Raw genomic sequence first — 220,858 nt, 5'->3', positions numbered from 1 at the left:
AACCAGGACGCCGTCGTCGCCGCGGTCGCCAAGGCCAACCCGAATGCGGTCGTCGTCGTCGAGAGCGGCGGCGCCGTCCTCATGCCCTGGCACAAGGACGTGAAGGGCATCCTGGCGGCCTTCTACCCGGGCGCCGCCGGTGGCGAGGCCATCGCCCGGCTGCTCACGGGCGCGGTCAACCCGTCCGGCCACTTACCCATCACCTTCCCCGCGGGCACGGACCAGCTCGTGCGCGCGCAGATCGCCGGCAAGTCCGACGGCCCCGCGTTCACGGTCCGCTACACCGAGGGGGCGGCCGTGGGCTACAAGTGGTTCGACCTGCATGGGCACAAGCCGCTGTACGCCTTTGGCCATGGCCTGTCGTACACCGCCTTCGAGCTGGGCGGCCTGAAGGCCGAGCAGACCAGGGCACAGGTCACCGTCAGGTTCTCGACTCGCAACGCCGGCAGCCGCGAAGGCGCCTCGGTGGGCCAGGTCTATATCCGTGCGCCGCAGGGCGCCCAGTGGGAGGCCCCGCGCCGCCTGGTCGGATTCGACAAGCTGAGCCTGAAGCCCGGCCAGGCCGGCAGCAGCGCGATCAGGATCGATCCCCGGCTGCTGGCGCGTTTCGACGTCGCGACGGGTGAATGGGTCATCGCGCCCGGCAGCTATGAAGTGCAGCTCGGCGCGGGCTCAGACGACATCCGCGCTACCGCAAGGCTGTCGCTCGCGGGTCGCCGGTTCACGTCCGCACAGATTCGGCGTTGATGCGCCAGCTCAGGCCTCGGGCGCCTGGCACACCGCCTCGAGGTTGTGCCCGTCCGGGCCGATGACAAAGGCGGCGTAGTAGTTCGCGTGGTAGTTCGGGCGCAGGCCGGGCGGGCCGTTGTCCTGCCCGCCGGCCGCCAGCGCCGCAAGGTAGAAGGCGTCGACCTGCTCGCGACTCGCGGCCACGAAAGCCAGGTGCAGATGCGCCGGCTTCTCTTCGGTCTGGAAGATGCACAAGGAGCAGTTGTCGTCCGGGCGGCAAAGCTCGGCGCCATAGGTCGGCACCCCCTCCGCAACGACCGTCACCCCCAGCGGCGCAAGGGCCGCGGCGTAGAAGGACTTGCTGGCGGCGAAGTCGCTGACGCCGAACTTGACATGGTCGAACATGGCTTCTCCGTGATCAGCGGCTGCGGTCCCAGGCAAAGGCAAAGATGTCGGCGTATTCGGCGGCATGCGCTTCCTCCGCAGTGCCGATGCCGTGGCCGCCATCCGTTTCGGCACGCAGCCACACCTTGCGCCTGTCGCCGAACCGGGCCTGTGCGCGCGCGGCGAACTTGGCGCTCATCCACGGGCTGACGCGCTTGTCGTTCAGTCCGATGGTCAGCAAGGTATCCGGCATGTCCGTCGCCGTGGCCAGCGCCTGGTAGGCGTCCATGGCGACGAGGGCCTTGAAGCCTTGCGGCGTGGCCGGGTCACCGAACTCGTCGAACTGGTTGGCACCGTTGGCCGCGGCGCCCAGCCGCGACGTGTTGAGCACCGCCACGCGCGGCACCATGCCTGCAAAGGCGCCAGGCGCCTTCAGGACCGCCGGCGGGACGAGGGCACCGCCCGCACTGGTGCCCACGGCGACAACCCCCTTGGCGGTGGCAATGCCGCGGGCCTTGAGCGTCGTCGCGCAGGCGATGAAGTCGGCATGGCCGTTGGGCTTGTTGGCGCTGCGGCCGCCCTCGTGCCAGGCGCGGCCGCGCTCGTTGCCGCCCCGCACGCCGCAGAAGGCCATCGCGCCGCCTTGCGCGACCCAGGCCATGAAGTCGCGCCAGTAGACGGGTGTCGTCGAGGGCGTGCCGTAGGCGCCGTAGGCCTCCAGGATGGTGGGCAGACCGCCCTTGGGGAGCACGCCCTTGCGGCGCAGCACCACCAGCGGCACCAGCGTGCCGTCGGCGCTCCTGGCCTGCAGGCGATCCACCTGCATGGCGCGCGCGCCGGCCCAGGTCTGGCTGCCCAAGCCCGTGTCGCTGATCCTGCCCTTCACCAGGGCATAGGTCCGCACATTGGACAACCAGCCCATCAGGCCGAGCGTGACGCCACTGCCGTCGATGCTGACGCGCGTATCGAGGATGTCGCCGGCCTCGATAGGCAACTTGATCTCCGTGAACTTGCGTTGCCCGTCGGGGCTGTAGAACAGCCGGGTCACGCCGTCCGACTGTGCGGCGACATAGATGCCGTCCTTGGCGACGATGAGGGACGTCAGGAACAGCCGCCCGTCGCCCTCGAACACCGTCGCCGGGGCGCCCAGGCCGGCGCCGCTGACGGGCCGGCGCACGATCGCGCCCGACGCGTTCGCCCGCGTGGTCAACACGAAGGCCGCATCGCCGAACAGGTCCGCGTCGCTGGCCCTGTCTTCCAGCGTCGCCAACGGCAGCCAGGCCGGCTGGCCTGCCACCAGATCGGCCTTGCGGGCGATCCAGTAATTGGCGTCCGCACGGGCACCGGCGCCCATGCCCACGACCCACTCGCTCCACGGTGCGGCGCGAACGATGGGGAAGTCCTTCTCGGGAAAAGCGGGGCCAGGGGTGTCGGCCCCGAGAACGGCGCGCCCAGGGCCGGCCTCCGTCACCCGCTTCAGGAAGGTGCGCATGCCCATGATGGGATCGGCGCGGCTGCCCGCCGCGGCCATCTGCGTGTAGCTCACCCAGTCGCCACCCAGCCATTGCAGCGGGAACTCGCCCCAGATCTGCTCGAAAGGCGTGCCGACCACCTGGCCCGTGGCGATGTCGTAGACGGCGATCTCACCGACCTCGCCGCCGCCCTTGGCCTGGTGCACGGCGACGAGCTTGCCGTCGGGCGACAGCGAGACGTTGTTGATGGCGACGACCGAGCCCGACGCGGTGTTGGGGTCCAGCAGCACCCGCTCCCTGCCGTTCTCGCGCACCATGAGCTTGGCGGTCTTGTCGCCTGCCGAGGTGCGACGGAACACCGTCACCGGGCCGGCGATCTGCACGTCCCGGACCTTCGTCAGATCGGACGACACCTCCCTGAGCCTGGCGGCAAATGCCGCGCGCTCGGGCAGTGCCCGCAGTGCAGCCTGGGCCGCTGCAGACTCGGACAGCACCCAGGTGCTCATGTCGCCAGCCCGGGCCGGGTCTTCCATCCAGCGGTACTCGTCGGCCAGCGTGATGCCGTGCACCGTTTCCTTGAAAGGCAGGGTGGCTGGTGGTGCCGCGGCCGCCGCCGAAGCCAGGAGGGTGAGGAAGAGAGCGCAAGGTTTCATGCTGCGAGACCTCCAAGAGCGAAGCAGCTCAGTTCTGGATCGACAACTGATCGACCAGATAGCCGATCACCCGCTCATCGCGGAAGTAGTTGGTGTGGTGCGTGGTCGGGCCCACGCCGAGGGCCTCGAACGTGATGTTGCCGCCCTCGCCGAGACGGAACATCGAGTCCACGTCCACCACCAGGTCGTTGGGGCCGGGGAACACCAGATCGGCCGCACCGTACTTGACCTGGTCGCCAATGTGGCTGAAGCGCCGCCAGAACTTCCAGATCGGCTGGGCGCTCTCGTCGGGCTGGAAAGAGGCGCCGATGCCGGACATCTGGGGGCTGCTGAGCCAGGGCGCGGCAAACAATTGCCGCACATCGTTGTTGTTCTTGACCAGCTGCTGCGTCGCGAGGCCCGGCACCAGGCCCACCGCCGCGTCGACGATGGGCGTGGTGCTGCCCAGATGCAGCACCTTGCCGAAGATCTTGGCCAGCAGCGAAACGCCCTCGGCAAAGGGCACGATGCCCGTCGCATGCTTGCTGAGCGTCGACACCGCATCGGCATAGCTGGCGATCATGTCGAGGGCCGCACGCAGCTTGTCCGGCGCGGCCAGGCTGGTGCCCACCAGCGGCGACGCCACGAAGATGACGCGCTCCACCGGCACGGCGCGCAGCCGCATCAGCCAGCCCACGACCAGGCCGCCCCGGCTGTGGCAGACCACGTCGATGGGCGCGCTGACGTCCTGCAGGGCACTGTGCAGATCCAGGGCGTTGGACCAGGYCGCCACGGACAGCGTGGCGTGGCCAAAGGCCAGGATGGCGCTGTACTTCTGCTGCCAGCCGGCGAGCAGTTTCTTGCCGGCGTCGGTGGCCTGCAGCTCGTCGAACCACATCTGCGACTTGCTGAAGGTGCCATGCACCAGCAGCAGCACGCGGCCCTTGTCTATCCTGGGCTGGACGTCGTTCACCAGGCGGCCGTCCTGCCAGCGCTGCATGCCCTTGTCGGGCGTCAACCAGTCATCGGCCGCGATCAGCTTGTCGGTGACCGCATTGGCACCGAAGTCGTTGAAGCGAAAGCTTTGCACGACGTCGTCCGGCGCCACGCGAATCGACCGGTAGGAGCGCCGCCCCGTGCCGCCGGGCGTGGTCGGCGGCGAATAGACCCAGCGCAGCAGGCCGTCCTCGTCGCGCACCAGCTCGACCTTGGCGCGGCCATCGGCGTCGCGCGCCGCGGCGCGCCGGCGGCGCTGGCCGATGGGCAGGGTGCTGACCTCGGTCGGCTCCTCTTCGAGCACCAGACGGGCGCTCACGTCGGCCCAAAGTTGGTTACCGCTCATGGCCTCTCCTCCACGATGGGCAGGGGCGTGATGCCGCTCATGCGCGCCGTCACGATGTCCAGCACCGAGTGGAAGTCTTCCGCTTCGGACAGCGCGTCGATGCCCGCCTCCACCGCCTCCACGAAACCGCAGTGCTCGGTCAGCCGCACCGTCTCGATGGGCACCAGGCGCCGCGCGCGGATCAGCTGCCTGACCTCGCGGTAGGGGGCATTGCCGATCGCCTGCCAGGCATAGCGCTGCAGGCTGGCGGAGGAATTGCGATCCGCGGCGCCGGCCATGGCGCCATGCGCGCCATCGCCGCTGACCGCCAGATAGTCGGCCTGGAAGCTGTTGTGCCGCCAATAGCCCGGCAGCGCATGGCCGTTGAGCAGGAAGATGACGGGGTAGACGTCGATCAGCTCCAGGCAGGCGGCAAACAGCAGGGCCAGGTCGATGCAGGTGCCGGCCCGCGCACCGAGGATGGTGCTGGGCGTGCGCAGGCGCTGCGAATCGAGCTTGCCGCTGTACGACGGCGGCGGGTTGATATAGCCGAGCCGCCACTCATGCAGCAGGGCGGCCCAGATCGCCTGCACCTGCAGATCGACCTCGCGCAGCTGTTCTTCCTCGGTGCTGGGCGCGGCCTGATAGCCCTCGAAGCCGGCGCTGGGGTTGTCGCGCAGGATGCGCACATAGCGCTGCGCCAGTTCCACCGCGCTGACGACGGCCGGATCGCGCGGCAGCACGAAGGAAGGCAGCCACTGGCCGTCCTTGTCGTTGTCGCGCCACTGGTCCACCGGCAGCAGGCGCAGGCGATGGCTGTCGCGCGTCAGCACCTTGTCGTTGTGGCTGAGCTGGACCATCAAGGTGCTGTTGACCGCTTCCTGCAGCGAACGCATCAGCGCCGCGGTCAGCGGCACATGCACCTCGTTGCTGAGGTCAAAGCGTGTCTCGCCGGCCGCGAAGCGCTTGCGCCAGCGCGCCTGTTCAGGCCCGAGCTGCAGCTCCACGTCGACGCTCAAGCCATCGTCGGGCCTGGCGTTGCCACGTTCCACGACGATCTGGCGGAACAGCCGCCCGTTGTTGTGCAGCACCGAGTAGTTGAGCTCTTCTTCGGGCACGGCCAGCAGGCGCGGCGGCGTGCCGGCATCGCGCAACTCGGCCGCGGCGGGTTCGCCCTCGGTGAAAGCGGCCTCGTTCAGCGGCGCGCCCATCCACAGCGTGACGCCGGTGGCCCGTGTGGCCCGCGGCTCCTTGCGCGCGCGCTTCCAGGCGCTCTCGAAGGCCAGCGGCAGGTTCCACACGGCCTGGTCGAGCTGGCTGTAGACCAGCTCGAAGAAGAAGTCCACCAACTGATTCTCGATCGCGTCCTGGAAGCCCACGGCCGACAGGGCCGCGCGCTCGGCCACGATGAGAGCCGCCGTGCGTGCGGCCGAGTTTTCGAGGCTGAGCGAGACGAAATAGGCGCAGTGCTCGCCCCCCGCGCCCAGCGCTTCGGCCAGCCGCTGCGCACCGACGACGGCGGCGCCGCCGGTCTCGCCGGCCAGCAGCATGCCGTCGGGCACGCTGGCTTCCTTGGCCAGCACGTCGTCCAGCCGCATCGGCCCGAATTCGGCCTCCACCGCTTCGCCGTCCGGTACCAGATCGCGCAAGGCCTTCAGGCCGGCCAGGTTGTCGAAGCCGCTCAGGTGGATGAGGTCGGGCTGGTGCGCCTTCACGACGTCGTGCAGCTGCTGCCAGCTCGGGTCTTTCAACTCCATCAGCCGGATGCCCCCCAGGGCCGCCTTGAGCCGTTTGGTCTCGGCGCTGAAATCCCAGGTCTGCCGCAGGCCGCCGGGAGCGCTCTGCACATAGAGCAGGCTGGGCTGAGGGGACTTCTGCCAGCGGGCCGGCGCCGGGGTCACCACTTCACGCATCACGGTGAAGCGTTGGTTGTCCACATTGCGATAGCGCCGCGTGGCCTTGGCCAGCAGGTATTCCCAGGGAAAGATGCGGCCCTGCCAGCCCTTGTGCTCGGACGTGTAGGGCATGCGCACGACGACACGCGGCGCGCGGGCCAGCGCCTCGAGATCGGCATCCTTCAGGCCGAAACCTTTCAGCGTGCGGTTGGCCTGCTCCTCACGGGCGTTGCTGGCTTCGCTCGAACTCAGCCAGCGTTCGCGTGCCCGCAGCACATAGGTCCAGCGCATGGCTTCGGTGTCGAGCCGGCACACGGGCACGCCCTCCTCGGGCTGGCCGCCCAAGGCGATCGTGCGGCCCGGAATGACCAACGAGATCCGGGCCAGAACAGGATCAGTGCCTGCAGTCTTCGACATCACGCCTCCCAACATAGCGCCCCCAGACCTGTCGCTACGCGCCAGGCCCCCCGAGGGGGTCAAGCAAACTCGGGAGCGGCCCGTCGTTCGCTTGAGAGAGGCGTCATCCTATGTCGCCGGGCCGGGCCTCAGCGCCCAGATTTCTGGTTCAGACCAGCCCGAGGCTTTCCTCGACGCCCAGGTGGACGTTCATGCTCTGCACGGCCGCGCCGCTGGCGCCCTTGCCGAGGTTGTCCAGGCGGCTCATCAGCAGCACCTGGGTGTCGCTGGCAAACACGAAGAGGTCGACGCGGTTGGTGTCGTTGCAGGCCTGCACGTCGAAGAAGCCGGCGTCCAGCGCGGCCGCGTCGCGCAGCGGCTTCACGTTGATGAAACGCTCGCCCTGGTAGTGGGCGGCCAATGCGGCGTGGACCTGCTCAGGCGTGGTGCCGGCCTTGAGCTGGCTCAGGTGCAGCGGCACGCTGACGGCCAGACCCTTGTAGAAGCTGCTGACGATGGGCTGGAAGACCGGCGGCGTCGCCAGCCCCGTGTGGGCAGCCATCTCCGGCAGATGCTTGTGCTTGAGACCCAGGCCATAGGGCCGCGGCGCCTGCAGGTGGGCCGGCAAGGGCTGCTGCTCGTACTCGGCAATCATGCTCTTGCCGCCGCCCGAGTAGCCGGTGATGGACGTGGCGCTGATGGCAGCGTCCTTGGACAGCAGGCCGGCATCCACCAGCGGGCGCACCAACAGGATGAAGGCGCTGGAATGGCAGCCCGGGTTGGAGATGCGCTTGCTGGCCTGGATGGCGCCGCGCTGGCCGCGGGCGAGCTCCGGCAGGCCGAAGGCCCAGCCGGGCGCCGTGCGGTGGGCGGTGCTGGCGTCGATGAGGCAGGTGCGGTCGTTGTTGACCATGAAGGCCGCCTCGCGCGAGGCCGCGTCGGGCAGGCACAGGAAGGCCACGTCGGCGGCGTTCAGCAGGCGCGAGCGCTCGGCCGGGTCCTTGCGCTTGTCGGCGTCGATTTTGAGCACCTCGATGTCGCTGCGGGCCGCGAGGTACTCGTGGATCCGCAAACCCGTGGTGCCTTCCTGGCCATCCACAAACACCTTGAACGTCATTGCCGCTGCTCCAACCGCTGAAAATCGAACTGTGCAGGATAAGGGCAAACCATGAAATCTGAGCGTGTACTGCTTCTCCCGGGCTGGCAAAACTCGGGCCCGGACCACTGGCAAAGCCGCTGGGAGCGGCTGCATGGCGACGAACGCGTCGAGCAGCACGACTGGGACTGGCCACGCCGTGGCGACTGGATGGCGCGGCTGGACGAGGTGCTGCTGCTGGACGATGCCCCGGCCATCCTCGTCGCCCACTCCCTGGGCTGCCAGCTGGTGGCCGCCTGGGCCGAGCATTCCCAGCATGTCGGCCGCGTGAAAGGCGCCCTGCTGGTGGCTCCGCCCGACACCGAACGCGCGGACATGCCGCCCCAGCTGCACAACTGGCGCCCCATCCGCCGCCCGCGCCTGCCCTTCCCCAGCATCACCGTCATCAGCAGCGACGACCCTTTTGGCGCCGCCGAGCGCAGCTCGCAGATGGCGGCCGACTGGGGCAGCAGCGTCGTCGTCGCCGGGCCGCGCGGTCATCTGAACGCCGAATCCGGCCTGGGTGACTGGCCAGAGGGACGGGAACTGCTGGAAAGCCTCGCGAAGCGCTGAAGGACAATCTGGCGCATGGTCACCAAGAAACCCAAAGGCCTCGGCCTCGGCCTGGAAGCCCTGCTCGGCCCCAAGGTCAGCGAGGCACCCGCCACCGACTTGCCCTCCGCCCTGAAGCTGGAACAGCTGCAGGCCGGCAAATACCAGCCGCGCACGCGCATGGACGAGGGCTCGCTGTACGAGCTGGCCGAGTCGATCAAGTCGCAAGGGATCATGCAGCCGATCCTGGTTCGGCCGATCGCACCGAACGGCAGCGCGACCTACGAGATCATTGCCGGCGAACGGCGCTTCCGTGCCGCAAAACTTGCGGGCCTGCGCGAGGTGCCGGTGCTGGTGAAGGCGGTGCCGGACGAATCGGCGGCCGCGATGGCGCTGATCGAGAACATCCAGCGCGAAGACCTGAATCCGCTGGAAGAAGCGCAGGGCCTGAAACGACTCACCGACGAGTTCGGCCTGACGCATGAGCAGGCCGCCCAGGCGGTTGGCCGTTCGCGCAGTGCCGCCAGCAATCTGCTGCGGCTGTTGAACCTTTCGGTGCCGGTGCAGAACATGCTTATGGCCGGCGACCTGGACATGGGCCATGCGCGCGCGCTGCTGCCGCTGGACGGCGCCACGCAGATCACGACGGCCAGCGAGATCGCCGCCAGGAAGCTCAGCGTGCGCGAGGCCGAGAAGCTGGTCGCCAAGCACCAGGGCGCTGCCCGCCAGGCGCCGCTGCTGCGTGTGAAGAGCGACAAGAGCCGCGACGTGCTGCGCCTGGAAGAAGAGCTGGCCGACGCGCTGGGCGCCACCGTCGAGGTGCGCGTGAAGAAGCGCAGCAAGCGTGGCCAGAGCGGTGAGCTGGCCATCCATTTCGACTCGCTGGACGCGTTGTCCGGCATCCTCGACAAGCTGCGCGGCGGCTGAGAACGCGGGCCGCCGTGCAATGCGGCGGCGTCCGACAAACACGTCGCACGCAGGCGCTCAACACTAGGGCGCGTGGCAACGATGCCCACCCGCTGCAGCAGTCGATGGTGATGCATTCCCGAGGCTCGCCGGGCTCTCAACAGTTCTTCACCGACGGCGCTGTCTGCGGCCAGCCACAAGGCCCCCATGTTTGTGTGGTTTGCCCGAAAAGTGCCAGGTCTTGCCCAAACTGCGGGCGTATGCTGGCCCGGCACCCTGTCAACGAAAAGCCCGGCCGATGTGTTGCTGGGCAAGCAGTTGGGAAGATGCCGGCTTATTCTTGTGATTGACGCGACGTCGGCGGCGCCAAGCTGCTGATCAGACGAGTGGAGAGTTCTGATGACGCCTTGCAGTTGAGGCGCGATCAGAACCCCCCAGTCCCTCGGGCACGGATCGTGCCTGTGGCCCTGTGGAGTTCAAACCGCAGGAGATCGGCATGGACGTCATCAGCCATTTCGCAGCGCGCTTCGAGCGCAGCAAGGTCGAGGAGCTCTCGCTGGAGGACTACCTCGCGGAGTGCAAGAAAAACCCCCTGGCCTATGCCACGGCTGCCGAGCGCATGCTGCAGGCCATCGGCGAGCCGCAGATGCTCGACACGCGGAACGACCCGCGGCTGTCGCGCATCTTTGCCAACAAGACCATCAAGATCTATCCGGCCTTCGCCGAGTTCTATGGCCTGGAAGAAGCCATCGAGCAGGTGGTGTCCTATTTCAGACACGCTGCGCAAGGGCTGGAGGAAAAGAAACAGATCCTCTACCTGCTCGGGCCCGTGGGCGGCGGCAAGAGTTCCATCGCCGAGCGGCTCAAGCAGCTGATGGAGCACGTGCCCTTCTATGCGCTGGCCGGCTCGCCGGTGAACGAGAGCCCGCTCGGGCTGTTCGATCCTGTCGAGGACGGGCCGCTGCTGGAGCGCGACTACGGCATCCCGCGCCGCTATCTGAACCGCGTCTTGAGCCCCTGGGCCGTCAAGCGCCTGGACGAGTTCGGCGGCGACATCCGCAAGTTCAAGGTCATCAAGCGCTTCCCCAGCGTGCTCAAGCAGATCGGCGTGGCCAAGACCGAGCCGGGTGACGAGAACAACCAGGACATCTCCAGCCTGGTCGGCAAGGTCGACATCCGCAAGCTCGAGACCTATGCCCAGGACGACCCCGATGCCTACAGCTATTCCGGCGGCCTGTGCCTGGCCAACCAGGGCCTGCTGGAGTTCGTCGAAATGTTCAAGGCGCCCATCAAGGTGCTGCACCCGCTGCTGACTGCCACGCAGGAAAGCAACTACAAGGGCACCGAGGGCTTCGGCGCCATTCCCTTCGACGGCATCGTGCTGGCACACAGCAACGAGAGCGAGTGGAAGACCTTCCGCAACAACAAGAACAACGAAGCCTTCCTCGACCGCGTCTACATCGTCAAGGTGCCCTACTGCCTGCGTGTCAGCGAAGAGGTCAAGATCTACGAGAAGCTGATCCGCGGCTCGTCGCTGGCCGAGGCCAAGTGCGCCCCCGGCACGCTGAAGATGATGAGCCAGTTCGCGGTGCTGACGCGGCTCAAGGAGCCTGAGAACTCGTCGCTGTATTCCAAGATGCAGATCTACGACGGCGACAACCTCAAGGACACCGACCCGCGCGCCAAGAGCTACCAGGAGTACCGCGACTACGCCGGTGTCGACGAAGGCATGAGCGGCATCAGCACGCGCTTCGCCTACAAGATCCTGTCCAAGGTCTTCAACTTCGACAGCTCGGAAGTCGCGGCAAACCCGGTGCACCTGATGTATGTGCTGGAGCAGCAGATCGAGCGCGAGCAGTTCCCCAAGGAGACCGAAGAGAAGTTCGTCAGCTACATCAAGGAGCAGCTGTCGCCGCGCTATGCCGAGTTCATCGGCAAGGAGATCCAGACCGCCTATCTGGAGAGCTACAGCGAGTACGGCCAGAACATCTTCGACCGCTACGTGACCTATGCCGACTACTGGATCCAGGACCAGGAGTACCGCGACACCGACACCGGTGAGGTCTTCGACCGCGCGGCGCTGAACGCCGAGCTCGAGAAGATCGAGAAGCCGGCGGGCATCTCCAACCCCAAGGACTTCCGCAACGAGRTCGTCAACTTCGTGCTGCGGGCGCGCGCCAACAACGCGGGCAAGAACCCGCTGTGGACCAGCTACGAGAAGCTGCGCACCGTCATCGAGAAGAAGATGTTCTCCAACACCGAGGAGCTGCTGCCCGTCATCAGCTTCAACGCCAAGGCCAGCGCCGAGGACGCCAAGAAGCACGAGAACTTCGTGCAGCGCATGGTGGACAAGGGCTACACGGCCAAGCAGGTCAGGCTGTTGTGCGAGTGGTATCTGCGCGTGAGGAAGAGCAGCTGATCGGAAGGCAAGCGCATGTCGCTTCAACAGATCATCGACCGCCGGCTGTCGGGCAAGAACAAGTCCATCGGCAACCGTGAGCGCTTCCTGCGCCGCCACAAGGAGCAGATCCGCGAAGCGGTGAAGCGTGCCGTCGATGGCCGCGGCATCCGCGACATGGAGCGTGGCGAGGATGTGCACATCCCGAAGAAGGACCTCAGCGAGCCCGTCTTCGGCCATGGCGATGGCGGCGTGCGCGAGGTCGTGCGGCCGGGCAACCAGGAGTATGTGAAGGGCGACCGCATCGCCAAGCCCAAGGGCGGCCAGGGCGGTGGCGGCGGCGGCGGTGAGGCCAGCGACCAGGGCGAGGGTGAGGACGATTTCGTCTTCCACCTCAGCAAGGAAGAGTTCATGCAGGTCTTCTTCGAGGACCTGGCCCTGCCCAATCTCGCCCGCACGACGCTGGCCGACACGCCCGAGTGGCGCAGCCAGCGCGCCGGCTTCGTGTCCGACGGCACGCCCACCAACCTGCACGTCGTGCGCTCCATGCGCGGCGCCCTGGGCCGGCGCATTGCGCTGGGCATGGACAAGCGCCGCGAGCTGCACGAGCTCGAAGCGCGCGAACAGGAGCTGCTGAAGGAAGACCGCCCCGAAACCCCGCGCCTGCTGGCCGAGACGCGCGAACGCATCCAGCATCTGCTGGCGCGCCTCAAGGCCATTCCCTTCCTCGATCCCATCGACCTGCGCTTTCGCGCCCGCGTGCGCATCCCGGTGCCGACGACGCGCGCCGTCATGTTCTGCCTGATGGATGTGTCGGGCTCCATGGATGAGAGCCGCAAGGACCTCGCCAAGCGCTTCTTCATCCTGCTCTACCTCTTCCTGACGCGGCACTACGAGAAGATCGACGTCGTCTTCATCCGCCACCACACCCAGGCCCAGGAAGTCGACGAGCAGAACTTCTTCCACGCCACCGAGACCGGCGGCACCGTCGTCTCCAGCGCCCTCGTGCTGATGGAGCAGATCATCAAGGAGCGCTACTCGCCGACCGAGTGGAATATCTACGGCGCCCAGGCCAGCGACGGCGACAACTGGCACCATGACAGCGGCCGCTGCCGCGAGCTGCTGGCAGACAAGATCCTGCCGCTGTGCCGCTACTTCGCCTATGTGCAGGTCGCCGAGCCCGAGCAGAACCTCTGGGAGGAATACCAGAAGCTCAGCGAGGACGCCCGCCACTTCGCAATGCGCAAGGCCATCGAGGCCTCGCAGATCTACCCCGTCTTCCGCGAGTTGTTCAAGAAGGAAGGGGCGGCCACATGAGCAGCAAAGAGGATCGCCGTCATCACGAGCACGCCGCGGTACCGCCGCCCGGCGTGCCGGAGCGCCGCCAGCGCCAGCCGCTGCAGCGCATGAAGCCGCTGCTGCAACGCCCCAGCCAACCCCTGCCGTCGCCCAACGACTGGAGCTTCGACCTCATCGACGAGTACCACACCGTCATCAGGAACACCGCCGAACGCTTCGGCCTGGACACCTATGCCAACCAGCTCGAGGTCATCACCGCCGAGCAGATGATGGACGCGTACGCCTCCGTCGGCATGCCGGTCAACTACCGGCACTGGAGCTACGGCAAGGAGTTCATCAGCACCGAGCGCAACTACAAGCGCGGCCAGATGGGCCTGGCCTACGAGATCGTCATCAACTCCGACCCCTGCATCGCCTATCTGATGGAGGAGAACACGCTGGCCATGCAGGCCCTCGTCATCGCCCACGCCTGCTACGGCCACAACAGCTTCTTCAAGGGCAACTACCTCTTTCGCATGTGGACGGATGCCTCGTCCATCATCGACTACCTCGTCTACGCCAAGAACTACGTCGCCGAGTGCGAGGAGCGCTACGGCCTGGACGCCGTCGAGTCCCTGCTCGACTCCTGCCACGCGCTGATGAACCACGGCGTGGACCGCTACCGCCGCCCGGCCAAGCTGTCGCTGGCCGAGGAGCGCGCGCGCCTGAAGGACCGCGAGCAGCACGCGCAGTCGCAGATCAACGACCTCTGGCGCACCCTGCCCAAGAAGGCCGACCGCCCCGACGAGGCCGCCGAGAGCCGCCGCTTTCCCGACGAGCCGCAGGAGAACCTGCTGTACTTCATCGAGAAGAACGCGCCGCTGCTCGACCCCTGGCAACGCGAGGTCGTGCGCATCGTCCGCAAGATCGCGCAGTACTTCTACCCGCAGCGCCAGACCCAGGTGATGAACGAGGGCTGGGCCACCTTCTGGCACCACCGCCTGCTCAACCAGATGTACGACGACGGCTACCTGAGCGACGGCATGATGATCGAGTGGCTCAAGTCCCACACCAACGTCATCTACCAGCACCCGGGCGCCAACCTCAACCCCTATGCACTGGGCTTCGCGATGTACACCGACATCCGGCGCATCTGCGAGAACCCGACCGCCGAGGACAAGGACTGGTTCCCCGACATCGCCGGCAGCGACTGGCTGCCCACGCTCGACCACGCGATGCGCAACTTCAAGGACGAGAGCTTCATCGGCCAGTACCTGAGCCCGAAGATCATGCGCGACTTCCGCCTCTTCTCCATCCTCGACGACGAGGCCAAGAGCGAGTACGAGATCTCCGCCATCCACGACGAGGGCGGCTACCGCCACGTGCGCCAGGCCCTGTCGCGCCAGTACGACCTCTCAACGCGCGAGCCCAACATCCAGGTCTGGAACGTGAACCTGCGCGGCGACCGGTCCCTCACGCTGCGCCATGTGCAGCACCTCAACCGCCCGCTGCACGACAGCGCCCAGGAAGTGCTCAAGCACGTCGGCCGGCTGTGGGGCTTCGCGGTCAACCTGGAAAGCGTCAACACGCGCGGCGACGTGACCAAGCGCTGGAACGTGCCGGCGCAGGTGGGCTGAGGGGCGGCAGGTACTCGACATCCCCGCGCCGACGACAACCCGCGGCGCTGTCGAAAAAACTTACAACTGCAACGCTCACCGCTCGCAGCGAGCCGGGAGGCGGCTCGCCCCTGCCCATCGCCGCGACGGAATCTGGCGCGACGCCATGCCACCAGCGACTCCGTCTGGCCCCAGCCATGCCTGAAAGCGGCGACCGGGCTCGGCCAGCAGTTCTGTCGAGCCGCCGCGGCAGGGGACTTTGGCATGGAGGATGCGTCCAAGGGTAGGCGAGGGTCCACAGCAACGCCGCTACGGCTTGCCAGGCCCTGGGTTGGCAGGCGCGACAGCGCTTGCCCCATCAACGCCACAGGAGCACCCGATGACCGGACTCAGAGTATTGGCGAGTACCGTCGCCGCACTGGCGCTGTCATCGCTCACCTTGACGGCCTATGCCGCAGTCACGGCAACGGTCGATTCGATGAGCGGCAATTGCACGGCCGTCGGCCCACAGGGCTTCAATGCGCCCTTGCTCGGCTTTGGCAAATTGATGACCGGTCTGGGGCCTTGTGATGTGACGATCACCGTGTCCGGCATGGCGCAGGGCGGTTCAACCGACATCACGCTGTTTGAAGGCGTCGAGAACATGACGGGTTTCAGATGGCACGATTTCCACCACACCCTTGGCTACGGTAGCGGCGCTGGATTCAGGGAGTCGGGCGAAACCGACGATGTCTTCTTCCTCAACACGCCAGCGCCCACCGGTGACCAATTCGTCCTGAGCGGGCAAGACGATCCCACCGCGCCGGACTCGCTGGACTGGCTCGCGTCCGGCCCCGATTTCCCGAGTGGCGGCCCCACGCCCAACATCTTCACCCTCGGTCTGCACATCCATGACGTCGATGCACAGGGTGTGGCCGACAACGACGGCAGCACCACCTTCGTGCTGCGCCAGCGGGCCACCATCCTTCCCGAGCCCGGTGCCTTGTCCTTGTGGCTGCTGGTCAGCGCAGCGGCCCTGATGGCAAGGCGTCGGCGCCGCTAGGCCGGTGCGCCGATTGCCTGCGCTGCGTCGCGCAGAAAACGCTGGCATTGCCGCAAGCCCATCTCCACGCGGAAGCAGGCCTGCAGATGCTGCTGCAGCAACCGGCCGTCCCAGCGGCCCTGCGGGTAGCCAAATTGACAGGGCAGGCCTTGCAGATCGAGCCGCACCTGCTGCGCGGCCTCCGGTGAGACGCGTGGCGGGCGGCCGCTCGGCCCCGCCAGCGATGCGCGCTCGGCACCGCTGCATGTGTCGGCCTCGCACGCGCAGGCCGCGTAAGCCGTCACCCAGCGCTGAACGCTGCGCGTGCCATCGCCAAACCAGCTGGCCACTTCGCGGCAGCTGTGCCCCAGGGCCACCAGGTAGACGCAATGCAGCCGGTGCAATTCGTGCTGGGCTGGCGACCGGCAGGACTCGTGGCGCACGTCGGTGCGAAGCTTCCGCAAAGCAAGCGTTGATAGGTTGAGCATGGCCACCCCCTGCAACCCGCCCGGCGGCGGTACGGCCACCGCACCTTACTGCAAAGCCGCCCGTCGCGGGCATAGTCGATCGGGTCCTCGGGCGTGACAAAACGCTGGCGCGTGCCGGCTCAGGCGGGCTGATACTGGCCGGCATGTTCCGGCTGCTGCTGCCCGCCCTCGTCGTCGCCACCGCACTGCCCGCCCACGCGGTGGGCCTGACCGAACGCCAGGCCTGCATGAAACTGATCGGCACCGCGCGCGCCCTGCACCTGGCCGGCGAGAAGAAGCGCGGCGACTACCGCTGCAAGCGCCATCCCGTCGACAGCGACTTCGTCTTCACGCTGCGCTTCGACGGCCCCGGCGAACCCAAGGATGCCAGCCATCTGCTCGGCCATTACGCCGTCGACAAGGCCACGCGCGAGGTCTATCTGTGGGACCTCACCACCCGGCAGCGCGGCGCGGTACTGGTGCCGCCCAAGCGCAAGCGCTAGACCCGGCAGGTCTTGATCTCGATCAGATGCTTGTTGGGGTCGTTGACCTTGAGGATGAGGTGATCCAGCGTGGCCATGCTGTCTCTCCCAGGATCACCGGGCACGCTCCAGGGCGACCTTGATGCCAAGGCCGACCAGGGCCGCGCCCGCGAGCTGCTGGAAGCGCTGGAAGACGCGCGGCTTGGCAAGCAGCCACTGCCTTGCCCTGCCGGCCAGCGCGGCGGTACAGAGGTTGACGGCCGTGCCCGAGAGGATGGACGCCATGCCCAGGATGGCCGCCTGCCAGCCGGGATGGCCCAGCGCCGGGTCGATGAACTGCGGCAGGATGGCCAGGAAGAAGATGGCCACCTTGGGATTCAGCAGGTTGGACAGCGCACCCTGTGCGAAGGGCACTGACCAGCGGCTGTTCACGGAGCCTGTGGCGACAGCGGCGGGGTGACGCAGCATCTGCCAGCCCAGCCACACCAGATACGCCGCACCGATGGCCTTGACCGCCAGGAAGGCGGTGGGCACGGCGGCCAGGAAGGCGGTGAGTCCCAGAGCCGCGGCCGCGACATGAACCAGCGCCGCGCAGGCGATGCCCAAGCACACCTTGGCCCCCGCGGCCGTGCCGCGCGAGACCGAGTTGGAGAGGATGCAGATGACGTCCGGCCCGGGAATGAGGGCAAAGCTCATGTTGAGCAGCGTGAAGGCCAGCAGAGTGGGGAGTTCGATCATTTCAGCCTCAGGGCGTTTTGACGATTCATCAGCCGCCTGGCGAACAGCACGACCGACACCAGCAGCAGCATCAAGCCCGTCGTCGCCTCGGCCCAGATCGTCAGATTGGCCAGCAGCGTGTGCTGGGAGCACAGGCCCAGGCGGTAATGCAGCAGGCCATCCAGGCCCAGAGCACCGTAGACGCCGAGAGCCAGCAGCCCCAGCGCGGGCAGGCCGAGCCGGGTCAATGCCCATGCCAGAAGGCCGACAGCGCAGACAGCAAGCCAGCACAGCCACACCGTTCCCGGCGTCAGCCAGGCCGGCATGCCGGGATAGAAGGCGATGTACTGGGCGTTGTGGCTGAAGTGGGCGAGGCTGGCGGCGAAGTAGGCGGCCACGAGAGCGAAAAGAAGTCGAGGAGGCATGGCCGAAGACGCTCAGAAGTCCGATCTTCCAAACCGGGCGATGCCCTTGTTCATGCCTGGCGGATCAAGCACCGAAAGCAGCAGCGGCAAAGGCTCTCCTATCCAATGCGCCTGGGAGGTGTGGTCCGCAAGATCATCGTCCGTCAGTTCATGGACGAGGGCCCTGAGCCCATGGGCCTGGATTCGCTCCAGGACGACCGGCAGCGCCCGGCGGTAGAAGTGGATCTCGTACTGCGGCAGGGGGTGGGGCCCCACCGCCCGGTCCGTCATGTCCCCAACGAAAAGGATGTCGGCCAGATCGGCTTTGCCTTGGTTGGTTTGCAGTTCCGACCGCAGCTGCTCGGCGGCCGAACGATCGGAGACCTCGTAGTAGATGTGCGCATGAAAGGGATCGTGGGCGTCGGCCATTGATGCTCGGTCCAAGGTCAGTGAAAGGGGGAGGGCAGATGGTAGTTCGATGCCTAAAGCTCGGGCGATGACACGCCGCCCATCAAGCTCTCCACCAGCGCCGGCCGGCCGGGCGGTGTGAGTCGCAGCTCACGCGTATCGGCCACCCGCTTCAGCCAACCCTTGTCCACCATGGCCTCCAGCCAGGCCACCGCCAGCGGCCCCGCGAAATGGTCGCGACGTTCGGACCAGTCCACGCAGTCGTAGAGCACCCGTCCCGTTTCGGCAAAGCCTTCGGGCGTCAGCTCAGCCAAGGCCTCGCGACCGGCATCGCTGAGCTCATAGCGCCCATCTGGCGCGGCGGTCACCCAGCCCTTGGCCAGCAGCGCCTCGCGCCACCGCACGCCCAGCTCGCCGGCCAGATGACCGTAGCAGCTGCGTGCATGGCGCAGGCCGCGCATCTCGGGCTTCTGCCAGCGCTTCAGGTCTGCGGCGGGTCCGGCGTCGCGGCCATCGGCCACGCGCAGCAGGGCCTCCAGCGCATGTGCCACATCGCCGTCCGCCAGGCCGAAATAGCGATGCCGCCCCTGCGGCCGCACCCGCGCCAGGCCTTCGTCGACGAGCAGCTTCAGGTGGGCCGACATCGTCGCCGCGCCGACGCCTGCATGCGTGGCCAGTTCGCCCGCGGTATGCAGGCGCCCATCCAGCAGACGGGCCAACGTACGTGCCCGCGTCGGATCGGCGATTGCCGCGGCGATGCGAGCGAGGCGGGGTTCGGCGTTCATCGAGGTACTTGTTCGCGTTCGTTCAAGCCGTAGTCGCGCACCACATGCGCCACCCGCAGCCGGTAGTCCTGGAACAGCCCGCCGCGGCCAGCCTGCTGTGCCTCGCGGTGGCGCTCCATCTCGCGCCAGCCACGCACCGCGTCTTCGTCACGCCAGAAGGACAGCGACAAGAGCTTGCCCGGCTGCGTCAGGCTCTGGAAGCGCTCCACCGAGATGAAGCCGTCCATGCGCTCCAGCAGCGGCTTCAAGGCGGCGGCATGGTCGAGATAGGCCTGACGGCCTTCCTCGGTCGGCTGGACTTCAAAGATGACGGCGATCATGGCTGCACATCCTCACAGAAAGTCCTCTCCTCGCGGAGGATGAAGCGCTGCGCTTTGGCGAACTCGAAGTTGGCGCGCGCCTCGGGGTCGGCCTTGAGCCGCGTGCGGTAGTCCTCGTAGGCCGCCAGCGAATCGAAGCCCACCAGACCCCAGGCCTCGTAGTTCGTGCCCTCGTGCGGCAGCCAGTAGCCGAGCAGCCGGCCGCCCAGGCGCGGAATGATGTGGCCCCAGGCCTGGGCGTATTCGCGGAAGGCCTCGCGCTGGACCGGATCGAGTTCGTAGCGAATGAAGCAGGTGATGGGCATGGTGGGCTCACGGCGTGTTGAAGGAATGCAGCCAGTGTGTGGCGCCATGGGCCCGAGATGCTTCGCTGTGCAACGAAGCGTCGCGCGATGATGGCGCCGCCTCCCGACCCGCACCCAAGGACCGCCATGAAGCCGCTGCGTCGCGCCCTCCTCTTGCTGCTGGCCAGCCTGGCCGCGGCCGTGCAGGCCCAGAGCCCGCCGCCACCACCCGCGTTGGAACTCGTCGTGCTGGGGTCGGGCGGGCCTGGCGCCACCGGCCGCGCCGGGTCCAGCCACCTGGTGCTGGTGGACGGCGTGCCGCGCATCCTCGTGGACGCCGGCCCGGGCTCCTTCGCGCGCCTCGGCGAGGCCAAGCTCGGGCTGGGCAGGCTCGACATCATCCTGCTGACCCATCTGCATGCCGACCATGCCGGCGGGCTGCCCGGCATCGTCAAGGCCCGCGCGGTGTCGGCGGGGCGGCCGGTGACGCTGAAGATCTTCGGCCCGGTCGGCCAGCGCGCCCGCCAGCGCGACGACGGCGACTTCCCCTCCACGCGGCGCTTCGTGGACCTGCTGTTCGGCAAGCAGGGCGCCTTCGCCTACCTGCCGGCGTTTTCGGCACCACTGACGCTGCGCGCCACCGACATCGGCGCCACGCCCCAGCCGCGCGTGCTACTGGACGAAGACGGCCTGCGCATCACCGCCCTGGCCGGCCACCACCGCGACGCGCCGGCGGTCATCTACCGCGTCGACCACGGCGGCAAGAGCCTGACCTTCAGCGGCGACATCGACCCCGCCGGCCATGCCGCGCTGCGCCGCCTCGCCGCAGGCACCAGTCTGCTGGTGTTCAACAGCGTCGTGCTGGACCCGCCCGGCTCGCCACCGGTGCTCTACACCCTGCACACCGCGCCGGCCCAGATCGGTGCGATCGCCGCCGACGCTCAGGCCGGCCAGCTGCTGCTGGCCCATTTGTCGCCGGCCATCGAGGCCCAGCGCGAGGCGGTCCAGGCTTCCATCCGCGCGCATTACGCCGGCCCGCTGGGCTGGGCCGAGGACGGACTGCGCATCACGCCCTGACGGGCCTTGCAACCAACTGTGTCGGCGCGCACGGCGAGCCGGCCGGCCGCTATCCTCGGCGCCCCATGCCTCCCGAGCGACCCACCATCGCCAACCCCGCGCCGTCACGCTGGGTGGGCTGGCTGCTAGGCCCCGATGGCCAGGGCCGCGGTGCGGTGAAGCTGACCTTGCTGGCCGTGGTGGTCTATGGGCTGTTCGCGCTCAATGTGGCCGTGCAGGTGAACCAGGGCCTGATGGACGCCGGCCCCGGCATCTGGGTCAGCGCCCTGAGCCTGGCGGGCATCACGGCCTTCTATCTGCTGGTGCGCACGGGCCTGAGCCTCCATCTGGGCGGCGACTCGTCGCTGACGCTGCCGCAGTCGGTCTTCGGCGTGCTGATCACGGCCTGGGGCTATGCCATCGACCCGCCGCTGCGTGGCGCCATCATCGCGATCATGCTGCTCAACCTGGTGTGGGGCATGTTCGTGCTGTCGCAGCGCCAGGCCTTCGGCCTCTATCTGTTCGGGCTGGTGTCACTGGGCGCCGCCATGGTCTATGGCGCCAGCACGGACCCGGCACGCTTCCCGCCGGCCGTGGAGGTGCTGCACTTCAGCTTCGCGGCCATCCTGATGACGGCGGTGTCGGTGCTGTCGGTCAACATGGCCAAGCTGCGCGCCAAGCTGGGCGCACGCACGACGGAGCTGCGCGCGGCGCTGGAGCGCATCCAGTACCTCGCCCACCACGACGAACTCACCCGCATCAGCAACCGCCGCCACCTCAGCGAGCGCCTGGCCGCCGAGCAGCTCAACCAACGGCAGAGCGGCCAGACCATGAGCCTGGTGCTCATCGACATCGATCACTTCAAGCTGGTCAACGACCGCCACGGCCATGGCGTGGGCGACACGGTGCTGCGTCATTTCGCCGGCACCCTGCAGGGCACGCTGCGCAGCACCGATTTCGCCGGCCGCTGGGGCGGTGAGGAGTTCCTCGTCGTCACGCCGCAGCCCAGCGCCGACACGGCCGCGGCCCTGGTCGAGCGCCTGCGCGAGGCGCTGGCCGGCAGCCGCTTCGACAAGATCGTGCCGGGCCTGCGCATCACCTTCTCGGCCGGCGTGGCCGAATGCGCGCCGGGCGAGGACCTGCACCTGGCCATCGAACGCGCCGACCGGGCCCTCTACCAGGCCAAGCAGACCGGGCGCGACCGCACGGTCAGCGAGTTCGCGCCGCTGGCTTAGCCTGCCCAAGCCTGCACGAGCAGGCGCATCGCCTCGGCATGCACCGCGTTGAGCTGGTCCGTCGAGGCCTTGGCATCCGACTGGAAGGCAACGACGACCCAGGGCGAGCGGCTGCCCGGCGGGAAGACCAGGGCCACGTCGTTGGCCGCGCCACGGGCGCCGCTGCCGGTCTTGTCGATGACGCGCCAGCTCGCATCCGGTACGCCGGCGCGCAGGCGCTTGAGCCCCGTGCGCGAAGCCTGCAGGTCGGCCCACAGCCGCGCCTGGTTGGCGCGCTTCAGGCCCGGGCCGAGCAGCAGATGCTGCAGCGTCTTCGCAAACGCACGCGGCGTGCTCGTGTCGCGCGGGTCGCCGGGCGCGTTCTCGTTGAGCTCGGTCTCGAAGCGGTCCAGGCGCGTGACGGTGTCGCCCTGCTCGCGCAGCCAGGCCGTCAAACCGGCGGGCGAGTCACAGCAGTGGCGCAGCAGCACATTCGCGCAGGGGTTGTCGCTCTCGACGACGATGCCCTGCACCAGCTCGGCCAGCGTCGCGTGGCCGCGCGGCAGATAGCGGTCAAAGGCCGGCGAATGCGGCACGCGCTGGCCCTCTTGCAGCGACACGGCGTCGTTCCAGCCCCAACGCCCGGCCTCCACGCCCTGGGCCACGCGGGCGGCCAGAAGGATCTTGAAGGTCGATGCGATGGCGAAGCGCTCGTCGGCCCGATGGGCCAGCGTGCGGCCGCTGCCGGTGTCGACGGCGAAAAAGCCCAGGCGCCCCTGCACACCGCGCTCCAGCGCAGCGAAGTCGGGGACCGGTGCGGGCCGCGCGAGGGCCGGCCAGGCGGGCAGGGCGCTCAGGCCCGTCAGTTGAGACAGCAGGGTGCGACGTTTCATGCGCCGCATTTTCGTGCGCCCCTGCCTGGCCTTGGTGCGAGGGCACCAGCGTCGCCCGTCGAGAAACTGACTACTCCGTCAGACTTGCGCAACAACGCTGTCATGACGGCCGCCAGGCCATGGCGCGGTCCGCACAATCGCCGCCGGCCCTGCAGTTGGGGCCGCTTTTTTTTGGAGTCGTTGCCCGATGTACGTCCCACGCCTCAGCCTCCTGGCCCTCGCCTTGAGCACCGCCCTGCCCGTCCTGGCCCAGGAAGCCCCCAAGGACCGCAGCCAGCTCGAAACCGTCGTCATCACGGCCGAGCGCCGTGCCGAGAACATCAAGGACGTGCCCAACGCCGTCTCCAAGATCAGCGGCGAGAAACTCGACGTGCTGGCCTCCGGCGGCCAGGACCTGCGCTTCCTGTCCGGCCGCGTGCCCAGCCTGAACATCGAGTCCAGCTTCGGCCGCGCCTTCCCGCGCTTCTACATCCGCGGCTATGGCAACACCGACTTCCGCCTCAACGCCTCGCAGCCCGTCAGCGTCGTGGTGGACGACGTGATCCAGGAGAACCCCATCCTGAAGGGCTTCCCCATCTTCGACACGGCCGCGGTCGAAGTCGTCGCCGGCCCGCAGGGCACGCTGTTCGGCCGCAACACGCCGGCCGGTGTCGTCAAGTTCGACTCCGTCAAGCCCAGCCAGAAGCAGGACGGCTACGCCAGCGTCACCGTCGGCAACTACGGCACCCTCAACCTCGAAGGCGCCGCCAACCTGCCGCTGTCCGGCGACTGGGCCGCCCGCATCTCCGGCCAGAGCCAGCGCCGCAGCGACTGGGCCAAGAACACGCTGGCCGGCCAGGTCACGCCCAAGACCGAGGGCTACACCGACAACGCCGTGCGCGCGCAAGTGCTGTTCGAGCCGCACAAGCAGTTCAGCGCCCTGGCCAACATCCATGTGCGCGACCTCGACGGCAGCCCGCGCCTGTTCCGCGCCAACATCATCAAGCGCGGCACGAATGACCTCGTCGACGGCTTCGACCCCGAGAAGATGGAAATCGGTGGCGTCAACGAGCAGACGCTGAAACAAACCGGCGGCAGCCTGCGTCTGAAATGGTCGCTGCCCGAGATCAACATCTACTCGATCAGCGGCTACGAGAAGGTCAAGCCCTTCTCGCGCGGCGACATCGACGGCGGCCACGCGGCCAGCGGCTCGGTCACGGCCGGCCCGGGCTTCATCCCCTTCCAGAGCGAAACGGCCAGCCGCATGGACGGCCACCGCCAGCTGTCGCAGGAAGTGCGTGTGGAGTCGGCAGCAGCCGGCCCGCTGCGCTGGCAGGCCGGCGTCTACCTGTTCGATGAGCGCTATGTCATCGACAACATCGACTACGACCCCGCCACCCATGCCGTGCGCAGCGAGATCCTGACCAGCCAGAGCAACAAGGCCTATGCCGGCTTCGGTTCCGTCAACTACAACCTGAGCAACGCGCTGCAGCTGCGCGCCGGCCTGCGCTACACCCACGACAAGAAGGACCTGGCCACCACCGGCACCGTCAACGCCGCCAACGGCAAGACGGCCGCCACCAGCGACGGCAAGTGGAGCGGCGACCTGGCACTGAGCTACAAGCTCGACGCCGACACCAACCTCTACGCCCGCGTCGCCAACGGCTTCCGCGCCTCGTCCATCCAGAACGCCTCGGCCTTCGGCCCGCAGTCGCAGGCCGGCCCGGAAAGCATCAACAGCTACGAAGTCGGCTTCAAGAGCGAACTGCTCAAGCGCACGCTGCGCCTGTCCGGCTCGCTGTTCAGCTACACCGTCAAGGACCTGCAGCTGACGGCCGTCGGCGGCAGCGTCAATGCGACCCGCCTGCTCAACGCCAAGAAGGCCACTGGCAACGGCGCCGAGTTGAACCTGGAAGCGCTGATCACGCCGGACTTCACCGTCACGATGGGCGGCTCGCTGAACAACACCAAGCTCAAGGACCCAGGCCTGGGCGTGCCGCCCGGCGGCTCGCTGAAGGTGGGCACCGGCTTCCCGACGGTGCTGGACCCGGTCGTCAACGGCAACGCCATGATCGACGGCAACGCCCTGCCCAATGCGCCCAAGTGGACCTACAACCTCACCGCGCGCTGGAGCATCCCGCTGGCCAGTGGCGACGAGGTCTATGTCTACACCGACTGGGCCTACCGCTCCAAGGTCAACTTCTTCCTGTACGAGGCGACCGAGTTCACCGGCAAGAGCCTGACCGAAGGCGGCCTGCGCGTGGGCTATCTGTGGGGCAACGGCAAGTACGAAGTGGCTGGTTTCGCCCGCAACATCACCAACCAGGTCCGTGTCACCGGCGCCATCGACTTCAACAACCTGACCGGCTTCATCAACGACCCGCGCACCTACGGCGTGCAGTTCAAGGCGCTGTTCTAAGCCTCGCCTGCTGCTTCAGCGACGCCGCCTTCGGGCGGCGTTTTTCGTTCAGGCCCGCAAGCGCAGCCGCATCGACAGCCCCACCGGCCCCATGGCCAGCTGCAGATGCTCGCGCGGCGCCTGGCCGTCGGGCGTGTCGACGGCGGTGAGGTCGAAATGGCGCAGCAGCGTGGCGATGGCCAGCTTGATTTCCATCAGCGCCAGATAGCGCCCGGGGCAGATGCGCGGCCCGGCGCCAAAGGGCATGGACAGGCGCTTGACGGCGCCGGCCTGCTTGGCGTCGCCCAACCAGCGTGCGGGGTCGAAGGCGGTGGCGTTGGGCAGGTGGCGCGCGCTGGTGGCATCGCGGCGCATCACGGCCATGACGATCATGCCGGCCTGCACTTGCACGTCGCCCACGCGTGTGTCGCGCACGGCCTGCAAGTTGTTGAGGGGCGCCACCGGCCGCAGCCGCATGGTCTCGTGCGCGCAGGCCTCGACGAAATCCAGCGCGCCCAGTTGCTCCAGGCTCGGCAGGCCGGCATCGCCACAGACGCGGTCCACCTCGGCCTGCGCCTGGGCCAGCGCCTCGGGGTGCTGCCACAGCAGCCAGATCATCCAGGCCAGCGTGTTGGCCGTCGTGTCCTCGCCGGCCAGCAGCATGGTGAGCACATTGCCGGCCACCTGCGCGTCGTCGATGCCGCTGTCGGGCGCATCGGCGGCCACCAGCATGGCCTCCAGCAGGTTGCCGGGTTGGGCATGCAAGGCCGGGTCGGCCGCCAAGCGGGCCCGCGCCTTGGCGATGAAGCCCTGCACGGCGACATCGATCTCGGCCACGCTGTGCGTCAGCGCGCGGTCCTCGGCCGACGGCCACCAGCGCCACAAGGGCAGCGGCGCAAACATGCGCTTGAACAGCATCGGAAAGATGCGGTTCAGATGCTGCTGGATGACGTCCTCGTCGGACTGCAGCGTGTTGACGTCCTCGCCAAAGGCCAGGCCGGCGACGGCGTCGACCGTGAAGCGCATCAGATCGGCCTGCAGAGCGATGGTCTTGTCCTCGCGCGCCGCGATCTGCCAGCGGCCGATGAGGCGCTCGGCCACGCGCAGCAGGAAGGGGTAGTAGCGCTTCACATGCACCGGGTCGAAGCCGGCCATGACCATGCGCCGCTGGCGCTTCCAGACCTCGCCGTTGGCAGCGAACAGGCCCGCGCTCAGCCCCATCTCGCGGCCGACGTCCTCGAGCCTCTGCGTGCGCCGGAAGCCATCGGGCCGGTCGCGCAGGGCGGTGCTGATCAGCTCGTGGTCACCGACGATGACGAGGCGGCGCTTGCCCAGCTTGAGCTTGAAGATGGGCCCGAATTCCTCGCACCAGGCCTCGACCTGCTGGTGCACCCGCGTCGAGTCGATCTGCAGCAGATTGCCGAACACCGGCACGCCACGCGGGCCAGGCAAATCATCGAACTGGCGCAGCGCGCCAATGGGAGGGGCGGCGAGGGTGTCCATCGGGGCAGTTTAGGAGGCGGGCTCCTCATCAGCCTCGTTCAGTTTGTGGAGGTCGATAACCTCGCTCACCAAAGCCATCGGTCTGACGGCAATTTCGGCGTATGGCGCCACACAAACCTGGCAGCCCATGCCAGTGCGACGCCCAGCAGCAGCCATAAGGAAACCAAGCCCCAGCTTCCCAGCAGCAAATGGGAAGCCTCCCATAACCAGGCCCAACGTCCTTTGAAAGGAGGGGCTGACGGATTGATGGCTTCGGCCAGCGCAGCGACAAACGCCAGAGCCGAAAACATCGCCAACATGCGGACCAACCAACGCACTTCCTGAACGCTCCCTGAGAGGGGAATACCCTTCATGACGGCTCGGCTTGAAATCATCAAGCGGTAAAAATCTTCCCTGGATTGAGGATCCCCAGCGGATCCAGCGCCTGCTTCACCGCCCGCATCAGCGCCACCGCCTCCTCACCGGTCTCGTCCAGCAGGAAGCCCTGCTTGTGCAGCCCGATGCCATGCTCGCCCGTGCAGGTGCCCTCCAGCGCAATCGCCCGCGCCACCATCTGCGCGCTCAGGCGCTCGGCTGTCGCCAGCTCCTGCGGATCAACCGGATCCAGCAGATAGGCCATGTGGAAGTTGCCGTCGCCGACATGGCCGACGATGAAATAGGGCAGACCGGCGGCTTCGACCTCGGCGATGGAGGCGTTGATGTTCTCGGCCAGGCGCGAGATGGGCACGCAGGTGTCGGTCGTCACCGCGCGGCAGCCCGGGCGCATCTGCAGGCCCGACAGATAGGCGTGGTGGCGAGCGGTCCAAAGGCGCGTGCGCGCCTCGGGCGTCGTCGCCCACTCGAAGGCCTCACCGCCGTGATCAGCGGCAACGTCCTGCACCACCGCCGCCTGCTCGGCCACGCCCGCTTCGCTGCCGTGGAATTCCATCAGCAGCATGGGCGCTTCCTTCAGCCCCAGCTTGTCATGCGCGTTGACGGCCTTGATCGCGTTGGCGTCCAGCAGCTCGCAGCGGGCGATGGGCACGCCGATCTGGATGATCTGCATGGCCGTACGCACGGCGGCGTCGATGCTGGGGAAGAAGCAGACCGCCGCCGACACGGCCTCGGGCAGCGGATGCACCTTGACCGTCAACTCGGTGATGACGCCCAGCGTGCCTTCGCTGCCGATGACGAGGCGCGTCAGGTCATAGCCGGCACTGCTTTTCCTGGCCCGTGAGCCGCTGCGCACGACTTCGCCACTGGCCGACACGAAGCGCAGCGCCAGAACGTTCTCGCGCATGGTGCCGTAGCGCACGGCGTTCGTGCCGCTGGCGCGCGTGGCGGCCATGCCGCCCAGAGACGCATCGGCGCCGGGGTCGATAGGGAAGAACAGCCCTTCGTGTTTGAGCGCCTCGTTCAGCGCCTTGCGCGTCACGCCGGGCTGCACGGTCACCGTCAGGTCCTCGGCGTCGATGCGCAGGATGCGGTTCATGCGCGACACGTCCAGGCTGATGCCGCCCTGCACGGCCAGCAGATGGCCTTCGAGCGATGAGCCGGCGCCGTAGGGAATGACCGGCACGCGGTGCTGCGCGCAGAGTGCCACCACGCGCGCCACTTCGGCTTCGCTCTCGGCAAAGACGACGGCCTGGGGCGGCGGCACGTCGAACACCGATTCATCGCGACCATGCTGTTCGCGAACGGCCAGCGCGATCGAGCAGCGCTCAGTGAAATCGGCCTTGAGGGCATCCAGCAGCGCGGCCGGCAGCGGCGCGGCAGGGGAAAAGTGGTCGGGCGCGTTCATCGGCGGCTCCAGGGGCGACACAAAGATTGTGTTGCAGCGGCGGCGCCATGGTGACAGCATGGGCCTCACAGTGAAATTGGGAGATCTGCATGGACCCCACCCTGACCTGGCTGCTGCTGATCGTCGCGGCGATCCTCATCGTGCTTGCGGCGATTCGCCCGGACATGCTCGTCGCCCGCTGGCGCGAGCTGTTCATCGGCACACAGCGGCCCGACCAACCACCCCCGCTGAAGATGGCGGCTCACGACCCGACGAACGAGCTCTGAGCGCCTAAGGCGGCATTCAGGCGCAGCGCCGGCTTCAGCCGGGGCTGACCCGCCACGCCGCCGCGCCCAGCAGCACCACCTGCAGCTGCTGCACGAAGTTGTCCATCATCTCGGCCTCCAGCAGCGGCTGCTGGGGCGGCAGGTCCAGCATCTCCGGCGCGGCCGCCAGCATGGTGTTGACGATCAGGCCGCACACCATCTGCAGCGTGGCGGTGGGCATGTCCGGGTAGGCGCCGATGGCGCGGAAGTCCTGTGCCATCTCGTTGGTGAAGTGCCTCACCTCGTTGCGGATGGCCAGGCGCAGGATGCGGCTGCCGCCGCCGCGCTCGCTGCTGATGAAGAGGAACAGCAGCCGGTGCTGCTGCACATAGCTGCAATAGACCTCGACTGACACGCGCACGCGGTCGGCCGGCGCGGCGCCGCCCTGGCGCGCCTCGCGCAGCAGACGACGCAGGCTGATGCCGACCTCCTCCACCAACGCCAGGCCCAGCTCGTCGGTGTTGCGAAAGTGGCGGTAGAAGCCGTTGGGCACCATGCCCGCCTCGCGGGCGATCTCGCGGATGCCCAGGCTGGTGAAGCTGCGCCCCTCGCCCATCAGCGCCAACGCGGCCTGGGTGAGGCTGGCACGGGTGAGGTCCTTGCGCTCGGCGCGGGACAGTTTGTCGGCAGCGGTGTCGGACATGGTGGCTGGTTTGTGAACACTCGTATCGTAGCTTCACCCCGTCCGTCTGCCTATTTGTGCACAGCAACGGAGTACCGCCCGGGTTGAGTGGCTTGTCTGTTTGTGTACGAACGTACACAATGCAAGCATGCAAACGCGCCACCCCGCCCGCCTCGAAACCCTGATCCGCCCGCTGCGCACGGCGCTGCAGCACCCCTGGGTGGCGGCCATCGTGCGCGAGAGCGCGGTCGAGGACAGCCTGCAGGCCCTGCACCCGCTGCTGTCCCTGCATCAGGTGAAGGCACGGGTGGTCAAGTGCATCGCCGAGACGGCCGACACCCGCACGCTGCTGCTGCGCCCCAACGCGATGTGGCGTGGCGCACGCGCTGGGCAGTTCGTCAGCCTGACGGTGGAGATCAACGGCCGGCGCCACGAACGCATGTATTCGCTGACCTCGCGCCCGGGCTCGCGCCTGCTGGCCATCACGGTCAAGCGCCAGGGCTTGGTGTCCACGCATCTGCATGAGAGCGTGCACGTGGGTGATGTGCTCACGCTCGGCCCCGCGATGGGCGAGTTCGTGCTGCCGGCCGTGCTGCCGGACAAGATCCTGCTGCTCAGCGCCGGCAGCGGCATCACGCCGGTGATGGCCTTGCTGCGCGAACTGCAGGCGCGCGGCGCGGCCGACCGCGTCGTCTTCGTGCACAGCTGCCGCAGCCCCGCCGAGCAGATCTTTGCTGCCGAGCTGGCGGCCCTGCCGGGGCTGGGCCTGATTCAGCACTTCACTGCCAGCGCCGGCCGCCTCACGCCGACCGCCTTGCAGGCGCAGGTGCCCGACCTGGCCGAGCGCGCCACCTGGGTCTGCGGCCCGGCCGCGCTGATGGATGCCATGCATGCGCACTGGCAGGCCCACGGCATCACTGCACCGCTGCACAGCGAGCGCTTTGCCGCCGCCCCGCTGGCAGCCGAGCCATTGAGCGCGCCCGTTCACATCCAGCTGCTGCGCAGCGCCACGGGCTTCGCGTCGCTCGGCGCCGCCCCGCTGCTGAACCAGGCCGAGGCCGCCGGCCTGGCGCCCAAGCATGGCTGCCGCATCGGCATCTGCCGCTCCTGCCAATGCGTCAAGCGCAGCGGCACGGTGCAGCACCTGCACACGGGCGAGCTGTCCAGCGCGCCCAACGAATTGATCCGGCTGTGCGTCAGCGCCGCCCGCTCCGACCTCGAACTGGATCTTTGATCATGCACACCCTGACCCGCTCCCAAGTCGACGAATTCCAGGCCGAGCTCGATGCCATCCGCGCCGGCGTGATGAACTCGCTCGGCCAGGCCGATGTCGATCACATCCGCAAGATGATTGCCATCTGCCGCATCAGCGAGGTGGGTGGCCGCGCGCTGCTGCATTTCGGTGTCGGCCCCTTGAGCTGGATCGCCGGCGTGCTGGCCCTCGCCCACGCCAAGATCCTGGACAACATGGAGATCGGCCACAACGTCATGCACGGCCAGTACGACTGGACCGGCGACCCGGCGCTGAACTCCCAGACCTTCGAGTGGGACATCGCCTGCGACGGCGAGGCCTGGCGCCATTCCCACAACGTCACCCACCACACCTACACCAACATCCTCGGCAAGGACCGCGACCTGGGCTACTCCCTGCTGCGCATGACGCCCGAGCAGAAATGGAAACCGCGCCACTGGCTGCAGCCGCTGGCCAACCTGATGCTGGCGCTGGGCTTTCAGTACGGTGTCGGCTCCCACGACCTGGAGCTGGGTCGCTACAAGCATGGCGCCATCCCCAAGCCGGTGTTCAAGGAGCGCCTGAACCGCTTCCTGAGCAAGGTGGGCAAGCAGTGGTTCAAGGACTATCTGCTGTTCCCGGCGCTGGCGCTGTGGAGCGCGCCGCGCGTGCTGGCCGGCAACTTCGCGGCCAACCTGATCCGCAACCTGTGGACCTATGTGGTGATCTTCTGCGGACACTTCACCGAGCACGTGGCCATCTACCGCCAGGAAGACTGCCTCAACGAGACCCGTGGCGACTGGTATCTGCGCCAACTGGCCGGCTCCAGCAACCTCACCGGCGGGCGTGCTTTTCACATCCTCACCGGCCATCTGAGCCACCAGATCGAGCACCACCTCTTCCCCGACATGCCGGCGCACCGCTACGTCGAGATCGCGCCGCAGGTGCAGGCGCTGTGCCGCAAATACGGCCTGCGCTACAACACCGGCAGCCTGTTCAGGCAGTACCTCACCGTGATGAAGCGCATCCTGGTCAACACCTTGCCGCCCAAGGCCGCCGTGGCCTGAAGATTCAGGCAGGATGCAGGTCCGATCACCGACCTGCACCGCCATCATGGGCAACCGACTTTCACAGATCGCCACCCGCACCGGCGACGACGGCACCACCGGCCTGTCCGACGGCAGCCGCGTGCCCAAGACCCATCTGCGCGTGCAGGCCATGGGCGACGTCGACGAGCTGAACTCCAACCTCGGCCTGCTGCTGGCCGAGCCCCTGCCCGACGACGTCCGCGACCTCATCGTCACCATCCAGCACGAGCTCTTCAACCTCGGCGGCGAGTTGTCCTGGCCGGGCGGCGAGCTGCTGAAGGACGCCGCCGTGCTGCGGCTTGACGAGGCGCTGGAGCACTACAACGAGCATCTGCCGCGGCTCAAGGAATTCATCCTGCCGGCCGGCACGCGCAGCGCGGCCATCGCCCATGTCTGCCGCACGATTGCCCGACGTGCCGAGCGCGCCGTCATCCAGGTGGCCGCTGCCGAGGCCGTGCGCGCCGCGCCGCGCCAGTATCTGAACCGCCTGTCCGATCTGCTCTTCGTGCTGGCCCGCGTGCTGAACCGCGCCAATCTCGACGGCCTGGGCGGCGACGATGTCTACTGGCAGAGCGAGCGCATGAAGCGACTGGACGCGGCCGAGAACTGAGGCCCCCTTGCCCGCCGAGCCGGACGACTACCAGGACACGCGCCCGCTGCGAGCGCACCAGGAACGCCTGCATGCCCAATGGGGCCGGCCGCGCGCCCATTACGTTGCCAACCACGTGCCGGCCGCGCAGCGCGTGCTGCTGGGCCTGGTCAGCCTGACCTGGGTTTCCTGGGCCTTGATCGGCGTGCTGTCGGGCCACATGTTCTTCTTCGTGGGCGTGCCGCTGCACTTCAGCGGCATCCCGGCCCTGGTGTTTTCGCTTGCCGCGCTGGCCAGCGCCGCCGCCTGCTCGGTGGCCATCGTCGACCACCACGACCGGCGCGACAACGAGCTCTCCTACCAGCGGGCGCGGCGCCACCTGTGGTGGGTCGCGCTGTGGCTCTGGGTGCTGGCTGCCGCCGTCGGCATGAGCGAGGAGTTGGGACTGCTGCCCTACACCGATGGCCGCGTCGGCCTGCTGACGACCCAGCGCCTGCACGATCTGCTGGCCTCGGAGACGCTGCAGCGCTTCCTGCTCACCCATCCCATCGGCAGGTGGTGCGCCATCACGGTAGGCTGGTGTGTGGCCGGCCTTTTCCTGCTGCACAAGGCGGGCCGGCTGCACGCCGAGAACGCCCGGCGCGACGCCGGCGTCTGGCTGATCGCGCTGATGGCCATGATCATTCCCGCGCTGGCGAGCTGCAGCCTGCTGATGCTGGACCTGCTGGCGCCCGGCGAGATCACGGGTTGGCAGGCCCACGAGGAGGAGTTCCGCAGCACCCAGGCCTGGCTGCTGTCCGGACTGCTGACCTGCGTGAGCGCCACGCTGCTGTGCATCGCGCTGTTCATCATCGTCGTGCTGCAGCAGCTCGGCGTCCTGCCCCTGCCCGACGCGCAGCGCAAATCCTGAAGCCCTCGACGGCCCAGGCGCGAATGCGGTCTACTGGCGGCAACCCGCGGCTGAAGCGGCTGCACCCGGCCGCCCATCGCACCCTCGGAGTTGTTCCATGAAGATCACCGGCCAATGCCATTGCGGCAGCATCCGTTTCTCGGCGACGGCAGACCCTGGCAAGGTGTTTGCCTGCCACTGCGCCGACTGCCAGATCATCTCGGGCGGGCCCTTCCGCGCCGTGGTGGCCATCCCGGTCGATCAGGTCGAGCTGCAGGGCTCGCCCAAGAATTACGTGAAGGTCGCGGCCAGTGGCAACCGCCGCGCACAGGCCTTCTGCGGTGATTGCGGTACGCAGCTGTTCGCTACCGAGGCGGACGAACCCAAGACCCTGAACATCCGCCTGGGCTGCGTCAACGAACGCGCCCAGCTCAAGCCCGTGATGCAGGTCTGGAAAGACTCGGCGATGCCCTGGCTGCCCGAACTGGACAGCATCCCGGCTCATACGCGGGGCCGCGACAGCCCACTGGCCTAACGCTTGCGCCGGCCCCAGACCTTGTAGGCCAGCCAGGCCCAGCGCAGGCCGCGCCAGAGCTTGCCGCGACGGTCCGGCCCGGCACCGGCGAAGAAGGCCGCACCGCCGCCGGCTGCGGCGAGCACGATGGGGTTGGACAGCAAATCGCGCCAGGACAGGATGCGCCGCACCCAGCCGTCGGCGCGCTGGCCGATATCGTCCACCGACAGCGCGGCCTGGCCGCGCATCAGCTCGGAAGCCAGCAGCAGATTGGCCTTGCGCTCACTGCGCTGCCGGGGGTCGGCCGGGATCCTGGGAATCATGGCCGGCGCCGCAGCGCATCGGCGTCAGCACGCAGCTCACCGATGCTGGACTGGAAAAGGCTGGCCGGCTGGTCGATCAGCTTCTTCACCTTGAGCACGGCGACGACGGCAGCGGCGATGAGCACGACCGTGCCGCCGCCCAGGGCCAGCAGCCGATGGTCGTCCCAGAAGGCGACCGTGATCAGCACCAGCCCCATCAGCAGACCAAAGCCCGCCAGCAGCGCGGCCAGCACGGCCCACAGCAGCAGGCTGGCGATGCGCTCCTTCTCCTCCTGGGCCTCGATGGCGAACAGCTCGAGCCGGATGCGGCTGAGCGTCAACAACGAGACGCCGAGCCGCCGCAGCGGTGCGGAGACGGGTTCCTTGGCGTCGCTCATGTCAGCTCAGCCCGAGACACATGGCTTCGCGGGCCGAGCGCCGGGCCGCTCCCAAGCCGGCCCGCCTTGGGCGATGTGCTTGCCGGTCGATCCGGCAAGCATCGCCGTCCCCGCGGGGGACCGGCCAAGGTACACCTTGGACGAGGGGCTTCAATGACGTCAACGGCGACCGATCAGTACGCCAAGTGCCAAACCAACGGCGGCCGCAGCACCAATCGCCTGCCAAGGATTGGCATGGACGTAATCGTCGGTCGCAGTTGCAGCATCCTTGGCGCGCTGGAGAGCTTCATGCTGCGCATCCAGCAGTTTCTCCTTGGCGCCGGACAGCCGGTCCTGGATACGGGCGCGCAAGGCCTTGACCTCGCCATCCGCCTTGTTGGTCGTGGCCGTCATCAGCGCGTCGATGTCGTCCATCACTGCGCGGAAATCGCTGGCCAATTTTTCCTTCGCCTGGGTGGTGTCACTCATCGCTGGCTCCTCGGTCGGGGATCAAACACAGGGCAAGCCTAACGCGATTGACTCGCACGCAACACGCACCACCACGAATGAAGCGGACTTGTCCTACAAGGCCGCGGCGGCCTGCTTGAGGCGCGCCGCATACGCCTCGCGCAGCGCCGCGGGCGCCACGACCTCGACCTGGCCGGCATGGCGCAGCAGGTCCATCAGCAGCTCGGTGTCGTCTACATAGGGCAGGCGCAGGCGCCAGCGGCCATCGGGCAGGAATTCGCTTTGCTGGGCGGGGTGCCACTCTTCGCGCGACACCCAGGCGGCTGTGCCGGCGCTGAACACGACCTCCGCCTCACGCGTCGTGCCGCCGGCAAAGATGCCGTAGCCTTGGTCCAGCTCGGCTTCCAGCTCGGACAGCGGCACGGGCTTGGCATCGGTCTCCAGCAAGGTCGCAGCCTCGATGCCGTCGAGGGCGAAACGGCGGTAGGCGTCGCTGGCGTGGCACCAGGCGTCCAGATACCAGGCATGGCGGTGGTGGACGAGGCGCTGCGGCGAGACCTCGCGCTCGCTGCCGGCACCGTCACGCTTCTTGCGGTAGCGGATGGCCAGGCGCTTGCGCTTGACGACGGCGCTGCCCACGGTCTCAAAACTGTCGCTGGCCATGCGCCGCCGCGCCGTGCCGATCAGCCTGACGCGGCGGCGCAGTTCGTCCGCTTCGGCCGCGTCCACGCCCAGCATGCCGGTGATCTTGTCGAACATCGGCTGCAGATGGCGGCCGACAACGCCTTGCTCGTCCAGGCCGGCCAGCATCTGCTGCATGGTCAGCAGGGCATGCAGTTCGGCCTCGTTGAACCAGACGCCTGGCAGCTCGTGCTTGCCGCAGCGCCACTGCTGGCCGAAGCGGTAGCCGTTCTCGGCGGCGTCGTAGTCGATGGGGGCGTCCATGCGCTCGCGCAGATAGGCCAGGTCGCGCTTGAGCGTGGCGGGCGACACCTCCAGCGCCTCGAGCAGGGTCGCGAAGGACACGCAGCCTTTGGAACGGATCAGCTGTTCGATCTTGTAGAAGCGTTCGGTGCGGTCCATGTCAGGGAAATTTCCTGAAAATATTTACAGTGTTTTCGAGGTGGATCATCTCATGAGCTAGGTAGCTCGCAAACTGCTTGCAAGGCCGCGAACTTCATCGGCGAGCCCAACGACAGGAGTTCCGAAATGCAAGCCGTCATCAACACCCAGATCGCCACCCGCCCCGCCCTGGTCCAGTTCGATCTGGACATGGACGACGCCCCTGTCGCCATCAGCGCCCATGAGCGCACCGGCCTGGCCCTGGGCCGCGACTACGCCCTGCATGGCGTCACGCCGCCCATCGCCCACCTCTACCCGCAGTCGCCGCTGCAGCGTGGCTGGCTGGCCGGCCGCGGCCGCACGGTGCGCGCACCGGCCAGCGCCCAGGTGGAGCGCTGGCTGGCCCTGCGCACCCATGCCTGGGCGCGTGGCCGCAGCTTCGAGGACATCCAGCTCACGCCCCACCACCTGGCCCAGCTCGACACCCGGCACTGCCCCATCACCCGCGAGCTGCTGGACGAAGACAGCGCCAGCATCGACCGCGTCCGCGACGACGCCGGCTATGCGGCTGGCAATCTGGCCGTCATGAGCCAACGCGCCAACCGGGCCAAGGGCCACCGCGGCCATGCCGCCCTGGCCGACATGGCCGCCAGCTGCGCCGCCGGCCCCATCACCCGCATCGGCGGCCTGGCCGAAGCCGAATGGGAGCGCCTGGCCGTGCTGGCCAGCTTCGTCACGCCGCTGAGCCATGAGCAAGCCGCGCTGATCCCGCTGCGCGTGCTGCCGCCCAACCGCCTGCGCCTCTTCAACCCCATCCAGGCCCTGCAGGCCCTGGTCACGCGCCAGCTCGCCACGCCGGGTTGGAGCGCCCGCCTGAGCCGCCTGGAAGCGCTGCTGCCGACCGACACCCTGCGCACCGACTTCAACCGCTTCCTGCTCGCCCTGGCGCCGCGCGTGCTGGCCGCCGCCGAGCTGCAGGAGCCGCACCAGATCCGCTGGGCGCTGGAAGACGCCTGGACCCTGCCGCTGGTGCAAAAGCGCTGGGCCCGCTTCGCGCTGCAGCTGACGGCCGAGCAGGCCGAGAACCTCGTCGAGCGCGCGGCGGCCAAGAAGCTCAGCCCCGTGCACATCCAGCGCCACGACGACGCCACCGACGGCTGGGCGTTGGCGAGCAACGGCTACGCGGCATGAATTGCGACCCCTCGTCCAGTCTCGTCCAGCTGAACGCGGACGTGTCTGAACGGTCTTGCAGACCGCGCAGCCGACGACGCGGCTGMTCTTCGGCAGGCACGACAAGTCCACAGGACTTGCCGTGTCCGGCCTCAGCCCCCGCGGGGACGGCGATGCTTGAGGCATTGCGCCTCAAGCACATCGCCCAACGGGCCGGCTAGGTGAACTGGAGTCGGACACAAGCAGTCCCTGCGGACTGCTTGTGCCTACGGAAGGACATGGGCCTCTGGCCCATGGCAGGCCCAGCGCTCGGCCCGAAATACTTAAAACAGCGACGCATGAAAACGAAAGCGCCCCGAGGGGCGCTTTCTCTTGGCGCGGACGGGCCTGGTCTTAGACGAGCGAACGATGCAGTCGGATCTCTTCGACGCGTGCGCCGCCGACTTCCGTCGTGCGGGCGCTGCCGAGTTCACGCTTGAAGCCGGCCAGCTCGAAGAAGCGCAGGGCGCGCTCGTTGCGCAGATAGCACCACAGCGTGGCCTTGGTGCAGCCTTCTTCCTGCAGGCCGTCGCGCGTGGCATCCCACAACGCCAGGCCCACGCCCTTGTCCCAGTGCACGGGGTCGGCAAACATGGCCCAGACCTCGCCGGTGGTGGCGGGCGTGCCCTTGTCGCGCGAACGGTCGAAGCCGGCGAAGCCCATGATCTTGTTGTCCAGATGGGCAACGATGACCTGCGGCTCGCAGAGGTCGATGGCCTCGCGCCAGAAGGCTTGGCGCTTCTGCACCGACATCGAATCCAGCGCGGCCACAGGCAGCAACGCCTTGTAGGCATCCTGGCTGGAAGCGACGTGAATCTCGGCGATGGCTTTGGCATCGCGCAGGGTGGCGGGGCGAACCTGGATCACGGACATGGAACTCTTGAGCAATAGCACGGGGACGAAAGGGCGCGATTGTCCTAGCCCATCGCCTCGGAGTCAGCTCTTGACAGAAAATTTTCCTGCGCTCCAGCAGTCTTTCTTCGCGACTTCACGTGTTCGACAAGGCCGCGCCTGAGCCAGCGCAGCGGCGTGCGCTGCAGCTCCCGCATCAGGGCATGGTCCACCACGGCGTCGCCCAGGTCCAACGAAAAGCGCTTCGCGACCTCGGCTTGAACCTTCAGTAACAACTCCGCCGTCACGCGGGCATCGGCCATGGCCCGGTGGGCACGGCCATCGAAGCGGATGTCGTGGAACCGCGTGATCGCACCCAGGCCATGGCTCTTGGCCTCGGGCCACAGGCGGCGCGACAGCAGCACCGTGCAGGCGAACTCATGGGCCGGGTCGGGCGCGACACCGGCGCGCGCCATCTCGGCCTGCCAGAAGCCCCGATCGAAAGATGCGTTATGCGCCACCAGCGGGCAACCCACCGTGAAGCGGGCCAGCTCGCGCATGACGCTCGCTGTATCCGGCGCACCCGACAGCATTTCGTTGCTGATGCCGGTCAGGGCCTGGATATGGGGCGGCACCCAGGCGCCGCTGTTCATCAGGCTGCTCCAGGCATCGACAACCATGCCGCCGCGCACCAGCACGGCCGCGATCTCGGTGGCTCGACCGCCCGTGCTGGGCCCCAGGCCCGTGGTCTCGAAGTCAACGACGGCGATGGTTTCCATCATCTTCATCAAGACTTCTTCTTGGGCGGGTGCTTGACCGCATTCATCGCCAGCTTGCGCTCGACGGCGGCATCCAGGTCGACGCCACCGTGGTCGGCGATCTGCACGAGGTAGAGCAGCACGTCGGACAGCTCCTCACCGAGATGGCGGCGCTGGTCGGCGTCGAGGCTCAGTGATTGCTCGGGCGTCAGCCACTGGAAGATCTCCAGCAGTTCGGCGGCCTCCACGGTCATGGCCATGGCGAGGTTCTTCGGGGTCTGGTAGGGCTGCCAGTCGCGGTCGGCGGCGAACTGGCGCAGGCGCTGCTGCAGGGTCGGAATGTCCATCAGGGGAGAGCGAATGCAGGTCGTTGCACGGACGAAAGTGTCCGATGTATTCCTAAACGGTATTCAAGATTTCAAAGGTAGTGGTCGTAGTAGTGGGCCGCCCGCGCTGTGGACAAGCGCAAAAAGTCCTTAGGGCACAAGCGCTTGGCCGCCGCACAAGCCTGTGCGCCGAGGCCTGATGGATTGACCCCCGATTGGGTACAACTTCGCGAAAGGCCTGAAGCCTGTGGATATCCGGGCAGTTGTCCCAGCGCCATCCACAGACTTGCCCCGGGCGGCCGCGGGCTGGCCTTCCTCAAGCCTTCACCGTTGTTTCTTTACGCGCACTGAGGGGAAAAACGAACGATCGTTCTAAAAAGCTGCGGCTAGAGTTGCGCTCCCGAATTGAATGCACTGCGATGTTGCGGTGTCGCCTAGGAGACAACAATGAAACCCTTCCTCACCCGGATCGCTGCCGCCACGGTGGCGCTGTTGGGCAGTGTGCTGGTCGCCGGCTGCGGTGGTGGCGGTGCCACGGCCGACACGACGCCCAAGATCTCCATCACTGCGGTCAAGGTCTTTGGTGACAGCATCCAGGACAGCGGCACCTTCGGCTACAAGTTCACTGTCCAGAGCCCGGACAACCTGATCTACGCTGAACGCATCGCGGCCAACTATGGCCAGACGCTGTGCAACTTCTTCGTCTTTACGGGCACGACCTTCGCGGCCAACACGGCCAAGACGGGCTGCACCAACTACTCCATCGGCGGCGGCCGCATTACCTACACCGGTGCCGGCGGCGCGGCCAACCCGCTCAATGTGGGCACGCAGATGGCCACCTATGCAGCAGCCGGCAGCTACAGCTCCAGCGACCTCGTCATCATCGACGGTGGTGGCAATGACGCGGCCGACCTCGTCGGCGCCTATCTGACCATCCCCAAGGACGCCGCCAAGACCTATTCGGCCCTGCTCGGCACGCTGCTGACGCCCGCCCAGATCGGTGCCGCCCTGCAAGGTGGCGCCGCGACGACGGCCCAGATCGGTGGCACCTACATGACGGCCCTGGCCGACAAGTTCTACGCCCAGATCAAGGCCAGCGTGCTCGACAAGGGCGCGACCCATGTCGTGGTCATGAACATGCCCGACGTGACCTACACGCCGCGCTTCCAGATGGTGCTGGACAGCATCGCCGCAGCCAGCGGTGGCGGCACAGCCGGCGCCACGGCGCGCGCGCAGTCGCAGGCCGTGTTCCAAGGCTGGATGACGGCCTTCAATACCGAACTGGCCGCCAAGTTCGCCGGCAACGACAACGTCATCGTCATCGACTTCTACAAGGCCTTCCAGGATCAGGTGGCCACGCCGGCCCAGTTTGGCTTGAGCAACGTCAAGACACCTGCCTGCCCCATCGCAGGTGTCGGCAGCGACGGCCTGCCCACGTACAACTTCCCGGCCTGCACGGCCGCGGCCCTGTCTGCTGCACCGCCCGCTGGCGTCAGCGGTGGCGCCGACTGGTGGAAGAGCTATGCCTTCTCCGACAGCTTCCACCCCACGCCCTATGGCCACCAGCTGACCCAACAGCTGATCGCCAAGTCGCTGGCCACCAAGGGCTGGCTGTAAACCGCGCCTCGACACACGGAGATAACCCATGAAAACCAAGTTCCTCCTCGGTGCCGCGGCCGCCCTCATCGCGTCCCTCGGTGCAGGCAGTGCCTTCGCCCAATCGGCCGGCAGCATCGTCATCTACGGCGGCGCCGCCCAGATCAACCCCCATGTCGAGAGCGGTGACCTGACGGCACCCAGCCTGGCCGGCACCAAGGTCGACGTGAAGAAGGCTTCTTCCTTCGTCGGCGGCATCACCTACTACTGGACCGACAACATCAGCATCGACTTGCCCGTCGCGCTGCCGTTCAAGCACGACGTCGTCGGCGCCGGCGCCATCGAGGGCGTGGGCAAGCTGGGCACGGTCAAGTCCCTGCCGATGACGCTGCTGGCCCAGTACCGCTTCGGCGAAGCCAACAGCACTTTCCGCCCCTTCGTCGGCGCAGGCATCACCTACGGCTACTTCTTCAAGCCGAAGTCCACCGCCACGCTGTCGGGCATCACCGGCGGCACGCCGAGCAACCCGACCACGCTGTCCATGAAGAGCCGCTTCGGCACGACGATGGAACTGGGCGGCGCCGTCAACCTCACCAAGGACTGGTCCGCCAGCCTGTCGGTCACCAAGACCTTCATCAAGACGACGGGCAGCCTGTCCACCGGCCAGACCATCGAAACGACGCTGGACCCGGTGTCGATCAAGTTCGGCATCGGTTATCGCTTCTGACCCGGCTCCGGCCGATCAGCAAAAGGGAGCCTGCGGGCTCCCTTTTTCATGGTGCCGGGAGTGGTTCTCGTCACAGATGGTGACATTTGGCGGCATAGTCCGCGCGCCGTTCGCGCCGACCGCGAGCGAGCACCTGATCAAACATCCAACGGGAGGGAAATCATCATGTCGATTCGCGCATGGCTGGCCATCGGAGCCGCCGCAAGCCTGAGTGGCTGCGCCATTCATCAAACCGTGCAGCCCGTCGAGAAGCTGCAGGCCAAGCAGATCTGCATCGTGCAGAACGGCGATGTCAGGGAAGGCTTCCTGGACAGCTACAAGCGTGCGCTGACGGCCAAGGGCTTTGCGGTGCGCCAGCTGCCGGCCGGTGCCTCGCTGGTCGAATGCCCGATCACATCGACCTACACGGCCAACTGGCGTTGGGACCTGGCCATGTACATGGCCTACGCGGAAATCAAGGTCTACAGCGACGGCAAGCCGGTCGGTGAGGCCAAGTACGACTCGACGCGCGGCGGCGGCAATATGGGCAAGTTCATCGACGCCGACAAGAAGATCACCGAGCTGGTCAATCAGCTGTTCCCGGGCGGCGCTGGCGCCTGATCCGCTCCACCGGTGCATGGCAAGGGAGCCCTTGGCTCCCTTTTTCATTGCCGGCTGTCAGGTTGCGTCCTGGCTTGGCGACTCAGTCGCATGAAGCTGCATCCTCTGCTGCTGGCCTTGGCCGCACCCCTCGTGATCGCCCAGACCTGTCCGGTCGCCACCACCGTCCAGAGCGCTGCGACCGTGCCGCGCGTCGTCGAGCTCTACACCTCCGAGGGCTGCTCCTCCTGCCCGCCGGCGGATCGCTGGCTGAGCTCGCTGAAAGGCCAGCGAGGCGTCATCCCGGTGGCCTTTCACGTCGACTACTGGAACGGGCTGGGCTGGCCGGACCGCTTCTCCAGCCCGGCCTTTACTGACCGCCAGAAGCAGGGCGTCGGCGTCAACGGCTCGCGCTATGCGTACACCCCGCAGATCGTCGTCAACGGGCGGGATTGGCGCGGAGCCTCATTGCCGGCGGCGAGCACCGAGCCGGCGCGCGTGCGGCTGGCCTGGAGCCGCAGCGCCAGCGGTGAACTCAAGCTCAGTGCCGAGGCCTTGACTGGTGCGCCCTCGCGCATCCAGCTCTGGTGGGTTCGCGTCGAGGATGGTCACCAGAGCCGCGTTCGCGCTGGCGAGAACCGCGGCGAGACGCTCAGCCATGACAGCGTCGTGCGTGACTACGCGCGGCTGCCAGCCTGGGACGGGCGTGGACGAGGCGAATGGTCGGTGCCGGTGAATGCCGCGGAGCCGGGCCATCCGAGCCGCTGGATAGCCGTGGCGGCCGATGCCCGCGACGGCAGCGTGCTGCAGGCGGTCGAGATCGGTTGCTGACGCGGCTCGGGTTTCGTGCATGACGGGGAGTCCTCCGACACCGCCCGACATGGCATGCGCTCAAACTCGGTCATCCCAGCAAATTCCCGCGCAGCCATGYGACGCCAGAACCTCGTGATGCTGATGGYCGGCCTTGCCGCCTTGAGTGCTTGCAGCAAGCCCGCCGATGCGCCTATGGCACCGCCGGCGTCGGCCCCGGCCGCTTCGGCGCCGTCCAGCGCCTGGGTCGGCAAATGGCAAGGACCCGAAGGCACCTATCTGGAGATCACCGGCGGGCCTGGCACCTACAGCCTCACGGTACAGAACCTGGATGGACCGCGCAGCTTCGATGCCAAGGGCGGTTCCGGCACGCTCTTGTTCACCCGCGATGGCGTGCTCGAAACCGTCCGTGCCGGCACCGGCCCCGAGACCGGCATGAAGTGGCTGGCAGACAAGCGCGATTGCCTGATCGTGAAGGCCGGCGAAGGCTACTGCCGCGATTGACGGATTCCACGCCTAGGATTGAGGAACTCGGGCTTGTCGCCTACCGCTTGCTGGCGGTCAGCGGCGCATCCGCAACCTTGAACTTCTCGTCCATTGCTCACCATCCGCCCAGCCTTGGCTGAAGACGCCCCAGCACTGCAAACCCTTTACGCCGAAGCCATCACCAATGCCGACTGGCTGCCGGACAGCGCCAAGCGGTCTCTCCGCTTCGCCGATGTGTCCGTGAACGAGGAGGTTCACGTCGCGGTTCGCGATGATGGCCAGGTGCTTGGCCTGGTGTCCGTGCAGGTGGGCGATCCCTTCATTCACCATCTCTATGTAGACCCGCTGGTGCGGGGCGAAGGTGTGGGGCAGCAATTGCTGGCGTCGCTCCAGCCCTGGCTGCCCAAGCCGTGGCGGCTGAAGTGCGTGAGCCTCAACACCCGGGCACTGGCCTTTTATGCCAGGGCCGGTTGGCGCGAGGTGGGCAGGGGTGAATCAGAGCACGGCGCCTATGTGGTGCTGATCTGCGACTGATTGCGCCACAACGCCTGCTCAGGCGATCCCGACCACCTTGTGCATCTGCACCGACAGCCGCCATTGCGGGTGTTCCATGCAGTACTTGACCGCCGCCTTGCGGTGCTCACGCTGCAGCACCGAGTCCATCGGCTGCAGGAAGAAGTTCTGGAAGTCCAGGTTCGCGAAGCGCTCCGGCTGGGCCAGCGGCTGCGGGTAGACCAGCTTCAGCTCGTGGCCCGAGGTCAGCACCAGCGGCGCATCGGCCTTGGGGCTGACGCAGATCCAGTCCAGCCCCGGCGGCGCCGGTTGCGTGCCATTGGTCTCGACGGCCACCTCGAAGCCGCGCGCGTGCAGGGCGGCTATCAGCGGCGTGTCCAGCTGCAGCAGCGGCTCGCCGCCGGTGCAGACGACGTAGGGCTTGCCGCCGCCGGGCCATGCTTTCGCAATGGCATCGGCCAGGTCATCGGCCGTCACAAACTTGCCGCCGCCCACGCCATCGGTGCCGACGAAATCCGTGTCGCAGAAAGTGCAGACCGCCGTCGCTCTGTCCTGCTCGCGGCCGGTCCAGAGGTTGCAGCCGGCGAAGCGGCAGAACACGGCGGCGCGGCCGGCCTGGGCACCTTCGCCCTGCAGCGTGAAGAACAGCTCTTTGACGGAGTAGGTCATACGGGGATCAATTCTTCCGAGTCGGCGCGGCTGACGATGGCGCCCGAACCGCGTGTCTCGTACAGGTCCACGCGATCGATCTGCGGCAGCACGCTGCCGCCCTCGCGCAGCACCCAGGCCGCGATCGCGGCCGCGTCGCCATCGGGCAGGTTGGCAATCTCGAACAGCGGGTGGTGATCCAGCCGCTTGAAGATCGGGTTGAACAGCTGCTTCACGTCGCCGAAGTCCACCGTCCAGCCCATGACCTGGTCCAGCGGCGCGGCCAGGTGCAGGCGCAGCGTGAAGGTGTGGCCATGGATACCAGCCAGCGGATGGCCTTCGGGAGCCTGCCGCATGCGAACGGCGCTGTCCAGCGTCATCTCCTTCCAGATGCGGTAGCTCTGGCCATTGAAGTTGGCGCCGCTGGAGCCGGTCTCGTAGACGGTCACCCAGCTCAGCTCCGGCAGCTCGGGCTTGAGCCTGTCCCAAAGCCAGGCCGAGATGTTCTCGCTGGTCGGGTTCTGCAGGCCGGCAATGTCGTTCAGGCAGCGGTAGTTCAGCTCGAAGTGCAGCGGCGCCCAGACCTCGTCGAGGTGGTCGTAGTCGATGGACAGGTCGCGCTCGCCAAGGTCGGCATTGGCGTGCAGGATGACCTCGAAGCCATGGCCGTGCATGCGGCCGCATTGGTGGCCGGCCGGCACATTGGGCAACTGATGGGCCGCCTGGAAGCGGTAGCGCCGCCACACGTGGGCGTGGCCGGCGTTGTCCAGGTCGACGCCGCTGTGCGTGGTGCTCTGCACGCCGACCTGCACGATGCCCGGCACAGCCAGCCGCTGGCGCACCCAGCGCGCGAGGTTCTCGTCGGTGGGTTCGGCGAGGTGGTCGTTCAGCAGCGCATGGTCTAGCGGCGCGACGGTGTCGGCCATGCGCGCACGCAGCGCCTCGACCTCACCACCGGGGAAAGCCGCCCAGCCCGCCGGCAGCGCCGAGCGGACGGTGGCGAAATAGCTGTGGCCATGCAGGCCATGGCTGCGATGGGAGGCGGGCAGGGCAGGAATACGGCAGGCTGACTCGAAGCCGGCTGAGGCACAGTGCAGGACGGAAAGGGACATGCCCCGATTGTCGCGCGGCCCCTTGGGAGGGCCTGTGGCATCTCCGTGGGTCGCGTTTGCGATAAAAAGGGCCGCGAGTAGGCGCGCCGCGAAGCTGTGGCTGGGCGCCTCAGCAAGCGGTGCAACACCCGCGCGGCCCTTTTTATCGCAAACCCACCGGGGCGTGGCTTTGCCGGCGCTGGACGGCGTTGCGAACCTTGCCCAGGCAACCAGCCTGGGCGGCGGTCCGCGCCTTGCCCAGCATCCGGCAAAGACCTCGCCGCGACCCATGGGGATGTCACAGACCCTCCCACCCCGCTTGACTTGAAGTGGGCTTGAGCTTTTAGTCTCCATCGCCATGAATCTCGCTGACCCCGTCGACGCGCCCGAGAGTGCGTCCGAAAAACTCTTTGCCCCGGGCCGCAGCGCCGCTTGCATCGGCGCCGTCGCGCTGATCTCCATGCTGGCCTTCGAGTCCATCGCCGTCGCCACCGCGATGCCGGCCGTGGCCGAGGCGCTGAATGGCCTGCCCTATTACGCGCTGGCTTTCGGCGCGACGCTGGCCACCTCGGTGCTGGGCATGACGGCCGCCGGCCAGCTCTGCGACAAGCGCGGACCCTACCGGGCGGCGCTGGCCGGCCTGGCCGCCTTTCTGGCCGGCCTGCTGCTGGCCGGCTTCGCGCCATCCATGCCGGCGCTGGTGCTGGGTCGTGCGCTGCAGGGCCTGGGCAGTGGCGTGCTGGGCGTGACGCTGTATGTCGGCGTGGGCCAGGTCGTGCCGCCAGCGCTTCATCCCAAGATGTTCGCCATGTTCGCGGGGGCCTGGGTCGTGCCCGGCCTCGTCGGGCCGGCGCTGGCCTCTTTCCTCGTGCAGTTCCTGAGCTGGCGCTCGGTCTTCCTGGCGGTGGCGGCCGCGGTGCCGGTGGCGGCGATGCTGGTGCTGCCGGCACTCAAACGCGTGGGCACGGGCACCGGCGATGCGCTGCGCTGGGGCGCCATGCGCTGGGCGCTGCTGGCAAGCGCAGGCGCGCTGACCCTGCACAGCGCCAGCCAGCAGAGCGGCACCAACTCGGCCCTGCTGTTCGGTGCCGGGCTGGTGGCCGCCGGCATTGCCGCCCGGCTGCTGCTGCCGGCCGGCACGATGAGGGCGGCGCGCGGCCTGCCGACGGTCATCCTGTTGCGCGGCCTCATTGCCGCCACCTTTGCCAGCGCCGAGGCCTTTTTGCCGCTGATGCTGACCCAGCATTTCGGCTGGAGCCTGACCCAGGCCGGCATTGCGCTGAGCGCCGGTGCCGTGACCTGGAGCATCGGCAGCGCCCTGCAGGCCCGCGTGCAAAAACCCGAGTCGCGCCGTCTGCTGCTGCCGGGCGGCTTCACGCTGACGGCGCTGGCCTTGACCATCGTCATCGCCCCGCTGCTGTTCCCCCTGCCCTCGGCCCTGGTCTTCGCGGGCTGGACGCTGGTCGGCCTGGGCATCGGCCTGTCCTTCCCCATCCTGTCGGTGCTGCTGCTCAAGCTGTCGCCGCCCGAACAGCAAGGTAGCAATACCTCCTCGCTTCAGCTCTGCGACGCGTTGACCAGTAGCGCCGCACTCGCGCTGGCCGGCCTGCTGTTCGACCCGGTCACACGCCAGGTTCTGCCGGTGCTGCTGCTGGCTCTGGGCTTGGTCACCGTCGCCGCCTTGCTCAGTCCGAGGGCGCAGCCCGGCGGCTGAAATCGCTTTCGCGTGGTGGCACACTGCGCCGTCTTCCCCGGGAGAGGTGCATGGGTTTCGTGACGACGCGCAGCATGGCCAAGGATTACGACGTCATCGTCGTCGGCTCGGGTGCCGGCGGCGGCCAGACGGCCTACACGCTGGCGCTCGAAGGCGTGAAGGTGCTGATGCTGGAAGCCGGCCGCCACTACGACTTCCGCACCGAGACGCCGATGTTCCAGACCAGCGCCGACGCACCCCTGCGCGGCGCCGGCACGCCGGACAAGCCCTTCGGCTTCTACGACGCGACGGTGGATGGCGGCTGGCAGGTGCCTGGCGAACCCTACACGCAAGCTTCCACGGACGAGACCCAGCGCTTTGACTGGTGGCGTGCCCGCATGCTGGGCGGGCGCACCAACCACTGGGGCCGCATCTCGCTGCGCAACGGTCCCTACGACTTCAAGCCCCACAGCCGTGACGGCCTGGGTTTCGACTGGCCCATCGGCTACGAAGACCTTGCGCCCTATTACGACAAGGTCGAGATGCTGGTCGGCATCTACGGCAGCAGCGAGGGCCTGGAGAACACGCCCGATTCGCCCGACGGCTGCCTGCTGCCGGCGCCGGCCCTGCGCGTCGGCGAGCGCCTCATCAAGAAGCACGCGGCCAAGCTGGGCGTGCCCGTCGTGCCCATCCACCGCGCGGTGCTGACGAAGAAGCTCGACGACGCCCGCCTGCCGGCCTTGCTGCATCCCGGCAACCCGCGCGCCCAGGCCCTCGTTGCCCAGTCCATGCGCGATCGCGCCGCCTGCTTCTGGGCCACGCCTTGCGGCCGCGGCTGCTCCATCGGCGCCACCTACCAGAGCCCCGCCGTGCACCTGCCGCCGGCCCTGGCCAGCGGCAATCTCGACGTGCTTTGCGACGCCATGGTCTACGAGGTGACGACCAAGAACGGCAAGGCCAGCGGCGTGCGCTTTGTCGAGCGCAAGAGCGGCAAGCACATCGAGGCCAAGGGCCGCGCCGTCGTGCTGGCGGCCAGTGCCTGCGAATCGGTGCGCATCCTGTTGAACAGCAAGCCCGGCGGCCTGGCCAACAGCAGCGGCAAGGTCGGCCGCTACATCATGGACACCGTCGGCAGCGATCTGTCGGGCCAGGTGCCCGGCCTCGAGGCCCTCCCCGCCCACAATGAGGACGGCGCTGGTGGCGGCCATGCCTATTCGCCCTGGTGGCTCTATCAGCAGCAGGGCCGCGACTGGGAAAAGAAGCTGGGCTTCCCGCGGGGTTATCACATCGAGATCAGCACCGGCAAGCGCATGCCCACCTCGGGCACCGGCGCGGGCCTGGAGTGGCTCACGCAAGGCAGCTACGGCGCGCGCTTCAAGCAGGACGTGAGGCGGCTCTACGGCAGCTTCGTCTACTTCTCGGGCCGCGGCGAGATGATCCCCAACGAGCAGTCCTGGTGCGAGATCGACCCGACCGTGAAGGACCGCTTCGGCATCCCCGTGCTGCGTTTCCACTGGCAGTGGGCCGAGCACGAGACCCGCCAGGCCGCCCACATGCAGAAGACCTTCGCCGACATCATCACGGCCATGGGCGGCCGCGTGCAGGGCGGCGGACCCGAGCTGGACGGCGTCAAGGCCATCGCGCCGGGCGGCTCCATCATCCACGAGGTCGGCGGCACCATCATGGGCGCGGATGCGCGCACCTCGGTCACCAATGGCTGGGGCCAGACCTGGGATGTGCCCAACCTCTTCCTGTCCGACGGCGCGCCGTTTGCATCCAATGCCGACAAGAACCCGACGCTGACCATCATGGCCCTGGCCTGGCGCCAGGCCGACCACATCGTCGACCGCCTGCGCAAGAAGGAGCTCTGAGCATGGACCGCAGACAGACCCTGCAATGGATGCTGGCCGCCAGCGCGGCCATGGGCGTGGAGCGGTCCGCCGGTGCCACGCCGGCCACGCAAAAAAAGGGCAAGGGCTATGGCGCCGACCCCAAGCTGACCCAGACCTACCGCAGCGGCGAGCTGTGGCCGCTGACCTTCACGGCGACGCAAGCACGCACCGCGCAGGCGCTGTGCGGCCTCATCATCCCGGCCGACGAGAGCTCGCCCAGCGCCGCGCAACTCAAGGTCCACCTCTTCATCGACGAGTGGATCAGCGCGCCCTATCCCGACCAGGCCGGGGACAAGGAGGTCATCGTCAAGGGCCTGGCCTGGCTGGATGCCGAAAGCCGTTCACGCTTCCACAAGGCCTTTGCCGAGCTCGATGTCACCGCGCAGTCGCAGATCGCCGACGACATCTGCTGGGTGCAGAAAGCCAAGCCCGAGCACGCCGCCGCGGCACGCTTCTTCAAGCGTTTTCGCGACCTGACGGCCGGCGGTTTCTATACGACGCCCGAGGGTTCGAAGGACCTCGGCTTCGTCGGCAATACCCCGTCCGTCACTTTCGACGGCCCGCCCATGAAGGTCCTTCAAATCGTCGGAGTCGCCTGAAGATGAAAACCACCCTTCTCGCCGCCAGCCTCGCCCTCGCCACTGCCGCACACGCCGCCGACATGAACCTCAACACGCTCAGCGCCGAAGAAACCGCGGCGGGCTGGAAACTGCTCTTCGACGGCAAGACGCTGGACAACTGGCGCGCCAGCGATGCGCCCGGAAGCTTCAGCGTCAAGGACGGCGCCATCATCGTCCAGGGCCCGCGCTCCCACCTCTTCTATGTCGGTCAGGTCCAGCAGCACGAGTTCAGGAACTTCGAGTTCAAGGCCGATGTGATGACCTTTGCCAAGGCCAACTCCGGCGTCTATTTCCATACCAAGTGGCAGGAGGTCGGCTGGCCCAACCTCGGCTACGAGGTGCAGGTCAACAACTCGCACAGCGACCCCAGCCGCACCGGTGGGTTGTGGGGTGTGCAGGATTTCCCCAAGGTCATCGCACCCGATGGCCAGTGGTTCACGCTGACCATCCGCGTCGACGGCAAGCACGTCACCACCTTCGTCGGCAACGAGAAGACGGCCGACTACACCGAGGAATCGCCCATCGTGCGCAAGAAGGGCCTGGAGCAGCGGTTTCTCGCCAGCGGCACCTTCGCGCTGCAGGGGCATGACCCCGAGAGCACGGTGCATTTCAGGAACATCAAGGTCAGGACCTTGCCCTAGCCTGTGATGTCCGGAAACGGCGCCGGCTCCGTCGGCAGCCACTCCAGCTGCGTCGGTGCGAAGTCCATGCGCGGCTCGACGTCCACCTTGCGGGCCACCAGCCGCGCGCATTGGCGCAGGCAGGCCAGGGCGCTTTGCTGCAGGTCGGGTTGGGCCTCAGCGCTGAAGCAGCAGACCGTGCCGTAGATGCGGCCATCCGGCAGCACGACCGGCGTGCTCAGGTGGGCGCCGACCGCGATGCCCGGGTCGAACAGCTCGCCCCTTGCGACCAGCACGCGGGCATCCGGCACCAGCTCGGGCATGCGGCCCTCGACGACGCGCTGGCAATAGCTTTCCTCCAGCGGTGCCGCGTCGCCGGCATGCAGGCCCAGGGGCTCGCCGCCATCGATGAAGCGGAACACCCGCTCGCCATCGACGAACTCCGACACGAAGACGACATCCATGCGCAACTGCTTGCGCAGCAACAGCAGCACATCGGTGATCTGCCGGTCCAGCGAGGTGTCATAGCTGTCGGAGGTGGCGACCAGCAGTTCGGAAATCTTGACGTCCAGGGCCTGCTGATCCAGCGGGTCAACATAAGACATGCGGCAACTCTCCTGAAGTGCGTGGCCGCATCATCCGCGCTTGCCGCCGCTTCGGTCGAGTAACCGGCGGTGATACCGGGACTTCCGCTGGGACTTCAGTCACGCGCAGCGAGTCGGCGCCGCACCCAGGGCAGCACGGCCAGGCCGGCCAGCATCAGGCCGCAGGTGGAAGGTTCTGGCACGGCTGCTGCCATGAACTGGCCCGAGGCCGAGGTGAAGGTGACACCGTCGGGCAGGGCCCAGCTGAAACGTGCGGTGTGCGAGTAGTCGGCCACCGCGCCGCCTTCGGCGAAAACCGACAGCGAGCCATAGCTGTACAGCGTCAGCGGGCTGCCATCCGCGGGCATGACGAAGCTGCCGCTGATGCTGCGCGACTGGTTCTTCACATCGAGATAGATGGGCTTGCGCCAGCCCTCGGCGTTGGGGCCGACGTAGAAATAGCTGTAGGCCGAGGCACCGCTCCACCACTTGCCGCGCGTCGTCGTGCCATCGACCGACCAGCTCCAGGTGATTTCCTCGCCGGGCTCGTAGTCGTCGCCGGCCTCGAGGGTGATCTTGTCCCAGTACCAGGCGTCGGCGCTGGTGCCCCAGTTGCACGACAGCATGTCGGGCCGGCAGCCCTTGGGCAGCGTCGGGTTGTTGCTGGACCAGGCATAGGCATGCAGGGTGCCGTCCACCAGCGAGGCAGACGCGACGCCCTTCACATTGACATTGGCATAGCTGTTGTTGGCGCTGGCGTGCCCGGTGCCGCCCAGGGTCTGGCCGCCGGCATAGGCGCTGGCACCGGACGACCCGGTGGGTTGGCCGCCAGCGGCCAGGGCGCTCAGGGATGTGGACGCCAGGAGGAGGGTCAGCAGCGTTTTCATGGTGGGCTCGGGATGGGTTGGAAAGGCCGCCAGTGTGTTTTTCGGGCCTCCCGGCCGCATCGCCCGCGAAGAGCCATGCGAGAGCCATGGCGCTGTCATGAATGCTGGCTCCCCATGGGCGATGCGCCGCCGCGTCGCCTGCCAGACGATGCCGGCCAACCCATCCACGCCGGAGCCTTCCTCATGCCTTCACGCCCCACCGCACCGACCCTGCTGCTCGCCCTCGCCGCCTTCGGGCTGCTGGCCGACGCCACCCAGGCCCAGACGCCCCAGCAGCGCCGCCTCGTGCTGGAGGTCGAGCTGCAACGCCAGGGCCCCGTGCAGGCCGGCGCCGACCGCGGCGAGCAGACCCTCAGCCAGCGCTGGCAGTTCAGCGCCCTGCTGCAGAGCGACGGCGCGCCCATCCCCTACAACCCGCTGGACCCCGAGGACCACCGCCGCCAGGCCGAAGCCGCCCAGCGCACGGCGGCCGCCGCCCCCATGGCGCCCATGCCCGACTGGCGCGCCATGCAGGCCAAGGCCCAGGCGCTGCAGGCCCGCTGCGGACAGGACCAGGCCTGCCTGATGCGCGAGGCCTCGGCGCTGAGCGCCGCCGGCATGCCCGGCGTCAACCGTGGCAGCCAAGGCGTGCTGCAGGGCTACGGCCAGGCGACAGCGACCTGTGAACGCCAGCCCGCCGGCAAGGCCCGCGAAGCCTGCCGCGCCGAGGCGCGCCGCCAGGCCGGCGGGGGGGCTGAGGCCACCGAGGACAGCGGCCCGGCCACGCCCTATCTGCTCTTCACCGGGCCCATGGCCTGCGGCCTGCAGACGACGGCCCGGCTGGACGACCGCGTCAAGGGGCGCTTCAACGACGTGCAGGGCGTCGTGAACTACACCGAGACCGCCCTGGGCCAGGAAACGCGCCGCGACGACGCGCCCTGCCCGACGCTGCAGGCCGTGCTCGACACCCGCAACGGCCGCGTCTGGACGGCCTTGGCCCTGGTGCCGCAGGACGTGCAGGGCGTGCGCACCCGCGAGGAAACCAACCGCCGCCCGCAGCGCCAGGAGGGCCGCATCGGCCTGCAATGGCGGGAGGCCCAGGCCTGGCTGCAGCAGCGCCTCGTGCAGCTCAGTTCAGAGGGACAGGACCAGGCGCGGCTGCCGGCCGGGACCGGTCAGGCGGAGATCAAGCTGCGCTGGAGCTTCAGGCCGGCTTGATTTGAAGCCGAGGGGACGGCGATGCTCGCGGCTTCGAGCCGCGAGCACATCGCCCAAGGCGGGCCGGCTAGGGAGCGGCCCGGCGCTCGGCGCGCGAGTCAGGCGCTCGGGGGGGCGCGCAGATCGCTGGCGCGGCGGCCGCGCCGGCTTGCAGCCGTGCGCAGGTGCACCAGCGACTCGACGCGCTTGAGCAGTTCGCGGTCGTTCCAGGGCTTCTTGAAGATGCCGTAGACGCCTTCGATCTGCCCCACTCGGCCATGCAGCTCGTCGTGGCCGGTGATGGCGATGACGGGCAGGTCCTCGGTCGTCAGGCTGCCGTGAACGTCGGCGATCAGCTCGAAGCCGTCCTTGTTGGGCATCTCGAGATCGGTGATCAGCACGGCGATCTCGGGCTTCTCTTCCAGCTGGGCCATGGCCTCGTTGCCGTCATTGACCTGGACCACGGTGAAGCCGGCGCCTTCCAGCAGGCGCTTGAGCTTGGTGCGCACGACGGCGGAGTCATCGGCGATGAGGACGGTGGGCGGGCCTTCGGGCACCACGGGCGCCGCAGGCGTGGCCGCGGCCGGCGGCTGCATCGGCGTGGGCGCCGTGACGAAGGCGCTGGCCATCGACGGGCCGGCATTGGGGCCGACCGGCAAGGGCGGCAGCACCACTGGCGCGTTGGCGCGCTGCGTGCCCTCGGGCGAGCGCGGCGGCGGCGTGTATTCGCGCGGCGGACGGTAGTCGTCACGCTTGAAGGCGGCGATGAGCACGATGATGGCCAGGGGTATCGCGATCAATACCGGCATCAGATAGGCGCCCAGCAACTCCTGCAGCTCGTGAAACATCGACTCCATCCCTGGGGTGTAACAACGGGCAGCCTAACATCCGCCGCAAGGGCACACCATCAAGGAAAGCCGGCATTTCTCGACGAATGCCGGGGGTTTGTAGCTGTTTTCGGGCCGGGCGCGGGGCCGCTCCGCCGGCTGCGCGGTCTGCAAGACCGGCCGGGGTCCGCCTTGGACGAGGGGTTTCAGAAGGTGAGCACGAAGCAGGCGCCGCCGCCGGGCCGCTTGGCATGGCGGACCGTGCCGCCCAGGCCATGCACGAGCTGGCGCACGACGGCCAGGCCCACGCCGCTGCCGCCCTCGCGCGTCGTGAAGAAGGGCGTGAAGATGCGCGACTCCAGCCCCGGCGCGACGCCCGGGCCGTTGTCGGCCACCGTCAGCCGCAGCCGCGCGCCGCGGCTCAAGCGCGCCTCGATGCTCAGCCGCGGTGCCGGCCGGCCGGCGCAGGCCTGCAGCGCGTTCTGCGCCAGGTTGATCAGCACCTGCTCCAACTGGGCGGCGTCGGTGCGCAGGGCCAGGCTTTCGGGCTCGACGGCGAGATCAACCTGCCCACCCACGGCGCTCCAGGCGGGCGCCACCAGCCGCTGCACCGCCTGCAGCAGCGGCAGCAGCGGCGAGTCCACCAGCGTCGGCGCGGGTGGTTGGCTGACGCTGCGATAGCGCTCGACAAAGGCCTGCAGATGCGCCGCGCGCCGCGCCAGCGTCGCCAGCGCCGTCTGCAGCTCCGCGTGCTCGCCGGCCTCCAGCAGGGCCGGTGCGCTGCCGGCCAGCGAGGCGATCGGCGTCAGCGAATTCATGATCTCGTGCGTCAGCACCTGCACGAGCTGGCGCCAGGCCGCCAGGGCCTCGGTCTCCAGTTCCGACTCGATGGGCGCCAGCGCCGCGAGCCGCCAGGCCTGGCCCTGCACGGTCAATGCGGAGACGGCGAGCACGGCGCGCTCCTGGCCGTGCTCGGTGGGCAGCGTGACGACGCGGCGACCGGGCTCGGCGTCCAGCAGCGCGAGCAGGCTGGCGGGCTCGATGGCGCGGCCCGGCGCGATGAGGCGGCGGGCGGCGGCGTTCAGCGCCAGCGGCGGCGCACCGGCGACGAGGCGCCACAGCGCGAGCGGCGCGTGCTCCAGCGCCGCGTCCAGGTCGGGGCGCGGCGCGGGGAGTGGATCGGGTGGCAATGGCGTGGGCCGGTGAGCGAGGCGCGTCAGTGCCGCCCAGCCGAAGGTGGCGGCAAGGAGTCCGGCCAAGGCGCAGGCGACGAGCACGCGCGGCGATTCCAGCGCGGCCATGGCGCCGGCCGCGCTGGCGGCCAGCACGACCGCCGCGGTGGCGACGCGGGCGCGCTCAAAGGCCATGCTTATCCAGTTTGCGATACAGCGCCGCCCGGCTCACGCCCAGCAGCTTGGCGGCCTGGCTGATATTGCCGTCGGCCTGGGCCAGGGCCGCCTGCACGGCCTCGCGCTCGCGTTGGGCGAGGTCCAGGCCCGGTTCGACCGGTGCGGGCGCGGCGAGCTCCGCCAGGCCGAAGTCCGCGAAGGTGAACACCGGCCCGCGCGCCAGCAGCGTGGCGCGCTCGCAAGCCTGGCGCAGCTCGCGCACATTGCCCGGCCAGCGGCAGGCGCAAAGCCTTGCCAGCGCATCGGCCTCGATGTCGCGCGCCGGCTTGCCGCTCGCAAAGTGGGCGAGGTAGTGGCGCAGCAGCAGGGCCACGTCCGTCGCGCCACGCTCGCGCAGCGGCGGCACGCGCAGCACCACGGTGTTGATGCGGTAGAGCAGGTCGGGCCGGAAGCGCCGCGCGTCGAAGAGCTCGGCCTCGGGCACATTGGTCGCGGCCAGTACGCGCACGTCGACGGCCACCGGCTTGTCGCTGCCCAGCGGCGTCACCTCGCGGCGCTCCAGTGCGGCCAGCAGCTTGGCCTGTTGGGCCAGCGGCAGATTGCCGATCTCGTCGAGGAAGAGGGTGCCGCCCGCCGCCGCGACAAAGCGCCCAGGCCGCGATTCGCGCGCATCCGTGAAGCTGCCGCGACGGTGGCCGAAGAGCTCGCTCTCCACCAGCGCCTCGGGCAGGGAGCCCATGTCGACCGCGAGCAGTGGGCCGGCAGCGCGGGGCGATGCCTGGTGCAGCGCACGCGCCACCAGCTCCTTGCCGACACCGTTCTCGCCGAGGATGAGCACGCTGGCCTCGCTGTTGCCGACTTGGGCGATCTGCGCACGCAGCGACTGCATCGCGGCCGACTCGCCCAGCAGCTCGCCAGCCGCAGGCGCCGGCGCACGGCGCGCCAACGCGGCCTGCACGCAGGCCACCAGCCTTTCGTTCGGCCAGGGCTTGGTGATGAAGTCGACCGCACCCGCCTTCAGCGCCTGCACGGCCAGCTCCACCTCGGCATAGGCCGTCATGACGATGACGGCCGGTGCATCGCGACGCGCGACGACCTCGCGCAGCAGCGCCAGGCCGGCGGCGCCGTCGCTGGCGCCGGGCGTGAAGTTCATGTCCAGCAGCAGCACGTCGGGCCGGGTCTCGTCCAGCGCCGCCATCAGCTCGGCGGGCGCGTGGCGCACGGCCACGGCGCCGAGCCGGCGCAGCGCCAGCCGCGCGGCCAGGGCCACGTCGGGGTCGTCGTCGAGGATGAGCAGGCCGGCCATGAGAGGGCGCGACTCTAAGCGCCGCATGCGCACCCGGGCAAGACGGTGTCCGGAAGCGGACAGTGCCGGTGTCCGCTTCCGGACGACACCACCGTGGGAAACCCGGTTTCCCCGGGAAAGACGGGCTGGCCCGCCTCTTGCACAAGACCCACCCATGAAGCTGCTCCCCTCCTCCCTCTTCTGGCGCGGCGCCTGGCGCCAGTTGCGCGCCGAGCCCGGCCCGGCCGCCCTCGTCATCGCCGGCCTGGCCCTGGGCCTGGCCCTCACGCTGCTGACCGCCAGCTTCCTGCAGGACGTGCTGTGGCCCGACGCCGGCCTGCCCGAGCGCGAGCGCCTGGTCGCCTTCGAATGGCAGGCGCGGGGCCCCGGGGGCATCAAGACCGACTGGTACCGTGAAGTGCCCACCGTGCCCCTGTACAACGAGCTGCGCGCCAACGGGGCGCCGGTCGAGGCGATGAGCCGGGTGCTGTTCACGCAGCTGGCGGCCAGCGCCGCCGATGCCCAGGGTGTGCAGCGCAGCAGCCGCATCGTCATCGCGGTGGGCGACGCCGACCTGCAGACCCTGTTCGGCCTGAAGCCGCTGGCCGGCGACATGGCCGCGGCCCTCGGCACGCCCGAGGGCATCGCGCTGAGCGCATCGGCGGCCGAAAAGCTGTTCGGCACGGCGCAGGCGGTCGGTCGCAGCTTCAGCATCGCCTTGCCGCCCGACCCCGAAGGGCGCGAGCCGGCGCATCAGTTCACGCTGACCGTCAAGGCCGTGCTGCCCACGCCCAACCTCAACGGCATGCTCGGCTTCGACGCCATTGCCGGCTTCCACGCGCCTGCCGCCAAGGCCTATCTGGCGCGCTCGGACACCTGGCTCCACACCACCGGCCACCTGTACGCCCGCCTTCAGCCGGGCGCCCGACCCGAGCAGCTGACCACGCTCGCGCAGCGGCTGTTGGACCAGCAACCCATCCCGCCCGGCTTCCCGATGGACTTCCTGAAGGGCGGCGGCAAGCCAGCCTATCTGCGCGCCATACCGGTGGTGGACGTCGGCCTGCATGGTGCCGGCAGCCCGCTGCGCCGCCTGCAGCTCGGCAGCCTGGCCGCGGCGGCGGCCGGCGTGCTGGCCCTGGCCGTCATCAACTTCGTCAACCTGTGGAGCGTGCGCACGCTGAAGCGTCAGCGCGAGATTGGCCTGCGCAAGTCGCTGGGCGCCGGCGCGCGCCAGCTGGCCCTGCAGTTCTTCGCCGAGGCGGCCGTCGTGGCGGGCCTGGCCGGCGTCCTGGGCCTGCTGCTGGCCTGGTGGGCCACGCCCGCGGTCGAGGTGCTGATGCAGCGTCAGTTCCATGCGCCCGTGCTGGCGCCGGCCATGGTGGGGCTGACGCTGCTGCTGTGCGGCGCCATCGCCGCCCTCAGTGCGCTGCCGCTCAGTGGCATCGCGCTGCGCGTGCGGCCGGCCGAGTCGCTGGCGGGCCGCAGCCACAGCGAGGGTCGGGCCAGCCGCTGGCTGCGCCGCGTCATGACGACGCTGCAGTTCGGCGCCGCCGCCGTGTTCGCAACGCTGGCCTTCACGGTGCTGTGGCAGGCCGAGCACACCGCCGACATCCCGCGCGGCTTCGAAACGCAGGACCGCGTCGCCATCGAGCTGCCCTGGGAGGCCCAGCCCGCGCAGACGAAGGCGCTGCTGGAGCGAATCCGCACTTGGCCCGAGGTCATCGCCACCGCCGCCGCCGAGGACGTGCCCGGCCGCGACTTCGCCAGCTGGTATGGCGAGTTCACCGGTGTCGGCGGCAAGTCCGTGAGCCTGCGCACCGGCGTCGGCTTCACGCCGGGCTATTTCCAGCTCTATGGCATGCGCGTCATTGCCGGGCGCCTGTCGGCCGACCATGTCGCCGAGCAGGCCCAGCAAGGCATCGTGCTGGACCGCAGCGGCGTGCGTGCCCTCGGCTTTGCCAGCCCCGAGGCGGCCGTGGGCCAGCAACTCGGCACAGGCCCCAATATCGATGACGGCAAACCCGCCACCGTCGTGGCCGTCATCGACGACATCCGCCTCGAAGGCCCGCGCAGCCCGCCGCAGCCGCATGCCATCCGGCCCGCGGTGGAGCGCGGCTATGGCGTCATCGGCGTGCACAGCCGCGACCCCCAGGCCACGCGCGTGAAGCTGGCGGCCCTGGTCAAGGAGCGTTTCCCGGAGGCCGAGGCGAGCGCCCTGCCCATGCGCGACATGCTGCTGCAGAAGGTGGCCGACGACACGCGCCTGGGCCGCGTCGTCGGCATCGCCGGCCTGATGGCCCTGGGCCTCGCAGCCGTGGGCATCTACGCCCTGGCTGCCTACACGCTGCGGCTGCGCGAGCGCGAGATCGTGCTGCGCAAGCTGCATGGCGCCGGCGCGGGCGCGGTGGCGGGCCTGCTGGCGCGCGAGTTCGCCGGTGTGCTGGCGGTGGCCTGCGCCATCGCCCTGCCGGTGGCGGCCTGGCTGTCGCAGCGCTATCTGGCGGACTTCGTCGAACGCGCGCCGGTGGGGCCGTTCTCGCTGTGGGTGCTGCTGGCCTCGGTGGCGCTGCTGGCCACCGTGACGGCCCTGGCCGTGGCGCGTCACCTGCACGCTGCGCTGGCACTGCGGCCGTTGCAGGCTTTGCGCGGATGAGCGCGGTGCTGACTTCCGGCGCGGCCATGGACCGGCGCGTCGCCGTGCCGTCGCGCCGCTGGCTGGTGGTGCTGGCGACCGCCGTCGCGTTGGGCGGAGCCGGCCTGCTGTTGCGCCACTGGCCGCGCGGCGTGCCGGTGTCCCGCGCCGATGTCGAGATCGCGGCTGCCAAGCCTGGCGCCTTCCGCGACGTCGTGGTCGGCCGCGCCACAGCCCAGCCACTGCAGTCCGTGCTGCTGGACGCCACCGAGGAAGGCCGCGTCGAGCAGGTGCTGGTCAAGGACGGCGAACGTGTCGAAGCCGGCCAGCTGCTGGTCGTGCTGGCCAGCAGCCAGCGCGCCCAGGAGCTGATGGCGCGCTCCAGCGAGGCCGCCCAGCAGCTCGCCAACTTCTCCACCTTGCGCGCCGCGTGGATGCAGGCACAGGCCGCGCAGCGCCGCACGTTGACCGAGTCGCAGTTCGAGCTGGAGCGCGTGCGTCGCCTGCACCAGCGCAATCGCGAGCTGGCCGCCACCGGCTTCCTGTCGCCGTCGGCGTTGGAGGACTCGGCCGACAAGCTGTCCATGGCCGAGCGGCTGTTCGCCCAGCAGCAGGCCGATGGCCGCGAGGAGCTGGCCGTGCGAGAGCAGTCCGTGCAGGCCATGCAGCGCGCCGTGGCCGACCTCAACAAGCGGCTGGACGCCATGCGCGCCGCCAGCGAAGGCCTGGCCGTGCGCGCGCCGGTGGCCGGCCGGCTGACCGGCCTCGCGCTGCAGGTGGGCGAGAGCGTGCGCAGCGGCACACGCATCGCGCGCCTGGACAGCCTGGGGCGCTTCAAGCTGGAGCTGCGCCTGGACGAGTTCCATCTCGGCCGCGTGCGCGAGGGCCTGACCGCGACGCTGGCTCACGGTGGCCGTGACCATGCCCTGCACGTCGCCCGCATCGACCCCCAGGTCAAGGACGGCCGCTTCACTGTCGAGCTGGGCTTCGACGCCGATGCGCCGCCGCTGCAGGTCGGCCAGGGCCTGGACGTGCGCCTGACGCTGGGCCAGCCCACCCAGGCCTTGCTGCTGCGCGACGGCGGCTTCTATGCCGACACCGGCGGCGCCTGGGCCTTCGTGATTGACGCCGACGGCCGCCACGCCCGGCGCCGCGAACTCAAGCTCGGCCGTCGCGCCGATGGCGTCATCGAGGTCCTCGGCGGCCTGCAGTCCGGCGAGCAGGTCGTCGTCTCCCCCTACCGCGCCTTTGCTTCGGCCCAAACCCTCCAACTGGATTGACGCATGTTCAAGCTCAAACACCTCACCAAGACCTTCCACACCGGCGACATCGAGACCACGGCCTTGGACCGCATCGACCTCGACATCGAGGCCGGCGAATACCTCGCCATCACCGGCCCCTCGGGCTGTGGCAAGTCCACGCTGCTGGGCATCCTCGGCCTGCTCGACGCGCCGTCGGGCGGCGAATACTGGTTCGATGGCCACAACGTGGCCGGCTGGAGCGAAAAGCAGCTCAACACGCTGCGCCGCGGCCGCATCGGCTTCGTCTTCCAGAGCTTCAACCTCATCGACGACCTCAGCGTGGCCGAGAACATCGCGCTGGCGCTGGAATACGGCGAGCTGCCGGCACGCGCCCGCCGCGAGCGCGTGGCCGAAGTGATGGAGCGCCTCGGCATCGCCCACCGCGCCGGCCACCGGCCCAGCCAGTTGAGCGGCGGCCAGCAGCAGCGCGTCGCGATTGCCCGCGCCATCGCCGCGCGGCCAGCCCTGCTGCTCGCCGACGAGCCCACCGGCAACCTCGACAGCGCCCATGGTGCCGAGGTCATGCGCATCCTGCGCGAGCTCAATGCCGAGGGCACGACGCTGGTCATGGTCACGCACTCGCTGGAGCATGCGGCCCAGGCGTCGCGCACGCTGAGGCTGCTGGATGGGCGGGTGGTGGTGGACGCGGTGGCGGCGTTGGCATAGTCGGGGCATCGCAACCATGCCGCAGGCCCATGCTCACGCGACCCACCCTGATCGCTCTGGCCGCCCTTGCTTGCTCGGGCCCTTCCTGGGCGGAATGCACCAACAGCTGGACGCGTGCGTCCGCTGAGACCATGGCCGTCAGCGACGGCACCGAGTTCCGCATCACCCGCTTCGCCAACATGGAGACCAAGCTGGCTCTCGTGGAAGCAGGGCGGACCGTCGAGGTGCTCTTCACGCGCAGCGGCTATCTGGTCAAGGGCGTCGCCGAGGCCGAGCTGCAGAAGTTCGCGGCGGAGGCGCACTGGCTGATGGTGTTCAGCGAGCCGGCGGCGTCGGTGGTCTGGAAGGCCGTCAAGGTGGCCCCCTGCACGGCCTCGGGCCGCTACGAGATCGACATCGACCCGGGTCCGGATGGCGGCACCCACAGGCCCGAACTCAAACTTCTGCGCGCCAGGGGCCAGGCCGTCGCCGATGGCCAGGGGCTGATCCGCTACTCGATCCGCTTCGACACCGAGCCAGCCCTGCCGCCCGACCGGGCACTGACCTATGTGGGCACGATGTCATTCGTGAAGGCGGGCGACGCCATGCCCGGCGACACCCTCGTGGGCGGCTTCAGTGTGCTTTCCCGGGACCGGCCCCCTTTTGTCGCCGCACCGGGGACGACGCTGTCGCAGCTTCCCGTCGTGGCCAGGCAGTGATCGCCTCCCAATTCGTCTTCCACCTCGCGCTGCAGCGCGACAAGGTCGAATCCTTCGAGCGCTACCCCTTCAACCTGGCCGCAGTGCGCACGCTGGACCGCCTGGAGCTGCACCCCAAGGTCACCTTCTTCGTCGGCGAGAACGGCTCGGGCAAGTCGACGCTGCTGGAGGCCCTGGCCGTGGCCATGGGCTTCAATGCCGAGGGCGGCAGCAAGAACTTCCACTTCGGTACGCGGACTTCGCATTCGGTGCTGCACGAGTTCCTGCGCATGGCCAAGGGCTTCAAGCAGCCGCGCGACGGCTGGTTCCTGCGCGCCGAGAGTTTCTTCAATGTCGCGACCGAGATCGAGAAGCTCGATGAGGCACCCGCCTTCGGCCCGCCCATCATTGATTCCTACGGTGGCCGCTCCCTGCACGAGCAGTCGCACGGCGAGTCCTTCCTGAAGCTGCTCAACGAGCGCTTCGGCGGCCGCAGCCTCTTCATCCTCGACGAGCCGGAGGCGGCCCTGTCGCCGCAGCGCCAGCTCGACGCGCTGGCGCGCCTGCATGAACTGGTGCGCCAGGGCTCGCAATTCGTCATCGCGACGCATTCGCCCATCCTGATGGCCTATCCGGACGCCTGGGTCTACCGTTTCGACGCCGACGGCATCCACCGCGTGGGCTACGAGGACACGGCGCACTTCCGGGTCATGCGTGATTTCATGGCCGATCCGGAGCGCAGCCTGCGTGACTTGTTCGCCGGCTGAGGCCCGCGCGTTACACCCGCGCAGGTGGTGCCGTCAATCGGCGCCTTTAGGATGGCGGTGTATGCACCCCCTAATTCAAGGCCTGCTCGGTCTGCTGATGCTGCTCGGGGCGGGTTTGGCCCGCGCCGACGCCGGCGTGGGCCCGATGGAGGTGCAATTCCGCAGCGTGACGGTGCCGCAGAACTCGGTGCCGGCCATCGCCCAGGACCGCGCCGGCTTCATGTGGATCGCGACGAACAAAGGCGTGACCCGCTACGACGGCTACCGCTTGCGGCCCATCGAGCAGGCCGGCGACACGACGGCCAAGCGCAGTCTGGGCTGGGTGAGGGCGATGGCCCCGGCGGCCGACGGGCGCATGTGGATAGGCACGGAGTTCCAGGGCCTGGTGGCCTATGACCCCGAGCAGGACCGCGTCGAAAGCCATGGCAGCGCCCAGGGCGGCACGGGCCCGCAGGCGTCCATCCGGGCGCTGGCGGCGGCGCGCGACGGCAGCATCTGGGTCGGCACCCTGGGCCAGGGCCTGTTCCGCTACCTGCCGGCCGCCAAGCGCTTCGAGGCCCATGAGCTGCGCTGGCGCGGCCAGGCCGAGAAGCGGGTACTCGCGCTGCAGGTGGGTGCCAATGGCGTCGTCTGGGCGGGCCACTGGCGCGGCCTGGCGCGCTTCGTCAACGGCGCCTGGGAAAACCTCGCCCTGCCCGGCCTGGACGCCGGCATGCCCGTGCAGGCCCTGGCCGAGGACCGCGGCGGGCGCATCTGGCTGGGCACGCAGGACGGGCATCTTGGCGTCGTCGAGCAGGGCCAGGTGCGCTGGGTGCAGGCGCTGGGCATGCCCATCAACGCCCTCGCCGAGGCGCCCGACGGGCGGCTCTGGGTGGGCGGCAAGGTCGGGCTGTTCTGGGTCAACCCGGCCAGCGGTGATATCGAGGCGCGCCTGCGCCAGGACGCACGCCGCGTCATGGGCCTGGCCGGCAACGACGTCAGCGGCCTGCTGCGCGACCGCAGCGGCGCGATGTGGGTCAGCGGCTACGGCCTGGGCGTGCAGCGCCATCTTTCCCACCCCGCGCTGGCCGTGCGCGGCCCCGACGTCGACCTGAACAGCCCGCTGGCCGAAGCCGACGTGCGGGCCGTGCTGGCGCTGAAGAACGGCGAGGTGCTGGCGCCGACGCAGGCCGGCCACATCGCCCGCCTGGACGGTCGCCCGGGCCGCGACCTGGCCACCTTGGGCGAATGGCCGCGAGAGCGGCGCAGCGTCGTCGAGATCATGGCCGAGGCGCTTGACGGCAGCCTCTGGATGGCGGCGGCCGGCCGCCTGGAACACCGCGCCGCCGACGGCCGCCTGCTGCGCGATTGGGCGCTGGACGGTGGCCGTGCCCAGCAGCTGCTGCTGCGGCCGGACGGCAGCGTCTGGCTGGGCATGCAGGAGGGCCTGTACCGCCTGGCGGGCGAGGCCGCCGCGGCACCGGAGCGCGTGCACCCGCTGGGCGGGCCGCTGCACGGCGGTGTCTATGTGCTGAGCGCCGCGCCGGACGGGCGTCTCTGGGTGGGCGGCCAACAAGGCCTGTTCCGCGAGAAGCAAGTCGGCGACGCCAGCCTCGAAGTCGTGCCGCAGGCGCCCGGCGAGGCGCTGGCCAGCCCCATCGTCATGGCGCTGCTGTGGGGGCGCGACGGCCGGCTGTGGGTGGACACGCCGGTCAGCGGCCTGCACCGCCTCAAGGGCTGGGACGGCGAGGGCCGCGCGCGCTTCGAGCGCATCAGCGAGCGCCACGGCGTGGAAGGCGTGTTCGGCGGCAATCTGCACGAGGACGAGCAGGGCCGCATCTGGAGCCAGCTCTATGTCTACGACCCGGCGGCCGACCGGCTGGACAGCTTTGGCAGCGCCGAGGGCGCCAACTTCGGCAGCTTCTGGTTTTTTGCCAGCACCGAGCTGCCGGGCGGCGGCCTGCTGTTCGGCGGCAGCCGCGGCCTGCTGCGCGTGCTGCCCGAGGCCTACCGCGCGCAGCGCACCAGCCCGCCGCTGGTCATCAGCGGCGTGCGCGTCAATGGCCAGCCCTGGGAGCTGCCGCACGGCGCCCAGGGCCTGACGCTGCCGCCGGCCAAGCGCACGCTGTCCGTCGAGTTCGCCGCCCTGGACTATGCCGACCCGACGCGGCTGCGTTATGAATACCGGCTGGACGGCCTGGACAGCGACTGGACCCGCGTCGACGCCAGCGGCCGCAACCCCAGCTTCGGCCCGCTCAGGCCCGGCCAATATGTGCTGCAGGTGCGCGCCACCGCCCACCACAGCCTGTGGGGCACCGAGCAGCTGCAGCTGCCCATCACGCTGGAGCCGGCCTGGTGGGAGACCGACGCGGCGCGCATCGCCGGCGTGCTGGCGGCGCTGGCGGCCATCTGGGCCTGGATGCGCTGGCGCACGCGCTCGCTGCGCCTGCGCGAGACCGAGCTCAAGGCGCTGGTGGACGAACGCACCGCCGAGCTGCGCGAGCTCAGCCTGACCGACGCCCTGACCGGCCTGCGCAACCGCCGCTACCTGGAACTGCGCCTGGACGACGACCTGCGCCTGTGCCTGCGCCGCTTCGAGACACCCGATGGCGGGCCCGGGGCCGCCGTCGGCGCCAAGGCCGACCTGCTGCTGATGCTGCTCGACCTGGACCATTTCAAGCGCATCAACGACGTGCACGGCCATGCGGCCGGCGACGCGGTGCTGGTGCAACTGGCCGAGCGGCTGCGCGCCGTCTTCCGCGAAACCGACTCCCTGGTGCGCTGGGGCGGCGAGGAGATCCTGGCCCTGGCCCGCGAGACGGAGAGGCGCGACGCCGCCGAGCTGGCCGCGCGCGTCTGTGCCGCCGTGCGCGAGCAGCCCTTCGAGATCGCGCCGGGCGAGACCGTGCACGTGACCGTGTCCATCGGCTTCTGCGCCTTCCCGCTGGACCCGCGCCACCCGCGGCTGTGGGACTGGCGCGCCTGCCTGGCCCTGGCCGATTCGGCGCTGTATGCCGCCAAGGCCCAGGGCCGCGACGGCTATGTGGGCGCCATTCGCGCCAACGGCCTGTCGCCGCGCGAGGCGCCCGACAGCCTGCCGGCCTGGCGGGCCGAGAAGCGGCTGGTCGTCGCGCGCAGCAACGCCGTGGACGACGCCCTGACGACCTGAACTTGCGGTGAAACTCAGGGCATGAAGAAGCCGCACGCCGTCCTGACCGCTCTCGCCCTGCTGCTCGCCACTTCCTCGGCCATGGCCGCCGGCCTCGATGCGCAAGAGCAGCAGATCGTTGCCAACGTGAAGCGGCTGACGCCCGACGCGCTCAAGCTGCTGGAACGCAGCGTGCTCGTCAACAGCGGCACGCTGAACCCTGCCGGCGTGCGCGAGGTCGGCGCCCTCTACGGCAAGGAGTTCGACGCGCTGGGCTTCAAGACGCGCTGGGTCGACATGCCGGCCGCGATGAAGCGCGCCGGCCATCTGGTGGCCGAGCGCAGCGGCGACAAGGGCAAGCGCGTGCTGCTGATCGGCCACCTGGACACTGTCTTCGAGAAGGACAGCGCCGTGCCGCCTTGGGCAGCCGACGGCAGGCGTGTGCGCGGCCAGGGCGTGTCCGACATGAAGGGCGGCGACGTCATCATCCTGCTGGCGCTGCGGGCGCTGAACGAGGCCGGCGCGCTGCAGGGGCGCACGGTGCGCGCCGTCTTCACCGGCGACGAGGAGCGCGCTGGCAGCCCGATCGAAGTGGCGCGCGCCGCGCTGATCGACGCGGCAAAGCAGAGCGACGTGGCCCTGGCCTTCGAAGGTTCGGCCAAGGACGAGCAAGGCCGCGACACCGCCACCATCGGCCGTCGCGCCTCCGGGACCTGGCATCTGAATGTCACGGCCCGCACCGGCCACTCGGCCGGCGTCTTTGGCCGTGACGGCTATGGCGCGCTGTACGAGGCCGCCCGCGTGTTGAACGCCTTCCGCGAGCAGCTCATCGAGCCCGACCTGACCTTCAATGCCGCGACGCTGGTCGCCGGCACCAGCGCCAAATGGGATGACGGCGAGAGCCAGGGCCAGGCCTTCGGCAAGACCAATGTCATCCCGCGCGATGCCCAGGTGCGCGGCGACCTGCGCTATCTGACCGAAGCGCAGGGCGCCAGGGCCCGCGAGCGCATGCAGGCCATCGTCGAGCAGGCCCTGCCCGGCACGCGCTCCAAGCTCAGCTTCCACGAAACCTACCCGCCGATGGCGCCCACGCCCGGCAACCTCAAGCTGCTGGAGGCTTATTCGCTCGCCAGCGCCGACGCCGGCCTGAATGCCATCGTGGCCTTCCCGCCCGGCCAGCGCGGCGCGGGTGATGTGCAATTCGTCGCGCCGCTGGTGGACAGCCTGGACGGCCTGGGCGCCGCGGGCGGCGGTGCGCACACGCCGGACGAATGGCTGGAGATCGCGTCCATCGAACGCGGCGCCATCCGTGCGGCCTTGCTGATCTATCGCCTGACGCGCTAGCCGCGGCCATGGGCGGCCGTGAGGCGCCGAGTACGGGCTGATCCTCTGATGGCCAGCGCATGGCGGTGACACACTCGCCCCCCAATTGAACGGAGGGAGGCAGGCGTGTCGGACATCCCGGAAACGAATCCGAACGGGCCGTTCAGGCTGACCCGCCGCGGCGTCATCGGCAGCGGTGCGGCGGCCGTGACGCTGCTGGTGCACGAACTCGCCCTGGCCAAGCCGCTCGTGGCCAAGCTGGCCGGCGCCAAGCCGCCGCGGCCTGAAACCCCCGTGCAGCCCCATGCGCCAGCGGGGGCGCCCGACTGGTCGGGCGGGCCGGGCAAGGCGCGCTTTCGCATCGATGGCCTGGCCAAGGTCACGGGCGAGAAGATCTACGCCCGCGACTTTCGCGCCGCCGACATGCCCGGCTGGCCCACGAGCAGCCCCGAGCGCATGGCCATGATCCTGCGCGCGACGCAGCCGGGCCTGCTCTTCGCCGGCCTCGACCTCGGCGGCCTCAGGGGCGTGGATGCGGCGCCGCTGCTGACGATCACGCAGACCGCCCTCGCCGACTACCCCTGGCCGCAGCGCGACCTGGCCTCGCTGAACCTGCAACTGCCTTTCTCCAGCGCGGGCAATGACGGCGTCTATCAGCTGCTCGTGCCGGTGGGCAGCGCGCCGCAGTTCTACGGCCAGCCGGTGGCCATCCTCGTCTTTGCCGACAGCAACGCCTACCGCCGCGCCAAGCGGGTGCTGCAGTTCCAGCCCGGCGTCGTGAAGACGGCCGCCCTGCCGCCGCCCCCGCCGTCGCCACCCGTCATTCCCTATCTGAAGGCCTATTCGCCGGTCAACTACCTGACGCGTTATGACGCGCCGGGCGCCGAACCCTTCTCGCAGGTGCAGGTGGGCTATGCCTCCGACCCGTTTGCGCCCGACAGCGCCAGCCAGCCCTACAACAGCAAGGCCAAGGCGCTGCGCGAGCGCATCGACGCCACGCTGCAGGCGCCCCGCCCCACCGTGCTGCAGCTCGGCGGCAGCTACACGACGCAGGTGCTCGACCCGATGTTCATGGAGCCCGAAGCGGGCCTCGCCTGGCTGGACAGCGAAGGCACGGGCACGCTCAACCTCGTGCTCGGCACCCAGGCCACCAACGGCGACTCCCTTGACAGCCTGGCGCTGTTCAGCAAGAACTGCCCCATCAAGGTGGCGACCGTGGTGCTGAACTCCTGCTACCCCGGCGGCGGCTTCGGCGGGCGCGACGTGTCCACCTTCCCGCCGCTGCTGGCCGTCACGGCCGCCCTGGCCGATGGCCCGGTGCGCATTGCCCAGGACCGCTACGAGCAGTTCCAGGGCGGCCTCAAGCAGCTGGCCAGCAAGATCACGCAGCGCATCGCCGTGGACGCCAGGACCGGCAAATTCCTGGCCTTCGGCAGCCAGCAGGTGCTGCCCTCGGGCGGGCAGAACAACTACAGCCAGTTCGTCGCCATGCTGGCCGCCTACTGCGGGCTCAGCGGCTATGACATCAAGCAGGCCTATGTGGACGCCATCGCCCAACCCAGCACCGGCGTCGTCGCCGGCTCGATGCGCGGTTTCGGCGGGCCGCAGGCCAGCTTTGCCGTCGAGACGCTGGTGGACGAAGTTGCCGTGGCGCTCAGGCGCGACCCCATCGCGCTGCGCGAGCTCAACGCGCTGCGCGAGGGCGACCGCACCATCACCGGCGCACCGCTGACGCAGGCGATGACGCTGCGTGAGATCTGCCGCCGCTCGCGCGAGCACGCGCTGTGGCGCGACCGCGAGGCCGTGAAGGCGCGCAAGGCCCGTGAGGGCATCCGCTACGGCGTCGGCTTTGCGCTGGCCAACCAGGCCTATGGCACGGGCAAGGATGGCGTCATGGCCGAGGTCGCCATCGACGCCGCCGGCCGCCTCAACGTGCGCACCAATTGCGTCGACATGGGCAATGGCTCGGCGACGACGCTGGCCCTCTCCACGGCCGGCTGGCTGGGCCACAACGCCCACGACATCGTCATGGGCGACGTCGCCAGCTTCAACGCGCTGGACGTCAGCACCTACCCCGGCGGCGACTGGAGCAAGCCCAACTGGACGGCGGGCTTTGCGATGTCCAGCAGCGCCTGCCTGACGGCCTTCCACCAGGTCCACGTGACAGAGCAGGCCAGCCAGGTGCTCTTCCAGGCCGGCCTGCTGCCGGCCGCGGCCGCGCTCTGGGGCGTGCCGCTGGCGCGGCTGCAGGGCAAGACGGCTTGGGTCGCGGGTCATCTCACCGCACCGGGCCTGGAGCGGCTGCCTTTGGCCGCGCTGGCCGCCAAGGTCTACGCGAAGGGCTGGCCGGCGGCGGCCATGGTGCATGGCCTCTACGAAGGTTCCTGGGTGGCCGGCACCTACGCCTTGTCGCCCGAGCAGTCCCTGCAGCTGCCCATCGACGGCCTGTCGCTGCGCGCTGCCAATGAGTTGAGCTGGACCGCCGTGATGCGCCAGAACGTCGTGCCGCCCAATCCCCAGGCCGCCCTCTACGGCCGCAGCCTGTACGCGCCGTCGGGCGTGCTGGTCGCTGTCGAGATCGGGCCGAAGAACCATGCGCCGCGCGTTGTCGACGTGCAGCTGCTGGTGGACGCCGGCAAGGTGCTACAGCCCGACCTGCTGATGGGCCAGGCCCAGGGCGGCATCGCGATGGGCATAGGCTACGCGCTGCTGGAAGACCTGCCGCTCGAAGCCGGCGGTGCGGGCGACGGGCGCTGGAACCTCGACCGCTATCACGTCGCGCTGAGTGCCGACCTGCCGCTGGCGCGCATGCGCATCACGCCGCTGCCCACCACCGAGACCACGGCCAAGGGCATTGCCGAAGCCGTGCTCTGCCCCATTGCGCCGGCCATCGGCAATGCCATCGCCCACGCGACCGGCAAGCGCTTTCGCTGCCTGCCGATCACTGCCGCCGACATCGAAAGGGCCCTGGCATGAGTGACCATCTCGTCCCCGTCCAGTTCCACGTCAACGGCCGGCCCATCCGGACCGAGGTGCCGACCGACCTGCCCCTGGTCGACTTCCTGCGCGAGGAGCTGGGCCTGTCCGGCACGCGGTTGTGCTGCGGCATCGGCGTCTGCAAGGCCTGCACGGTCGCGGCGCGCCGCCAGCCGGACAGCCAGGCCCAGCCCATGCTCGCCTGCTCCACACCGGTGGCCCTGCTGCAGGGCCAGTCCATCACGACGGTGGAGGGCACCGGCAGCATGGCCAAGCCCAGCGCCGTGCAACAGGCCTTCCTCGACCACTTCGCCTTCCAGTGCGGCTACTGCACGCCGGGTTTCGTCATGGCGACCGAGATGCTGCTCGGCCGCCTGCGCGTGCAGCCCGTCAAGCGCGAGCAGCTCGACGCGGCCATCGAGGACGCCGTCGGCCAGCACATCTGCCGCTGTACCGGCTACGCCCGCTACCACCAGGCCATCCGCGCTCTGGTGCTGGCGGAGAAAGGCCTGGTGAGCGCATGAGAGCCTTGCTGTTGTTGCTGCTGGCCGGCCTCATTCCGACGATGAGCCAGGCCGAGACGCTGTTCGAATACGGCCGCCAGTGCGCTGAGCAGGTCAGCGAGATCCCCGCCTTCAGCTGCATGGCCGGCGAGGAGATCCCCATCACCATCGACGGCCAGCGCGTGCCGGCCGACACCGCGCCGCCGCGCTGCGACCGGCCTTCCCTGCTGCCGCAGGCCGATGCACAAAGCCAGTGCGTGCCGGGCAGCCGCGCGCTGGTGCTGCGCGACGACAAGGCGGCGCAGGTCAGCGCCATCTGCCGCAAGCAGCTCGCACGGCCGGCGGGCAGCCCGCTGTTCGACGAGATCAACGTCATCTCGCACAGCCTGAAGAACGGCAAGACCTGCTGGTTCACTGCCAAGGCCAAGTCGCCCCTGACCCCTGGCAGCGGCATCGACGGCCGCTGGGTGCCCTCGCCCAGCACGCTGACGCGCAAGCCCCAGCCGCCCAGCCCGGAAGGCACGGCGGCGTTGCCGGCCGACAAGGTCTGGCTCACGCCCGCGAAGGTCGCCAACAGCCAGCCCGCCTGCGTGAACTGCCATGACAGCGGGCCCTTCATGTACTCGCCCTATATCGCGCAAACGACTCAACTGCCCGGCGATCCCTTCGGCTTCTACGAGCCCAAGGCCATTGGCGAGGACTTCAAGAAGGCCTGGGCCAGGCTCAACGCCTTCGGCATCACGACGCGCGGCAACACCTGCACCGCCTGCCACCGCATGGGCAATATGAATTCCTGCAAGGTCGCGATGAAGCAGTCCACCGGCAATGCGGAGCAGGAAGGCGGCGATGCCTGGTCCCGGAAGTTCCCGCAGTCGCACTGGATGAGCCCCGGCAATCTGCACAGCGAAGCGCAGTGGAACGAGCAGTTCAGCGAGAGCCTGAAGAAGCTGGCGGCGTGTTGCGAGAACCCGCAGGGGGCGGGGTGCAGGGTGGTGGAGTACGGGCCGAAGGCGGCCAAGCGCTGACGGCTGGAGGATGCCGCACAGGCTGGCGCGCTGGGCGTGCGCAACAGGCGGGACCGCGCGGCATTGCGCAGTCCTTGACGCATCGCAATATCCTTGCACAGACGGCTGGCTAGCATCGAACGAGTTCATTGACAGCGCCCTCATGAGTCAAGTCTTGCAGCCGTCTTCGTCCTCTTCTTCCGGTTCCTCGTCGTCTCGCCCCAGTGCGGTGCCGATCATTGATCGCGACGCACGGATGCCTGCGCGCAAGGAAATACGTTCCTGGCTGATCCCTGTCTCTCAGCCTCAGACCGTGCGTGCCGTGGGACTGTTGCTCCTGGACTGGATGCTGTTCGTCGCCGCCATGGCGGGCGTGGTGCTGCTGCCGGCGTGGTGGATGAAGCTGCCGGTGGCTTTGGCGGCTGGCTTCGTGATCGGGCGCCTGTTCATCATCGGCCACGACGCCTGCCACCAGAGCTATACGCCACACCGCCGGCTCAACCGCTGGCTGGGGCGCATCGCCTTCCTGCCGTCGCTCACGCCATACAGCCTGTGGGAGGTGGGGCACAACGTGATGCATCACGGCTTCACGAATCTCAAGGGCAAGGATTTCGTGTGGCAGCCGCTCACCCCTGCGCAGTACGCTGCCCTGCCGCCAGCCAGGCGCCTGCTGGAGCGCGTGTACCGCAGCGGCTGGGCGCCCGGCCTGTACTACTTCATCGAGATGTGGTGGCTGCGCATGCTGTTTCCCAGCAAGCGCTACATGCCGGCACGCCGCGCCCTGTTTGTGGCCGATGGCCTGCTCGCCGTTGCGGCGGGCGCCGTGTGGATCGCCTTGCTGGTCTGGGCGGCGCGGGCCACCGGCCAGTCGGTCTGGGCGATGGTCGCGCTGGGCTTTGCCGTGCCGTTCGTGTTCTGGAATGCCATGATCGGCTTCGTGATCTACGTGCATCACACCCACACGGAAGTGCGGTGGCACGAAGACAAGGCGCGCTGGTCGGCCAGTGACCCTTTCGTGTCCACCACCGTGCATCTGACGTTTCCGCTGAAGATCGGCGGTCTGCTGCACCACATCATGGAACACACCGCCCATCACGTGGACATGAGCATCCCGCTGTACAAGCTCAAGCAGGCGCAATCCATTCTTGAAGCCGCGCTGCCGGGGCGCATCATCGTGCAGCGGTTCTCATGGCGCTGGTACGTGCAGACAGCCAAGCGCTGCAAGCTGTACGACCTTGCTGCCGAGCGCTGGACTGACTTCAGCGGTCGGGTGTCAGAGCCCACCACATGGGGCCGCGTGCACGGCTGAGCCGATGGCAGGACACGCGGACAAGATCGGCCTGCGTGGCCACTCGCTGCTCAACCCCGCACAAACCGCATCAGTCGACCCCGGTATTCCGGGCTCCCCGCCTCGGCCATCAGCGGCGTCTCACTGAACTCGAACCCCAGCGCCACCATGCGCTTGCCGAACGCCGCGCGGTTGCCGCGGTTGGGGTCGACGATGAGCAGCTCGCAGCGCGGCAGCGCATGCTTTTCGATGAAGGCCGCCAACGCGCCGCCGTCGTCGCGCTCATAGAGCACGTCGCTGCCGATGATGAGGTCGAAGCGCCCTTGCACGCGTGGCGCGCCACCGTCTGCGATCACGGCGTCTTCGCTCCAGTCGCCATGGCAGTAGCGCATCGGCGCAAGCTCGTTCAGGCGCAAGTTCTCCAGCAGGAAGGCACCGGCCAGCGGGTGAATGTCGCTGGCCGTCACCTCAGCGCCGCGGCGGTGGCAGACCAGGCTCGCCAGGGCCAGGCCGCAGCCGATCTCGAGGATGCGCTCGCCGTCGGTCAGGGGCCGGATCGCCATCGTGGCGGCCAGGTGCAGCCCTGAGGGCCAGACCTGGCCGAACAACGGCCATTGCGCGGGCGAGATGCCCAGGGCCTCGGCCGCACCGGCGGAGTCGGCGAACTGGTCGTTGTCCAGCAGCGAGCGGACCTGCAGATCCGTTGCGCCATTGATGGCGAGTGTCTGGACTTTGATTTCATAGCCGGGCATGAGAGCCCCAGGTGACCTGCGTGTTCGAGCGCAATGCGACACGGGGAGGTCAGCGCCACTGTTTATTCACAGCGGCCGGGCGACAGGCCGGCGGGGCAAGACGGATGCGGCTGCGCAGCGCGCAGCCTTGGCGCCAGTGTAGGCCGCTCAGTTCATCAGGCTGTACGGCCCGCCGCGCTCCAGGGCCTTCTTGTAGGCCGGCCGCGCGTGGATGCGGGCCAGGAAGTCCTTCAGCTTGGGGTAGCTGTCCATCGTGCCCCGCGCCGCCGCGGCTTCGACCGGGAAGCTCATCTGCACATCCGCCGCCGAGAACTCGGCGCCGGCAAACCAAGGCCGCGAAGCCAGCTCGGCTTCGAGGAACTTCAGTTGCGCATCGATATTGGGTTGCACGAAGCTGCCCAGCACCTTGTCGGCAATGCCCTTGGCAATGGGCTTGACGAAGAAGGGCATGGGGGCGCGCTTGATCTTGTTGAAGACCAGCTTCATGACCAGCGGCGGCATGGCCGAGCCTTCGGCGAAGTGCATGAAGTAGCGGTAGTGCAGCAGGTCCTGCTCACCTGTGGGCTTGAGGCGGCCCTGGCCGTGGCGGTCCACCAGGTATTCGAGGATGGCGCCGCTCTCGGCCACCGTCAGGCCGCCCTCGGTGATGACGGGGCTCTTGCCCAGCGGGTGTACCTGGCGCAGCTCGGGCGGTGCCAGCGAGGTCTTGGCGTCGCGCTGGTAGTGCTTGATCTCGTAGGGCAGGCCCAGTTCTTCGAGCAGCCACAGCACGCGCTGCGAGCGGGAGTTGTTGAGGTGGTGGACGGTGATCATGCGTTGCAGTGTAGGCAGCGCTAGCGCGGCACTTCAGCGGCGAGGTCTCGCAGCCTCTGCAGCTGCCAGTCGAACTCAGGCTGGAAGGACTCGCGCTGCTGCACGGCGCCATGGCCGCCCTCGCCGTAGACGCTGGCATAGGCCGCGTACTCGGCCGCGCGCAGCGCCCGGCCGGCCAGCGCGTTGGCGACGGCGTAGGAGGCCGACACCGCGGCATGGCCCACGCCGTCCAGCGAGCGCGAGCCGGGGTGGTGGTTGGCCAGCCGCGCTGCATCGGCGGCCGCCGCCTCCAGCTCTGCCTGCGTGGCGCGGCCGTCCACAAAGCGCCCCAGCACGTCGAGGCAGGCGATGACGTCGGCGTCCTCCAGCAGATGCCGCACCCGCTGCACGCAGGCGAGGCCGAAGCGCAGCCGCAGGCCTTCCTGCGCCGCTGCGTCCAGCGACAGTTCACGGGTCAGGTGGTCGAGGGCGTCGTGCATGCCCGCAGAGTTTAGGCAGGCGGGATTGCGCCGTGTCGATGCATCCGGCTACGCTGCGCTTGCTGCCTCAGGAGGCTTGAATGGCTCAATGGCCCACCTTGGAAATCGCCAAGCTCATCGTCGGCGTGCTGACGCCACTGTCGGTGGCCCTGCTGGGCTGGCTGTTCAGCCGCCAGCTCAAGCGCCTGGACCTCAGCAACTGGACCAACCAGAAGCTCATCGAGAAGCGGCTGGCCATCTATGACGAGATCGCGCCGCGCCTGAACAAGCTGCTGTGCTTCTTCACCTGGGTGGGCTACTGGAAGACGGTCTCGCCCGCCGAAGCCATCCAGGCCAAGCGCGAGCTGGACCGCACCCTCAACATCTACCGGCATGTCTTCGAGGCCGAGGTCTACAAGGCCTACCAGGCCTTCATCGAGGCGCTGTTCGAGACCTACACCGGTGCGGGCCATGACGCGCGCCTGCGCGCCTTGATCTGGGGCCCCGATGGCGACCGCCGCAGCGATTGCGGCTACACCTGGGACGAGGCGTGGACGGCGAGCTTCTCCGAGCCCGGCAGCGCGGCCGGCAAGCCCGAGGTGCGCGCCAGGTACAAGGCCTTGATGGCCGCCCTGACGCGTTCACTGGGCGTGGCCACGCCGGACCCTGCCACGCCCTGAGCGTGTCAGGCCTGGGCCGGCACCTCGTCCGGCGCCAGCAGCCTGCCGAACACCAGCTTGACCACCAGCAGTCCCACGCCGGCGGCGGCCACCAGCACCGCATGCAGGCCCCAGAACTGCGAACCCGGCATGACCTCCAGCAAACCGGCCAGCCAGCCGACGAAGGTGTTGCCGAAGAAGAGGTGCAGGTAGTAGACGCCGATCATGACGCCCTGCAGGCCGCGCGGCGCGGCACGCGAATACAGGGCCAGGCCCACCGGCATGATGTTGGCGAAGCCGATGTCGTTGACCAGCGTGTAGGCAAAGGTCCACAGGATGCTGATCTTGCCGCCGCCGGCCTCCAGCGCAAACGCCGGGATCAGCAGCAGCGCCGGTGCACCGGCCGCCACGAAGGAGCCCAGCGCCATCTTGGTGACTTCATCGGGCTCGGTGCGGCGCGTGGCCCACCAACGCCAGAAGGCCAGCGAGCCCAGCATCGTGATGGTGCTGACCAGGGCGTCCACGGCCTGCAGCCAGGTCACCGGCACCTCGAAGCTGCCCACCATCATGTCCATATGCTGCTGCGACCACAGCGGATAGGCGTTGTTGAACTGCTGGTTGCCGACGATGGACAGCATCAGCACCGGCAGGATGCCGATGAGCAGCGCAACCTGCATCGCGCCGCGGCGGCCCAGTGGCGGGCGGGCCGCGGCCTTGCCGGCTTCGCGCTGGGGTTCCGGCGGCAGCCAGCGGCGGCCGGCCAGGTAGACGAACAGGCCGATCAGCATGCCCACGCCGGCCGAGCCGAAGCCCCAGTGCCAGCCGACCTTCTCGCCCAGCGTGCCGCAGACGATGGGCGCGGCGATGACGGCGATCTGCACGGCCAGCATGAAGATCTGGAAGGCACTCGCCCGGCGCTTGTCTCCCGGCGCGTAGAGGTCGCCCACCTGGGCCGCGATATTGCCCTTGAAGCAACCCACGCCGAGCAGCAGGCAGCCCAGGGCCGGCAGCAGCGCCGTCTCGAAGGCCATCAGGAAGTGGCCGGTGGCCATCAGCAATGCGCCGATGACGACGGTGCGCGTGCGGCCCAGCACGCGGTCGGCCAGCAGGCCGCCGAAGATGGGCGTCAGATAAACCAGGCCCACGTAGAGGCCGAACACCGCGGACGCCAGCTGCTGCGGCGAGCGCGGGCCGGTGACGTTCTCGATGGCATGGCGCAGCGCGTCCATGCCGGCCACGTTGCCGATGTGGGTCGGCAGGAAAAGGTAGTTGCTCAGGTAGAGCACCAGCAGGGCCTGCATGCCGTAGTAGCTGAAGCGCTCCCACAGCTCGCAGAAGGACAGCCAGCCCAGGCCGGCGGGGTGGCCCAGGAAGGATCGGTCGTGGCGGGCGCGTGCGTCGCTTGTGGCGTCGCTGCCCGCGGTCAGGGTGGCGGAGGTCAAGGGGGTGTCCCGTCGAGATGCGAAGAAGAAAACCGCGACTGTCCGTCCCGGGTGACTGTCTGGCAATGGGAATGCCCCGGGCATGACGGGCGTCATGGGCCGGCCCGTCGTTTTCCTTGCTTACGATGCGGCGCATTCATCAAGGGAGAGGCGGCGGCATGGAAAGCTTTGTCACCGAGGAACGCTTCGAGCGCAGCCTGGCGCGGGCGGCTTGGAAAACGCCCCGGCAACTGGCCTCGCTGCGGTCCTGGCGGATTCGGCCGACCGATGAAAAGGCGCTGAAGTTCTTCTTCCACACCCACACGCAGGCCAAGGCCGATTCGTTGGCGGCCGTGCTGAAGGCGCGTGGCCATGACCCGCAGGTGCGCAAGACGGGCGCCTTCGTGGACTGGACCGCCACCTGGCTGGCGGTGGCGTCATGGGTGGTCACCGGCCTCACCCCGCCGTTGCTGATGACGGAAGACGCCCTGCTCGCCTGGACGAAGGAGATGTGCCAGCTCGGCCTGCAGCATGACTGCGAATTCGAGGGATGGTTCGGCGAGACGCCGGACTTTCTGGAAAAGAGCGACGACCACTGGCTGCAAGGGCGCCCCGACGGCACGCTGGATCTGGACATCTATCGCTGGAGCGCCGCCTCGGAGGCCGCGCTGGCGGAGAACGACGTCTACTGGGTCAGCCCCGGTGCCGGCCTGGGTTCGCTGGGGGTGCTGCAACCCTATGCCCACAAGATCCGCGGCCTCAGGAGCCCGTCGGAAGAGCTGAGCCTGGAGGACATCGACCTGCTGCCGGGCCTGGAGCAGATCCATCTGCACAAGGCGCCACCAGCCCATGGCGACTACCGCAAGCTGCCGCGTTTGCGCAACTTCCGCTGCCTGGACGCCGAGAAGCTCAACCCCCAATGGCTGAACAACCCCGCCTTGCGCCGCGTGGAGCTCAGGCGCCCGCGCAAGCTCAAGACGCTGAACGCCCTCGACGGCTGGCAAGGTCTGGAATCCCTCATCCTTTCCGGGGCGCCCTTGACCTCGCTGGAAGGCCTGGCGCCTTTCCAGGCGCTGCGCGAGTTGCGACTGGCGCACTGCCTGAGCCTCACGGACCTCGGCGCGCTGGCCCAGGCCCCAAGCATCGAGATGCTGGAGATTTGCAAGACCCCCAAGGTGCAGAACTTCGAGCCCATCGCAGGGCTGAACCGGCTGCGCTGGACCTTCATCTACAGCCGTGGCGGGACGCTGGCCAGCTACGAGACCTTCAAGCACTGGGCGGAACTGCAGAGCGCCAGCGTGCTGTTGCCGGCGGGCCATGTCGACTTCGAAACGCTCGCGCAGCACCCCACGGTGGCGGAGTTGGTGCTGTACACCCAGCCAGGATTCCAGCTGCCCGGCGAGGATGAGTTGCGCCGCGCGCTGCAGACGCAGGGCAGGCGAGTGCGTAGCGTCTTCCTGCGGCCGAAGGACGAGTGCCCCTCCATCCACGTCACCTTCGAATCGCCCTACTGGCGCTCGCCCGCTGCGCATGAAGGGCATGCGCGCATGTTCGTGGAGTAGCCCGCATGAACACCCCTCCCCGTGTCCTCGTCACCGGCGGCAGCGGCTTCATCGCCGGCGTGCTGATCCGCCAGCTGCTGGCGGCCGGCTGGCAGGTGAACACCACCGTGCGCGACCTGAAGCGCGAAGCGGCCCTGCGCCAGCTGCTGGGCGTGGGCGCCAGCGAGCAGCTGCGCTGCTTTGCCGCCGACCTGATGCTTGACGCCGGCTGGGCCGAGGCGGCCGCCGGCTGCAGCCACATGGCCCATCTCGCCTCACCGCTGCCGGTGGGCGTGCCACGCGACGCCAACGAACTGATCGTTCCCGCCCGCGACGGCGCGCTGCGCGCCCTGAAGGCCGCGCGCGACGCCGGCGTGCAGCGCGTCGTCATGACCTCGTCGGTGGCCGCCATCTCCTATGGCCACGGCCCGGGCGAGCACCATTTCAACGAGGACGACTGGACGCGGCTGCAGACGCCCGGCATCCCGCCCTACATCCAGTCCAAGACCATCGCCGAACGCGCCGCGCGCGACTGGGTGGCGCGCGAGGGCGGCGGGCTGGAGTTCTGCACGGTCAACCCGTCGGTCGTGCTGGGTCCGGTGGCCAGCGCCGACTATTCGGCCAGCGTCGTCATCGTGCAAAGCCTGCTGCGCGGCAAGGTGCCGGCCCTGCCCCATATCGGCTTTGGCATCGTCGACGTGCGCGACGTGGCCGAGTTGCACTGGCGCGCGCTCACCGCGCCCGGCATGGCCGGCGAGCGCTTCATCGCCTGCGGCGGCTTCCTGTGGCTGCGCGAGATCGCGGCTATCCTGCGCGCCGAGCTGGGCGAGCAGGCGCGCAAGGTTCCGACCCTGCAGATGCCCGACTGGGTGGTGCGCCTGCTGGCCAAGGTCAGCCCGACGGTGCGCGCCGCGGCCAGCGAGCTGGGCACCGCGCGGCACCAGGATTCAAGCCATGCGCGGGAAGTGCTGGATTGGGTGCCGCGCCCGCCACGCGAGGCCATCGTGCAGACGGCCCGCGACCTGATCGCGCTGGGTGTCGTCTAGCGGCGCGTGTCGGCAGCCAAGCCAAGCTCGGCCCGCATCGCTTCGCCGACATCGCAATATGCGGCCTTGGCCTTCTGGGCCCGATCGAACTCGAAATACAGCACCGGCCGGCCGATTTCGCCCCCCTCGTTGGCGCGCAGCCGGAAGAAGCGGAAAGTGACTTTGGCCGGCGCGGCAAAACTCTCGCCAAGCTCGCGCTCCGCCAGCACCAGCGCCGCGTCCCGGCCGCGCGCGGCGCGCAGCAGCCGGAAGTCGTGCAGCAGGCAGTCCGCGCCACCCGAGGCGCGCAGCTCCAGGTGCTCGCCCGTCGCATCGAACAGCGGCACGATCTGCCACTGCGGCGCTTGGTCGGCCATCGTGGGCAGCTTGGCGTAAAGCGTCAACACGTCGAAGCCGTGGGCATTGAAGTTCTCGCGATGCGCCAGCACGGCCATGCCTGGCGGCGAGCCGGCCTTCAGGGCGATGTGGTTGATGCCGGGACGCAGCGGCTGAACTCGGTCGGCGGCATGGGCCGCCATAGGCCAGAAGGCTTCGAGCAGCAGGCCCAGTCCGATCGCGGTGCAGTGATATGCAGGCATGGTGCGGCCATTCTGGCCAAGCGCCGCGGAAGAAAACAGCCGGTGCCGCGGTGGATTGCTTCCGCGACGCTGGGCGTCTTCTAGCCGACCACCACTTCGTTGATCTGCACCACCGGCTGCCGGTCCGTGTAGTTGGGGATGTCGCCCCTGATCTCGGGCCCGTGTGGCGCCATCGCGGTCCGGTAGGCCTCGACGCTGTCGAAGAACAGCTCGCAGCCGGCGACGAAGTGGGGAGGCTGATCGGGTGCCGCGACATTGGCCAGGCCGCGGTCGACCGTGTAGCGCAACAAGGCCGACCCCAGCCGCGCCTGCAACAGCGGCATGTGGCGGTCGCGGTAGTAGTCGTGGTCGAAGCGCGTGCCGGGCGCCTGGGGGTAGAGGACGCTGACCTTGATCATGGAAGCCATCTCCGAATGCGATGCGGCAGTGTCATCGCAACCGACGGTCGTTTCGGGGCGCTAGCTCGAAGCCCTTGCACCGCGCCGGGTCGACTGCGGCGGCACGCCGAAGTTGCGCACGAACACCTCGCGCAGATGGCGCCGGTCGCGAAAGCCCGCTTCGCGCGCGACGACCTCCAGCGGGTGGCGGCTCTGCTCGATCATCAGCCGCGCCGCTTCCAGGCGCAGCCCCTCGACGGCTTTGGCCGGTGACTGCCCGGTCTCGGCCGTGAACACGCGGCTGAACTGGCGCGGGCTCAGGTTCGCCACTTCGGCCAGCTCCTCCACCGACAGCGCCTGCTTCAGATGGCCCCGCGCATAGTCCAGCGCCTGCTGGATGCGGTCGGACTTGGGCGCCAGCTCCAGCAGCTCCGAGTGCTGCGACTGCCCGCCCGCGCGGCGCTGCGGCATGACGAGCTTGTGCGCGACGGCACGCGCGACGGCCTCGCCGAGGTCGGCCTCCACCATGGCCAGGGACAGGTCCAGCGCGGCGGTCATGCCGGCGGAGGTCCAGACCGGGCCGTCGATGATGAAGATGCGGTCGTCCTCGACGCGGATGTCGGGATGGCGGGCCTGCATGTCGCGGGAGAAGAGCCAGTGCGTGGTCGCGCGCCGGCCGTCCAGCAGGCCGGCCTCGGCCAGCGCAAAGCCGCCCGTGCACAGGCCGGCGAAGCGGCGTGCATGGCGCGCGGCGCGGCGCAGGAACTTCAGCACCTCGGGCTGGGTCGGCGCGACGATGGGGTCGGAAGCGCCGGCCACCAGCCAGGTGTCGGCCTGCGTGCAGGACGCCAGCGGCCTCGTGCCGATGCGCACGCCACTGGACGAGATCACGTCGCCCCCGGCCACGCTGTAGCAGGCGAAGTCGTAGAACTGCTCCTCGGCCGCGAGGTTGGCGAACTCGAAGACGGCCTGCGTGGCCAGCGCCATCAGCTGGAAGCCATCGCTCAGCACAAAGCCAAGACGGTGCATGTCGGCTCCTTGGAATGCATGTCTCGAAACATGACTGTATACGTCATTTGAGACATGAGCACTCGTCCCCAGAATTCTCCCCACGCCAACCCTCTCGCTTTCGGAGAACCTGTCATGAGCACCACTTCCCCTCTCGGTACCGCCCTGATCACCGGTGCCTCGTCCGGCATCGGTGCCGTCTACGCCGACCGCCTGGCCCGCCGAGGCCACGACCTCGTCCTCGTCGCCCGTGATGGCGCCCGTCTGGATGCGCTGGCCTCGCGCCTTACGGCAGAGACGGGCCGCAAGGTCGACGTCCTCGTCGCCGACCTTGCCCAGGCCGCGCAGCGGGCCCGCGTCGAGCAGCGCCTGCGCGACGACGCCAGCCTGACGCTGCTGGTCAACAACGCCGGCATCGGCACGGCGGCCAAGCTGCTGGAGGCCGACGTCGAGCAGATGACCCACCTGATCGAGCTCAATGTGACGGCGCTGACGCGGCTGACCTATGCCGCCGTGCCCGGCTTCGTCGCGCGCGGCCGGGGTGCGGTCATCAACATCTCGTCCATCGTCAGCATCACGCCCGAGCTGCTGAACGGCGTCTACGGCGGCAGCAAGGCCTTCGTGACGGCCTTCAGCCAGTCCCTGCACCACGAGCTGGCCGCTCAAGGCGTGCGTGTGCAAGCCGTGCTGCCCGGCGCGACGGCGACCGAGTTCTGGGCCCGTGGCGGACTGGCCGTCGAGCATCTGCCCAAGGAGTGGGTCATGTCGGCCGAGGCCCTGGTGGACGCCGCCCTGGTCGGCTTCGACCGCGGCGAGCTCATCACGGTGCCGCCATTGCACGATGAGGCGCCCTTGCTGGCCTATGAGGCGGCGCGGCAGGCGATGTCGGGGCGGTTGTCGAGCAACACGCCGGCGCCGCGCTACGCGGCGGCCTGAGTCAGCCCCGCAGCGCGCGAGCCACGGCGGCGATGGTCATCAGCGCGCCCAGCGGCAACGCCCAGCCGAACACGCCGAACAGGCCCAGCCAGGTCGACTCGTGCCGCAGCGCGAAGCTGACCATGCCGATGCCCATGCCGAAGAGGCCCAGCAGGAACAGCAGCCAGTTGCCGATGGCCCGGCCGGCGTCGCTGACCTCGTCCTTGCCGGAGAACTCCGCGGCCAGCACGGCGATGATCAGCGGCGCGCAGACCGTCAGCATCAGCCAGTTCGGCACGGCATTGCCGTGGCGGCTGTCCCACCGAATCAGCAGCAGGGGCGGGATGCCCAGCAGGATGATGGCGAGGATCCTGCGCATCCCGACCTAGCGTCCCCTTCGCTGCCAGAGCGCCTTCTTGCCCTTGAGCTGCCGCTCGATGCCGTCGTTGAGCCGTGCGCGCAGGTCGATGACCTCTTCCAGGTGGCCGTAGACCTCGGGGAAGCGCAGGTCCAGCCACAGCCACAGCGTGCAGATGCGCAGCGCCTGCTCCATGCGGTCCAGGCGCCCGTGCTGGTCGTACTCGTCGAGGAAATGCGGCTCGCCGGCCTTGCCGGTGCGGGCGTGGTTGGTGGCCCAGCCGTGGAACTGCTCCACCAGCATGGGCAGGCGCGAGTCCACCGGCGCCTGGGCGTAGCGGAAGCGCTCCTGCAGCGGCAGCGCGGCCGCATTGCGGTCCAGGGCCTCGGCCAGTTCCAGCATCTGCTCCAGCTCGGCCACGGCGAAGTGGGCGTCGTCCAGGCGCAGCTGCTGCATGAAGATGCTCAGCACCGCGTGCAGCTTGTCCACGCCCATGCGGCGCGAGATGGTCTGCACATGGCGCCAGTTCGGCGCCACCGGAGCCTTGAAGTCGCGCGGCGCGCGCGGCTCCTTGGGCAGCAGCGAGCGCAGCGTCTTCATCGCGTCGGCCTCGGCCTCCTTCAGCACCGACACGAAGCCCTCGTCGTGCATGCCGTAGCGGCCGGCGCGGCCGGCGATCTGGTGCACCTCGCTGACCGACAGCTCGCGGTCGCCGACGCCGTCGAACTTGGTCAGCGTCGAGAACAGCACGCGGCGGATGGGCAGGTTCAGGCCCATGCCGATGGCGTCGGTCGCGACCAGCACGGCACTCGCGCCGACGGCGAAGCGCTCGGCCTCGCGGCGGCGCACCTCGGGCGGCAGCGCGCCGTAGATGACGCTGACGGCATGGCCGTTCTGCGAGATCTGGTCGCGCAGCATCAGCACGTCGCGGCGGCTGAAGGCGACGACCGCGTCGCCGGCGTGCAGATGCGTCATCGGCACCGGGGCGGGCATCAGCTGCACATGCTGCTTGCGCTCGAAGACGCGCGTCTCCGGCTTCTCGCCGCACAGCTGCAGCAGGCGCTCGATGGCCGGCGCGGCATAGGCCGACGCGATGATGATGAGCTCGCGCGCCGGCACGCCGACGATGGCCTGGGTCCAGGCCCAGCCGCGCGAGTCGTCGAAGATCATCTGTGCTTCGTCGATGACGGCCACGTCGACGATGTCGCGCGTGTTGACCATCTCGATGGTGCTGCTCACGACGCGCGCGTCCGCCGCCGGCACGCTCTCCTCGCCGGTCAGCAGCGAGCAGGGCACGCCGCGGCCTACCAGGCGGTCGCGGCCCTCCAGCGCCAGCAGGCGCAGCGGCGCGAGATAGGCGCCGTCCAGCGCCTGCCCCAGCCGCTCGAAGGCCGAATAGGTCTTGCCGCTGTTGGGCGGGCCGAGATAAAGCGTGACCTTGCGGCCCAGCTTGCGCGCCGCGTCGAAGCTGTCCGGGTAGCCCTGGAAGGCCAGCTCGCGGCCCAGGCTGGCGAGGGTGTCCTGTTCCTCGACCGTCTGCTCCCAGCGGTCCTGGGCCCGCGTCAACGCGGCCTTCAGGTCCTCGTAGGGCATGGGCACGCTGCACTCGGCCTGCAGGCGTGGCAGCAGCGAGGCCAGCTGGCTGCCGTGGCCCATGGCCTCGCTGCGTGCGATCAGGTGGTTGATGTGCAGCGTCAGCTCGGCCTTGTAGGAATACTCGGGCGCCTGGCCCAGGCCGTGCCGCAGCGCGGCCGCATCGCCATCGCGGAAGAAGGCCCAGACCGGCTCTTCGGGCACCGGCACGCGGTGCGACAGGTCGATGCGCCAGCCCTCGTGCACGAGCGTGATCGGGTGCACGCACAGCCGCGTGAACAGCAGGCCTTCGCGGCGCAGGCCCAGGCTCTCCAGCTGGTGCAGGCGCTGCTGCAGCTGCGGGCGCAGCGTGTTGGTCTGCGGCGTGGCTTCGAGCTGGGCCAGGGCTACGGGAATGTGGACCGGCAGGATCCAGCGGCTCGGCCGGCCACCACCGGCGGCCTTGGAGATCTGGATGCAGCCCAGGCGGTCCAGCGACTCGTCGCTGCCGTCGTCGAAATCGTCCGGCACCAGCACCTGGGGCAGGGCATGGGCGGCCTGGCGGATGCGGGCCCAGTCCTCGGGCGCGAGGCTGGCGGGCAGTCGTGCGGCGTGGCGGGGCTGCGGGAGGGGAAAGGCCGGCGCAGGCGGCCGGGATTCGCGGGATTCGGGGGACAGGGACTTCACGGCGGAAGTGGAACACAGGCGCGCCGGGCGGGCCCGCCGGCGCCTTCAGGCCGGGGCGTCGCCTTGCACTTTCGGCGGCGGCGTCGCTGCCGGGCCCTCAGGCTTGTCGGCCACGTCGTCTGGCGGGGAGACGGGCGCTTCTTCTGTCAGCGTCATGAGGATGTCTGCATACCAGGACGCGTTGAGCCCCAGCGACTCGTCGACCGCCAGGTCGCGGTTGCCCATGTCCAGCCGCGTRGAATGGATGCCCAGCAGCAACCAGGGCAGTGCCGTGCGGCCTGGCGCGCGCACGACGACAGGTGCGCCGCTGATGCCGCGATGCGTCCGCGCGTCGGTCAGGAACCAGCCCATGCCCTGGAAGCGCCACCCGTAGGGCGAGGCGACGATGCCCTGGCGCAGCACGGGGAAATGGTGCAGCCCGTCATGAAAGCCGAGCGGAAAGCCCGGGATCAGCACCGCCTCGCCGATGGCGACCGCTTCGTCCGCGGCGGGCAGGTTCTCGGGCGTGAACGCCGCCAGCGCGACCGTGGGGGGCAGGGCGTCGTGGTCGATCTGCAGCACGGCCACGTCGATGTCGCCGCCGTCGTCCCCGCCCTGGCGCCAACTCGCCAGGCCATCGTGGTACAGCAGCGCCGACCAACCGATGGAGTCGGCCAGGTTCTCCGCATCGCCATGCAGCTCGATCTCGATGCGGTCGGGCAGATGGCCGCTTTCTTCGTCGATGAAGACATGGCGGCTGCTGACCAGGTAGAGCCGGTCGTCGCGCCGGAAGAAAAAGCCCGTCGCGTTCGTCAGGCCCTTGCTGCCGTCAAAGGTGGCGATGCGGACGGTCGCCAGCAGCAGGGGATCGATGGTGGGCATGGCGATGGTTGGGCCTCGGGCCAGGCCCGTGGCGCCCTCAGATGGCGGAGCGCGGCGCGGTGCGGGCCAGCAAGGCCTTCAGGTGCTTGCAGACGTTTTCGCCGGTCGTCGTCAGGCGCAGCGTGCCGCCTTGCCATTCCATCCAGTGCATGGCGACGTAGTCGTCGATATAGCCCTCCGCGATCTCGGCCGCGCGTCGCTGCTTGAGCAGGCCGACGGTGGCGAGCAACTCGTCGCGAAGCACGTCGCGTCGGGTTGCGGCGGGGAGCGAGGCAGATGAGGGCATCAAGATCTCCGGAAGACATCAGCACGGACAGACTTCAAGGCGGAGTGGAACACAGGATGAGGACGGGCTGATGTCTGCAGGCTGAATCTCGCCGGCCTGCAGTGCCAGCAGGAGCGCGGTTTGCCTACCCGCCAGTCCCTGTGACAAGCTCCACCGCACCGGAGGTCTGCATGCCACGCGAAATCAAGGTCGTCAGCGAAACCGTCGCCGCGCCGGCGCAGCAGGTCTACGAGTTCGCCCGCCGGCGCGAGAACCTGCACCTCTGGGCCTCGGGCCTGGCGACGGCCGACATCGAACCGGAAGGCGACCACTGGGTGGTGGCCGATTCACCCATGGGCCGCATCCAGATCCGCATGGCGCCGCGCAACGACTTCGGCGTGCTGGACCATGACGTGACGACGCCGGACGGCGTGACCACGCACAACGCTTTCCGCGTCACACCGGTGGATGAGGGCTGTGCGCTGAGCTTCGTCGTGCTGAGGATGGCGGGGGCGAGTGATCAGGCCTTTGAGCAGGATGCGGCGCATGTGCGCAGGGATTTGAGGGCGTTGAAGGCGTTGATGGAGTGCAGCGCTGAGAAGTAGCTGATGACATCAGCGCCAGAACCAAGCGACCAAGGAAGCGATGGCATAGGACGCTCCGAACACACCGCCCGCCAGCGCCTCCGACGGCGAGATTTCAAAGGTTTCCGCTGCGCGGCCGCGCGTCATCTGGACGACGACGTACAGCACCCATGCGGCGAGCTGGGCCACAAAGACTCCGGCCAACCACGAGTGGAGAAGGCAAAGGCTGTCTTGCCTTGTTTGCGGCCCGACCGAAGCAGGCTGCAATCCAACACCTGAGCTGCGCCAATTGCGGCGGCGCAGAGCATCAGAGTCGAGTCGACTTCCATCTGAGATCAGCCTGCAGCTCACACCGGCTTCGGCCGCGTCCCCTCCGACGGATTCGCAATCCACGCCTGCAGTTCCGCCGCGCGTGCATGCTTGGGCGCCAGCTCCAGGAAGGTCTTGTAGGCCGCCGTCGCCTTGCCCTCGTCGCCAGCCAGCAGGCGCGCATCGCCGAGGTTGAGCCAGGCCAGGGACCGGCTGCCGTCCATCTCGACGGCCTTCTCGAACCACACGGCCGCATCGGCCGGCTTGCCGCGCCGGTACAGCACGAAGCCGAGGTTGTTGGCGGCCAGCGCGAACTTCGGTTGCAGCTGTAAAGCCTCCTTGAACGCGGCTTCGGCCTCGTCGTAGCGGCGCTCCCGGTAGAGCTGCAGGCCGCGGTCGTTGGCGCGTTGGGCGGTGACGCGGGCGCCGGGGTCGACGCGGGCGGTGGTGGCGGCCAACGCCTGGTCCTTGCCGTCCAGGCCCTTGATGGTGACCTGAACTGAACTGGCTGCGCCACTGGCCGCAGCGGCCACCTGGCGGCCGGCATTGCTGGCCTCGTCGAGCTTGGCGGCGAACTGGCTGGCCTTGTCGTCGAGCTGGGCCACGGCGCCGCTCAGCGCGGGCTCCTGGGCCACCGGCAGCTCGAAGATGAACTCGCCGCCCTCGCTGCCTGGCAGGCTGCCGAAGGCCGGCGTCTGGTGGGCGATGGACGACACGGCGGGCGCCACATACGCCGCCAGTTCCGTGGCGGTTATGAGGCCGTCGCCGTTCAGGTCGGCCTTGCCGTTCAGGGCCTGCAGCAGCGTCCACGTGAACACCGAATGGCCGCCCGGGCCGTCGTCGGCCACCTGCTGGTCGGCGCCACCGGCCGTCATCATCTGGCGGCCGATGCGGCGGGCGTTGGTGCGGGCGAAGTTGCTGTCGGCCGCCGCCGAGCCGCCCCGCGTCAGGCCGAGACCCGAGTAGCAGGCGTCGATGACGAACAGCGCGTGCTTGGCCGTGATGGCCTCGGCCACTTCCTGCAGTTGGGGCATGGCGATGGCGTCGGTCTGCAGGTCGTTGAGCCCCGCATCCACTGGCACGATATAGCCGACCTCGCGGCCGCTGGGCAGCTTGCGCGTGCTGCCATGGCCGGCGAAGAAGACGAAGACGCGGTCGTCGCGCTTGACGCGCTTCGCATCACCGAAGCGTTCGTTGAGCGCCTTCAGGATGTTGGCGCGCGTGGCCTCGGCGTCGGTCAGCAGCGTGACGTTGTCGGCGCGAAAGCCGAAGCGCGTGACCAGCGACTCACGCACGGCCTGGGCGTCACGCACCGCGTGCGAGAGCTTGGGCCAGGCCGTGTATTGGTTGATGCCGATGACCAGGGCATGACTGTCGCGATACAGCTCGCCAGCGGTGGGAGGCGGCGCGGCGGTGCGCTCCGAGGACACGACGAACTGCCCGTCCTTGAAGCTCGCGAAGCGCCAACCCTCGGCGGCGAGCTGGTCCAGCACCAGCGGCAGGGCCTGCACGGTGCGGGCGTGGATGTCGTGGAAGAGCACGATGCCGCGCTGCTGCTTGTCCAGCTCGGCCATCACGCGCGCGGCAATGCTCTTGGGGATGGGGTCGCTCCAGTCCAGGGAGTCGACGTTCCACATCATCGAGCGCAGCTTCAGCGCCTCGATGGTGGTCAAAGCGCCGTCGTTGCGGGCGCCATAGGGAAACCGAAACAAAGCGTCGCCGTTGCGACCCGCCGCATCCAGCAGCGCCTCCGTGTTGGCGGCTTCTTCCTTGACCTTGACGAGCTCGAACTTGCTCATCAACCCATGCGTGAAGCTGTGGTTGGCGAGCTGGTGGCCGGCGGCCAGCACGCGCTTGGCGACGGCGCTGCCATTGCCCGGCAGCGGCTTGCCGGCGGCGTCGACCTTGCCGAGGTTCTGGCCGAGCTGGAAGAACACGGCCGGGGCTTGATAGCGCTTCAGGATCTCCAGGATCTCGTCGGTGTAACGCGCATGCGGGCCGTCGTCGAAGGTCAGCAGCACGGTCTTGGGCGGCAGCTTGTCGCCAAAGACCTCGCGCTCCTTGGCGGCCACGCCGCGCATGGCGCCAGACGCGGCCGGCTCGGGCGCCAGGTCGGCCGCGGCAGGCAGCTGGGCGCCGTGCTGCTTCATGACGGCATCGCGAGTGTGCAGGGCCTTCAGCTTGGCGACGTAATCGCTCCAGCGCTCGCGCTTCAACTCGATGCCACGCTTGGCAAAGCCGCCGAAGACTTCCTTCAGCTCCTGTTCATAGGCCTTCTCGACCTCGGCCAGCGTGTCCAGATCCTCCTGGGCGCGGCGTGCCAGCTTGATGCCATCCAGCGTCTGCGCGCTTTTCAACCCCGTGGCGAGCTGGCCCAGCACTTCCTTGAAGGCCAGGCGGTCGGCATCGAACCAGCTGGGCTCGCTCTCGATGCGCGTCAGCAGGGCCGCGGTGGCTTCCAGCGACTCCGGCTTCAGCGCGAGATCGGCCAGGCGTTGCTGGCGCTGCAGCAGTTCATGGAAGAGCTGCTGGCCCAGGGCCTGCACCTCGCGGCGTTGGGCGGCTGGCAGCGCGGCCTCGCCGTCCATCAGCACGACGATCTGGCGGTGCAGGGACAGCAGGCCGTCGCCCTCCTCGCGCAGCCTGGCCGTCGCGCTGCTGTCCTGTGCCGCGGAGGCGGCCGGCAACGCGGCGGGCACGTCGGCCAGGCGCTTGTTGCAGCCGGGCAGGGCAAAGGCGGTGGTCAGCAGGGCGAGTGAGATGAGGCGCATTGCGGGGTGAAAAAGTCAGCCGCGAGATTGTGGGGCTGCTGGCGCTGCTGACAGCGACACCCCCCGAGCGCCTGGCCGGCGTCGCCACACAGGCTAAGGTAGCGCCATGAGCGACATCACCCTCTTCCACAACCCCAAGTGCGGCACCTCGCGCAATGTGCTCGCGTTGATCCGCCATGCCGGCCTGGAGCCGCATGTCGTCGAATACATGAACGCGCTGCCGAGCCGCGACGAGATTCGCGCCATCGCCACGGCGACGGGCCAGCCGCTGCGCGCGCTGTTGCGCGACAAGGAAGCCGTGTTCACCGAACTCGGCCTGGGCGACCCGGCCTTGGGCGACGACGCGCTGCTGGATGCGATCGAGCAGCACCCCGTGCTGCTGAACCGCCCCATCGTCGTGACGCCCCTGGGGACCGCGCTGTGCCGGCCGTCCGAGGCGGTGCTGGAGTTGCTGCCCGTCGGGCCGTTGCCGCCGTTCACGAAGAGCGATGGCGAGGTCGTGCACGACAGCGGCAAACGCCGCGGCTGAGCCATGCGCCGCCTTCGCTACAACTGCGCCGCCGCGCTGGACGGTTTCATCGCCGATGCCGAGGGCGGTTATGGCTGGATCGTCGAGGACGCGAGCATCGACTTCGCGGCGCTGTTCGCCGAGTTCGACAGCTTCGTCATGGGCCGCAAGACCTTCGAGGTCATGCTGGCCCAGGGTGATGCCAACCCCTTGCGCGGCAAGCGCGTCATCGTGGCGTCGCGCACCTTGGATCCGAAGGCGCATCCCGAGGTGACCGTCGTGCGCGACGACATTGCCGGCCATGTCGCCGCGTTGAAGGCCGAGGCTTCGCAGCGCGATGTCTGGCTGTTCGGCGGCAGCGAGCTGGCAGGCCAGCTTTTCGAGGCGGGTCTCGTGGACCGCCTCGAAGTGGCCGTCATGCCCGTGCTGCTGAGGCAGGGCATTCCGCTGCTGCCGGCCGGCGCGGCGCAGCGGCTGGCGCTGGTGTCGTCGCGCAGCCTGGCCAGCGGCATCCAGATGCTGGTCTATGACGTCGTGAGCTGAATCACGCCGCCTGCAGCTTCGGGAAGTCCGTCGACGCCGCAAGGTCACGCCACTCAGCCGTCTCGCGCTCGACAAAGGCGTGCTTGTCGGCAATCGCCTGCAGCGTGTCCGTGCCCATGGGCAGGCGCAGCGGCGGCGTCTTGGCGTCCACCAGCGTCAGCATGGCCTGGGCCAGGCGCTCGGGGTCGCCGGGCTGGTTGAGGCTGATGCGCCTGGCGGCCTCGCGCACCTGGCCGGCACTGGCGGCGTAGTCGGCCAGCTCGCGCGGCGATGTGACCAGGGACTGGCCTTCCAGGAACTCGGTGCGGAAATAGCCGGGCTCGACGACGGCGGCATGGATGCCCAGCGGCGCGAGCTCGGCATGCAGGGCCTCGGTGATGCCCTCGACGGCGAACTTGGTCGAGCAGTAGACGCCGAAACCCGCGGCCGAACGGACCCCGCCCAGCGACGAGATGTTGATGACATGGCCGCTGCGGCGCTCGCGCATCTGCGGCAGCACGGCGCGGGTCACGTTGAGTAGGCCGAAGACATTGGTCTCGTACAGGCGGCGCACCTCGTCGGCGCTGGCCTCCTCGACGGCGCCGAGCAGGCCGTAGCCGGCATTGTTGACGAGGACGTCGATGCGACCGAAGCGGGCCAGCGCGGCGGCCGTGGCCCGAGCGGCCTGGGACTCGTCGGTGACGTCCAGGGCCACGGCCAGCAGGCCGGGCTGGGCGCCAAAGCGCTTCTCGATGGTGGCGGCGTCACGGGCCGTCGCGACGACGGCGTCGCCTTGGGCCAGGGCGGCTTCGGCGATGCGTGCGCCGATGCCGCGCGAGGCGCCGGTGATCATCCAGACGCGCTTGAAGTTGGGGGTCGTGGTCATGTGGGGGCTCCTGGGTGTTGAAGGTGGATCGGCCGATGGAGCGAAATTTAGGATCGCGATTGATATTCAACTAGCGCAGAATCTCGTCATTGATTAGCAAGTGAATCGTGACAATGGCATTCAACGAACTGCGCGCCATCACCACCTTCACCAAGGCTGCCGAGCTGGGTAGCCTGCGCCAGGCCGCCGTGGCGCAGGGCATCACGCCGCAGGCGGCCAGCCAGGCGCTGACGCAGCTGGAGAGCTATCTCGGCGTGCGCCTCTTCCACCGCACGACGCGCCGGCTCAGCCTGACGGAGGAGGGCGAGCGCTTTCTCGGCGCCGCCGCGCCCGGCCTGCAGGCGCTGCAGCGCGCGCTGCACGGGGCGCGCCAGGGCCGCGATGTCATCGCCGGGCCACTGCGCATCACGGCCGCGCGCTCGCTGATGCTGCCGGTGCTGTGGCCGGTGCTGGAGGAGTTCTGTGCCCGTCATCCCGATGTCGAACCCGATGTGCAGCTGGACGACCGCATCGGCGACTGGGTGGCGGACCGCGTCGACGTGGGCTTTCGGGCCGGCACGCCGCCGGGCGAGGGGCTGATCGCGCGTCATCTGATGCCGCTGCAGCTCATCGTCTGCGCCGCGCCCGCCTACATCGCCCGCCACGGGGCGCCGCGGAGCATCGACGAGCTGGCGCGCCACCGCTGCAGCGGCTTCCGCCACCCGAGCACGGGCAAGGCCATGCCCTGGGAGTTCCTGGTGGGCGACGAGATCGTCGGGCGCGACGTCGCTTCGATCTTCATGACCAACGACGTCGAGCTGGAGGCCCATGCCGTGGTGGCCGGGCAGTGCATCGGCCAGCTCGTCGGCGCGACCGCGGCGCCGCTGATCCGCAGCGGCCAGCTCGTGCCGCTGCTGACCGAGCATGTCTGCGCCCACCTCGGCCTTTACCTCTACTACGGCAGCCGCGTGGCCCAGCCGGCGCGGGTGCGCGCCTTCATCGACCTCGTCGTCGAGCGCGTGGTGGGCAATCCGGCCTGGGTGGTCAGCCCTCAGGAGCTGGCCGCCGCCGCGCGCAGGCGACGGTGAGCGGGTAACAACCCGACGCGATTCGTAAAGCCTGGGCACATGGCGAAAGCCAACACTGTTGGCGGGGAGGGGTCACGATTGGAGGTTCTCATGAAGTACCCAACCCTGAGTGCATGCGCGGCAGCCCTGGTCCTGGTGGCCTGCGGTGGGGGTGGCGACGATGGCGGTGCGCCGGTCGTCACGACACCGTCCAACAACATCTCGGGCACCCTCGCCCTCAGCCTCACCGACGCGCCAGCCTGCGGCTTCGACCATGTCTATGTGACCGTACAAAAGGTGCGCGTCAACGCCAGCGCCGATGCCAGCGAGGACGGCGCGGGTTGGACGGATCTGACGGTCGGACCGACACAGCGCTTCGACCTGCTGGAGCTGCAGAACGGCGTGCTCGCCAGCCTCGGCCAGGTACCGCTGGCCGTGGGCCATTACGCCCAGCTGCGCCTGGTGCTGGCCGAGAACAGCACGGCCACGCCGCTGGCCAATTCGGTGGTGCCCAGCGGTGGCAGCGAGGTCGCGCTGAAGACGCCCAGCGGCCAGACGAGCGGCCTCAAGCTCAATGCCAACATCGACATCGCGGCCAACCAGCTGGCCGACTTCGTGCTTGACTTTGACGCCTGCAAATCCGTCGTCAGCGCAGGCAACTCGGGGCAATACCTGCTCAAGCCCGTCGTCTCCGTCGTGCCCAATCTGCTGTCGGGCGTCAGCGGCTATGTGGATGCCAGCGTCGCCAATGGCGGCACGGTCGTCAGCCTGCAACAGGGCGGCGTCGTGCTGAAGGCCACCACGCCCGAGGCCAGCGGCCGCTTCGTGCTGGCACCGGTGGCGGCGGGCACTTACGACCTCGTTGTCAAGGCCACATCGCGGGCCACGCTGGTCGTGACGGGCGTGCCGGTGACAGCCAGCGCCGTGACCGCTGTCAGTACCTCGGCCGCGCCGTTGACACCCGTGGCCGCCGTCGACGGCCAGGTTCTGGGCAGCGTGAAGGCTGCCGACGTGGCCGCCACCGCCGGCGTCCGGGCGACCCAGCAACTCAGCGGCGGGCGCGTCGTGACGATCGCCGAGACCCTGTCGGACTCGACCACCGGCGCCTACACGCTGCGCTTGCCGGCCGCGCCGCCTTGGGTGGCAACCTATGCCGCGCCGCCGGCCATGCTGAACTTCATCTCCGGCGCCAGCGGTGTCGATCTGCTCTACACGTTGAATGCCAATCTCAACGGCACGACCCAGGTGATGACCCCGGTGGTGGTGACGGCTGGCGGCGTGACGCCGGTCAATTTCAGCTTCTGATCAGACGACGGCCGGCCTGAGCAGATCCGCGATGCCGATGCGCGCGGCGAATTCCTCGCGCATGCGTTCGGCTACCTCGGTGACGGCGGCCGCGCCGTCGTCCATGAAGTCCACCACCGAGCGGAAAGGTCGCTGGCCATGGGCCAGGCCGACGATGCGCGCGACCTCGTCGGCCACCGCCTGCGGGTCGGCCTCGGGCGGCATCAATGCGGTCAGGCGCGCGCCGATCTGGTCCATCAGGCCGGCGTAGCGCGCATAGGCCGTGGCCTTGGCCGCGTCGGCCGGCTTGCCGGCGTTGGCGAAATGATCCGTGCCGCTGGTGAAGGCGCCGGGCACGACGATGCTGGTCTCGATGCCGAAGCGGGCCAGCTCGAAGCTCATCGTCACGGCCAACGAGTCCATCGCCGCCTTGGCCGCCGCATAGGGGCCGAGGAAGGGCGGGAAGCCGCCGCGCGTCGTCGTGCTGCCTATCCACAGCAGCAGGCCGCGCTGCTGTTCGCGCAGCACTGGCAATGCCGCGCGGTTGACGCGCTGGGCGCCCAGCACATTGGTGTCGAAGACGGCCGTGATTTCCTCCGGCGTGTAGGCCTCGGTCGGCCCGACGACGAGGTGGCCGGCGTTGTGCATGACGACGTCCAGCCGCCCCTGTTCGGCCACGATGGTGGCGACGGCCGCATCGGCGCTGGGCTGCGACAGCACGTCCAGCTCCACGACGCGCAGGTCCAGCCCGCGGGCGAAGCTCCAGTCGCGCAGCTCGCGGGCCTTGTCCGCGTTCTTGGCGGTCACGCCGCGCATGCTGGCGTAGACGGTGTGGCCGGCGGTGGCCAGGGCCAGCGCGCTCAGCTTGCCGATGCCACTGGAGGCGCCGGTGACGAGGATGACTTGTTGGCTCATGCTGCAGTCCTCCTCAGACGATGCCGCCGTTGACGCGCACCGTCTGGCCGTTGACCCAGCCGCCCTGCGGGCCGGCCAGCACGCCGACGATCGTCGCGATGTCCTCGGGTTGGCCCAGGCGCTCCAGCGGCGCCATCTTGGCCAGGCGCTCGACCTGCTCGGGCGTCTTGCCGTTCAGGAACAGATTCGTCGCGGTCGGGCCGGGGGCCACGGCGTTGACGGTGATGTTCTTGCCGCGCAGCTCCTTGGCGAGGATGTTCGTCATCGTCTCGATGGCGCTCTTGGTGGCCGCGTAGACGGCATAGCCCGGCAGGGCCAGACCGATGACGCTGGTCGAGAAATTGATGATGCGGCCGCCGTGGCGCAGGCGCTTGGCCGCCTCGCGCATGGCGAAAAAACTGCCCTTCACATTGATGTCGAAGAGGCGGTCGAAAGTAGCGTCGCTGGTGTTCGCCAGCTGGGGCAGTTCATTGGCCATGGCACCGGCGTTGTTGACGAGGACGTCCACGCCGCCGAAGGCTTCGGTGGCGGCGTCGAACAGCAGCTTGGCCGCGCCCGCGTCGGCCACGTCGGCCTGCACGGCGATGGCGCGGCCGCCACGGTCCACGATCGCATCGACGACCTTTTGCGCTTCAACGGCATTGCCGGCGTAGTTGACGACGACGGCATGGCCATCGGCGGCAAGTTGCTGCGCAATCGCCGCGCCGATGCCGCGCGAGGCGCCGGTGACGATGGCGACGCGGGAAGAGGAAGAAGAAGTGGTGGTGTTGCTCACGGGTGCTCCAGTCGTTGGGGTTGGATGGCAGGACCGGTGGCGGCCCTGTGAGTTCAATGTATTGTTCGAGCTGGTTCGGATAAATCAGCAGAACGAGACATAACAATCCAGTCCATCTAAACAATTGGAGCCAAACGGCCATGGACCGACTCGATGCGATGCGCCTCTTCGTGCGCATCGTCGACCTGGCCAGCTTCACCAAGGCCGCCGACGAGCTGCAGCTGCCGCGCGCCTCGGTCAGCCTGGCCGTGCAGCAGCTGGAGGCGCGCCTGGGCGTGCGCCTGCTCAACCGCACGACGCGCCACGTGAGCCCGACGCTGGACGGCCAGGCCTATCACCTGCGCTGCCAGCAGATCCTGCAGGACGTCGGCGAGGCCGAGGACCTGTTCCGCAGCGCCCAGCTCAAGCCGCGCGGCAAGCTGCGCGTGGACATGCAGGGCAACCAGGCCCAGCGCTTCGTGCTGCCCTATCTCGGCGACTTCCATGCCCGCTACCCCGACGTCGAACTGGAGATCGGCCTGGGCGACCGCTTTGTCGACCTCGTGCGCGAAGGCGTGGACTGCGTGCTGCGCTCGGGCGAGCCCAAGGACTCGTCCATGGTGGGCCGGCGCGTGGCCCAGCTGCGCCAGGTGACGTGTGCCAGCCGCGACTACATCGCCCGCCGTGGCCTGCCGCGCACGCTGGAGGAGTTCGCCAAYGAGCACCAGGCCGTCAACTACATCGGCGGCAGCGGCCGCATCCTGCCCTTCGATTTCGTCATCGACGGCCAGCCGCACAGCCTGGTGCTGCGCGGCCCGGTCAGCGTCAACAGCGCGTCAGGCTATGGCGCCTGCTGCCTCGCCGGCCTGGGCTTCATCCAGGCGCCGCGCTACAACTTTGAAAAGGAGCTGGCGAGCGGCGAGCTGGTCGAGGTGTTTGCCGACTGGCAGCCGGCACCGATGCCGGTCTATGTGCTGTATCCCCATGCCAGGCAGCTGTCGTCGCGGGTGAGGGTGTTTGTGGACTGGCTGGCGGAGAGGATGGCGGCGGCGAGCTGAGCGGCGGGCGAACTACTAGGATGCGTGTTGCCGGGGCGATCCTGGCAAGGGGAGCCTTCCATGCCGATCTCTTGCACTCGCTTTGATCCGTGGCGCCGCTGCGGTCGCCTCGTCGCGCTGGTCGCCGCCGGTCTGCTGGGCCAGTCGATCGGCTGGGCCGCCGAGGCGGAAGACCCAGTGATCGCCGAGGTCAAGGCCCGCGATGCCGAGCTGTCCACGGCGCATGGGCGCGGTGACATGGCCACCTATCTGCAGGGCCTGTCCAAGCGCTATGTCTACACCGACGTTGGCGGCCGCCGCGTCACGGCCGCGCAGCTGGCGATCCGGCGCGGCAACGACCAGCTTCGCCAGGTCGCGTCCGAGACGCTGGAGGAAGAGAGCCTGCGGGTGTCGGACAGCGTGGTGCTGCTCAGCGGCCTGGAGCGCGGCAGCTTCACCTACTTCGGCGGCCTGCCCCGGCAGGGCAGCACGCGCTGGACGGCGTTGTGGGCGCGTGAAGAGGATGGCCAATGGCGGCTCGTCGCCGAGACCGCGACGCCGGTGACGGGTGATGGCGGCCTGCCCTTCATCGCCGCCAGGCAGCCCGAGGCCGCGGTGCGGTCCCGCCAGGGTGCATGGCAGCTGGACTTGCCTCAACCCATGCGGCTACACCTGATCGCCGAGGGCGGACGATTGATAGGCACCTTGGAAGGCCAGTCGATCAAGCTGACCTTTGTGCCGGCCTCGCCGACGCACTACTTCGCCCTGGAGCGCCCGTTCGAACTGCGCTTCGCGAGTGATCGCCAGAAGCTCACTCTCGTCACCTGGGGCATCGAGACGGCCGCCCGGCGCGTGAAGCCGTCCCGCTGATCGTCAGCTGCCCGAACCCGCCACCGCCCTGAACAGCCGGATCGCCGTCTCCGCCGCCGGCGCCAGCGTGCGGCCGCGCAGCCAGACGGCGTGGGCGTCCACGTAGAGATCGCCGAAGGTCTTCACGCCGCGCAGCGGCTGCAGGCCCAGTTCGATGGCCGTGGGCAGGGCGCGTGGCAGCAGCGCCAGCATGTCGCCGTCGGCCGCCAGCCGCGCCAGCGTGGTGACGTCATCGCATTCGACGACGACCGGCAGCTCGCCCGGGCTGGCGAAGCCCAGACCCTGAGCGATGTAGACAAAGAGCTGCGGTGACGTGGACACGACACCGAGTCCGAAGCGCGTCAGGTCCGCCGTCGTCACGCTCGCCGCGCCCARCAGCGGGTGGCCCTCACGAACGTAGACGCCGCCGTAGATCTGGGCCACTGGCGCCATCTCCAGCCGGCTCGCGTCGGTCAGCATGCGCCGGTCGGCAACGAAGAACTCGATGGCCTCGTCGGTCAGCAGCGTCAGCAGGCTGGGCACATTGCCGTAGCGCACGCGGGCGACGACGCCCGGCGCCTGGCGGCGCAACTCGGCCAGCAGCGGCGGCACCAGCACGGCCGCCGGCACGGGCCCGGCGCCAAAGGCCAACTCGCCCAGCAAGCCGCCGCGCAGCAGCTCGGCATCGCGCTCCAGGCAGTCGGCATCGAAGACCAGGCGGCGCGCGCGCTCCACCAGCGTGCGGCCGGCCGGCGTCAGTACGGCGCCCAGCGGACCGCGCTCGAACAGGCGCAGGCCCCAGTCGGCTTCGAGGGCCTGGATGCTGCGGCTGAAAGCGGCCTGGCTCAGGTGCACGCGCTCCGCCGCGGCGACGAAGCGGCCCTCGTCGGCCAGCGCGATCAGGTGGGAGAGCTGGCGCAGATTCACTATGCGCTCCACGCAATGAATGCCGACTAATTATGCGTTGGACGTAATACCCGCCGGCTTTCATCCTTCGCTCCCCGGCCCGCTCAGAGGCTGGAGGAGACAAGCGCTGTGGAGTTCGATTACGTGATCGTGGGTGCCGGTTCGGCGGGCTGCGTGCTGGCCGCGCGGCTCAGCGAAGACCCCGGCGTGACGGTGGCCCTGCTGGAAAACGGCGGGCCGGACAGCAGCGCCCTCATCCACGCGCCGGCCGGCGTCGTCGCCATGGTGCCCACGCGCATCAACAACTACGCCTACGAGACCGTGCCCCAGCCCGGCCTGAACGGCCGGCGTGGCTACCAGCCGCGCGGCAAGACCCTGGGCGGCAGCAGCTCCATCAACGCCATGCTCTATGTGCGTGGCCACCGCCACGACTACGACCACTGGGCCAGCCTGGGCAACAGCGGCTGGAGCCATGACGAGGTGCTGCCCTATTTCCGCCGCGCCGAGCACAACGAGCAGTTCGGCCACTGCCCGCTGCACGGCCGCGATGGGCCGCTGAATGTCACGCTGCCGCGCAGCCCAAGCCCCATCAACCAGGCCTTCCTCGCCGCCGCGGCCCTGCAGGGCCTGCCCAATATCGGCGACTACAACGGCGCCGAGCAATTCGGCTCCTTCATCTACCAGGTGACGCAGGTCAACGGCGAGCGCTGCAGCGCGGCCAAGGCCTACCTCACGCCCAATCTCGACCGCCCCAATCTGCAGGTCATCACGCACGCGAAAGCGACCAAGCTGCGCCTGGCCAACGCCCGCGCGGTGGGCGTGGACTACCGCGTCGGCGGCGCCTCGCGCCTCGTGCGTGCGCGCCGCGAGGTCATCGTCAGCGCGGGGGCCTTCGGTTCGCCCCAGTTGCTGATGCTGTCCGGCATCGGCCCCGGTGCCCATCTGCAGCGCATGGGCCTGGACGTGCAGCGCGACCTGCCCGGCGTCGGCCAGAACCTGCAGGACCACATCGACCATGTGCAGACCTGGCGCTGCCCTTCGGCCACGCCCACCTTCGGTGTGTCGCTGCGCGGTGGCGTGCGGCTGGCCCGTGCCGTCGGCGAATGGCGGCGCCACCGCACCGGCCTGCTGACGAGCAGCATCGCCGAATCCGGCGCCTTCTTGCGCTCGGACCCGCAGGTGGCGGTGCCGGATCTGCAGCTCGTCYTCGTGCTCGGCATCGTCGACGACCATGCCCGCAAGCTGCACTGGGGCCATGGCATCTCCTGCCATGTGGACGTGCTGCGGCCGCACAGCCGTGGCAGCGTCGAGCTGGCCGGGCCCGACCCGCTGGCCGCACCGCGCATCGACCCGCGCTTCCTCAGCGACGAGCGCGATCTGCAGTTGCTCGTCAAGGGCGCGCAGATCCAGCAGCGCCTCGTCGAGTCCTCGCCCTTCGACGGCATCCGCGGCGAGATGCTCTACCCGGTGCGCGCCGATGACGAAGCCGGCCTCATCGCCGACATCCGCGCTCGCGCCGACACGCAATACCACCCGGTGGGCACTTGCAAGATGGGGCGCGATGCGATGGCCGTCGTCGACGACCGCTTGCGCGTGCACGGCGTGGGCGGCCTGCGCGTCGTCGACGCTTCCGTCATGCCGACGCTGATCGGCGGCAACACCAATGCACCCACCATCATGATCGGCGAGAAGGCCGCCGATCTCATCCGCGCGGACGCGCGCTGACTCGGAGACCACGGATGAAAACACTGACCCTGCTCGCCGCAGTCCTGGCCCTGGCCGGCTGCAGCCGTGAATCTGCGGTCCCATCCGGCGACGCCAGCGCCACGACGGTGCAAGCGAACGCCGAGTTCGCCAAGTCGCTGCCGCTGGACGAGGCCCAAGGCTTCGAGGACGCCAAGCGCGGCCTCATCGCCCGCCCCGAGGGCAAGATCCTCGCGGCCGATGGCAGCGTGCTCATCGACTTCGACGCCTTCAAGTTCGTCGATGGTGCAGCCCCCTCCAGCGTCAACCCCAGCCTGTGGCGCCACGCCAAGCTGAACGCGCAGATCGGCCTCTTCAAGGTCGTCGACGGCGTCTACCAGCTGCGCGGTTTCGACATGGGCAACATCACGCTGATCGAAGGCCAGACCGGCTGGATCGTCGTCGACGCGCTGACCTGCCGCGAGACGGCTGCCGCGGCCCTGGCCTTCGCGCGCAAGCATCTGGGCGACAAGCCCGTCACCGCCCTGCTGTTCTCGCACAGCCACATCGACCATTTCGGCGGCGCCCTGGGCGTGCTGACACCCGAGCAGGCGCGCACGGTGCCCGTCATCGCCTCCGCCGGCTTCATGGAAGAAGCCACCAGCGAGAACGTCATGGTCGGCACCGCCATGGGCCGCCGCTCGCACTTCCAGTTCGGCAAGAACCTGGAGCGTTCTGCCAAGGGCCTGGTCGACACCGGCCTGGGCAAGGCGGTGGGCTACGGCACCTTCGGCGTGCTGGCGCCCACCGACCTCATCACCCAGCCCACCGAGGAGCGCTTGCTGGACGGCGTGCGCTTCGTCTTCCACAACGTGCCCGGCGCCGAGGCACCGGCCGAGATGACCTTCTCGGTGCCGTCACTCAAGCTCTACGGCGGCGCCGAGAACCTCGCGCAGACCATGCACAACCTGCTGCCGGTGCGTGGCGCCAAGGTGCGCGACGCGCTGCGCTGGGCCGGCTATATGCAGAGCGCGCTGGACCAGCTCGGCGACGCCGAGGTCTATGTCGGCCAGCACAACTGGCCCGTCTGGGGGCATGAGCGCATCGCCGACTTCATCACCAAGCATCGCGACGTCTACAAATACACCCACGACCAGACCGTGCGCCTCATCAACGCCGGCCTGACGCCGGCCGAGATCGCCGACCAGATCCGCCTGCCCAAGTCGCTGCAGAACCATTTCGGCGCGCGCGGCTACTACGGCGACTTGCGCCACAACGTGAAGGCCGTCTACCAGTTCTACCTCGGCGCCTACGACGGCAACCCGGCCCACCTCGACCCGCTGCCGCCGGTGGACGTCGCCAAGCGCTATGTGGCGCTGGCCGGTGGCGCCGACAAGGCCGTGGCCGCCGCGCAGACCGCCTTCGACCAGGGTGACTACCGCTGGGCCGCCGAGCTGCTGAACCACGTCGTCTTCGCCGACGCCGGCAACCAGGCGGCGCGCGAGCTGCTGGCGCGCGCCTATGACCAGCTCGGCTTCGTCGCCGAAGCCTCCACCTGGCGCAACAGCTATCTGACGGCTGCGGCCGAGCTGCGCGGCGGCGCGCCCAAGCAGGGCGTCAACCGTGCGGCCTTCCTGGACATGCTGGCCCAGACGCCCATCGAGCGCTTCCTCGAAGCCATGGCCGCCGGCCTCAACGGCCCCGCCGCCGAGGGCAAGGACTTCAAGATCAACCTGGTGCTGACCGACACGAAAGAGTCCTACGTGCTGTGGATAGAGAACGCCGTGCTGCACCACCGCCGCGCCGAGCCGGCCGCGGATGCGAACGCCACGTTGACGCTGACCAAGGGCTTCTTCGTTCGCATGATGGCTGGCACGGCGGGCGCCAAGGATCTGCTGCTGTCTGACGACGTCAAGGTGAGCGGCAGCAAGATCGACCTGGGGCGCTTTCTGAGCCTGATGGACAAGGCGACGGGCACCTTTCCCATCGTCACACGTTGACATCCGCGCGTCCGGCGGGCTGCATGCAGAATCGGCCATTCCTCCCCACGGATTGGAATGACTCGTGAAACGCATGCCCACCGCGCTGGCTCTTGCCGGCCTGCTGATCGCCACCTCCACGATGGCGGCTGACGAGGCCCCCTCGACGATCGACAAGATCGAAGGCGCCGTGGCGCGCGGCGCCCAGGCGGCGGCCAGCGGTGTCGCCCGCGGCGTGCATGCGGCGGCGAGCGGCATCGAGCGCGGTGCCAAGGCGACGGTGCGCGGCATCGAACGCGGCGCCAGCGCCACGGCCCGCGGGGTGTCCAAGGGCGTGGATGCGGCGGCCAGCGGCGTCAAGAAAGGCGCCGACGCGACCAACAACGCGGTGCGCAAGACCTCAGACAAGATCCAGGGCAGCGGCAGCGCGCCGGCCTCGGGCTCGTCCTCGAATTAGTCAAGCGGCCAGGGCATGGCCTTGGGCATCTTGCTGGGCTCGTCGGGCTCGGCGGGCTTGAGGGTCTTGTGGCCGGGTGCCTCGGCCTCGCGCCACCAGGGCCTGGCCGGCTCGCCCTTGGCCGGCTCCACGGCCTCGCCCAGGCGGGGCATCAGCAGCTGGGCGCCCTGCCTGGGGCCGAGTTCGAGCAGGGTCTCGGCCGGTGCATCCCAATCATGCAAGGCCAGCGAGAAGGTGCCCCAGTGCACTGGCAGGAAGGCACCGCCGCCCAGCAGCTGGTAAGCCTTCAGCGCGTTCTCGGGCCCGAGGTGGATGTCGCCCCAGGAGGGGTGGAAGGCGCCGACCTCGAGCATGACGAGGTCGAAGGCGCCGAAGCGCTCGCGGATGGCGGCGTATTCGCTCGTCAGGCCGGTGTCGCCGCTGAAGAAGACGCGGTGTTTTGGCGTCTCGATGACGATGGACGACCACAGCGTCGCGTTGCGGTCGTTCAGCGACCGGCCCGAGAAGTGCTGCGAAGGCGCGGCATGGATGCGCAGCTCGCCCTGGGGTGCCTGCCAGTGTTCCCACCAGTCCAGCTCGACGATGCGCTCGGCCGGGATGCCCCAGGCTTCCAGGTGGGCGCCGACGCCGAGCGAGGTGATGAAGGGCACGTCCTGCAGCTTCACCAGCTCCTTGACCGTGGCCATGTCCAGGTGGTCGTAGTGGTCGTGGGAGATGACGACGGCGTCGAGCCTGGGCACGGCCTTGAGCGCCAGCGGCACGGGCTGGAAGCGCTTGGGGCCGGCCAGCTGCGACGGCGAGGCGCGCTTGCCCCAGACGGGGTCGGTCAGCACGCGAAAACCATCGATCTCGATCATCACCGTAGAGTGGCCCAGCCAGGTGGCACGCAGGCCGGTGTCGGTGGGCTTGAGCCAGGCGTCCAGCGGGTTGTGCGCGGGCAGGGGGCCGGCCGGCGTGCGGCGGCCCTCGGAGCAGAGGAAGTCGCCCAGCGACGGCCTCTCGCTGCGGTCACGCAGCCCCGGCTGGATGGGGTGGACGTTGCGAAAGCCCTCGCCCGTATCCGTCACCAGGTATTGCGGCGAGCCCCGCATGCGTTCGAGACGGAGGCCGGTGGCGCGTTTGCCGAGTGACTTCATGGCAGGGAGTGTTGGGGCGAATCTGCCGAGATGGCGGCGTGGCGTGGGCTTTCAAGGCCGTGGGCGGCACGCGCCTTCAGGCATTGGCTGTCGCCGGGCTGCACGCCGCGGCAGGTGCTGGAGCGCTGGGCATAGATGCCGCAGGACACCGCATCGCCCACCTCGCCTTGCAGTGCAATGCAGCGAACGGGCCGCGTCTCGGTGCCGAGCATGCAGCGATGCAGAGAGCCCACCGGCCGCGTCAGCGCCACGGGCACCGTGCCGCCCGGCGCGTCGTCGGCCTCGGCCCAGTAGAAGGACACGCGGAAGACGGCGCAGCAGGCGCCGCAGCGTTGGCAGTCGAGCTCGCCGTCCATGCGGCGTCTCAGGCCTCGGCAATCGCCGCGATGGACACCTTCAGCCCCGGGACGCGCGCCGGCAACTTGGCCCCCTGGCGAGCCGGTGGATCGACCGGGAACCAGCGCAGGTATTCCTCGTTCATGCCGGCGAAGTCGTCCTCGTCGGCCAGCACGATGGTCACGCTGACGATCCTGTCCATGGCGCTGCCCGCGGCCTCCAGGATGGCGGCGATGTTGGTCAGGCACTGGCGTGTCTGCTCCTGCACCGTTGTGCCGACGAACTGGCCGGTCTCGGGGTCCGTCGGCGCCGTGCCGGACACGAAGACCAGGCCGGCGGCCTTGACGGCCTGGCTGTAGGTCGGCGGCGGCTTGGCGGCCTTGGGGGTGTAGACGATGTCGCGGGGCATGCCATCTCCTCTTTAATTGCCATTCTTTCGGGCCGAGCGCCGGGCCGCTCCCTATCCGGCCCGCCATGGCGATGTGCTTGCGGCTCAATGCTGCAAGCATCGCCGTCCCCTCGGGGGACCGACCAAGGTACGCCTTGGACGAGGGGCTCCATTTCAGACCGGCTGATGGCGCGTGCCGGCACCCATCGTGATGAAGAACATGCGGCTGGGCCGGAGCACCTTGGCCGTGTGCCAGACGCCGCGCGGCACGACGACGGCGCCGCGGTCGGTGATGCGCTGGGCGGTGGCGACGCCTTCGCTCGTCTCCATCAGGAACTCGATGTCGCCATCCAGCAGGTAGACGAACTCCTCGCCGTTGGGGTGCATCTCCCAGCTGCCCCAGTCGGCGTCGCAGAGGAATTCCGACACCAGCCAGTCCTTGCCCATGGCGTCCAGGGCCTCCTGCGACTGACTCCAGAACTCGCGGCCGCCGACCTCCTGGTGGATGGCGCCGGTGGCGCTGAGCAGGGCATAGGTTTCGTCGGGCAGGAACTTCATGTGAAAGGGCCTCCTGGCGCCGATTGTGCGGGGCCGGTGTGCAACATGCCGCAACCGAGCCGCTTGAAATGTCGACCGGCGGCGGCATCTGCGTTCCATGCCTTCCGTCATCAAGCTTGCCGTCCCTGCCGAACTGCTGGTCCTCGTGCGCCTGGCGCAGTTGCTGCAATCCTTGGAGGGTCTGGGCCATGCCGCGGACCCGCACCAGTACCAGCTGCTGGTCACAAAGCTCAGCGCGGAGCTGAGCGAGCACCAGGGCCACGAGATGTTGTCCGGCCTGCTCGACCATTTCCCGGCGGCTGCCGAGGTCTACGAGAACCTGCAATACGCCCATGCCGGTCTGTGCCGGGTGCCGCTGGAGGTGTCGTTGACGTCGGAGCTGACGACGCGCGAGCTGCTGGGGCGGATGAAGAAGGCGAACTAGGAGCGGCGCAGCCCGATCTCGAACACCACGCCGTCATCCACATTGCGCGCCGCGATGCTGCCGCCCATCTTGGCCAGATAGGTCTTGGCGACGAACAGGCCTTGGCCGCGCCGCTGACCGTTCTCCGGCTCGGCGTCGCTGACGCCGTAGTCGAAGATGCGCGCGAGTTGGTCGTCAGCGATCTGTGGGCCCTGGTTGTGGATGTTGACGGCGGCCAGCTCGCCCTCAACGCGCAGCGCCAGCGTGATCGCGGTGCCCGGCACGCGGTAGCGGTCGGCGTTGCTCAGCACATGGGTGATGACGTCTTCCAGCGGGTATTCGTCGGCCTGCACCCAGACGGGCTCGCCCGGCGCGTAGCTCACGTTGGCGATGCCGGCATAGGCCGCGTTCTCCGCCACCTGGCGCAGGAAGGCGTCCAGGTCCAGCCGCCCCACGGCCAGCGTCGCGGCGGCCAGGGCCTCGCTCGGTGAGGCCTGGCCATAGAGCACCTTGACGGCCTGCTGCATGCGCTGCACATAGCGCCGGCTCGGGTCGGTGTCGCCCGCGTGCAGCAGCATCAATGACTGCAGCGGCGACATGATCTCGTGGCCCACGGCATGCCATTGGTCGTGCTCGCGCTCGGCACGCAGCTGCTCGCGGCGCAGGCTGTCGCGGGCATGCTGCAGCAGGTCAGACAGGCTGCCGGCCAGGATGCCCAGTTCGTCGCGGCCGCGCAGGTCGGCCACGTCCAGCGTGCCGAGCTCGAAGCGCTCCGGCGACTGCAGTTGGTGGGACAGCGCCGCGGCGCGTTTCGTCAGCGTCGCGACGCGGCGGATCAGGCCCATCTCGATGATGAGCCAGGCCAGCGCTATGGATCCCAGCATGGCGCCCACCGGCCAGGCCAGGCGGGCGGCGCTGGCGCTCAGGGACCGGTCCAGGCCTTGCAGATCACCGGTCAGCGTGACGTCGAAGCGGCCGGCCGGTGTCGTCACGCTGTCCTTGGCCTGCAGCGTGCGCGGCGTGGCCGGCGAGGGCAGGTGCTGGATCAGCGCCGTCAACCAGGGCGAGGGCGGCGTGCCGGTCTCTTCGGCGCCCTGCAGCAGCGCGACGACGTTGTTGCCACGCAGGATCTTCAGCGTCTCGCCGGGCGACAGCGTGCCCGACAGTCGCGCCAGCGTCAGCGGTGCCTGGCCCTCCGATGCCGCGCTGTCGAACAGCGTGGCGTCGCCCGGGCCGAGCAGGGCCAGGCGCAGGCCGGTGCGGGACAGGTCGGCAGGTGGCCACTGCGGGCCGCCGGGGCGGAAAAGGGCTTCGCGAAAGGCCTCCACCGGCAGGCGGATGGACACGGTCGTGCGGCGCGGGCAGGGCTCGGCGGTGCTGAGGCAGGGGCCTTCGCGCCACACCCAGCCGCGGAAGTCGCGCTGCGGGCGGGCCTTGTGCGGCAGCGTCGTCGTGTTGTCGGCGGCCTGTACGGCGAAGCCGGGCAGCTGGCCGCGCTGGGCGTCCAGCATCTCGACGGGCGCCAGCCAATGCTGCTCGACGCCATCGCGCTGCAGGCTGATGCGCACGCGGTGCACGTCGGCCAGGTCCAGCGCGCCGCGCTCGCGCGAGACCAGCGGCGGCGCGTCCAGGCCGGCCACGAGGTAGACGAAGCCGCCCGCATAGGCATTGCTGCCCACGGCAGTGCACAGGCTGGCGCCGCCCGGGTATTGCAGCGCGCAGCCGGCCATGTCGACGGCGCGCTGCGCCTTGGTCGCGTCGTCGAAGTCGATGGCGGCAAAGGGCAGCACCAGGGGCGCCACCCACCCGGCTTCGAGCTGCGCCGGCTCGGGGTTCATCAGCGCCAGCTGGCCCGACGGGTGGCGCAGCTGCGCGACGACCTCGGCCAGCGACTTGGCGAAGGTCTGCTCATAGCGCTGGGCGTTGCGCTGGCGTTCCTCGTTCAGCAGCGCGACGGCCAGCGCCAGCGTGGCCAGGGCCAGGGCGATGAAGACGAGGTGGAAGACGATGCGGTTGCGGAACGCCGCCAGCCCCAGGCGCGGCATGTCGGGCAGCGGGAAATCAACCCGGCCGAGCCTCATCCGCCGCTGGTCCAGCGAAAGCCCCGCATCGGGATGTTCTCGATGCCGTCAAACGTCGGGTCCACGTCCCTGAACGCATCGCGGATGGTCGCCACATGCTTGCGCACGTTGTCGCGGTTGCGGCCGCTCTTCACCACGTCGAACAGTTCCTCGTAGCTGACCACCTCGCCGGCGCGCGCATGCAGCGTCGCGAGGATGCGCTGGGCCGTCAGCGGCAGGTTGATGCGCTGGCCGCGCCACATCGGCGTGCGCTGCTTCAGCGGGTCGAGCTGCAGGCTTTCGTCGCCGGCCTTCGTGGCCGGCTTCGGCGCCGGCTCACGCAGCCGCGCCGTGCGCAGGATGTCCAGGAAGGTCTCGATGAACTCGGCCTCGTCGAAGGTCGTCTTCTGCAGATAGTCCCAGGCGTCCAGCGCCTTCATGATGCTGCGGTAGATGGCCGCCGGCATGGCCGACACCACCAGCACCGGCGTGCCCAGGCCCTGCTTGTTGATCTCGTTGATCAGCGCGACGCCGGCATTGCGCTCGCGGCCCAGTTCGATGTCGAGCACGACGAGGTCATAGCGTTCGCGCAGCAGGGCGGCTTCGGCGGCGTCGCGGTCCAACCATTGGTCGACGGTCAGCTCGGGGCGGGCGGCACGAATCCAGCCGGCCAGCTGTTCGCTGGTGGTGGGGTCGTCTTCGATGACGGCGATGCGGGGCATGGCGGGGATTATCTGGAGTGGCGCCCGAGGCGCCGCGGAAGGATTCTTCCGCCCAGCCTCAGGCGGCCCGCACCAGGCGCCAGAAGCCGAAGGGGTTGGCGTACAGCGAGTCGTCTTCGTAGCCCGGGCCGGGATCGTCCAGCAGCCGGTAGACGGGCGCATCCTGTGCCGCGCCAAAGGTCTGCCCCGCGCGGATGGTGGGCGACTCGGTGAACAGATAGCGGGTGAAGGCGCGCAGCAGCTCGACCGCTTCGGCCGTGTCGCCGTCGTTGTCGACGATGGCGTCACGCAGGCCCAGGTTGTGCATGCCGCAGGAATACACCTGGGGCCCGGTGACGTAGAGCACATAGGCGCGGTGGGCACTGAAAAGATGCAGATGGGCGCACAGCTCCCGCCAGTCGGCCGGTGGGTGCGCCACGCCGCTGCTCTCCACCTTGACGCCCAGACCGCCGGCTTCCAGCAACGCGTCGGCGGCTTGCATCAGCGCCTCGGCCGTCATCGCGACGCCCCCGTCGACCACCAGATAGGCCACGGCGCTGTGATCGGCGATGCGCTGCATCTCGGGCGTGCCCACCCAATGGGGCCCCGCCGCGCGAAAGGCCGCCGCCATCCGATCGTCCCGGGCCTGGAAGTCCAGCTCGCAGGTCTGCTTGGTTTGCATGTTCATGAGGACCTGACCCGCGAAGATATAGCCGCTGCCGCCGCGGGCAATGGCCTGGACCAAATCCGAGCGGGACTCCCAGGGGCCGGGGATGCAAAGGACGGTCAGGGGAGCGCTTGTGTTTTCGGGCATGAGATGAGCGGGCTCGTCGATGGCGGGTTTGTCCCGGAGTGGCGACTGGCTGTCAACCGGCACGGGCCGCAGCGATGGCCAGCCAGGGCTAACCCCGGGGCGCCGGCGCGTGGCGCGGCAGTTTTCACCGATGTTTCGTTGGCATAGTCGCGGCCTCAAAACCTGGCAGACCACGGACCCTTCCCATGCATTTCGTCGCTCGCGCCCGCACGCTGGCCCTGTTCACGTTTCTGGCGGCCATGGCCGCAGCAGCCCAGGCCCAGGCGACCTCCGGGCCGCGCTACGGCAGCAAGGACGACCTGCGACAGTGCATGGACGGCGAGGACAAGCTCAAACTCGAGCAGGCGTCGCTGCAGAAGAAGGCCGACAGGCACAAGGCGGTCTTGAAGCAGTTCCAGGATGAGGTGCAAGCGCATGTCGCGTTGCAGAAGACGGTCGATGGATCGGACGAAAAGGCCGTCAACGCCTACAACGAGCAGATGGATGCGCTGAACGCGCGCGTCGAGCCCATCAATCGCGAAGCGACGGAGCAACAAGCCACCGTCGACGATTTCCATGCACGCACCTATGCGCACAACAAGCGCTGCGCCGGCATGGTCTATCGCATCTCGGACATACGGGCGATCGAAAAGGAACGCGCCGCCGCGGCCAAGGCCAAGGCCGGCAAGCCGTCCTGACCCCGGGGGTGATCAGACCTGGGCTATCCACGCCCGCAGCAAGGCCTGCAGCGCGGGCAGCTTGGCGGTGAAGTCGGCGGCCGAGCTGAACTCGACCTGCGCGCGGTCCTTGCCCAGCCACTTCAGCAGGCCGGCGGGGTCGGGAACGTCGAGGCCGCCCTCGCCTTCATCAGGCAGGGCGCGCACCTTGGCGCCCAGGTGCAGGATCAGCCCGAGGCCGCTCTTGCTGCGCAGATGCGTCGTGGCGAAGTAGTCGGTCGTGCGCCAGCTCGGCGCATTCCACTTGATGCCTTCGGCGACGGACGGGTCGACGGCGAGCATGGCCCGGCGCAGCGTCTCGATCTCGGCCTTGAAGGGATGGTCGAGGGTCGCCATGAACTGGTCGACGGCTTGCGGGGTGTCGGCGGCGGTCAGTTTGGGCATGGGGCCTGCCAAAGTGGCGGTGGTTGGCGGGGATTCTCAGGTCTGGCCACGAGCGACGGTTTGCCGGCATAGTCGCCCGCTCACCACTCCCACCTGGAGCCATGGGCATCTGCCTCATCGCCTACTCTGTCAGCGCATCCCATCTGGACGCGGTCCTCGCCGAGCCCGCGCTCGCTTGGCGTGTGCTCGAAGCCGAAGATGACTCGAGCTATCTCGAGCAACTGGCCGCCGACAACCGGACCTCGTGGCTGCTGCGGCTGCTGGGCAAGGCGAAACCTCCACGGGCGCCGAGCACGCTCAGCCTCGCGGACGCGGAGCGCAGGGAGCTCGATGTCGACAAGGCCTGGGACGGACTCAGGCACTGCATCGCGCTTTGCGCACCAGGTGCGCCGAATTTCTTCGAGGGTGACGGCAAGGTCGGCACTTTCGAAGTGGGTTATGGCCCCGCGCTCCATGTCAGGCCCGACACCATCGCGAAATGCGCAGCAGCCATCGAATCGCTGGACGAGGACACGCTGTTGAAGGCGTTCCGGACCGCGGACTTCAAGGGCGTCTATCTGGAAGCGCTGTGGAAGCGGCAGGACGAAGAGGCCGAGTCCTATCTGCTGGAAAACTATCGCGACTTCAGGCAGTTCATCCAACATTGCGCCGCTCGCAGGCAGGCTGCCCTCCTTCAGTACACCTAGAGCAAGACCCTCCCCGTGATCACCTGCTATCTGCGCTACGTCATCGACCCCAACAAGCTGCAAGAGTTCGAGCACTACGGCAAGCTCTGGCTGCCGCTGGTGGCGAAGTTCGGTGGCACCCATCACGGCTATTTCCTGCCGTCCGAGGGCGCCAACAACATCGCCCTGGCCCTGTTCTCCTTCCCGTCGCTGGCGGCCTATGAGGACTACCGCCAGCGCTCGCTGCAAGACTCGGAATGCCAGGCCGCCTTCGCCTATGCGAAGGAGACGCAGTGCTTCCTGAGCTATGAGCGCAGCTTCTTCAGGCCCGTGCTGGCGGGCGATGCCTAGGCTTCCCGATCATTGATCGGCGGTGGCGCCCGCTGAGCGACCGTCCTATGCTCGATGCGCGGCCAAGCCGGCACGAGCGAAAGGACTGCATATGCTGAACAGCGCTCCCGTCACGACGATGCTGCCCGTGGCCGACATGGCCCGGGCCCGGGCCTTCTACGAGGGCTGCCTGGGGCTGGTGCCTGGTGGCCTGAAGCCGGATGGCAAATTCGTCTACAACGTGGCCGGCAGCACGCTGGCCCTCTTCCCCAAGCCCGGGGGCACCAAGGCCGACCACACGGCCATCAGCTTCAAGGTGGACGACATCGCGGCCAGCATCGCCGAGTTGAAGCGGGCGGGCGTGGTGTTCGAGGACTACGACTACCCGGACTTCAAGACGGTCGACCATGTCTGCGTGCTGGGGTCAGAGAAGGCGGCGTGGTTCAAGGACCCGGAGGGGAATTACCTCTGCATCCACGAGGACCTGGCCTAGCTGCCGATCACCCCGCAGGCCACGCGGGCGCCGCCGCCGCCCAGCGGCATGGGGTGGTCGGAGTGGTTGTCGCCACCGGCATGCACCATCAGTGCGTGGTTCTTCACGTCGGCCAGCTTGAGACGCGGGCCCAGAACGGGCGACGTGGCTGTGCCGTCGGCGGCCGCGTAGAGCGGCGGCAGGTCGCCCAGATGGCCATCGCCCCAGGGCTCGCCATGCTTCTTGGTGCCCAGCGGGTCGAGATGGCCGCCAGCAGCGCCGGCCGGCACCGTGGCGCCATTGCTCTCGCCGGGCGCGCAGGAGGGCTTCTCATGGAGGTGGAAGCCATGCAGGCCGGGCGGCAGCCCTTTCAGTGCGGGATAGAAGGCCAGGCCATAGGGCGTCTCGACGATGCGGACGGTGCCGAGGGCGGCGCCGTCGCCCTGCTTCTCGGCGGCGCTGACGTTCACGGTGACGTCGGCGGCCAGGGCCGCGGCGCTGGCGAGCAGGCAGGCGGCGGCGAGACAGATGCTTTTCATCGCGGGCTCCATGGGGTCGGACGGCCAGGATAGTGAATGCGCGAGCTTGTGCCTGGCTGACGCGTACCGGTTTGTCGGTACAGGGTGGGCATCAGGGCTTGATGTAGGCGAAGCCCTGGCCCTGCAGCCGGGCGACGCGGACGACGCCGGACGGCGTGTACTCGGCCTCGGGAATGAACTGCTCCTTCTTCAGCCCGCGGCCCTTCATGGTGTTTTCGCAGACCTCGAACTTCACGCCGCGGGCCTTCAAGGCTGTGACCTGGGCRGCATAGTCGGCGGCGTTGGCGTCCTTGTAGCCCGGCATCAGCATGTCGACGCCGGGGCCCAGGGCCACGACGGTGATCTGCGCGCCGGGGTCTCCATCCAGGTGGTTGCGGATGTTGCGCAGGCCCTTGAAGGCCTGGGTCGAGGCATCGTCGAAGTGATAGACCACGCGCTGCTGCGCCAGTGCATGCGTCGCCGCGAAGGACAGCAGCAGGGCCGCGAACATCAGTCTGAGGAATCTCATCGCCATCTCCTTGGACATTGGGGCCGGCTTTCCAAATCCGGCACATGGCAGTGTCGCTGCGGAAGATTCCTTCCGCCCTCCCGGAAGACAGCCACCCCGCGCCGCTCTCGTCCCTTCCCGCATGACGGGGAACCATGGCCGCCATGCATCGCAACAACCACTCGGCGATGCAGGAGCCAAGGAAACCACCATCATGCTGCAACGCCTCAAGACCCTCGTCGCTTCCCTCCGCAACGCATTCGGCCGCGGCGCCAGCCACGGCTTCGAGGCCCATTCCAACGCCGATTTCGACGCTGCGCCCACCGCCGCGTTTCCCCTGCGCCGCGCCCTGCCCCCGCTGCTGATCCTGGCGGCCGTGACGGGCGTGGGCTATGCCGTCGTCATGCACCCGCCCCTGCAGGCCGTTCCCCACGGCCAGGCGGCACTGCGCACCAACCAGTTCAGCGGCGGCACCCAGGAGTTCCGTGAAGGCAGCCTGCTGCGCGTTCCCGGCCTGCACGAGGTGCGCCTGTTCCCGCTGCGCGACCAGACCTACCACCCCGAGGCCATCGCCAAGGCGGGCGGCCCGGCGCCGCTGCAATCGGTCGAAGGCCTGTCCCTGGGCCTGGACATGAATGTGCGCTGGGCCGTGGACGACAAGCGCCTGGCCGAGTTGTCGCGCAAGCTGCCGGACAACATCGAGGCTGACGTCATCGCGCCGGCCGTGCAGGCCGTCGTCTATAAGCAGATCGCCAAGCACACGGTGCGCGAGATCTTCTCCAGCCAGCGTGCCGAGATCGCCAGCGCGCTGGAGGCCGAGCTGCGCGCCAAGCTGGCGAGTGACGGCATCCTGCTGAAGAGCGTGCAGATCGGCTCGGTGGACCTGCCGCCCGACTACCGCCGCGGCATGGACAACCTGCTCGCCGACAGCCTGGCCAGCGAACGCATGCGCTACACGCTGGAGATCGCCGACAAGAAGGTCAAGGAAACTGAGCTGACCGCCGCCGCCGACAAGGTGCGCCGCGAGACGGCCGCCGAGGCCGCCGGCCGCGAGCAGATCATTGCGGCCAAGGCCCAGGAAGAGGCCATGAAGCATGTGCTGCCCTTCAAGCAGAAGCAGATCGAGCAGCGCGCCCTCGAAGCCCAGGCCGACAGCGCTGCGCGCGTCCAGCAGGCCGAAGGCTCGGCCAAGGCGCGCCGCATCGAGATCGACGCCGAGGCCGCCGCGCGCCAGAAGCTGGCCGATGCCGAGGCCTACCGCCTGAACCAGGTGGGCAAGGCCAATGCCAGCCAGATGGCGGCCGAGGGCGCCCTGCTGACCAGGCACCCGCTGCTGGTGCAGAAGGCCATGGCCGACAAGCTCTCGGACAAGGTGCAGGTCATCATCGCGCCGCCCGGCTCGGGAGGCTTCATCGGCAATGCGCTGCTCGGCGGCACCTCGCCCCAGCCCAAGTCCGCCGCCGCTGAAGGCCATGGCGAAGCCACGGAGAAGGAGTAAGCCATCATGCGTCGCTTTGCTTTGATCGTCGTCGCCTCCGCGGTGGCCGCCATCGTCATGACCAAGGCGGAGGCCGCGCCTGCGCCCGAACTGCCCGCCTTCCCGCGCGCCGGCCTCGTCGTGCAGGACGCGCCGCTGCGCGGTGCGCCGCGCGACACGGCCTCGCTGCAGGCCCAGATGGGTCGCGGCGAGGCGCTGGAGATTCGCGCCGAGCGCGGTGACCATTGGCAGGTCTGGGACTACCGCCGCGAGCGCGGCGGCTGGATGCGCAAGGGCCAGATCCTCGTGATGCCTCGTGGTGACGGCGCCAGCGCCGAACTCCTTGCCCAACTTCGACTTTCACGCCAGCAATGGGGCACCGAAGGCCTGGGCCTGGGCCTGGCCGCGGCCTATGTGCAGCTGGCCACGCCGGCCGAGCTGGCCGGCCCTGGCGGCGCCGAGGCGATGGAAGCCATGGGCACGTTTGCTGAGCGCATTGCCGACCGCGCCTCCACGCCGGCCGCCAAGCCGCTGGAGGGCCAGCTGGCCGCGCAGATGGACGTGGCGGCGCGCTATGGCCTGAAGTTCGAGTCCTTCGATGCCGAGGAGGGCCGCGTGCAGGTCTGCTATGACGGCGAGGCCTTCCGCCGCATGCTCGTCACGGCCGCCACGCCCGAGCAGCGCGTGCGCGCCGCGCTGGCCATCACGCGGCCCGACTGCCTGAACCCGCGCGCCACGCCGCGCGAGGCCGAGGCGCGCGACCAGTGGCGCCAGCAGGTGCTGGCCCAGGTGGATGCCGCCACGCTGCCGGTGCACTGGAAGAACCGCCTGCTGATGCGCCGTGCCTCGGTCGCCGCGAGTCTGGCCTTTGCCCAGACCCGCCGTGGCGCGGGCGGTGAAGCGGTGCCGGCCCTGGCCGAATTCGCCGGTGTCACGCCGACCGAGCTGACCGAGGACGATCAGGCCGCCTACGCCGATGCGGCCATGCGCGTGAATGCCGCGCGCTGGTTGGGTACGGCCGCCACGGCGCGCGATTTCGGCGCCCTGCAACTGGCGCTGCAGCCAGGCGCCGATGGCGAGCGTTGCATCGAGCTGAAGGAAGGCGGCAAGCTGGTCGCGCGCCGCTGCAGCTATGGCCAGATCGCGCTGGCCTCGGCCTCGCTGAACCGCGAGGGCCGCGCCCTGGCCGTGGCCGCTCAGCCGCTGGATGGCTGGCGCGAGCTGTGGGTCTTCTTGAAGGAGCCGGGCAAGAACGGCGGCTGGCGCATCGAGGTCATGCCGCCGGCGCCGGCCCAGCCGGGCCTGGGCGTGGCCGAGTTCGCCGGCTGGGTGCCGGGCGGCACGCAGATGCTGCTGGCCCGCGAGTTCCGCGCCGAAGGCAAGTACCGCCGCAGCTTCGAGGTCGTGTCGCTCGCCAACCTGGCCACCGAGCGGCAGTCTGCTGAGCCCGCGCTGATGGGTGCCTTCCAGCGCTGGAGCGACCCCGCCTGGCGCGGCGCCTCGCCGATCCGGCGGTGACTGGCACAAATTCACCTTGGAGCGCGTCGGTTCACAGGGGCTATGAGAGACTCTTCCTATGAGCTTTGTTGGCCTCGGCGTCTATCCAATTAAGCAAGCGGCTCGGCTTGTTGGAGCCGATGCCGTCGCTGTTCGTCGCTGGCTGCTTGGATATCGCCGCCGCGGACAGGACTACCAGCCGTTGTGGGCGCCGGAAATAGCTCAGACGGCGTTTGACGAGCCTGTGATCGGCTTCAGAGACTTGTTGGAGCTGCGGTTGGTGGCAGCTTTTGCAAAGCACGGGGTCAGCCTCAAGCTGATACGTGCAACAGCAGACTTTGCTCGCAATGAGTTCGGAACGGACTACCCGCTTACGACCCGGCGATTTCTGACCGATGGCAAGACGATTTTTCTAGAAGCCAAGAAGTCGACTGACGCCGGCGAAATGCTTGATGTGCCGAAACGGCAACTTGTCTTCTCCGACATCATTCGACCTTCGCTGTATTCAGGCATCGAATACGACGGGAAGCGTGCTCGCCGCTGGTACCCGCTCGGCGATGACAAAAAGATGATCGTGCTGGACCCTCAAATCCAGTTCGGTTCTCCAATTGTTGCCGCGTCAGGAATTCCCACCGACACCCTTCATGCCGCCTTCTTGGCCGAGGGCCGTGATCGCAATGCTGTCGCGCGAATATTCGGCATCACACCCAAAGAGGTTGATGCTGCCGTTCGGTTCGAGAACAAGCTGGCAGCTTGAAGTTCTTCTTCGACAACAACCTTTCGCCGCATATCGCTCACGCGATGCGAGAGTTGTCGAAGGTCCGACCGGAAGTCCAAAGAGTGATCCATCTTGCGGATATGTTTCCGCGCAATGTTGGCGATCTAGCTTGGATAGCGGGTCTAGCTGAAGACGGACCATGGGTTGTCCTGACTCTAGATCGCATGAAGAAGCAGGGCGGCGCTGAAAGGGAAGCCTTGAGGCAGTCAGGCCACATGATTTTTTTACTGGAACAGCAGTGGAGTAAGCAGACCTATTGGCTTCAAGCTGAGCGATTGGTCAGATGGTGGCCTCAGGTGGTTAACCAGGCCTCGATCGCAGAGGGTGGCGCCTTCGTCATCCCGTGGCACCACAGCTCCCAGGCAAAGTTCAAGGTCGTCAAGCTGTAAGTGCGCCTGCGCTCACGGACCTTCATGCCGCCAGCGCCAATGCCGCATCGCGCTGCAGCGGCAGTTCCAGCCGGGCGACCGTGCCCTGGCCCGGCTGGCTCTCCAGCTCCAGGCTGCCGCCCAGCATGCCGCGGACCAGGCTGTGCGCGACGAACAGGCCCAGGCCGCTGCCGCCCTGGCCGAAGGTCGTCGTGAAGAAGGGTTCGAAGGCCCGCGCCAGATCGGCCGGTGCCATGCCGGCGCCGTTGTCGCGCACCTCCAGCGTCAGCCGGTTGTCGCCACTGCGGTGCGCCGTGACGCGGATCTGGCCGCCGCTGTGGTCGCGGAAGGCGTGCCGGCAGGCGTTCTCCAGCAGTTGTTCCAGCACCTGCTGCAGCACTTCGGCGTAGCCCTCGAGCATGAAGCCGTCGGGCAGCTCGCAGGCCAGCTGCGCGCGTTCGCCGGCGAGTCGGGTCAGCACGCGGCCCCAGGCCTGCTGCACGGCGCCGCGCAAGTCGAAGCGCGAGCGTTGCGCGCGGCCGCTGCCTTCGGTGAGCTCCTTGAAGCGGTTGACGAGGCGCAGCGCGCGGTCGACGTTCTGCTCGACGAGCTCGGTGCCGGTGCGCGTCTGCGCGACCCAGTCGGCCAGCTCCTGGCGCTTCAGCGGCGCGCCGCCGGCCATGCGCTCGGCAAAGCCCGTGCTGCCGGCGTGCAGCGCGCTGGCGCTGAGCAGGGCGTTGCCCAGCGGCGTGTTCATCTCGTGGGCGATGCCGGCCAGCAGCTGGCCAAGGGCGGCGAGCTTGCGGCTGTTGACGAGCTCGTCCTGCGTCGCCAGCAGCTCGGCGGTGCGGGCCTGTACCTGCTCTTCCAGCCACTGGGCGGCGCGGCGTCTCTCCTCGTCGCGGCGGGCCTGGTCGATGGCGATGCCGGCCAGATGGCTGGCGGTGTTCAGCGCACTGATCTCCTCGGGGCTGGGCCGGCGGACCTCGCGGTAGTACATCGCGAAGCTGCCGATGACGCCGCCCTTGGCCGCATGGATGGGCGCCGACCAGCAGGCCTTGAAGCCATAGGGCAGGGCCAGGGCCTTGTAGGCCGACCACAGCGGGTGCGTGGCGATGTCATCCACGATGACGAGGCGGTCGTCATGCATGGCCGTGCCGCAGGAACCGGCCGTCGGGCCGATCTCGGCGCCCTCCAGCGCCTGCATGTAGTCGGCCGGCATGCGCGGGCCGGCGCCGACGCGCACATGGCGGCCGTCCAGGTCCAGCAGCAGCACCGTGCAGTAGAGGCCGTCGAACTGCGATTCGATGAGGGCGGTCAGGCGGTTCAGCACGGGCTGCAGCGTGTGGCCGGTGGCCACCATCTCCAGCAGCTCGTTCTTGGACTGGTTCAGCACCTCGGCGAACTGCATGCGGCTGACGTCCACCATGCAGACGGCGACCTGCGGCTCACCATCGCGCTCGGTCAGCGTCAGGTGCAGCTCGTGGGGGCGGCTCTCGCCGGCGCGGGTCTGGAAGCTCCAGGGCAGGCTCAGCGAGCCGGCGCATTGCAGCTGGGCGAACACCTCGCCCAAGGTGTCCGCCGACGGCCGACCATCGGGCTGGCGCAGCGGGCACAGCAGGCCCAGCGGCATGCCGCGCAGGGCCTGCGGGTCGTAGCCCAGCACCTTGGCCCGTCCCGCCGCCGCGCCGATGATGGGCAGCTCCGACGTGGCCTTCACGAGCAATATCGCGACATGGGTCATGTCGTCCATCTCGGCCTCCGCTGAGTTGCGAGCTTATGCAGATCGCTAAGTCCCCAACTGTGCCGCAATCGGGCGCACAACCCAACTGTCAGAAATGAGGGCCGACAGGCGCCAGAATGCCGGCCATTGCCACCGACCCACGGACACGACCATGCCCCAGATGTTGCTCATCGTCGAACCCATAGGCCAACGCGCCGAACGTGGCCGCGTCGCCGGCGAGGCCGTCTACCAGCGCATGCTGGACTTCACCGCCGAGCTCAAGGAGACCGGCCTGCTGCTGGGCACCAATTCGCTGGGCTCGGCGGCCCGGCGCTATGCCAAGCGCGAGGGCGGCGCCCAGGTCTGGGACGGGCCGTTTGCCGAGGCCAAGGAGATGGTGGGCGGCTATTTCCTGCTCGACACCGAGGATCCCGCCGTCGCCATGGCCTGGGCCGAGCGCTGCCCGGCAGCCGAATGGGCGACGGTAGAGATCCGCGGCGTGGGCCCCTGCTACATGTGAAAGGGCTGCGATCTAGGGGGGTTAAGTAATTTCCCGGAGTCTGTCGATTCCGGTCGGCCAGGATCGTCGTGGGAATGAAGGCAGCGAAATCGAACGGTCTGCCTCGCCAAACCCAGGAGACCTGCCATGCGATTCATGATCCAAGTCCGCGCCACCGCCGTCAGCGAGCGTGGCGACCCGCCCGGCCCCGAGTACGCCAAGCTCTTCGAGGAGATGGGCGCCTTCCACGAGGAAATGGCCCGCGCCGGCGTGCTGCTGGACGGCGCCGGCCTGCGCCCCAGCCGTGACGGCTGGCGCCAGCGCTATGAGGCCGATGGCCGCATGGCGCGCATCGACGGCCCCTTCGCCGAGACCAAGGAACTGATCGCCGGCTACACGCTGATCCAGGTGCGTTCCGTCGAGGAGGCCCAGGCCTGGGCGAGCCGCTTCCCCATGCCCTTCGTCGGCATGGCCTGCGAGGTCGAGGTGCGTCGCCTCTACGAGGACGCCGACTTCGCCCCGGGCGGCGACATGGCCATCCGCAGCGAATGAGGAGAGCGACATGAGCAACCTGTCCATCATCCTCATCTGCCTCGGCGTGGCCGTCGCCCTGCTGCTGGCCTATGCCTCGACCCGCCCCGACGAATTCCGTGTCGAGCGCCGCCTGCGCATCGCGGCGTCGGCTGACAAGGTCTGGCCCCTCATCAGCGAGCTGCGTTCCTTCAACCGCTGGAATCCCTATGAGCGCAAGGACCCGCTGATCAAGAGCGCCTACAGCGGCGCCGCGAGCGGCATCGGCTCCCGCTACGACTGGGACAGCAAGGAGGTCGGCAGCGGCAGCCTGGAGATCACCAGCCAGCAGCCCGGCCGCGTCGTGCAGATGAAGCTGGATTTCGTGAAGCCCTTCGAGGCCCACAACCAGGCCGAGTTCGCGCTGCAACCCACCGCCGACGGCGCCACCGAGGTGCGCTGGACGATGAACGGCCCGGCCAACTTCATCAGCAAGTTGATGGGCGTCTTCATCAACATGGACAGGATGGTGGGTCGCGACTTCGAAGATGGCCTGCAGAACCTGCGCCAGATCGCGGAGGCCACGTCATGAAGGACTTGCAGTTCGGCATCGACATCGCAGCGCCGGCCGCACGGGTCTGGGACTGCATGTTCGACCCCCTCGCCTATCGCGACTGGACCAGCGCCTTCGCCGAGGGTTCCTACTTCGAAGGCCACTGGGCCGCGGGCCGCCGGCTGCGCTTCCTGGATCCGCGCGGCTTCGGCATGGAGGCGGTTGTCGACGAGAGCCGGCTGCATGAGGAGTTGTCGCTGCGCCTGGTCGGCGAGATCAAGGACGGCCGACCCGTGGCCGACAGTGCGCTGCACAGCGAGCCGGCCCGGGAACGCTATGTCTTCCAGGCCACGCCCGCCGGCGGGACGCACCTTGTCGTGCACCTGCAGAGCTGGGACGACGGCTTCACCGATTTCCTGCAGACGACCTGGCCCCAGGCCCTGCAACGCCTCAAGGCCCTGTCCGAATCCATCCACTGAAGGGACAAATCATGCAGATCAAGATCACCAGCGTCATGGTCGATGACCAGGACAAGGCCCTGGCCTTCTACACGGACAAGCTGGGCTTCACCAAGATGGCCGACATCCCGATGGGTCCGACCTACCGCTGGCTGACGGTGGTGTCGCCCGATGGCATTGCCGGCGTCGAGCTGGCTTTGGAGCCGATGGGCTTTGCGCCGGCCAAGGTCTACCAGAAGGCCCTGTTTGACGCCAACATCCCCGCCACTGCCTTCGTGACCACCGACGTCGAGGCCGAGGCCGAGAAGCTGCGCGACCGCGGCGTCGTCGTGCGCGGCGAGCCGGTCAACATGGGCCCCATCAAGGCCGTCATGTTCGAGGACAGCTGCGGCAACCTCATCCACCTCGTCCAACCTTTGTGAGCATCGCCATGCACAAGCAGATCTACGTCAACATGCCGGTCAAGGACCTGGCCAAGAGCAAGGCCTTCTTCGAGGCCGTGGGCTACCGCTTCAACCCGCAGTTCACCAACGACAAGGGCGCGGGCATGGAGCTGGGCGAAAACCTCTACGCCATGCTGCTGGCGGAGGACTTCGCGCGGACCTTCACCCCCAAGGCCTTCCCGGATGCCAAGACGGCGACCACCGGCTGGGTCTGCCTCAGCTGCGAAAGCCGCGAGGAAGTCGATGCCCTCGTTGCCAAGGCCAAGGCCGCCGGCGGCAACATTCCGAGCGAGGCACAGGACCACGGCTTCATGTACGGCCATAGCTTCGAGGACCTGGACGGTCACCACTGGGAACTCGTCCACATGACCGGCATGCCGCCGCAACAGTAAGGAGATCACCATGCAGATTCAACACAAGATCCAACCCTTCATCTGGTTCGAGAAGGGCGCCGAAGACGCGGTGGCGCATTACTCGAAGGTATTCGGCGCCGACCAGGTCCGTGTCATCGACACCCAGCGCTGGGGCGAGAACGCGCCCGGCGCGGCCGGCACGGTCATGATCGTCAACTTCGAGCTGTTCGGTGTGCGGATGACGGTCTTCAACGGCGGCTCCTATTTCAAGCTCAACGAGTCCTTCTCGCTGACCGTCGTCTGCGAAGACCAGGCCGAGATCGACAAGCTTTGGGAGCAACTGCCCGCCAACGGCGGCGCGCCCTCGCAATGCGGCTGGGTCAAGGACGCCTGGGGCCTGTCCTGGCAGATCATCCCGGCGGCCTGGTTCGACATGGTCCGCGACCCCGATCCGGCCCGCGTGCAGCGCGTCTTCCAGGCCGTCTGGAAGATGCAGAAGATCGACCTCGCCGCGCTGAAGCGCGCTTACGACGGCACTTGAGCCGTGAGCCATGCTGAACTTGCCGCCGGCGTCTGGCGCATCGAGCGCAGCCGCCTCGTCGGCGCCGCGGCCAAGCTGCTGCGCGACCTCGACGAAGCCGAGGACTGCGCCCAGGACGCCCTCATCGCCGCCATGGAGACCTGGCCGCGCGACGGCCAGCCCACCAACCCTGCCGCCTGGCTGATGACCGCCACCCGCAACAAGGCCCTGGACCGGCTGCGCCGCCGCGCCATGCTGGAGCGCGAGCACGAACACCTCGCGGCCGACGATGAAGCCGCCGGCACCCATGTCGTGCCCGATTTCGTCGACCACCTCGACGCCGCCCGCGACCAGGCCGAGATCGGTGACGAGCTGCTGCGCCTGATTTTCATCGCCTGCCATCCGGTGCTGCCGCGCGAGGCCCAGGTGGCGTTGACGCTGCGCCTGCTCGGCGGCCTGGAGACGGCCGAGATCGCGCGTGCCTTCCTGCAGCCCGAGGCCACGGTAGCCCAGCGCATCGTGCGTGCCAAGAAGGCCCTCAATGGCCAGGCCTACGAGCTACCCGGTCCCGAGGAGCGCGAGCAGCGCCTGGGCGCCGTGCTGGCCGTCGTCTACCTGATCTTCAACGAGGGCCACAGCGCCGGCAGCGGTGCCAGCCTGCTGCGGCCCGCCCTTTGCGACGAAGCCCTGCGGCTGGTGCGCCAGCTGCAGCATCTGCTGCCCGGCGATGCCGAGGTGCACGGCCTGGCCGCGCTGCTGGAGATCCAGGCCTCGCGCCTGCCCGCGCGGCTGGACGCGCAGGGCCGGCCCGTGCTGCTGCCCGACCAGGACCGCCGCCGCTGGGACCAGCTGCTGATCCGCCGCGGCCTGACCGCCCTCGAGCGCGCACTGAGCCTGGGCGAGCCCGGCCCCTATTCACTGCAGGCGGCGATCGCGGCCTGCCATGCGCGCGCGGCGCGGGCCGAGGACACCGACTGGCACGCCATCGTCGGCGGCTACGACCGCCTGCTCGCGCTCAACCCCTCGCCCGTCGTGGCGCTGAACCGTGCAGTGGCCATCAGCTTCGCCGACGGGCCCGCGCTTGCATGGCCGCTGCTGCAGACGCTGGCGGCCGAGCCGCAGCTGCAGCGCTACCCCTTCCTGGCTGGCGCGCAGGCCGACGTGCTGGAGCGCCTGGGCCGCGCCGGCGAGGCACGTGAGGCCTATCTGCGCGCGGCTGAATTGACGGACAACGACATGCAGCGCGAGTTGCTGACCGCAAGGGCCAGGCGACTCGCGAATTGAAGGGTGCGCCCCCGTCTGCGCGCGGACGCTTCGCCCACGGCAAAACGCGCCGAGCCGCGCAGCTCGCCGTCACCTCCGGTTGAATCCGCGGGGGGGCCGGTCTCGTGGCGAGACCGGCGGGTGGCTTTATTTGCGCTTGATGAACTTCACCGCGACCAGCACGCCGAGGGCGAGTGCCACCAGCGGCCAACTGGCGGGCTCCGGCACCGGGCAGGGGGCGGCGCCTGACGCGCCGCAGCCGGGTGGCGCGACCTGAGCTTCGGCCAGCAGGGGCGCCAGGGTGAGGCAAGCGACGGCCAGGCGGGCCGCGAGGGGAGCCAGTGTTCTCATGGGTCACTCCTTGTCCGGAATCCCTCCGGTGCCCAGAGCTTGGGCGCCGCGACCCTGGGTTGCAATCCAGGGTTGTCCTGCAAACCGGTGGCAAACCCCTGGATCGGGGGAGGTGTCGGTACCGAGGTACGAAGGCGGTTTCTTTGCGCCGCGGCGACCGGCCTTGCAGGATGATGGCTCCATGTTGCGCCGCTGCCTTGCCCGATGGGCTGCCTGCCTGCTGCCATGGGCCGGCCTGGCCGGCGCGGCGCCCATCGCGGAGCCGGTGCGCCTGATCGTCAGCCCCGCGGCGTCGGTACGCGGCAACGAGATTGCCGATGCCGCCATCGCGCTGGTCATGCGCCATGCCGGCCTGAGCTACACGTTGGCGCGCGAGCCGGTCGGCCGGGCGCTGGCCAGCTTCACGGCCGGCCTCTACGACGCCGACATGCTGCGCATGCCGCTGTTCGGCCAGGTCGTGCCCGGCGCGATCCGTGTCGACCCGCATCTGCTCAGCACCACCATCATGGCCTTCAGCCTCTCGCCGGCGCTGGCCCCCACCTCCTGGGCGGAGCTGGGCAGCTTGAGCGTGGCCCATGTGCGCGGCATCAAGGCCATCGAGCTGACGCTGGCCGGCCGCAGCGGTGTCGAGGTCACGAGCAGCGCCGAGGCCTGCCTGGGCATGGTGGCGGTGCAGCGCGTCGACCTCTGTCTGCTGAACGTCGAGCGCGACTACGGCCCGCCGACCAAGGTCAACGGCGTGGCCCTGCACCGCAGCGTGCTGGCGCGCGTCAATCTGCATGTCTGGGTTGCGCCGGGCCAGCAGGCACTGGCGCAGCGGCTGTCGGTCGCGATGAAGGCGGCCGTGGCCAGTGGCGAACTGGCCCGCATCGCGGGCGGCAACCGTCAGCCCTGACGCGGGTTCAGGACTCGCCGCCGCTGAAGCGCGTATCCGGCAACTGCAGCAGGTTGCGCAGCTGCAGCCGTGTCGATGGCCAGACTGTCAGCGGCGGGTTGACGGAGTCGAGGTGGGCCTCGCGGGCGGCACCCAGGCCCTGGCGGTGGGCCAGTTCGACGAAGGCCTGCGTGRCATCGCGCGGCAGCGCCTGGGCGTAGAGGAAGCCTTGACCCAGGTCGCAGCCCAGCTCGGCCAGCACCTGCTGCTGTTCGGCCGTCTCGATGCCTTCGGCCACCGTGTGCAGGCCCAGGGCGTGGGCGAGTTCGTGGATGGCCGAGACGATGGCACGCGCCGTCGGGCCGGCGCGCGGGTGGTCGAGGTCGGCGATGAAGGCGCGGTCGATCTTGAGCAGGTCCAGCGGCAGGCGGCGCAGATAGGCCAGCGACGAGAAGCCGGTGCCGAAGTCGTCCAGCGCGATGCGCACGCCCAGCGCGCGCAGCCGGGTCAGCAGGTCGATGGCGTGCTGGGCGTCCTTCAGCAGCGCCGATTCGGTCAGCTCGATCTCCAGGCGGTCGGCGGGCAGGCCGCTGCGCTCCAGCGCCTCCAGCACATGCAGCTCGATGGGGCTGCGCTCGAACTGCAGCGCCGACACATTGACGGCCACGCGCAACTCGCCCGGCCAGCGCGCGGCGTCGCGGCAGGATCTCAGCAGGGCCCAGGCGCCGATGGCAATGATGAGTCCGCTGTCTTCGGCCAGCGGGATGAAGACGGCCGGCGGCACGAGGCCGCGGGTGGGGTGGCGCCAGCGCATCAGCGCCTCGAAGCCGAGCAGCTTGCCGGTGGCGAGCTCGATCTGCGGCTGGTAGTGCATCTCCAATTGACCCTCGTCCAGCGCCAGGCGCAGGTCGGCCAGCAGCGCGAGGCGGTCCTGGGCTTCCTGCTGCAGGGCCGGTTCGTAGAGCACGAGGCGGTCGCGCCCGGCGGCCTTGGCGGCGAACAGGGCCAGGTCGGCCGCGCGCAGCAGCGGGTCGGCCGCCTGGGCGTGGCGCGGTGCGCAGGCCGCGCCGATGCTGACACGCACATCGATCTCGTGGCCGGCGATGGCCACCGGCACGCGCAGCGCCGAGCGCAACTGCTTGCCCAGGCGCTGCGTCGCTTCGGGGCTGAGCTCGCCGCGCAGCAGCACCGCGAATTCGTCGGCGCCCAGGCGTGCGACGAGGTCGCCGTTGCCGCGCCGGGCGGCGAGGCTGTCGCGCAGCCGCTCGCCCACGGCGGCGAGCAGGTGGTCGCCGGCGGCATGGCCGAGGCTGTCGTTGACCTGCTTGAAGCAGTCCAGGTCGAGCAACAGCACCGTGCAGGGCGAGACCGGTCCGCCGCCACCGAGATACAGGGCCAGGCGGCGGTGGAACTGGTGGCGGTTGGCCAGGCCGGTGACGGTGTCCTGGTCGGTCAGGCGCAGCAGTTCGCGCTCGCGCGCACGCACCTCGCTGACGTCGCTGCCCACGCCGCGCCAGCCGCCGTCGCCTTCCAGTCGCCGCCCGCTCAGCGCCCACCAGACGTCTTCGCCGCCGACCTGCAGATGCAGGGCGTGATCGCTCAGCGGCTCGGCCCCCAGCAGGGCGTCGCCCAGGCGATCCAGGCGCTGCTGGGCCTCGGCGTTGTTGGCGGGCAGGTGGCGGGCCAGCAGCGCCAGCAGCGGCTCGCCGATGAGATCTTGTGCCGATCGGCCCAGGCGCTCGGCCATGCGCTGCGACACATGGCGCAGCCGGCCGTCGTGGCCCAGCTCCCACAGCCAGTCGCTGGCATGGTGTTCGAAGTCGCGCAGCAGCAGCGACACGGTCAGCCGGTCGCGCGCGGCCTCGTGCTGGGCGTGCCGGCCCAGCAGGAAGAGGCGGGCGTTCAGCAGGGTCGCCATGCACAGCACGATGGCGTAGAGCGGCAGCAGCGGCAGCAGGCCGTTCATCCAGGGCAGGGGCAGCAGCGCGATGCCGACGCTCAGCGTGCCACAGGCGCCCAGCACCCAGGCGATGGCCACGACGGGCAGCAGCGCGAACATCCAGGCGGCGGCTGCGATGGCGCCCGCAGCCGTGGCGACCAGGGGGGCGTGCAGGTTCGGCTGCACCTGCTGGGCGACCTGCAGCATCAGCACCACGTCCAGCACGCCGCCGATGAACAGGTCCAGGGCCAGCAGCAGCCCGGCCCGGATGCCGCGCGGCGGTGCGTCGGGCGCGCGTTGGTGGCGCTCATGCCACCACAGCACGAAATTGAAGCCGTTGAGGGCCACCAGTCCGATCAGCGCGGGCCCGAGATGGGCCAGCTCGGCACGTTCGTCCAGCGACACCAGCAGCAGGCCGATGGCGATGGCCGTGGCCACGACCGAAGCGGGCAACTGGTCGACGACGGCCCGCCATTGATCACCGCGCAGCCGCGCCGCTTCCGCGGCGTCGCCCGGCACCTTCCAGGCGGCGTCGATCAGCCGCCTGAAGTCCGCCAGCGGTCGCCAGCCGGGCGCAGCAGGCAGGACGAAAGGGGGCAGGGGCTCGGCCATGGCGAACCCATCCTAGGCGGGGGCAAGCTCGCGCGGTTGTGACGCAATGCCTAAGAAATGACTTATTCCAATGTGATTTTTGACGTCGGCGCCGTCAGCGCGAAGCCGTGTTCTCGCGCAGCATGCGCTGCATCAGCGTGAAGAAGCGGTCGTAGAACTCGCCGGCGGGAATCGTCTCGGATGCGACCTTGACGAGGGCGTCGTCGCTGGACGACAGCGGCACCGAGATGGATCCCAACGCGCTGACGCCCAGGCTGGCGGCCTGGTTGCTCTTCTTCAGCGCGTAGCGGTCCTGCTGTGCACTGACATAGGCGGTGGCGATCTGCTGCTTGGGGCCGTCACCGACGCAGACGACGTTGAAGGCGATCTCGACATGCACCTCGCCCGCGGGCTGGAAATGCTTGGCGCCCTGCACGACGCCGCTGGCCGCCTTGCTGATGACATAGCCCTGGCTGAGCAAGGCGCGCCGGGCCGCCTCGCAGGTGTCCTCGACATTGGCATCGAACAGCCGCGAGAAAGTCTCCTCGGCGGCAAAGCTCTCGCCCTGGTAGACCGACTTCTCGGGTTTGGTCGACCGCGAAGGCAGACCGCTGCAGCCGGCCAGCAGCAGGGCCARCAGTGCGGGCAGGGCAAGGAAGAGGAGGCGAGGCATGGGGGGATTATTCCGTTGTCGGCGGCAGCGAGGGGGTGATGGCCGGCAACGCGGCGCCCACGGCCCGCGATGACAGGGGTTTCAGAGCGCCGCCATCAGGCCCGCCAGCCAGCCGCTGGCCGTCGCCGGGCGCCACACCAGATGGACCTGCTCCACGCACTCGTAGGGGCAGTCGGGCACCGTCAGGCGCACCAGGTCGGGTGCTTCAGCGAGGGCGAAATCGGGCAGATAGGCCAGGGCCTGGCCGCTGCGCACCAGGCTGATCAGCAACTGCAGGTCGTCCAGCCAGAAGCGGATGCGCCGCGGCAGGCGGTCGTCGCGCCAGCCGTCGGCGCGGCTGCCGCGCTCCAGGCCGCAGAACATCGAGCGCTGGGGGCAGGCGAAGTCGTGTTGCAGCACCTCGGCCATCGGCACTTCACTGCGGCCGGCCAGCGGGTGGCCGGTGCTGGCGGCGAGTTGCATGCGGATCTCGCCAAGCCGCAGGGCCTGCAGGCCGGCGGGCAGCGCGGCCTCCAGTGCGACACCGGTGACCAGGGCCAGGTCGCCCTCGCCGCGGGCCAATGCCGCCAGGGCGGCGTCCTCGAACAAAGTCACGAAGGCAAGCCCGGAGCCCGGCAGCCGCGCTGCAATAGCGGCACCGAATCCCCACTGCAGCACGGCCGGCGCCAGCAAACGGCAATGTGAGCGCAGGCTCACACCACGAAATTCGGCCTCCGTCTGATCGGCCAGAGTGGTCAGGGCCAGCGCGCGCTCACACAGGCGCTCGCCGGCGGCGTTCAGGCGTATGGCCTTGCCGATGCGGTCGAAGACGGGCGTGGCCAGCGAGGTTTCCAGCCGCTTGACGGCCTTGGACAGGGCCGACGGCGTCTGGTGCAACTCATCGGCCGCCGCGCGCAGATTGGCGTGGCGGGCGATGACGAGGAAGCTGCGCAGATCGGCGATGTCCATGGATTCGTGTCTTGCTGGGCATCGATTGTCGACTTTGTTTTGCTTCACGAGAAACGTCCAGGGGAGAAGAATCGCCGCCATGGACGCCTTCATCGACAACCGCCAGTGGCTCTACCGCCGCCATCCCGAGGGCCTGGTCGGCCCCGAGCATTACGAACTGGTCACCACGCCGCTGGCCACCGCGCTGTCGGCCGGTGAGGTGCTGGTGGAGGCGCGCTGGTGGTCGGTGGATCCGTATATGCGCATCAACCAGTCGCTCAAGCCGACCTACAACGAACTGCCGCATGCGCTGGACACGGTGCAGACGGCCGGCGTCGTCGCCCGCGTACTGGCGTCTTCAGTGCCGACGCTGGTGGAAGGCGATTGGGTCGAAGGCATGCTGGGCTGGCAGACCCATGCGCGCGTCCACCACTCGGTGCTGCGCAAGCTCGACCCGGCGCTGGCGCCGCCGTCCACGGCCATCGGCGTGCTGGGTATGCCGGGCCGCACGGCCTGGTTCGGGCTGATGGAATCGGGAGTTCCGAAGGCGGGCGAGGTCGTCGTCGTCTCCGGCGCGGCGGGGGCGGTGGGTTCGCTGGTCGCGCAATTCGCACTGAGGAATGGCTGCCGCGTGCTCGGCATTGCCGGCGGCGCGGCCAAGTGCGAGTGGCTGCGTGACCAGCTGGGCCTGACCTGGGCGGTGGACTACAAGGCGCATGCCGATACCGAGTCGCTCGCGAACGAGATCAAGGCGCTGACGGGCGGCGTGGACGTCTATTTCGACAATGTCGGCGGCTGGATCACCGACGCCGTCATTCCGCTGATCAACCGCCGCGCCCGCATCGTCATCTGCGGCGCCATCAGCCAGTACTCGGGCGGCCTGGACGCGCCCGAACTGGGGCCGCGATTCCTGCACCACATGCTCTACCAGCGCGCCACCATCCAGGGCATGCTGGCCCGCGACTACCTCCACCGCATGGACGAGATGCTGCGCATCGTCGGGCCCATGGTGCAGCGGGGCGAGATCGTCTTCGCGGAGACCGTCGTCAAGGGCTTCGAGAAGCTGCCCGCGACGCTGCAGAGCCTGTTCACCAGTGACCACCGCGGCAAGCTCATCGTGGAGGCCGCCGAATGAAGCGCCGCGCACTGTTGACCCTGGCGGCCTTGCCCCTGCTGGCTCGCGCCGAAGAGACCGCTGAATCCGCTTTCGGCGGCCACGGCATGGCCGTCTTCGGCGGCCGCGAGGGCCTGTATGCCTCGCACCTGCCGATGTTCCACACGCCGCACGACAGCCAGGTGCTGCTGCGCTTCCACCTGGCCGATGGGGCCGCCGACAAGGCGCTGCGCGAGACCTTGGCGCGCAAACCCGGGCTGTGGACCTTCGACCCCGAGACCTTCGACCTGCTGCGCTTCACGCCGGGCCACACCAAGCCCTTGCGCGACTTCAAGGCACGCTTCTTCGAGGGCCACTTCGAGCGTGGCGGCAAGCCGCAGGCGGCCGATCAACGCGTCGTTGTCGATGAGGTGCTGCTGTTCCGCCGCCTCAGCACCGCCGAGCGCGAGGCCCCGAACGGGCGCTACCGATTGATCGGCAAGGGCAGCGAGTGGTTCGCCTTCAAGATCATCGATCGCCGGCCGGACTTCGACCACATCGTGCGCCTGCAATCGCCGGAGGTGAAGGGCGAGGTCGACGTGACGCTTCAGGGCATCGCTAGGCCTAACGCGGCCGTGCAGCGGGCCTTCAAGGCCAAGGGTTTGATCGAGATCTATTTCGAGACCGACGACCTGCGCTGAGAATCGCCTCCACCCCAGGAGGCTTCAATGGACAACCCCAGCGTCACCCTGACCCAGCGTCAGGGCTATCAGTTCGAACACCGTTACTCGCCGGACATCCCGGTGCTGCTGTCTGACGAGCCCGTGCCCTTCGGTACCGGTCTCGGTCCCGACCCCGTCGAGCTGCTGGCCTCGGCCGTGGGCAACTGCCTCAGCGCTTCGCTGTGGTTCGCCTGCCAGAAGTACAAGGATGACCCCTCGCCGCTGCGCACCGAGGTCAAGGCGAGCGTGGGCCGCAACGAGCGTGGGCGCAACCGCGTACAGGGGCTCGAGGTGGACCTGCACCTGGGCAAGCCGGCGGGTGAGCTCGGCCACATCCAGCGCGTGCTCGACACCTTCGAGGACTACTGCACCGTCACGCAGAGCGTCGCGCCGGCGATTCCCGTGACGCTGCGGGTGCTGGACAGCACCGGTGCCGTCCTCAAGGGCTGATCAGGCTGGCATCTCCAAGCCGAGCTCTTTCAGGATGGCCTCGCGCAACTGATCCATTTCGGGGCTGATGAGGCGCCGCGGGTGCGGCATGTCCAGCTCGAAACGGGCCTGGATGCGCGTGGGTCGCGGCGACAGCACGAGGATGCGGTCGGCCATGTAGAGGGCCTCGTCGACGTCGTGGGTGATGAGCAGCACCGTATGCTTTTCTTCGGCCAGGATGCGCAGCAGCTCGTTGCGCATGCGCAGATTCATCAGCGCGTCCAGGGCCGAGAAGGGCTCGTCCAGATACAGGATCTCGGGCTTGACGATGAAGGCGCGTGCCAGCTCCACGCGCTTGAGCATGCCGCCCGACAGCTCGTGCGGGTAGGCGCCCTCGAAGCCCTTGAGCCCGACCATGGCGGCGTAGTGATCGGCCAGCTTGACGCGCTCGGCATCGACGCCATGCTCCTGGCCGGTCAGGCCGAACATCAGGTTCTGCTGCACGGTCAGCCAGGGGAAGACCGAGCCGTACTGCGAGATGACGATGCCCTGCGGGCTGGGGCCTGGATGGGGCTTGCCGTCGATGAGCAGCGAACCGCCACCGGGCTTCTCGAAACCGGCCAGGATGTTCATCAGCGTCGACTTGCCGCAGCCCGAGGGGCCGACGATGGCGACGAATTCGCCCTCGGCGACTTCGAAGTCCACGCCCTCGATGACGGGCAGCTGCCCACCCTTGGCGGCCTTGAAGCTCTTGGTCAGGCCCTTGACGGCGATCTTGGGAGTCTTGTTATCTGACATAGCGCCACCGCACTGTTTTGAGTTTCTCGAGGAGGCGTGTGATGCCATCGAGCAGCAGGCCGATGACGCCGATGATGATCATGGCGGCGATGACGAGGTCATAGCGGTTGCCGGCGTTGCGCGAGTCCATGATGAGATAGCCCAGGCCCGAGCGCAGCGCGATCATCTCGGCCGCCACGACCACGAGCCAGGCCACGCCGATGCCGATGCGCATGCCGATGATGATTTCCGGCAGCACGGCCGGGATGACGACGCGGCGGAACAGCACGCCGCGCGTGACGCCGAAGTTGGCCGCCGCGCGCAGATAGCGGCGGTCAATGGTGTGCACGCCCGAGGTCGTCTGCACGATCAGCGGGAAGACCGACGAGATGAAGATCAGGAAGATGGGCGAGGTGTCACCGACGCCGAACCACAGGATGGCCAGCGGGATCCAGGCGATGGGCGAAATGGGCCTCAGCATCTGGAAGATGGGGTTGAAGGTGCGGTAGGCGCCGGCCACCCAGCCCATCCACAGGCCCAGCGGGATGCCCACCAGCATGGCCAGGCCGAAGCCGATGCCCACGCGCATCAGCGACGCGGTGATGTGCTCCCACAGCGTGCCGTCCTGGGCCAGCTCCAGCGTGCCGGTGACGACTTGCCAGGGCGTCGGGAAGATGGGGCTCTCGTTGTGGACGACGATCCACCACCAGAAGCCGATGACGACGGCGATGACGGCCAATGGCGGCCATATCTTGGCCAAGCGTGAGTTCAAGTGACGGTCTCCGTGGAGGTCTTGTTGTTGTTCCAGTGCCGCCAGCGCCATTGCAGCCGCGGCCAGCCGGCCGCGGGCGTGGGCGCGACGACGACGGCCATCTGGCCGCTGGCATGGGCGCTGCAGGCAAAGCTGTAGGTCGAGGCGACCTCGAAGGGCAGGCGAAAGCTCTGGCCCGGCATGATGAGGACGGGGCCGAACTGCTGGGGCACCTCGTCGTGGTTGCGCAGCAGCAGCTGGTCGTTCAGGCCCAGCGTCAGGTGGATGGTGTCGGGCAGGATCTCGACCTTGTCGCCGGCCATGCGGCGGGCATAGGTGCCCTTGGGGATCTCGAACAGCTCGTCGCGTGAGGCCAGCTCAACGGGCGCGAGCGCGGCCCAGGCCAGCGGCGCCAGCGCCACCACCGGCAGCAGCCAAAGCCAGCGTTTCACTTGGCCGCCAGCAGCAGCTGCAGGTCGTGCACGAAGTCCTTGGCCTCGTGGCCATAGGGCATCATGGCCCGCAGCTTGCCCATGCGGTCGATCAGCCAGACCGACGTGGAGTGGTTCATGCCGTAGGCATTGGGCTGTTTGGCGGCGATCTTCTCCGCGACGACGCCATAGCGCTTGCGCATGGCGGCCAGCTTGTCCGGCGTCTCGGTGCCGCCGACAAAGCTCTTGTCGAAGGCTTCGRGGTATTGGCGGATGCGATTCACGTCGTCGCGCTCGGGGTCCACCGTCACATAGACGACCTGCACATCGGCGGCGTCCGAGCCCAGCTGCTTGCGTGCCTGAGCCAGCGTGGCCAGCGTCGTCGGGCAGACCTCGGGGCAGTTCGTGAAGCCGAACACCAGCAGCACCAGCTTGCCCTTGAAGCGGGCGAGATTCAGCGCGGCGCCGTCGCTGCCCTTGAGCGCGAACTCAGGTGCGGCCTGGGCGGGTTCAAAGACACCGGCCTTCAGCCTCTCGGTTGCGGCCAGGGCGGGCAGTGGCAGCGAGGCCAGCAACAGGGCGCGGCGCTTCATATCGCGATGGGCGCCGCCTTGGTCGCCTTGACGAAGCTGTCGTCGACGTATTTCTCGTAGGCGATCGGCTGCTTGATGGTGCCGGCCTCGATGGACAGCTGCATCAGCTCGTCGAATTCGGCACGGATCATGCGTAGGTCGCCGTAGGTGACGCGGTCCGTCGGGTTCTCCATCACGAAGCGCAGGATGTTGGGATCCTGGTTGAAGAACTTGCGGCCGGCGGCGATCTGGATGGCCTTCTCGCGGTTGGCGGCGCCCAGGTCCAGCCAGTTGCCGGCGCCCTGCACATGGTCGACGAGGTTCTGCACCAGCGGCCGGTTGTCCTTGATGAGTTCCTCGCGCACCGTCAGCACGCAGCAGATGTAGTTGCGCCATTCGTCGCGCGTCATGCGCAGCGGCTTGGCATAGCCGGCACGCTGGGCGGCGGCGCCAAAGGGCTCACCGGTGCAGTAGGCGTCCACGGCCTTGGCGAACAGGGCCGCCGGCATGTCGGGCGGCGGCATCTCGACGATCTGGATGTCCTTGGGCGTCATGCCTTCCTGGGCCAGCATCTTGCGCAGGAACAGAAAGTCCACCGCAAAGCGGCTGGGGATGGCGATGCGCTTGCCCGTCAGGTCCTTGAACTTCTTGTAGGGCGAATCGGTGCGCACCATGATGACGGCGCCCGAACGGTGGCCCAGGGACACGACCTTGACCGGGATCTTCTTGTCGGCCAGGTCCATGACCAGGGGCGCCAGCATGTAGGCGGCCTGGATGCCGCCCGTCATCAGCGATTCCTTGATCTCGGGCCAGCCGTTGTATTTGCTGTATTCGAACTGGAGGGCCGAGCTGCCGGCCGTCTTGTTGGACGCCATGCGTGCCGAGCAGGCGATGGGCAACGTCAGATTGCAGGTGACCGGCAGGCCGCCGACGATCAGCGGGCCCGGCGCCGCCGCTGCGGGCAGGCCCAGGGCCGGCAATGCCGTGGCCAGCGCGCCGCGCAGCAGTTGGCGGCGACCAAGGCAGTCAGGGCCGGCGGGTGGGGAATCGGGCAGGTCGGGTGTCATGACGAAGGCTTCAGCACTGTGCCCGCTGGCCGCAGCCTGTCCATCCGGGATGACAGAATTGTGCCTACGTACCTACCTCAGCCGCAGGCCGCCCGGGCCCTGGGCCACCACACCACCGATTTCCGCCGCGGCCTCGAAGCCATGGGCGCGAAACACGGCCAGCACCTCGGCCACAGAACCGGCATCGCAGGACACCAGCAGGCCGCCACTGGTCTGGGGATCGGTCAGCAGCGCGCGGTCGGTGGCCGTGAAATCCGCGGGCAGCTGCACGTCCGCGCCATAGCCGGCCCAGTTGCGCCCGGAGGCGCCCGTCACCATGCCGCGTTCGGCCAGCGCACGGGCCAGGGGCAGCAGGGGCACGCTGGCCCAGTCGATCTCGACACCGGCCTGGGCGCCGCGAGCCAGCTCCAGCGCGTGGCCGGCCAGGCCGAAACCGGTGACGTCGGTCATCGCATGGACGCCCGCCAGCGCCGCCAACTCCGGCCCCGGGGTGTTGAGCTGGGTCGTGGTGGCGATCATCTGGGCATAGCCGTCGGCGCCGAGAGCCTCCTTCTTCAAGGCCGCCGACAGCACCCCCACGCCCAGCGGCTTGCCCAGCACCAGCCGGTCGCCCGGCCGGGCGTCGGCATTGCGCTTGAYGCGCTGGGGGTGCACGACGCCCAGGGCGACCAGGCCGTAGATAGGCTCGACCGAGTCGATGGTGTGGCCACCGGCGATCGGGATGCCGGCGGCGGCGCAGACCGACTCGCCACCTGCCAGGATCTTGCCGATGACGTCGACCGGCAGCACATTGATGGGCATGCCGACCAGGGCCAGCGCCATGATGGGCTTGCCACCCATGGCATAAACGTCGCTGATGGCGTTGGTCGCCGCGATGCGGCCAAAGTCGAAGGGGTCGTCGACGATGGGCATGAAGAAGTCGGTGGTGGCGATCAGCGCGATCTCGTCGGTCAGCTGGTAGACGGCGGCGTCATCGGCGGTCTCGATGCCGACCAGCAGTTCCTTGGGCGCCGGGAAGTTGCGCACGCTCTTCAGGATCTCGCTCAGGACGCCGGGGGCGATCTTGCAGCCGCAGCCGCCGCCATGCGACAGCGAAGTCAGGCGTGGCACCGGGGGCGTGGTGGAGGTTGGGGTCATGGAAGTGGCCTAGGGCAGTGAAGCGATGCGACGGGCCAGGGCCTGGATGCCGTCATCCGACAGATCCTCGCATTGCAGGCGCTGGGCGTCAGGCAGGCCCGCCAGATGCCGCCCCTGCGAGCGGGCATACAGCGGGTCGTAGTGCCTGGCCATCAGCGCTTCGAAGAGCGGCGGCAGCTCACGCGCCAGCGCCCAGTCCTGCCACTCGGCCAGCACCTCCTTGGGCAGCAGCTCGCGCAGCGTGCCGAGCTTGTCGGCGAGGGCCTGCGGGTCGTCGCCCAGCCAGGCGTAGTCACGCAGCAGATAGTCGAGCCGGGCCGCGGGCGAGGCGTCGATCTCGACGACGGGGCTCTCGCGCAGGCGCTGCAGCAGCGGCTCGGGCACGGTGATGCGCCCGATGCGCCGGCTTTCGGCCTCGACCCAGACGCGGCGGCCCAGGTCGAAACCGGCCAGGCCCTGCATCAACTGCGTCTCGAAGCCCTTCTGCGACGGCTGCGGCCTGCCGGGCATGGCCCCGAGCACCGAACCGCGATGCGCCGCCAGGTCTTCGAGATCGAGCACCTGCTCGCCGTGCTCAGCCAGGGCCTGCAGCACGCGCGTCTTGGCGCTGCCCGTCGGGCCGCAGAGCACGCGCAGGTCGAGCTGCGGCGCGCGCAACGCAATCTGTTCGATGACATGGGCACGCCAGGCCTTGTAGCCGCCCTTGAGCTGCTGGGCGTCCCAGCCCACCAGCCGCAGCCAGTTGACGAAACTGCCGCTGCGCATGCCGCCGCGCCAGCAATAGACCAGGGGGCGCCAGTCCTTGGGCTTGTCGCGGAAGCGTTCGTCCAGGTGGCGGGCGATGTTGCGCGCCACCATGGCACCACCGATCTTGCGCGCCTCGAAGGCCGACGTCTGGACGTAGATGGTGCCGACGATGCGGCGCTCCTCGTCGTCCAGCACGGAGCAGTTGATGGCGCCGGGCAGATGGTCGAGTGCGAACTCGGCCGGGGAGCGCACATCGATGAGGACCGTGAACTCGCCCAGCTCGTTCACGGTGGTGGGCTTGTGGCTCATCGATCGTCTTGGCGCTGCTTGCTTGGCGAAGCAGTATCCGTCTTGCGCCGGGCCGTCCCGCAGGACGACCCACGATCACGCCTTACGGGTACAGACCACGCTCTTCGCGCGCCTGCAGCACTCGTGTGCAGGCCACCGTGAACGCCGCGGTGCGCAGCGGGATCTTGTGATGCTCGCCGGTTTCCCAGATGTGCTTGAAGGCGCCGATCATGATCTTGTCCAGGCGGACGTTGATCTCGTCCTCGGTCCAGAAGAAGGACGAGAAGTCCTGCACCCACTCGAAATAGGACACCGTCACGCCGCCGGCGTTGGCGATCACGTCGGGCACGACGACGATGCCGCGGTCGGCCAGCACGGCCTCGCCGTCGGGCGTGGTCGGGCCGTTGGCGCCTTCCAGCACCAGGCGGGTCTGGATGCGCTGGGCGCGCTCGGCGGTGATCTGGCCTTCCAGCGCCGCCGGGATCAGGATGTCGCTCTTGATGTCCCAGAAGTCCTCGTTGGCGATCATGTCGCCACCCTTGAAGCCGGCCACGCCGCGGGTCTGGGCCACATGATCGAGCAGGCTCTGCATGTCGAAGCCGTTGTGGTTGACGAGGGTGCCAGTGTGGTCCTGCACGCAGACGATCTTGCTGCCGTTGGCGGCAAACAGTTTGGCGGCGATGGAGCCGACATTGCCGAAGCCCTGCACGGCGATGCGGGCGCCTTCCATGTCGATGTTCAGGCGGCGCATGGCTTCACGGCCGACGACGAAGACGCCGCGGCCGGTGGCGGCCACGCGGCCCAGCGAGCCGCCCAGTTCGATGGGCTTGCCCGTGACGACGCCGGTCGCCGTGGCGCCGACGTTCATCGAATAGGTGTCCATCATCCAGGCCATGATCTTGCCGTTGGTGTTGACGTCGGGCGCGGGGATGTCCTGGTTGGGGCCGATGATGATGCCGATCTCGCTGGTGTACCGGCGCGTAACCTTTTCCAGCTCCTTCATCGACAGCAGCGCGGGGTCCAGGCGGATGCCGCCCTTGGCGCCGCCATAGGGCAGGTTGACGGCCGCGTTCTTGATCGTCATCCAGCCCGACAGGGCCATCACTTCTTCCAGCGTCACGTCCGGGTGGTAGCGCACGCCGCCCTTGCCGGGGCCGCGCGTCAGGCTGTGCTGGACGCGGTAGCCCTCGTAGTGGGCGATGGTGCCGTTGTCCAGCTCGATGGGGACGTCGACGATGAGGGCGCGCTTGGGGCGGCGCAGGGTCTCGACCCAGCGGCTGAGGTTGCCCAGATAGGGCTCCACGGCGTCGATCTGCGACAGATAGGTCCCCCACGGGCTGTTGCGCGTGGGCGAAACAAACGACAGGTTGGGCATGAAATGCTCCGTAACTTTTAGTGGGCCGAACGGTATCGCGAAGGCCCGTCTCCTCACCACGACTTGTCTAGCCAACTGCGTATGCGCCCATGCACGCAATGCATGGGACCGGTTTCCAGTGCCGGATTTCACGCCCGGCGCTTCCGGGCACGGCCGCCCCCGCCCTCCGCATACGATTGCCCCGTGACCTCCCTCGACCTCGCCCTGCTCTATCTAGTCGCCGCAGTGTTCGGCGTGGTCGTCTGCCGGTCCCTGAAGCTGCCCCCCATGCTGGGCTACCTGGCCGTCGGCGTGTTGATCGGCCCGAACGCGCTGGCCCTGGCGCACGACTCGGCCAGCATCCAGTACCTGGCGGAATTCGGCGTCGTCTTCCTGATGTTCGCCATCGGGCTGGAGTTCAACCTGCCCAAGCTGCGCGCGCTGAAGACGGCCGTCTTCGGGTTGGGCATGTTCCAGGTGGTGTTGACCATCGCCGGTGCGCTGGTCGGCAACGCGCTGCTGATGACGGGGCTGACGCTGCTGGGCCGGGCCTGGGACCTGCGCTGGGAGGGCGCGCTGATGCTGGGCGCGGCCATGGCCATGAGTTCGACGGCCATCGTCGTCAAGCTGATGGCGGAGCGGCTGGAGCTGGAGAGCCCGCACGGCAAGCTCGTCATGGGCGTGCTGCTGTTCCAGGATCTGGCCGTGGTGCCGCTGCTGGTGCTGATCCCCGCGCTGAACAGCAGCGGCGGAGCGATGGCCGAGGCGCTGGCCTGGGCCGGGCTGAAGGCCGTGGTGCTGCTGGGCCTGCTGCTCTACGGCGGCCAGAAGCTCATGCGCTGGTGGCTGACGCTGGTGGCGCGCCGCAAGAGTGACGAGCTCTTCATGCTCAACCTGCTGCTCGTCACGCTGGGCCTGGCCTGGATGACGGAGCACGCCGGCCTGAGCCTGGCGCTGGGCGCCTTCGTCGCCGGCATGCTGATCTCGGAGACCGAGTACCGCCACCAGGTGGAGACCGACATCCGGCCCTTCCACGACGTGCTGCTCGGCCTGTTCTTCATCACCATCGGCATGAAGCTCGATTGGCACCCGCTGGTGGACAGCTGGTGGCTGGTCATCCTGCTGACGGCCTTGCCGGTGCTGGCCAAGTTCGGCTTGATCGCCGGCCTGGCGCGGCTGTTCAAGTCGCCGCCGGGCGTGGCCCTGCGCACCGGCCTCTATCTGGCGCAGGCCGGCGAGTTCGGCTTCGTGCTGCTGACGCTGGGCGCCCAGCACAACCTGATCGCGCCGCAATGGATCAGCCCGGTGCTGGCGAGCATGGTGCTGTCCATGCTGATCACGCCCATCCTGGTCATGTACAGCAACCGCATCGTCATGAAGCTGTCCAGCAGCGACTGGCTGATGCAGTCGGTGCAGCTGACCACCATCGCCAAGAAGAGCATCCAGTCCGAGGCCCACGTCATCATCTGCGGCTACGGCCGTTCGGGCCAGAACCTGGCGCGGCTGCTGGAGGGCGAGCACATCCCCTATATGGCCCTGGACCTCGACCCCGACCGCGTGCGCCAGGCCGCCGCGGCCGGGCAGAGCGTCGTCTTCGGCGATGCCGCCAAGGTGCAGAGCCTGATGGCCGCCGGCCTGGCGCGGGCCAGCGCCGTCGTCGTCAGCTATCACGACACGCCGTCGGCGTTGAAGATCCTGGACCTCGTCCGCGCGCATGCGGCGCACGTGCCCGTCGTCGTGCGCACCATTGACGACACTGACCTCGAGAAGCTCAAGGCCGCCGGCGCCACCGAGGTCGTGCCCGAAGCCATCGAGGGCTCGCTGATGCTGGCTTCGCATGCGCTGGCCCTCGTCGGCGTGCCGATGCGCCGCGTCATCCGCATCACGCGCGACGCGCGCGACAAGCGCTACGGCCTGCTGCGCGGCTATTTCCATGGTGCCGATGACGACACCGTCGACGAGCTCGACCAGGCCCGCCTGTCGTCGGTGACCCTGCCCACCGCCAGCCCGCACGCCGGCAAACTGCTGGACGACCTGGCCCTGCATGCCCTCGGCGTCGCCGTGGTGTCGCTGCGGCGCGCCAACGGCAAGGGCCTGCTCGTCGACGGCGCAACGCTGGCGGGCGGCGACACCCTGGTCATCAGCGGCATGCCCGAGGGGCTGGCCCTGGCAGAGGAAAAACTGCTGGCAGGCTAGCGCGCCAGTGCCTCGATGCGACGCCGGTCCGCGACCTGCGGCAGCAGCCGGCGTGAGCCCTCGACGCTGAGGTGGCCGACATCGCGGTAATAGGCCAGGCCGTCGCTGTCCGCCGTGCGGCAGACGCCGGCGCTGCACAGCGAGGCGTCCAGCCACAGCACCGGCACATCGGCCTCGCGCTCGAAGCGCTGCAAAAGGGCAGTGACGCGCTGAGACAGTGGCGGCGCGTCGGCCAGCGAGATGCGGCAATCGGCCGGCGCGCCCAGCGTCAGCAGGCCTTGCTGGCGGCGCTCCACGCAGGCGCCGGCATCGAAGCTGCCGCGGGGCGGCGGCGACACCCAGACCAGCCGCTTGCCATGCGCGCGCAGGGCCTGCGCCAGCAGCGCCGCGGCGGCCACCAGCTCGTCCTCGGCCTGCGTGGCGGCCACCTCGCTTTCCTGTCCGCCGTCGATGCGCAGCAGATGGCCGCCGGGCGGCCCGAGGTATTGGGTCAGCAGGCTGGACAGCATCACCACGGCCGGCGCATCGGGCCGGGTCAACGCCGCCAGCACCGAGCGGTTGAAGCGCTCGCACTGCCGCGCCCAGTCACGCGTGAAGCTGGCGCCGGCCGGCGCATCGGGCCGCCAGGGCACCAGGCCGGGCAGCGGCCCGCAGGACGATTCGGTGATCTGCAGCAGGCCGGGCGCCACCGCGGCAAGACCCGGCACCAGATGCATCGCGTACGAGTCGCCCCACACCGCCCAGCCGGGCTGCGAGGCATCGCGGCACTCGGGTATATCCACCCAGTGTTCCCATTGGTCGCAGCCGGCCGAGAAGCCGTGGTTGGGGCGGCGCGCGTCCGGTTCCGCAGAGGCGGGCGCCTTCATCAGCGGCAGCAGGGCGAGCACGGCCGTGGCCAGCAGCACCCAGCCCCAGCCGCGCAGCCCGCGCGGCAGCGGCCAGCGCCGCGTTGTCTGCTCCACGCCGCGCCACAGCAGCCAGGCCAGCGGCAGCGACATGACGCCGGTGGCCGCCCGGGCCCAGGCCAGGCCGGGTGCATGGTCCCCGCCCACCCAGGCGTTGTTGACGAAGGCGATCAGCGGCCAGTGCACCAGATAGAGGGAGTAGGAGATGTCGCCCAGGCCGACGACGGGTGCCAGCGCACGTGGCGCCCTGGGCCGGCCTGCACTGAGCAACACGGCCACCGTGGCCAGGCCGATCAGCAGCGCGTTGGCACCCGGATGGCCGATGCCACCCCAGGCGGGCAGCGGCCACAGCGGCAGGGTCAGCAGCAGCAGCGTCGCGGGCCAGCGCCCGACCGAGGGCGCGCGCCAGCCCGCCGCATGCGCCCAGGCGGCCAGCGAGCCGATGCCCAGCTCCCAGGCGCGGCTCGGCAGCAGATAGAAGGCCGCGCTCGCGTCGTGCTGTTGCAAGCCCAGGCCGAGCAGCAGGCTGGCACCGGTCAGCATCACCATCAGGCCCAGGCCGCGCCGCCCGGTGCCGACGGCCAGCAGCAGCGGCGGCAGCAGCAGGTAGTACTGCTCCTCCAACGACAGCGACCAGAAATGCAGCAAGGGCTTGAGCTCGGCCGCGACATCGAAATAGCCGCTCTGCGCCCACAGCACGACATTGCTGACGAAGCCCAGTGCGCCCCAGTGCTGGCGGGCCAGGTCGGCGCCTTCCAGCGGCGCCAGCCACCAGGGGCTGCCCAGCAGGGTCAACGCCAGCACCACGTAGGCAGCCGGCAGCAGGCGACGGGCGCGGCGCGCATAGAAGACGGCCGCGCTGAAGCGGCCTGCACGCATGCCGGCCAGCACCTGGCCCGTGATCAGAAAGCCCGAGATAACGAAGAACAGGTCGACGCCCAGATAGCCGCCGGGGACGAGGCCGGGGGCGGCATGCTGCAGCAGCACCCCGGCGACGGCCAGGCCGCGCAGGGCCTGGATGTCCCAGCGGTGCAAGGCTTCGCGGTCGGCGTCGGGTGTGGGCATGGCCGGCATTGTTGTCGCCAAGGCGCCATGCCGCCTCGGCGACAAGCTGGGCGATCCGGCTGGGCCACACTGGCGCCCTGCCATCAGGAGCCGCGCCATGAACTTCGACTACAGCCCCAACGTCGCCCAGATGCGCGAGCGCCTGCTCGCCTTCTTCGACGAGCACATCTACCCGAACGAGAAGCGTTACCTCGACGAGGTGGCCGCCAACCGCCGCGCCGGCAATCCCTGGGTGCCCACCAAGGTCATCGAGGAACTCAAGCCCAAGGCACGCGCCGCCGGGCTGTGGAACCTCTTCCTGCCCAAGTCCAGCCGTGCGCCCGAGGGCCTGTCCAATCTCGAGTACGCGCCGCTGTGCGAGATCATGGGCCGCGTGTTCTGGGCGCCCGAGGTGTTCAACTGCTCGGCCCCCGACACCGGCAACATGGAGACGCTGGAGCGCTATGCGAGCGAGGGGCTGAAGGACAAGTGGCTGGAGCCGCTGCTGCGCGGCGAGATCCGCTCGGCCTTCCTGATGACCGAGCCGGCCGTGGCATCCAGCGACGCGACCAACATCGAATGCCGCATCGAGCGCGACGGTGACGACTACGTCATCAACGGCCGCAAGTGGTGGAGCTCCGGTGCCGGCGACCCGCGCTGCGCCGTCTACATCGTCATGGGCAAGACCAACGCCGAGGCCGGCCGCCACGAGCAGCAGTCCATGGTCGTCGTGCCGGCCAATGCGCCTGGCATCACGGTGCTGCGCCCGCTGTCCGTGTTCGGCTACGACGACGCGCCCCACGGCCACATGGAAGTGGAGCTGAAGAATGTGCGCGTGCCAGTGGGCAACATCCTGCTCGGCGAAGGCCGTGGCTTCGAGATCGCGCAGGGCCGCCTCGGCCCCGGCCGCATCCACCACTGCATGCGCAGCATCGGCGCGGCCGAGCGCGCGCTGCAGCTGCTGTGCGAGCGCGCCATCGCCCGCACCGCCTTCGGCAAGACGATTGCGCAGCAGACCGTCACGCAGGAGCGCATCGCGGAGTCGCGCTGCATGATCGAGCAGGCGCGCCTGCTGACGCTCAAGGCCGCCTACATGATGGACACGGTGGGCAACAAGGTCGCCAAGGCCGAGATCGCGATGATCAAGATCGTCGCGCCCAATATGGCCCTGCAGGTCATCGACTGGGCCATCCAGGTCTTCGGCGGCATGGGGGTCAGCGACGACACGCCGCTGGCCATGATGTGGGCCCACCAGCGGACGCTGCGCCTGGCCGACGGCCCGGACGAGGTGCACCGCAATTCGCTGGCCAAGCTCGAGCTGGCCAGCCACATGAAGCTGCCGGCCGACCGCGTCAGCATGCCGGTCACGCGCGGCGGCTGATCCCTCAGCGCAGCTTGACCGGCACCACCGGTTCGCGCGGCGGCAGCTTCTCCGGCGCGGGCACCGGGCTGGGTGAGTCCTCGCGCGGGCCGATGCGTGTTGATCCGGTGGCGACCTTCATGCCACCGCTTCCCGGCGGCGGCAGCCCAGCACGCCTGTCACGTGGTTCAGCACCTCGGGTGCCCAGCCCATGCCCATGTGGCTGGCCTGCACCTCGATGTCGCGGGCCAGTGGCCAGCGCCGTGCATGCGTGCAGGCCTCCCAGGCGACGACACCGTCACGGCGGCTGTAGAGCGAGATGGTGGGCACGGGCGGCGGCTCGGCGAGGCGCTCGCGCAGTGCGGCCTCGGCCGGCGCGCGTTGCCCGTTGAGCAGGCGGAACAGCCAGCCCACATTGGTGTCGTCAACGCTGCCGTTGAAGGGCGTGCCGATGGTGACGACATGGTGGACGCGGTCATGCCAGCGCTTGGCCAGCTCGCGCGCATAGAAGCCGCCCAGGCTCCAGCCCACGAAGCTGACCTCGCGTGCCGGCGCGACGCGTTCGTGCAGGGACTCGGCCAGCTTCTCCAGCCAGGCATCGACGTCACCGCGCGGGCCGGTGTTCATGCCCTGACCCCAGTCGAGGGCGCGAAAGCCGGCGCGTTCCAGGTGGCGGCGCAGCGGCCACAGCGTCAGGCCGTCGGTGCCCAGGCCGGGGAAAAGCACCACGGTATGGCCGGCGCCAACCTGCGTGGGCTGCTGGCGCCACTGCATCAGGGCTTGCCAAGCCTCCAACGTGGCGCGGGCGGGTTCGGAGGCCAGTAGTGACAGCGCCGGCCGCCGATTGGGCGCGACGACGGGCTTGGGAGTCAGGGTCACGACGGGGGTGGAGGTGGTCATGGCTGGGGTGGCGCAAGCCGTTGGGTCAGTCAATGGCCCCGATGCTGGGGCTGCGCGCCATGCGGCGGTGCCAGCGCGGCGCCAGCGCTGCTGTAGGACGGCACTGGCCGGCACAGGAAGCGGCGCTCTCCGACGCGACGGCCACGGCGCACGCAGGCACACTGCGGCGCCATGCAAGCCTTCATCAAGCCCTATCTCGCTGCCCTGCTCGTCATGGGTGTGCTGGACGCGCTCTGGCTGGGTTGGCTGGCCAAGGATTTCTACCGCCAGGAGATCGGCGCGCAGATGGCCGACCCCATCCGCTGGGCACCGGCCCTGGCCTTCTATTTCGCCTTCCCGGCCGCTCTGGTGGCCCTGGCCCTCTTCCCCGCCGGCCAGCCGCTGGGCATGCAGATCGGGCGCGCCGCCCTCGTCGGCCTGGTGGCCTATGGCGTCTACGACCTGACCAACCTCGCCACGCTGCGCCACTGGCCGCTGAAGCTCGCCATCGTGGACACGGCCTGGGGCACGTTGGCCAGCACGCTGGCCGGCGCGGCCGCGGCCTGGGTGGCGCAACGCTACTCGTAGATCAGGCCCCCGCCGGTGGCCCCGCCCGCGGCATCGTCGCCGCCGAGGATGAGGACGCGGCCATCCGCCAGGGCCGTCAGCGTGTGCCAGGCCCGCCCGGCCGGCATGGCGGCGAGAGCCTGCGCCGTGGCGTCCGGCGCATAGGCGCCGGCGGAGTGCGCGGCTGCTTCGGCGGCAGTCTGGCCGCCGAACAGCCGCACTTGCCCGTCGGGTAGCAGCAGGCTGCGCACCAGGCTGCGGGCCTGGTCCAGGCGGCCCTGCGGCACCAGCGTCTGCGTCATGGGGTCGAAGACCGGCACGGTGTCCAGCGGTGCCGGGCCGGTTTCGCTGCGCAGCTCGCCCCCCAGCACCAGCACGCGGCCGTCAGCCAGCAGGTGAGCGGCATGCATGGCGCGGCGCTCGGCGTCCAGCGGCGAGGCTACTGGCTCGAAACGCTCGGTGCGCGCGTCGAAGATCTCGGCCAGTCGCTGGTTCGTGCCCTGGTGATCGCCCCCGACGATGAGGATTCGACCGTCGGCCAGCCGCGTGGCCGTGGGGTATTCGCGGGCGTTGTGCATCGTCGCGGCAACGAGGCGGAAGCGCCGCGTGGCGGGGTCCCACAGCTCGACACTGTTGCTCTGCAGTCCGCCGACGAGCAAGACGCGGCCGTCGTCCAGGGCGACCGCCGCGTGGCGGATGCGGGGTCGCACCGTCCAGCCCGCTGGCTCGACGGCACCACTGCGCAGGTCGATGAGTTCCGCGAATCCTGCCGTGCTCAGGCCGACGAGACCCCCCACCACAAGGGCGCGATCGCCCGCCAGCGCGATGGCGGTGTGCTGGGCGCGGCCGCTGGCCATGCTGCCCATGCGGTTGAAGCTGCGCGTGGCGAGGTCAAAGCGGTCGATGGCTTCCGACATCGTCGACAGCCCGCGCGAGCCACCGATGACGACGACGCTGCCGTCCGCCGCCGGCAGCGCCGCGTGGTACTGCAGCGGCTGCGGCGTGGCGACGGCCACGTAGCGGTCGCGGTAGCGGGGCACGACGGTCAGTTCGCGGCGAGCGCTCGGCTGGCCCGGCGCCTCGACGACCAGCGTGTAGCGGCGCGGGCCGGCCAGCGCCGGCGTGGACACGGCCACGCCGCTTTGCACCCCGCCAATGTCGGGTTCGATGCGGCCCGCGCCGCCGTCGAAGCTGGCCGTGAGGCGTGCGCCTTCGCCCACGGCCACCGGGTCTGCAGCAAAGCCCTGGATGCCGGGGCCCGGCGCAGGAGCCGGCGCAGCGCCGCCGCCGCCCCCGCCGCAGGCGGACAACCCGAGGGCGGCGGCGGTCGCCAGGAAGTGGCGGCGGTTGGCAAGATCAGGCGAGGGCAGGGACATCACGGGCTCCAGGGCGGCAAAGGCGCGCATGCTGCGGGGCTCTGGTGCCGCCGTGAATTGCAGAATTGGTGATACCTTTTCGGCATGAATCCGGCCGGTCATCGCAGCATCGACATCCGCCAGCTGCGCTATTTCCTGGTCGTGGCCGAGGAACTCAACTTCCGCCGCGCCGCCGAGCGACTGCACCTGACGCAGCCGCCGCTTTCTCGCCAGATCGCCGCGCTGGAGCAGGCCCTGGGCGTGGCCCTGCTGGACCGGGCGGGGCCCGGCACGCGGCTGACGCCGGCCGGTGAGCAGGCGCGAGGCGCCTTCGAGCAGGCGGTGCGTGCCTTCGACGAGGCGCTGGCCCGGGTCGCTGCGCAAGCCAGCGAGCTGCGCCAGCGCCTGCGCCTGGGCCTGCCCTGGTGGATGGACATGAGCGCCTTCGCCACGCTGGACCGCGGCTGGCGCGAAGCCACCGGGCTGGCGCCGCTGGAGCCGCAGCTGGAGATCGGCCCCGAGCTGCTGGCCGGCCTCCTGAGGCGGACTCTGGACGCCGCGCTGATCGCGATGCCGCACGACCTGAAGGGCCTGGGCCATATCGAGGTCGCGCGGCTGCGGCATGTGGCCGTCGTGCCGGCCGACAGTCCGCTGGCGCGCAGGCGGGCGCTGCGCCTGGCGGACCTGCAGGACGGCCCCGTCTTCCTGCGCTTTGCCAAACGCGTCAATCCGGCGCTGTGGATGCATTACCAACGCCAGTACGACGCCCTGGGTTTCAAGCCTGCCCGCGAAGCGAACGCGCCCGGCACCTCGGCCACCATCGCGCAGATTGCCGCCGGCCGCGGCTGCACGCTGCTGCCGACGGCGCTGGCCCGGCAGCGCTATCCGGGCGTGGCCTACCGCCGCCTGCTCGACGAGGTCAGCGTGGACCTGCACCTGGTCTTCAGCGAAACGCTGGAGCCTGCCCTCGTTCAAGCGCTGACGGCGCAACGCGATCTTTTTCGGGTCGCCATCGACTGACCGGCGCCGCAGGCGACGCCACAATGCTGTCATGGCCAAGCCCGCACCCAAGCTCAACCCGGAAGAAGTCAAGCGCGTCATCGCCACCGCCTTCGAGGACGCGCCGCCGTACAACAAGGTGTTGCTGACGCATGGCATCGGCCATGGCGAGCTGGTGGCCCTGCTCAAGCGCGAGCTGACGCCGTCGGCCTACAAGCTCTGGGCCGCGCGTGGCAAGGCGAGCAAGGGCCCCACCAAGAAGGCGACCTGGCCCCATGGTCGCTGACGTGAAGCTGGACCGCCGCGCCATCCTCGGGCTGCTGGCTGCCCTGGCCGCCTGCAGCGATCCGGATGCCCGCATTCGCAACCGCATCGACACCGGCTGGCACCGCGACGACCTCGAGGCCCTGCTGCTGAACTGGCACGGCCATGCGCTGCGGCCCGACGGCAGCTTCCAGCTGGCCTTCGACCGCAGCTGGAAGGCCTTGCCCCAGCCCGAGCTCGAGCTGACCGGTCAGGCCCGCCTCGTCTACGCCTTCGCGGCCGCCCACGAGTTCATCCCGGATGCGGGTTATCTCAAGGTGGCGCGGCGTGGCGCCGACTACCTGCTGCAGCGCTTTCGCGACCCCGTGCATGGCGGCTTCTTCCACACCGTCGGGTCCGACGGCGCTCCGAAGGCGACCGTCAAGCGAGCCTATGGCCATGCCTTCGCGCTGCTGGCCCTGTCCGAGATCTACCGCATCGGCGGCGACGTGCGCTACCGCGACGCGGCCCTGCAGGCCTGGCGCGAGATCGACGCCGGCTTCAGCGATCCGGCCGGCGGCCTGTACAACGAATGCGAGCGCGACTTCAAGCCCATCCCCGGCGGGCGCACGCAGAACCCGGTCATGCACATGTTCGAGGCCCTGCTCGCGCTGCGCGAGGCCAGCGGCGACAGGATGGCCGAGGCTGGCGCGCGGCGCCTGGGCGATTTCGTCGCCTACAAGCTGCTGCAGGGCCAGGCGGAGGGCAGCGCCCACATCCCCGAGTGGTACGACGAGAACTGGAAGCCGCTGCCCACCCGGGAAGCCGGCGGCTATATCGACATCGGCCACCAGTTCGAGTGGAGCCATCTGCTGACGACGGGCGCCGTGGTCTCGCCCATCTACGCCCAGGTGTCCGAACGCGTGCTCGCCTATGTGCTGGCCACGGGCTATGACGAGATCGACGGCGGCTGCGGCCGGAAGGCCTTTCCGGACGGTGGCAAGGCGGATGCGAGCAAGGGCTGGTGGCAGCAGGCGGAATGCCTGCACGGCCTGCTTGTCGCGGCCCAGGCGACGGCCCGCAACGACCTGTGGCGGCGCTATGAGCAGACGCAGGGGCTGATCAAGAGCCAGCTCGTCGACGCCGAGCATGGCGGCTGGCGCATGGCCGACGCCCTGCCCTGCAAGAGCGGCGGTTGCCGCGATGTGCAGCCCGACCCGTATCACATCGTGCGCCTGCACCAGGCCGCGCTCAAGGTCGCCAGCTGACGGCCTGCCAAAGGCGGGACATCACACGCTGTTGCTCCAGCTCGACAGCGGCCTCGGCCTGAGCACCTTATCCTTCGCGGCGGCGCGCCCAAGCGCCGGGCCACGCCCTGGGAAGGCTAGTGGCTAACCCGGACACGCGATGCGAAAACCAGCATCGAGAAGTCCAAAAATGTGATTAGTCGCGAATCGGTCGGCCCCATAGCATGAATTCAGACCCGAGCCCAACCGGCCCCTCAGAGGCTGAAGACGCTGACAGGGTTGGACAGCCTACCCATAACGATTCCCGGAGACACGATGAAGAACCAAGGCCTGGCGCCGCTGCATGCGCGTGCCCATTTCCAGAAGATTCCGAGCTTTGCCCTCAGCCTGACCGCCGCCGCCGCGCTGGCCGCCCTGTCCGCCACCGCCGGGGCCCAGGAAGCCGCCAAGGCCGAGTCGTTGGAGACGGTGACGATCACCGGTGTCCGGGCTTCGCTGACCAAGAGCCTGGCGAACAAGCGCACCAACGACCAGGTAGTGGAATCGGTCGTTGCCGAAGACATCGGCAAGCTGCCCGACAACAACGTCGTCGAAGCGCTGCAGCGCGTGACGGGCATCCAGGTCACCAACCGCGCCGGCGGCGAAGTCGGTACCCTTTCCATCCGCGGTCTGCCTGACATTGCCACCACCTGGAACGGCCGCAACATCTTCACCGCCTCCGGCACGCAGGTGGCGCTGCAGGACATTCCCTCGACCCTGGTTCGCCAGATCGACGTCTACAAGACGCGCGACGCCGGCCAGCTCGAAAACGGCATCGCCGGCCAGATCGACGTCAAGTCGCTGCGCCCCTTCGATTTCAAGGGCGCGAAGCTGTCGCTGCTGGCGCGTGAAACCTATCTCGACCCCGCAGAAAAGTGGAATCCGCAGCTGAGCGCCCTGGCCAGCAACCGCTGGAAGACCGACGCCGGTGATTTCGGTGCGCTGGTCAATCTGTCGATGGTCAAGACGAACTACCGCAACGAGAGCGTGACCCCCGGGGCCATGGTGCCCTTCACCAGCCCCAATGCCGCTGAAGTCCCGGCTGGCTATACGCCGTTGCAGCGCATCTTCGACAACAACATCTGGACGGCTGGCACCTACACCGGCTTGCCGCAGCAGGCGGGTTCGACGCTGAACTTCAACGGCACTGCACGCCCTTACTACCTTGCGCGTGACGCCGTTTTCCAGAGCGACGTTGAAGGCGAGCGCAAGCGCCCGGCCGCGAACATCGCCCTGCAGTGGCAACCGAACGCAGATGCCGTCTACACGTTTGAAACGATGTACAACGGTTATCGCGACAAGTCTTTCAACAGGCTGCTGTTCAGCTTCGTGGACTGGTGGGGCAGTCTCGGCAGCAACCCCGCGAGCACGATCACGACATTCCCGGGCACCAACGTCATCAAGACGCGGACCGTCAATGACGTCTATGGCTTCAACAGCGGCGACTACACCACCTCGGCCACCGATTCCCGAATCTATGCCCTGAACGGCAAGTGGAATCTCGGTGACCGGCTGAAGCTGGACGGCGATGTTTCGTACCAGACCAGCAAATACCACTCGGAATTCACCGCGACCCGCATTGATCGCGTCGCGCCGTCCATCACGGTCGATTTCAATGCCGGCGGCGGCAACACGGCGTTCAAGTTCAACAACAACGCCGACCTGGCGGACCCCACCAAGTGGAACGTGGCGCAGTTCTACGACAACGCCAACCGCAACGAGGGCAGCGCCGCGACGGCCAGCCTGTCGGGCGCCTACGACGCCGACTGGGGTCCGCTGAAGACGCTGAATTTCGGCGTGCGCGTCGACAGCCGCAAGGCGTCGGAGGCGAACCGGACGCAATCGGCCTTCCTGGGCCGCAACCTGGCCTCGCTGGGTGCGAATTACTACCACGTCAATTCGAACTTCGGCACGGACATTTCAGACGTTCCGCGCTCCTGGATCGAGCCGAATGCGTACTACATTCGCGACAACATCGACGCGTGGCGCAAGCTCTACAACTCGGTCGATGCGAATTTCCAGACGACCGACAAGCTGAGCCTGCAGAAGACCTTCGACGTCAAGGAAGACACCACCAACCTCTTCCTGATGGCGGACACCGAAAGCCAGTTGTTCGGCCGCCCTCTGCGCGCCAATTTCGGCGTGCGCTATGTGCAGGTCGACACCAGCATGACGGCCTACGCCGTCAACGCCACCACCAAGGTGGTGACGCCGACGAACGGCGAGAAGACGGCCAAGAAGTTCCTGCCCAGCCTGACGCTGCGTTACGAGCCGGTCAAGGACGTGCTGGTGCGCTTCAACTACGGTGAAACGCTGCGCCGGCCGGGCTTCGGCGATCTCAACCCGGTGCTGCAACTCAGCGACGACGTCTCGCGGGTCGGCTACGGCGGYGGTGGCGGCGGCAATCCCGGCCTGGAGCCGACGCGCTCCAAGAACCTCGACCTGACGGGTGAGTGGTATTTCCAGAAGGACAGCGCGCTTTACGGCACCTTGTTCCAACGCAAGATCGATGGCTTGGTCGTGCCCCTGCGTCGCCGCATTCACGTCGACCCGGCCAACGACCCGTTCCGCAACTCGACCTCCGGCGGCGACCACACCAATGGCTACGACTACGTCATCAGCTCGCCGGTCAATGCGTCCAACGGCAAGATCAGTGGCCTCGAACTGGGCACCATCTACTTCCCGAAAGGCTTGCCGGGCCTGCTGGATGGCCTGGGCTTCCAGGGCAGCGTGACGCGCCTGACCTCGTCGCAGAACGTGCCGACCGCCAACAGCGCCGGCCAGATCGTCTCGCAACTGGAGACGCCCTTCTTCGGCGTGTCCAAGCTGTCGTGGAATGCCACGCTGGCCTACGAGAAAGGCCCGATCGGCGCCCGCCTGTCCTATGTCCGTCGCTCGGCCTTCCTGGCCGCCAACGAAGCCGCGCTGTTCGCCAACCCGATCGGCATCTGGCGCCAGCCGGAAAAGAGCGTGGACCTCCAGCTGACCTACAACATCAACGATCGCATGGCGCTGGACATCAGCGGCGTCAACCTGACGAACGAGATGCAGCAGCAGTACTACCACTTTGGCGAAGCCGGCAATCCGGAGTTGACCAATTTCGGCACGGTCCAGACCGGCCGCGCGATCTCGGTCGGTTTCCGCTGGAAGCTTTAAGTCGAGCCTTTGCTCGCAGGGCGTTGCAGGGGCCTCCCCGGCAACGCCCTTTTTCTATCTGGCAGTCCTCATGTCCGACCTGATTGAGCCGCTGATCCGCCAGCGCGCCGACCCCCACATCAGCCGCCACGCCGACGGCTATTACTACTTCACCGCCTCGGTGCCGCAGTACGACCGCATCGAGGTGAGGCGGGCGACGACCATCGAGGGCCTGGTGAATGCGCCGGTCTTCGATGTCTGGCACAAGCCCGACACGGGGCCCTACTCCGAGCTGATCTGGGCGCCCGAGCTGCATTTCAACGACGGTGCCTGGTATGTCTACTTCGCCGCGGCGCACACCCGTGCGCTGGATCACCTCGGCATGTTCCAGCACCGGATGTACGCGATCCGGAACACCGCCAAGGATCCTTTGGGCGGCGAATGGGAGTTCCTTGGCCAGGTCGATACCGGCATCGACAGCTTCTGCCTGGACGCGACCACCTTCAGCCACCGCGGCCAGCTCTACTACCTGTGGGCGCAGAAGGACCCGGCCATCCCGGGCAACTCCAATCTCTACATTGCGCCGATGAAGACGCCCTGGCAGCTTGGCGGCGCGCCGGTGCTGCTGAGCCGCCCCGAGTACGACTGGGAATGCCGCGGCTTCCTCGTCAACGAGGGGCCGTCGGTGCTGCAGCGCAACGGCCGCGTCTTCATCAGCTACTCGGCCAGCGCGACGGACGAGAACTACGCCATGGGCCTGCTGTGGGCCGACGAGGGCGCCGATCTGCTGGACCCGACGAGCTGGCGCAAATCCGTCCAGCCCGTCATGCGCAGCGCGGCCGAGGACAGCGTCTTCGGCCCCGGCCACAACAGCTTCACCGTGACCGACAAGCCGGACGAGGTGCTGCTGGTCTATCACGCCCGCACCTATACGGAGATCGTCGGCGACCCGCTCTGGAACCCCGATCGACACACTTTCGTGAAGCCGCTGCGCTGGTCGGCCGACGGCATGCCGGTGTTCGGCAAGCCCTCCCGGCGCGGTTGATGCCAGTTTCGGTATCGGTACGCCGAGTTATTTGATTGGATTGCGTATCGCCCCCCTCCTAGCATCGTTTCCATACGGCAAACCTGCTTGCCGCCAGAACGACCTCCGAGACAAGACATGACGACTGACGACAAGAAGAGCAAGGTCAAGCTGCGCTCCGCCGAGTGGTTCGGTACCCAGGACAAGAACGGTTTCATGTACCGCTCCTGGATGAAGAACCAGGGCATCCCCGACCATGAGTTCAACGGCAAGCCCATCATCGGCATCTGCAACACCTGGAGCGAGCTGACGCCCTGCAACGCCCACTTCAGAAAGCTGGCCGAGCATGTCAAGCGCGGCATCATCGAAGCGGGCGGTTGGCCGGTCGAGTTCCCGGTGTTCTCCAGCGGTGAGAGCAATCTGCGCCCTACGGCCATGCTGACGCGCAACCTCGCCAGCATGGACGTCGAGGAGTCGATCCGCGGCAACCCAATGGATGCCGTCGTGCTGCTGGTGGGTTGCGACAAGACCACGCCCGCCCTGCTGATGGGCGCGGCCAGCGTCGACGTGCCGGCCATCGTCGTCACCGGCGGCCCGATGCTGAACGGCAAGCTCAAGGGCAAGAACATCGGCTCGGGCACGGCCGTGTGGCAGCTGCACGAGCAGGTCAAGGCCGGCGAGATCAGCATGCATGACTTCATGGCCGCCGAGGCCGGCCACTCGCGCTCGGCCGGCACCTGCAACACCATGGGCACGGCCAGCACCATGGCCTGCATGGCCGAGGCGCTGGGCACCTCGCTGCCGCACAACGCCGCCATCCCCGCCGTCGATGCGCGCCGTTATGTGCTGGCCCATCTGTCCGGCATGCGCATCGTCGAGATGGTGTGGGAGCAGCTGACGCTGTCCAAGGTGCTGACCAAGGAAGCCTTCGAGAACGCCATCCGCGTCAACGCCGCCATCGGCGGCTCCACCAACGCCGTCATCCACCTGAAGGCCATTGCCGGCCGCATCGGCGTGGACCTGGAGCTGGAAGACTGGACCCGCATCGGCCGCGGCACGCCCACCGTCGTGGACCTGCTGCCCTCGGGCCGCTACCTGATGGAAGAGTTCTATTACGCCGGCGGCCTGCCCGCCGTGCTGCGCCGCCTGGGCGAGGCCGACCTGCTGCCGCACAAGGACGCGCTGACCGTCAACGGCAAGAGCCTGTGGGCCAACGTCGTCGACGCGCCCATCTATGACGACGAAGTCATCCGCAAGCTCGACAACCCGCTCATCAAGGACGGCGGCATCTGCATCCTGCGCGGCAATCTCGCGCCGCGCGGTGCCGTGCTCAAGCCCTCGGCCGCCACGCCCGAGCTGATGAAGCACCGCGGCCGCGCCGTCGTCTTCGAGGACTTCGAGGACTACAAGGCCCGCATCGTCGACCCCGACCTGGCGGTGGACGCGACGTCCATCCTCGTCATGAAGAACTGCGGCCCCAAGGGCTACCCCGGCATGGCCGAGGTCGGCAATATGGGCCTGCCGCCCAAGCTGCTCGCCGCCGGCGTGAAGGACATGGTGCGCATCTCCGACGCGCGCATGAGCGGCACTGCCTACGGCACCGTCGTGCTGCATGTGGCACCCGAGGCGCGCGCCGGCGGGCCGCTGGCCGTCGTCCAGGAAGGTGACTTCATCGAGCTGGACTGCGCTGCCGGCCGCCTGCACCTGGACGTGCCCGAGGAAGAGCTCAAGCAGCGCCTCGAAGCCTGGGCTGCCGCCCAGACCGTGGACCCGCAGGACGCCAGCGGCTATCGCCAGCTCTATGTGCAGCATGTGCTGCAGGCCGACGAAGGCTGCGACTTCGACTTCCTGCGCGGCAAGCGCGGCTCCGCCGTCCCGCGCCACTCTCACTGAGGTTTGATTTCATGAGCATCACCCTCCAGGGCCTGGCCCTGATCGGCGGCCAGCCCGTGCGCGGCGCCGGCGCCGCCTTTCAGGCTTTCGACCCGAGCAAGAACGAAGCCCTCGGCCCCGACTTCAATGCCGTTGACGCCGCCCAGGTTGCAGAGGCCTGCGAGCTGGCCGGCGCCACCTTCGACGCCTACCGTGCCACCACCGACCAGGAGCGCGCCGACTTTCTGGAGCAGATCGCGGCCCAGATCCTGGCCCTGGGCGACGAGCTCATCGTCCGCGCGATGGCCGAGACCGGCCTGCCCCGCCTGCGCCTGGAAGGCGAGCGTGGCCGCACGATGAACCAGCTGAAGCTCTTCGCCGAGCTGCTGCGCGAAGGCAGCTGGCAGGACGCCCGCATCGACACCGCCCTGCCCACACGCACGCCGCCGCGGCCGGACCTGCGCCTGCGCTTTGTCGGCGTCGGCCCGGTGGCCGTGTTCGGCGCCAGCAACTTCCCGCTGGCCTTCTCGGTCGCCGGTGGCGACACCGCCGCGGCGCTCGCCGCAGGCTGCCCCGTCGTCGTCAAGGCGCACTCGGCCCACCCCGGCACATCCGAGCTCGTCGGCCGCGCCGTCGTCGAGGCCGTACGCCTGAGCAAGCTGCCGGCCGGCGTCTTCGCGCTGCTGACCGGCAGCGGCCACGGCATCGGCGACACGCTGGTGCGCCACCCGGCCATCCAGGCCGTCGGCTTCACCGGCTCACGCAGCGGTGGCATCGCCTTGATGGCCGCTGCCGCCGCGCGTGCCCAACCCATCCCGGTCTATGCCGAGATGAGCAGCATCAACCCCGTCGTCCTGCTGCCCGGCGCCTTGGCCGCGCGCGGCGCCGATATCGCGACCGGCTTCGCGGCGTCGCTCGTCATGGGCGTCGGCCAGTTCTGTACCAACCCCGGCCTGGTGCTGGGCATTGCCGGCGCCGACTTCGACCGCTTTGCCGCTGCCGCCGCCGAGGCCCTCAAGCCCGTGTCCGCCGCCACCATGCTGACGCCCGGCATCGCCAGCGCCTACCAGCGCGGCGAGGACCAGCTCGCCGGCCAGCCCGAGGTCGCGACGCTGACCCGCGGCTCGTCCAGCGCTTGCCAAGGCGCGCCGGCCCTGTTCAAGACCACCGGCACGGCCTTCCTGGCCAACCACGCGATGTCTGCGGAAATCTTCGGCCCGGCCTCGCTGCTCGTGGCCTGCCGCGACGTCGATGAATTGCTTGCCGTCATCGAGGGCCTGGAAGGCCAGCTGACCGCGACGCTGCAGCTGCAGGACGACGACGAAGCCGACCTCGCCACCGCCCGCCGCCTGCTGCCCGCTCTCGAGCGCAAGGTCGGCCGCATCCTGGCCAACGGCTATCCGACCGGTGTCGAGGTGTCGACGGCCATGGTCCACGGCGGCCCCTTCCCGGCCACCAGCGACGGCCGCAGCAGCTCCGTCGGCACGGCGGCCATCCAGCGCTTCCTGCGCCCGGTCTGCTACCAGAACATGCCGCGGGCTCTGCTGCCGGCGGTGCTGCGCGAGCCCAACGAGCGCGGCGTCTGGCGGCGCCGCGACGGCGCGCTGACACGCAACTGAAGAACACAAGACAAACGACAGGAGACAAGACGATGAAGAAGCAACTGCTGGCCAAACTGATCGCGATTGGGGCCACGCTGGCGGTGGGCGCCAGCGCCCTGGCCGCCGACATCAAGCTGGTCGTCAATGCTGACCAGCCTGGCCCCGTCATCCACCGCAACATCTACGGCCAGTTCGCCGAGCACCTGGGCACGGGCATCTACGAGGGCATGTGGGTCGGCCCCGACTCCAAGATCCCGAACGTGCGCGGCTGGCGCAAGGATGTCGTCGCGGCGCTGAAGGAACTCAAGGTGCCGCTGGTGCGCTGGCCCGGTGGCTGCTTCGCCGACGAATACCACTGGCGCGAAGGCATCGGCCCGCGCAAGAGCCGCCCGGTGAAGGTCAACACCACCTGGGGCGGCGTGCCCGAGGACAACGCCGTCGGCACGCACGAGTTCTTCGACCTCGTCGAGCAGCTCGGCGCCGAGGCCTATGTGAACGGCAACCTCGGCACCGGCAGCGCCCAGGAAATGGCCGAGTGGCTGGAGTACATGACCTCCACCGGCAAGTCCACGCTGGCCGAGCAGCGCCGCAAGAACGGCCGCGACAAGCCTTTCCGCGTGCATTACTTTGCCGTCGGCAACGAGGCCTGGGGCTGCGGCGGCAACATGCGTCCCGAGTACTACGCCGACCAGTACCGCCAGGTCGCGACCTTCCTGAAGACGCCGCAGGAGAACCGCCCCATCTTCATCGCCAGCGGCGGCAACGGCATGCAGACGGAATGGACGGAAGCCCTGAGCAAGGGCGTGCACAGCGTCAACGCCATCTCCCACCACGCCTACACCCTGCCCACCGGCAACTGGGAGAAGAAGGGCTCGGCCGTGGGCTTCCCCGAGAGCGAATGGGTGTCGACGCTGGGCAATGTCCAGCAGATCGAGACCATGATCAAGGTGAACAAGGCCGTCCTCGACAAGAACGACCCGAGCAAGAAGATCGGTTTCTACTTCGACGAGTGGGGCAGCTGGTACGACCCCGATCCCGGCAGCAACCCCGGCTTCCTCGTGCAGCGCAACACGCTGCGTGATGCGCTGCTGGCCGCCCTGCACTTCAACGTGTTCCACGCCCACGCCGACCGCGTGCACATGACCAACATCGCCCAGATGGTCAACGTGCTGCAGGCCATGATCCTGACCAGCAAGGACAAGCTCGTCCTGACGCCGACCTACCACGCGTTCGCGCTGTACACGCCCTTCCAGGACGCGACCTCGCTGCCCGCCACCATCGAGAACAACCCGGTCTACAAGGTGGACAAGTTCTCGATGCCGGCGCTGTCCGCCACCGCCGCGCGCGGCAAGGACGGCAAGCTCTACATCGGCCTCGTCAACGCCCACGCCACGCAGGCCGCCGAGCTGACGCTGCAGGTGGGCTCGGCAGCACCCAAGGCCGTCAAGGGCAAGCTGCTGACGGCCGGTGCGATGGATGCGCAGAACGAACTCGGCAAGCCGGCGCAGGTCGTGCCCCAGGCCTTTGAGGCCCAGGCCACTGGCGGCAAGCTGACGCTGAAGCTGCCGGCCAAGTCGGTCGTCGTCGTCGCCGTCGAGGGCTGACCAGCCCCTTCGGCCAAGCACTTTCTGCTGATCCGCAACCCTGGGCCTGCCGTGCTGCTTGCCCAGGCCTTGCGCTGCGTTCGTGGTCCGCACGCGGCATATCAAAACCAGGATCGACCGCGTCTGCAATGTCATTGGTGCGCTGCCGCCGAGCCTCCTAGGCTGCGCCAGACACAACCATCAGATCCGGAGACAAACTCGTCATGGCCATTCACAACCGACGCGACTTCCTCGCGGGCTCGGCCGCCCTCGCGCTGACCGGCTGCGGCGGCGGAGGGGGTGGTGCGGCCGCGCCGGCACCCAGCCCGACGCCCGCGCCCGCCCCAGCGCCCGCGCCCACACCTGCTCCCGCTCCCGCACCGACGCCAGCGCCAGCACCCGCTCCTTCGCAGGCGCCGGTGAGCTTCACCAACGCGGCGGTGCATGACCCCTCGGTGATCCGCGCCGACGGTTCGTTCTATGTCTTCGGCTCGCACCTCGCGGCGGCGAAGACGAGCGACCTGATGAACTGGACCAAGATCGCCGACGTCGTCAACGACAGCAATCCGCTGTTCGGCAACAAGGTGACGACCGAGCTGGCCGAGACGCTGGCCTGGGCCCAGACGACGACGCTGTGGGCGCCCGACGTGACCAGGCTGGCCGACGGCAAGTTCTATATGTATTACTGCGCCTGCAAGGGCGACTCGCCGCGTTCGGCGCTGGGCGTTGCCGTCGCCAGCAAGGTGGACGGGCCCTACGTCAACAAGCAGATCCTGCTGAAGTCCGGCCAATGGGGCCTGGCCAGCGAGGACGGCAGCATCTACGACGCCACCAAACATCCCAACGTCGTCGACCCGGCCGTGTTTGCCGATGCGACGGGCAAGCTGTGGATGGTCTATGGCTCCTATTCGGGCGGCATCTTCATCATGCAGCTCGATGCCGCGACGGGACTGCCGCTGGCGGGCCAGGGCTATGGCAAGCATCTGATGGGCGGCAACCATGCGCGCATCGAGGGCGCCTATGTGATCTACAGCCCGCAGAGCAAGTACTACTACCTCTTCACGTCCTTCGGGGGCCTGGATGCCGTGGGCGGCTACAACGTGCGTGTCGCGCGCTCGCTGTCGCCCGACGGCCCCTACCTCGACGGCGCGGGCACCGACATGGCCACCGTCAAGGGCGCGGCCGGCACGGTCTTCGACGACGCCAGCATCACGCCCCACGGCATGAAGCTGATGGGCGGCCACCAGTTCGCGCTGGCCACCGGCGAGACGGGCACGGCCCTGGGCTATGTCTCGCCCGGCCACAACTCGGCCTACTACGACGCGGCGACGGGCCAGTACTTCATCGTCTTCCACACGCGCTTCCCGAACACGGGCGAGGCGCATGAGATCCGCGTGCACGAGATGCACCTGAACGAAGACGGCTGGCTGGTCATCGCGCCGCTGCGCTATGCCCCGCTGAGCCTGGCCACGCCGGCGCAGACGGTCGAGGTCACGGCGGCGCAAGCGGCAGGGACGTACAAGCTGGTCAACCATGGCAAGGACATCACGGCGACGAGCAAGGCCTCGATCAACGTCACGCTGAACGCCGATGGCACGGTCAGCGGCGGCATGACGGGCACCTGGACCATCAAGGCCGGCAACAAGCTGACGATCGCGTCCGGCGGCACAAGCTATGTGGGCGTGCTGTCACGGCAGTGGAATACGAATGCCGGCGCCTTCGTCGTCAGCTTCAGCGCACTGTCTTCAGGCGGCGTGTCGCTTTGGGCCATTCGCACGGGGGCCTGATGCGAGCCTTCCTGCTGGCCCTTGCCTTCGTCGTCACCGGCGCGGGCGCGGCCACGCAGGGCTTTCCGCTGGACCGGGTCCGCCTGCTCGACGGGCCCTTCCTCGAAGCGCAGACGACCGACCTCCATTACCTGATGGCGCTCGACCCTGAGCGCCTGCTCGCGCCCTTCCGCCGCGAAGCCGGCCTGCCGGTGCCGGTGCCGAGCTATGGCAACTGGGAGTCCAGCGGCCTCGACGGCCACATGGGCGGGCACTACGTGTCGGCGCTGGCGCTGATGTATGCGTCCACTGGCGATGCCGAGGTCAAGCAGCGCCTGGACTACGTCATCGCCGAACTGAAGCGCTGCCAGGACAAGCTCGGCAGCGGCTATCTCGGCGGCATCCCCGACGGCGCCAAGGCCTGGAGCGAGATCGTCGCGGGCGATCTCAAGGTCGACAGCTTCTCCGTCAACGGCCGCTGGGTGCCTTGGTACAACATCCACAAGATGTTCGCCGGCCTGCGCGACGCCTGGGTGCACGCCGGCAGCGCCGACGCCAAGCTCATGCTCGTGCGCATGAGCGACTGGGCGCTGCGGCTGACGACGCCGCTGAGCGACGCGCAGATGCAGGACATGCTGCGTGCCGAGCATGGCGGCATGAACGAGGTGCTGGCCGACGTGTCCGAGATGACGGGCGACCTGCGCTATCTCGCCCTGGCCCGCCGCTTCTCCCACCAGGCCATCCTGCAGCCGTTGGCCGCCGGTCAGGACAAGCTGACCGGCCTGCACGCCAACACGCAGATACCCAAGGTCATCGGCTTCGCGCGCATTGCCCAGCTCGGTGGCGAAGATGAAGGCCGCCGCGCTGCCGAGTTCTTCTGGCGCACGGTGACGAGCAAGCGCACGGTCGCCATCGGCGGCAACAGCGTCAAGGAGCATTTCCATCCGGCCGACGACTTCCGGCCCATGCTCAACGAGGTCGAAGGCCCCGAGACCTGCAACAGCTACAACATGCTGAAGCTGACGGCGCTGCTGCAGCAGGCGGCACCGGAGCAGGGCCAGTACGCGGACTTCTACGAGCGCACCCTCTACAACCACATCCTCGCGTCACAGCATCCCGGTGAGGGCGGCTTCGTCTACTTCACGCCGATGCGGCCCCAGCACTACCGCGTTTACTCGCAGGTGGAGCAGGGCATGTGGTGCTGCGTGGGTTCCGGCATCGAAAGCCATGCGCGGCATGGTGAGTTCATCTACGCGCACGACAGCGACTCGCTCTACGTGAACCTCTTCATCGCGTCCAAGCTGGATTGGCGCGAGCGTGGCATCCACCTCACGCAATCCACCCGTTTCCCGGACGAGTCGCGCACACGCCTGACGGTGCATGACGCGGGCGAGTTCGCGCTGAAGATCCGCTACCCCGGCTGGGTGGCGCCCGGCGCGCTCAAGGTCAAGCTGAACGGCAAGCCCGTCGTCGTGAAAGCCAAGCCCGGTGGCCATGTCGAGCTGCGCCGCGCCTGGGCCGCCGGCGATCGGGTCGACGTCGAGCTGCCGATGCGCACGACGCTGGAGCCCATGCCCGGCCTGAAGCACTACGTCGCCGTGCTGCACGGCCCCATCGCGCTGGCCGCCAAGACACCGCAGCCCGGCGAAGCGCTCAGCTTCAAGGCCGACGGCTCGCGCATGGGCCATATCGCCCAGGGCGCCGTTTGCCCGCAGGATGCTGCGCCCGTCTTCGTCAGCGATCGCGCCGACTTCGTGCGCCGCTTCCGGCCCCTGCCCGGCCAGCCATTGACCTTCGTGGCGCCTGGCCTCATCCAGGGCCGCGAAGGCGCCGACAAGCTGCAGCTGATTCCCTTCTTCCGCCTGCATGACTCCCGCTACATGCTGTACTGGGGCCACACGACGCGGGCCCAGCAGAGCCTCGTGCGCGCCGAGCTGGCCAAGGCGGAGGAGGCGCGCCTGGCCCTGGATGCCCAGACCCTCGACCAGGTCGCGCCCGGTGAGCAGCAGCCCGAGTCCGACCATGGCTTCAAAGGCGAGGGCGTCGAGACCGGTATCGCGCCGGCCGGCCGTTGGCGGCATGCGCGGCAGTGGTTCGGCTACACGCTCAGCGACCCGCAGTCCCAGGCCCGCCTGCTGAGGCTGACGCTGGCCAGTGGCGACGCCGGCCGGCGCTTCGAGGTCGTCGTCAACGGCCGCGTCATCGCAGAGCTGGAACTGGCCGGCGACACCCAGCCCCTCTACGCCCGCGACATCCCGCTGCCGGCCGATCTCGTCGCTGCAGCGGGCGGAAAACTCGAGGTGCGCTTCGTCGCAAGACCGGGATCCATCGCGGGCGGCCTCTACGGCCTGAGATTGCTGCGTTAGGTTGACGGCAGCGGGCGGCGGCCTTCCACTGCCCCCATGCCGCTGACCCGACGCAACTGCCTCGCCCTCGCCGCCACACCCCTCGCCGCAGGCGCCTCGCCTTCCGAAGTCGTCATCGCCCTCGACGCACAGAACCCGCCCTTCATGTACGCCGACCGTGACGGCCAGCCGCACGGCGTCTACCCGCTGCTGCTGCGCACGCTGTTCACGCGCCTGGACGTGCCCCTGCGCCTGGCCTGCCTGCCCTGGCCGCGCGCGCTGGTCGGGCTGGACCGGGCCGAGCATGGCGTCGGCGGCATCTACGCCACGGCCGAGCGCCAGGCTCGCCACGACTTCAGCCAGGCCCTGCATGTCGAGACCATCAAGGTCTACACCCGCCGCGGCGGCATGCGGCTGTTCGACCGCATCGACGATCTGCGCGGCCTGCGCGTGGGCGTGCTGCGCGGCTGGAGCTATGGCGACAGCTTCGACGCCGCCAGCCGTGCCGGCCTGTTCATGGCCGAGCCGGTGTCGTCGGACTCGCAGAACTTCGGCAAGCTGGAGCGCGGCTTCCTGGACGTGGCGGTGGCCATCGAACAGTCCGGCGACACGCTGCTGGCTACCGGCGAGTTCCCGTCGGTGCGGGCATTGCCCAACCCGCTGACCGAGAACCCGACCTATCTGGCCTTCAACAAATCGGCCCAGCAGCGCGCGCTGATCGCTCGTTTCGATGAAAGTTTGGACAAGCTGCGCCGCAGCGGCGAGCACGCCCGTATCGTTTCCCTGGGGCTGAGGGACTAGGCATACCGATTTCGGCATGTATTTGCCGAGAAATGTCATTGGTCGCGCATCGCTCGCCTTCCTACGATGACCCGTCACAAGACCGATACGGAGACAGACATGAATATCCTGCGCCGCAGCCTGCTGGCCGCCGCTTTGCTGACCCCGGCCTTCGCGGCCCTCGCCGCCCCCCTCGTCATGGGCTTCTCCCAGGTCGGTGCCGAGAGCGAATGGCGCACGGCCAATACCGCTTCCGTGAAGGCCGCGGCCAAGGAGGCCGGCATCACGCTGAAGTTCGCCGACGCGCAGCAGAAGCAGGAGAACCAGGTCAAGGCCATCCGCAGCTATATCGCGCAGAAGGTCGACGTCATCGCCTTCTCGCCGGTCGTGGAAAGTGGCTGGGACACGGTGCTCAAGGAAGCCAAGACGGCGGGCATCCCCGTCATCCTGACCGACCGCGCCGTCAAGGTGGCCGACCCGTCGCTCTACGTCACTTTCATCGGCTCCGACTTCGTCGAGGAAGGCCGCAAGGCCGGCCGCTGGGTGCTGGAGCGCGCCGCCAAGGCACCCGGTGGCGCCCTGAACATCGTCGAGCTGCAGGGCACCGTGGGCTCGGCCCCGGCCATCGACCGCAAGAAGGGCTTTGAAGAAGTCATCAAGGCCAATGCCAAGTTGCAGATCATCCGCTCCCAGTCCGGCGAGTTCACGCGCGCCAAGGGCAAGGAGGTCATGGAGGCCTTCCTGAAGGCCCGCGACAAGAAGATCGACATCCTGTTCGCCCACAACGACGACATGGCCATCGGCGCCATCCAGGCGATCGAGGAAGCCGGCCTGAAGCCGGGCCAGGACATCGCCATCGTCTCCATCGACGGCGTGCGCGGCGCCTTCGAGGCCATGAAGGCGGGCAAGCTCAACGTGACCGTGGAGTGCAACCCGCTGCTGGGCCCGCAGCTGATGCAGCTGGCCAAGGACATCGTCGCCAAGAAGCCGGTGGAGAAGCGCATCACGGTGACCGAAGGCGTCTACACGGCCGATGTCGCCGCCAAGGAATTGCCGAACCGGAAGTACTGAGGCCGGACCGAGGACAGGACCTGCGTCCTGTCCGACGCCTGCCGAAGGACTCGTCGCTTGCAAGCGACGAGGCATGAGAGTGCAGACATGAATCTCCCAATCACCAGTACCCCGGTGCTGGCGCTGTCCGGCATCCACAAGGGCTTCCCGGGCGTCAAGGCGCTCAGCGATGTCAGCCTGCGTCTCTTCCCCGGCGAAGTGCACGCGCTGATGGGCCAGAACGGCGCCGGCAAGTCGACGCTGATCAAGGTGCTGACGGGCCTGTATCAACCCGATGCCGGCACGATCACGCTGGACGGCAAGGCCATCGCGCCCAAGCGCACCGAAGACGCGCAGGACCTTGGCATCCGCACCGTCTACCAGGAGGTCAACCTCTGCCCCAACCTCAGCGTGGCGGAGAACATCTGCGCCGGGCGCTTTCCGCGCAAATCTTGGCTGAGTGGGGGCCGCATCGACTGGGCCGCCGTCAACGCGGAGGCCAGGCGCGTGCTGGCGCAGATGGACCTCGACATCGACGTGACCGCGCCGCTGTCGCGCTGCTCGCTGTCCGTGCAGCAGATGGTGGCCATCGCCCGCGCGCTGCGCATCTCGGCGCGCGTGCTCATCCTCGACGAGCCCACGTCCAGCCTGGACGACGCGGCCGTGCAGCGCCTCTTCACGGTGCTGCGCCGCCTGCGCGACCAGGGCCTGGCCATCCTCTTCGTCACCCATTTCCTCGACCAGACCTATGCGCTGGCCGACCGCATCACGGTGATGCGCAACGGCGAGACCGAGGGTGAATACCTGGCCGCCGACCTGAGCCGCCTGGCCCTCGTCAACAAGATGGTGGGCGCGCCGCCCGACCAGCAGCCCACCCGCCTGGACAGCCGCGCCTCGGAAACCGGTGCCCCTGTGCTGAGCGCGCAAGGGCTGGGTCGGCGCGGCGCGCTGCACCCGCTGGACCTGGAGCTCAAGCGCGGCGAGGTGCTGGGCCTGGCCGGCCTGCTCGGCTCGGGCCGCACCGAGGCGGCGCGCCTGCTGTTCGGCGCCGACGCGGCCGACGCGGGCCATGTCCAGACCGGTAGCCACAGCGGCCGCTGGCATTCGCCGCGCCAGGCCATTGCCGCCGGCGTCGCCTTCTGCTCCGAGGACCGCAAGCACGAGGGCGCCATCCTGGAGCTCTCGGTGCGCGACAACATCCTGCTCGCGCTGCAAGCCCGCCACGGCCTGCGCCTGGTCATGAGCCGGGAGCAGCAGCAGGCCCTGGCCGACGACTACATCCGGCGCCTGGGCATCAAGACACCGAGCGCCGACACGCCCATTGGCCAGCTCAGCGGCGGTAACCAGCAGAAGGCCCTTCTGGCGCGTTGGCTGGCGACCAAGCCGGCCGTCCTCATCCTCGACGAGCCCACCCGCGGCATTGACGTGCGCGCCAAGGAAGACCTGATGGACATGGTCCTCGCCCTGGCTCGTGGCACAGCTGAGGAGGGTGGCGGCATGGCCATCGTCTTCATCTCCTCCGAGCTGCCCGAAGTCCTGCACTGCAGCGACCGCCTGCTCGTGCTGCGCGACCGCCGCGCCGCGGGCGAATACCGCCGCGGCGAGCTGGACGAGCGCAGCGTGCTCGAGGTCATCGCCGCAGAATCTGCATGAAAGAAGCCGCCCTCCCCATGCCCACGCCCCGCGCACCGGCACCGCCCTTCTGGCGCCATCCGCTCGCGCGGCCCCTCGCCGCGTTGGCCCTGCTGCTCGCCGCTGCAGCCGTCTTCGTGCCGGGCTTTCTGCATCTCGAGATCAAGGACGGCCACCTCTATGGCAGCCTCGTCGACATCCTGCATCGCGCCGCGCCCCTGATGCTGGCGGCCCTGGGCATGACGCTGGTCATCGCCACGCGCGGCATCGACGTGTCGGTGGGCGCCGTCGTCGCCATCGCCGGCACCGTCGCCTGCGTGCTGGTCGGCTCGCATGGCCTGGCCATCGCTTTCGCCGCGGCACTCGGCGCCGCGCTGCTCTGCGGCCTGTGGAACGGCCTGCTGGTGTCGGCCCTGGGCCTGCAGCCCATCATAGCGACGCTGATCCTGATGGTCGCCGGCCGCGGCCTGGCCCAGCTGCTGACCGATGGACAGATCATCACCGTCTACGAGCCGGCGAGCTTCTTCTGGCTCGGCGGCGGCTACCTGCTCGGCCTGCCGGTGTCCCTCTTCGTCGTCGCGACGGTCGGTGGCCTGACGGCCCTGCTGATGAAGCGCACGGCCCTGGGCCTCTTCATCCAGACGGTCGGCATCAACCCCGTCGCCGCGCGGCTGGCCGGCGTGCGCACCGCGGCCATCGTGTTCTTCGTCTACGTCTACTGCAGCCTCGGCGCCGGCCTTGCGGGATTGATGATCTCGTCCAACATCAAGAGCGCCGACGCCAACAATGCCGGCCTGCTGCTGGAACTGGACGCCATCCTGGCCGTCACCCTAGGCGGTGGGCAGCTCAGCGGCGGCAAGTTCAGTCTGGCCGGGAGCCTCATCGGCGCTTTGATCATCCAGACGCTGACATCCACCATCTATGCCATGGGCGTGCCGCCCCAGGTCACCATGGTCGTCAAGGCCGTCGTCGTGTTTGCGGTCTGCATCTCGCAGTCTTCGGCCTGGTCGACGTGGAGGAAGGCATGAAGCGACTTCTTTCCGCCCCGTCGTTCACCAGCTGGGTCAGCGTCGTGCTGATGGCACTGCTCTTCATCGTCGGCGCCAGCAGCTACACGGGCTTCGGCTCCACGCAGGTCGTCCTCAACCTGCTGATCGACAACGCCTTCCTGCTCGTCATCGCCGTCGGCATGAGCTTCGTCATCCTGTCCGGCGGCATCGACCTGTCGGTCGGCTCGGTGCTGGCGCTGACGACCATGGTCGCCGCCTGGCTGCTGCAGGTGGCGCAGTGGCCGGCCGAGCTGGTCATCGTCGTCGTGCTGCTCGGTGGCGCGGCCTTTGGCGCGCTGCAGGGGCTGATCATCCACGTCTTCAAGCTGCAGGCCTTCATCGTCACCTTGGCCGGCATGTTCCTGGCGCGCGGCCTGTGCTTTCTGATCAGCGTGGACAGCATCACCATCGACGCGCCGCTGTTCGTCACGCTGTCGCAGACGCAGGTCCCGCTATTCGCCGGGGCCTTCCTGTCGCCGGGTGCGCTGATCGCTCTCGCCATGCTCGCCGCCGGCCTGTGGATCGCGCATTGCACGGCCTTTGGCCGCACGGTCTATGCGCTGGGCGGCAGCGAAGCCTCGGCGCTGATGATGGGCCTGGCCGTGGGCCGCACCAAGGTCGCCGTCTATGGCCTGAGCGGCTTCTGCGCTTCGCTGGCCGGCCTGCTGTTCGCCTTCTACATGCTCAGTGGCTACGGTCAGCATGCCCAGGGCGTGGAGCTGGACGCCATCGCCGCCGTCGTCATCGGTGGCACCGTGCTGACGGGGGGTTATGGCTATGTGGCCGGCGCTCTGTCCGGTGTCCTCGTCCTCGGTCTCATCCAGACGCTGATCGCCTTCGACGGCACGCTCAGCTCCTGGTGGACCAAGATCGTCATCGGCGCCCTGCTCTTCGTCTTCTGCGCCGTGCAGCGCCTGTTGTCCCTGAAGAAAGCCCAAGCGTGATGTTGAAGAAGATGGCCGCGGCCGCCTTGCTGCTGACCTTGGGCGCCGCCCAGGCCGCCAACCCGCTCTTCCCTCATCTCTACACGGCCGACCCCGCTGTTCTCGTCGACGGGGGCCGCGTCTATATCTATGCCGGGCGCGACGAAGCGCCCGTGGGCGGCAAGGACTTCGTCATGCACGAGTGGCGGGTCTTCTCCAGCTGCGACATGGCGCAGTGGCAGGACCACGGCGCGCCGTTGAACGTCAAGACCTTCACCTGGGCCAAGGCTCGCGCCTGGGCGTCCGACGTCGTCAAGCGCGACGGCAAATACTGGTTCTACTCGACGGTGGAGCACGCCAGCGTCCCCGGCTTCGCCATCGGCGTGGCGGTGTCCGATTCGCCGACCGGCCCGTTCAGGGATGCGCGCGGCTCGGCGCTCGTCACCAACGACATGACGAAGCAGACCGACATTGCCTGGGACGACATCGACCCGACGGTGTTCGTCGACGATGACGGCCAGGCCTGGCTGTACTGGGGCAACACGGTACTGAAGTACGCCAAGCTCAAGGCCAACATGACCGAGCTGGACGGGCCTATCCAGGTGCTGGCGATGAAGGATTTCGTCGAGGCGCCCTATCTGCACAAGCACGGCGGCATCTACTACCTGAGCTACTCGGAGTTCTTCCCCGAGCAGACCGCCTACCTGACCGGGCCGTCAGCCACCGGCCCCTGGACGCCGCGCGGCGTCATCATGGCCAAGAACCTGAAGACGCCCACCATCCACCAGGCCATCTTCGACTTCAACGGCAAGAGCTATATCGTTTATCACAACGCGGAGCTGCCGGGCGGTGGCGAGTACCGGCGCTCGGTGGCGATCGAGGAGCTGCGCTACAAGCCCGATGGCACGATCGAGGCGCCGATCGCGCAGACGAAGGCGGGCCCGGCCGCCAACCCGTCGCCCGGTTGCAAGCCTTGAAGCCCCTGCGCCGCGCTCTGCTGCTGTGGGCCCTGTGCGGTGCTGCGGTGGCCGATCCTGCGTCGTTGGGCGAGCGCGGCCGGCTGATCTTCAGCGACGACTTCGCGCAGCCGTTGGACGCCAAGACCTGGGTCGCCGAGATCGAGGCCAAGCCCGGTTCGACGGTCGTCGCGCGCGAGGGTCGCCTGGTGCTGGACACGGCCGGCGGCGTGACCGTCTGGCTGAACCGGCGCCTCAGCGGCAATCTCCTCATCGAATACCGACGCCGCGTCGTCGTGCAGGGCGGCGCCAACGACAGGCTCAGCGATCTCAACCAGTTCTGGATGGCGACCAGCGCCGACGGCGGCTCGCCTCTCGGCCGCAATGGCGCCTTCGAGTCCTATGACGGTCTCAGCCTCTATTACTTCGGCATTGGCGGCAACAGCAACACCAGCACGCGGCTGCGCAAATACGGCGACGGCCAGCGCGTGCTGCTGCAGGAGAGGCTGGATGCCGACCACCTCCTGAAGCCCAACCATGACTACCTCGTCCAGACGCTGGTCAAGGACGGCCGCTCGGCGGTCTATATCGACGGCCAGCTCTTCTTCGAGCATCGCGATGCGAGCCCGCTGAAGCAAGGCTGGTTCGGCCTGCGCAGCACCTGGTCCCGTCAGGAGATAGGCGCGTTGCGGATCTACGCGCTGGACTGAGTTAGCCTGCGCTGCGATGCGCTATCTGATCTTCGATTTCAGCGACGGCGACGACGGCATCGCCACCTTGGAGGCCATGGCCTCGACGCGCGTCGAGGAGCATGGCCGCGTGCTGGCCGAGGCCCAGCAGGTGCTGGACTGGGCGCACGCGCATTTCCCCCGGCGCCATGGCCCCGTCGAGGACGGCCACGCCTGGGATCACGAGTTGCTCGTGCAGCGGGAAGAGGGCGACTGGCTCACCGTCACGCTGACCTTGAGCGCCTCGGCGGAGTTCACCGAGGCCTTTCTCGCCCAATATGGGGAGGGCGAGGACTGACGGCGATCAGCCCTTGAGCGTCTGCTCCAGCACGTGCAGCTGCTGGTTCAGCTCGGTGTTCTTCTGGCGCTCGCCACCGATCTTGCGCACCGCGTGCAGCACCGTCGTGTGGTCACGGCCACCGAAGAGTTCGCCGATCTCGGGCAGGCTCTTCTGCGTCATCTCCTTGGCCAGGTACATCGCAATCTGGCGCGGCCGGGCGATGCTGGCCGGACGCTTCTTGGAGTACATGTCGGCGATCTTGATCTTGTAGAAGTCGGCCACCGTCTTCTGGATGTTCTCCACACCGATCTGGYGGTTCTGGATGGAGAGCAGGTCTTTCAGCGCCTCGCGGGCCAGCGTGATGCTGATTTCCTTGTGCGAGAACTTGGCGTAGGCGAGCACCTTGCGCAGCGCGCCTTCCAGCTCGCGCACATTGGCGCGCACGTTCTTGGCGACGAAGAAGGCGACGTCCTCGGGCATGGGCGTGCCCTCGGCCTCGGCCTTCTTGATCAGGATGGCGACGCGCATCTCCAGCTCGGGCGGCTCGATGGCCACCGTCAGGCCGGCGTCGAAGCGCGACGTGAGGCGCTCGTCGATGTCCACCAGCCCCTTGGGGTAGGTGTCCGACGTCATGATGATGTGGGCCTTCTTGGCCAGCAGCGCCTCGAAGGCGTTGAAGAACTCTTCCTGCGTGCGGTCCTTGCCGGCGAAGAACTGCACATCGTCGATCAGCAGCAGGTCCAGCGAGTGGTACTTGGCCTTGAGCTCGTCGAAGGTCTTGCGCTGGTAGTTCTTGACGACGTCGGAGATGAACTGCTCGGCGTGCAGATAGAGCACGCGGGCGTCCGGTCGGTCCTTCAGCAAGGCATTGCCGACGGCGTGGATCAAATGGGTCTTGCCCAGGCCGACGCCACCATAGATGAACAGCGGGTTGTAGGTGACGCCGGGCGCGCCGGCCACGTGCAGGGCCGCCGTGCGGGCCATCTGGTTGGCGCGGCCGGGCACCAGCGTGTCGAACGTCAGCTGCGGGTTGATGCGGTGTTTGGCCGAAGCCGGGGCCTGCGACGGCAGCACGATGGTGCTTGCCGGTGCCGAGGTGACGGGCTTGAGGGCGGCACTGGGCTCTACAGCCTGCACCGACAGCGGCTGCGGCGCCGGGCCAGCAGCCGGCAGGCTGATGGCTGCCGCCGAGGGCTCGCGGGCCACCAGGGCCAGCTCCAGCCGGGTCGGACGACCCGCCAGTTCGGTCAGGATGGCTTCGATGCGGGCCGCGTACTGGCGACGGATCCAGTCGCGCTTGAAGTGATTGGGAACCTTGAGCGTGGCCACCAGGGCCGCGTCTTCACCGGCCACGGTGGCCGGCGGCAGGGGGCGGATCCAGGTGTTGAACTGCTGCTCCGGCAGCTCCGTGGCCAGGCGCTCGCAGCCCCGCCTCCAGAGGTCAGACGCCCATTCCGCCGAATTCATGCTCGTTGCCAAAGCTTCTGCCCCGTCCGCCCTGTGTTCTTCTTCGCTCATTGTGGAAAACTTGTTCTCGAGCGGCCGGATTGTACGGATCCGGGACCACCCAAACCGTGGGTTATCCACAGAATTTGGACGGGGGTCAATCCCTGGCAAACCCGGCTTGAGAGGGGCGACTTATTGACCGAGCCGGCGGCTTCTGCTGTAATGCCGGGTTTTCGCGCATTGCGACTTGATCGCCATGCGCTTTTTAGCCGGCGCTCTTCCAGGGCACCGGCCCACTTGCCGGGTGCCAACCGCTGCGCCCAGCCTGAACAAACCCTCAAAAGAGGTCTCCCATGAAGCGTACCTACCAAGCCTCCAAGACCCGCCGCGCTCGCACCCACGGTTTCCTCGTGCGCATGAAGACGCGTGGCGGCCGCGCCGTCATCGCCGCTCGCCGCGCCAAGGGCCGCAAGCGCCTGGCCGTCTAAGCCCCGCGTTGATCGAAGACGGCGCCCCGCGCGTCGTCAGCTTTCCGGGCACCCGATGATCGGCAAGCTGCAGCGCCCGGTGGACTTCGAGCGTGTGCTCGGCAAACAAAGCCGGGCTCGCAGCGCGCATTTCGCGTTGCACCACCTCTCGGCCAATCCGGCGCCCAGCGCCTGGCACGCCGCCAGGTTACGCACAGCCTCAGCCGAGTTATCAACAGGCGAACCACAGCCTGTTCACAACCCTGTGGAACCGAACCCGCCCGCCGCGCCCTCAGTTCAAGTTGAGGGCTGCTGGGTGGGCATCGTCGTTCCCAAGCGGCATGCCAAGCGTTCGGTGACTCGCCAGCTCTTGAAGCGCCAGATCCGCGCCGCATTTGCCGAGCGTCCCGGCATGCCGCCGGGCTTGTGGGTCGTGCGCTTGCGCTCTCCGTTCGATCGCCAGAAATTCCCCAGCGCAGCGTCCGATGCGTTACGGGCCGCAGCCCGCGCGGAATTGGCGCAGCTGCTGGACCGTGCACTGACGCCGAAAACCGGGACGCCTGCATGAAGCCGAGCTGGCCCGCCCGCGCGCTGATGGCCGTCGTGCGCGGCTATCGCCTGATGCTCAGCCCCTGGCTGGGCAACGCCTGCCGTTTCGAGCCGACCTGCTCGCGCTATTCGCTGGCGGCGCTGGAGAAACATGGCGCGCTGGCCGGCAGTTACCTGACCGTGCACCGCATCCTGCGCTGCCAGCCGTTTTGCGACGGTGGCCATGACCCCGTGCCTGACAATCCGCCGCGGCTGTTTTCCCGGCTGATCTGCTCTCCCTCCATGGCGCGCGCCTGCGCGTCCTCTTCCTCGTCCGAGTCTTCCAATGACTGATATTCGCCGCACCGTGCTGTGGGTGGTGTTCACCATGTCTCTCGTCCTGCTCTGGGACGGTTGGCAAAAGCACAATGGGCATCCTTCGATGTTCAGCCCCTCGGCGTCCAAGACGGTGTCGTCGGCGCCAGGCGCCCCGGCTTCGGGCAGCCTGCCTGCGGCCACTGCCGCCGCGGGCCAGACGCCCACGACCGCCGCCGCACCGGCGGCTGCGCCGTCCGAGAAGATCACCATTCGCACCGATGTGCTGGCGGTCACCGTCGACACGCTGGGCGGTGACATCGTCCGCGCCGAGCTGCCCAAGTACCTGACGTCGCCGGACCCGACGGTCACCGACCAGCTGCTGCAGATGGTGCATCTGCAGAAGAAGCCCGAGTTCACGCCTCAACCGGTCGTGCTGTTCAACGAAGGCCAGCATTACCGTGCCCAGACCGGCCTGGTCAGTGCCCAAGGCCCGTTGCCGGCCCACACGACGCCAATGACGGCGGTGGCGGGTGAGCGCGAACTCAAGGACGGCCAGGACCAGGTCCAGCTGCGCCTGGAGTCGGCCGAGGTCGGCGGCGTCAAGCTGATCAAGACCTTCACATTCAAGCGTGGTGTCTACACGGTTGGCGTCACCCACGAGGTCGTCAACACCGGCGCCACGCCGGTCACGCCCCAGGTCTATCTGCAACTGGTGCGCGATGGCAGTACCGTCACCGGCGGCGCGGCCTTCACGCCCAGCTTCACCGGGCCGGCGGTCTACAACGACAAGACCAAGTTCCACACCCTCAAGTTCGAAGACATCGACAAGGGCAAGGTCGACATCGAGAAGCAGGCCAACGACGGCTGGGTCTCGATGATCCAGCACTATTTCGCCAGCGCCTGGCTCGTCACAGAACCGGGCAACCGCGAGTTCTTCGTGCGCAAGCTGCCCGGCCAGGCCGGCGTGCGCGGCGACGCCTACGCCACCGGCATGGTCTTCACGTTGCCGACGCTGGCACCCGATGCGACGGCCACGCAGCAAGCCACGCTGTTCGCCGGCCCGCAGGAGGAGAACAACCTCTCCAAGCTGGCGCCGGGCCTCGAGCGTGTCAAGGACTACGGCATGCTGACCATCCTGGCCGAGCCGCTGTTCTGGCTGCTGGACAAGCTGCATGGCTTCATCGGCAACTGGGGCTGGACCATCGTCGCCCTCGTGCTGCTGCTGAAGATCGCGCTGTACAGCCTGAACGCCAGCGCCTACAAGTCCATGGCCCGCATGAAGGCCGTCGCGCCGCGCATCAATGAGATGAAGGAGCGCATGAAGGACAAGCCGCAGGAAATGCAGCAGGAGATGATGAAGATCTACCGCGAGGAGAAGATCAATCCCATCGGCGGCTGCCTGCCCATCTTCCTGCAGATGCCCATCTTCATGGCCCTGTACTGGGTGCTGCTGTCCACCGTCGAGATGCGCCAGGCGCCCTGGACGCTGTGGATCACCGACCTGTCGGTGCGCGACCCCTATTTCATCCTGCCGCTGCTGATGATGGCGTCCAGCCTGTTCCAGGTCTGGCTCAATCCGCCGGCTGCCGACCCGATGCAGCAGAAGATGATGTGGATCATGCCCGTGGCCTTCGGCGTCATGTTCTTCGTTTTCCCGGCCGGCCTGGTGCTGTATTGGCTGACGAACAACATCCTGTCCATCGCCCAGCAGTGGCTGATCAACAAACGGTTGGGCGTGAACTGATTCACACCCCCCAGATGAGCCCCCGCAGCCGGGGGCTTTTTTCTTGGGGCCGTCCGCAGTTCAATAGCTCCGCGGGGCAGAGAACACCGGCCCGGACGGGGCTCACGAGAGATTCCGAACCGAGCCTCCCCCGCGCCAATTCCGCAAACAGCCACCTTCGGGTGGCTGTTTGCTTTGGCCGCCGACAATCGCAACATGCTTGCTCGCCACGCTGACCCCATTGCCGCCATTGCTACCGCCCCCGGGCGCGGTGCAGTCGGCATCGTGCGCGTGTCGTCGCCGCAAGACCTGGCACCACTCATCGAAGCCGTCTGCGGTCGCGTGCTGAAGCCGCGCGAGGCGAGCTACTTACCCTTTCGCGACGCGAACGGCGCCGCCATCGACCAAGGCTTGGCCTTGTACTTCCCGGCGCCGCATTCCTACACCGGTGAACATGTGCTGGAGCTGCAAGCCCATGGCGGTGCGGTCGTCATGCAGCTGCTGCTTGCCCGGGTCATCGAGGCTGGCGGCAATGTGCGCTTGGCCGAACCCGGTGAGTTCACGCAACGCGCCTTCCTGAACGGCAAGCTCGACCTCGCCCAGGCCGAGGCCGTGGCCGACCTCATCGACGCCAGCACCGAGGCCGCCGCTCGCAGCGCGAGCCGGGCGCTCGGCGGCGCGCTGTCGCATGAGGTGGGCGTGCTGCGCGACCAGCTCATCCAGCTGCGCATGCTGGTCGAGGCGACGCTGGATTTCCCCGAGGAAGAGATCGACTTTCTCGAGAAGGCCGACGCCTTCGGCCGCTTGGACCGCCTGACCGCCCAACTGCGGGCCGTGCAGGCCCGCACGCGCCAAGGCGCACTGCTGCGCGACGGCCTCAAGGTCGTGCTCGCGGGGCAGCCGAATGTTGGCAAGAGTTCGCTGCTGAATGCACTGGCCGGCGCCGAACTCGCCATCGTCACGCCCATCCCGGGCACCACGCGCGACAAGGTCAGCCAGACCATCCAGATCGAAGGCGTGCCCCTGCACATCACCGACACGGCGGGCTTGCGCGATGCGACGGTGGACGAGGTCGAGCGCATCGGCGTGTCGCGGTCCTGGGACGCGATTGCCGATGCCGACGTCGTGCTCTTCCTTCACGACCTGGGGCGCGTCGGCCAGGCCGACTACGAAGCCGAGGACGAGCGCATCCGTGCGCGGCTGGGCGGCGTCGAAGCGAGTCGCATCGTGCAGGTCTTCAACAAGGCCGACCTGGCCGCGGCGCCCGCGGGCGAAATTGCGCTGAGCCTGAAGACCGGCGAAGGCCTGGAGGCCTTGCGCCAGCGCCTGCTCAAGACGGCCGGCTGGCAGGCCGTGCCGGAAGGACTGTTCATCGCTCGCGAGCGACATGTTCAGGCGCTGGCCCGCACCGCCGAGCATCTCGAACAGGCACGGGCGATTGCCGAACAGCGCGATGCGGCCCTGGACCTGCTGGCCGAAGAGCTGCGCCTGGCCCACGACGCGCTGGGCGAGATCACCGGCGCCTTTTCGGCCGACGAGCTGCTGGGCGTCATTTTCAGCAGTTTTTGCATTGGCAAGTAGTCCGCCGGCCATCCTTATGCGTTCTTTACGCGCCACTGCTTACGGTGGTGCTGTCTCGATGCCCAAGGAGGTCGCATGCGACGCCTTCAACAGTTCAGCTTCACGGCGACCGCTGCGGAGCCTCGCCAGCCGGCGTCACAGGCCCGGCCAGCAACGCCCGCCAACCCACAGCCGCGCGACGAGATGTGGCGCTCGCGGCGTGTGCTGTCCGGCTCCGACTGGATGGACGCCTGGGTGCAGAAGCCCGGCCGGCGCTAGGCCGCGGCTGTCGCCGTTGAAGAGGTTGACGACCATGTAGCCGTGTGAGGCCAGCGTCTTTTGCCGCCCCGTGCTGGCGCCGACTTCAGGGGTGGAAGCGGATGGTGGCCGACAAGACCGACGCTAAAGTGAAGGACGGTTTTCTTCAGCGCCCCCATGCCGACACCCTCTCGCGATGCCTGGCCCTTTCCCGCCGCAGTCACCGCCGTCGCAGGCCTTCTGACTGCCATCCTGCTGGGCTTGACCGGCTGCGCCACCCAGGCACCGACCGCCATCGAGTCGCGCCAGCCCGTGACCATCCTCGTGTCCATCGACGGCTTCCGCGAGGACTACCTGCGACGCGGCGTGAGTCCCACGCTGTCGTGGCTGGCAGCCGATGGCGTCTCGGGCGTGATGCACCCGTCCTTTCCGACCAAGACCTTCCCCAACCACTGGACGCTGGTGACGGGCCTGCGCCCGGACCGCCATGGCATCGTCGGCAACCGGATGGAGTCGCCCGAGCGCAAGACGCCCTTCACGATGGCCACGGATGACCCCTGGTGGTGGAACGCGGCACCGCCGATCTGGGTGGACGCGGAGAAGGCCGGCGTGCGCACCGCCATCATGTTCTGGCCGGGCGCCAACGTCGCCATCGGCGGCATGGAAGATGTCGACGGCCACAAGCAGGTCGAGGGCACGCGCCCCTCGGACTGGATGCAATACCACCAGGCCATCACCGACGTGCAGCGCGTCAACACGGTGCTGGACTGGCTGCGCCGGCCCGCCGACATCCGCCCGAAGTTCGTGACGGTGTACTTCGAGAAGGTCGATACCGCCGGCCATGACTACGGTCCGGACAGCGCGGAAACCACGCAGGCCGTGGCCCAGGTCGACGGCGCGATCCGCGCGCTGCTGGCCGGCCTGAAGCAGCTGGCCCAACCGGCCAATCTCGTCATCGTGGCGGACCACGGCATGGCCGCCACCAGCAGCGAACGCACGATCGCGCTCGACAAGCTGGTCGATCCCAAGCTCTACCACCTCGTCGAGACCGGCACCTTCGCCAGCCTCGCGCCGCTGCCCGGCATGGAAGCGCAGGTCGAGAAGGCCTTGTTCGTTCCGCACGAGCACATGCAGTGCTGGCGCAAGGCCGACATCCCGGCGCGCTTCCATTACGGTTCGAACCCGCGCATTCCACCGATCCTGTGTCTCGCCCAACCGGGCTGGCTGGTGCTGGCCAACGCGCCCCGCAAGGCCGCCGTCGGCGGCAACCATGGCTACGACCACATGGCGCCGGAGATGAACTCGCTGTTCATCGCGACCGGCCCCGCCTTCACCGGGGGGCGGGTGCTGCCGGACTTCGACAACGTCGAGGTCTACCCGCTGCTGCGCCGGCTGATGGGGCTGCCGGCGGCCGCCGGCGTGGATGGCGACGGCGCCGTCTTCCGCGGCGTGTTCATTCGTCGTTGAACAGCGCGTCGGGCAGATAGAGGCCCGGCTCGACGGCCATACCGAACAAGCTGCCCGACAGCGGGCGCGCCATCAGGTCGGCCGTGCTGAGGCCCTCGCGGGCGGTCGTGACGAGGATCTGGTCGCCGTTCGGGCCGCCCATGGCGGGGCAGGTCACATTGCTGACCGGCACGCCGAAGCGGCCGAGCAGCCGGCCATCCGGCGCGTAGCGGGCGACGGCGGCATTGCCCCACTCCGCATTCCACAGACAACCCTTGGCATCGACGATGGAGCCGTCGGGCCAGCAGTTGTCGTCGAACTCCTTGGTCACGAACACGCGCGGCTCGCTGACACGGGCGCTGTCGGCGTCGTAGTCGCAGACCATGATGCGCGTGGTGGTGGTGTCGCAGTAGTGCATGCGCCGGCCGTCGGGGCTGAAGCAGATGCTGTTGGCGATGCCCACGCCGTCCAGCGCCAGGCGGCGCAGGCCGTGGGCCAGCGAGTATTGGTAGAAGCTGCCGATGCGCTGGCGCGGGCTGGCTTCGTCCAGCGTGCCGAAGACGAAGTTGCCGCTGCGATCACAGCGGCCGTCGTTGGCGCGCGTGGTGGGCAGCTTGGCTTCCAGCGGCGTGATCGTCTCGGGCTCGACGGCGATGCTGCCGGTGGCCTGCAGGTCGGGCAGCGTCAGCCGCGCCAGGCGCTTGGCCATGGCCAGGATGATGGCGCCGGAGCGGGCGTGTACGAAGCAGCCGACGCGCTCGGGCAGGCGTACCTGCAGCGCGGCGCTGGCGCCTGGCGTCCAGGCGTGGATGCAGGCGCCCTCGATGTCGGTCCACCACCAGCGGCCGCTGGGCGCGTGCCACTGGATGCCTTCGCCGAGCTTGTTGGGCTGGGCCAGGGCGAGGGTGAAGGGATGTTCGGCGTTACTCATCGGATCGGGCTTCAAGGGTCGCGCGGGCCTGCTTGCGGGCGATGGCTGCGGCGTGGCGGCGGCGCTCGTCGGGAGTGAAGGGGCGCAGCGGCGCCACGGGCACGGGCTTGTTGTCGTCGCCCACCGCCACCATCGTGAAATAGCAGCTGTTGACGTGCCGCGTCTCCTGCGTGCGGATGTTCTCGGCCACGACCTTGATGCCGACTTCCATCGACGAGCTGCCCGTCATGTTGATGCTGGCCAGGAAGCTGACCAGCTCGCCGACGTGGATGGGCTGGCGGAAGATGACGCGGTCCACCGACAGCGTGACGACATAGCGGCCTGCATAGCGGCTGGCGCAGGCGTAGGCGACCTGGTCGAGCAGCTTGAGGATGTTGCCGCCATGGACATTGCCGGAGAAATTGGCGGTGTCCGGTGTCATCAGCACCGTCATCGTCAGTTGGTGGGCGGGCAGGTCCATGGAGCGCTCCTACGTGAAGCGATGGATTGTGGTGCTGCGCCACACCTCGCCGGGCCTCAGCACCGTGGAAGGCCAGTCTGCACTGGCTTCGTGATGCGGTGAGTCGGGGTTGTGCTGGGTCTCCAGGCACAGGCCGTCGCCCTGGCGGTAGACGCGGCCACCGGGGCCGGCCAGGCTGCCGTCGAGGAAGTTGCCCGAGTAGAACTGCAGGGCCGGCTCGCTGGTCAGCACCACCATGCGGCGGCCGGAGTGCGGGTCCTCCAGCGTGGCGGCGGGGCGCACGCCCTCGGCACCCAGCTCGCCGTCGAGCAGCCAGTTGTGGTCATAGCCCTTGCCGATCAGCAGCTGCGGGTGGGCGCGGCGGATGCGCGCCACGATCGCCGTCGACTGGCGGAAATCGAAGGGCGTGCCCTCCACCGACACGTGGCGCTGTGGGATCAGGTGCTCGTCCACCTCGCTGTAGCGCGATGCGGGGATGGTCAGGCGGTGGCGCAGCACGCTGCCGTCGCCGGCGAGGTTGAAGTAGTCGTGGTGGGTCAGGTTGACGACGGTGGCGCGGTCGGTCGTCGCCTCGTAGTCGATGCGCCAGCTGTTGTCGGTGGCGCTCAGCGAGTAGCGCACATAGACGCGCAGCTCGCCCGGGAAGCCTTGCTCGCCATGCGGGCTGGTGTAGCTCAGGCGCAGCGCCGCGGCTTCACCCGCGCGTGGCTCGGCGGGCGTGGCCTGCCAGAGGCGATGACCGAAGCCCTCGGGTCCACCGTGCAGGCAGTTGGGGCCGTCGTTGCGGCCCAGCGCGTGGGCCTGGCCATCCAGCTCGAAGCTGGCGCCGGCAATGCGGTTGCCGTAGCGGCCGACGATGATGCCGAAGGATGGGTTGCGGTGGACGTAGTCGTCGAGATTGTCGAAGCCGAGCACGACGTTCCCTGGGGTGCCTTTCGCATCGGGCGTCCACAGGCCGGTGACGATGCCGCCCAGCGTGATGGCGGTCAGCTTCAGGCCGAGGCCGTTGCTGAGGGTGTATTCATGCACCAGCCGGCCATCGGGCAGGCGGCCGTATTCGCGGCAGTCCATGCTCATTGGTGCACCCTTCGGCCTGCGGCCTGTCCCGCCAAGCGGGAGCGAGCTTGCTTGGGGCGGCCCGGCGCGGCGCTCATACCCAGCCGCCGTCGACGATGAAGTCCTGCGCCGTGCACATGGCGCTGTCATCGGCAGCCAGGAACAAGGCCATGGCAGCGATGTGCTGCGGCATCAGCGGCTCGTTGATGCACTGGCCCTTGGCGATTTCCTTCTTGGTCTCTTCGGTAACCCAGAGCTTCAACTGCTTCTCGGTCATGACCCAGCCGGGCACCAGCGTGTTGACGCGGATCTTGTGCGGTCCGAAGTCGCGCGCCAGGCAACGCGTGAGGCCTTGCGCCGCGGCCTTGCTCGCCGTGTATGCCGGCATGCCGCCCTGCTTGAGCATCCAGCTGATGGAGCCGAAGTTGATGATGGAGCCACCGCCGGCCGCCTGCATGTCGGCCAGCACGGCCTGGGCGGTGAAGAACTGGTGCTTGAGGTTGACGGCGACGCTGGCGTCCCAGAACTCGGGTGTCGTCTCTTCGACGGCGTGGCGCTTGTCGTTGGCGGCGTTGTTCAGCAGCACGGTGAAGGGGCCGCTGCGCTCGCGCAGGGCAGCGATGGCGCCGCGCAGGGACTCGACGTTGCTCAGGTCGGCTGCAGCGAATTGCGGTGCATGGCGCGAGCCAGCAAGGCGTGCCGCGAGCGCCTTGCCTTCATCGGCGGCCAGGTCGATGAAGGCCACCTTGGCGCCCTGTTCAGCAAAGGTCTCCACCAAGGTTTCGCCGATGCCGGTGGCCCCGCCGGTGATCAGCACGCCCCGGTCCTGGAGGCTGGGGTAGCGGGCGTAAGAACTCATCAGACTGTCTCCTGCGATAGGCGGCCCGGCTGCTTTGGCCTGGCGGTGGTGAGATTATTAGTCATACTTATTTGTTTGCAAAGTCGACAAATTCCGGGTTAACCCCAATGATCTCGCATAAATAGTCATACTTTAATGGCGACCAATGCCGGCGAAGACAGCTGGCCGGGCGCCGCCCGCCGGCGCCTGCATTCAACTTCCCAGAGACAAGGGCCCCATCATGAGCGTCTCCACCAGCCGCCCCTACCGCGGCGTCTTCCCCGTCGTTCCGACCATCTTCCACGCCGACGGCACGCTGGACGTTCCCGGCCAGCTGCGCTGCGTCGATTTCATGATCGACGCCGGCTCCACCGGCCTGTGCATCCTCGCCAACTTCTCCGAGCAGTTCGTGCTGGCTGACGCCGAGCGCGAGATGCTGACCCGGGCCATCCTCGAGCACGTGGCCGGCCGCGTGCCCGTCATCGTCACGACGACGCATTACTCGACGCAGATCTGCATCGAGCGCAGCCAGTTGGCTGAAGCGTTGGGCGCGGCCATGGTCATGGTCATGCCGCCGTATCACGGCGCCACCTTCCGCGTGTCCGAAGGCCAGATCGAGAGCTTTTACCAGCGCCTGTCCGACGCGATCTCGATTCCCATCATGATCCAGGATGCCCCGGTGGCCGGCACGCCGCTGTCGGTGCCCTTCCTCGCGCGCATGGCAGCCAACATCGCCAACGTGAAGTACTTCAAGCTGGAGATGCCGCAGGCCGCCAGCAAGATGCGCGAACTGATCCGCGTCGGCGGCGCGGCCATCGAAGGCCCGTGGGACGGCGAGGAAGCCATCACGCTGCTGGCCGACCTGGACGCCGGCGCCACTGGCGCGATGACGGGCGGTGGCTTCCCCGACGGCATCCGCAAGATCTTCGACGCCTTCCACGCCGGTGATCGCGAGGAGGCCGTCGTCCAGTACGGCCGCTGGCTGCCGCTGATCAACTACGAGAACCGCCAGGGCGGCATCCTGACCGCCAAGGCGCTGATGAAGGAAGGCGGCGTCATCAACAGCGATGCGCCGCGCCACCCCTTCCCCGAGATGAGCCCCGAAGTGCGCGCGGGCCTGCTCGACGCCGCCAAACGCCTCGACCCACTGGTTCTGCGCTGGGGCAAGTGATGCGTGCGCTGTTCGCAGCGCTGCTCGCGCTGTGCCTGGCCGCTCCGGCACGCGCGCAGGAGGCCGAACCCGGCGCCCATGACCCGACGCTGCTGATCCTGGGCGAGCGCTGGTTCGTCTTCACGACCGGCCGAGGCCTGCAGCGGCTGGAGTCCACCGACGCCGGCAAGACCTGGCGCCGTCTGGCGCCGGCGTTCGGTGAAGCACCCGCCTGGTGGGCCGACGCCGTGCCCGAGCACAAGGGCCTGGATGTCTGGGCGCCCAAGCTCTTCCAGCATCGCGGCCGCACCTGGGTTCTGTATTCCATCTCCACCTTCGGCAAGAACCGATCGGCCATCGGCCTGGCCAGCAGCGACAAGCCTGACGGCGACTGGCGTGACGAAGGCCTCATCGTGCAGAGCACGGCGACCGACAACTTCAACGCCATCGACCCCGACCTGTTTGTCGAGCGCGACGGCAAGCTCTGGCTGAGCTACGGCTCCTTCTGGGGCGGCATCCGCCTGACCGAACTGAGCGTCGATACGCTGCGCCCCATCGGCGAGACCCGCCTCATCGCCCGCCGCAAGGGCGGCATCGAGGCGCCGACCATCGCGCGTCACGGCGACTGGGTCTATCTGTTCGCCTCCTACGACCTGTGCTGCCGCGGCGCCGACAGCAGCTACAACATCCGCGTCGGCCGCGCCCGCAGCGTCACAGGCCCTTATCTCGACCGCGACGGCAAGGACATGATGGACGCGGGCGCCACGCCATTGCTGGCAAGTAGCACGCGCTGGAAAGGCCCCGGCCACCAGGACGTCGTCGGCGACTGGCTGGTCCACCACGCCTACGACACCGAACGCGGCGGCAAGCCGCATCTGCGCATCAAGCGCCTGAGCTGGTCCGACGATGGCTGGCCCGTGATTCCCCAAGAAGAATGAACCGGAGACACCCACCGTGGCTGGCCTGAAGTTGGAGAACGTCTGCAAGCGCTACGGCGCGGTGCAGGTCATCGAGAACCTGTCGCTGGACGTGGCCGAAGGCGAGTTCGTCGTCTTCCTCGGCCCGTCGGGTTGCGGCAAGACGAGTCTCTTGCGCATGGTGGCGGGGCTGGAAGAAGTCAGCGGCGGGCGCATCCTCATCGGTGACCGCGACGTCACCGTCGCGCCGCCGGGCCAGCGCAACCTGGCCATGGTGTTCCAGCATTACGCGCTCTACCCGCACATGACGGTGCGCGACAACCTCGCGTTTGGCCTGAAGAACATCGGCATCCCGGCTGACGAGATCGCCAAGCGCATCACCGAGTCGGCCCGCATGCTGGAACTGGACACGCTGCTGGACCGCAAGCCCGGCCAGCTCTCGGGTGGCCAGCGCCAGCGCGTCGCCATCGGCCGCGCGGTGGTGAAGGAGCCGGGCATCTTCCTGTTCGACGAACCGCTGTCGAATCTGGACGCCGCCCTGCGTGGCCGCACGCGGCTGGAGCTGGCGCAACTGCACCAACGCCTGGGCGCGACCATGGTGTTCGTCACGCACGACCAGATCGAGGCGATGACGCTGGCCACGCGCATCGTCGTCATGAAGGGCGGTGCCATCGAGCAGGTGGCTACGCCGGCCGAGCTGTACCGCCGGCCGGCCACGCGCTTCGTGGCCAGTTTCATCGGCACGCCGGGCATGGGCTTCGTGCCGGTGCAGCGCGCGCCGGACGACCGAGGCCGTGTTGTCGTGACGGTGCCGGGCGGCGCTGCGGTGACGACACGGGTTCCGGTCGATGGCTTGGCAGCGCAAGGCCTGGTGCTGGGCGTGCGCCCCGAGAACCTGCGCGTGGCCGAGCAAGGCCCGTTGCGCGGCCGCGTCGAGCTGGTTGAGTTCCTCGGCGAGCGCACGCTGGCGCACCTGAAGCTCGAAGGCGGCACGCCGTTGATCGTCACGGTGCCCGCTGGTACATCGCCCAGGCTGGGCAGCCATGTCGCCATCACCGCGGACGTGGCCGAGGCTCATCTATTCGACGAGGCGGGTCTCGCCCACCACGCGCAGGAGTCGCTGGCATGAGCGCCGCGGTGGGCCTGCGCGCTTCGCGCCCGGCCTATGCCCTCTTTGTCTTGCCCTTCGTGGCGTTCTACGCGCTGCTGCTGCTGTGGCCGCTGGCCAAGGGCGTGTGGACCAGCTTTCACGACCACGACCTGCTGTCCAACGACAGCTTCTGGGTGGGCCTTGGCAACTACCAGGAACTGTGGGGCGACGAGGTCTTCCACCAGGTCGTCTGGAACACCCTCCGCTTCGTGCTCATCAGCACGCCCATCTTTGTCGTGCTGTCGCTGATGCTGGCGCTGGCACTGAACCGCCAGGGCAAGCTGGCCACCTTGCTGCGCGCCACCTTCTTCTGCGCGTCCGTCTTCTCGGTCACGCTGATCACGCTGGTGTGGAAGCTCGCGCTGATGCCCGAGCGCGGCCTGATCGCCCAGTTTTTCGCGGCGCTCGGCCTGCCCGAGCTGCCGCTGCTGACCAGCGACAACCTCGCGCTGCTGACGGTGGCGCTGGTGACCGTGTGGTGGATCATCGGCCTGCCGATGATCATGTTCCTGTCGGCGCTGCAGCAGATCCCCTCGGACATCTACGAAGCCGCCGCGCTGGACAACACGCCGCGCTGGCGCGTGCTGACCCACATCACGCTGCCCAGCCTCAAGCGCGCCATCATCCTCGTCGCGCTGATCGAGGTGATCCGCCAGTTCCAGGTCTTCCCGCAGGTCATGCTGATGACCAACGGCGGCCCCAACAACACGACGCGCTCGGTCGTGCAGTTCATCTACGAACAGGCCTTCATGCAGCTCTCGCTGGGCTATGCCACGGCTGCTTCGCAGGTGCTGCTGGCCATCATGCTGGTGGGCGTGTCGACGCAGCTCTGGCTTGAGCGCGACACCGGAGGTCGCAAATGAATCCGCTGCTGAGGCGCGGTTGGTTCGACCGCTTCGTCATGGTCGCGCTGACGCTGCTGGCTTTGGTGTGGATGGCCCCGCTGCTGTGGGTGCTGGCCCTGTCCTTCAAGCCCAACGAGTTCCTGCTGACGCACACCGACGTCTTCCTGGCGCCGCCCTACACGCTGGCCAACTACCTGGACATCCTGCAGACCTCGCAGGTGTTCCGCTGGCTGGGCAACAGCGCGCTCGTCGCGCTGCTGCAAACGGTGGGCGTGCTGTTACTGTCGTCGCTGGCGGGCTATGGCTTTGCGCGCTGCGAGTTCCCGGGCCGCAAGTGGCTGTTCGCCCTCGTCATGTTCGGCCTGGCCGTGCCGGCGCAGTCCGTCTTCATCCCGCTGCACCGCCTGTTCTCGGACTGGAACCTGCAGAACACGATTGCCGGCCTGACGCTGCCGGGCCTGGCCGCGCCCTTCGGCGTCTACCTGATGACGCAGTACTTCAAGGCCATCCCGGCCGAACTGGAAGAGGCCGCGCTGCTGGACAACGCGTCGCGCTTCAAGACCTTCCTGACCATCATCCTGCCGCTGACGCTGCCGGCGCAGGCGACGCTGGGCATCTTCACCTTCCTGGGCTGCTGGAATGACTACCTCTGGCCGCTGGTCATCGCGACGCAGCCGGACATGTACACGCTGACGCGCGGCCTCGCGTCCACGCAGACCAACTTCGCGCAGTCCGAGGGGCTGGGCTTCCTGATGGCGCAAGCCGTGTTCGCGGGAATGCCGGCGCTGATGCTGTATCTCTTCTTCCAACGCCATCTGGTGACGGCCGTCGCAGGGACGGGCAAGTCATGAAGCGTCTGCTCATCTGCCTTTCCGCCGCGCTGCTCGCCGCCTGCGGCGCCAGCAAGGACAACACCGGCAAGACCGAGATCACGCTGATGCGTTTCTTCGGCAGCTGCGAGGCGCAATACGGCCAGGTCGTGAAGACGTCCGAGGGCGTCGGCGAATGCGGCATCGTCACCGCCCTGGTCAACGAGTTCAACGCCACCAACACCGATGGCATCGTCGTGAAGACGCAGATCGGCGAGTGGGGGCCGTACTACGACCAGCTCACCGCCCGCCTCGTCTCCAAGGACATCCCGACCATCGCCGTCATGCACGAGTCCGCCCTGGGAGACTATGTGCGCCGCAAGCTGGTGCTGCCGCTGGACGAGGACTTCAAGCGCATCGGCGTGCCGGTCGATGACTTCACCGAACACGCGCGCCGCGGCACCTCGTTCAACGGCCAGACCTATGCGTTGCCCTTCGATACCTGGGCCTGGCTCTGGCACATCAACACCGGCTTGATGAAGAAGGCCGGGCTCGACACGCTTCCCCGTTCGCCCGACGAGCTGCTGGCCCAGGCGCGGCAGTTCAAGCAGCGCACCGGCAAGCCCTATTTCGCCTGGGCCGTGGCCAACGAGACGGCGGCCAATGACCGAACCTTCCTGACGCTGGTGGCGCAGCAGAACGCCCAGCTGTTCTCCGCCGATGGCAAGACCATCAACATGCACCAGCCCGCCGTCGTCAATGCGCTGACGCTGATGCAGACGCTGTACCGCGAAGGCCATGTGCGGCCCAACCTCGACTACGCCGCCGCCAACCAGGCCTTCCTGAACGGCGAGGCGGGCGTCGTCGTCGTCGGCACCTGGACCATCGACCAGTTCCTGCGCGAGTCGCAAAAGCCCGACTCCAAGCTCAAGGGCGCCTACACGGTGAAGCCCTTCCCGCAGCTCTATGACAAGCCCGCCGTGTTTGCCGATGGGCATTCGTGGGCGCTGTTCAAGGGCGGCGCCAAGGATGCCAAGGCGCACGAGGCCAGCGTCAAGTTCCTGAAGTTCGTCTGGGACCACAGTGCCGAGTGGTCGCGCACCGGGCACCTGCCCGTCAGCAAGGCCGTGGCCGAGAGCGCGGCCTTCCGTGCGCTGCCCATGCGTGAGGCGCTGACCGAGATCACGCAGACCGGCGCCGGCATGCCGGGCAATGTGCCGACCCAGCGCGCCATCGAGCTGCTGATCGGCGAGGACGTGGCCAACGTGATGATCTCCGGCAAGCCCATCGACGAGGTGCAGGCCAGCGTCGAGAAGCGGGTCAACAAGGCCCTCAAGAAAGCGAGACGCTGATGTTTGAAGCCCAACTCATCGTCGACCGCGACTTCGACCTCGCGCCGCTGGACCGCCGCCTGTTCGGCGTCTTCGTCGAGCACCTGGGCCGCTGTGTCTACAACGGCATCCACGAGCCCGGCCACCCCACCGCCGACGAGCACGGCTTTCGCGGCGACGTGGCCGAGCTGACGAAAGAGCTGGGCGCAACGATCGTGCGCTACCCCGGTGGCAACTTCATGTCGGGCTACAACTGGGAGGACGGCGTCGGGCCCAAGGACCAGCGTCCGCGCCGGCTGGACCTGGCCTGGTTCTCGACCGAGACCAACCAGGTCGGCACGCACGAGTTCATGCATTGGTGCAAGAAGGTCGGCATCGAGCCGATGTTCGGCGTCAACCTCGGCACGCGCGGGCCAGACGAGGCGCGGCACTACCTCGAATACTGCAACCACCCAGGCGGCACGGCGTTGTCCGACCTGCGTCGCAGCCATGGCGCCGAAGAGCCGCTGGGCATCAAGTTCTGGTGCCTGGGCAACGAGATGGACGGCCCCTGGCAGATCTGCCAGAAGACGCCGGACGAATACGGTCGCATCGCCAAGGAGACGGCCAAGCTGATGCGCTGGGTGGACCCGAGCATCGAGCTGGCCGCCTGCGGCTCGTCGGCCTACGACATGCCAACCTACGGCGTCTGGGAAGAACGCGTGCTGGAGCATTGCTTCGAGCAGGTGGACTACCTGTCGCTGCACAGCTACTTCGTGAAGCCGCCCGCGGACACCAGCACCGAGAGCTTCTTCGCGCAGATCGAGACGAACGCGCGCTACATCGAGGACACGGTGGCGATTGCCGACTCGGTGGCCACGCGCAAGCGGTCGACGAAGCGCCTGAAGCTCTCCTTCGACGAATGGAACGTCTGGTACCGCGCCCGCCACGGCGAACACCTCAAGCAGGCGGGCTGGCCCGAAGCACCACGGCTGCTGGAGGAGGTCTACACGGCCGAGGACGCCCTGCTCATCGGCGGCATGCTGACGATGTTCATGAACCATGCCGACCGGCTCAAGGTCGCCTGCATGGCGCAACTCTGCAATGTCATCGCGCCCATCATGACCGAGCCCGGCGGCGCGGCCTGGCGGCAGACGATCTTTCACCCCTTTGCGCAGGCCGCGCGCTGGGCGCATGGCGATGTGCTGAGGGCTGTCGTCAAGTCGCCCGGCTATGCCAACGCCAGGCACGGCGAGCTGCCCTATCTGTGCGCCAGCGTGGTCGATGACCCGGCCACGGGCCGCACCGCTGTCTTCCTGCTGAACCGCCACCTCAGCGAAGAGATGGACCTGTCCATCACGTTGCGCGGCTTGGGCGCGGACCGCGAGCTCCTTCAGGCCGAGCAGCTCCACAGCGCCGACCTCAACGCCACCAACACCGTTGACGACCCGGACCGCGTCGCGCCGCAACCACTGGATGGCATCGCCATCCATGGCGAGCAAGTGCGCGTCAAGCTCAAGCCCACGTCCTGGAACGTCATCGTCACCCAAGCGATTCGCGCAGCATGACCTGGAACAACCCTCTCGTCGAACAGCGCGCCGATCCCCAGATCACGCTCGTCGACGGCCGCTACTGGTTCACCGCGTCGGTGCCCAGCTATGACGCCATCGAGATCCGCAGCGCGGACAGCATCGCCGGCCTCTCCACCGCGGCGCCCAAGACCATCTGGCACAAGCACGACAGCGGCCCGATGAGCTTCCACGTCTGGGCTCCGGAGCTGCACCGCGTCGACGGCCGCTGGTATGTCTACTTCGCTGCAGCTGAGCGCGACGACATCTGGAAGCTGCGCATGTACGTCCTCGAATGCGAGGGCGACGACCCGCTGCGAGACCCCTGGGTGGAACGCGGCCAGATCCTCACGCCCGAGGAAGGCTTCTCGCTGGACGCCACGCCCTTCGAGCACGGCGGCAAGCGCTATCTCTGCTGGGCGCAGAAAAGCCCGCCGACGGAAAGCAACCTCTACCTGGCGGAGATGGCCAACCCGTGGACCTTGAAGTCCGAGCCCGTCGTCATCACGCGCCCCGAGCTGGCCTGGGAGCGCATCGGCTTCTGCGTCAACGAGGGCCCCGCGCTGCTGAAGCGCAACGGCAAGGTCTTCATCGCCTACTCGGCCGCCGCGACCGACGCGAACTACTGCATGGGCCTGCTGTGGGCCGACGAGAACGCCGACCTGCTCGACCCGGCGAGCTGGCACAAGTCGCCCGTGCCGGTGTTCAAGACCGACGAGTCGGTGAGCCAGTTCGGCCCCGGCCACAACAGCTTCACGACGACGCCCGACGGCAAGACCGACCTGCTGGTCTATCACGCCCGCAACTACCGCGACATCGTCGGCGACCCACTGAACGACCCCAACCGCCACGCGCGCGTGCAGGCCTTCGGCTGGCGCGCGGATGGATTCCCCGACTTCGGCACGCCGGTGGCCGATGGCCCCTACTCAATCTGACGCCATGAAACTCATCGCCTCGCTCCTGCTCGCCATCCCCGCTCTGGCTCAGGCCCTGAGCAGCCCCGACGGCCAGCTCCAGGTCGACGTGTCGGTCAACGCCGATCAGCAACTCGTCTACACGGTGCAGCGCGCCGGCCAGCCCGTGCTGCTGGCCTCGCGCCTGGGTCTCGTGCTGGAACAGGGTGATTTCGCCAGCGGTCTCAAGCTCGTCGCCACATCGCCCGTGAAGACTCATCGCGAGCAATACGCGCTGGCCGCGGGCAAAAAGAGCAGCGTGGACTACCGCGCCAACGAGCAGCGCTTCACCGTTGCCAATGCGGCCGGCCATAAGCTCACCCTGACGCTGCGCGCCTCCAACGACGGCCTGGCGCTGCGCTACACGGTCGACGGCGCGGGCCAGAAGACCTTCAAGGATGAGCTGACCAGCTTTGCCTTCCCCAACGAGGCTCGCGCCTGGCTGCAACCCATGTCTGTCGCCAAGACCGGCTGGAAACGCGTCAACCCTTCCTACGAAGAGCACTACCAGACCGACATCCGCGTCGGCACCGCAGCGCCCTCGCACGCGGGCTGGGTCTTCCCGGCGTTGTTCCGCAGCGGCGGCAACTGGGTGGCGCTGACCGAAGCCGGCATGGACGGGCGCTTTCACGCCTCACGCCTGGCGAGCGACTCCACCGGCGGCAGCTACCGCATCGGCCTGCCCGAGGCGAGCGAGGTCAACACGAATGGCCACCTGCTGGCGGACGTGAACGGCCCGCTCGTGACCCCTTGGCGCGTGCTGGCCATCGGCCCGCTGAAGACCGTCATGGAGTCGACCCTGGGTACCGACCTCGCAGCACCCGCCGTCGCCTTCGACAAGGCCAAGCTCAAACCCGGTCCGGCCTCCTGGAGCTGGGCGCTGCTGAAGGATGACGCCACCGTCTTCGACGTGCAGAAGCGCTTCGTCGACTACGCGGCCGACATGCACTGGCCCTACACGCTGGTCGACGCCGACTGGGACCGCAAGATCGGCGACGCCAAGATGAAGGAGCTGGCCGACTACGCCCAGATCAAGGGCGTCGGCATCCTGGCTTGGTACAACTCCTCGGGCGCCTGGAACGACACCGAATACAGCCCCAAGAGCGCGCTGCTGACCAAGGCCGCTCGCGCCAGGGAATTCGCCCGCATGAAGGCCATCGGCATCAAAGGGCTGAAGGTCGACTTCTTCGGCGGCGACGGCGCCTCCATGCAGGCCTATTACGTGGACCTGCTGAAGGAGACTGCCGCGGCCGGCCTGCTGCTGAACTTCCACGGCGCGACGCTGCCGCGGGGCTGGGCGCGCACCTACCCCAACCTGATGACGGCCGAAGCGGTGAAGGGCTTCGAGTTCGCCACCTTCTCGCAGGACGACCAGGACAAGGTCGCCCGTCACGCGGCCATGCTGCCGTTCACGCGCAACCTCTTCGACCCCATGGACTTCACGCCCATGGTGTTTGGCGACATCCCCAACATCAAGCGCGCCACGCGCAACGGTTTCGAGCTGGCCGAGGCGGTGCTGTTCCTTTCCGGCATCCAGCATTACGCCGAGACGCCCGAGGGCATGGCCACCGTGCCCGCCTACGTGAAGGGCCTGCTGCGCGAGCTGCCGCGGCATTGGGACGAGGTGCGCTTCCTCGACGGCGAGCCGGGCAAATACGTCGTGCTGGCCCGCCGCGCCGGCAAGCAGTGGTTCGTCGCCGGCCTGAACGCCGATGACGCGCCGCGCGAGATCAAGCTCGACCTCGCGTGGTTGGGCCAGCGCCGCGGCCAGCTCATCACCGACGGCTCAGGCGAGCGTGAATTCGCTTCAAGCCTGCTCGCCGCACCGGCCGCCACCGTGACGTTGGCGCCCCACGGCGGATTTGTCGCGCGCTTTCGATGAAAGCTTTTGGTAGCCTGCCGCCCATGCGAACCCGAGCGGACCACTCCACCTACAGCGCCCAGCCCGAGGGCAAGAGCCAGCACGGCCGTATCGTCAGCGAGCTGGGCCTGGCCATCGTCGGCGGCGAACTGCAGCCCGGCGACAAGCTGCCGCCCGAAGCCCAGCTGCTGGAGCGCTACGAGATCAGCCGCCCCGTGCTGCGCGAGGCCGTGCGCGTGCTCGTCGCCAAGGGCTTGGTGGTGTCGCGCCAGCGCGCCGGCGCCATCGTGCGGCCGCGCAACGAGTGGCATCTGCTGGACCCCGACGTGCTGTACTGGCTCATCCAGTCCCGCCCGCAGCGCGATTTCGTGCAGACCCTGCTGGAAGTGCGCCAGATCTTCGAGCCCGCCGCCGCCGCGCTGGCCGCGCGTGCCGCGACCGATGAGCAATTGGCGGGCATCGCCACCGCCTACGAAGGCATGGCGGCCGCCACGACCACGGCCGAGCTGCTGGAGCCCGACCTGGCCTTCCACCGCCGCATCGCCGAGGCCACCGGCAACGACCTGCTGGCCTATATCGGCAACATGCTGTCGCTGGCGCTGCGCGAGTCCATCATCCTGTCCAGCCAACTGCCCAACACGCACGAGCTCTCGCTGCCGCGCCACAAGGCCATCCTGACCGCGCTGCAGGCCCGCGACCCGCTCGGCGCCCGCCAGGCCACGCTGGTGCAACTGGACGAGACCGGCGACGACATCAACAGCGTCCTCGCCAACGACGGCCGGGTGAACCTTGCTTAAGAAAGCCACCATGGCCCGCGACGACGACGATGACGCCACCGGCCTGACCGACGCCAGCCCCAACCCCAACTGGTTCCTGCGCGCGCGCCTGAAGACGCGCCAGCTGCTGCTGCTGATCGCGCTCGACGACGAGCGCAACATTCACCGCGCCGCCGAGGTCCTCTGCATGACGCAACCGGCCGCGTCCAAGCAGCTCAAGGACCTGGAGGACATGCTGGACGTGAAGCTCTTCGAGCGCCACCCGCGCGGCATGGAGCCCACGCTCTACGGCGAGACCATGATCCGCCACGCGCGCATGGCGTTGACGTCGCTGTCGGCCGCCCACGACGACATCGTGTCGCTGAAGAACGGCCTGGCGGGCCAGGTCGAGGTCGGCGTCATCATGACCCCCGCCATGGGCCTGCTGCCGCGTGCCATCTCGCGCATCAAGCTGCTGGCGCCCCGCCTGCGCATCGGCGTGCACATGGAGAGCAGCAAGCAGCTGCTGGACATGCTGCAACGCGGCAAGCTCGACTTCATGATCGGCCGCATCGTCGAAGAGGAAAACGCTGCCGGCCTGCACTACGAGGAGCTCACCGTCGAGCCCGCCTGCGCCGTCGCGCGCGTCGGCCACCCGCTCTTGAAGGAAGACAACCTCAAGCTCGCCGACCTGGCCGACCAGCCCTGGATATTGCCGCCCACGGGCAGCGTGCTGCGCCACCGCTGGGAGCTGATGTTCCGCCGCGCCGCGCTGGAGCCGCCGTCCAACAACGTCGACACCACGGCCCTGCTGCTCATCACGGCGCTGCTGCAGCAGACCGACTCCCTGCATGTGATGCCGGTCGAGGTGGCGCGCTACTACGCGTCGCTGAACGTGCTGGCCATCCTGCCCATCGACCTGCCCTGCCATATGGACGCCTTCGGCATCATCACCCGCGAGGGGCATCTGATGTCACCGGGCGCGCGGCAGCTGCTGCATGAGGTGAGGTCGGCGGCGCGGGACCTCTACTGAGCCACTGACCCACGGAGACGGTGCGGAGACGCTGCGTGCGCAAGATGYGCCGCATTGCCGCCACACGCCTCGGGTCATCGACCGGGCCGGCAACGAACCGCGCCCCATTGCAGGCGCGGCCTCTCATCTCGATGGAGAAGACGTTGACCGCACCAACCTCAACCCAGAGCCCGCTGAAGTCACGCACTCAACCGGTCGGTCCGCTCCGGCGGGCTGTCGTCGGTGGGGCGTTGCTGGTTCTTTCCAATCTCGGCTTCGCCGCAACGACCGCCGCCTCGGTCACCATTCGGCAGGTCGGCGACAACGCGACGCCCAACACCCAGCATTTCGCCGGTGTCGGCAACGACCGGTTGCGCGCGGCCGCCGGCGACTACACCAAGGCGCCCGCCACCACGTCGGGCAGCGCCACCGCAGGCAACGGCAAGATCTCCACTTTCGCCAGTGCCTTCAGCAATGGGCGTGGGAACCCGGGCGCACCCACCAGCGTCTCCACCACCGCCACCGCGTCGCTGAGCGACAGCTTCACCGTCAGCGCGACGGGCAACGATCCCATCCAGATGGTGTTCGCACTGCATGCCGGCGGCGCCGTGACGGCGTCCAACACCGACCCGAACGCCGGCCTGGGTTTTGGCGGCGCCGGTGCCACGGCGAGCTGGGCGATCAACCTGTCCGGGCCGAACGTCTCGCTGGCAAGCTCGGGCAGCGTGGCCGAACAGAAGACCATCGTCAGCCGCAACCCCTTCCTGATCAGCATCGTCCATACCGAAACGGGCCTGGGCTTCAGCGAGTTCTCGTTGGTGGTCGGGCTGAATCCAGGTCCGGTCGGGACGACCTTCAGCCTGTCGATGCTCGCCGAGGCCAACGCCGGCATTCAGGTTGGCAATGGCGCCATGAACGCCATTGCTGACTTCGGCAACACACTGGAGTGGAAAGGCTTGGCGGGCGTGACCCTGCAAGACGGCAGCCCTTACCTCGGCACGCTGTCGTTCACCAGCGAGTCGGGCTTCGACTACGGCCGTGCCGTGTCCGCGGTGCCGGAACCTGGGAGCTATGCGCTGATGCTGGGCGGCCTGGGCTTGATCGGCTGGATGAAGCGTCGCCGCGGTTGAACGCGCCCCAGGGTTCGTGCCACCGACAGACCCTGCGGCCATGTCGAGTCTTCTTACATATCGATCGAGTCGCCTCTCAGTAATTCGGTTATGTCGTTGTTCCAGATGAACTAAACGCCCGGGGCACGAACGTTGCTAATGCCGATCACTCAAACAGGAGCCTGTCTATGAAATCGATCGCGCACCGCTCGTTGGCATTCATCGCAACGCTCCTGATCCTGCTCACGTTCTCCGGTCCGTCACGGGCGGGCCTGGTGGTGACGCTGGCGCCAACCGCCGCCACCGATCTGTCGAACGTGCATGTCGGCGACACCCTGCAGTTCTACTCGGTTGGCAGCAGCGACGTGGACCCGACCGAATATCTGACAGTGTTTCCCGCCGTCCACCTGTTCGCGACGGCATCGCTTTTCGACATATTTTCCGGCGTGGGCCTGGCCGGATGGAACAACCCGCTGGGGACGAATCCCCACCTTGCGCTGTGGACGGTTCGTCTGGACACCGCAGGCACGGTTGAGCTGTACAACGGTTTTTCAGACTGCCTCGGTTTGCCAGGCGACACGACCGGCTGCGCGGTGACCAATCTCGGCGCCACGCGCCCGGCAGACAGCAACCGCATCAGCTTCACCGTGCACGCGCTTCCCGAGCCGTCGTCCATCGCGCTGCTGACTTTGGGGCTGCTGGCTCTCGGAGTGCGCCGGCGCAAGGCCTGATCGCGGGAGGGTTGCCAGGGCCGCTGCAGTCGCGCGAGCTCAGGCCAGCAGCTCGCCACGCGGCTGCTTTGCTGCGCCGACGTCCAAGCTCAGAATCGAACTGGTAGCGGCTGCGCTGACCCACTCGGTTTCCAGCAGCGGAGTCGGCGCAACTGAACCGGCGAGCGATGTCATCGCTGCCGCACGAAAAAGACGGTCGAGACGATGGGCACGCCGTCGGCCACCAAGCCGAGATTCCACAAGCCAGGTTCCTGCTCTCCAGGCGCGTCGAAGGTCCATGTAGCGCTGCAAACGCGAGGCTCCACGCAATCAGCGCGATGCGCAAGGGTCTTGCGGAACTCGGCCTGCCGCGTCTTCGCTACGCAAGCCGGAGTTGACGGGCCGCCAGACCAGTTCCAGCTGCTTGATCAATTGAGACTTGAATCTCCAGGCGTACCGAAATCCCACTTGGCGATCAAGACCCGCGTCAACAGTCTTCGCATCCGTTTCCCCTTCCGGCTTTTGCACGCCGGACCAGAGCAAGACCGGGGCTTGCGGTGGGTCAGTCGGCATCAGCCGCTTGATGGACAAGCTGACATCCTGGACAAGTTCTCTGCCCGAAGCTCGTCCGAGGGCAACCTTGGGCCCCTCAAAGTCCAGGTGCCAAAGCACGTCCTCGCCCTGAGCGCATCTGACGCTTTGGATGAACTTGACCGAACCGCTCTTGACGATGCGGCTGCTCACCGCCTTGCCGCCCTGTGAATCACAAAGGCCCTTGGCCTCTTGCACAGCATCAGCTGCCGCTATCGCGGCCGGGTTGGCGAAGGTGACGGGTTGAGCATTCGTGGGCATGGGCGTTGCCACCGACGTGGGTTCGCCGGCGTGTTTGCTGATAAGCCGATCCAGTTGTTGCTCGACCGATTCCGCGGCATGCGCCGACAGGGCGGCCACCATCCCGATACCAAACGCAATCGCTCCGGGTTTCACTTCTTGTCCACCACCGTGATCTCCCCTTCGGCTTTGCCGATGCCCCTCACCTCCGGCCGGTACATATCCTCCGCAAACGTCGCCGGCACCACGTACTTGCCCGGCGTCACCGCGCGCACCAGATAGAACAGCTCCAGCTGCTGGCCCAGCGACGCGGCCGCGACGAAGCGGTCGTCGCGGTACTCGGTATGCACGATGCGCTCGTTCGCATTGGCCTGAGCGATGTTGACGCCGTCCACCGTGAACTCGCCGGCCTTGGGGCCCTGGCTCAGGTTGAGGTTCTCGATCTCGAAGCCGGCCGGGATGCGGTCCACCACCAGGCCGTCCTTGATGGACTGCGGGGCCTTCACGCGCAGGCGCACGATGAACATCTCGCCGGTGGTGAACTGGCGCGCCGTCACCGGCTTGCCCTCGGTGGTGAACATGGCCCGTTCGACGGCGATGCGGTCGCTCGTCGGCGGCAGTGGCTTCACCGGGTAGCCCTGGGCCGTCACGTCCAGGTAGAGCGGCGCGGCACCGTCGTTCTTCAGCGCGATGCCGGACTTGAGCTGGGCCAGCTCGAAGCTCTGCTGGCCCGTGCCGGTGCCCGTCCACGCATCGGCCTTCGCGCCCACACTCAGCGAGGCCTTCCAGGCGTCGTCCTTGCCCGCGCCATTGGTGGCGGCCTGCACGGCCAGGAAGAGGGCCAGGCGCTCCTGCGTCGAGTAGTAGTTGCGGCGGCTGAAGTCGTCGGACAGGTCGAACAGCAGGTTCTCGCGCCGCTCGTGCGCGACCTTGTGGCGCAGCAGCAGCGCATAGGCCAGGGCACGGTCGCGCACGCGTGAGCCGTAGTCGCCCAGCCATTGGCTCCACCAGTAGTTGCCGGGGTCGTCGGGCTGGTAGCCGTAGCTGCGGGCCATGGCGTCGTCCAGGGCCATCTTGGCGCGGCCCTCGTCGCCCATCAGCTTCAGCGCCAGGCCCAGGTGCACCAGCGGCAGCGGCGACAGCGCATGGCTGCGGTACTGGTCGTGCAGGGTGCGCAGCGTGGCCAGCGGCGCCTTCTGCTCGCGCGCCAGGATGTAGCCGGCGTGGGCGGCCTCGGCAAAGCGCTGGTGGGCCATGCGCAGGACCTCGGCGTCGCGCCAGTCCGCCACGCGGCCCTTGTCGTCGCGGCGGATGTCCTTGGCCGGCGTGGTCTGCTGGCCGGGGCTGCGCTGGAACTGCTCGAGCAGGTTGTCCAGCGAGCGCTTGAGCATGGCCTCGGGCACGTTGAAGCCCGCATCGCGCGAGTCCTGCAGGAAGCCGGTCACATAGGACGACAGCCAGGCCTCGTAGGGGCTGCTGGCCTCCCACAGGCCGTAGCCGCCCTTGGGCTGCTGCATGCCGGCCAGGCGCGCGAAGGCGCCCTCCAGCCGCTTGGCGCGTTCCTCGCGCGGCACCGGCGTCATGCCCCAGCGCTTGGCGGCCTCGTCGTCGATGAAGACCAGCGGGTAGGCGCTGGACGTCGTCTGCTCCAGGCAGCCATAGGGGTACATCAACAGGCCCTTGACCTGCTCCTTGATGTCGATGGGCGGCGTGTTGGAGACGTTCAGCGCCACGCTGGCCGAGCCGGCCCAGAAGGCATCCAGCAGGGCCTTGTCCAGCGCCTGCGTGGCGCCGGGCTCCAGGCGGATGCGGCGGCTCTCGCGCACCAGCGGCGTCACGGGTTGCACCTGCAGCGCCGCCTCGCGGGTGATGCTCAGCGGCCCCGCCGTCACCTTGACCTGGATGGGTGCCAGGCCGGACGCGTCCAGCGCCTCGGCCTGGAACTTGAGGATCTGGCGCTGCTTGTCGGCCAGCTTGATCACCTCGGCGCCGCCGCTGATCTTCAGCGGCCCGCTGGCAGACACGGCCACCTTGACCTCCTGGGGCGCCCCGCTGAGGTTGGTCACGTCCAGCGCGATCGTGGCCTTGTCGCCGGGCGACACGAAGCGGGGCATGTTGAGCTCGGCCACCAGCGGCGCGGCCACCACGGTCTCGGCCTGAGCGGATGCATAGCTGTCGGCGCTGGACACGACGGCCATCACGCGCAGCGTGCCGTTGAAGTCGGGCAGCTTCAGGTTGACCGTCGCCTCGCCCTTGGCGTCCAACTGCACGGGGCCGCTGAAGAGGTCCACCAGCAACACCTTGCGCGGCATGGACTGGGTGTCGCGCTTGCTGGCGTCGCCACCGAAGCGCTGCTTGGCCACGTTGCCTTCCATCTTCTCGATGAGGCGGCCGTAAAGGTCCAGCATGTCGGCGCCATAGCGGTGCTTGCCGAAGAAGAAGTCCTGCGGGTCGGGCGTCTTGAAGTTGGTGATGTTGAGAATGCCGACGTCCACCGCACTGACGGTGACGATGGCCGCCTTGCCGGCGAGTTGAGGCACCTTGACGCTGACGGGCAGCGGCGTGGACGGCAGCACCTTGGCTGGCAAGCTCAGCGCCAGCTTGGGTTTGCGGTCCTCGCGGTTGAGCGGCAGGTGCACCAGGCCCAGGGCCCGCGCCGGCGTCACCTTGTCGCCCTGGCTGCCGGGGCGGAAGGCGGCGACGGTCACATAGAGGTCGTGGCGGCTCCAGTTGGCGTCGGCCGAGATGGGGATCTCCACGTCCGTGCCGCTGGCCTTCACGCTGACGCGCTTGGTCCACAGCACGCGGTCGCCTTCGACGGTGACGATGGCCTCGCCATCGTGCGGCGGCTTGATGGCCAGCTTGGCCACATCGCCCGGCTTGAAGGGCGCGCCCTGCAGCTTGAGCTGCACGCGGTCGGGGCGGTTGCCGATGTCGTCGGCGTCCTGGGCGCCGTAGCCGGCGTAGAAGGCATAGCGCAGCGTCTGCTGGGTCTCGGGGTCTTCGATCTCCAGGCGGTAGCGGCCCCAGCGCACGGGCAGGTTGACGGTGGTCTTGGCGGCCAGCTTCAGCGTGCGCGCCTCGACGAGTTCGTCGGTGCTGTTGAAGCCGGAATTCCAGCCGCGGCCATCGTCGTAGCGCCAGTACCAGCGGCGCTCCTCGTAGGTCAGCGTCAGCTTCAGGTCCTTGGCGGGCTTGAAGGCGCCGCTCGAATCCACCCGCACCACCTCGAAGCCGGCCAGGCCGCCCTCGGGTGCCACATTGCGGTCGAACAGGGGGCGCACGCCAACCAGGGCCGCGGCCGGCCACCAGGTGCGCTCCAGGCTGCGCACCACCGGCCGGCCGCCGGACTCGAGCAGGCTGAAGGAGCCGCGCACGCGCATCGGCGAGCTGCGCTCGGCCAGATTGGCCGTCAGCGCGACCTCGGTCTTGCCCTCGGCGTCCAGTTCCACGTCGGCCACGTCCTGGCGCGAGCGCGCCTTGTCGTCGTCGAAGTCGCCGAAGATGAAGCCGGGCAGCTTCTGGCCCAGCGGGTTGGTCACGCGCTCGGTGGCGACCGTGGCCTGCAGCCGGTTGCCGGCGGCGGGCGCGCCGTAGAGGTAGTCGCCCTGCACCTGCACGGGCAGGCTGACCTCGCCCAGCAGCGTCGCCTCCGACGCCGTCAGCTTGAGCTTCATGCGCTCGGGCAGGAACTCCTCGACCTTGAAGGCCCATTGCGCATCGGGCTGCTTGGCGCCGGGGTCGACGCGGGCCTGCAGCGTCCAGCCACCGGTGGGCGCGTCAGCCGGCAGCGTGATGGTGTGCTGGTAATAGCCCGAACCAGTCTTGCCCGGCTGCAGCAGCTGCTCGGCGAGCTTGCTGCCGTCCGGCTTCTTGACGGTCAGCGTGATGGGCAGGGGCTTGGCCAACGGCTTGCCGTCGGCGTCGCGCGCCAGCACCGAGACCTGGAAGCTCTCGGCCGGCCGATACAGGTCGCGCCCGGCATAGGCGAAGAGCTTGTTGCTGCGCGAGGGGTGGCCGGTGGCGTCGAACTCGCTCAGGTCCAGGGCCGCGTCGTTCAGCGACAGCACGGACATCTCCTTGCCGCCGCCGCGGCGCGCGAGCACGGCACGGGCCTTGTCGCTGCTGCCGGTGAAGACGGCATGCCCCTCGCTGTCGGTCTGCGCCTGGGCCAGGGCCTTGCCGGCCTCGTCGACGAGGCTGAGCTCGACGCCCGACAGCGCGCCGCCGCTCTTCAGCGAGGTGGTGAACACGTCCAGCTGGGCGGCATGGCGGCGCAGGTGCAGGCCGATGTCGGTGACGTAGTAGTGCGTGACCTGGAAGTCCCAGCCGAAGCGACCGGGCTGGTTCATGATGGCCACGTAGATGCCGGGCTCCTGCAGCTCCTTGATGCCCTCCACGGGCAGGAAGCTGACGTTGCGGCGATTCGGCCGCGCATCGGTCGTGAAGCGCCCGAGGTAGACGCTGTCGGACATGGCGCGCAGGCGGTCCAGCTGCCAGCCGCCCACGGTGCCCTTGAGGCGGCGCTGGTTGTCGCCATAGCCGTCGTAGTAGTAGCCGCCCTCGCCGTCCTCCTCGTAGGTGTTGGCGCTGYGCTCGCGCCGGCCGCTCACCTGCTCCAGGAAGGCCGGCAGCGAGGCCGGCTTGATGCGCAGGAACTGCACATCCACTTCGGGCGTGTTGATGGTCACGACCGGCAGGCCGCCGTTCTGGCCGGCCGGCAGCACCAGGCCCTTGCTGGCGAAGTAGTAGCTGTCGGGCATGGCCTCGCTGGCCTCGAAGCAATGCTGGGGCGTGGCCAGCTTGGCGCCGGACTTCGCGGCCAGCTCGGCCTTCATGGCGATGCGGTAGCTGCGGTCCGGCTTGACGAAGGGCAGGTAGAGCACCCGCGGGTTGTCGCCCAGCACCCAGCGCGCGTCGACGGGCTTGAGCGTGTTCTCCAGCGGGAAGGTCTTGGTGCTGCCCTGGACCTTGGGCGCGTCGCCCTCCTGGGCGCTCACCAGCTTGTCGAAGTCTTGCTTGCGGTCCAGCGCCTGCGTGAACATGACGGCAATGGCCGGCGAGCCGTCGAAGAGCCGCGCCTTGCATTCGGTGAAGGCAAAGGCCGTCTCCTCCGCGCCGACTTCGGCAGTGCTGGGCAAACCGGGCCCGGACTGCTTCTGCGCCACCCACCAGCCCGCGCCCACCACCGCGCCCGCCCCCACCAGGGCCATGACGGCCTTCTTCCACGCAACCATGGAGATCCTCCCTGCAATTTGACGGGGAGTTTAGGCAGCGATCAGCGACTGTCCACGGAAGGTTTCTTCTCGAGCGCTGCACCCAGGGGTGCCGCGTTTCGTCATCAATAGGTAGCTCGCCGTCCTAGGGGGGACGGCGCCGCATCTATTGCCCGCCCTGCGACGCAAGCGTAGAAAAGCCTCGGGCCCGGATGTGCCGGGCAGTCTCGAGGAGTGGCTCCATGAATCTCCGGCATCTCCTGGTGGGCCTGACCGCCCTCGGCTGCGCCTTCGCAGCCTGCGCAGGCACGACCGTCGCCAGGACGTCGGCCAGCGCGCTTGGCACGCAATTCGACCCGCCCGTGAACGATTTCGACAGCGGCACGTTCAGCTCCTCTTCATCGGCCAGCGGCAACGGCGCCGGCGGCACGGCTGATGCCTCGGTGGCCCTGGGTGTCATCAAGCTCTACGCCTCCAGCTTCGGCGGCGCCGGCAACCACCTGGGCACCGCCTTTGCCGAAGGCGTGTACGGGGAGACCCTCACGATCAGCTCGGCCGGGCTCAACGGCACCCAGGCGCGCGTCACCATGGGTGTCACGCTGCAAGGCATGATCGACCCGACCGGGGGCGGCTATTCCTCGGTGAACTTCTCTTTCAACGGAGCCGGTTTCCTCGGCAGCTGGGGCGCCCACTCCGACCCGGCATTCCCGGGCGGGTTCCCGGTCGACAACGTGAGCGCCGTGGCCGGCGGCCCGCTGTACTACTCGGGCATCCACAACATCAAAGTCACCATCACGCTGGGCACGCCCTTCACCATCACGGAGCGGCTGACGCTGTCTGCGGGCAAGATCGACTGCTTGAGCGACGTGCAATGCAGCACCAGCGAAGCAGCCTCGGTCACTGCTGATTTCGGCCACTCTTCGTACTGGAACGGCATCTCGGCGATCTCGGTGCTGGACGCCAGCGGTGTGTACGTGCCGGCGGACATGTCCCTCTTCGCCGTCACTTCGCCCTCGGGGCTGAACTGGGCCCAGTCCTTCGCGCCGGTGCCGGAGCCGTCCTCGTTGTGGCTGATGTCCCTGGGTGGCCTGCTGGCCGCCTGGCGATACCGTTCGCTCGCCCGATCCCACCCGCAATAGGCGCATTTGCACGCCTGAAGGGAGCCTGGTGCGGTACTCGATGCCCAGCTCTTGCAGATCCTGACAAGCAGCCTGGAACGGTAGGCGCTGCAGCAGGCCGCTTGATGGTCACGCCCGACGCTTGAAGAGAGCGGAGCGGATTGATCCACCATGTTGGACAAAACACGAAGGAAATGTTCATAATGGTGGACATTTTGAGTCGAGTGACCTGTCCCGATGCCCAGTAAACCGCCGGTCGTTTTCCCCCAGGAGCAGCGTCTTCTTGCTGCTCTTGGTGAGCGGCTGCGCCTGGCGCGGCTGCGCCGCAAGCTCAGCTCCATGACCGTTGCGCTCCGGGCCGGAATTTCTCGCTCCTCCCTTTACAACGTGGAGGCTGGCGACCCCGGCGCGACACTTGGGACCTATCTGAGGGTGCTCGCCGTACTGGGCCTCGAGAAAGACATCGAGTCGCTCGCGGCCGACGACCAAGTGGGCCGCAAGCTTCAGGACTTGGCGTTGGAGCCCAAACCCGCTCGAAAGCACGGCGCCATGCCAGCGTCCTCGCCGAGAGGCTCTTGATGAGCGGCTCGAACCTGGAGGTCTGGCTCGACTGTGATCTTGAAGACGCGCGGCGTGTAGGCACGCTGTCTCACGATCGCGGCCAGGTCCGTTTCGTCTATGAGCGAGACTGGCTGAAGGACCCGGTGGCATTTTCGGTCGATCCCGATTTGTCCCTCGGCGACCAGCCCTACTTTCCGAAGCCAGAGCTGGGCAACTTCGGCATCTTCCTGGACTCGTCCCCGGACCGCTGGGGCCAAACGCTCATGAAGCGACGAGAAGCTCTGCAGGCGAAGGACGAAGGCCGAATGCCCCGGAATCTCTATGCCTGGGACTTCCTGATCGGCGTTCAGGACCTCACGCGTCAAGGCGGGCTGCGATTCCGCCTGGAGGGCACCGAGGAATTCCTCGGCGCCGAAAAGATGGCCGCACCCCCCGTGACCAACCTGCGCGAGCTCGAGGCCGTGGCCACGTTGCTGACGAGCAAGCGCATCGACGATCTTGACGCGCTGCGTCGGTGGCTGGCCGTGCTGGTGGCGCCAGGCGCTTCATTGGGCGGGGCCAGGCCGAAAGCGAACTTCGTCGAGCAGGACGGCTCGCTCTGGATCGGGAAATTCCCATCGCGTGACGATGACCGAGACATAGGCGCCTGGGAGGCAGCCGTCCACACCATGGCCAAGAAGGCCGGTGTCAGTGTCCCAGCCGCCCGCGCGGTCAGGTTGAACAGCGAGTTCCATACCTTCTGCGTCCAGCGATTCGATCGCGCCAATGGCAAGCGACATTTCTATGCGTCCGCCATGACACTGCTCCGCCGGGAACAGAGTGAGGGCGCGAGCTACCTTGAGCTCGCCCAATTCCTGAGTGCCGGTGGAGACCCTGCATACGTCGCCAGCGACCTCAAGCAGCTGTTCCGTCGAGTGGCTTTCAATGTCGCCGTCGGCAATCGAGACGATCACCTGCGCAATCACGGGTTCCTGCTCGGCAAAGATGGCTGGAGGCTGTCTCCTGCCTTCGATGTCAACCCGAACGTCGACAAAGCGGAGCATGTGCTCAACATCGACGATGTCGACAACCGCCCGAGCATGAGCACGGTGCGGTCGACAGCTGCGTTTTATCGACTCACGGACGCCGAGGCAGGCGCCATCGTCGAAGAGGTGGCGACCGTGGTCGACCAGTGGCGCGACGTTGCCCGTGCCGCGGGCATTTCCGGCGCGGACATCGAGGTCACGGCCGGCGCCTTCTCGGCTCACAGTGAGCACAGGGCAGATGCACTGATTGCCATGTCGCAACCGATGGCCGCGGCCAAGTCTCGGCGATCAACGATCCGGTAGCAAAGCTCACTGGCTGGCGCGGTGTTCGCAGCACCGAGCCTGCTTGTCGATACCTAGTTCCGCCGCTCGCCGCGCGCGCTGATCGAGCCCATGCCCGACACCGAGCGCTGCACCGACGGGTTGCCGAAGTAGTCCACCGAGCCGATGCCGGAGATGTGGGCGCCCAGGTCGTCGGTGACCCACAGCACCACATTGCCCAGGCCGCTGACGTTGACGCGGGCGCTCTTGGCCTGCAGGCGGTCGGCGATGACCTTGCCCTTGCCGGAGATCTGCAGCGCCAGGTCGTCGACGCGGCCGGCGAGCTGGCCGTCGCCGGCGCCGGAGATGGTGAAGACGAGCTGCTTGGCCTGCAACTGGTCCAGCCGCACATTGCCGGCGCCGCTGATGCTGAGCTTGAGCTGGTCGGCGCGCAGCGGCCCGGGCGCCTGTACGTCGCTGGCGCCGGAGACGGACAGCTGGCGCAGCTCGCGCATCTCCACCTGCACGAAGAGCTTGCCGCTGCGCCAGATCTTCCAGCCACCGCTCGGGCGGATGACGAGCTGGCGGTCGGCCAGTTCGACCTCGACGCTCTTCTGCACCTCGTCGTCGCCAGCGATGAAGCATTGGTCGCGGTCGCCCTGCACGACGACCACGCGCGCGGCGCCGGCCAGMTCCAGCCGGTCGAAGGCGCCCGGCGCATAGACGCGGCCGGGTTCGGGCGGCATCGGCGGCACGGGCCGGGCCATGGGCGCCGGGTGGGGCGCGGGTGCCGCATGCGGCGCAGGCGCCGGGCTGGCCGGCGGGGCGGGCTGGGCTGGCGGTGGCGTCTGGGCCTGGGCCAGGCCGGCGGCGAGCAGCAGGCTCAGCAACAAGGTTCTCATAGCGACTGCTCCCTCAACATCTTGGACACCTCGCGGTTCGCCGTGATGCGCGTGCCGTCACGCAGCTGCACGACGAGCTGGGAGTTCTCGTCCGGGGTCATGTTGTCCACGAAGTCCAGGTTCACGATGCAGCCGCGCTGCACGCGCAGGAAGCGGGCCGGGTCCAGCCGTGTCTCGAAATCGGCGATGGGCAGGCGCACCAGGAAGCTGCGGCCCTTGCTGGTGATGGCGGTGTATTTGTTGTCGGAGCGCAGGCACTCGATGGCGTCCACCTGCAGCGGGAAAATCTTGCCCTGGTCGCGCACCAAGAGGCGCGTCAGCGGCGCGTCGGGCGCAGCGCCCAGGGCCTGCGCCACGTCGGCGGGGCTGGGCGAGGCGTCGCGCAGCACATGGGCCACGGCCTCGTCGAAACGCTCGCGCGAGAAGGGCTTGAGCAGATAGTCCACCGCATGCAGCTCGAAGGCCGTCAGCGCATGCTGGTCATAGGCCGTCGTGAAGATGATGCGCGGCTGGTGGGCGTCGCCCTGCAGGGCCTGCACCACCTGCAAGCCCGTCAGGCCGGGCATCTGGATGTCGGTCAGCACCAGCGCCGGCTTCAGCGCGCGGATCTGTGCCAGCGCGTCGTCGCCGTCCTCGCAGACAGCCACCAGCTGCAGGCCCGGCGTGGCCTTGACCCAGTCGGCCAGGGCTTCGGCGGCCAGGTGTTCGTCTTCGGCGATGAGAACGGTGGTGGTGTTCATGTCTGCGGGATAAACAAGTCGACGCGAAATCCCGCGCCGGGAGCGGTGTGGATGCGCAGGCGCGCATTGCCTTCGTAGTCCAGCGCGAAGCGCTTCTTCAGCGCCGCCAGGCCGACGCCGCGGCGCTGGCCGGGCTTGGGTTCCAGGGCCTCGGGCTCGCAGCCCGGGCCGTCGTCGGCCACGGCCAGGTCCAGGCCATGGTTGAGGGCATTGCGGCGCGCGGTGATGGTCACCTTGCCGCCGCCCTTGCGGTTGGCCACGGCGTGCAGGATGGAGTTCTCCACCAGCGGCTGCAGCGTCAGCGGCGGCAGCTCGTCGGCCATCACGCGTTCCTCCAGGTCCCAGTCCACGCGCAGGCGGGGGCCCAAGCGCAGGGCTTCCAGCGCCAGGTAGTCGCGCAGGAAGTCGATCTCGTCGGACAGCATCACGCGGTCCTCGGCGCCGCGCTTGGTGTCCAGCACATAGCGCAGCATGGACGAGAACTTCAGCAGCGAGGCCTCGGCGGCGGCCGGGTCCTTGCGGGTCAGGGCGATCAGCGAGTTCAGCGTGTTGAACAGGAAATGCGGGTTCAGCTTGCCGCTGATGGCCGACAGCTCGGCCTTGGCCAGGGCGCTTTCGGCCTGGGCTGCATGCACGGCCGCCGAGCGCGCCGCGCGCGACTGCAGCACGGCCGTGAAAGCGGTGGCGATGGTGGCGTAGACCACGAAGCCCCACACCGAGCGCCACAGGATGCCCGCCAGCAGCACGGCGCCGGCGTGGTCGGTGCCGAACAGGGCGGCATTGACGGCGAACTCGCCGGCCTGCCACAGCGCCGAAAACGACAACGCCGCCATCGCGTGGGCCAGGGCGGTCGCGGCCGGGCCGGCGTCGGTGCCATGCAGGCGGCGCGCCACCGGCCAGACGGCGATGCCCAGCAGCATCGGCGCCCACAGCATGGTGGTGGCCTGGTAGACGGCCAGCCAGAACGGATCCAGGCCGCGGTCGAACTCGCTGCCGGCCAGCACGAACATGCACCAGGCCAGGGCGCAGGCGCCGGCATACGCCAACCAGAGGCGGCGGTTGCTGTGACGGGGGCCCGGGGAGTTCATGGCTTCATCTTAGGGAGGCCTGCCGGCCGGGCGGCGGGTGGGGAGACGAAGTGCGGGCCCCGAGGTGCGGGATGCGGTCTCCGGGGTGTTGCTGACGGGCTTTGGCGGGGTCGCCCGGCATAATTCGCACCCTTCCCCATAGAAATCCGGACGAGCGTCATGGCCAGCGTCAACAAAGTCATCATCATCGGCAACGTCGGCAAAGACCCCGAGGTTCGCTACAACCCCAGCGGCGGCGCATGGGTCACCCTCAGCCTGGCCACCACCCGCAACTGGAAGAACCGCGAGACCGGCGAGCGCCAGGAAGAGACCGAATGGCACCGCGTCGTCTTCAACGACCGCCTGGCCGAGATCGTCGGCGAGTACGTCAAGAAGGGCCGCCCCCTCTATGTCGAAGGCCGCCTGAAGACCCGCAAGTGGCAGGACAAGGAAGGCCGCGACACCTACACGACCGAGATCATCGCCAGCGAAATGCAGCTGCTGGGCGGCCGTGAAGGCGGCGGTGGAGACGAAGGCGGCGGTGGCGGTGGCTACAGCCGCGGCGCTGGTGCTGGTGGTGCTGGCGGCGGCGGTTACGGCCGCGGTGGCGACGACATGGAAGGCGGCGGCGGTGCTCGCCCGGCCGCCCGTCCGGCTGCTGCCCAACGCCCCCCCGCTCCGCGCGCGCCGGCTGCGGCGCCCAAGGCGGCGACGGGGTTTGACGATATGGATGACGATATTCCGTTCTGACAAACCAGATTTTCCGAATTGAATTGAAAAGGCCCACAGCACATGCCGTGGGCCTTTTCGTTTCGCACTGTCGAAATCTCTACAGCTATCGCGCACCGCATATGAGCAATCGCTCCTTCGCCTTCCTCATCCTTCTTTCTGTACTGGTTGCCGGATGCGGTCTTATGCCACCTGCGCCAAAGCAAATGCATGCAGGCCCAGCGCGGCCGATGAATGAGGTCGCGATAATCTCCGAAGGTTCGAGGCTGTGGCGCCACGTGTATCAGATCGACGGCGAACACGTGGTGAACCCAGCCATCGGCGGCGCCCCTTTCACTCAAGGCTTGCTCGTTTTGCCGGGGAGCCGACGCGTGAAGGTGAAGTATTTGAATGTCGATAGTTTCAGCGCTGGTACTGTTACTACGGCAAAGGCTGAGACGGAGATCGAACTTGAAGCGAAGGCCGGTCACACATATGTACTGATGGGGCGGCGCGCGCAATATGACTACATATTTTGGTTCGAAGACAAAGGCACCAATTACAAGCAAGAGTGCCTTGCTCCTGAGCCGTACGCGAAAAAGTACATCAAAGGTGAGGATGTACCCGGCTGCTGAACGCAAGAATCCATTCTTGAGAATCGCGAGCGGCGACCTCGCAGCCTAGGGCGCCTTGGCCGCCACCTGCCGGTGGTCAAAGCTCAGCACCCGCGCCAACCGCCAACCCCCGGCCTCGCGCTTCCACAGGTGCACGAATTTCGCCTCCTCCGAGCCCGGTTCGCCCTTGCGAGTAAAGACGTGCCGGCCCGTCTGCACGGCGCCGTAGCCCTGCATGGGATAGACCTCCAGGCTGCCCGGCACCAGGGTGCGGGAGACGCCGTTGTCGCGGGGGCAGGATTTCATGACCTTCACCGCCTCGCCAAAACTGGCCCCGGACTTGTCGTGATAGAACTCGGCGTCCTCGGTGAAGAGGGCCCGGAACTTGGCCGCATCGCAGGTCAAGAAGGCGGCCTCGAACAGCGCGGCGTCCATGCCGGCGAGTTCGTCATAAAGCGGCCCGGAGCGGGCCGTGGCGTCCTGCGCAAGGCAGGGGAAGGCCAGGGCGGCCGAGAACAGTCCGGCCATTAGCCGCGTCAGAAGAAGGCGCATGAGGGTTCCTTGCAAAGCCTGCAATGCCGGCAGTTTGCAAAGCGCAACGATGGCCTGCGACCGGTGGACGACGAACCGTGCCAGCCGAAGCACAAGCCGTTGATCCGGCCGACAGGCCGCGCGCCTAGACGGGATCCAGCTTCACCGTGATCCGAGCCGCATCCGTCAATGTCGGCGGGCATTCACCACGCCGGCCGGCGTAGGAGCCCTGGGCCGTCACCTTCAGCGGCACATAGCCTGGAGCCGAGACAGTGAAGGACTGGTCGCCCGTCGCCGCCGAGAAACCGCATGGCAGCGTGCATTCGAGGGTCTTGCCGACCACCCGGACGTTCAAGCTCCGCTGCGTCGACACGAACTCGGCCGGGAAGCTCAGACCGTTGGTCATCAGATCGCTCAGGATGACCACCGGAATGGGTGCCGACGTGGCGGCGCTCTGTACCGAGGCGAGGATGAGCGCGGGCCCCTCGGTTTCGACGTTGGCCGTGCAGACTACCGATTCCTTGTTGTCGCCCCCGCCTCCACAGGCGGTCAGGCCGAGAAGCAGAGATGCCAGCGCGAGGGCCGATGACAGACAGAGATGACGACGCATGCCGGTGGTGGCCTGCGCCGCGGAAACCGGCGCTCGGCCTAACGATTCAGATGGGCGGCGATATTAGCCAGGATTGCCGCAAGGCATCACGACAGCTTGCGCGGCTTGCCAACAGGTCCCACCTGGCGAAGCAGCAGCACCCTGAAGTCGTTCTGAGCCTGCGGCGAATCGAAGCATCGCTTGGGGATCAGATGGAGCAACGCGTCGGACTGGTAGATAACAAAGACGGTCCTGCTTTCCCGCCATCGATAGATGTTCTCCCAGGGCAGCAGGCCGCCGCCGGTCGCGGTGCTGAACTGGAGGCCGGCCACACCAATTTCGACCGATGCCGGCTCTTGCAGGGAGCGCTGCTGCGTATACAGGCGTCGCACCTTCCAGGGCAGGTAAAGCCAGTACCAAGCGGGAATGTAGGCGATCGCTGCCAGGCAGAGCACATCGGTCCAGCCACGCTCTTGAAGACGCCAGGCGTACAAGGTGAAGACCACCGCGATCAGGGCCAGGACGACGATCAGCCCGCCCAGCACGGCAAAGGCAGGGCGAGGCTTCATGCCCGCGCGAATCGCGGACAGGTAGTCGTCGGAACTGATCTGAATCTGCATCAAGCCGCCTTCGCGTTCTCCACTCGCTTGCGATACCGCAACGCCAGCGTGATCAACGGGCTGGTCATCGCCGTCGTGGCCAGGGCCATGATGAGCAGGATGGTGAACATGTCGGGCCCGATGAGGCCGACGTCCAGGCCGACCTTCATGACGATGAGCTCCATCAGGCCGCGGGCGTTCATCAGCGCGCCGGTGGCCATGCTCTCGGCACCGCTCAGGCCAGCGATGCGGGCGCCCAGCCAGCCGCCCACCAGCTTGCCCACCGTCGCCACGCCCACCACCAGCAGCATGGCGCCCAGTGCGCCGCCGGTGAAAGCCGAGTGCGTGGTCGACAACCCGGCGAGCGCGAAGAACAGCGGCATCAGCAGCACGATGGACAGCGGCTCGATGCGCTGCATGACCGACTGCAGCAGGCGGTCGTCGCGCGGCAGCGTGGCGCCGAACAGGAAGGCGCCGAACACGGCGTGCAGATGCAGCCATTCGGTGGCCGCCGCACAGGCCAGCAGGCCCAGCATCAGCGCCGCCAGCACGCCCAGCGACGGCTCGCCGTCGGGCGCCCGCGCGGCCAGCAGGCGGGCGTACAGCGGGCGCACGACAAGGTAGAGCACCGCGAGGATCACCGCCGCGCCGCCCACGATGCGGGCCAGGCCGGCGTAGCCTTCGCCAGCACCGGCCAGGGCGACCACCAGGGCCAGCAGGATCCACGCGAACACGTCGACAACGGCGGCGCCGGCCAGGGCCAGCTGGCCGAAGCGGGTCTGCGTCATGCCGCGGTCCTTGAGGATGCGGGCCATGACGGGAAAGGCCGTGATGGAAACGGCGGCCGTCATGAACAGCGCAAAGGGCCAGAAGCCCACACCCGCCGGCGCCAGGCCCGGATGCAGGGCCGGCGTGATGGCCAGCGCCAGGGCGGCCGGCGCGATGACGCTGAGCAGGCCGACGCTGCCGGCCGCACGCAGCTGCGAACGCATTCCGCCCGGCGCGCGAATCTCCAGGCCGACGACGAACATGAAGAGCACCAGGCCCAGCGTGGCCAGCGCATTCAGGCCGCCGAGCAGCGGTTTGGCGAACAGCTGCGCGTGCATCTCCGGCAGGTAGAAGCCCATGACGGCCGGGCCCAGGACGAGGCCGGCGGCCATCTCGCCCACGACTTGCGGCTGCCCCAGATGACGCAGCAACCAGCCGCAGCCGCGGGCCACGCCGAGGATGACGATGAGTTGCAGGAGCAGGGTGGTGGTGGACATCAGAACGCAGCACAGCGCGCGGTTGGGCGCCGAATTTTAGGCGGCCACTCCGCAGCGCTCAGCCCGCTCGAGCCGCACTCGGCGCATGCCCGATGACGCGCTTGAAGGCCCGGCTGAACGAGGCCTCGGACTCGTAGCCCAGCCGGTCGGCCGCCGTCGCGACGCGCATGCCGTCCTGGGCGATCCAGCGCCGGGCCTGGAACATCTTGACCTTGGCGACGTATTTGGCCGGGCTCTCGCCCAGGGTGCGCGTGAAGGCCTCGGCGAAGCTGGAGCGCGAGGCGCCCATCAGCGCGGCCATCTCGGGCACGTTCCAGTCGCGCTCGGGGTCGGCATGGATGGCGGCGATGACCTTGCCGATCTTGGGGCAGCGCACGGCCGCCACCCAGCCAGTCGAGTCGCTGCAGCCGCATTCCACCCAGGCGCGGATGATGCTGGCCGCCAGCGCATCCGCCAGCCGGGCCAGGATGCCGCAGGCGCCGATGCGGTCCAGCGCCACCTCGCGCTCCATGGCGTCCAGCAGGGCCGGCACGGTGGCGTCCTTGTTGGCCAGGTCGCCGGCCAGCATGACGGTGGGCATCATGGCGATCAGCGGGTGCAGCGGGTCGAGGTTGAAGCGCAGCGCGCCGCAGAACATCACGGCGGGCGGCGGCTCGCTGGGCTGCGGCGGACCGAAGTGCTCGCCGCCCACGAGGTAGATGTTGTCGGCCACGGCCACGCGCGACAGGGTGTCGATGTCCACCGTCGGCACGTCCGGCGCGCTGGCCAGGATGTGGAAGCTGCCATGGGGCAACAGCACGGCGTCGCCTGCGTTCAGGCGCTGCCAGTCGGTGGCCGCCGTGCGCAGCCAGGCGCCGCCGCTGGCGACGAAGTGAAATCGCGCCGCGGCCTGGGCGGGAAAAGCCACGGCCCAGGGAGCGCGCATCAGGCAGCGGCCGTACTCCACACCGTCCAGGCGCAGGCCCAGCAGCACCTGGGTCAGCGTGTCGGGCACGCCGGGCTCCGTCTCGAGGCCCTTGGACGAAAAGTCAAGCATCTCGGCTCTTTCGGCATTCAAACGCCGGAATCCTATGCCTAGCATGAGACCGTTAGCCACTCCAGGGTCTTTGTCGTGTCGTCCTCTCCCTGCTCCCAATGCCTAGACGCGGGCGCCAATGCCGCTCCCGTCCCGGCCGTTCCCCCGCTACCCGCCCCCACCCACCATTGGCCCGCCATCGGCTCACTGACGCTGGGCGTCTTTGGCCTCGTCATGGCCGAGTTCCTGCCGGCCAGCCTGCTGACGGCCATGGCCGCCGACCTGGGCGTCAGCGATGGCGCGGCCGGCCAGGCCGTCACGGCCACGGCCCTGGTCGGCGCCATCGCCGCGCCTTCGCTGCCGCTGCTGACGCGCCGGCTGGACCGCCGCGTCGTCATGCTGGCCTTCACGGTGCTGCTGCTGCTGTCCAACGCCCTCGCGGCGACGGCCAGCAGCCTGGGCCTGCTGCTGGTGGCGCGGGTGATGCTGGGCGTTGCCCTCGGGGGCTTCTGGTCGATGTCGGCGGCGCTGGCGCTGCGGCTGGTGCCGCCGGCGCAGTTCGCGCGCGCCATGTCCATCATCCTGACCGGCGTGTCGGTGGCCACCGTCTGCGCGGCGCCGCTGGGCGCGTGGATGGGTGACGTCTGGGGCTGGCGCAGCGCCTTCATCGCGGCCGGCGTCGTGAGCCTCGTGACGCTGGTCGTGCAGGCCGCCACCCTCCCGCCCCTGCCGCCGCGTGACAAGCCCGACCTGCGCGTGCTGGCCGAGCTGCTGCGCCGCCCGCCGGTGCGAGTGGCCCTGCTGGCAGTGCTGCTGGTCGTCTCCGGCCACTTCGCCGGCTTCACCTACATCCGGCCGCTGATGGAGCAGGTCACCCACCTGTCGGTCGGCGCCATCTCCGGCGTGCTGCTGGGCTATGGCATCGGCGGCTTCTTCGGCAACTTCGCCGGTGGCTGGCTGGCCGGGCGCAGCGAGCGCCACGCCATCGTGGCCGGCGGCGTGCTGATCGCGGTGCTGGCGGCCAGCCTGCTCGTCGCTGGCAGTTCAGCCGTGGTGACGGCCATCGCCATCACGCTGTGGGGCTTTGCCTTCGGCGCCTTCCCGGTCGGTTTCCAGACCTGGATCGTGCGCGCCGCGCCCGACCAGGCCGAAGGCGCCGGCGGGCTGATGGTGGCGGGCTTCCAGATCGCGATCGCCAGCGGCGCCATCGGCGGTGGCCTGCTGGTGGACCGCATCGGCGCGCTGGGCGGCCCGGCCTTCGCCGTCGTCGCGTTGACGCTGGGCACGTTGCTGACGCTGCGCCATGGCCCCCGTCCGCTTGAAGCAGCCCCTCGCCCAGTCGCGCCGCGCTGAACGCGGGCGCACCCGGTCGGTCCCCCGAGGGGACGGCGATGCATGCGGCGTCGAGCCGCATGCACATCGCCAGCGCGGGCCGGCTAGGGAGCGGCCCGGCGCTCGGCCCGCAGTCACACATACGAACGGAGAACAGACATGAACCGCCGCCTCACCCTCGCCGCCTATCCGCAGGGCCTGCCCGGCGCGGAGCACTTCCGCCTCGAGACCCAGCCCGTACCGGAACCGGCCGACGGCCAGGTGCTGCTGCGCACCCTCTACCTCTCCGTCGACCCCTACCAGCGCAACCTGATGGCGCCGGTGGGCCCGGGCTATGCGCCGCCGGTGCCGCTGGGCGGCGTCATGGTGGGCGGCACGGTCAGCCGCGTCGTCGCTTCACGCCATGCCGGTTTCAAAGAGGGTGAGCTGGTGCTGGCCAACGCCGGCTGGCAGGACTACGCCCTGTCCGATGGCAGCGACCTGCTGGGGCTGGGCGATGTGAAGCAGCCTTCACATGCGCTGGGCGGCCTGGGCATGCCGGGTTTCACAGCCTATGTCGGCCTGCTGGACATTGGCCAGCCCAAGCCGGGCGAGACCATCGTCGTCGCCGCCGCCACCGGCGCGGTCGGCGCGGTCGTCGGGCAGCTCGCCAAGCTGAAAGGCGCCCGCGTCGTCGGCATTGCCGGCGGTGCCGACAAATGCCGCCATGCCGTCGAGGTGCTGGGCTTCGACGCCTGCCTGGACCGCCATGCGCCGGACCTCGCCGAGCGACTGGCGGCGGCCTGCCCGCAGGGCATCGACGTCTATTTCGAGAACGTCGGCGGCGATGTGCTGGCCGCGGTACTGCCGCTGTTGAACGTCAGTGCCCGCGTGCCGGTCTGCGGCTTCATCTCGCACTACAACGATGCGATACCCGCGCCCGGCCCCGACCTGGCAACCGTGCTCGCCAAGCGCGTCCGCGTTCAGGGCTTCATCATCCTGGACCACTACGGCGCGCGCTTCGACGCCTTCCGCCGCGACATGAGTGCGTGGTTGGCTTCAGGGCGCATCACGCTGCGCGAGGACATCGTCGAGGGCCTGGAACAGGCACCCCAGGCCCTGGCCCGGCTGCTGCAGGGCGGCAACTTCGGCAAGACCGTCGTGCGCGTGGCTGAAGGCTAGGCCATCACGGCTTGGCCAGTGCGTCCAGCGCCTTCAGCGCACGTTCTAGTCCGCCCTTCTTCATCGGGTGCTTCTCTGCAGGCAGCAGTTGCTCGATGGCCAACCGCTGGGCGAGCGCCAGGGGCGCGATGACCGTTTTACCGCTCAACTGTGGGTCATCCGTGGGTGGAGCACTGCCGGACGGGCGCGCAACATCGGCGGCTCCATCCCACGATCAGGAGAGCCCCATGACTGCTGCGGCAAGCCAGCGCAATCGCCTTCCCACGCTGCTGGCGCCCGCCCTGGCGCTGGTGCTGTCGGCCCCCGCGTCTGCCACGGTCTGCCCGACCGCGACCTTCGACCAGATCCTCGCGCTGGGCAACTGCACCATTGCAGGCTCCAACTTCGATTTCACCCAGCGGCAGCTGCCATCGCACCCGGTCTGGAACAACGGGCCGTTTGCCGGCAACACGAAGCTGGCGCCGGACGCTGCGGCGATCGTCTTCACGCCCGACAGCAGCCCCGGCAGCATCGGCTTCACGCTGGCGATGGACTTCGGCGTCGTGGGCCAGGCCTCCCGCTTCGACCCGTTCGCCCAGACGGTCAAGACCGGCAACTACATCGATGCGACGCTGGCCTACTTCAGCATCACCAACGCGGCGGGGATGGGCCTCAGCGGCTACTCGGTGACGATGGGCAACGTGGTGGTCACGCAGACCAACTTCGACGCCATCGTCTACGCCAATCTGAACAGTGCCACTGCGGCGGTCAACAACGCCGGGTTCACGCGGCTGACCGAGGCCATCGACTATGGCGTCGTGCTGCCGGGCACCTTGCTCTACGCCGCCAACTTCAAGGCCTACGAGTATTCGCCCGACGCCGCACATGGGGCTCGCTTCGGCACCGTCAGCTTCGAATTCGCTCAACAGGCGTTGGCGGTGCCGGAGCCCGGCACGGTCCTGTTGTGGTTGGCCGGGCTGGCGGGCGTCGCCTGCATCGCGCGTCGTCGCGCGAGCTGAAACCAACGCGCCTGACGTTGACCTCAGGCCGCTTTCTTGCGGCTGGTGCCGCCCCTCTTCGCCGGCGCCTTGGCCTTGCCGCTCAGGCTCTGGCGCAGCAGCTCGGTCAGGTCGACGACATTGCTGCCGCCTGCCTCGGGCGCTTCCTCGAAGGGTTTCACGGTCGCCTTCTTGCCGGCCTTGGCCTTGGCCTTCACCAGCGCATGGATGGCGCTCGTGAAGTCGTCCTTGAACTTCTCGGGCTTCCAGGCCGACGTCATCTGCGCAATGAGCTGCTGGGCCATCTTCAGCTCCGCGGGCTTGACGCCGGCAGCACCCGCCTTGGGCAGCTCCAGCGCGTCAGGTGAGCGGATCTCCTCGGCCCAGCGCAGCGTGCCCAGCATCAGCGCTGGGCCGGCGGGGATCAGCGCGGCCAGGTGCTCCTTGTTGTGCAGTACGAAGCGGGCGATGCCGATGACGCCGGCGCTCTCCAGTGCCTCGCGCAGCAGCGCATAGACGCGATCGGCCCGGCCATCGGGCGCCAGGTAATAGGGCTTCTCGATGTAGACGAAGGACACGTCCGCCGCCTTCACGAAGCTCTCGATCTGGATGGTCTGCGTGCGCTTGGGGTAGGCCGCCTTGATCTCGTCGTCTCCCTCGAGCTTCACGCCCTTGACGATGTGCTCCTTGGCAATCTCCTTGCCGGTGCGCTTGTTGATGCGCTTGTAGCCCACCGGGTCCATGCTGCGCTTGTCCAGCCAGTCGAAGTCGATCTCCTGCTCCTGCGTGGCGGTGTGCAGCGACACCGGCACATGCACGAGGCCGAAGGAGATCGCGCCCTTCCAGAGGGCGCGCGGGTTGGCGGCGGCCATGCGGCGTGGGCCTCAGACCCAGACGGCGCCGTAGTGCGCGTAGACGTCGCGGCCGAAATCGTCGGTGTAGTCGGGCCGCTCGTCCTTCGCATAGCGCGGGCCGGTCTTGAGCTGTTCCATGTCGAGGTTGACGACATAGCCGTCCTTCTCGGTGTCGTAGGTCAGCATGCTCCAGGGCAGCGGGAAGCGGTCCGCGCCCAGGCCCAGGAAGCCGCCGAACTCCAGCGCGGCATAGCGGACATGGCCGTTGCGCTTGTCGATGACGAGGTCGTCGATGGCGCCGAGCTTTTCGCCGGCGAGGTTGTAGACGTTGGTCCCTTCGACACGTGATGCCGAAATGGTGGGATGCAGGCTGACGCTCATGGCGGCTCCTTGATGGCTGTCGAATCACTATCCGGCCTGCCGCCCCGCTGTGCCGTCGGCGTGACAGACGTCTGCCTGTAGGTGGGGGCTGACCGCCGCGGCGGCTTTCAGCAGAATCCGCCCCTCATGAACACCCTGATCGCCCTTGTGCTCGCCGCCGCCGCCGTGAACCCGCCGCTGCGCTGGACGCCCGAGCGCGTCTCGACGGACCAGTACGAGGCCTCGCCGACCTTCACGCCCGATGGCCGCAGCATGGTCTTCATGCGCGCCGACAAGCAGTTCTCGACCTACCGCCTCATGCAGTCGACCTGCGGCCCGGCCGGCTGGGGCGAGGCCACGCCCGTGCCCTTTGCGGCGCCGCCGCCCGCCAACGACGCCGACCCCTTCATCACTGCCGATGGGCGCCAGCTCTGGTTCGTGTCGTCGCGGTCCTTCCCGGGCAAGCAGGGCGATGACCTCGACATCTGGGTGGCCGATGCGGACGGCCGTGGCGGCTGGCTGGCGCCGCGCCGCCTGCCCGAACCCGTCAACTCGCCGCAGGCCGAATTGCTGCCGCGCCTGCTGCCCGACGGCCGCCTCTTCTTCGGCTCTGACCGCCCTGGCGGCCTGGGCGGCAACGACGTCTATGTCGCCAGCCCGCAGGCCGACGGCAGCTGGCGCGTCGGCAACCTCGGCGCACCGCTGAACAGCGCGAAGAACGACTACGAGATCGAGATGTCCCGCGACGCCAGCCAGGCCGTCGTCGTGTCCGACCGCGAGGGCCGCTCGCATCTCTATCGCTACGCCAGGGCGGGCGAGGGCTGGCAGCCATTGGGCCGCGTGGCGGCCCGCGACGATGTCTTCCAGGTCGGTCCGCTGCTGTCACCCAAGGGCGACCGGCTGCTGTTTGCGCAGGCAGACGGCGAGCGCTCGGGTGAACTCTTTCTCGCCGACCTGACCCCCAACCCCGACCGGTCCTGGCCACCCGCCTGCACCGGGAGCAAGCCATGAACCTCACACGCCGCACCCTGGCCGTTGGCCTCGCGACGACGACACCCATCGCAGGAGCCGCCATGGCCGCCAACAAGACCCGCGCCATCAACGCCGCCGAAGCACCCGCCCCATCGGGTGGCTATGCGCAGGCCCTGGAGGTGAAGGCGCCGTCGCGCCTGCTCTTCATCAGCGGCCAGATTCCTGTCGACAAGGCCGGCGCCGTGCCCGCAACCTTTGCCGCGCAATGCCGTCTCGTCTGGGCCCATATCGACGCCCAGCTGAAGGCGGCCGGCATGACGCTGGACCACCTCGTCAAGGTCACAACCTATCTCGGCGATCGCAAACACGCATTGGATAACTCCGCCATCCGCCGCGAGGTGCTGGGCGCGCGCAGCCCGGCACTGACGGTGCTGATCGCCGGCATCTACGACAGCGACTGGCTGCTGGAGATCGAGGCCATCGCGGCCGACTGAAACCGCTCAGGCCGGCTGCGGCACGCAGGCAAACGCTGCCAGCAGCGCCTCGTGCAGCGCATCCGGGTCCAGCGGCTTGGTCAGGAAGGCGGCCAGCCCCAGGCGCTCGCAGCGCTCGCGCTCCAGCGGCATGGCGCTGGCCGTCAGCGCCAGCACCGGCGCCGCCAGGCCGGCCTCGCGCAGGCGGCGCGTGACCTCGAAGCCATCCATGTCGGGCAGGTGCAGGTCCATCAGCACGGCGTCGAAGGGGCCGCTGGCGGCTTCGCGCAAGGCGCTTTCGCCATCGGGCGCCACGGCAACCTGCAGCGCGCCCTGGGCCAGCACGGCCAGCGCGATCTCCTGGTTGACGGGGTTGTCTTCGACGAGCAGCACGCGCCGGCCGTGATGGCGCATGCGCAGCAGGTCGGCGGGCGACAGGCGCAGCGACTGGCCTTCCTCGAAGCCGCGCGGGCGATGGTCGCGCGCCAGCCGGGCCGTGAACCAGAAGCGCGCCCCCTGGCCGGGCCGGCTGGACAGGCCGACCTCGCCGCCCATCATCTCGGCGATGCGTCGCGTGATGGCCAGGCCGAGGCCGGTGCCACCGTGGCGTCGCGCGATGGTCGCGTCGCCCTGCTCGAAGGCGCTGAAGAGGCGGCCCGCCACCTCGGGGCCGAAGCCCGGGCCGGTGTCGCTGACCTCGAAGCGCAGCCGCACCGCGTCGTCGCCGGCACCGACATCGTCAGGCAGTTGGGTCACGCTGAGCACCACCTCGCCGCTGTCGGTGAACTTCACCGCGTTGGCCACCAGGTTGAGCACGGCCTGGCGCAGCCGCGTCGGGTCGCCGAGCAGGCGCTCCGGCAGGCCGGTGGCGCACAGGCGCAGCGCAATGCCCTTGGCCTGGGCCTGCGGGCCGAACAGGCTGAGGGACTGCCGCAGCAGCTCGGGCAGGGCCAGCGGCAGCTGCTCCAGCTCCATGTGGCCGGCCTCGATCTTGGACAGGTCCAGCACGTCGCCGATCAGCGTCATCAGATGGCCGGCAGCGTTTTCCATGGTGGCCAGGCGCGCGGCCTGTTCGGCATCGGTCGCCGAGCGCGACAGCAGGCGCGACATGCCGACGATGGCATTCATCGGCGTGCGGATCTCGTGGCTGATATTGGCCAGAAAGGCCGACTTGGCCTCGCTGGCCGCGCGCGCCTCGGCCGACGCCCGCTCCAGCGCGGCCGTGCGCTCCTGCACGCGCACCTCCAGCTCTCGGCGGGAGCGTTCCAGCGCGTCGATGGCGCCGCGGCGGTCGCTCACGTCGAGGTGGATGCCGAGGGCGCGCAGCGCGCGGCCGTCGGCATCGCGCTCGACGACCTGGCCAGCATCCAGCACCCAGATCCAATGCCCATCGCGGTGGCGCAGCCGGTGCTCGCAGCGGTAGCTGTCGGTGGCGCCGCGCAGATGCGGCAGCAGCGAGGCGTCGATGGCGGCCCAGTCGTCGGGGTGGACGAGGGCACGCCAGCTGTCCAGGTGGGGCTCGATCTCGTCGACGCGGTAGCCCAGCATCTCGGCCCAGCGCTCGTTGACGTGCACCCTGCCGCTGGCCACCTGCCAGTCCCACAGGCCCAGGGCCGCGCCGCGCATCGCCAGCGACAGCTGCTGCTCGCTGCGCGCCAGCCGCTCGGCATCCTGGCGCTGCTCGGTGACGTCGCGGGCGATGAGGTAGCGCGGTTCACCCTCGCCGGGCAGGCGGCCGCGGTTGACGCGGAACAGCCGCGGGCCGGCCGGCGTCTGCCAGGTCTCGACGTCGACATCGGTCGCGGCCCGCTCGGCCGGGCCGTCCAGCATCGCGTCCGGCAGGCGGCCGATGAGGTTGAGGCCGGGCAGCGGCGCCACGCCCAGGCCGCCCACGCGCGCGGCCTCGTCGTTGCAGACCAGGCAACGCCCCTCGGCGTCATGCACGATGACGGCGACGCCGGCATCGGCCAGCACGGCATTCAGCATCTGCAAGGCCTGGGCGCTCAAGGCATGGCTGCGGCGGCGCAGCAGGCGGGCGCCGCCGAAATCGCGCAGCCGGCGCCACCAGCGTGCCGGGCCCGCGGCGGGCAGGGGCAGGGCGCTCAAGCGGCGGCTCCCAGCGGGTTGGCGGCACTCATTGCCAGCAGGCGGTGCAATTCGAGATGAGCCCGCACGCGCGCCAGCAGCAGCAGCGGGCGCAGCGGCAGGCTCAGGCAGTCGCAAGCGCCCAGGCCCAGCGCCAGTTCCTCGTCACCGCCACTGGAGACGAAGAGCACGGGAATGGCTCGCGTCTCGTCGTCGGCGCGCAGCCGGCTCAGCAGGTCCAGGCCATGCTGGTCGGCCACCGACTCACCCAGCAGGATCAGGCCGGGCGCGGGCTCGCCGGCGGCCAGGCGCGCCAGGGCGGCGCCCGAGGCGGCGCTGCGCACGCGATAGCCGGCCTCGCGCAGCAGCGCGGCAGCGCCGTCGAGCGCGGCGCCGGCCAGCAGCAGCAGCGGCGACGCAGCGTCAGGTGGGTCAGAAATGAGCATGGTGCGCATCTTGTTCGTGCAATGCGGTCATGGCGAGGGGGTGATGAGGGGTTTCTGGCATCCCCGACACCGGCCATCAAGAATCCCCTACACAAACCTCATGGCGCCGTTACATCTCTTGACCGACAGTGGCCGCCTGGCCAAACAAGGGAGCAGGTGAACCATGCGCGACGACGGTGCCGTGACCCCAGGGGAGCATGAGATCGCTGCGGGCGATTTCGGTCGCGCCGCTGCCATGACCGCATGACCCGCGCCGCCCGGCCCAGCACCTCGCGCTTCGCGCTGCTGCCGGCTTTTGCCGTGGCGGCACTCACCTGCGTGCTGCTGGCCTTCGAGCAGCGCCTGCTCGGCGCCGAACTCATCGAACGCAGCCTGGTGCGCAACCAGCAGCGCGCCGACGTGCTCGGCCTGCAGCTGCAACTGGCGCTGCGGGACGCCGTCAGCCAGGTGCGCCTGCTGGCGCGCTCGCCGCTGCTGCGCCCCGGTGCGTCGCCCGAGCGGGCGCGGGCCGAGCTGGACCATCTCGTCGAGCGCTCGCCGCGCTTCGTCTGGGCCGGCCTGGTCGGTCTGGACGGCCAGGTCATTGCCGGCAGCCGCGGCTGGCTGGAGGGCGCCTCCATCGCGCAGCGGCCGGTGTTCAAGCGCGGCAAGGACGGCATGGTGGGCGACGTGCACGAGCCCGTCACGCTGGCGCCGCTGATGGCGCGCCTGCCCGGGGGCGTGCGCGAGCTCATCGACATCGGCGAGCCGGTGCTGGACGACGCCGGCGAGGTCGTCGGCGTCGTGGCGGTGCACCTGGGCCTGGACTGGGTCAACGATC

At 68.6% G+C, this 220,858-nt stretch carries 220 protein-coding genes and 1 pseudogene (1 of these 221 cut by a window edge); 127 read left to right on the top strand and 94 right to left on the bottom strand.

The genetic code is table 11. From position 1 onward, the window contains the following. Positions 1-747: the final stretch of a beta-glucosidase gene (locus tag AC1D2H_RS06920; protein WP_478010407.1), read on the top strand. It extends 1,515 nt beyond the left edge of the window; 747 of the gene's 2,262 nt are visible here — the last part of the coding sequence; its start codon lies beyond the left edge, outside the window; it ends in the stop codon at positions 745-747. Positions 748-756: 9 nt separating this feature from the next. On the opposite strand, the gene AC1D2H_RS06915 is transcribed toward AC1D2H_RS06920, so the two are convergent. The 5 genes from AC1D2H_RS06915 to argC all read right to left on the bottom strand — a co-directional run bounded on the left by AC1D2H_RS06915 (position 757) and on the right by argC (position 7,946). Further along, the gene (locus tag AC1D2H_RS06915) at positions 757-1,134 is read right to left on the bottom strand and encodes a VOC family protein (protein WP_477933351.1); all 378 of its coding nucleotides are present in this window, start codon (positions 1,132-1,134) and stop codon (positions 757-759) included. Between the two features lie 13 nt (positions 1,135-1,147). After that, entirely contained in the window at positions 1,148-3,238 is a 2,091-nt protein-coding gene (locus AC1D2H_RS06910) for a prolyl oligopeptidase family serine peptidase (RefSeq protein WP_478010406.1), read from the bottom strand. Between the two features lie 28 nt (positions 3,239-3,266). Next, a complete protein-coding gene (locus AC1D2H_RS06905) occupies positions 3,267-4,559 on the bottom strand; it encodes an esterase/lipase family protein (protein WP_478010405.1) in 1,293 nt (430 codons plus the stop codon). Further along, positions 4,556-6,850, bottom strand: a complete 2,295-nt coding sequence (locus AC1D2H_RS06900; RefSeq protein WP_478010404.1) for a hypothetical protein — start codon at positions 6,848-6,850, stop codon at positions 4,556-4,558. Before AC1D2H_RS06900 ends, AC1D2H_RS06905 begins: the two co-directional genes overlap by 4 nt. Before the next feature lie 148 nt (positions 6,851-6,998). Then, positions 6,999-7,946: an N-acetyl-gamma-glutamyl-phosphate reductase gene (gene argC, locus AC1D2H_RS06895; RefSeq protein ID WP_478010403.1), complete on the bottom strand. Its 948-nt coding sequence runs from the start codon at positions 7,944-7,946 to the stop codon at positions 6,999-7,001. A gap of 51 nt (positions 7,947-7,997) precedes the next feature. Here argC and AC1D2H_RS06890 point away from each other — a divergent pair, with 51 nt between their 5' ends. The 6 genes from AC1D2H_RS06890 (at position 7,998) to AC1D2H_RS06865 (ending at position 15,756) form a co-directional block, all read left to right on the top strand. Further along, positions 7,998-8,537: an RBBP9/YdeN family alpha/beta hydrolase gene (locus tag AC1D2H_RS06890; RefSeq protein WP_477933341.1), complete on the top strand. Its 540-nt coding sequence runs from the start codon at positions 7,998-8,000 to the stop codon at positions 8,535-8,537. Positions 8,538-8,552: 15 nt separating this feature from the next. Next, positions 8,553-9,443, top strand: a complete 891-nt coding sequence (locus tag AC1D2H_RS06885; protein WP_478010402.1) for a ParB/RepB/Spo0J family partition protein — start codon at positions 8,553-8,555, stop codon at positions 9,441-9,443. A 475-nt stretch (positions 9,444-9,918) separates the two neighbouring features. Further along, on the top strand, positions 9,919-11,841 hold the full coding sequence (locus AC1D2H_RS06880; protein WP_478010401.1) for a PrkA family serine protein kinase: 1,923 nt from the start codon (positions 9,919-9,921) through the stop codon (positions 11,839-11,841). A gap of 15 nt (positions 11,842-11,856) precedes the next feature. Then, a complete protein-coding gene (locus tag AC1D2H_RS06875; RefSeq protein WP_477933336.1) occupies positions 11,857-13,137 on the top strand; it encodes a YeaH/YhbH family protein in 1,281 nt (426 codons plus the stop codon). Then, positions 13,134-14,735: a SpoVR family protein gene (locus tag AC1D2H_RS06870; RefSeq protein WP_478010400.1), complete on the top strand. Its 1,602-nt coding sequence runs from the start codon at positions 13,134-13,136 to the stop codon at positions 14,733-14,735. The genes AC1D2H_RS06875 and AC1D2H_RS06870 overlap by 4 nt, the downstream gene beginning before the upstream one ends. Positions 14,736-15,093: 358 nt before the next feature. Continuing rightward, positions 15,094-15,756, top strand: a complete 663-nt coding sequence (locus AC1D2H_RS06865) for a hypothetical protein (RefSeq protein WP_478010399.1) — start codon at positions 15,094-15,096, stop codon at positions 15,754-15,756. Here the strand turns inward: AC1D2H_RS06865 and AC1D2H_RS06860 are convergent. Then, positions 15,753-16,223 carry a hypothetical protein gene (locus AC1D2H_RS06860; RefSeq protein WP_477933330.1) on the bottom strand — a complete coding sequence of 157 codons (471 nt, stop codon included), beginning with the start codon at positions 16,221-16,223 and terminating at the stop codon, positions 15,753-15,755. The genes AC1D2H_RS06865 and AC1D2H_RS06860 overlap by 4 nt on opposite strands. 143 nt (positions 16,224-16,366) lie before the next feature. Between AC1D2H_RS06860 and AC1D2H_RS06855 the strand changes: the two genes are divergently transcribed. Beyond that, on the top strand, positions 16,367-16,705 hold the full coding sequence (locus tag AC1D2H_RS06855) for a hypothetical protein (protein ID WP_478010398.1): 339 nt from the start codon (positions 16,367-16,369) through the stop codon (positions 16,703-16,705). 93 nt (positions 16,706-16,798) lie between these two features. On the opposite strand, the gene AC1D2H_RS06850 is transcribed toward AC1D2H_RS06855, so the two are convergent. The 6 genes from AC1D2H_RS06850 to AC1D2H_RS06825 are packed head-to-tail and all read right to left on the bottom strand — an operon-like array spanning position 16,799 to position 19,623. Next, the gene (locus AC1D2H_RS06850; RefSeq protein ID WP_478010397.1) at positions 16,799-17,422 is read right to left on the bottom strand and encodes a LysE family translocator; all 624 of its coding nucleotides are present in this window, start codon (positions 17,420-17,422) and stop codon (positions 16,799-16,801) included. Next, complete coding sequence (locus AC1D2H_RS06845; RefSeq protein ID WP_478010396.1) at positions 17,419-17,826, bottom strand: hypothetical protein; 408 nt, start codon at positions 17,824-17,826, stop codon at positions 17,419-17,421. Before AC1D2H_RS06845 ends, AC1D2H_RS06850 begins: the two co-directional genes overlap by 4 nt. A gap of 12 nt (positions 17,827-17,838) precedes the next feature. Continuing rightward, positions 17,839-18,234, bottom strand: a complete 396-nt coding sequence (locus AC1D2H_RS06840; RefSeq protein ID WP_478010395.1) for a DOPA 4,5-dioxygenase family protein — start codon at positions 18,232-18,234, stop codon at positions 17,839-17,841. A gap of 53 nt (positions 18,235-18,287) precedes the next feature. Next, on the bottom strand, positions 18,288-18,998 hold the full coding sequence (locus tag AC1D2H_RS06835) for an ArsR/SmtB family transcription factor (RefSeq protein WP_477933322.1): 711 nt from the start codon (positions 18,996-18,998) through the stop codon (positions 18,288-18,290). Then, on the bottom strand, positions 18,995-19,318 hold the full coding sequence (locus AC1D2H_RS06830; protein WP_478010394.1) for an antibiotic biosynthesis monooxygenase family protein: 324 nt from the start codon (positions 19,316-19,318) through the stop codon (positions 18,995-18,997). The genes AC1D2H_RS06835 and AC1D2H_RS06830 overlap by 4 nt, the downstream gene beginning before the upstream one ends. Continuing rightward, the gene (locus tag AC1D2H_RS06825; RefSeq protein WP_478010393.1) at positions 19,315-19,623 is read right to left on the bottom strand and encodes an NIPSNAP family protein; all 309 of its coding nucleotides are present in this window, start codon (positions 19,621-19,623) and stop codon (positions 19,315-19,317) included. Before AC1D2H_RS06825 ends, AC1D2H_RS06830 begins: the two co-directional genes overlap by 4 nt. 126 nt (positions 19,624-19,749) lie before the next feature. On the opposite strand from AC1D2H_RS06825, the gene AC1D2H_RS06820 reads away from it, so the two are divergent. Together AC1D2H_RS06820 and AC1D2H_RS06815 are read left to right on the top strand one after the other, a co-directional pair. After that, complete coding sequence (locus AC1D2H_RS06820) at positions 19,750-20,679, top strand: MBL fold metallo-hydrolase (protein ID WP_478010392.1); 930 nt, start codon at positions 19,750-19,752, stop codon at positions 20,677-20,679. 65 nt (positions 20,680-20,744) lie between these two features. Further along, positions 20,745-21,893, top strand: coding sequence for a GGDEF domain-containing protein (locus tag AC1D2H_RS06815; RefSeq protein ID WP_478010391.1), 1,149 nt, complete (start codon positions 20,745-20,747; stop codon positions 21,891-21,893). Here the strand turns inward: AC1D2H_RS06815 and bla are convergent. Beyond that, entirely contained in the window at positions 21,890-22,765 is an 876-nt protein-coding gene (bla, locus tag AC1D2H_RS06810) for a class A beta-lactamase (protein WP_478010390.1), read from the bottom strand. The two genes, AC1D2H_RS06815 and bla, sit on opposite strands and share 4 nt — an antisense overlap. A gap of 187 nt (positions 22,766-22,952) precedes the next feature. Here bla and AC1D2H_RS06805 point away from each other — a divergent pair, with 187 nt between their 5' ends. Beyond that, positions 22,953-25,163: a TonB-dependent receptor gene (locus tag AC1D2H_RS06805; protein WP_478010389.1), complete on the top strand. Its 2,211-nt coding sequence runs from the start codon at positions 22,953-22,955 to the stop codon at positions 25,161-25,163. A 48-nt stretch (positions 25,164-25,211) separates the two neighbouring features. On the opposite strand, the gene AC1D2H_RS06800 is transcribed toward AC1D2H_RS06805, so the two are convergent. The 3 genes from AC1D2H_RS06800 to AC1D2H_RS06790 all read right to left on the bottom strand — a co-directional run bounded on the left by AC1D2H_RS06800 (position 25,212) and on the right by AC1D2H_RS06790 (position 28,425). Further along, the gene (locus tag AC1D2H_RS06800; protein ID WP_478010388.1) at positions 25,212-26,645 is read right to left on the bottom strand and encodes a cytochrome P450; all 1,434 of its coding nucleotides are present in this window, start codon (positions 26,643-26,645) and stop codon (positions 25,212-25,214) included. 65 nt (positions 26,646-26,710) lie between these two features. Beyond that, complete coding sequence (locus AC1D2H_RS06795; protein WP_478010387.1) at positions 26,711-26,998, bottom strand: hypothetical protein; 288 nt, start codon at positions 26,996-26,998, stop codon at positions 26,711-26,713. Between the two features lie 20 nt (positions 26,999-27,018). Next, positions 27,019-28,425 (bottom strand): FAD-binding oxidoreductase, encoded by a 1,407-nt coding sequence (locus AC1D2H_RS06790; RefSeq protein ID WP_478010386.1) that lies wholly within the window; start codon positions 28,423-28,425, stop codon positions 27,019-27,021. A gap of 89 nt (positions 28,426-28,514) precedes the next feature. On the opposite strand from AC1D2H_RS06790, the gene AC1D2H_RS06785 reads away from it, so the two are divergent. Then, positions 28,515-28,691, top strand: coding sequence for a hypothetical protein (locus AC1D2H_RS06785; RefSeq protein ID WP_477933304.1), 177 nt, complete (start codon positions 28,515-28,517; stop codon positions 28,689-28,691). A 34-nt stretch (positions 28,692-28,725) separates the two neighbouring features. On the opposite strand, the gene AC1D2H_RS06780 is transcribed toward AC1D2H_RS06785, so the two are convergent. Then, the gene (locus tag AC1D2H_RS06780; RefSeq protein ID WP_477933302.1) at positions 28,726-29,373 is read right to left on the bottom strand and encodes a TetR family transcriptional regulator; all 648 of its coding nucleotides are present in this window, start codon (positions 29,371-29,373) and stop codon (positions 28,726-28,728) included. A 127-nt stretch (positions 29,374-29,500) separates the two neighbouring features. Here AC1D2H_RS06780 and AC1D2H_RS06775 point away from each other — a divergent pair, with 127 nt between their 5' ends. From AC1D2H_RS06775 to AC1D2H_RS06755, 5 genes are all read left to right on the top strand, one after another. Beyond that, positions 29,501-30,586 (top strand): ferredoxin reductase, encoded by a 1,086-nt coding sequence (locus tag AC1D2H_RS06775; RefSeq protein ID WP_478010385.1) that lies wholly within the window; start codon positions 29,501-29,503, stop codon positions 30,584-30,586. A gap of 2 nt (positions 30,587-30,588) precedes the next feature. Beyond that, positions 30,589-31,650, top strand: coding sequence for a fatty acid desaturase family protein (locus AC1D2H_RS06770; protein ID WP_478010384.1), 1,062 nt, complete (start codon positions 30,589-30,591; stop codon positions 31,648-31,650). Between the two features lie 46 nt (positions 31,651-31,696). After that, complete coding sequence (locus tag AC1D2H_RS06765) at positions 31,697-32,281, top strand: cob(I)yrinic acid a,c-diamide adenosyltransferase (protein ID WP_478010383.1); 585 nt, start codon at positions 31,697-31,699, stop codon at positions 32,279-32,281. 7 nt (positions 32,282-32,288) lie between these two features. Beyond that, positions 32,289-33,170, top strand: coding sequence for a hypothetical protein (locus AC1D2H_RS06760; RefSeq protein ID WP_478010382.1), 882 nt, complete (start codon positions 32,289-32,291; stop codon positions 33,168-33,170). A gap of 97 nt (positions 33,171-33,267) precedes the next feature. Further along, positions 33,268-33,684, top strand: a complete 417-nt coding sequence (locus AC1D2H_RS06755; RefSeq protein ID WP_478010381.1) for a GFA family protein — start codon at positions 33,268-33,270, stop codon at positions 33,682-33,684. Here the strand turns inward: AC1D2H_RS06755 and AC1D2H_RS06750 are convergent. From AC1D2H_RS06750 to AC1D2H_RS06735, 4 genes are all read right to left on the bottom strand, one after another. Further along, complete coding sequence (locus AC1D2H_RS06750) at positions 33,681-33,986, bottom strand: hypothetical protein (RefSeq protein ID WP_478010380.1); 306 nt, start codon at positions 33,984-33,986, stop codon at positions 33,681-33,683. The genes AC1D2H_RS06755 and AC1D2H_RS06750 overlap by 4 nt on opposite strands. Then, positions 33,983-34,363, bottom strand: a complete 381-nt coding sequence (locus AC1D2H_RS06745) for a phage holin family protein (protein WP_477933289.1) — start codon at positions 34,361-34,363, stop codon at positions 33,983-33,985. Before AC1D2H_RS06745 ends, AC1D2H_RS06750 begins: the two co-directional genes overlap by 4 nt. A gap of 159 nt (positions 34,364-34,522) precedes the next feature. Next, a complete protein-coding gene (locus AC1D2H_RS06740; protein WP_477933287.1) occupies positions 34,523-34,831 on the bottom strand; it encodes an ElaB/YgaM/YqjD family protein in 309 nt (102 codons plus the stop codon). Positions 34,832-34,924: 93 nt separating this feature from the next. Further along, positions 34,925-35,893 carry a helix-turn-helix transcriptional regulator gene (locus tag AC1D2H_RS06735; RefSeq protein ID WP_478010379.1) on the bottom strand — a complete coding sequence of 323 codons (969 nt, stop codon included), beginning with the start codon at positions 35,891-35,893 and terminating at the stop codon, positions 34,925-34,927. A gap of 126 nt (positions 35,894-36,019) precedes the next feature. Here AC1D2H_RS06735 and AC1D2H_RS06730 point away from each other — a divergent pair, with 126 nt between their 5' ends. After that, positions 36,020-37,063, top strand: coding sequence for a hypothetical protein (locus AC1D2H_RS06730; RefSeq protein ID WP_478010378.1), 1,044 nt, complete (start codon positions 36,020-36,022; stop codon positions 37,061-37,063). Between the two features lie 372 nt (positions 37,064-37,435). On the opposite strand, the gene AC1D2H_RS06725 is transcribed toward AC1D2H_RS06730, so the two are convergent. From AC1D2H_RS06725 to AC1D2H_RS06715, 3 genes are read right to left on the bottom strand one after another with little or no spacing between them, the layout of a single operon-like run. Continuing rightward, positions 37,436-37,954: an N-acetyltransferase family protein gene (locus AC1D2H_RS06725; protein ID WP_477933281.1), complete on the bottom strand. Its 519-nt coding sequence runs from the start codon at positions 37,952-37,954 to the stop codon at positions 37,436-37,438. 44 nt (positions 37,955-37,998) lie between these two features. Then, positions 37,999-38,700, bottom strand: coding sequence for a 3'-5' exonuclease (locus AC1D2H_RS06720; RefSeq protein WP_478010377.1), 702 nt, complete (start codon positions 38,698-38,700; stop codon positions 37,999-38,001). Further along, positions 38,700-39,017 carry a nucleotide pyrophosphohydrolase gene (locus AC1D2H_RS06715; protein WP_478010376.1) on the bottom strand — a complete coding sequence of 106 codons (318 nt, stop codon included), beginning with the start codon at positions 39,015-39,017 and terminating at the stop codon, positions 38,700-38,702. Before AC1D2H_RS06715 ends, AC1D2H_RS06720 begins: the two co-directional genes overlap by 1 nt. Before the next feature lie 426 nt (positions 39,018-39,443). Here AC1D2H_RS06715 and AC1D2H_RS06710 point away from each other — a divergent pair, with 426 nt between their 5' ends. The 6 genes from AC1D2H_RS06710 (at position 39,444) to AC1D2H_RS06685 (ending at position 43,728) form a co-directional block, all read left to right on the top strand. Beyond that, positions 39,444-40,613, top strand: a complete 1,170-nt coding sequence (locus AC1D2H_RS06710; RefSeq protein WP_478010375.1) for an SGNH/GDSL hydrolase family protein — start codon at positions 39,444-39,446, stop codon at positions 40,611-40,613. Positions 40,614-40,641: 28 nt separating this feature from the next. Beyond that, on the top strand, positions 40,642-41,319 hold the full coding sequence (locus AC1D2H_RS06705; protein WP_478010374.1) for an OmpW/AlkL family protein: 678 nt from the start codon (positions 40,642-40,644) through the stop codon (positions 41,317-41,319). 165 nt (positions 41,320-41,484) lie between these two features. Then, a complete protein-coding gene (locus tag AC1D2H_RS06700; protein ID WP_477933272.1) occupies positions 41,485-41,919 on the top strand; it encodes an Sbal_3080 family lipoprotein in 435 nt (144 codons plus the stop codon). A gap of 90 nt (positions 41,920-42,009) precedes the next feature. Continuing rightward, complete coding sequence (locus AC1D2H_RS06695) at positions 42,010-42,729, top strand: DUF1223 domain-containing protein (protein ID WP_478010373.1); 720 nt, start codon at positions 42,010-42,012, stop codon at positions 42,727-42,729. Between the two features lie 117 nt (positions 42,730-42,846). Next, entirely contained in the window at positions 42,847-43,212 is a 366-nt protein-coding gene (locus tag AC1D2H_RS06690; protein ID WP_478010372.1) for a hypothetical protein, read from the top strand. Positions 43,213-43,305: 93 nt separating this feature from the next. Then, the gene (locus AC1D2H_RS06685; protein WP_478010371.1) at positions 43,306-43,728 is read left to right on the top strand and encodes an N-acetyltransferase family protein; all 423 of its coding nucleotides are present in this window, start codon (positions 43,306-43,308) and stop codon (positions 43,726-43,728) included. A gap of 18 nt (positions 43,729-43,746) precedes the next feature. On the opposite strand, the gene queE is transcribed toward AC1D2H_RS06685, so the two are convergent. Next, complete coding sequence (gene queE, locus AC1D2H_RS06680; protein WP_478010370.1) at positions 43,747-44,376, bottom strand: 7-carboxy-7-deazaguanine synthase; 630 nt, start codon at positions 44,374-44,376, stop codon at positions 43,747-43,749. Beyond that, positions 44,373-45,467, bottom strand: coding sequence for a 6-carboxytetrahydropterin synthase (locus AC1D2H_RS06675; protein ID WP_478010369.1), 1,095 nt, complete (start codon positions 45,465-45,467; stop codon positions 44,373-44,375). Before AC1D2H_RS06675 ends, queE begins: the two co-directional genes overlap by 4 nt. A 337-nt stretch (positions 45,468-45,804) precedes the next feature. Here AC1D2H_RS06675 and AC1D2H_RS06670 point away from each other — a divergent pair, with 337 nt between their 5' ends. The 4 genes from AC1D2H_RS06670 to AC1D2H_RS06655 are packed head-to-tail and all read left to right on the top strand — an operon-like array spanning position 45,805 to position 50,292. Then, positions 45,805-47,160 carry an MFS transporter gene (locus AC1D2H_RS06670; RefSeq protein WP_477933261.1) on the top strand — a complete coding sequence of 452 codons (1,356 nt, stop codon included), beginning with the start codon at positions 45,805-45,807 and terminating at the stop codon, positions 47,158-47,160. 50 nt (positions 47,161-47,210) lie between these two features. Beyond that, on the top strand, positions 47,211-49,010 hold the full coding sequence (locus AC1D2H_RS06665) for a GMC family oxidoreductase (RefSeq protein WP_478010368.1): 1,800 nt from the start codon (positions 47,211-47,213) through the stop codon (positions 49,008-49,010). Between the two features lie 2 nt (positions 49,011-49,012). Beyond that, complete coding sequence (locus AC1D2H_RS06660) at positions 49,013-49,630, top strand: gluconate 2-dehydrogenase subunit 3 family protein (RefSeq protein WP_478010367.1); 618 nt, start codon at positions 49,013-49,015, stop codon at positions 49,628-49,630. A gap of 2 nt (positions 49,631-49,632) precedes the next feature. Next, positions 49,633-50,292 carry a 3-keto-disaccharide hydrolase gene (locus AC1D2H_RS06655; protein ID WP_478010366.1) on the top strand — a complete coding sequence of 220 codons (660 nt, stop codon included), beginning with the start codon at positions 49,633-49,635 and terminating at the stop codon, positions 50,290-50,292. On the opposite strand, the gene AC1D2H_RS06650 is transcribed toward AC1D2H_RS06655, so the two are convergent. Together AC1D2H_RS06650 and AC1D2H_RS06645 are read right to left on the bottom strand one after the other, a co-directional pair. Next, positions 50,289-50,876: a GAF domain-containing protein gene (locus tag AC1D2H_RS06650; RefSeq protein ID WP_477933254.1), complete on the bottom strand. Its 588-nt coding sequence runs from the start codon at positions 50,874-50,876 to the stop codon at positions 50,289-50,291. The two genes, AC1D2H_RS06655 and AC1D2H_RS06650, sit on opposite strands and share 4 nt — an antisense overlap. Positions 50,877-50,971: 95 nt before the next feature. Next, on the bottom strand, positions 50,972-51,742 hold the full coding sequence (locus tag AC1D2H_RS06645; RefSeq protein ID WP_477933252.1) for a PEP-CTERM sorting domain-containing protein: 771 nt from the start codon (positions 51,740-51,742) through the stop codon (positions 50,972-50,974). Positions 51,743-51,925: 183 nt separating this feature from the next. On the opposite strand from AC1D2H_RS06645, the gene AC1D2H_RS06640 reads away from it, so the two are divergent. After that, positions 51,926-52,939, top strand: coding sequence for a hypothetical protein (locus AC1D2H_RS06640; RefSeq protein ID WP_478010365.1), 1,014 nt, complete (start codon positions 51,926-51,928; stop codon positions 52,937-52,939). A 98-nt stretch (positions 52,940-53,037) separates the two neighbouring features. Here the strand turns inward: AC1D2H_RS06640 and AC1D2H_RS06635 are convergent, their stop codons facing one another. The 3 genes from AC1D2H_RS06635 to AC1D2H_RS06625 form a co-directional block, all read right to left on the bottom strand. Further along, positions 53,038-53,766 carry a response regulator gene (locus tag AC1D2H_RS06635; protein WP_477933248.1) on the bottom strand — a complete coding sequence of 243 codons (729 nt, stop codon included), beginning with the start codon at positions 53,764-53,766 and terminating at the stop codon, positions 53,038-53,040. A gap of 185 nt (positions 53,767-53,951) precedes the next feature. Next, a complete protein-coding gene (locus AC1D2H_RS06630; protein ID WP_478010364.1) occupies positions 53,952-55,112 on the bottom strand; it encodes a sensor histidine kinase in 1,161 nt (386 codons plus the stop codon). Continuing rightward, positions 55,102-56,400, bottom strand: a complete 1,299-nt coding sequence (locus AC1D2H_RS06625) for a sigma-54-dependent transcriptional regulator (protein WP_478010363.1) — start codon at positions 56,398-56,400, stop codon at positions 55,102-55,104. Before AC1D2H_RS06625 ends, AC1D2H_RS06630 begins: the two co-directional genes overlap by 11 nt. Positions 56,401-56,554: 154 nt before the next feature. On the opposite strand from AC1D2H_RS06625, the gene AC1D2H_RS06620 reads away from it, so the two are divergent. The 11 genes from AC1D2H_RS06620 to AC1D2H_RS06570 all read left to right on the top strand — a co-directional run bounded on the left by AC1D2H_RS06620 (position 56,555) and on the right by AC1D2H_RS06570 (position 72,664). Then, entirely contained in the window at positions 56,555-59,032 is a 2,478-nt protein-coding gene (locus AC1D2H_RS06620) for an ABC transporter permease (protein WP_478010362.1), read from the top strand. Continuing rightward, entirely contained in the window at positions 59,029-60,291 is a 1,263-nt protein-coding gene (locus tag AC1D2H_RS06615) for an efflux RND transporter periplasmic adaptor subunit (protein ID WP_478010361.1), read from the top strand. The genes AC1D2H_RS06620 and AC1D2H_RS06615 overlap by 4 nt, the downstream gene beginning before the upstream one ends. A gap of 3 nt (positions 60,292-60,294) precedes the next feature. After that, complete coding sequence (locus AC1D2H_RS06610; protein ID WP_477929154.1) at positions 60,295-60,978, top strand: ABC transporter ATP-binding protein; 684 nt, start codon at positions 60,295-60,297, stop codon at positions 60,976-60,978. A 131-nt stretch (positions 60,979-61,109) separates the two neighbouring features. Continuing rightward, positions 61,110-61,676 carry a hypothetical protein gene (locus AC1D2H_RS06605; RefSeq protein WP_478010360.1) on the top strand — a complete coding sequence of 189 codons (567 nt, stop codon included), beginning with the start codon at positions 61,110-61,112 and terminating at the stop codon, positions 61,674-61,676. Continuing rightward, entirely contained in the window at positions 61,673-62,422 is a 750-nt protein-coding gene (locus tag AC1D2H_RS06600) for an AAA family ATPase (protein ID WP_478010359.1), read from the top strand. The genes AC1D2H_RS06605 and AC1D2H_RS06600 overlap by 4 nt, the downstream gene beginning before the upstream one ends. Positions 62,423-62,483: 61 nt before the next feature. Then, entirely contained in the window at positions 62,484-65,570 is a 3,087-nt protein-coding gene (locus tag AC1D2H_RS06595; RefSeq protein WP_478010358.1) for a ligand-binding sensor domain-containing diguanylate cyclase, read from the top strand. Between the two features lie 21 nt (positions 65,571-65,591). Next, positions 65,592-66,893 carry a M20/M25/M40 family metallo-hydrolase gene (locus AC1D2H_RS06590; protein WP_478010357.1) on the top strand — a complete coding sequence of 434 codons (1,302 nt, stop codon included), beginning with the start codon at positions 65,592-65,594 and terminating at the stop codon, positions 66,891-66,893. Positions 66,894-66,998: 105 nt separating this feature from the next. Then, a complete protein-coding gene (locus AC1D2H_RS06585) occupies positions 66,999-69,848 on the top strand; it encodes a xanthine dehydrogenase family protein molybdopterin-binding subunit (RefSeq protein ID WP_478010355.1) in 2,850 nt (949 codons plus the stop codon). Further along, positions 69,845-70,372 carry a (2Fe-2S)-binding protein gene (locus tag AC1D2H_RS06580; protein WP_478010354.1) on the top strand — a complete coding sequence of 176 codons (528 nt, stop codon included), beginning with the start codon at positions 69,845-69,847 and terminating at the stop codon, positions 70,370-70,372. Before AC1D2H_RS06585 ends, AC1D2H_RS06580 begins: the two co-directional genes overlap by 4 nt. After that, positions 70,369-71,376 (top strand): hypothetical protein, encoded by a 1,008-nt coding sequence (locus tag AC1D2H_RS06575; protein ID WP_478010353.1) that lies wholly within the window; start codon positions 70,369-70,371, stop codon positions 71,374-71,376. The genes AC1D2H_RS06580 and AC1D2H_RS06575 overlap by 4 nt, the downstream gene beginning before the upstream one ends. 142 nt (positions 71,377-71,518) lie before the next feature. Next, positions 71,519-72,664 carry a fatty acid desaturase gene (locus AC1D2H_RS06570; protein WP_478010352.1) on the top strand — a complete coding sequence of 382 codons (1,146 nt, stop codon included), beginning with the start codon at positions 71,519-71,521 and terminating at the stop codon, positions 72,662-72,664. Positions 72,665-72,714: 50 nt separating this feature from the next. On the opposite strand, the gene AC1D2H_RS06565 is transcribed toward AC1D2H_RS06570, so the two are convergent. The 3 genes from AC1D2H_RS06565 to AC1D2H_RS06555 form a co-directional block, all read right to left on the bottom strand. Next, positions 72,715-73,395, bottom strand: a complete 681-nt coding sequence (locus AC1D2H_RS06565) for a class I SAM-dependent methyltransferase (RefSeq protein WP_477929138.1) — start codon at positions 73,393-73,395, stop codon at positions 72,715-72,717. 147 nt (positions 73,396-73,542) lie between these two features. Further along, complete coding sequence (locus AC1D2H_RS06560; RefSeq protein ID WP_477929137.1) at positions 73,543-74,208, bottom strand: glutathione S-transferase family protein; 666 nt, start codon at positions 74,206-74,208, stop codon at positions 73,543-73,545. Positions 74,209-74,228: 20 nt separating this feature from the next. Continuing rightward, complete coding sequence (locus AC1D2H_RS06555) at positions 74,229-74,687, bottom strand: hypothetical protein (RefSeq protein WP_478010351.1); 459 nt, start codon at positions 74,685-74,687, stop codon at positions 74,229-74,231. Between the two features lie 80 nt (positions 74,688-74,767). Between AC1D2H_RS06555 and AC1D2H_RS06550 the strand changes: the two genes are divergently transcribed. Beyond that, on the top strand, positions 74,768-75,346 hold the full coding sequence (locus tag AC1D2H_RS06550; RefSeq protein ID WP_477929134.1) for a hypothetical protein: 579 nt from the start codon (positions 74,768-74,770) through the stop codon (positions 75,344-75,346). A 5-nt stretch (positions 75,347-75,351) separates the two neighbouring features. Here the strand turns inward: AC1D2H_RS06550 and AC1D2H_RS06545 are convergent, their stop codons facing one another. Further along, positions 75,352-76,767, bottom strand: coding sequence for a peptide MFS transporter (locus tag AC1D2H_RS06545; RefSeq protein ID WP_478010350.1), 1,416 nt, complete (start codon positions 76,765-76,767; stop codon positions 75,352-75,354). A 158-nt stretch (positions 76,768-76,925) separates the two neighbouring features. Between AC1D2H_RS06545 and AC1D2H_RS06540 the strand changes: the two genes are divergently transcribed. Together AC1D2H_RS06540 and AC1D2H_RS06535 are read left to right on the top strand one after the other, a co-directional pair. Continuing rightward, on the top strand, positions 76,926-78,308 hold the full coding sequence (locus AC1D2H_RS06540; RefSeq protein ID WP_478010349.1) for a hypothetical protein: 1,383 nt from the start codon (positions 76,926-76,928) through the stop codon (positions 78,306-78,308). 5 nt (positions 78,309-78,313) lie between these two features. Continuing rightward, on the top strand, positions 78,314-79,333 hold the full coding sequence (locus tag AC1D2H_RS06535) for an NAD-dependent epimerase/dehydratase family protein (protein WP_478010348.1): 1,020 nt from the start codon (positions 78,314-78,316) through the stop codon (positions 79,331-79,333). On the opposite strand, the gene AC1D2H_RS06530 is transcribed toward AC1D2H_RS06535, so the two are convergent. The 3 genes from AC1D2H_RS06530 to AC1D2H_RS06520 all read right to left on the bottom strand — a co-directional run bounded on the left by AC1D2H_RS06530 (position 79,330) and on the right by AC1D2H_RS06520 (position 81,317). Beyond that, positions 79,330-79,911 (bottom strand): hypothetical protein, encoded by a 582-nt coding sequence (locus tag AC1D2H_RS06530; RefSeq protein ID WP_478010347.1) that lies wholly within the window; start codon positions 79,909-79,911, stop codon positions 79,330-79,332. The genes AC1D2H_RS06535 and AC1D2H_RS06530 overlap by 4 nt on opposite strands. Positions 79,912-79,991: 80 nt before the next feature. Continuing rightward, positions 79,992-80,309 carry an EthD family reductase gene (locus AC1D2H_RS06525; RefSeq protein ID WP_478010346.1) on the bottom strand — a complete coding sequence of 106 codons (318 nt, stop codon included), beginning with the start codon at positions 80,307-80,309 and terminating at the stop codon, positions 79,992-79,994. A 60-nt stretch (positions 80,310-80,369) separates the two neighbouring features. Next, positions 80,370-81,317 carry a GlxA family transcriptional regulator gene (locus AC1D2H_RS06520; protein WP_477929124.1) on the bottom strand — a complete coding sequence of 316 codons (948 nt, stop codon included), beginning with the start codon at positions 81,315-81,317 and terminating at the stop codon, positions 80,370-80,372. Positions 81,318-81,431: 114 nt separating this feature from the next. Here AC1D2H_RS06520 and AC1D2H_RS06515 point away from each other — a divergent pair, with 114 nt between their 5' ends. Continuing rightward, entirely contained in the window at positions 81,432-82,232 is an 801-nt protein-coding gene (locus AC1D2H_RS06515; RefSeq protein WP_478010345.1) for an SDR family NAD(P)-dependent oxidoreductase, read from the top strand. A 1-nt stretch (position 82,233) separates the two neighbouring features. On the opposite strand, the gene AC1D2H_RS06510 is transcribed toward AC1D2H_RS06515, so the two are convergent. From AC1D2H_RS06510 to AC1D2H_RS06495, 4 genes are read right to left on the bottom strand one after another with little or no spacing between them, the layout of a single operon-like run. Then, complete coding sequence (locus AC1D2H_RS06510; RefSeq protein WP_478010344.1) at positions 82,234-82,590, bottom strand: hypothetical protein; 357 nt, start codon at positions 82,588-82,590, stop codon at positions 82,234-82,236. Positions 82,591-82,596: 6 nt separating this feature from the next. Next, a complete protein-coding gene (locus AC1D2H_RS06505; protein ID WP_477929119.1) occupies positions 82,597-84,828 on the bottom strand; it encodes a helicase-related protein in 2,232 nt (743 codons plus the stop codon). 45 nt (positions 84,829-84,873) lie between these two features. Next, positions 84,874-85,689 carry a S1 family peptidase gene (locus AC1D2H_RS06500; RefSeq protein WP_478010343.1) on the bottom strand — a complete coding sequence of 272 codons (816 nt, stop codon included), beginning with the start codon at positions 85,687-85,689 and terminating at the stop codon, positions 84,874-84,876. 37 nt (positions 85,690-85,726) lie between these two features. Then, a complete protein-coding gene (locus tag AC1D2H_RS06495; protein ID WP_477929115.1) occupies positions 85,727-85,975 on the bottom strand; it encodes a hypothetical protein in 249 nt (82 codons plus the stop codon). Positions 85,976-86,145: 170 nt separating this feature from the next. Between AC1D2H_RS06495 and AC1D2H_RS06490 the strand changes: the two genes are divergently transcribed. Next, positions 86,146-86,559 (top strand): SRPBCC family protein, encoded by a 414-nt coding sequence (locus AC1D2H_RS06490; RefSeq protein WP_478010342.1) that lies wholly within the window; start codon positions 86,146-86,148, stop codon positions 86,557-86,559. 9 nt (positions 86,560-86,568) lie between these two features. Here the strand turns inward: AC1D2H_RS06490 and AC1D2H_RS06485 are convergent, their stop codons facing one another. Then, positions 86,569-86,727, bottom strand: a complete 159-nt coding sequence (locus AC1D2H_RS06485) for a hypothetical protein (RefSeq protein WP_478010341.1) — start codon at positions 86,725-86,727, stop codon at positions 86,569-86,571. A 158-nt stretch (positions 86,728-86,885) separates the two neighbouring features. Further along, on the bottom strand, positions 86,886-89,618 hold the full coding sequence (locus tag AC1D2H_RS06480; protein ID WP_478010340.1) for a polysaccharide deacetylase family protein: 2,733 nt from the start codon (positions 89,616-89,618) through the stop codon (positions 86,886-86,888). A 106-nt stretch (positions 89,619-89,724) separates the two neighbouring features. Between AC1D2H_RS06480 and arsC the strand changes: the two genes are divergently transcribed. Further along, positions 89,725-90,147, top strand: a complete 423-nt coding sequence (arsC, locus tag AC1D2H_RS06475; protein WP_477929107.1) for an arsenate reductase (glutaredoxin) — start codon at positions 89,725-89,727, stop codon at positions 90,145-90,147. Positions 90,148-90,150: 3 nt separating this feature from the next. Next, the gene (locus AC1D2H_RS06470) at positions 90,151-90,669 is read left to right on the top strand and encodes a dihydrofolate reductase family protein (RefSeq protein ID WP_478010339.1); all 519 of its coding nucleotides are present in this window, start codon (positions 90,151-90,153) and stop codon (positions 90,667-90,669) included. Between the two features lies 1 nt (position 90,670). Here AC1D2H_RS06470 and AC1D2H_RS06465 read toward each other — a convergent pair whose 3' ends face one another. Next, positions 90,671-91,534, bottom strand: coding sequence for an oxidoreductase (locus AC1D2H_RS06465; RefSeq protein WP_478010338.1), 864 nt, complete (start codon positions 91,532-91,534; stop codon positions 90,671-90,673). A 113-nt stretch (positions 91,535-91,647) separates the two neighbouring features. Here AC1D2H_RS06465 and AC1D2H_RS06460 point away from each other — a divergent pair, with 113 nt between their 5' ends. Both AC1D2H_RS06460 and AC1D2H_RS06455 read left to right on the top strand, forming a co-directional pair. Beyond that, positions 91,648-92,601: a LysR family transcriptional regulator gene (locus AC1D2H_RS06460; RefSeq protein WP_478010337.1), complete on the top strand. Its 954-nt coding sequence runs from the start codon at positions 91,648-91,650 to the stop codon at positions 92,599-92,601. Between the two features lie 90 nt (positions 92,602-92,691). Further along, entirely contained in the window at positions 92,692-93,885 is a 1,194-nt protein-coding gene (locus AC1D2H_RS06455; RefSeq protein ID WP_477929101.1) for a DUF4382 domain-containing protein, read from the top strand. Here AC1D2H_RS06455 and AC1D2H_RS06450 read toward each other — a convergent pair whose 3' ends face one another. Together AC1D2H_RS06450 and AC1D2H_RS06445 are read right to left on the bottom strand one after the other, a co-directional pair. Beyond that, positions 93,886-94,779, bottom strand: coding sequence for an SDR family oxidoreductase (locus AC1D2H_RS06450; protein ID WP_477929099.1), 894 nt, complete (start codon positions 94,777-94,779; stop codon positions 93,886-93,888). It abuts the gene before it with no gap. A 13-nt stretch (positions 94,780-94,792) separates the two neighbouring features. Beyond that, a complete protein-coding gene (locus tag AC1D2H_RS06445; RefSeq protein WP_478010336.1) occupies positions 94,793-95,554 on the bottom strand; it encodes an SDR family oxidoreductase in 762 nt (253 codons plus the stop codon). 140 nt (positions 95,555-95,694) lie between these two features. Between AC1D2H_RS06445 and AC1D2H_RS06440 the strand changes: the two genes are divergently transcribed. Continuing rightward, the gene (locus AC1D2H_RS06440) at positions 95,695-96,591 is read left to right on the top strand and encodes a LysR family transcriptional regulator (protein WP_478010335.1); all 897 of its coding nucleotides are present in this window, start codon (positions 95,695-95,697) and stop codon (positions 96,589-96,591) included. A gap of 60 nt (positions 96,592-96,651) precedes the next feature. Continuing rightward, on the top strand, positions 96,652-97,440 hold the full coding sequence (locus tag AC1D2H_RS06435; RefSeq protein ID WP_478010334.1) for a YybH family protein: 789 nt from the start codon (positions 96,652-96,654) through the stop codon (positions 97,438-97,440). Positions 97,441-97,443: 3 nt separating this feature from the next. On the opposite strand, the gene AC1D2H_RS06430 is transcribed toward AC1D2H_RS06435, so the two are convergent. Further along, on the bottom strand, positions 97,444-98,346 hold the full coding sequence (locus AC1D2H_RS06430; RefSeq protein ID WP_478010333.1) for a LysR family transcriptional regulator: 903 nt from the start codon (positions 98,344-98,346) through the stop codon (positions 97,444-97,446). A 108-nt stretch (positions 98,347-98,454) separates the two neighbouring features. On the opposite strand from AC1D2H_RS06430, the gene AC1D2H_RS06425 reads away from it, so the two are divergent. The 3 genes from AC1D2H_RS06425 to AC1D2H_RS06415 all read left to right on the top strand — a co-directional run bounded on the left by AC1D2H_RS06425 (position 98,455) and on the right by AC1D2H_RS06415 (position 102,444). Continuing rightward, positions 98,455-100,050: a GMC family oxidoreductase gene (locus AC1D2H_RS06425; RefSeq protein WP_478010332.1), complete on the top strand. Its 1,596-nt coding sequence runs from the start codon at positions 98,455-98,457 to the stop codon at positions 100,048-100,050. Between the two features lie 14 nt (positions 100,051-100,064). Further along, positions 100,065-102,008 (top strand): alkyl/aryl-sulfatase, encoded by a 1,944-nt coding sequence (locus tag AC1D2H_RS06420; protein WP_478010331.1) that lies wholly within the window; start codon positions 100,065-100,067, stop codon positions 102,006-102,008. A gap of 64 nt (positions 102,009-102,072) precedes the next feature. Next, entirely contained in the window at positions 102,073-102,444 is a 372-nt protein-coding gene (locus AC1D2H_RS06415; RefSeq protein WP_478010330.1) for a hypothetical protein, read from the top strand. Here AC1D2H_RS06415 and AC1D2H_RS06410 read toward each other — a convergent pair. From AC1D2H_RS06410 to AC1D2H_RS06395, 4 genes are all read right to left on the bottom strand, one after another. Further along, entirely contained in the window at positions 102,441-103,580 is a 1,140-nt protein-coding gene (locus tag AC1D2H_RS06410; RefSeq protein ID WP_478010329.1) for an MBL fold metallo-hydrolase, read from the bottom strand. The genes AC1D2H_RS06415 and AC1D2H_RS06410 overlap by 4 nt on opposite strands. Then, the gene (locus AC1D2H_RS06405) at positions 103,577-103,936 is read right to left on the bottom strand and encodes a YkgJ family cysteine cluster protein (protein ID WP_478010328.1); all 360 of its coding nucleotides are present in this window, start codon (positions 103,934-103,936) and stop codon (positions 103,577-103,579) included. Before AC1D2H_RS06405 ends, AC1D2H_RS06410 begins: the two co-directional genes overlap by 4 nt. Positions 103,937-103,944: 8 nt before the next feature. Next, complete coding sequence (locus AC1D2H_RS06400; protein WP_478010327.1) at positions 103,945-104,325, bottom strand: RidA family protein; 381 nt, start codon at positions 104,323-104,325, stop codon at positions 103,945-103,947. Between the two features lie 153 nt (positions 104,326-104,478). Next, positions 104,479-104,862: a cupin domain-containing protein gene (locus tag AC1D2H_RS06395; RefSeq protein WP_478010326.1), complete on the bottom strand. Its 384-nt coding sequence runs from the start codon at positions 104,860-104,862 to the stop codon at positions 104,479-104,481. A gap of 97 nt (positions 104,863-104,959) precedes the next feature. Between AC1D2H_RS06395 and AC1D2H_RS06390 the strand changes: the two genes are divergently transcribed. Continuing rightward, positions 104,960-105,286, top strand: coding sequence for a hypothetical protein (locus AC1D2H_RS06390; RefSeq protein ID WP_478010325.1), 327 nt, complete (start codon positions 104,960-104,962; stop codon positions 105,284-105,286). Here the strand turns inward: AC1D2H_RS06390 and AC1D2H_RS06385 are convergent. From AC1D2H_RS06385 to AC1D2H_RS06375, 3 genes are read right to left on the bottom strand one after another with little or no spacing between them, the layout of a single operon-like run. Further along, positions 105,283-107,346 carry a sensor histidine kinase gene (locus tag AC1D2H_RS06385; RefSeq protein WP_478010324.1) on the bottom strand — a complete coding sequence of 688 codons (2,064 nt, stop codon included), beginning with the start codon at positions 107,344-107,346 and terminating at the stop codon, positions 105,283-105,285. The genes AC1D2H_RS06390 and AC1D2H_RS06385 overlap by 4 nt on opposite strands. After that, entirely contained in the window at positions 107,343-108,047 is a 705-nt protein-coding gene (locus tag AC1D2H_RS06380) for a response regulator transcription factor (RefSeq protein ID WP_478010323.1), read from the bottom strand. The genes AC1D2H_RS06385 and AC1D2H_RS06380 overlap by 4 nt, the downstream gene beginning before the upstream one ends. 58 nt (positions 108,048-108,105) lie before the next feature. Next, positions 108,106-108,714, bottom strand: coding sequence for a DUF4261 domain-containing protein (locus tag AC1D2H_RS06375; RefSeq protein ID WP_478010322.1), 609 nt, complete (start codon positions 108,712-108,714; stop codon positions 108,106-108,108). 311 nt (positions 108,715-109,025) lie between these two features. On the opposite strand from AC1D2H_RS06375, the gene AC1D2H_RS06370 reads away from it, so the two are divergent. Then, positions 109,026-109,517 carry a hypothetical protein gene (locus tag AC1D2H_RS06370; RefSeq protein WP_478010321.1) on the top strand — a complete coding sequence of 164 codons (492 nt, stop codon included), beginning with the start codon at positions 109,026-109,028 and terminating at the stop codon, positions 109,515-109,517. A 12-nt stretch (positions 109,518-109,529) separates the two neighbouring features. Here AC1D2H_RS06370 and AC1D2H_RS06365 read toward each other — a convergent pair whose 3' ends face one another. Beyond that, complete coding sequence (locus AC1D2H_RS06365; protein ID WP_478010320.1) at positions 109,530-109,940, bottom strand: DUF1801 domain-containing protein; 411 nt, start codon at positions 109,938-109,940, stop codon at positions 109,530-109,532. Positions 109,941-110,041: 101 nt separating this feature from the next. Between AC1D2H_RS06365 and AC1D2H_RS06360 the strand changes: the two genes are divergently transcribed. From AC1D2H_RS06360 to AC1D2H_RS06350, 3 genes are all read left to right on the top strand, one after another. Then, the gene (locus AC1D2H_RS06360) at positions 110,042-110,626 is read left to right on the top strand and encodes a DUF1877 family protein (RefSeq protein WP_477929063.1); all 585 of its coding nucleotides are present in this window, start codon (positions 110,042-110,044) and stop codon (positions 110,624-110,626) included. Between the two features lie 15 nt (positions 110,627-110,641). Beyond that, positions 110,642-110,956, top strand: a complete 315-nt coding sequence (locus AC1D2H_RS06355) for an NIPSNAP family protein (RefSeq protein ID WP_478010319.1) — start codon at positions 110,642-110,644, stop codon at positions 110,954-110,956. 91 nt (positions 110,957-111,047) lie between these two features. Then, positions 111,048-111,428 carry a VOC family protein gene (locus AC1D2H_RS06350; RefSeq protein WP_478010318.1) on the top strand — a complete coding sequence of 127 codons (381 nt, stop codon included), beginning with the start codon at positions 111,048-111,050 and terminating at the stop codon, positions 111,426-111,428. On the opposite strand, the gene sodC is transcribed toward AC1D2H_RS06350, so the two are convergent. Both sodC and AC1D2H_RS06340 read right to left on the bottom strand, forming a co-directional pair. Further along, positions 111,425-111,946 (bottom strand): superoxide dismutase [Cu-Zn] SodC, encoded by a 522-nt coding sequence (sodC, locus tag AC1D2H_RS06345; RefSeq protein WP_477929058.1) that lies wholly within the window; start codon positions 111,944-111,946, stop codon positions 111,425-111,427. The genes AC1D2H_RS06350 and sodC overlap by 4 nt on opposite strands. 91 nt (positions 111,947-112,037) lie before the next feature. Continuing rightward, the gene (locus AC1D2H_RS06340; protein WP_478010317.1) at positions 112,038-112,454 is read right to left on the bottom strand and encodes a DsrE family protein; all 417 of its coding nucleotides are present in this window, start codon (positions 112,452-112,454) and stop codon (positions 112,038-112,040) included. Between the two features lie 193 nt (positions 112,455-112,647). On the opposite strand from AC1D2H_RS06340, the gene AC1D2H_RS06335 reads away from it, so the two are divergent. Genes AC1D2H_RS06335 through AC1D2H_RS06320 form a run of 4 tightly spaced genes read left to right on the top strand, consistent with a single transcriptional unit; the run spans position 112,648 to position 116,574 of the window. Continuing rightward, positions 112,648-113,931 carry an SPFH domain-containing protein gene (locus tag AC1D2H_RS06335; RefSeq protein WP_478010316.1) on the top strand — a complete coding sequence of 428 codons (1,284 nt, stop codon included), beginning with the start codon at positions 112,648-112,650 and terminating at the stop codon, positions 113,929-113,931. Between the two features lie 6 nt (positions 113,932-113,937). Beyond that, positions 113,938-115,428 carry a hypothetical protein gene (locus AC1D2H_RS06330; protein WP_478010315.1) on the top strand — a complete coding sequence of 497 codons (1,491 nt, stop codon included), beginning with the start codon at positions 113,938-113,940 and terminating at the stop codon, positions 115,426-115,428. Between the two features lie 58 nt (positions 115,429-115,486). Then, positions 115,487-116,164: a DUF433 domain-containing protein gene (locus tag AC1D2H_RS06325; protein ID WP_478010314.1), complete on the top strand. Its 678-nt coding sequence runs from the start codon at positions 115,487-115,489 to the stop codon at positions 116,162-116,164. After that, a complete protein-coding gene (locus AC1D2H_RS06320) occupies positions 116,161-116,574 on the top strand; it encodes a PIN-like domain-containing protein (protein ID WP_478010313.1) in 414 nt (137 codons plus the stop codon). Before AC1D2H_RS06325 ends, AC1D2H_RS06320 begins: the two co-directional genes overlap by 4 nt. Positions 116,575-116,596: 22 nt before the next feature. Here the strand turns inward: AC1D2H_RS06320 and AC1D2H_RS06315 are convergent, their stop codons facing one another. Continuing rightward, positions 116,597-118,306: an ATP-binding protein gene (locus tag AC1D2H_RS06315; protein ID WP_478010312.1), complete on the bottom strand. Its 1,710-nt coding sequence runs from the start codon at positions 118,304-118,306 to the stop codon at positions 116,597-116,599. A gap of 142 nt (positions 118,307-118,448) precedes the next feature. On the opposite strand from AC1D2H_RS06315, the gene AC1D2H_RS06310 reads away from it, so the two are divergent. From AC1D2H_RS06310 to AC1D2H_RS06275, 8 genes are all read left to right on the top strand, one after another. Continuing rightward, positions 118,449-118,796: a YciI family protein gene (locus AC1D2H_RS06310; RefSeq protein ID WP_477929048.1), complete on the top strand. Its 348-nt coding sequence runs from the start codon at positions 118,449-118,451 to the stop codon at positions 118,794-118,796. A 126-nt stretch (positions 118,797-118,922) separates the two neighbouring features. Further along, positions 118,923-119,327 (top strand): YciI family protein, encoded by a 405-nt coding sequence (locus AC1D2H_RS06305; RefSeq protein ID WP_477929046.1) that lies wholly within the window; start codon positions 118,923-118,925, stop codon positions 119,325-119,327. Between the two features lie 10 nt (positions 119,328-119,337). After that, the gene (locus AC1D2H_RS06300; RefSeq protein WP_478010311.1) at positions 119,338-119,877 is read left to right on the top strand and encodes an SRPBCC family protein; all 540 of its coding nucleotides are present in this window, start codon (positions 119,338-119,340) and stop codon (positions 119,875-119,877) included. Beyond that, on the top strand, positions 119,874-120,317 hold the full coding sequence (locus tag AC1D2H_RS06295; RefSeq protein WP_478010310.1) for an SRPBCC domain-containing protein: 444 nt from the start codon (positions 119,874-119,876) through the stop codon (positions 120,315-120,317). Before AC1D2H_RS06300 ends, AC1D2H_RS06295 begins: the two co-directional genes overlap by 4 nt. Positions 120,318-120,328: 11 nt before the next feature. Next, on the top strand, positions 120,329-120,718 hold the full coding sequence (locus AC1D2H_RS06290) for a VOC family protein (RefSeq protein WP_478010309.1): 390 nt from the start codon (positions 120,329-120,331) through the stop codon (positions 120,716-120,718). Between the two features lie 8 nt (positions 120,719-120,726). Further along, positions 120,727-121,131 (top strand): VOC family protein, encoded by a 405-nt coding sequence (locus AC1D2H_RS06285; protein WP_478010308.1) that lies wholly within the window; start codon positions 120,727-120,729, stop codon positions 121,129-121,131. Between the two features lie 10 nt (positions 121,132-121,141). Then, positions 121,142-121,633 carry a VOC family protein gene (locus AC1D2H_RS06280; protein WP_477929038.1) on the top strand — a complete coding sequence of 164 codons (492 nt, stop codon included), beginning with the start codon at positions 121,142-121,144 and terminating at the stop codon, positions 121,631-121,633. Between the two features lie 3 nt (positions 121,634-121,636). Beyond that, on the top strand, positions 121,637-122,896 hold the full coding sequence (locus AC1D2H_RS06275; protein ID WP_478010307.1) for an RNA polymerase sigma factor: 1,260 nt from the start codon (positions 121,637-121,639) through the stop codon (positions 122,894-122,896). Positions 122,897-123,022: 126 nt separating this feature from the next. On the opposite strand, the gene AC1D2H_RS06270 is transcribed toward AC1D2H_RS06275, so the two are convergent. Further along, positions 123,023-123,226: a PEP-CTERM sorting domain-containing protein gene (locus AC1D2H_RS06270; RefSeq protein WP_477929034.1), complete on the bottom strand. Its 204-nt coding sequence runs from the start codon at positions 123,224-123,226 to the stop codon at positions 123,023-123,025. 181 nt (positions 123,227-123,407) lie between these two features. Here AC1D2H_RS06270 and AC1D2H_RS06265 point away from each other — a divergent pair, with 181 nt between their 5' ends. Next, entirely contained in the window at positions 123,408-124,121 is a 714-nt protein-coding gene (locus tag AC1D2H_RS06265; RefSeq protein WP_478010306.1) for a hypothetical protein, read from the top strand. Positions 124,122-124,128: 7 nt separating this feature from the next. Here AC1D2H_RS06265 and AC1D2H_RS06260 read toward each other — a convergent pair whose 3' ends face one another. From AC1D2H_RS06260 to AC1D2H_RS06250, 3 genes are all read right to left on the bottom strand, one after another. Next, a complete protein-coding gene (locus AC1D2H_RS06260) occupies positions 124,129-126,651 on the bottom strand; it encodes a putative bifunctional diguanylate cyclase/phosphodiesterase (RefSeq protein ID WP_478010305.1) in 2,523 nt (840 codons plus the stop codon). A 94-nt stretch (positions 126,652-126,745) separates the two neighbouring features. Further along, positions 126,746-127,303 carry a DUF2242 domain-containing protein gene (locus tag AC1D2H_RS06255; RefSeq protein ID WP_478010304.1) on the bottom strand — a complete coding sequence of 186 codons (558 nt, stop codon included), beginning with the start codon at positions 127,301-127,303 and terminating at the stop codon, positions 126,746-126,748. Between the two features lie 81 nt (positions 127,304-127,384). Beyond that, the gene (locus AC1D2H_RS06250; protein WP_478010302.1) at positions 127,385-128,251 is read right to left on the bottom strand and encodes a LysR family transcriptional regulator; all 867 of its coding nucleotides are present in this window, start codon (positions 128,249-128,251) and stop codon (positions 127,385-127,387) included. 79 nt (positions 128,252-128,330) lie between these two features. Between AC1D2H_RS06250 and AC1D2H_RS06245 the strand changes: the two genes are divergently transcribed. Genes AC1D2H_RS06245 through AC1D2H_RS06235 form a run of 3 tightly spaced genes read left to right on the top strand, consistent with a single transcriptional unit; the run spans position 128,331 to position 130,495 of the window. Further along, positions 128,331-129,365: an NADP-dependent oxidoreductase gene (locus AC1D2H_RS06245; protein WP_478010301.1), complete on the top strand. Its 1,035-nt coding sequence runs from the start codon at positions 128,331-128,333 to the stop codon at positions 129,363-129,365. After that, complete coding sequence (locus tag AC1D2H_RS06240) at positions 129,362-130,024, top strand: hypothetical protein (RefSeq protein ID WP_478010300.1); 663 nt, start codon at positions 129,362-129,364, stop codon at positions 130,022-130,024. The genes AC1D2H_RS06245 and AC1D2H_RS06240 overlap by 4 nt, the downstream gene beginning before the upstream one ends. Positions 130,025-130,051: 27 nt before the next feature. Then, positions 130,052-130,495: an OsmC family protein gene (locus tag AC1D2H_RS06235; protein WP_477929020.1), complete on the top strand. Its 444-nt coding sequence runs from the start codon at positions 130,052-130,054 to the stop codon at positions 130,493-130,495. Here the strand turns inward: AC1D2H_RS06235 and AC1D2H_RS06230 are convergent, their stop codons facing one another. From AC1D2H_RS06230 to AC1D2H_RS06195, 8 genes are all read right to left on the bottom strand, one after another. Continuing rightward, a complete protein-coding gene (locus AC1D2H_RS06230) occupies positions 130,496-131,272 on the bottom strand; it encodes an ABC transporter ATP-binding protein (RefSeq protein WP_478010299.1) in 777 nt (258 codons plus the stop codon). Beyond that, positions 131,262-132,023: an ABC transporter permease gene (locus AC1D2H_RS06225; RefSeq protein ID WP_478010298.1), complete on the bottom strand. Its 762-nt coding sequence runs from the start codon at positions 132,021-132,023 to the stop codon at positions 131,262-131,264. Before AC1D2H_RS06225 ends, AC1D2H_RS06230 begins: the two co-directional genes overlap by 11 nt. Further along, positions 132,020-132,454 (bottom strand): cupredoxin domain-containing protein, encoded by a 435-nt coding sequence (locus AC1D2H_RS06220; RefSeq protein WP_478010297.1) that lies wholly within the window; start codon positions 132,452-132,454, stop codon positions 132,020-132,022. Before AC1D2H_RS06220 ends, AC1D2H_RS06225 begins: the two co-directional genes overlap by 4 nt. Next, positions 132,451-133,026 carry an SCO family protein gene (locus AC1D2H_RS06215; protein ID WP_478010296.1) on the bottom strand — a complete coding sequence of 192 codons (576 nt, stop codon included), beginning with the start codon at positions 133,024-133,026 and terminating at the stop codon, positions 132,451-132,453. The genes AC1D2H_RS06220 and AC1D2H_RS06215 overlap by 4 nt, the downstream gene beginning before the upstream one ends. Next, entirely contained in the window at positions 133,023-134,072 is a 1,050-nt protein-coding gene (locus AC1D2H_RS06210; protein ID WP_478010295.1) for an ABC transporter substrate-binding protein, read from the bottom strand. Before AC1D2H_RS06210 ends, AC1D2H_RS06215 begins: the two co-directional genes overlap by 4 nt. 72 nt (positions 134,073-134,144) lie before the next feature. After that, positions 134,145-135,209, bottom strand: a complete 1,065-nt coding sequence (gene selD / locus AC1D2H_RS06205; RefSeq protein ID WP_478010294.1) for a selenide, water dikinase SelD — start codon at positions 135,207-135,209, stop codon at positions 134,145-134,147. A 9-nt stretch (positions 135,210-135,218) separates the two neighbouring features. Beyond that, positions 135,219-136,265 (bottom strand): tRNA 2-selenouridine(34) synthase MnmH, encoded by a 1,047-nt coding sequence (mnmH, locus tag AC1D2H_RS06200; RefSeq protein ID WP_478010293.1) that lies wholly within the window; start codon positions 136,263-136,265, stop codon positions 135,219-135,221. An 82-nt stretch (positions 136,266-136,347) separates the two neighbouring features. Next, positions 136,348-137,619 carry a Glu/Leu/Phe/Val family dehydrogenase gene (locus AC1D2H_RS06195; protein WP_478010292.1) on the bottom strand — a complete coding sequence of 424 codons (1,272 nt, stop codon included), beginning with the start codon at positions 137,617-137,619 and terminating at the stop codon, positions 136,348-136,350. A 183-nt stretch (positions 137,620-137,802) separates the two neighbouring features. Here AC1D2H_RS06195 and AC1D2H_RS06190 point away from each other — a divergent pair, with 183 nt between their 5' ends. After that, entirely contained in the window at positions 137,803-139,794 is a 1,992-nt protein-coding gene (locus AC1D2H_RS06190) for a cation:proton antiporter domain-containing protein (protein ID WP_477929004.1), read from the top strand. Here AC1D2H_RS06190 and AC1D2H_RS06185 read toward each other — a convergent pair. Then, entirely contained in the window at positions 139,791-141,764 is a 1,974-nt protein-coding gene (locus AC1D2H_RS06185) for an acyltransferase family protein (protein WP_478010291.1), read from the bottom strand. The two genes, AC1D2H_RS06190 and AC1D2H_RS06185, sit on opposite strands and share 4 nt — an antisense overlap. 97 nt (positions 141,765-141,861) lie before the next feature. On the opposite strand from AC1D2H_RS06185, the gene AC1D2H_RS06180 reads away from it, so the two are divergent. Next, a complete protein-coding gene (locus AC1D2H_RS06180) occupies positions 141,862-143,124 on the top strand; it encodes an acyl-CoA dehydrogenase family protein (protein ID WP_478010290.1) in 1,263 nt (420 codons plus the stop codon). Between the two features lie 117 nt (positions 143,125-143,241). Here AC1D2H_RS06180 and AC1D2H_RS06175 read toward each other — a convergent pair whose 3' ends face one another. Then, the gene (locus AC1D2H_RS06175; RefSeq protein ID WP_478010289.1) at positions 143,242-144,003 is read right to left on the bottom strand and encodes an esterase/lipase family protein; all 762 of its coding nucleotides are present in this window, start codon (positions 144,001-144,003) and stop codon (positions 143,242-143,244) included. A 171-nt stretch (positions 144,004-144,174) separates the two neighbouring features. Here AC1D2H_RS06175 and AC1D2H_RS06170 point away from each other — a divergent pair, with 171 nt between their 5' ends. Then, positions 144,175-144,570 carry a DUF2177 family protein gene (locus AC1D2H_RS06170; protein ID WP_478010288.1) on the top strand — a complete coding sequence of 132 codons (396 nt, stop codon included), beginning with the start codon at positions 144,175-144,177 and terminating at the stop codon, positions 144,568-144,570. Here AC1D2H_RS06170 and AC1D2H_RS06165 read toward each other — a convergent pair. Further along, entirely contained in the window at positions 144,561-145,925 is a 1,365-nt protein-coding gene (locus AC1D2H_RS06165; RefSeq protein WP_478010287.1) for a Kelch repeat-containing protein, read from the bottom strand. The two genes, AC1D2H_RS06170 and AC1D2H_RS06165, sit on opposite strands and share 10 nt — an antisense overlap. Before the next feature lie 84 nt (positions 145,926-146,009). On the opposite strand from AC1D2H_RS06165, the gene AC1D2H_RS06160 reads away from it, so the two are divergent. From AC1D2H_RS06160 to AC1D2H_RS06075, 18 genes are all read left to right on the top strand, one after another. Continuing rightward, positions 146,010-146,924: a LysR family transcriptional regulator gene (locus tag AC1D2H_RS06160; RefSeq protein WP_478010286.1), complete on the top strand. Its 915-nt coding sequence runs from the start codon at positions 146,010-146,012 to the stop codon at positions 146,922-146,924. Positions 146,925-146,955: 31 nt separating this feature from the next. Then, a complete protein-coding gene (locus AC1D2H_RS06155) occupies positions 146,956-147,189 on the top strand; it encodes a DUF2805 domain-containing protein (RefSeq protein ID WP_477928993.1) in 234 nt (77 codons plus the stop codon). Further along, complete coding sequence (locus AC1D2H_RS06150) at positions 147,179-148,414, top strand: AGE family epimerase/isomerase (protein WP_478010285.1); 1,236 nt, start codon at positions 147,179-147,181, stop codon at positions 148,412-148,414. The genes AC1D2H_RS06155 and AC1D2H_RS06150 overlap by 11 nt, the downstream gene beginning before the upstream one ends. A gap of 294 nt (positions 148,415-148,708) precedes the next feature. Next, positions 148,709-151,588, top strand: a complete 2,880-nt coding sequence (locus tag AC1D2H_RS06145) for a TonB-dependent receptor (protein ID WP_478010284.1) — start codon at positions 148,709-148,711, stop codon at positions 151,586-151,588. A 70-nt stretch (positions 151,589-151,658) separates the two neighbouring features. After that, positions 151,659-152,612 (top strand): glycoside hydrolase family 43 protein, encoded by a 954-nt coding sequence (locus AC1D2H_RS06140; RefSeq protein WP_478010283.1) that lies wholly within the window; start codon positions 151,659-151,661, stop codon positions 152,610-152,612. Positions 152,613-152,729: 117 nt separating this feature from the next. Beyond that, positions 152,730-154,484, top strand: coding sequence for an IlvD/Edd family dehydratase (locus tag AC1D2H_RS06135; protein WP_477928986.1), 1,755 nt, complete (start codon positions 152,730-152,732; stop codon positions 154,482-154,484). Positions 154,485-154,501: 17 nt separating this feature from the next. Continuing rightward, the gene (locus AC1D2H_RS06130; protein ID WP_478010425.1) at positions 154,502-156,082 is read left to right on the top strand and encodes an aldehyde dehydrogenase (NADP(+)); all 1,581 of its coding nucleotides are present in this window, start codon (positions 154,502-154,504) and stop codon (positions 156,080-156,082) included. 32 nt (positions 156,083-156,114) lie between these two features. After that, positions 156,115-157,668: an alpha-N-arabinofuranosidase gene (locus tag AC1D2H_RS06125; RefSeq protein WP_478010282.1), complete on the top strand. Its 1,554-nt coding sequence runs from the start codon at positions 156,115-156,117 to the stop codon at positions 157,666-157,668. Positions 157,669-157,871: 203 nt separating this feature from the next. After that, complete coding sequence (locus AC1D2H_RS06120) at positions 157,872-159,434, top strand: glycoside hydrolase family 43 protein (protein ID WP_478010281.1); 1,563 nt, start codon at positions 157,872-157,874, stop codon at positions 159,432-159,434. Next, positions 159,434-161,779, top strand: a complete 2,346-nt coding sequence (locus tag AC1D2H_RS06115) for a beta-L-arabinofuranosidase domain-containing protein (RefSeq protein ID WP_478010280.1) — start codon at positions 159,434-159,436, stop codon at positions 161,777-161,779. The genes AC1D2H_RS06120 and AC1D2H_RS06115 overlap by 1 nt, the downstream gene beginning before the upstream one ends. A 36-nt stretch (positions 161,780-161,815) precedes the next feature. Next, complete coding sequence (locus AC1D2H_RS06110; RefSeq protein ID WP_478010279.1) at positions 161,816-162,559, top strand: substrate-binding periplasmic protein; 744 nt, start codon at positions 161,816-161,818, stop codon at positions 162,557-162,559. A 99-nt stretch (positions 162,560-162,658) separates the two neighbouring features. Next, entirely contained in the window at positions 162,659-163,609 is a 951-nt protein-coding gene (locus AC1D2H_RS06105) for an ABC transporter substrate-binding protein (RefSeq protein ID WP_477928979.1), read from the top strand. Positions 163,610-163,696: 87 nt separating this feature from the next. Further along, positions 163,697-165,241, top strand: coding sequence for a sugar ABC transporter ATP-binding protein (locus AC1D2H_RS06100; RefSeq protein ID WP_478010278.1), 1,545 nt, complete (start codon positions 163,697-163,699; stop codon positions 165,239-165,241). Between the two features lie 17 nt (positions 165,242-165,258). Further along, a complete protein-coding gene (locus tag AC1D2H_RS06095; protein ID WP_478010277.1) occupies positions 165,259-166,248 on the top strand; it encodes an ABC transporter permease in 990 nt (329 codons plus the stop codon). Further along, positions 166,245-167,213 (top strand): galactofuranose ABC transporter, permease protein YjfF, encoded by a 969-nt coding sequence (yjfF, locus tag AC1D2H_RS06090; RefSeq protein WP_477928973.1) that lies wholly within the window; start codon positions 166,245-166,247, stop codon positions 167,211-167,213. Before AC1D2H_RS06095 ends, yjfF begins: the two co-directional genes overlap by 4 nt. Further along, entirely contained in the window at positions 167,213-168,169 is a 957-nt protein-coding gene (locus tag AC1D2H_RS06085) for a glycoside hydrolase family 43 protein (protein ID WP_478010276.1), read from the top strand. Before yjfF ends, AC1D2H_RS06085 begins: the two co-directional genes overlap by 1 nt. Next, the gene (locus tag AC1D2H_RS06080) at positions 168,166-168,858 is read left to right on the top strand and encodes a DUF6250 domain-containing protein (protein ID WP_477928969.1); all 693 of its coding nucleotides are present in this window, start codon (positions 168,166-168,168) and stop codon (positions 168,856-168,858) included. The genes AC1D2H_RS06085 and AC1D2H_RS06080 overlap by 4 nt, the downstream gene beginning before the upstream one ends. Positions 168,859-168,874: 16 nt before the next feature. Then, complete coding sequence (locus tag AC1D2H_RS06075; RefSeq protein ID WP_477928967.1) at positions 168,875-169,174, top strand: hypothetical protein; 300 nt, start codon at positions 168,875-168,877, stop codon at positions 169,172-169,174. Positions 169,175-169,180: 6 nt separating this feature from the next. Here the strand turns inward: AC1D2H_RS06075 and dnaA are convergent, their stop codons facing one another. Beyond that, complete coding sequence (dnaA, locus tag AC1D2H_RS06070) at positions 169,181-170,623, bottom strand: chromosomal replication initiator protein DnaA (protein WP_478010275.1); 1,443 nt, start codon at positions 170,621-170,623, stop codon at positions 169,181-169,183. Positions 170,624-170,955: 332 nt separating this feature from the next. Here dnaA and rpmH point away from each other — a divergent pair, with 332 nt between their 5' ends. From rpmH to AC1D2H_RS06035, 7 genes are all read left to right on the top strand, one after another. Beyond that, positions 170,956-171,090, top strand: a complete 135-nt coding sequence (gene rpmH, locus AC1D2H_RS06065) for a 50S ribosomal protein L34 (RefSeq protein WP_054021782.1) — start codon at positions 170,956-170,958, stop codon at positions 171,088-171,090. Between the two features lie 55 nt (positions 171,091-171,145). Further along, the gene (locus AC1D2H_RS06060; RefSeq protein ID WP_477928963.1) at positions 171,146-171,637 is read left to right on the top strand and encodes a ribonuclease P protein component; all 492 of its coding nucleotides are present in this window, start codon (positions 171,146-171,148) and stop codon (positions 171,635-171,637) included. Then, entirely contained in the window at positions 171,634-171,951 is a 318-nt protein-coding gene (yidD, locus tag AC1D2H_RS06055) for a membrane protein insertion efficiency factor YidD (RefSeq protein ID WP_477928961.1), read from the top strand. Before AC1D2H_RS06060 ends, yidD begins: the two co-directional genes overlap by 4 nt. Further along, entirely contained in the window at positions 171,944-173,659 is a 1,716-nt protein-coding gene (gene yidC, locus AC1D2H_RS06050) for a membrane protein insertase YidC (protein ID WP_477928959.1), read from the top strand. The genes yidD and yidC overlap by 8 nt, the downstream gene beginning before the upstream one ends. A 195-nt stretch (positions 173,660-173,854) precedes the next feature. Beyond that, on the top strand, positions 173,855-175,219 hold the full coding sequence (gene mnmE, locus AC1D2H_RS06045; RefSeq protein WP_478010274.1) for a tRNA uridine-5-carboxymethylaminomethyl(34) synthesis GTPase MnmE: 1,365 nt from the start codon (positions 173,855-173,857) through the stop codon (positions 175,217-175,219). Positions 175,220-175,294: 75 nt separating this feature from the next. Next, on the top strand, positions 175,295-175,477 hold the full coding sequence (locus tag AC1D2H_RS06040; RefSeq protein ID WP_478010273.1) for a hypothetical protein: 183 nt from the start codon (positions 175,295-175,297) through the stop codon (positions 175,475-175,477). Between the two features lie 156 nt (positions 175,478-175,633). Next, the gene (locus AC1D2H_RS06035) at positions 175,634-176,923 is read left to right on the top strand and encodes an alkaline phosphatase family protein (RefSeq protein WP_478010272.1); all 1,290 of its coding nucleotides are present in this window, start codon (positions 175,634-175,636) and stop codon (positions 176,921-176,923) included. On the opposite strand, the gene AC1D2H_RS06030 is transcribed toward AC1D2H_RS06035, so the two are convergent. The 4 genes from AC1D2H_RS06030 to AC1D2H_RS06015 form a co-directional block, all read right to left on the bottom strand. Continuing rightward, a complete protein-coding gene (locus AC1D2H_RS06030) occupies positions 176,910-177,833 on the bottom strand; it encodes an SMP-30/gluconolactonase/LRE family protein (RefSeq protein ID WP_478010271.1) in 924 nt (307 codons plus the stop codon). The two genes, AC1D2H_RS06035 and AC1D2H_RS06030, sit on opposite strands and share 14 nt — an antisense overlap. Continuing rightward, a complete protein-coding gene (locus tag AC1D2H_RS06025; protein WP_478010270.1) occupies positions 177,826-178,293 on the bottom strand; it encodes an acyl-CoA thioesterase in 468 nt (155 codons plus the stop codon). Before AC1D2H_RS06025 ends, AC1D2H_RS06030 begins: the two co-directional genes overlap by 8 nt. Before the next feature lie 9 nt (positions 178,294-178,302). Then, a complete protein-coding gene (locus AC1D2H_RS06020) occupies positions 178,303-179,370 on the bottom strand; it encodes an aldose epimerase family protein (RefSeq protein WP_477928947.1) in 1,068 nt (355 codons plus the stop codon). 73 nt (positions 179,371-179,443) lie between these two features. Continuing rightward, positions 179,444-180,208, bottom strand: a complete 765-nt coding sequence (locus tag AC1D2H_RS06015; RefSeq protein ID WP_478010269.1) for an SDR family NAD(P)-dependent oxidoreductase — start codon at positions 180,206-180,208, stop codon at positions 179,444-179,446. A 220-nt stretch (positions 180,209-180,428) separates the two neighbouring features. Here AC1D2H_RS06015 and AC1D2H_RS06010 point away from each other — a divergent pair, with 220 nt between their 5' ends. The 13 genes and pseudogenes from AC1D2H_RS06010 to AC1D2H_RS05950 all read left to right on the top strand — a co-directional run bounded on the left by AC1D2H_RS06010 (position 180,429) and on the right by AC1D2H_RS05950 (position 194,357). Beyond that, positions 180,429-181,358 (top strand): dihydrodipicolinate synthase family protein, encoded by a 930-nt coding sequence (locus AC1D2H_RS06010; RefSeq protein ID WP_478010268.1) that lies wholly within the window; start codon positions 180,429-180,431, stop codon positions 181,356-181,358. Further along, positions 181,358-182,275, top strand: a complete 918-nt coding sequence (locus AC1D2H_RS06005) for an arabinan endo-1,5-alpha-L-arabinosidase (protein ID WP_478010267.1) — start codon at positions 181,358-181,360, stop codon at positions 182,273-182,275. Before AC1D2H_RS06010 ends, AC1D2H_RS06005 begins: the two co-directional genes overlap by 1 nt. 16 nt (positions 182,276-182,291) lie before the next feature. After that, positions 182,292-183,383, top strand: a complete 1,092-nt coding sequence (locus AC1D2H_RS06000; RefSeq protein ID WP_478010266.1) for an ABC transporter ATP-binding protein — start codon at positions 182,292-182,294, stop codon at positions 183,381-183,383. After that, positions 183,380-184,267, top strand: a complete 888-nt coding sequence (locus AC1D2H_RS05995; RefSeq protein WP_478010265.1) for a carbohydrate ABC transporter permease — start codon at positions 183,380-183,382, stop codon at positions 184,265-184,267. The genes AC1D2H_RS06000 and AC1D2H_RS05995 overlap by 4 nt, the downstream gene beginning before the upstream one ends. Beyond that, on the top strand, positions 184,264-185,100 hold the full coding sequence (locus AC1D2H_RS05990; protein ID WP_478010264.1) for a carbohydrate ABC transporter permease: 837 nt from the start codon (positions 184,264-184,266) through the stop codon (positions 185,098-185,100). Before AC1D2H_RS05995 ends, AC1D2H_RS05990 begins: the two co-directional genes overlap by 4 nt. Further along, the gene (locus AC1D2H_RS05985; protein ID WP_478010263.1) at positions 185,097-186,410 is read left to right on the top strand and encodes an extracellular solute-binding protein; all 1,314 of its coding nucleotides are present in this window, start codon (positions 185,097-185,099) and stop codon (positions 186,408-186,410) included. Before AC1D2H_RS05990 ends, AC1D2H_RS05985 begins: the two co-directional genes overlap by 4 nt. After that, positions 186,410-187,936 carry an arabinosylfuranosidase ArfA gene (gene arfA / locus AC1D2H_RS05980; RefSeq protein ID WP_478010262.1) on the top strand — a complete coding sequence of 509 codons (1,527 nt, stop codon included), beginning with the start codon at positions 186,410-186,412 and terminating at the stop codon, positions 187,934-187,936. Before AC1D2H_RS05985 ends, arfA begins: the two co-directional genes overlap by 1 nt. Next, a complete protein-coding gene (locus AC1D2H_RS05975) occupies positions 187,933-188,871 on the top strand; it encodes a glycoside hydrolase family 43 protein (protein WP_478010261.1) in 939 nt (312 codons plus the stop codon). The genes arfA and AC1D2H_RS05975 overlap by 4 nt, the downstream gene beginning before the upstream one ends. A 4-nt stretch (positions 188,872-188,875) precedes the next feature. Then, entirely contained in the window at positions 188,876-190,771 is a 1,896-nt protein-coding gene (locus tag AC1D2H_RS05970) for a glycoside hydrolase family 97 protein (RefSeq protein ID WP_478010260.1), read from the top strand. A 23-nt stretch (positions 190,772-190,794) separates the two neighbouring features. Continuing rightward, a complete protein-coding gene (locus AC1D2H_RS05965) occupies positions 190,795-191,547 on the top strand; it encodes a FadR/GntR family transcriptional regulator (RefSeq protein WP_477928926.1) in 753 nt (250 codons plus the stop codon). Positions 191,548-191,557: 10 nt separating this feature from the next. Then, on the top strand, positions 191,558-192,538 hold the full coding sequence (locus AC1D2H_RS05960; RefSeq protein WP_478010259.1) for a LysR family transcriptional regulator: 981 nt from the start codon (positions 191,558-191,560) through the stop codon (positions 192,536-192,538). A 977-nt stretch (positions 192,539-193,515) separates the two neighbouring features. Continuing rightward, positions 193,516-193,647 (top strand): annotated as a pseudogene (locus AC1D2H_RS05955) (PEPxxWA-CTERM sorting domain-containing protein); the annotation flags it as partial. Positions 193,648-193,814: 167 nt separating this feature from the next. Next, positions 193,815-194,357, top strand: coding sequence for a PEP-CTERM sorting domain-containing protein (locus tag AC1D2H_RS05950; protein WP_477928923.1), 543 nt, complete (start codon positions 193,815-193,817; stop codon positions 194,355-194,357). A 309-nt stretch (positions 194,358-194,666) separates the two neighbouring features. Here AC1D2H_RS05950 and AC1D2H_RS05945 read toward each other — a convergent pair whose 3' ends face one another. Together AC1D2H_RS05945 and AC1D2H_RS05940 are read right to left on the bottom strand one after the other, a co-directional pair. After that, positions 194,667-195,323, bottom strand: a complete 657-nt coding sequence (locus AC1D2H_RS05945; RefSeq protein WP_478010258.1) for a hypothetical protein — start codon at positions 195,321-195,323, stop codon at positions 194,667-194,669. Beyond that, positions 195,320-200,404, bottom strand: coding sequence for an alpha-2-macroglobulin family protein (locus tag AC1D2H_RS05940; RefSeq protein ID WP_478010257.1), 5,085 nt, complete (start codon positions 200,402-200,404; stop codon positions 195,320-195,322). The genes AC1D2H_RS05945 and AC1D2H_RS05940 overlap by 4 nt, the downstream gene beginning before the upstream one ends. Positions 200,405-200,625: 221 nt before the next feature. On the opposite strand from AC1D2H_RS05940, the gene AC1D2H_RS05935 reads away from it, so the two are divergent. The 3 genes from AC1D2H_RS05935 to AC1D2H_RS05925 all read left to right on the top strand — a co-directional run bounded on the left by AC1D2H_RS05935 (position 200,626) and on the right by AC1D2H_RS05925 (position 203,390). After that, a complete protein-coding gene (locus AC1D2H_RS05935) occupies positions 200,626-201,522 on the top strand; it encodes a PEP-CTERM sorting domain-containing protein (RefSeq protein ID WP_478010256.1) in 897 nt (298 codons plus the stop codon). 216 nt (positions 201,523-201,738) lie between these two features. After that, on the top strand, positions 201,739-202,080 hold the full coding sequence (locus AC1D2H_RS05930) for a helix-turn-helix domain-containing protein (RefSeq protein WP_477928916.1): 342 nt from the start codon (positions 201,739-201,741) through the stop codon (positions 202,078-202,080). Further along, positions 202,080-203,390, top strand: a complete 1,311-nt coding sequence (locus AC1D2H_RS05925) for a type II toxin-antitoxin system HipA family toxin (RefSeq protein ID WP_478010255.1) — start codon at positions 202,080-202,082, stop codon at positions 203,388-203,390. Before AC1D2H_RS05930 ends, AC1D2H_RS05925 begins: the two co-directional genes overlap by 1 nt. 53 nt (positions 203,391-203,443) lie before the next feature. On the opposite strand, the gene AC1D2H_RS05920 is transcribed toward AC1D2H_RS05925, so the two are convergent. Genes AC1D2H_RS05920 through AC1D2H_RS05910 form a run of 3 tightly spaced genes read right to left on the bottom strand, consistent with a single transcriptional unit; the run spans position 203,444 to position 206,078 of the window. Further along, the gene (locus AC1D2H_RS05920; RefSeq protein ID WP_478010254.1) at positions 203,444-204,250 is read right to left on the bottom strand and encodes a head GIN domain-containing protein; all 807 of its coding nucleotides are present in this window, start codon (positions 204,248-204,250) and stop codon (positions 203,444-203,446) included. Beyond that, positions 204,247-204,990: a LytR/AlgR family response regulator transcription factor gene (locus tag AC1D2H_RS05915; protein WP_477928910.1), complete on the bottom strand. Its 744-nt coding sequence runs from the start codon at positions 204,988-204,990 to the stop codon at positions 204,247-204,249. The genes AC1D2H_RS05920 and AC1D2H_RS05915 overlap by 4 nt, the downstream gene beginning before the upstream one ends. Beyond that, positions 204,987-206,078, bottom strand: coding sequence for a sensor histidine kinase (locus AC1D2H_RS05910; RefSeq protein ID WP_478010253.1), 1,092 nt, complete (start codon positions 206,076-206,078; stop codon positions 204,987-204,989). The genes AC1D2H_RS05915 and AC1D2H_RS05910 overlap by 4 nt, the downstream gene beginning before the upstream one ends. A gap of 159 nt (positions 206,079-206,237) precedes the next feature. On the opposite strand from AC1D2H_RS05910, the gene ssb reads away from it, so the two are divergent. Together ssb and AC1D2H_RS05900 are read left to right on the top strand one after the other, a co-directional pair. Further along, positions 206,238-206,807, top strand: coding sequence for a single-stranded DNA-binding protein (gene ssb / locus AC1D2H_RS05905; RefSeq protein ID WP_477928906.1), 570 nt, complete (start codon positions 206,238-206,240; stop codon positions 206,805-206,807). Positions 206,808-206,908: 101 nt separating this feature from the next. Next, positions 206,909-207,400, top strand: coding sequence for a hypothetical protein (locus AC1D2H_RS05900; RefSeq protein ID WP_478010252.1), 492 nt, complete (start codon positions 206,909-206,911; stop codon positions 207,398-207,400). A gap of 45 nt (positions 207,401-207,445) precedes the next feature. On the opposite strand, the gene AC1D2H_RS05895 is transcribed toward AC1D2H_RS05900, so the two are convergent. The 5 genes from AC1D2H_RS05895 to AC1D2H_RS05875 all read right to left on the bottom strand — a co-directional run bounded on the left by AC1D2H_RS05895 (position 207,446) and on the right by AC1D2H_RS05875 (position 211,399). Next, entirely contained in the window at positions 207,446-207,931 is a 486-nt protein-coding gene (locus tag AC1D2H_RS05895; protein WP_478010251.1) for a nuclear transport factor 2 family protein, read from the bottom strand. Between the two features lie 124 nt (positions 207,932-208,055). Beyond that, a complete protein-coding gene (locus AC1D2H_RS05890) occupies positions 208,056-208,520 on the bottom strand; it encodes a hypothetical protein (RefSeq protein ID WP_477928901.1) in 465 nt (154 codons plus the stop codon). 86 nt (positions 208,521-208,606) lie between these two features. Further along, positions 208,607-209,119 carry a YcxB family protein gene (locus AC1D2H_RS05885; protein WP_478010250.1) on the bottom strand — a complete coding sequence of 171 codons (513 nt, stop codon included), beginning with the start codon at positions 209,117-209,119 and terminating at the stop codon, positions 208,607-208,609. Then, positions 209,119-210,363 carry a cation:proton antiporter gene (locus AC1D2H_RS05880; RefSeq protein ID WP_478010249.1) on the bottom strand — a complete coding sequence of 415 codons (1,245 nt, stop codon included), beginning with the start codon at positions 210,361-210,363 and terminating at the stop codon, positions 209,119-209,121. The genes AC1D2H_RS05885 and AC1D2H_RS05880 overlap by 1 nt, the downstream gene beginning before the upstream one ends. A gap of 58 nt (positions 210,364-210,421) precedes the next feature. Continuing rightward, positions 210,422-211,399 (bottom strand): AraC family transcriptional regulator, encoded by a 978-nt coding sequence (locus AC1D2H_RS05875; RefSeq protein ID WP_478010248.1) that lies wholly within the window; start codon positions 211,397-211,399, stop codon positions 210,422-210,424. A gap of 75 nt (positions 211,400-211,474) precedes the next feature. Between AC1D2H_RS05875 and AC1D2H_RS05870 the strand changes: the two genes are divergently transcribed. Then, positions 211,475-212,731, top strand: coding sequence for an MFS transporter (locus tag AC1D2H_RS05870; protein WP_478010247.1), 1,257 nt, complete (start codon positions 211,475-211,477; stop codon positions 212,729-212,731). Positions 212,732-212,869: 138 nt separating this feature from the next. Then, on the top strand, positions 212,870-213,871 hold the full coding sequence (locus tag AC1D2H_RS05865) for an NADP-dependent oxidoreductase (protein WP_478010246.1): 1,002 nt from the start codon (positions 212,870-212,872) through the stop codon (positions 213,869-213,871). A gap of 4 nt (positions 213,872-213,875) precedes the next feature. Here the strand turns inward: AC1D2H_RS05865 and AC1D2H_RS05860 are convergent, their stop codons facing one another. Then, positions 213,876-214,019, bottom strand: coding sequence for a hypothetical protein (locus AC1D2H_RS05860; RefSeq protein WP_478010245.1), 144 nt, complete (start codon positions 214,017-214,019; stop codon positions 213,876-213,878). 79 nt (positions 214,020-214,098) lie between these two features. On the opposite strand from AC1D2H_RS05860, the gene AC1D2H_RS05855 reads away from it, so the two are divergent. Beyond that, positions 214,099-214,869, top strand: a complete 771-nt coding sequence (locus AC1D2H_RS05855; RefSeq protein ID WP_478010244.1) for a PEP-CTERM sorting domain-containing protein — start codon at positions 214,099-214,101, stop codon at positions 214,867-214,869. Between the two features lie 23 nt (positions 214,870-214,892). On the opposite strand, the gene ku is transcribed toward AC1D2H_RS05855, so the two are convergent. Both ku and AC1D2H_RS05845 read right to left on the bottom strand, forming a co-directional pair. Beyond that, positions 214,893-215,720: a non-homologous end joining protein Ku gene (gene ku / locus AC1D2H_RS05850; RefSeq protein ID WP_478010243.1), complete on the bottom strand. Its 828-nt coding sequence runs from the start codon at positions 215,718-215,720 to the stop codon at positions 214,893-214,895. A gap of 12 nt (positions 215,721-215,732) precedes the next feature. Beyond that, positions 215,733-216,083, bottom strand: a complete 351-nt coding sequence (locus AC1D2H_RS05845; RefSeq protein ID WP_477928884.1) for a PRC-barrel domain-containing protein — start codon at positions 216,081-216,083, stop codon at positions 215,733-215,735. A 126-nt stretch (positions 216,084-216,209) separates the two neighbouring features. Here AC1D2H_RS05845 and AC1D2H_RS05840 point away from each other — a divergent pair, with 126 nt between their 5' ends. Together AC1D2H_RS05840 and AC1D2H_RS05835 are read left to right on the top strand one after the other, a co-directional pair. Beyond that, positions 216,210-217,073: a TolB family protein gene (locus tag AC1D2H_RS05840; RefSeq protein ID WP_478010242.1), complete on the top strand. Its 864-nt coding sequence runs from the start codon at positions 216,210-216,212 to the stop codon at positions 217,071-217,073. Continuing rightward, complete coding sequence (locus AC1D2H_RS05835) at positions 217,070-217,528, top strand: RidA family protein (protein ID WP_478010241.1); 459 nt, start codon at positions 217,070-217,072, stop codon at positions 217,526-217,528. Before AC1D2H_RS05840 ends, AC1D2H_RS05835 begins: the two co-directional genes overlap by 4 nt. Positions 217,529-217,534: 6 nt before the next feature. Here the strand turns inward: AC1D2H_RS05835 and AC1D2H_RS05830 are convergent, their stop codons facing one another. Both AC1D2H_RS05830 and AC1D2H_RS05825 read right to left on the bottom strand, forming a co-directional pair. Next, complete coding sequence (locus AC1D2H_RS05830; RefSeq protein ID WP_478010240.1) at positions 217,535-219,613, bottom strand: PAS domain-containing hybrid sensor histidine kinase/response regulator; 2,079 nt, start codon at positions 219,611-219,613, stop codon at positions 217,535-217,537. Next, positions 219,610-220,038, bottom strand: a complete 429-nt coding sequence (locus AC1D2H_RS05825) for a response regulator (protein WP_478010239.1) — start codon at positions 220,036-220,038, stop codon at positions 219,610-219,612. The genes AC1D2H_RS05830 and AC1D2H_RS05825 overlap by 4 nt, the downstream gene beginning before the upstream one ends. Before the next feature lie 243 nt (positions 220,039-220,281). Here AC1D2H_RS05825 and AC1D2H_RS05820 point away from each other — a divergent pair. Next, the coding region (locus AC1D2H_RS05820; RefSeq protein WP_478010238.1) for a cache domain-containing protein at positions 220,282-220,858 on the top strand (577 nt) is incomplete at its 3' end.

The organism is Roseateles sp. P1_C1_2 (assembly GCF_056406535.1).
The sequence above is the reverse complement of the archived record's forward strand: the minus strand, read 5'-3'. Positions and strand labels throughout refer to the sequence as shown.

What these genes read in the sequence shown, in the direction of transcription:
- AC1D2H_RS06915 (WP_477933351.1), bottom strand. Translation starts at nt 1,134, where the DNA reads ATGTTCGACCATGTCAAGTTCGGCGTCAGCGACTTCGCCGCCAGCAAG.
- AC1D2H_RS06910 (WP_478010406.1), bottom strand. Translation starts at nt 3,238, where the DNA reads ATGAAACCTTGCGCTCTCTTCCTCACCCTCCTGGCTTCGGCGGCGGCC.
- AC1D2H_RS06900 (WP_478010404.1), bottom strand. Translation starts at nt 6,850, where the DNA reads ATGTCGAAGACTGCAGGCACTGATCCTGTTCTGGCCCGGATCTCGTTG.
- argC (WP_478010403.1), bottom strand. Translation starts at nt 7,946, where the DNA reads ATGACGTTCAAGGTGTTTGTGGATGGCCAGGAAGGCACCACGGGTTTG.
- AC1D2H_RS06890 (WP_477933341.1), top strand. Translation starts at nt 7,998, where the DNA reads ATGAAATCTGAGCGTGTACTGCTTCTCCCGGGCTGGCAAAACTCGGGC.
- AC1D2H_RS06885 (WP_478010402.1), top strand. Translation starts at nt 8,553, where the DNA reads ATGGTCACCAAGAAACCCAAAGGCCTCGGCCTCGGCCTGGAAGCCCTG.
- AC1D2H_RS06875 (WP_477933336.1), top strand. Translation starts at nt 11,857, where the DNA reads ATGTCGCTTCAACAGATCATCGACCGCCGGCTGTCGGGCAAGAACAAG.
- AC1D2H_RS06870 (WP_478010400.1), top strand. Translation starts at nt 13,134, where the DNA reads ATGAGCAGCAAAGAGGATCGCCGTCATCACGAGCACGCCGCGGTACCG.
- AC1D2H_RS06865 (WP_478010399.1), top strand. Translation starts at nt 15,094, where the DNA reads ATGACCGGACTCAGAGTATTGGCGAGTACCGTCGCCGCACTGGCGCTG.
- AC1D2H_RS06860 (WP_477933330.1), bottom strand. Translation starts at nt 16,223, where the DNA reads ATGCTCAACCTATCAACGCTTGCTTTGCGGAAGCTTCGCACCGACGTG.
- AC1D2H_RS06855 (WP_478010398.1), top strand. Translation starts at nt 16,367, where the DNA reads ATGTTCCGGCTGCTGCTGCCCGCCCTCGTCGTCGCCACCGCACTGCCC.
- AC1D2H_RS06850 (WP_478010397.1), bottom strand. Translation starts at nt 17,422, where the DNA reads ATGATCGAACTCCCCACTCTGCTGGCCTTCACGCTGCTCAACATGAGC.
- AC1D2H_RS06845 (WP_478010396.1), bottom strand. Translation starts at nt 17,826, where the DNA reads ATGCCTCCTCGACTTCTTTTCGCTCTCGTGGCCGCCTACTTCGCCGCC.
- AC1D2H_RS06840 (WP_478010395.1), bottom strand. Translation starts at nt 18,234, where the DNA reads ATGGCCGACGCCCACGATCCCTTTCATGCGCACATCTACTACGAGGTC.
- AC1D2H_RS06835 (WP_477933322.1), bottom strand. Translation starts at nt 18,998, where the DNA reads ATGAACGCCGAACCCCGCCTCGCTCGCATCGCCGCGGCAATCGCCGAT.
- AC1D2H_RS06830 (WP_478010394.1), bottom strand. Translation starts at nt 19,318, where the DNA reads ATGATCGCCGTCATCTTTGAAGTCCAGCCGACCGAGGAAGGCCGTCAG.
- AC1D2H_RS06825 (WP_478010393.1), bottom strand. Translation starts at nt 19,623, where the DNA reads ATGCCCATCACCTGCTTCATTCGCTACGAACTCGATCCGGTCCAGCGC.
- AC1D2H_RS06820 (WP_478010392.1), top strand. Translation starts at nt 19,750, where the DNA reads ATGAAGCCGCTGCGTCGCGCCCTCCTCTTGCTGCTGGCCAGCCTGGCC.
- AC1D2H_RS06815 (WP_478010391.1), top strand. Translation starts at nt 20,745, where the DNA reads ATGCCTCCCGAGCGACCCACCATCGCCAACCCCGCGCCGTCACGCTGG.
- bla (WP_478010390.1), bottom strand. Translation starts at nt 22,765, where the DNA reads ATGAAACGTCGCACCCTGCTGTCTCAACTGACGGGCCTGAGCGCCCTG.
- AC1D2H_RS06805 (WP_478010389.1), top strand. Translation starts at nt 22,953, where the DNA reads ATGTACGTCCCACGCCTCAGCCTCCTGGCCCTCGCCTTGAGCACCGCC.
- AC1D2H_RS06800 (WP_478010388.1), bottom strand. Translation starts at nt 26,645, where the DNA reads ATGGACACCCTCGCCGCCCCTCCCATTGGCGCGCTGCGCCAGTTCGAT.
- AC1D2H_RS06795 (WP_478010387.1), bottom strand. Translation starts at nt 26,998, where the DNA reads ATGAAGGGTATTCCCCTCTCAGGGAGCGTTCAGGAAGTGCGTTGGTTG.
- AC1D2H_RS06790 (WP_478010386.1), bottom strand. Translation starts at nt 28,425, where the DNA reads ATGAACGCGCCCGACCACTTTTCCCCTGCCGCGCCGCTGCCGGCCGCG.
- AC1D2H_RS06785 (WP_477933304.1), top strand. Translation starts at nt 28,515, where the DNA reads ATGGACCCCACCCTGACCTGGCTGCTGCTGATCGTCGCGGCGATCCTC.
- AC1D2H_RS06780 (WP_477933302.1), bottom strand. Translation starts at nt 29,373, where the DNA reads ATGTCCGACACCGCTGCCGACAAACTGTCCCGCGCCGAGCGCAAGGAC.
- AC1D2H_RS06775 (WP_478010385.1), top strand. Translation starts at nt 29,501, where the DNA reads ATGCAAACGCGCCACCCCGCCCGCCTCGAAACCCTGATCCGCCCGCTG.
- AC1D2H_RS06770 (WP_478010384.1), top strand. Translation starts at nt 30,589, where the DNA reads ATGCACACCCTGACCCGCTCCCAAGTCGACGAATTCCAGGCCGAGCTC.
- AC1D2H_RS06765 (WP_478010383.1), top strand. Translation starts at nt 31,697, where the DNA reads ATGGGCAACCGACTTTCACAGATCGCCACCCGCACCGGCGACGACGGC.
- AC1D2H_RS06755 (WP_478010381.1), top strand. Translation starts at nt 33,268, where the DNA reads ATGAAGATCACCGGCCAATGCCATTGCGGCAGCATCCGTTTCTCGGCG.
- AC1D2H_RS06750 (WP_478010380.1), bottom strand. Translation starts at nt 33,986, where the DNA reads ATGATTCCCAGGATCCCGGCCGACCCCCGGCAGCGCAGTGAGCGCAAG.
- AC1D2H_RS06745 (WP_477933289.1), bottom strand. Translation starts at nt 34,363, where the DNA reads ATGAGCGACGCCAAGGAACCCGTCTCCGCACCGCTGCGGCGGCTCGGC.
- AC1D2H_RS06740 (WP_477933287.1), bottom strand. Translation starts at nt 34,831, where the DNA reads ATGAGTGACACCACCCAGGCGAAGGAAAAATTGGCCAGCGATTTCCGC.
- AC1D2H_RS06735 (WP_478010379.1), bottom strand. Translation starts at nt 35,893, where the DNA reads ATGGACCGCACCGAACGCTTCTACAAGATCGAACAGCTGATCCGTTCC.
- AC1D2H_RS06730 (WP_478010378.1), top strand. Translation starts at nt 36,020, where the DNA reads ATGCAAGCCGTCATCAACACCCAGATCGCCACCCGCCCCGCCCTGGTC.
- AC1D2H_RS06725 (WP_477933281.1), bottom strand. Translation starts at nt 37,954, where the DNA reads ATGTCCGTGATCCAGGTTCGCCCCGCCACCCTGCGCGATGCCAAAGCC.
- AC1D2H_RS06720 (WP_478010377.1), bottom strand. Translation starts at nt 38,700, where the DNA reads ATGAAGATGATGGAAACCATCGCCGTCGTTGACTTCGAGACCACGGGC.
- AC1D2H_RS06715 (WP_478010376.1), bottom strand. Translation starts at nt 39,017, where the DNA reads ATGGACATTCCGACCCTGCAGCAGCGCCTGCGCCAGTTCGCCGCCGAC.
- AC1D2H_RS06710 (WP_478010375.1), top strand. Translation starts at nt 39,444, where the DNA reads ATGAAACCCTTCCTCACCCGGATCGCTGCCGCCACGGTGGCGCTGTTG.
- AC1D2H_RS06705 (WP_478010374.1), top strand. Translation starts at nt 40,642, where the DNA reads ATGAAAACCAAGTTCCTCCTCGGTGCCGCGGCCGCCCTCATCGCGTCC.
- AC1D2H_RS06700 (WP_477933272.1), top strand. Translation starts at nt 41,485, where the DNA reads ATGTCGATTCGCGCATGGCTGGCCATCGGAGCCGCCGCAAGCCTGAGT.
- AC1D2H_RS06695 (WP_478010373.1), top strand. Translation starts at nt 42,010, where the DNA reads ATGAAGCTGCATCCTCTGCTGCTGGCCTTGGCCGCACCCCTCGTGATC.
- queE (WP_478010370.1), bottom strand. Translation starts at nt 44,376, where the DNA reads ATGACCTACTCCGTCAAAGAGCTGTTCTTCACGCTGCAGGGCGAAGGT.
- AC1D2H_RS06675 (WP_478010369.1), bottom strand. Translation starts at nt 45,467, where the DNA reads ATGTCCCTTTCCGTCCTGCACTGTGCCTCAGCCGGCTTCGAGTCAGCC.
- AC1D2H_RS06670 (WP_477933261.1), top strand. Translation starts at nt 45,805, where the DNA reads ATGAATCTCGCTGACCCCGTCGACGCGCCCGAGAGTGCGTCCGAAAAA.
- AC1D2H_RS06665 (WP_478010368.1), top strand. Translation starts at nt 47,211, where the DNA reads ATGGGTTTCGTGACGACGCGCAGCATGGCCAAGGATTACGACGTCATC.
- AC1D2H_RS06660 (WP_478010367.1), top strand. Translation starts at nt 49,013, where the DNA reads ATGGACCGCAGACAGACCCTGCAATGGATGCTGGCCGCCAGCGCGGCC.
- AC1D2H_RS06655 (WP_478010366.1), top strand. Translation starts at nt 49,633, where the DNA reads ATGAAAACCACCCTTCTCGCCGCCAGCCTCGCCCTCGCCACTGCCGCA.
- AC1D2H_RS06650 (WP_477933254.1), bottom strand. Translation starts at nt 50,876, where the DNA reads ATGTCTTATGTTGACCCGCTGGATCAGCAGGCCCTGGACGTCAAGATT.
- AC1D2H_RS06645 (WP_477933252.1), bottom strand. Translation starts at nt 51,742, where the DNA reads ATGAAAACGCTGCTGACCCTCCTCCTGGCGTCCACATCCCTGAGCGCC.
- AC1D2H_RS06640 (WP_478010365.1), top strand. Translation starts at nt 51,926, where the DNA reads ATGCCTTCACGCCCCACCGCACCGACCCTGCTGCTCGCCCTCGCCGCC.
- AC1D2H_RS06635 (WP_477933248.1), bottom strand. Translation starts at nt 53,766, where the DNA reads ATGTTTCACGAGCTGCAGGAGTTGCTGGGCGCCTATCTGATGCCGGTA.
- AC1D2H_RS06630 (WP_478010364.1), bottom strand. Translation starts at nt 55,112, where the DNA reads ATGGCCTTTGAGCGCGCCCGCGTCGCCACCGCGGCGGTCGTGCTGGCC.
- AC1D2H_RS06625 (WP_478010363.1), bottom strand. Translation starts at nt 56,400, where the DNA reads ATGGCCGGCCTGCTCATCCTCGACGACGACCCCGACGTGGCCCTGGCC.
- AC1D2H_RS06620 (WP_478010362.1), top strand. Translation starts at nt 56,555, where the DNA reads ATGAAGCTGCTCCCCTCCTCCCTCTTCTGGCGCGGCGCCTGGCGCCAG.
- AC1D2H_RS06615 (WP_478010361.1), top strand. Translation starts at nt 59,029, where the DNA reads ATGAGCGCGGTGCTGACTTCCGGCGCGGCCATGGACCGGCGCGTCGCC.
- AC1D2H_RS06610 (WP_477929154.1), top strand. Translation starts at nt 60,295, where the DNA reads ATGTTCAAGCTCAAACACCTCACCAAGACCTTCCACACCGGCGACATC.
- AC1D2H_RS06605 (WP_478010360.1), top strand. Translation starts at nt 61,110, where the DNA reads ATGGCCGTCAGCGACGGCACCGAGTTCCGCATCACCCGCTTCGCCAAC.
- AC1D2H_RS06595 (WP_478010358.1), top strand. Translation starts at nt 62,484, where the DNA reads ATGCACCCCCTAATTCAAGGCCTGCTCGGTCTGCTGATGCTGCTCGGG.
- AC1D2H_RS06590 (WP_478010357.1), top strand. Translation starts at nt 65,592, where the DNA reads ATGAAGAAGCCGCACGCCGTCCTGACCGCTCTCGCCCTGCTGCTCGCC.
- AC1D2H_RS06580 (WP_478010354.1), top strand. Translation starts at nt 69,845, where the DNA reads ATGAGTGACCATCTCGTCCCCGTCCAGTTCCACGTCAACGGCCGGCCC.
- AC1D2H_RS06575 (WP_478010353.1), top strand. Translation starts at nt 70,369, where the DNA reads ATGAGAGCCTTGCTGTTGTTGCTGCTGGCCGGCCTCATTCCGACGATG.
- AC1D2H_RS06570 (WP_478010352.1), top strand. Translation starts at nt 71,519, where the DNA reads ATGAGTCAAGTCTTGCAGCCGTCTTCGTCCTCTTCTTCCGGTTCCTCG.
- AC1D2H_RS06565 (WP_477929138.1), bottom strand. Translation starts at nt 73,395, where the DNA reads ATGCCCGGCTATGAAATCAAAGTCCAGACACTCGCCATCAATGGCGCA.
- AC1D2H_RS06560 (WP_477929137.1), bottom strand. Translation starts at nt 74,208, where the DNA reads ATGATCACCGTCCACCACCTCAACAACTCCCGCTCGCAGCGCGTGCTG.
- AC1D2H_RS06555 (WP_478010351.1), bottom strand. Translation starts at nt 74,687, where the DNA reads ATGCACGACGCCCTCGACCACCTGACCCGTGAACTGTCGCTGGACGCA.
- AC1D2H_RS06550 (WP_477929134.1), top strand. Translation starts at nt 74,768, where the DNA reads ATGGCTCAATGGCCCACCTTGGAAATCGCCAAGCTCATCGTCGGCGTG.
- AC1D2H_RS06540 (WP_478010349.1), top strand. Translation starts at nt 76,926, where the DNA reads ATGGAAAGCTTTGTCACCGAGGAACGCTTCGAGCGCAGCCTGGCGCGG.
- AC1D2H_RS06535 (WP_478010348.1), top strand. Translation starts at nt 78,314, where the DNA reads ATGAACACCCCTCCCCGTGTCCTCGTCACCGGCGGCAGCGGCTTCATC.
- AC1D2H_RS06530 (WP_478010347.1), bottom strand. Translation starts at nt 79,911, where the DNA reads ATGCCTGCATATCACTGCACCGCGATCGGACTGGGCCTGCTGCTCGAA.
- AC1D2H_RS06525 (WP_478010346.1), bottom strand. Translation starts at nt 80,309, where the DNA reads ATGATCAAGGTCAGCGTCCTCTACCCCCAGGCGCCCGGCACGCGCTTC.
- AC1D2H_RS06520 (WP_477929124.1), bottom strand. Translation starts at nt 81,317, where the DNA reads ATGCACCGTCTTGGCTTTGTGCTGAGCGATGGCTTCCAGCTGATGGCG.
- AC1D2H_RS06515 (WP_478010345.1), top strand. Translation starts at nt 81,432, where the DNA reads ATGAGCACCACTTCCCCTCTCGGTACCGCCCTGATCACCGGTGCCTCG.
- AC1D2H_RS06510 (WP_478010344.1), bottom strand. Translation starts at nt 82,590, where the DNA reads ATGCGCAGGATCCTCGCCATCATCCTGCTGGGCATCCCGCCCCTGCTG.
- AC1D2H_RS06495 (WP_477929115.1), bottom strand. Translation starts at nt 85,975, where the DNA reads ATGCCCTCATCTGCCTCGCTCCCCGCCGCAACCCGACGCGACGTGCTT.
- AC1D2H_RS06490 (WP_478010342.1), top strand. Translation starts at nt 86,146, where the DNA reads ATGCCACGCGAAATCAAGGTCGTCAGCGAAACCGTCGCCGCGCCGGCG.
- AC1D2H_RS06480 (WP_478010340.1), bottom strand. Translation starts at nt 89,618, where the DNA reads ATGCGCCTCATCTCACTCGCCCTGCTGACCACCGCCTTTGCCCTGCCC.
- arsC (WP_477929107.1), top strand. Translation starts at nt 89,725, where the DNA reads ATGAGCGACATCACCCTCTTCCACAACCCCAAGTGCGGCACCTCGCGC.
- AC1D2H_RS06470 (WP_478010339.1), top strand. Translation starts at nt 90,151, where the DNA reads ATGCGCCGCCTTCGCTACAACTGCGCCGCCGCGCTGGACGGTTTCATC.
- AC1D2H_RS06465 (WP_478010338.1), bottom strand. Translation starts at nt 91,534, where the DNA reads ATGACCACGACCCCCAACTTCAAGCGCGTCTGGATGATCACCGGCGCC.
- AC1D2H_RS06460 (WP_478010337.1), top strand. Translation starts at nt 91,648, where the DNA reads ATGGCATTCAACGAACTGCGCGCCATCACCACCTTCACCAAGGCTGCC.
- AC1D2H_RS06455 (WP_477929101.1), top strand. Translation starts at nt 92,692, where the DNA reads ATGAAGTACCCAACCCTGAGTGCATGCGCGGCAGCCCTGGTCCTGGTG.
- AC1D2H_RS06450 (WP_477929099.1), bottom strand. Translation starts at nt 94,779, where the DNA reads ATGAGCCAACAAGTCATCCTCGTCACCGGCGCCTCCAGTGGCATCGGC.
- AC1D2H_RS06435 (WP_478010334.1), top strand. Translation starts at nt 96,652, where the DNA reads ATGCCGATCTCTTGCACTCGCTTTGATCCGTGGCGCCGCTGCGGTCGC.
- AC1D2H_RS06420 (WP_478010331.1), top strand. Translation starts at nt 100,065, where the DNA reads ATGAAAACACTGACCCTGCTCGCCGCAGTCCTGGCCCTGGCCGGCTGC.
- AC1D2H_RS06410 (WP_478010329.1), bottom strand. Translation starts at nt 103,580, where the DNA reads ATGAAGTCACTCGGCAAACGCGCCACCGGCCTCCGTCTCGAACGCATG.
- AC1D2H_RS06405 (WP_478010328.1), bottom strand. Translation starts at nt 103,936, where the DNA reads ATGGACGGCGAGCTCGACTGCCAACGCTGCGGCGCCTGCTGCGCCGTC.
- AC1D2H_RS06400 (WP_478010327.1), bottom strand. Translation starts at nt 104,325, where the DNA reads ATGCCCCGCGACATCGTCTACACCCCCAAGGCCGCCAAGCCGCCGCCG.
- AC1D2H_RS06395 (WP_478010326.1), bottom strand. Translation starts at nt 104,862, where the DNA reads ATGAAGTTCCTGCCCGACGAAACCTATGCCCTGCTCAGCGCCACCGGC.
- AC1D2H_RS06390 (WP_478010325.1), top strand. Translation starts at nt 104,960, where the DNA reads ATGCCTTCCGTCATCAAGCTTGCCGTCCCTGCCGAACTGCTGGTCCTC.
- AC1D2H_RS06385 (WP_478010324.1), bottom strand. Translation starts at nt 107,346, where the DNA reads ATGAGGCTCGGCCGGGTTGATTTCCCGCTGCCCGACATGCCGCGCCTG.
- AC1D2H_RS06380 (WP_478010323.1), bottom strand. Translation starts at nt 108,047, where the DNA reads ATGCCCCGCATCGCCGTCATCGAAGACGACCCCACCACCAGCGAACAG.
- AC1D2H_RS06375 (WP_478010322.1), bottom strand. Translation starts at nt 108,714, where the DNA reads ATGAACATGCAAACCAAGCAGACCTGCGAGCTGGACTTCCAGGCCCGG.
- AC1D2H_RS06370 (WP_478010321.1), top strand. Translation starts at nt 109,026, where the DNA reads ATGCATTTCGTCGCTCGCGCCCGCACGCTGGCCCTGTTCACGTTTCTG.
- AC1D2H_RS06365 (WP_478010320.1), bottom strand. Translation starts at nt 109,940, where the DNA reads ATGCCCAAACTGACCGCCGCCGACACCCCGCAAGCCGTCGACCAGTTC.
- AC1D2H_RS06360 (WP_477929063.1), top strand. Translation starts at nt 110,042, where the DNA reads ATGGGCATCTGCCTCATCGCCTACTCTGTCAGCGCATCCCATCTGGAC.
- AC1D2H_RS06350 (WP_478010318.1), top strand. Translation starts at nt 111,048, where the DNA reads ATGCTGAACAGCGCTCCCGTCACGACGATGCTGCCCGTGGCCGACATG.
- sodC (WP_477929058.1), bottom strand. Translation starts at nt 111,946, where the DNA reads ATGAAAAGCATCTGTCTCGCCGCCGCCTGCCTGCTCGCCAGCGCCGCG.
- AC1D2H_RS06335 (WP_478010316.1), top strand. Translation starts at nt 112,648, where the DNA reads ATGCTGCAACGCCTCAAGACCCTCGTCGCTTCCCTCCGCAACGCATTC.
- AC1D2H_RS06330 (WP_478010315.1), top strand. Translation starts at nt 113,938, where the DNA reads ATGCGTCGCTTTGCTTTGATCGTCGTCGCCTCCGCGGTGGCCGCCATC.
- AC1D2H_RS06325 (WP_478010314.1), top strand. Translation starts at nt 115,487, where the DNA reads ATGAGCTTTGTTGGCCTCGGCGTCTATCCAATTAAGCAAGCGGCTCGG.
- AC1D2H_RS06315 (WP_478010312.1), bottom strand. Translation starts at nt 118,306, where the DNA reads ATGGACGACATGACCCATGTCGCGATATTGCTCGTGAAGGCCACGTCG.
- AC1D2H_RS06310 (WP_477929048.1), top strand. Translation starts at nt 118,449, where the DNA reads ATGCCCCAGATGTTGCTCATCGTCGAACCCATAGGCCAACGCGCCGAA.
- AC1D2H_RS06305 (WP_477929046.1), top strand. Translation starts at nt 118,923, where the DNA reads ATGCGATTCATGATCCAAGTCCGCGCCACCGCCGTCAGCGAGCGTGGC.
- AC1D2H_RS06300 (WP_478010311.1), top strand. Translation starts at nt 119,338, where the DNA reads ATGAGCAACCTGTCCATCATCCTCATCTGCCTCGGCGTGGCCGTCGCC.
- AC1D2H_RS06295 (WP_478010310.1), top strand. Translation starts at nt 119,874, where the DNA reads ATGAAGGACTTGCAGTTCGGCATCGACATCGCAGCGCCGGCCGCACGG.
- AC1D2H_RS06290 (WP_478010309.1), top strand. Translation starts at nt 120,329, where the DNA reads ATGCAGATCAAGATCACCAGCGTCATGGTCGATGACCAGGACAAGGCC.
- AC1D2H_RS06285 (WP_478010308.1), top strand. Translation starts at nt 120,727, where the DNA reads ATGCACAAGCAGATCTACGTCAACATGCCGGTCAAGGACCTGGCCAAG.
- AC1D2H_RS06280 (WP_477929038.1), top strand. Translation starts at nt 121,142, where the DNA reads ATGCAGATTCAACACAAGATCCAACCCTTCATCTGGTTCGAGAAGGGC.
- AC1D2H_RS06270 (WP_477929034.1), bottom strand. Translation starts at nt 123,226, where the DNA reads ATGAGAACACTGGCTCCCCTCGCGGCCCGCCTGGCCGTCGCTTGCCTC.
- AC1D2H_RS06265 (WP_478010306.1), top strand. Translation starts at nt 123,408, where the DNA reads ATGTTGCGCCGCTGCCTTGCCCGATGGGCTGCCTGCCTGCTGCCATGG.
- AC1D2H_RS06250 (WP_478010302.1), bottom strand. Translation starts at nt 128,251, where the DNA reads ATGGACATCGCCGATCTGCGCAGCTTCCTCGTCATCGCCCGCCACGCC.
- AC1D2H_RS06245 (WP_478010301.1), top strand. Translation starts at nt 128,331, where the DNA reads ATGGACGCCTTCATCGACAACCGCCAGTGGCTCTACCGCCGCCATCCC.
- AC1D2H_RS06240 (WP_478010300.1), top strand. Translation starts at nt 129,362, where the DNA reads ATGAAGCGCCGCGCACTGTTGACCCTGGCGGCCTTGCCCCTGCTGGCT.
- AC1D2H_RS06235 (WP_477929020.1), top strand. Translation starts at nt 130,052, where the DNA reads ATGGACAACCCCAGCGTCACCCTGACCCAGCGTCAGGGCTATCAGTTC.
- AC1D2H_RS06230 (WP_478010299.1), bottom strand. Translation starts at nt 131,272, where the DNA reads ATGTCAGATAACAAGACTCCCAAGATCGCCGTCAAGGGCCTGACCAAG.
- AC1D2H_RS06210 (WP_478010295.1), bottom strand. Translation starts at nt 134,072, where the DNA reads ATGACACCCGACCTGCCCGATTCCCCACCCGCCGGCCCTGACTGCCTT.
- mnmH (WP_478010293.1), bottom strand. Translation starts at nt 136,265, where the DNA reads ATGAGCCACAAGCCCACCACCGTGAACGAGCTGGGCGAGTTCACGGTC.
- AC1D2H_RS06195 (WP_478010292.1), bottom strand. Translation starts at nt 137,619, where the DNA reads ATGCCCAACCTGTCGTTTGTTTCGCCCACGCGCAACAGCCCGTGGGGG.
- AC1D2H_RS06185 (WP_478010291.1), bottom strand. Translation starts at nt 141,764, where the DNA reads ATGCCCACACCCGACGCCGACCGCGAAGCCTTGCACCGCTGGGACATC.
- AC1D2H_RS06180 (WP_478010290.1), top strand. Translation starts at nt 141,862, where the DNA reads ATGAACTTCGACTACAGCCCCAACGTCGCCCAGATGCGCGAGCGCCTG.
- AC1D2H_RS06175 (WP_478010289.1), bottom strand. Translation starts at nt 144,003, where the DNA reads ATGACCACCTCCACCCCCGTCGTGACCCTGACTCCCAAGCCCGTCGTC.
- AC1D2H_RS06170 (WP_478010288.1), top strand. Translation starts at nt 144,175, where the DNA reads ATGCAAGCCTTCATCAAGCCCTATCTCGCTGCCCTGCTCGTCATGGGT.
- AC1D2H_RS06165 (WP_478010287.1), bottom strand. Translation starts at nt 145,925, where the DNA reads ATGTCCCTGCCCTCGCCTGATCTTGCCAACCGCCGCCACTTCCTGGCG.
- AC1D2H_RS06160 (WP_478010286.1), top strand. Translation starts at nt 146,010, where the DNA reads ATGAATCCGGCCGGTCATCGCAGCATCGACATCCGCCAGCTGCGCTAT.
- AC1D2H_RS06155 (WP_477928993.1), top strand. Translation starts at nt 146,956, where the DNA reads ATGGCCAAGCCCGCACCCAAGCTCAACCCGGAAGAAGTCAAGCGCGTC.
- AC1D2H_RS06150 (WP_478010285.1), top strand. Translation starts at nt 147,179, where the DNA reads ATGGTCGCTGACGTGAAGCTGGACCGCCGCGCCATCCTCGGGCTGCTG.
- AC1D2H_RS06140 (WP_478010283.1), top strand. Translation starts at nt 151,659, where the DNA reads ATGTCCGACCTGATTGAGCCGCTGATCCGCCAGCGCGCCGACCCCCAC.
- AC1D2H_RS06135 (WP_477928986.1), top strand. Translation starts at nt 152,730, where the DNA reads ATGACGACTGACGACAAGAAGAGCAAGGTCAAGCTGCGCTCCGCCGAG.
- AC1D2H_RS06125 (WP_478010282.1), top strand. Translation starts at nt 156,115, where the DNA reads ATGAAGAAGCAACTGCTGGCCAAACTGATCGCGATTGGGGCCACGCTG.
- AC1D2H_RS06120 (WP_478010281.1), top strand. Translation starts at nt 157,872, where the DNA reads ATGGCCATTCACAACCGACGCGACTTCCTCGCGGGCTCGGCCGCCCTC.
- AC1D2H_RS06115 (WP_478010280.1), top strand. Translation starts at nt 159,434, where the DNA reads ATGCGAGCCTTCCTGCTGGCCCTTGCCTTCGTCGTCACCGGCGCGGGC.
- AC1D2H_RS06110 (WP_478010279.1), top strand. Translation starts at nt 161,816, where the DNA reads ATGCCGCTGACCCGACGCAACTGCCTCGCCCTCGCCGCCACACCCCTC.
- AC1D2H_RS06105 (WP_477928979.1), top strand. Translation starts at nt 162,659, where the DNA reads ATGAATATCCTGCGCCGCAGCCTGCTGGCCGCCGCTTTGCTGACCCCG.
- AC1D2H_RS06100 (WP_478010278.1), top strand. Translation starts at nt 163,697, where the DNA reads ATGAATCTCCCAATCACCAGTACCCCGGTGCTGGCGCTGTCCGGCATC.
- AC1D2H_RS06095 (WP_478010277.1), top strand. Translation starts at nt 165,259, where the DNA reads ATGCCCACGCCCCGCGCACCGGCACCGCCCTTCTGGCGCCATCCGCTC.
- yjfF (WP_477928973.1), top strand. Translation starts at nt 166,245, where the DNA reads ATGAAGCGACTTCTTTCCGCCCCGTCGTTCACCAGCTGGGTCAGCGTC.
- AC1D2H_RS06085 (WP_478010276.1), top strand. Translation starts at nt 167,213, where the DNA reads ATGTTGAAGAAGATGGCCGCGGCCGCCTTGCTGCTGACCTTGGGCGCC.
- AC1D2H_RS06075 (WP_477928967.1), top strand. Translation starts at nt 168,875, where the DNA reads ATGCGCTATCTGATCTTCGATTTCAGCGACGGCGACGACGGCATCGCC.
- rpmH (WP_054021782.1), top strand. Translation starts at nt 170,956, where the DNA reads ATGAAGCGTACCTACCAAGCCTCCAAGACCCGCCGCGCTCGCACCCAC.
- AC1D2H_RS06060 (WP_477928963.1), top strand. Translation starts at nt 171,146, where the DNA reads ATGATCGGCAAGCTGCAGCGCCCGGTGGACTTCGAGCGTGTGCTCGGC.
- yidD (WP_477928961.1), top strand. Translation starts at nt 171,634, where the DNA reads ATGAAGCCGAGCTGGCCCGCCCGCGCGCTGATGGCCGTCGTGCGCGGC.
- yidC (WP_477928959.1), top strand. Translation starts at nt 171,944, where the DNA reads ATGACTGATATTCGCCGCACCGTGCTGTGGGTGGTGTTCACCATGTCT.
- mnmE (WP_478010274.1), top strand. Translation starts at nt 173,855, where the DNA reads ATGCTTGCTCGCCACGCTGACCCCATTGCCGCCATTGCTACCGCCCCC.
- AC1D2H_RS06040 (WP_478010273.1), top strand. Translation starts at nt 175,295, where the DNA reads ATGCGACGCCTTCAACAGTTCAGCTTCACGGCGACCGCTGCGGAGCCT.
- AC1D2H_RS06035 (WP_478010272.1), top strand. Translation starts at nt 175,634, where the DNA reads ATGCCGACACCCTCTCGCGATGCCTGGCCCTTTCCCGCCGCAGTCACC.
- AC1D2H_RS06030 (WP_478010271.1), bottom strand. Translation starts at nt 177,833, where the DNA reads ATGAGTAACGCCGAACATCCCTTCACCCTCGCCCTGGCCCAGCCCAAC.
- AC1D2H_RS06025 (WP_478010270.1), bottom strand. Translation starts at nt 178,293, where the DNA reads ATGGACCTGCCCGCCCACCAACTGACGATGACGGTGCTGATGACACCG.
- AC1D2H_RS06020 (WP_477928947.1), bottom strand. Translation starts at nt 179,370, where the DNA reads ATGAGCATGGACTGCCGCGAATACGGCCGCCTGCCCGATGGCCGGCTG.
- AC1D2H_RS06015 (WP_478010269.1), bottom strand. Translation starts at nt 180,208, where the DNA reads ATGAGTTCTTACGCCCGCTACCCCAGCCTCCAGGACCGGGGCGTGCTG.
- AC1D2H_RS06010 (WP_478010268.1), top strand. Translation starts at nt 180,429, where the DNA reads ATGAGCGTCTCCACCAGCCGCCCCTACCGCGGCGTCTTCCCCGTCGTT.
- AC1D2H_RS06005 (WP_478010267.1), top strand. Translation starts at nt 181,358, where the DNA reads ATGCGTGCGCTGTTCGCAGCGCTGCTCGCGCTGTGCCTGGCCGCTCCG.
- AC1D2H_RS05995 (WP_478010265.1), top strand. Translation starts at nt 183,380, where the DNA reads ATGAGCGCCGCGGTGGGCCTGCGCGCTTCGCGCCCGGCCTATGCCCTC.
- AC1D2H_RS05990 (WP_478010264.1), top strand. Translation starts at nt 184,264, where the DNA reads ATGAATCCGCTGCTGAGGCGCGGTTGGTTCGACCGCTTCGTCATGGTC.
- AC1D2H_RS05985 (WP_478010263.1), top strand. Translation starts at nt 185,097, where the DNA reads ATGAAGCGTCTGCTCATCTGCCTTTCCGCCGCGCTGCTCGCCGCCTGC.
- arfA (WP_478010262.1), top strand. Translation starts at nt 186,410, where the DNA reads ATGTTTGAAGCCCAACTCATCGTCGACCGCGACTTCGACCTCGCGCCG.
- AC1D2H_RS05975 (WP_478010261.1), top strand. Translation starts at nt 187,933, where the DNA reads ATGACCTGGAACAACCCTCTCGTCGAACAGCGCGCCGATCCCCAGATC.
- AC1D2H_RS05970 (WP_478010260.1), top strand. Translation starts at nt 188,876, where the DNA reads ATGAAACTCATCGCCTCGCTCCTGCTCGCCATCCCCGCTCTGGCTCAG.
- AC1D2H_RS05965 (WP_477928926.1), top strand. Translation starts at nt 190,795, where the DNA reads ATGCGAACCCGAGCGGACCACTCCACCTACAGCGCCCAGCCCGAGGGC.
- AC1D2H_RS05960 (WP_478010259.1), top strand. Translation starts at nt 191,558, where the DNA reads ATGGCCCGCGACGACGACGATGACGCCACCGGCCTGACCGACGCCAGC.
- AC1D2H_RS05950 (WP_477928923.1), top strand. Translation starts at nt 193,815, where the DNA reads ATGAAATCGATCGCGCACCGCTCGTTGGCATTCATCGCAACGCTCCTG.
- AC1D2H_RS05935 (WP_478010256.1), top strand. Translation starts at nt 200,626, where the DNA reads ATGAATCTCCGGCATCTCCTGGTGGGCCTGACCGCCCTCGGCTGCGCC.
- AC1D2H_RS05930 (WP_477928916.1), top strand. Translation starts at nt 201,739, where the DNA reads ATGCCCAGTAAACCGCCGGTCGTTTTCCCCCAGGAGCAGCGTCTTCTT.
- AC1D2H_RS05925 (WP_478010255.1), top strand. Translation starts at nt 202,080, where the DNA reads ATGAGCGGCTCGAACCTGGAGGTCTGGCTCGACTGTGATCTTGAAGAC.
- AC1D2H_RS05915 (WP_477928910.1), bottom strand. Translation starts at nt 204,990, where the DNA reads ATGAACACCACCACCGTTCTCATCGCCGAAGACGAACACCTGGCCGCC.
- AC1D2H_RS05910 (WP_478010253.1), bottom strand. Translation starts at nt 206,078, where the DNA reads ATGAACTCCCCGGGCCCCCGTCACAGCAACCGCCGCCTCTGGTTGGCG.
- ssb (WP_477928906.1), top strand. Translation starts at nt 206,238, where the DNA reads ATGGCCAGCGTCAACAAAGTCATCATCATCGGCAACGTCGGCAAAGAC.
- AC1D2H_RS05900 (WP_478010252.1), top strand. Translation starts at nt 206,909, where the DNA reads ATGAGCAATCGCTCCTTCGCCTTCCTCATCCTTCTTTCTGTACTGGTT.
- AC1D2H_RS05895 (WP_478010251.1), bottom strand. Translation starts at nt 207,931, where the DNA reads ATGCGCCTTCTTCTGACGCGGCTAATGGCCGGACTGTTCTCGGCCGCC.
- AC1D2H_RS05890 (WP_477928901.1), bottom strand. Translation starts at nt 208,520, where the DNA reads ATGCGTCGTCATCTCTGTCTGTCATCGGCCCTCGCGCTGGCATCTCTG.
- AC1D2H_RS05885 (WP_478010250.1), bottom strand. Translation starts at nt 209,119, where the DNA reads ATGCAGATTCAGATCAGTTCCGACGACTACCTGTCCGCGATTCGCGCG.
- AC1D2H_RS05880 (WP_478010249.1), bottom strand. Translation starts at nt 210,363, where the DNA reads ATGTCCACCACCACCCTGCTCCTGCAACTCATCGTCATCCTCGGCGTG.
- AC1D2H_RS05875 (WP_478010248.1), bottom strand. Translation starts at nt 211,399, where the DNA reads ATGCTTGACTTTTCGTCCAAGGGCCTCGAGACGGAGCCCGGCGTGCCC.
- AC1D2H_RS05865 (WP_478010246.1), top strand. Translation starts at nt 212,870, where the DNA reads ATGAACCGCCGCCTCACCCTCGCCGCCTATCCGCAGGGCCTGCCCGGC.
- AC1D2H_RS05855 (WP_478010244.1), top strand. Translation starts at nt 214,099, where the DNA reads ATGACTGCTGCGGCAAGCCAGCGCAATCGCCTTCCCACGCTGCTGGCG.
- ku (WP_478010243.1), bottom strand. Translation starts at nt 215,720, where the DNA reads ATGGCCGCCGCCAACCCGCGCGCCCTCTGGAAGGGCGCGATCTCCTTC.
- AC1D2H_RS05845 (WP_477928884.1), bottom strand. Translation starts at nt 216,083, where the DNA reads ATGAGCGTCAGCCTGCATCCCACCATTTCGGCATCACGTGTCGAAGGG.
- AC1D2H_RS05840 (WP_478010242.1), top strand. Translation starts at nt 216,210, where the DNA reads ATGAACACCCTGATCGCCCTTGTGCTCGCCGCCGCCGCCGTGAACCCG.
- AC1D2H_RS05835 (WP_478010241.1), top strand. Translation starts at nt 217,070, where the DNA reads ATGAACCTCACACGCCGCACCCTGGCCGTTGGCCTCGCGACGACGACA.
- AC1D2H_RS05825 (WP_478010239.1), bottom strand. Translation starts at nt 220,038, where the DNA reads ATGCTCATTTCTGACCCACCTGACGCTGCGTCGCCGCTGCTGCTGCTG.